We start from the raw sequence: 230,686 nt of genomic DNA on the forward strand, positions 1-230,686 counted from the left end.
GCATTATTTCGACCAGGGGAGAAGCATTATAGCCGCAGCGGGACACTATGCTAATTGGGAAATGGCTTGTTTGAGCTTTGGGTTTTTAACCACCCGCCGGAGGATGATTGTTTACAAGCCGCAATCGAACGAGGTTTTTACTGACTTTTTTAACCGGACCCGCTCAAGGTTTGGCGCTACCATGATTTCCATGCGGCAAACACTGCGCAAAATGATTGAGTTTAAAAACGAACTGACCATTACGGTACTGGCATCAGACCAAACACCTACGCGGGAGGATGCCAAATATTTTATTGAATTTTTGAACCAACCCACTGCAGTCTTTCTTGGAGTTGAAAAATTGACCAAAGTAGTAAACAGCGTGGTTATATTTTATAGGATAGATTTAGTAAAAAGAGGGCATTATACTTATACCTTTGTGCCTTTAGTTGAAGAACCCGAAAAAACCAAGCCTTACGAGATAACAGAAATACACGTAAGGTACCTTGAACAATTAATTAGAGAAAAACCCGAATACTGGCTATGGTCTCACCGGAGGTGGAAAATTAAGCCGGAGGATGTACAAAAATGAGTAATATACCCAAAGTTGCCGTAGTTATTTTAAACTGGAACGGTATTAAGCACCTTCGCGAATTCTTGCCCTCGGTATTAAGTTCTGTTTATCCTAACCTCGATATCATCGTAGGGGACAATGCCTCAACCGATGGCTCTGTTGAATTTATACGGCAGGAATACCCATCTATCCAGGTTATCCAAAACGATGATAACTATGGTTTTACAGGCGGCTACAACCGTGTGTTGGCTAAAGTTGAGGCTGACTATTACATTTTATTAAACTCCGATGTTGAAGTTTCGTCCGGGTGGATAACACCGGTTATCGAGCTTATGGAAAGCGACCCGCTGATTGCCGCAGCAGCGCCGAAAATAAGGGCTTATAATCAAAAAGAATATTTCGAACATGCAGGCGCAGCGGGAGGATTTATCGACATCTACGGTTACCCGTTTTGTCAGGGGCGCATTTTTTACGAGATAGAACAGGATAACGGGCAATACCAGCAATCGGGCGAGGTGTTTTGGGCTACGGGAGCAGCTATGTTTGTAAAAAGTAAATGCTGGCGCGACGCGGGTGGTTTTGACGAACGTTTTTTTGCCCACATGGAAGAAATAGATTTGTGCTGGCGCTTAAAAAATATGGGTTACAAGGTTATTTATTGCGCCGAATCTGAAGTGTTTCACTTAGGTGGCGGTACGTTAAACGTTGAGAACCCGTTTAAAACCTATCTCAATTTCAGGAACAATTTATTACTGCTGGCCAATAACCTACCGTTTTGGCGCGCCACTTTTGTTATTATTGTCCGTATTTGGATGGATTTATTGGCACTGTTCAGGTTTTTAAGCGAAGGCAAGCGCAGGGATGCCTGGGCTGTAAGCCGGGCACACCAGAACTTTGTGCTTGGGTTATTTAAAAAGAATAAAACCAAACGCGCGGAAATTAGCCATAGTGCATCGCCCAATAAAAAAGGCATGTACAAAGGCAGCCTGGTGTGGGCTTTTTTTGTAAAAAAGAAACGCCACTTTACTGAGCTTGACCGGGATCTGTTTTATTAGTATCCTTCTTCTTTTCTCCAGCCTGTACCTTGCTGGCTATGCTTAAAACGGGGACACCATCAGGGAAACGCAGGTTTACATCTTTTTTGTCGGATGGTATTTCAACGCATTTTTCGTCAAATGCGCCGTAAATTTTGGCCATTAAATCGCTCTTCAACAAAAGAGCTTTGGTATTATCTGCAATAACCCAAAAAAGCATTTTAAAATCAACCGATTCGTCACTGTATTTATCAATGAAAATCAAGGGCGTGGGCGTTTGTATAACCTCCGCATGGGTACTTATAATATCCCGCAAAATGTTTTCAACCTTGTTAATATCCATCCCATGGGCAACGTTTATCACCAGGTCTATACGACGGTAATTATTGCTTAACGTCCAGTTTATAACGTGTTGCGATATCAGGTCGCCGTTAGGTATTATTACCTCAGCGCCATCGCTGGTCATTATTTTGCTCGACCGGATGCCTATTTCCTTCATCCGCCCCGTTTTGTTATCAACCTCTATCAAATCACCGATCTGGATGGGCTTTTCAAAGGCAAGAATTATACCCGATACCAGGTTGTTTACAATATTTTGTAAACCAAAACCAATACCTACGCCAAATGCACTGATGATGATGGTCAATTTCTCGAGCGGGAAACCCGACGCTGCCACAGCCAGCAAAAAGCCAAGTGAAAATACGCCAATCCTGATCAGCAGGGCAGAGGTCTGATTTTTCTTTTTGGCTATGGACAAGTCGCTTACGCGCTGCGATGAAACATCATAAAAATAACTTATCACTTTTGACACGATGGATGAAAGCCAAACCACCAAAATAAAAGTAACGAAGCCCGAAAACGTAAACGAAGCACCCCCAACAGTTCGCTGTTGGCTTAACAAATCGCTAACCATGTCGGCCACCCAGTCATCTATGTTTAGGTTTTGGAGTAAAAAAAACAGCCAGAGCAGTGTTGCAAGCGTAATCAGTACTTTTCTGAACTTTTTTTGCAATAAGGCGTAATCCAGGTAGGCTATGATGCTCTTGCTATCCTTTTTTACCTGGAATTGTAAAAACAACCCCTGGATAATTATCTGCACGACAAAAAACAGGATTACGGCAAACCAAAGGTTAAATACCGCTGTGATGCCGATGATTTTAGCCAAGCTGAACCTTCCTGTTAAATTTAGAATCAGGGAGATAATGTGCAGACCGATAAATATGCGAAGTGCAGTGCAGGTATGGGGGATATGGTCGCTGGACGTCTTTTTCGCGCTTTTAAAAATTATCCAACCCGAAATAATAGATATAATACTTAGCAATAAAATCACATACCTGTCGATATTGGTGATTTGTATAAAAAGGTTACTTGCCCCGTAGATTATGCCTAAAAGGAACAGGCCGCAAAGAAAATTAAATGTTTCGGGAAGGAAGTGCCTTTTAATCAGGATGAGTGTGCAGATCATCGAAACCAGGAATAGCGTCTCCAAAAAAACAACCGGCGGGTGATCATAGAAATAGGGCACTATCGCCACCGTAACAAGCAACGCAGAAACTAAAGGGTTGCGCCGGATGTAATTTGCCTGCCCCAATATCTCATCGGGGTTTTCAATACTGCGTAATGTGCGCCTGCGCACGTAAAACACCCAGCCCAGCATAATTAATAGTGAGAAAAGGCATATATAATGAATGGTCGTATCCGACTTGATGAAATAGTTATACAGTATGCCATTAAGCCGAACTGTGCCCTTGAGGGCAGTTTTAAAATCAGCAACTTGTAACGATGGCTTCAGTATATTATCAGCTTCGCCGGCAAAGGCGCGGGCTGCAAAGCGTCGTATTTTGAGATCTATCTGATCGGTAGCATCCATGACACGTGTAAATGCTACTGTTACTTTATCCTGTAGCTGGTTTACTTTTACCAGGTTAGCCCTGTTTGTAGTGTCGGTCACATAATAAAGGTGCCTGGTAATGCCCCGCTGTTCAAAATATGTGCTCCTGATTACACTGTCGTACGGTACGATATTGAGCGACGTATCCTTGTCAAATTTTATAAGCTCATGCTGGTTCGCGATCAATTTGGCGCTTACAGCTTCCAGATCGTCCTGCCAGCCGGTAAGTTTGTCCTGCAAGTGGTCCAAATTATCACGTAGTACAGCCAGGTATCGCAAGGTGCTCGACTTGTGGGTTTTTGTCAAGCTATCGATTTTATTGATCCGCCGCATAACAGCAGGGAAGCCCGTGCTCACGTCGCCCGTGTCCAGTCCTTCGGATAAGCTGTTGTTTATCTGGTTGAAAGTAGATGTGTAATGCTCAACACGCTGCAGGAAGGCATTAATTGAGGTGTCGGCCCTGTTGAATGTGCGCAGTAGCGAATCGCGCGAACGCATACGATGCTTTTCAGCGTCTCTTTTCGACCGCTCCTGTTTTTTGGTTTTCTCCTGACCAAGGGCATTGCCGGCGAAAAGATCTGCCAGTAAAAATATAATTAGCGGGGTAAGTTTAATTATTTTGCGCATCGGGACGAATATAGATTAAGGATTGATGAGATTTTCAACAGCAAGACGGTACGAATCCATTCCAAAACCGGCAATAACGCCTTTACAGCTGGCCGCAAGCATGGAGTGGTGCCTGAATTCTTCGCGTTTATATACATTGGATATATGCACTTCAATAACCGGTGATTTTATGGCGGCAATGGCATCGGCAATAGCAATAGAAGTGTGGGTATACGCGCCGGCATTGATGACGATACCATCGTTTACAAAACCAACCTCGTGAATTTTATTTATAATTTCACCCTCAACATTGCTCTGGTAATAGTCGATTTCAACAACAGGATAGCGCTTACGCAAATCGGTCAAATAGCTTTCAAAATCGGTATTGCCGTAAATTGATTTTTCGCGAACGCCGAGCAGGTTTAAATTGGGGCCGTTTATAATTTGTATCTTCATCACCTCAAACTTAATTAAAAACATTAAAAAAAACAGGGTGGATTGGCGTTCGGCAATAAAAGGTTTTCAATCGTATTTAAAGTTAGAGAAATCGCTTTCGGGCAACTCCATCGAGGCCTATAGCAGGGACATAGAAAAGCTGTTTCAATTTGCTGACAGTGAGGGATTTAAGCGCAATCCGGAAAATATTAAGTTGGCCGATTTGCGCCTGTTTATTGTTTGGGCCGCCGAATTGGGGATGATACCATCAAGCCAGGCCCGCATTATGTCGGGTATCAAGGCGTTTTATAAATACCTGCTGATGGAGGATATGATAAAAAGCGACCCATCAGAATTGCTTGAATCGCCCAAAATACAGCGTAAACTGCCCGATACTTTAAGTATTGAAGAGATTAATAAGCTGATTGATGCGATTGACTTGTCAAAACCTGAAGGCGGGCGAAATAAGGCCATATTAGAAGTGCTTTATGGCTGCGGCCTGCGCGTATCTGAGCTTACAGAACTAAAACTATCCAATTTATACCTCGATATTGAGTTTATCAAAGTAACCGGAAAAGGCAGTAAAGAGCGGTTGGTGCCAATTGGCGGTTCGGCAATAAAGGCTTTGAAAATATGGATTGAGAATATCCGCGTGCATATCACCATTAAAAAAGGGGAGGAAGACCTTGTGTTTTTAAATCGCAGGGGGGCAAGGCTTAGCCGGGTTTATATATTTATGGTTATCAAACAATTAGCTGAGCTTACCGGGATAAATAAAACTATTAGTCCGCACACCTTCCGGCACTCGTTTGCCACCCACTTGGTTGAAGGCGGAGCAGATTTGCGCGCTGTGCAGGAAATGCTGGGGCATGAAAGCATTACTACGACCGAGATTTACACGCATTTGGATAGGGAGTATTTGAAAGGGACGATTATACAGTTTCATCCGAGGTCGTAAGTTAGTAGCAGGAATTAGTAGCAGTTTTCTATTTTTGATTGCTACTCACCACTACCACTATTTACTGCCTTCACTATCCTGTTCCGTCCGCTCATATCTTTCCTTAACTCAATGTTTTTAAAACCTTTATCATTTAAAAGATCAACCGTTTGCTTTCCATAACTCTCATTTATCTCGAAAAACAAAAACCCGTTTTCAGTTAGATTGAGTACTGCAAAATCGGCAATGGATTTATAGAATATCAACGGGTCGTTTTCCGGAACAAACAGCGCTGTATGCGGCTCAAAATCGGTTACGTTGGCGTGCATCTGGGTTTTGTCGTGCAGGGTGACATAGGGGGGATTAGAGATAATAATTTCGGATTTCGGAATCTTGATTTCGGATTTGATATTCAGGATATCATGCTTAATGAATTCAATATCAACATTGTTGAGCACGGCATTTGATGCTGCAGTTTGCAATGCCTGCTCAGAAATATCAATAGCCGAAACTTTAAAACCGGGCAAATTTTTCTTTAAGCTAACGGCGATGCAACCACTGCCTGTCCCGATATCTAAAATACTGCCAACTGCCGACTGCCGACTGCCAACTGACTCCAACGCCCATTCAACTAATTCCTCTGTCTCCGGGCGCGGGATAAGTACGGACGGGTTTACATAAAAAGGCAGACCATAAAATTCTGTTTTGCCCAATATGTATTGTACAGGTTTGCCGGTTTTCAGTTCTTCGAGGATATGGTTTAGTTTTTCGCTCTGCTCAACGGGTATTTCGGTTTCGGGGAAGGCCTTTATTTTTGCTTTTGATAAATTACATATTTCGTTGATTACCAAAAGTGTTATTGCTTCTATTTCGTTGGGGTCGTAAATGTCTTTTAACATCCTTTTGTAATTCTCAAAAACATCCTTTATAGTTTTCATTCAACAAAGTAACATAAAAGCTACTTTTGCAGCATGGTACAACACGAAAAATATATGCGCCGCTGTTTGGAGCTGGCTGCATTGGGTCTTGGCGCTGTTAGCCCAAACCCGATGGTGGGCGCCGTTGTTGTGCTGGATGACAAAATAATAGGCGAGGGGTATCACCAAAAGTATGGCGAAGCCCATGCTGAGGTTAATGCCATCAACCAGGTAATTAATAAGTTTCCAAATTCAGCCGAACTGCTACAACAGTCCACCATTTATGTTTCGCTGGAGCCCTGTGCACATTACGGCAAAACACCACCCTGTGCCGATTTAATAATTAAGCACCAAATACCAAACGTAGTTATCGGCTGCCGCGACCCGTTTGCACAGGTTGATGGCAAAGGAATAGAGAAATTACAGGCCGCAGGTGTTAATGTAACCTTAGGTATTTTACAGGCTGAATGCCAATGGCTTAACCGCTGTTTTTTTACGCGTGTACAAAAGCACCGGCCTTATATCATACTAAAATGGGCGCAAACACCCGATGGTTTTTTTGCACCTGTCGATAACAGCCAGTTTTGGATAACCGGCCCCGAAGCGCGTAAACTGGTACACCAATGGCGTACGGAAGAGGATGCCATATTGGTTGGCAAAAAAACGGCGGCCATAGATAACCCGCAATTGAACGTGCGTTATGCACAAGGCAAGGCGCCAAAAAGAGTGGTTATAGACCGACGATTAGAACTAAATCCTGATTTGAATTTATTCGACCAGTCTGTCGAGACCTTTATATTTAACGAGGTGAAAACTGATGTTGACGGCAAAAACAAGTATATTGCGCTCGAAGATTTTGAAAGGTACGTACCCCAGTACATTTTATTCCAATTATACCTGCAGGACATACAATCAGTAATTATTGAAGGCGGCGCTAAAACATTAAATAGTTTTATTGAAGCCGGATTATGGGACGAAGCACGTATTTTTACAGGTGAAAAAGAATTAAAACAGGGAATAAAAGCGCCTGCAATAAACGGACATATAACGGGCGAATACTTGGTGGGCGTGGATAAGCTAAAGATTATTGTAAATCAATAATTGAACTAACTTAATCAACCCAATCCAACGCTATCAACTTAATTAACCTAAAAAATAAATGCTCTACGTTTTTATAAGTATTTGCTTTAGTGTAACTGTGTCAGTAATGTTTAAGCTGGCAAAACGCTACCATATCGACGTTTACCAGGCGATAACCTGGAACTACTCTATAGCGATAGTGCTTACCTGGCTGTTTTTAAAACCACAGCTAAATCATCTGTCTAATGCGCCGTTCGCGCTGCTAGGCCTGCTGGGTTTGTTGCTGCCGCTGTTATTCGTAATAATTGCTGCATCTGTTAAATCAAACGGTATAGTGCGCACTGATGCAGCCCAGCGTTTATCGCTTTTTATTCCTATTGCCGCGGCCTTTTTACTATTTAACGAAGTTGCTACAACTGCCAGGCTGGTTGGTTTAATAGTTGGGCTTGTAGCTGTAATTTGCCTTATTCCGTGGCAAAAACAAACACGCGAGAGGAAAGCCGGCGCCAGTTCATGGATTTATTTATTGGCGGTATTTATCGGTATGGGTATTATCGATGTTTTATTAAAACAGGTTTCACAATTAACAATAGGTACCTCGTTATTTATTGTATATACCCTTGCCTTTATACTGGCTTTAATTGGCTTGTTTTACCAGGTTTTTAAAAAAACTATGCGTTTTTCGTGGCCGCATATTTTAATAGGCTGGGTGCTGGGTATAGCCAATTTCGGTAATATCCTGTTTTATATAAAAGCGCACCAGTCGTTGGCTAAAAATCCGTCGATTGTTTTTGCGTCGATGAACGTAGGCGTTATCATTGTTGGCACACTGGTGGGCGTAATTATTTTTAAAGAAAAACTAAGTCTTTTCAATAAAATCGGGCTGCTGTTAGCTATTCTCGCCATTTTTGTTATTTATTACCCCGACTTTTTTACTAAACTATTTGCTCATTAATGCTTTTTGACGATACCTATCGCACCATCGAAAAACCAGTCGAAGGCCTGTTTCGCGACCGCGGGAGTAAATTCCTGGCATTTGCTTACCCTGTGAATAATGAAACCGAGCTAAAAAACTACCTGGCTCAATTGAAAGCGGAGCATTCCAAAGCAAATCACCACTGCTGGGCCATGCGTTTAACCCCTGATCGTTCCATCTTCCGCATCAATGATGATGGCGAACCCTCAGGCACCGCCGGCCGGCCAATACTGAATACTTTACTTTCCCGCGATTTAACTAACATTGCTGTTGTTGTAGTACGTTATTTTGGCGGTACGTTGTTGGGCGTCCCTGGATTAATAAACGCCTACAAAGCAGCCACCGAAGAAGCATTGCAGCAGGCTGTTATCGTCGAAAAAACGGTGAACGATATTTATAGCATTGAATTTGATTACCTGCAGATGAACGATATAATGCGGCTAATTAAAGAAGATAACCTGGCTATAATTGAACAATCATTTGATAATAATTGCAGTATCACTATTTCCATCCGTAAAATGCAGGTTAACCAAACTCTGGCTAAAATAGGCAAGCTGAACGGCGTGGTTGCCAAATATGTGCATAGCCTATAAATGTTGATATTTTCATCGAATCGGGGTGTTTTTATTCAAGGTTTTGCGGCATAAATATGTAATTTAGTCGCGTATGCAATCTTTTGAAATAGATAAGTCTGACTTACTGCGCATTGAAACCGCACTTGAGGGTGATGATGCTGAGTTAGAACTGGTTCTGAAGGAATATCACGCTTCGGAGATTGCTTTGCTTTTTGAAAAACTTCCGCAAGAGGCAAAGGAGCGTATAATAAATATCCTGCCTACTGATGTTGCCTCGGAAGTAATATCCGAGATGCACGAGGAGCAGGACCCCGGTGAGCTGCTTATCGGTCTCCACCCGGAGAAACGTTCGGAGATTATTGAGGAGCTGGATTATGATGATGCCACGGATATTATCTCGCAGCTTGACGAAGACGAGCAGCAGGAAATATTAGAAGACCTCGACCAGGACGATGCTGACAGTATCCGTGCGCTGTTAAAGTACGATGAGGATACTGCGGGCGGACTAATGAACTCCGAGATTATTAAGGTGAATATTAACCTTGATAAGAAAGACGCGCTGGACGAGATTATCCGCCAATCGGAAGAGATGGAGGAGTTTTATACCATTTATGTGGTTGATGATGCCGATATTTTACAAGGGATTTTATCAGTAAAATCAATATTAAAAGCGCGACCCGACGCCCACGTACGCGATTTGGTAAATACCGACTTTATATATGTTAAAGCCGAACTCGACCAGGAAGATGTGGCCAGCCTGATTTCGCAATATAACCTTACAACCATACCTGTTGTTGACGATAACATGAAACTGCTTGGCCGTGTTACGGTCGATGACATCATGGATGTAATGGAGCAGGAAAGCACCGAAGATATATTGAAAATCAGCGGTGTATCTGAGGATGAGGAATTGAGCGGTAATTGGAAAGATGCGGTAAGGAGCCGTTTGCCGTGGTTGGTTATCAACCTCGCCACCGCTTATCTTGCCGCTTCGGTGATCCGGCATTTTGATGCTACGGTTAAGCAATTGCCATCAATAGCAGCATACATGACTATTATTGCCGGCATGGGTGGTAACTCAGCCACACAGGCCCTGGCGGTTACAGTACGACGTATATCATTAAGCGACCTTAGCGATAAACAAGCTTATAACACAGTATTAAAAGAGTTTTTGGTAGGCCTGTTAAACGGCGCCGCCAACGGTCTTATCGTATTCTTCATCGCCCTTTTTTACGATGCAGACCCTATGCTTGGCCTCGTTTTGTTTTTGGCGATGACCGGCAACCTGGTTGTAGCCGGATTGACCGGGGCTTCAATACCGCTAGTGCTGAAACGAGTAGGTATCGATCCGGCGGTTGCATCATCGATCATCATAACAACATTTACTGACTGTGCCGGCTTTTTATTGCCACTATGGTTTGCAACCAAATTGTTGCTGCATCATCATTAAAAAATAAAGATATTTACCCCAAAATCGATACATCAAATAAGAATACACAATGACCGAAGTAAGATATAACTGGACAAAAGAAGAAATAGCCGAAATATATCACAGGCCGCTACTGGACCTTGTTTACGAAGCAGCAACGGTACACCGTGAAAATAAGGACTACTCTGAAGTGCAGATCAGCTCGTTGATATCAATAAAAACTGGCGGTTGCCCCGAGGATTGTGCCTATTGCCCGCAAGCTGCACGTTACAACACTGGTGTTGATGTGCATGCCATTATGCCTGTAAACGAAGTCATACTTGCGGCCCAAAAAGCAAAAGACGGTGGTGCCTCGCGCCTTTGCATGGGCGCTGCCTGGCGCGAGGTGCGCGATAATCGCGACTTCGACAAGGTGATCGATATGGTAAAAGCAGTTAATGAACTGGATATGGAAGTTTGTTGCACGCTAGGTATGCTTAATGAACACCAGGCCCAGCGTTTAGCAGATGCAGGTCTTTATGCCTATAACCATAATTTAGATACATCTGAAGATGACTACAAACGCATCATCACTACCCGTACTTACGACGACCGCTTGAAAACATTGGAACACGTGCGCAAAGCAAAACTAACCGTTTGCAGCGGCGGTATTATCGGCTTGGGCGAAACAGTGGAAGACAGGATATCAATGCTTAAAACATTGTCAAATCTGCCTAAGCACCCGGAATCGGTTCCAATTAATGCTTTGGTACCGGTACAAGGCACCCCGCTTGCCGACCAACCACGTGTGTCTGTGTGGGATATGGTACGAATGATTGCTACCACCCGTATAATAATGCCAAAAACAGTTGTACGCTTGTCTGCGGGCCGCACCGAAATGAGTTTGGTTGAACAAGCCTTTTGCTTTATGGCCGGAGCCAATTCAATTTTTGCCGGCGAGAAACTATTAACTACACCAAACCCATCATTTGATACCGATATGGCCATGTTTGAATTGCTGGGGTTAACACCGCGCAAAGCGTTCAAAAATGGCAGGCCTGGTAAAGTTGAGAATGTTGAAGAGGCTGTAGAAAGCTAAAATATTTCCGCGCAGGAAATGTCCTGATTGATATCCGGGACGTTTCCTGTTTTTAATTCCCTCCCGTAAATTTTCTATTTTCTAAAGTTTGCTGAACAGTTTGGGGCAGCGCCGATAATAAATTATAGCCTGTAGCAGCTTCAATGCTTTTTACCGTGCAGGTATAATTCATCCAGTTATTGGTAATATTATTATCGTTTGGTGTATCTATGGCTATTACCTGCGTGGTTTCATCAATGCGGTTTAAGTCATCATCGCCTTCTGGGATAATAACAACTACTTTCCATATGTGCGCAGGCACATTTATCCGTCCGTTATCAATCGTGGTTGCATAACCACTGCGCCCTGTGCCGCCACTACCGTAAACGCCCATTATAATGTAAACCTCGTTACCGTTTTTCACTTTGTTGCGGCAATAGCTTTCCAGGTGCTCCCAAGTATGCTCGTTGTTATTTGGCGCCTGCGGGATGATGTTATCCATTAAAAAAGTAGCAGAGTTTGCGTCTGTCGAACTTGTACGATCACCGCTTGGGCAGTTGTGTCCTTTATCAAAACCTGTTCGTTTGTAACTCGTATTGTCGGCCTCGTACCAGCCATCGGGTAAAGTTTCGTCGGGCCTGAAATTGTTTAGCCTGTCTGTTTGGCCTAAATCGCTGCTGCACAAATGCCAGCTTACCCAGTTAGGTTCGCCCTTGTCCCTGTTATAGCTTTCAATGTAGTATTTATGGTCTATCAGATAGTTATCGGCATTTGACAGAGAGTTGCTGGCGCCGCTGGGGTTGCCAAGTGCCATGTTGTTGTTGTCTGTTTGCTGGGGGGCATGTTGTTTACAGCCGGTAATTGAAAATAATGCTATTGCTAATAGGCCAGTTATCAGTTTATTTTGACGCATCTCGAGACCGTGGGAACTTAAAATTAAAGGCAGAAAGATAAAGAATAAGGTATTACTTTTTACCTAGACTTATAAACATTTAGCCGCCAGTTTCCATTAGTGCCCGCGACAGCAAAGCCATCAACTAATTGACTATTCTCTTATCATCGCTCACTATTTAATACAATGTGTAAAAATGACACAATAAATTTCTTTATCCCATTTTAATCATTTAGCTTTACTACACCACATTAAAAAACCATTTAAACAATATGAATTACAACAGGCGTAAGTTTTTGCAAAGCACAGGTACACTGGTACTTGGCGGTTTGGCTTTATCAGGTAAGGCCGGCTCACTTCTTTCGGGCATGGCCCCCCACCCGGTAGGGCTACAGCTTTTTACCTTCTTCGGTATTATTGATGACGATGTAAAAGGTACCTTAACCAAAATCGCGGCTGTTGGTTATAAAGAAATGGAATCAGCTTTCAGCAAAAAAGGCGGCTATTACGGCATGAAACCAAAGGACTTTAAAGCCATGGTGAATGATTTGGGCATGAAATGGAAATCGCACCACGTGTTGGGCGCGCCGTTCAAGATGCCTCCGGGTGCGAAAATGCCAAACGGACCGGATGGCAAACCAATGGTTATCCCGCCAATGAAAAATCTGCGCGACAATATGCAGGAACTTGTTGACGATGCTGCCGAGGGTGGTATACAATACCTGGTTTGCGCTAATGCCCCGACAGGTACAATTGAAGAAATAAAATCATCGATAGACATATTAAACAAAACCGGCGTTGCTTGCAAGAAAGCGGGTATCCAGTTTTGTTATCATAACCACGACATGGAATTTAAGGCAGTTGACGGCCAGGTGCCATACCACATGCTGTTAACAGAAACCGATGCCAAAAATGTTAAAATGGAACTCGACCTTGCCTGGGCGGTTAAAGGCGGACAAGACCCGGTTCAATTATTTAAAGACCATCCCGGCCGCTTCCCGTTGTGGCACGTGAAAGATTTGGATGCTACACATACCACCATATTGCCAGTTGGAAGTGGTACGATAGATTTTAAGAGGATTTTTGCGAATAAAGCAGAATCTGGCATGCAGCATTTTTTTGTTGAGCACGACGGCCCTAAAGATGCATTGGCCAGTATCAAAAGCAGCTACGAATATATTTCGGGTACGCTGAAAGCCTAATGTTAAGTCAATAGCCTTTAGTCGGAAGCTCTAAGTCGAATTTTGCTTTTTCTGATTTAGAACTCAAGACCAACGGCCAATTTTTGATTGACATGACTCTAATGATCATAAAACGCAAAAGCCGCCATTTATCCATGGCGGCTTTCGCGTTTTATGTTATTGCAACATTTTAAAGTATACGTTTTACGATAGTGGCGATGGTTTAATGGCCGACCTTATAGTCCTAACCCAATTTTTCATCCACTGGTAAACAGTTGAGTATTCAAGATAATTTCTGATTGAATCATCATTGCGGATAGTTGTAACCAAATCACGCAGTACATTTTTTAATGGTGATGATTTGCTAACCCTTGTAACCATTTCTTCAAGCTGATCGGCATAAACAACTGCCTCGTACTCATTGTCAAAAATCAAAGAGGTTTCATTGTTTCTTTTTTCTTTAATGCCTTTTGATGGAATAGGTAGTTGGTAGTTCTTAAAATCAGCAAAGGTTAACCTTGTTTTACCGGTGGGTGGAATGTTGATGCGTAACATAAGATTTATTGTTTTAGTAGTTTTTTATCTTGTATAACTCTGTACAAATTCGTCATTGCGGATAGCCATAATAATGTTGCTTATCGCCACATATTGTGGAGTATTTTTATCATCCAGTTCGTTTGATAAGTTTTCCAGTTGCGCGGCATAAATAATCGCTTCTTCCTCGTCTTCAAACTTTAATATCAAATCATTATTAATCTCGGCATCGGCACCATTAGGCGGAGCCGGGAGCTGATACTGCTCAAACGCTGAGAAACTTAGATTTGTATCGTCATTTTGTGAAACAGTGATATTTAGCATACTCTATTGTCAAATTACAGTTAATACGGTAATTGTTCAACACCGTAAAGGTAAAGGTGTTTTAACAATTTTGCATTTAATTATTGTTAAGTTTATTACAATTTTATGCACAGCCGCTTAACTATTACATAATACGTGCCATTTTGAAATAACGTTGTCTTTAACTATTTTAAGGCGGTAATAAATTTAGCCCATCACCCCTATGACAGCTGCCAAAACTGAACAGTTAAAAAGAGTATTAAAGCCCATTCATCTATGGGCAATTGCAGTGAGTTTAGTTATATCAGGCGAATATTTCGGCTGGAACCTGGGTTGGGCAGTTTCGGGCACCGTCGGCTTCTTAATTGCTACGGTTATCATCACCATTATGTATATCACTTTTATTTTTAGCTATACGGAGCTTACTACATCTATACCACACGCCGGTGGCGCGTTCGCATATGCCTACCGGGCAATGGGTCCGTTTGGCGGGTTACTTGCAGGTTATGCCACACTTGTCGACTTCCTGTTTGCTACGCCCGCCATAGCAGTTGCCTTAGGCGCGTACCTCAATTTTTTAGACCACGATATCCCGGTTTTGTATTCGGCATTATTTTTTAACGTGGTTTTTATTATAATAAATATTTTAGGGGTAAAGGAATCGGCAACGTTTTCTTTAATAATTACCATACTGGCTGTGGCAGAATTGCTTCTATTTTTGGGAATAGTTTCTCCACATTACAGAAGTGAGAATTTTTTAAGCCACCCCATGCCCTTTGGCTGGAGGGGTATTTTTGCGGCACTGCCTTATGCTGTGTGGTTTTACCTGGCTATTGAGGGCGTTGCTATGGTAGCAGAGGAAGTAAAAGACCCCAAACGGAATATCCCCAAAGGCTATATATCGGGCCTGGCCACTTTAATATTTTTAGCTTTTGGGGTGATGATATTTACAGGCGGCATTACCGACTGGCGCAAACTTAGCAAACTTGATTACCCTTTGCCCGAAGCCATCAGCATTGTTTTAGGCAAGGCCAGCAGTTTTACCAAGATATTTGCCAGTATTGGTTTGTTTGGGTTAATCGCATCATTTCATGGAACCATACTTGCTTCATCCCGGCAGGTATTTGCCATGGCCCGAAGCGGGTATTTACCGCGCTGGTTATCAATGGTTAATCATAAATTCAAAACGCCACATTGGGCAATTATTGCCGGGGGAGCAATAAGTTTTATTGCCATATATAAATTGGACACCAATAAGATAATTGTTTTATCGGTAATGGGCGCAATTGCAATGTATATGATGAGCATGATAAGCTTATTTGTTTTGAGGATAAAAGAACCGAATCTCGAACGTTCGTTCAAATCGCCGTTTTACCCAGCATTTCCGGCCATTGCGTTGTTAATAGCGACTGTAACATTTGTTGCCATTATTTATTACAATTTTAAATTAAGCCTTTATTTTTTTGAAGGCTTGGCGCTGGTATTAATTTTATTTATCCTGCTGGGAAAACATAAAGTGCAGTTAATTGAAGACTTTATGGTTGCGCCAGCCACAAATCCTGTAAATCAATAAATCCTTAAATCGTGTATAATTGTGTATAGCTTCACCGTTCGAAACCGGGTTTACAGGTTTAAAGACCTTAAAACGCTGCTGGCCAAAGCGTCGCCATACCGCACCGGCGATGCGCTTGCGGGGGTATGCGCGGAAAGTTATGAGGAACGGGTTGCCGCGCAGATAGCTTTGGCCGATGTTACTTTAAAAACCTTTTTGAATAAGGTTATTATCCCTTATGAAAAAGACGAAGTTACGCGGTTGATAATTGATAGCCATGATGTTGCCGCTTTTAGCTTAATAGGTAGCTTCACTGTTGGCGAATTTCGCGATTGGTTATTAGGCGACGAGATTGATAAAATCGTTTTGGAGTCTATAGCAGCCGGCATTACCCCCGAAATGGCAGCGGCAGTGTCAAAGCTAATGCGCAACCAGGACCTTATCGCGGTAGCAAAAAAATGTGAGGTTATCACAAAGTTTCGGAATACAATAGGCCTGAGGGGGCATTTTTCAACGCGCCTGCAGCCAAATCACCCAACAGATGAGCCTAAGGGGGTTGCCGCAAGCATTATAGATGGCTTGCTATATGGCAGCGGCGACGCCTGTATTGGCATTAACCCGGCTACCGATAGCCCGGCTGCCGTGTTAAACCTGTTAAATTTGATAGATACACTGCGCCAACAGTTTGATATTCCAACGCAATCGTGCGTACTTAGCCATATTACCACCACGCTTGATTTAATAAACCAGGGTGCCCCGGTTGATTTATGTTTTCAATCCATCGGCGGTACTGAGCAGACCAATACCAGCTTCGGCGTAAGCCTGGCCTTGCTCGATGAGGCCTATGAAGCAACCTTATCGCTTAAACGTGGAACTGTAGGGCAAAATGTGATGTATTTCGAAACGGGGCAGGGGAGTTCGCTTTCTGCAAACGCGCACCATGGCGTAGACCAACAGACTTGTGAAGTACGCGCTTATGCCATTGCCCGCAGGTATAAGCCGCTGCTAGTTAACACGGTGGTAGGTTTTATTGGCCCAGAGTATCTATATGATGGCAAACAAATTATCCGGGCTGCCCTCGAAGATCATTTTTGCGGAAAGTTGCTCGGTTTGCCAATGGGTGTCGATGTTTGCTATACCAATCATGCAGAAGCCGACCAGGATGACATGGATAACCTGCTTACCCTACTGGGGGTGGCTGGTTGTAATTTTATAATGGGGATACCAGGTTCTGATGATATAATGCTCAATTATCAATCTACATCGTTTCATGATGCTTTGTATTTAAGAAAAACATTAGGGTTGAAGCCTGCGCCAGAGTTTGAACAATGGCTGATTAAACAGGGTATTACTAATGGCGAAGGAGATTTACTCTCGGTTAATTCGTCGCATAAACTGTTATCAGGGATTTTATGAAAAATGAAATCGAAATCCCACAACAATTATCAGCGCTGCGTGAATTTACGGCTGCACGAATAGCTATTGGAAGAGCAGGTAACAGTATCCCTTTAAAACAATCGATGGAATTTAAGCTGGCACACGCGCACGCAAGGGATGCCGTTTACTCTACACTTGATATTGATGGATTATTTACCAGGTTAGAAGTGTTCGGGTTCCCGGTGTTGCATTTGCACAGCCAGGCGGCCAATCGGCATAAATATTTGAAACGGCCCGACCTTGGCAGGCTCTTGAATGATGATTACAAAGAACGGCTTAACTGCAACGTTACGAACCCTGATATTGCAATTATTATTGCAGATGGCCTTTCGGCTGAAGCAGTTAACGGAAATGCCTATAGCTTGTTGAAAATATTGATCCCCAAATTGCTGGATGCAAAATTAACGGTCGGCCCAATTTGCCTGGTTGAACATGGGCGGGTGGCGATTGGCGATGATATTGCATCGGGGCTAAAAGCCAGGTTCAGCATATTATTGATAGGGGAGCGTCCAGGGTTAAGTGCGGCAGATAGCATGGGGGCGTATCTTACTTATAATCCACAACCAGGCTTAACAGACGAATCACGCAACTGCATTTCAAACATCAGGAAACACGGGTTAAGTTATAAGCACGCTGCAGACAAAATATTTTATTTGGTTAGCGAATCATTCAGAAGGAAACTGTCGGGGGTAGGGTTGAAGGATAACGCCGGGCTATTGGGTGAAAGCTAGCGTCAAGAACCGAAAGTCAAGAAACAAGAATCAAGAGTCAAGAACCAAGAATCAAGAGTCAAGAACCAAGAGTCAAGAAGAAGCCTTTCCAGATAAATCTAACTGCAAACTACTACTTGTGACTATTTCAGACCTTAGCGCCCAAAACGGCCCGCCACGCCCAACGGGTTAGCATGTTAAACCCTTTCCAGCTATCAACAAACTTAGTAATGTCCTTTAAACAGGTTTCGCTGAACTTCTTCTTAAAGTTAGCAGAAGCAAGTTTATATGCCAGTTCCGGGTTTTGCATACCAATGCGCTGGTATATTTCCTTTTTTACATACATGGTGCGTACAAACAGGATGTTGAATAGGATCACATAGCTGTACAGCGTGCGTTTAATGTATCCGGCTTTAGCTGCGTATTCTTTCAATAAACTTTTGGTAAACAATATATGCCGGCCCTCCTCGATATTATGCAAATCGAACATTTTCTTTAGGACAGGATAAATATTGGGAGACTTGCGGGCATGGTTACCATAAACATCCGTTACCAACTCGACTGATACGCTACCCATAAACAAATAATCGGCAGGCAGATATTTGTTGCTGAACTCGCCAAAAAACTTATGTATTCCCGATTGCTTTATAGGGCTGCCGCCAATTTTAGCGATTGCCTGCCCAAACATTTCCTGGTGACGGAATTCTTCAATCAACTCGCGCAGCAAAAAGCGGTGCTCAACATTATCCAGGGGCAGGGTGAGTATATGCCGGGTCATAAACAGGCAAAACAGGCATTCGCCCCAGGCATAAGACGCGATTACCTGTACCAATTCGTGTCGGCCAAGGTCCAGTTTTTGCGAAAGAGTAAGAGTATCGTAAATTTCAAGCCCTTGCAGCGAGGTAAGCATTTCAGGCAAAAAAATATCCTCCGGCTGCGGTTCCAGTTGCCACGGAATATACGTCTCTGGCATCAGGGGATGTTCCTTGCTTATTTTTATCAGCCGCTCAACTTCCTTTACATTCATAATGCGCTTATTTGGTATAGAATCGAGAATCAAGAGTCAAGAATCGAGAATGAAACCAAAAGATAGAAAAATATCTTGTTACTTGACACATGAGACAAAAAGCTCTTTTTTACCTTGCTTCTTGGCTCTTGACTCTTGACTCTTGACTCTGCCCCGTTCCTATAAAAGTATACCGTTATTAATGGCCCCCGGTTGCCTATGTGGCAAATAGCTGACCAAAATCTTTAAACGATTTAAATTCGAGCGCATTACCCGATGGGTCGAGGAAGAATAATGTTGCCTGTTCGCCGGGGAGGCCCTTAAAACGAATGTATGGCTCAATTATAAATTTTATATGACTATCGCGCAGTCGCTTTTCAAGTTTGTGCCACTCGTCCCATTCCAACACAACACCAAAATGTGGTACGTGTACATCGTGACCGTCAACCGGGTTAAAATGATGTTTGGCTTCTTCGACCGGACGTGGTTTTAAATGGATCACAAACTGATGGCCATAAAGGTCGAAATCTGTCCAATGGTCTGAACTGCGGCCTTCGCTGCAACCAAGTACCTCACGATAAAATTTTCGGGCCTCTTCAAGGTCGTAAACTGGTACCGCTACGTGGAATGGGGTAAGTTTGCTCATTTTTAGTTGATTGAGTTGGATTAAGTTGATTGAGTTGAATAAGTTGACGTAAGGGTTTTAACCTAATCAACCACTCTCTTAATCAACCTAATCAACTATACTTTATTTCACATTATACCTAAACAACTGCCTGCCTACGTTGCCGTCTTTATCTATGCCTTCAACAATAACCCGGTAAGTTCCAACGCCATCGGCATTAAAGTACTCCATCGATGCCGCGCCGGTTGCATCAGTTACTATGTTTGGGTTCCAGTAAATTGTACTGCGGGTGTCTACCTGGTTGGTTTGGCTTCCGCGCGGGCCACTATAGCGGGGTAAATAAAACGACCGTTTTATAGCGTAGCCCTTGGGTGTAATTGTGACCTCGTTTTTAGAACCGATCAATGCTTTAAATTCAGAGAGTGATATTTTCTGGCCTTCAGGCGCTTTTTTCATATTTATAACAATTGCACCGTTTGTGCCGTATGCGCTGTTTACCAGTCCAAGTTCATCCTTCAAAAACACCTCGATCGATTCTATTCCATCACCGTTCATGTTTTCCAAATAGTTCACGTCAACAGGCATGCCCTTTACAAACACCTGCACCGGCGTACGATTTCCGGATGCATAGTCGCGTTGTATGTAAAAATTATTATCCTGGAAAGTCATTCCAAACGCCAATGCTTTTATACAATTCAACAGGTTATTACAACCCTGCAGCTGATTTGGGGTTATCATATGGTCGGGTAACTGGCTTAAGCTGGATAGGTTGCTATAATCTTTATGGCTTATAGTTTTTACGATCCGGGTATCCTTAATTACCACCTCTTTCAAAACATGTGAGTTGTTTGCCTGTACTTTACTGTTTTTTAAGTATGCGCTAAGTGTACTGTCGATATTCATTATTTCGTCGGGTGTACTGGGGTTAACGTTTATCTTTTGGTAAGGGTCGCCATCAACGTTCAATACAATATCGGCTGAGCGCGGGTTATTACGTGCGCTTATAAATACCTGTGTCGAATCTGAAAATACAAGATTAGGGAACCTGAACCTGCCATCTACATCGGTCACGGTATTTGCTGAGAAATTTTTATCCTTAATTTGTAAGCGGATGTTCCCCCCGGGCAAGGCCATGCCGTTATAAGCCCTCAAAGTACCGGTAATAGTAATACCCTGTTCGGGTAAAAAGCTTATCGGCGGATATTTGTCCGTCATTATACCATCATACGAAAAACGACGGTACCCTTGTGTTTGTAACAACACATCCAGGTCGGCCATCTTTTTATCATCGGGATGATTAAAGTAATAGTTAGGTTTTTCAATATACCCGGGAATGTCGGCAGTTAACAAAAGGTAACTCAATATAGTAGTTTCGGCATTATCATCAAATGGTACTTTTGCATCGTCAACAACAGTTAAAGAAAAATGACCTTCGGCAGGGGCGCTGCCATTTTTAGCTGCAATACTTAATTTAACTTTCTGCCTGGTAACATAATCCGGGTGGTCGCTGGCTACCGAAAGGTTTAATTGGTCGGGATGCATTACGTAAGCTATTCTTTCGCTAAGGGGCTCGCCATCATCTGCAAATAACGTTACCTGCACAATACCCGTAGGAAATTTGCTTTTGGGTACAAGGGCCGAATAAACCTGGTTTTGCAGCTTGGTTTGCGCCGCGAAATAAATAATACCAGCCGATTTAGCGATAATGAAGAATGTTTTCCCTTCGTTTTCCTTTACAAATGCAGCATCTGACAGTAGTTTTATTTTAAAATTATCAGGGTCCGAGCTTTCTATATTAATGGTAGTTGCATCAGCCAATATTTTCGGCATTTCAGGTGTTGCTGTTGTTCCGTCGGCGAAGGTTACATTAGCTGTATAGGATTTTCCATCCTCAGGCACCAGCATAAAATATCCCATACCCAGGTGTGTCGACGAAAAATCTATTACAACCTTCCCGGTATTGTCGGTAATAGTGCCCTTAACGTCGATACCCAGCCCATCGGGCTTTAAAGCTTTAAATGCAATTTTTGACGGCACACCACCTATCAGCTGCCCGCCTTCAGGAAAAAACTGCATGTCATTCGGCTCAGACACCGGTTTTAACGAGAATTTGTTTGTGCCCTGTTTCCTGTCACCCCGGTCAATAACCGTAATTAACTGCGTCGAATCAAGTGTAACGTTTTTTGTATTTAAAAACGTTATATCCACAAAACCTTTTTTATCGGTGACACCTTTGCCTTTTGCTATTTCATCGTAGTCTTTTTCAATGGTCCAGCTTACTTTTTTATCGCTGTAAGGATTGCCGTCATTGTCTTTATAGGATATTCCAGCAGTTATTTTCGTCAACTTACCGGTTACCGACCGCTTTAGAGAAATGTTTGTCGACAAGTTATTGTTTATCGCATCGCCCACGGTGATATTTTTATTGAAGAAATAAGCTGGCCCCGCATTGTTCATCCAGTTGGTATACGCTACCACCCGGTAATTTCCCTTTTTAAAGGTGAATTGTGATAGCGGGATATCAGCCCAGGCCACGCTGTTTTTAACAGGCAGCTTCAGAGACGTTACCAGCGAATCCTTCGCTGTTAACAGGTCAACGTAAATTACTTTGCTAATCCCCGACGGCTGGTGCTGGTCCATAGTTAAATAGGCCTTAAACCATATAGTGTCGCCAATGGCATAATAAGGTTTATCAAAATGCAGGTAAACGCGCTCGATGGGCATATCGGCGTATAATTTGGCGGTTTTGGTCATCACCTTATTTAATACCGGCGAATCCTGGGCGGCGGCAGTTAAACAAGCAGATGTTAGCAGGAGCAAAAGTAAATTTCTAAAAAACCTCATGAATATAGTTTAATCCGGATGACAGGGCTAATATAGCCCATTGCCCGCTAAATTAAACAAGATGGCAGCGGGTTTAACATATTTTTACATTTTTAAACAGGAATGTTACCTAACAACCATTTGTATGGTATTGCGGCTTAGTTGCTCCATTAATATGGTTTTACCCGCTTTTAAGTCGTTTAACCAATCTGTGGAATAATGTCTCACTGTAATTAAGGTTAGCCCTTCGTTATATTTTACGTTAAACTCCTGCGTTAAAGCTTTCAATAGCTTTTTAAACCGTTCTTCGTAAAAATCGATGCAAACCGAGAAACTGAGCGCCGATGTTTGCATCATATTAACCTTTGCCTGCGTACTTGCAAACATGCCGAAAATGTCGCTTAAATGATTTTCGGAAATAAATGAATAGTCTTTAGCAGACAACGATACTAATACCTGGTTGTGTTTGAGTATAATTACGGGCTTTAAGAACTGGTTTCGGCCATTTTCTTTAATTACTGTGCCCGGTTCAGTCGGGTGATTGAACGGTTTAACCAATAACGGTATTTTGGCGTTTTGCAGCGGCTTGATGGTTTTCGGGTGGATAACCGTAGCGCCATAATAAGTCATTTCGATGGCCTCAGAATAGGAAAGCTCATCAAACTTAATTGTATCCTTAAAAAACTTAGGATCGGCATTTAGCACGCCTGGCACGTCCTTCCACGTCGTCACTGACTCGGCACCCAGGCACGATGCGAATATAGATGCTGTGTAATCCGAACCTTCACGACCCAGGGTAGTGGTAAAGTTTTCAGATGTTCCGCCTAAAAAACCTTGCGTTACCACAATTCCTTTTTGCAACAAAGCAGGTATAGCGGCATTGATGCTTTCCTTTGTTTTGCTCCATTGAACAACGCCTTCGCGGTAAGTATTATCGGTGTGGATATAACCGCGTACGTCAACCCATTGGCTTTTTAAGCCGGCTTTATTTAAATAGGCGTTAACTATGCGCGTTGAAACCAACTCGCCGATGGACACGATTTGGTCATAAATAAAGTCGTAATCATCGTGCGGTTCTTCCTCAATTATCCAGTCAATCTCAACAAAGGTGTTGGCTACTTCATTGAATATAGTATCCTGTTTATCAAATAGTTGTTCGATAATATCGTAGTGATATTTTTTTATTTCATCAAAAATGATGTGCATTTCATCATCGCCGTTAACGTAGGCTTTTGTAAGCTTTTCCAGCGCATTGGTAGTTTTACCCATCGCCGATACCACTATCAAAAGTTCATTCTCCTGGTATAGCTTAACTACGCTGGCCAGGTTAATAATATTATCAGCATCCTTTACCGATGCACCGCCGAATTTAAATACAAGCATTATTTATTGATATTTTGTTAGGGCCCTATTTGCCCGGAATAACTACGTGATCTCTTATGGGTATTAACAATGAGCGGTGTTTATAAATCAATCGCCATTAATTGCTCTTTCGATAATGATGCATTAAGCCATCCCGCCTCAACAGCGGCGCCATATTTCTTTTGATAAAAGGTTATCGCCGGCTCGTTCCAGTCGAGCACCTGCCAGCTCATGCCGTTAAAGCCAAGTTCGTTAGCCTCCACGATTAACTTGTCAAAAAGTAATTTGCCAATGCCTTTTCCGCGAGCCGCCTCAGTCACTATTAAATCCTCCAGGTATAATCGTTGCCCTTTCCAGGTAGAATATCGGATATAATACACCGCGAAACCTAAAATTAGCCCGTCATCCTCGGCCACAAACGCCTTCCAAACCGGCTTTTCGCCGAATCCGGCATCTTCAAATTCCTGAAGGGTAACGGTAACTTCCTCCGGCGCGCGTTCAAAAAGCGCCAGCTCATTTACCAGTTCCATTAAACGAGGACAATCTTCTTTTTTAGCTATTCTTATTAACACGATTTATATGATTTTATTGATTTACAGGATATTAACACGATTTACATGATCTTACGGATTTACACGATTATTTAGTCCTGTAAATCTTTTAAATCTCTAAATTGTGTTAATTGTTTTTCCAGTGCTTTATCACTCTTTGCCCAAAAATGGTGCTACCTAATCGTACCATGTTGCTGCCTTGTTCAATAGCAACTTTATAGTCGGACGACATACCCATCGATAGGGTATCGAATGATTTATCTTTCCTGAAAAAGCTTTGTTTTATACCATCGAAAAACGTTTTCAACTCGTAGTACTCGTCCTTTATTTGCTTTTCGTTATCGGTATTGGTAGCAATGCCCATCAATCCGCGGATTTTTACGTTCTCTAAAGCAACAAATTCTTCCGAGCGCAGCAGTTCAATCACCTCATCAAACCCAAGGCCAAATTTTGTTTCTTCGTCAGCAATATAAACCTGTAACAGGCAGTCGATAACGCGGTTGTGCTTTTCGGCGTGTTTGTTTATTTCCTGCAGCAATTTGAGGCTGTCGACGGATTGTATCATGCTGATAAAAGGGGCAATATATTTAACCTTGTTACTTTGCAGGTGGCCAATCAGGTGCCATTCGATATCTTTTGGTAGTTGTTCGTACTTTTCTACCAGTTCCTGCACCATATTTTCGCCAAATAAGCGTTGTCCTGTTTTGTAAGCCTCAAGCACGTCTTCAACCGGTTTGGTTTTCGATACTGCTATCAGCGTTACGTTTATAAGTTCAGTTTCTTTTTTTAAGCTTTTGATGTTCTCTGCTATGCTCATTAATCCGTAAATTTGCCTAAATGTATACGCCGCTAAATTACAGAATGCATAAATATATCGCCTTGTTTTTTTCAGTATCGCTTTTATTATTTTCGTGCAATGGTGATAACACCCCTAAAGGAATTATAAAACATAAAGAAATGACCAGCCTTTTAACCGAGGTGCACCTGGTTGACGGGCGCATGTCCGGCATATTTCAATCAGCCGACAGTTTGACAAAATATGGCTCGGCGCGGTATGATGCTTTGTTCAAACGCTATCACACCGATTCGACTACATTTAACAAAAGCCTAAATTATTATGCCAGCCAGCCTGCTGAAATGTCTAAAATGTACGACGACATATTGGCGAACCTGAAATTTAAAACCGATTCATTAAACAAAGCGCAGCGTAAAACCGATTCGCTGAGAAGATTACAAGAACAAAAAGTTAAACCACAATAATGCTTTACCCCGACAATAGTACTGATAAGCTTGGGTTTACCGAGGTAAAGGAACTGATAAAGGCACATTGCCTGAGCGACATGGGCCGCCAGATGGTGGACAAGATACAGGTAATGAATAATTACGACCAAATACGTAAGTTTCTTTACCAGGCCAACGAGTTTAAAAACATCCTGCAAAATGATGCGCCTTTGCCTATACATCATTTTTTTGATATAAAGTCGCTTGCTAACAAAGCTAAAATTGAAGGCGCTTTTTTAAGCGAAGAAGAATTTTACCAGGTACAGGCCTCACTGACCACAGTATTTGCGGTAATAGGTTATTTTAATGAGCGCGAAGGCCAGTATCCAAACCTGGAAGCTTTGTTCGAGCATTTGCCGATTGAAAAGGCTATCCTCAAAAAGATAGATCTGATTATCGACCAAAAAGGGAAGATGCGTCCTAATGCCTCGCGCGATCTGATGGACATCACCTCGGGCATTGCCAAAGCCGAACAGGAGGCACGCCGCAAAATTGACCAGATATTTAAAAGCGCTACTGCAAATAACTGGACCGCCGATGGTTCATTAACCGTACGCGACGGGCGACTGTGTATCCCGCTGCTGGCGGAGAATAAACGCAAGCTGAAAGGCTTTATTCACGATGAGTCGGCTTCCGGCCAAACTGTTTACATGGAGCCTGAGGAAGTATTTTCGCTCAATAATAAGATCCGTGACCTTGAATTTGAGCGCCGCCGCGAAATTGTTAAAATATTGACAGCTTTAACCGGCGAATTAAGGCCATACGTTCCCTTATTGCTTTCATACCACGGATTGCTGACAAAACTTGATTTTGTACGTGCCAAAGCACTGTTTGCCATTGATATTGAAGGCACCATGCCTGAGGTTGTGAATGAAGCCAGGCTTAAGCTTACAAATGCCCGCCATCCGTTGTTACTGCTGAACTTTAAAAAAGAAGGGAAAACAGTGGTGCCCTTAAACGTGCAGATTGACGAAGGCACACGCATCGTCGTGGTATCGGGGCCTAACGCCGGTGGTAAATCTGTATGTATGAAAACCGTTGGGCTGCTGCAAATGATGGTGCAGGCAGGGTTGCTGATTTCTGCGGCTGAAGGCAGTGTTGCCGGAGTGTTTAAGCAATTATTTGTCGATATCGGTGATGACCAGTCTATTGAGAGCGATTTGAGTACTTACAGCGCGCACCTGTCAAAAATGAAAAATTTTGTGGAGCAGGCCAACGGGAAGACACTGATACTAATTGATGAATTTGGTACCGGTACCGACCCCCAATTTGGCGGCCCGATTGCAGAAGCTGTGCTGGAATCATTAAACCAGAAAAAGGTAAGGGGTATGGTGACTACCCACTACTCAAACCTTAAAATATTTGCAAGCCACACCGAAGGGATTGAAAACGCATCCATGCTGTTTAACAATGTTGAGATGAAACCCCTTTACATATTGGAAGTTGGCAAACCCGGCAGTTCGTATGCATTTGAGATTGCACAAAAAATTGGCCTGCCGCAAAATGTGCTTAATCTTGCTAAAAACAAAATAAGCGCCGGTCAAAAAAAGGTAGATACCTTATTGGTTGATTTGGAACGTGAGAAAAAAGAAATTTACGACAGCAAAGTAAATCTCGAACGCCAGCAGCGCCAGGTAAATACCCTGCTTGCCGAAAATGAAAAGTTAAAGAGCTATTTAGAAGAAAACAAAAAGGCGTTGATCAAGGATGCTAAAGACCAGGCAAAAAATATAATCTTAAATGCCAACAAGCTGGTTGAAAACACGATATCAGAAATTAAAAGCAGCAACGCGGATAAAGAGACTACAAAAAACTTACGCGAGAACTTAAGCAGGGAGCTGCAAAAAAATACAGTTAAACCAGTTGCAGTTAAACCTGTTCAAACTGAAGATGAAGAATTAAAGCCCGGCGACTGGGTGAAACTGACAGACAGCGAAACCACCGGCCAGGTAATAGAATTGATAAAGGACAACGTGGTGATTGCCATTGGCGATTTACGCACCGTGGCTAAGAGAAAGCGAGTGATGAAGGTATCAAAATCAGCGGTGCCGAAGGAGATTCGTAAGAGCTACAGCCAAACCAATGATATGGCAAGTTTTAGCCCCGAAATTGACGTGCGCGGCATGCGTACCGAGGATGCACTGGGAAATATAGAGCGATTGTTTGACCGCGCGGTTATGATGGGATTTGGCAACCTGAAGATAATTCACGGTAAAGGTGATGGCATCCTGCGGAAAATGATACGCCAGTATTTAAAAAAATATGAGCAGGTTGATCGTATGGAAGACGAGCATTTAGATAGGGGCGGAGATGGGATTACTTATGTATATTTGAAATAGGACCGGGATTAAGCGGATTCTTTGGATTTTATCTGATTTTAAATTATGAGATTTAGATTTTTACTTTCACTAACTGCAACCCTTACGGCGCTAAACTGCGCCGCCCAAACCACAATCAAATTCAACGACCGGCACATCCACTATATGGGCCGGATAGCCATGCGTGATAGTGCTGCGGAGCTTTCATGGTCGGCGAATTCAATAAAAATTAACTTTAGCGGTACTGGTGTTAGCGCCACTTTAAGGGATGAACGCTCGGATAATAACTACAATGTGATTATTGACGGTAAAGTTGTCAGTAAGCTGCATCCCGAAAAGGATAAAAAAGATTATGTACTGGCCTCGGGACTTCCAGCAGGCAAGCACACACTCGAACTGTTTAAACGTACTGAGTGGGCAATGGGTAAAACCTGGTTTTACGGACTAACGCTTGATAAAGGAAGCAAAATACTAGCCGCCCCAGCCACCCATAAACATAAAATAGAATACTTTGGCGATTCAATTAGTTGTGGCTATGCCGATGAGGATACCACAGGGCAGGACAGGGGCTCCAGTCCTTATGAAAACGGCTATATCAGCTACTCTGCTATAACGGCCCGGCACTATAATGCTGAGTTTTACAATACTTCAAAAAGCGGGATAGGCATAACGGTAAGCTGGTTTCCCTTGGTTATGTCCGAAATGTACGACAGGCTGGATGCCACCAATCCCGCCAGTAAATGGGATTTTTCAAAATATACGCCTGACCTGGTAATTATTAACCTGTTTCAAAATGACTCGTGGATTGTAAAGTTGACTGACAACGAGCAGTTTAAAGCAAAGTTTGGTACGACCGCTCCAACCGACGAATTTATTATAAACGCCTACAGCAGTTTCGTGAAAAGTGTTAGGTCAAAATATCCCAAAGCAAAAATTGTCTGCATCCTGGGTAGTATGGATGCTACCAAGACTGGCTCGCCATGGCCCGGCTATATTGATAAAGCTGTGGCCGGTTTAAATGATAAAAATATTTACACCCATTTTATTCCCTACAAAAACACCAACGGACATCCCAGCGTCAAAGAACAGCAAGCAATGGCTGATGATTTGATTGGATATTTGGATGGGGTTATTTCATGGTAGTGATTAGAGGTTGGTTAATCAGAGATTAGAGACCGGAGCTTAGGGGAAAAGAATTTAAAGGCTGCGTGCAGCTATCTAACCTCTAATTAACTAATCTCTAATTACTAACTCAAGTTTCTATATGCTCTGCCTCGTCCTCGCCAACCTTTTGCTGGTCGGGTACTTCGTTGGGGCCGGGGATATTGGGTTCGTTTTCGTTATCGGCAGTGCCTTCCTGATAGCTGGTTTCTTCATGCGGACGGTCGTTCTCGCCATCGCCGCGTTCTTCCGGCTTTTCCGGCTTCGGTGTTTCATTGTGCCAGTTGGAATAAGGTTGAGCTTTGGCATAATCAGGCTCCCCATCCTGGCTTTTTACTTTAAAGTTGGTGTCTTCAGGGTGTTCTTCCGATGGCTCGGTACGGGCAAAATAGGCATTAGTGTAGCCTGCGTTTTGCGATGGGTTATTCCTATCATCGCCCGCCGGTGTTTTACTGTTTTTGCCAAAACTATGGCCGCCCATAGCCTGGCCTTCCTTTACCGGCTTCATATTGTTTTCGCTTTTGCCGTATAAATTCCGCGCGAGGCGTTCCTCTGTTAAATTTTTGTCATCATTAACACGCCATGCGTTTGGTTTATCAGCCGGCTTATTTGGAGAACTGTCCCAATCATCCAAATGCTTGTTGTTGTTAAATTCCATAGTTTGTTTGTTGATGTATAGATAATTACGGTTGGGGAGGAGAATTGTTTTCATTAGTTGATAGTAGCTGCGGTTAGTGTTATAAATACAACTATTTCGGCTACACTTTTTTCAAGCTATGAACAATGAAGCATCAACCATGAACTAAAAAACACTAATTTTGCCCCACCAATTATAAAACATGAATAAAACAGTTAGCAATGCTGATGAAGCCGTGAGCGACATTCAGGATGGCATGACCTTAATGATGGGCGGCTTCGGCATGAGCGGTCTGCCCGAAAATTGCATAGCAGCTTTAGTTAAAAAAGGAGTTAAGGATCTTACCTGCATTTCGAACAATGCCGGAGTCGACGATTTCGGCATTGGGCTAATGTTGAAACAGCGCCAGGTTAAAAAAATGATATCGTCGTACGTTGGCGAAAACGCAGAATTTGAGCGGCAGTTGCTGAGCGGTGAGCTGGAGGTTGAGCTGATACCACAGGGTACGCTTGCCACCCGCTGCATGGCAGCGGGCTACGGCATGCCTGCTATTTTTACCCCTGCGGGTATCGGTACAGAAGTAGCAATAGGTAAAGAGGTTCGGAATTTCAATGGTAAGGATTACTTAATGGAGATGGCCTTTGAAGCAGATTTCGCCATCGTTAAAGCCTGGAAAGGCGATACTATGGGGAATCTAATATATCGCGCTACTGCCCGCAATTTTAATGCAGTTATGGCCATGGCTGGTAAAGTTACCATTGCCGAAGTGGAAGAACTTGTGGAACCGGGGGAGCTTGACCCGAACTTTATACATACGCCGGGGATATATGTGCACAGGATATTCCAGGGGGTTAACTACGAAAAGAGGATTGAACAACGCACGGTTCGCAAAAGGACATAACCGGCGTCATCTGCACGTGCTAATCAGGCACCGATAAACTGCGTGGTGACCTGACGGAAGCTTTTAGGCTGCCACAAACTAAAGGTCCTTGAATGTCCTGCGTAGAGGTTGCTTCGTTCCTCGCAATGACGGGTGGGAAATCGGTTGATAATAAATACTATAAGTAAAAAAGCAAATGCTTGACAAAGAAGGAATAGCAAAACGTATTGCTAAAGAAATTAAGGACGGATATTATGTAAATCTGGGTATTGGTATACCAACGCTGGTGGCTAATTACATTCCGGAAAATATTGATGTGGTTCTGCAGTCGGAAAATGGGTTGCTGGGAATGGGGCCGTTCCCGTTTGAGGGGGAAGAGGATGCTGATATCATTAATGCCGGCAAGCAAACCATTACCATGTTGCCCGGTTCGGCGGTGTTTGATTCGGCGATGAGCTTTGGGATGATACGGGCCAAGAAAGTAAATCTAACCATTTTAGGCGCTATGGAAGTATCCGAAAACGGCGATATAGCAAACTGGAAAATCCCCGGCAAAATGGTGAAAGGCATGGGCGGCGCTATGGATTTGGTCGCATCCGCGGAAAATATAATTGTGGCCATGCAGCACGTAAACAAAGCAGGGGAATCAAAGCTGTTGCCAAATTGTACCTTACCCTTAACTGGCGTTAACTGCGTTAAAAAAATCGTTACTGAATTAGCAGTACTTGATGTATTGCCAGAAGGCGGCTTTAAATTGCTGGAACGTGCTCCCGGGGTGAGCGTTGAAGAGATTAAGAAGGCGACTGCAGGTAAACTTATTATTGAGGGGGATATTCCCGAGATGATAATTTGATTTGAAGATTTGATGGTGTGCTGATTTGAAGATGACGAATGAATACTTTTTGATTTTCAAATTTTCAAATCGGCACATCTTCAAATTAAAACACGCTGCCTTAAATCCCTCGATATCTCCTCCGTAACACAAATAATATCTTCAGCTTTGTGGCTGTTATTTACGATTATCTTATCGCATTCGCCTTTATAAGGCAGCAGGAACTCTTTGTACGCAGGTGTTACATGATTTGCCCATCTGTACATCACATCCTCGTGCGAATAGCCGCGTTCCAGTAAATCGCGCTTAAGGCGGCGTTGCAGGGCGATGTCATTATCAGCTTCGATGAAGATCTTTAGGTCAAGTGTTTCGGCGATCTTTTTAAAGTGAAGAATAAACAAGCCTTCAACAATAATGATGGGTGCAGATTTTATCTCCAGCATTTTAGGGATAGCATCAGGATTATTAAAAGTGTATTCTTTTTTAACTATGGTTTGGCCGTTCATCAGGCTGTCAATGTCGGCCTCAAAATGGTCATGATCGATAGTTGAAGGGAGATCGAAGTTATAGTACATATTTTCTTCCTTGGTCATGTGATGGGCCACAGGAAAATAGTAGTCATCCTGCGATACCAGGCAAACCTCATCCGCAGAAAAATGCTCGAGAAAACACTTCAAAAAAAAAGTCTTGCCGGAGCCGCTTCCCCCGGCAATACCAATTATATATGGTTTATTCATTCGGACTACCGTAGCTGATGTTTACATGAAAGCGTTTATCCAAAGCGCCTAATGAGTCGGCAACATTTTTTGTCATCACTAAAATAACATCTTTCGTTGATTCATTGTCTGTAAAACGGCCAACTACTTTTGCAAAAGTAGTGCGGTTAGTCATTGGGTTGGTAATTTTTATCACAGTACCTATCGGTGCAGTGCGGTGCAGTACTAATTTTTTATTTGGATCGAGGCTTGGATCATCAATCCAGGTTGCAGCGCCTTTTTCATTTTTTTCGTAAATGCCGAATTTGTTGGCATTTAAATGGCGGTCGGCGCTGTCCTTTAATATTGCAGAGGGCTGAGTAGAATCGCGTATTGCGGTTGCTTGTTGTGTAACGGTATTTACAACAGTTTGCTGCGGTTGAGTTTGCGTTGACGCCGGCGGTTGTGCCTGTTGTGGTGCACCTGCATTGCTTATCAATAATACCTGGCCGGGTTGCAGGCTGGTTGACGTTAGGTTGTTAAACTTTGTAATCTGATCTACATTAGTCCCAAAACGTTTAGCAATAGAATACAGGGTTTCACCTGCCGACACCTTGTATTGTGTAGGAGGTGTGGTATCCTGTTGAGGCTGTTGAGCCGGTTGCTGTACAACCTGCTGTTGAGCTGGTTGTGGTGGCGCTACCTGTTGCTGTACAGGTTGCTTAGCTGGCTGCGTAGCCTCTGCTGGGGCCGACTCCTGCTCTGGAGCCTGTTCCTTATGTTTGTGTTTTCTTGCTGCCTGGCGTTCTTCTTCAGCTTCGCGCGCCAGCCTGGCCTTTTTCTCTTTTTTGGTTTCTTTAGCAGGCTTCTTTTCAGTTATTTCTTTTTTGCCTTTTTTAAATGGCATATCAGTTGGCACATTTACAATTTTACCTAATGAAAGGGTTGCTTTTTTTGCGCCGTTAAATTTCATCAGCACTTCGGGCTTAATATTATAGCGGTGCCCGATGGAGTAATAGGTATCGCCTGCTTTCACCTTAAACTGCACCATTTTTTTGCCGTCGTTATTTTTTACGCCGATTGAATCGACTACAGGTTTGGCAAATAATTGGGAAAATGACAATAATGAAAGGGCCAAGAATAGAATCTTAAATTTCATAATTAACTTAGGGTCAATAATTTATAGGGATAAAACTTTTAGTTCAGTTTTATTTTTTATGTAAATTAAACAATTATTATGCATTATAAACGCCTCCGGCTGGATTTTTTGTATATCAGCATTTAATAAATCTTCATACATCGCGCTGCTTCCCTCAAATACATAGAGTGTTTGTATCAGCTGCCCCGCCTTTAGCGCGTGCAAAGATACAATTCTAAAATTATTGTGCTCAAGATAATGCACCCAATTTCCATATGGATGAATGGTAATTAAGCCGGGTGGCAAAAGTTCTGCCGGCAATTGTTCGGGTACCACAATATGATTTTCGGGTTCCGGGAAAATATAGGGCTCGTAAATACGGGTGGTTGTACCGCTTTTAATATCCGCCAAAAATAATTTGCGTGGCTGCATACGCGTGTCATAAACAACGGGGCCCTTAGCTGTTAAATGGTCAAATGCATGGGTGAAGTTGTTCCATAACGTTTGCCCGGTAATGGCATCAACGGCCAGCAGGCCCTTATGAGTTGGCCCGGTTTCTGATTGGTAGAAATGTATAAGCAATACACCGCCCCAGGCGCATTCAATGCCCGTGAGCCACCGCTCTGAGGTTGTTAATTCCTTAAAGTAGAGCTGGCCGCTTTTTAAATCTATCGACCCAAAAGAAACAGACCTGTCCTGATTGTTTCTTATTTCAACAAGCAGGATATCATTTGCGGCATCAATTTCCATGCGCCAAATAGTGCCGGCAAATTGCTGATCGACGTGTGGCGATAGTGTCATATTACGTGCAAATATGAGTATAAATTGCGGGTATGCTTATTTTTGCGGTACAAAAAACATCTATTTACAGCTTAATAAAAACACTATGAAAGCAGACAAAATAAGCCTCAAAGAATCAACAGAAAAACCCGTAGTCGACCATTTAAACGAGTTGCTGGCCAACTATCATATCCATTATCAAAAAGTGCGCGGATGCCATTGGAATGTTAAAGGCAAAAGCTTTTTTACATTGCATCTTAAGTTCGAGGAACTTTACACCGCAGCGCTTACTACTATTGATGAACTGGCCGAAAGGATACTGACCCTAGGTAAGTCGCCCTACAGCACTTTTGCGGATTACATCAAAAAATCGAAAATCAACGAAATTGATACCATTGGTTTAAAGGATACCGTAATGGTTAAAGCTATAATTGAGGATATGGCCGTTTTAATTAAGATGGAGCGTGATATATTGGAAATAACCGCTGATGCGGGCGACGATGGTACCAACGACATGATAAACCGCTTTATGCAGTTTAAAGAGAAAAATACCTGGATGCTGAGATCGTTTGTGAATGAAGACTAAACTAAGATTCATAGGATTTTTAGGATTTAAGGATTTTTGCCTGGGTATTCGATATCAGAACTTAATATTCAAATTATTAGCCTAGCGACAAGCGGGCCTTTTTTTTAATCCTGCAATCTTTTAATCCAATAAATCTTAGTTTAAATCCAATAATCCTATAAATCTTATAAATCTTAGTTTAAATTTGGCCTCTTTATAAATTCAAACATCACAAACTATAAATTAATATGAGCAAAGGGGTTGTAAGTAAGGACGAAGATTATTCGCAATGGTATAACGACCTGGTGTTGAAAGCCGATATGGCTGAGTACTCGCCGGTTAAGGGTTGCATGATAATTAAGCCCTATGGTTATTCAATTTGGGAACGTATGCAGGCCGTTTTGGACGGTATGTTTAAAGAAACAGGCCACGTGAATGCCTATTTCCCGATGATGATACCGAAATCTTTTTTCTCGAAAGAAGCCAGTCACGTTGAGGGGTTTGCCAAAGAGTGCGCGGTTGTTACCCACTATCGCTTAAAGAATGATGGCAACGGCAATATTGTAGTTGACGAAACGGCCAAACTGGAAGAAGAACTGATATTACGCCCCACATCTGAAACAATTATCTGGAACACCTATAAGGGCTGGATACAATCATACCGCGACCTGCCGATATTGGTTAACCAATGGGCCAACGTAGTCCGCTGGGAGATGCGTACGCGCCTGTTTTTGCGTACCACCGAATTTTTATGGCAGGAAGGGCATACCGCCCATGCAACCCCCGAAGAAGCCATTGCGGAAACCGAGCAAATGCTGAATGTTTATGCAGATTTTGTAGAAAACTGGCTGGCGTTGCCTGTGGTACGAGGTAAAAAAACTGCGAACGAGCGTTTTGCCGGGGCTTTGGATACGTACTGCATCGAAGCATTAATGCAGGACGGCAAGGCTTTGCAGGCAGGCACTTCGCACTTTTTAGGGCAGAACTTTGCCAAGGCATTTGATGTAAAGTTCACCAATAAAGAAAATAAGCTTGATTACGTGTGGGCAACCTCATGGGGCGTATCAACCCGTTTGATCGGCGCGCTGATAATGGCCCATTCGGACGATGCCGGGCTGGTGTTGCCACCAAAACTGGCGCCGTTACAGGTTGTTGTTGTGCCGATATATAAACACCAGGAAGAACTGGACAATATCTCCATGTTTGTAAAAGAATTGACAAGAGAACTGAAAGCTAAAAACATCAGGGTTAAATTTGATAACCGGGATACACACCGTCCGGGAGCTAAGTTTGCCGAGTACGAGTTGAAAGGCGTTCCATTGCGCGTTGCCATAGGCAGCCGTGATATGCAAAACGGGACCGTTGAGCTTGCCCGTCGCGATACAAAAACCAAGGAAACGGTTAACCAGGAAGGTTTAACTGCAGTTATTGAAGTTTTGCTGGAAGAAATACAAAGCAACATCTACCAAAAAGCGTTGAACTTTAAAGCGGAAAACACCACCGAGGTTGACACTTACGACGAGTTTAAACGCATGTTGGATGAGCAGCCTGGTTTCCTGTCGGCGCATTGGGATGGCACATCGGAAACTGAGCAAAGGATAAAAGATGAAACTAAGGCTACAATCCGTTGCATACCTTTGGATAACAAGCAGGAGGAGGGGAAGTGTATACTTACAGGAAAGCCGTCGACACAGCGCGTACTGTTCGCCCGGGCTTATTAATTTGAATTTAAAACTCTTTGTCATTGCGAGCCAAGAACGAGCGCGGCAATCGCGAACTTTACAGAGCTGCTCTGCGTAGTTCGCGATTGCTTCGTTCCTCGCAATGACAAAGTTTGAGAGAATTTGCATGCATGATTAATATTGGAGTTGATAAATCACGGCATCTTTTCTTTTATAATTTATTGACCGTTAACTCACCAATCATGAAATTCGCAACAAAAGCAATACATGCAGGGCAGGAGCCTGATCCGTCAACCGGAGCCGTAATGACTCCCATCTACCAAACATCAACTTACTGGCAAAAATCGCCGGGAGATAATAAAGGGTTTGAATATTCACGTGGTACCAACCCAACGCGTAAGGCTTTGGAAAGCTGTTTGGCTGCTTTGGAAAATGCAGAGTTCGGCCTGGCGTTTTCGAGCGGAATGGGCGCTACGGACGCAGTAATGAAATTGCTTGCCCCGGGCGATGAAGTTATTACCGGCAATGACTTGTACGGCGGCTCGTACCGAATATTCACCAAGATATTTGCAAACTACGGTATCAAATTTCATTTCCTGGATTTGTCGAACCCGGAAATTGTGCGCCAATATGCCAACGACAAAACAAAATTGGTTTGGATTGAAACGCCAACCAATCCAACCATGCAGATCGTTGATATTGCTGCGATAGGCAAAATTACTAAAGAGAAGAATATTTTATTCGCGGTTGATAATACTTTTGCATCACCATACCTGCAAAACCCGATTGATTTGGGTGCTGATATTGTTATGCACTCAGTTACCAAATATATTGGCGGCCATAGCGATGTGGTGATGGGAGCCTTGATGCTGAACGACGAGGATTTGTACAAAAAACTTTGGTTTATCTACAATGCCTGCGGTGCAACGCCCGGTCCGATGGATAGTTTCCTGGTGCTGCGCGGTATAAAAACCCTGCACCTGCGCATGAAAGCCCACTGCGAAAACGGCGCCAAAATTGCCGAATACCTTAAAACGCACCCGAAAGTTGAGAAAATATACTGGCCCGGTTTTACCGACCACCCCAACCACGAGATTGCTAAAAAACAAATGCGCGGCTTCGGCGGCATGATCTCCATTGTGCTGAAAGGTGCCGATTTAAAGGAGACCTACCGCATTGCATCAAATTTTAAAGTATTTGCCCTGGCGGAATCATTGGGCGGGGTAGAATCATTAATTAATCACCCGGTGAGTATGACCCATGGTTCGATACCAAAAGCTGAACGGGAAAAAGCGGGCGTAGTTGACAATTTGTTGAGGCTGAGCGTAGGGGTAGAGGATGTGGATGATTTGCTGGAGGATTTGAAGCAAGCACTTTCATAAAACTATAAAATTTGTCATTGCGAGGAACGAAGCAATCGCGAACTATGCAGTGCCGCTCTGTAAAGTTCGCGATTGCCGCGCTCGTTCCTCGTTCGCAATGACAATCAGGTATTTAATTGCATGATTGAAAACATAAAAGCTTTCCTCGATTCAAAAGTAATCCAATACAACCGTCCCGAATTTATTCCGAACGACCCGGTTTCTATCCCGCACATGTTTACCCAAAGGCAGGATATCGAAATTATGGGATTGTGGGCGGCAGTATTGGCCTGGGGGCAGCGCGTAACCATCATCAATAAGTGTAAAGAACTGATCACCCTAATGGACGACGCACCCTATGATTTTATCATGAATCACCACGAAATAGATTTAAAAAAGCTGCTGCATTTTAAGCATCGTACTTTTAATGATATCGACACGCTGTATTTTATATCGTTTTTCAGGTATCATTATTCCCTGCACCAATCATTAGAGGCTGCATTTATACCCGCAGAAACCCAATCAAACTTTGTCATCCTGAGCGATAGCGAAGGAACTTATGCGAGCGAATTAACGAGCGGCAATAACGAAGCAGAGCCAATCGAAAAATATCTCAATCATTTCAGAAGCTACTTTTTTTCGTTACCTGATTTTCCGCACCGCACAAAAAAGCATATTTCATCGCCATCACAAAAATCAACCTGTAAGCGGTTGAATATGTTTTTACGCTGGATGGTGCGCAAGGATGAATGTGGCGTTGATTTTGGTATCTGGAACCATATTAAGCCGTCGGAACTGATAGTCCCCTGCGATTTGCACGTTGATCGCGTGACCCGGAAGCTAAACCTCATCACCCGCAAACAAACGGATTGGCAAACTGCTGTTGAGTTAACCCAACGATTGCGGGAATTTGATCCAATGGACCCGGTTAAGTATGATTTTGCGTTGTTTGGTTTGGGGATAGAGGAGCGGTGGGGAGTGCAGTTTTAAGCAAAACCTTATTTTTCATTAGGATGCCCGCTCATTACCATCCTTCCCTTAGCCCTGTCGTAAAATAAAATGTCTGTATAAAATTCATCTTTGGTAGTTACAACTTCAAATTCTTCTAATGATTTGAATGTGGTGTGATGCATCCATTTATCATCAGTCAGGCCAAAATTTATAAGAGTGCTTTCTCCACATGTTGTCTTTATCGGATACTTACTTATCACATATCTACCAAAGGCCTTAGCAGAACCATCTGCGAAATAGTACCCCCAATCACCGTATTTATAGTTGTAATATTCTTGTTCTAAACCACCTGGCCCACAATTAATAAATTTCCCGATTTTATAATAACCTTTGGATTCGACATGGCCGTTTTCATAGTATTCAATCCATTTGCCAGTCTTTAAATTAGATAATTCACCCTTAGTATCTATCGCAAATCTGCCGATGGCTTTGATTTTGCCGTCCGTGAAGTGAATAGTTACAATTGAATCCTTCCCTTTAAATCTATCGTCGGAAGATAATTTAAATAGATTGCGGTAAAACACTACGCTATCATCATGGTATTTTACACGTTTTTGCATTGAGCATGCACATAACCAAATACATAAAATAAAAACGGACATCGTTTTATTTGTTCCGGTCATAATCATCGCCAAATTTAAAAAATACTATACTATTTAAACCTTGTTAATATTATATGGAACCGACTGGTTGTCTTGTTCTGAAATAAGTTAAAACGTTAAAAACAGAAATCACGCCCTCGTTTTATTAAAAACTTTGGAAGTTATTAAATTACAAGTTTACTTTATTTATTTACTGGTATGCCGGATCACGATATCAGCTGTATTGGGCCCTGTTACATCAATGCGCACTAACTTACCATTAACAAAATAATAATACTTATCCCCTGTAGTTGGGAACATTGCGCGATCATATTTTTTATAAACTGTTGTATGTTCCGTTTGCTCAATAAGATCAGCGCCTTTGTTGTGCGCCCTGAACTCTGCTTCGGATGTTCCGATGGAATAAATTTGTGTTTTACAACCGATGATAATTGAGAGGGACAGTAATCCGAAAAATAATAACTTCTTCATAAATACGTGATTAGATCTTTAGTAATAAATAAAGCTTAGTGCTTTGTTGGTTTGACCTGCATTACAGAGAAAGGTTTATCTCTTAATACGTTTTTTGGAAGTATTATAATAGCTAATTTAACAACTGTTTAGTTTTTCTGTAGATTAAAATTTCAATGATTTGATATTGTAAACCCAAATCAGAATTATGCACTAAAAAAGTGTAAATTCTTTCAAGACGACCCGCCATTGAAAAACACGAAACATGTCGATTCTGAATAAATTACCAAAATGTATTCAAAAAGTATAAAATTTTTAATGTTTGATTATCAGTTACTTATAAAGTAATGAAATATTAAAATATTGATAATTAGAATATTTCATGGTGTTCCAGTACCTTCCTGTGTCGTGCAAAAGTGGAACGCTTTGCCGGCGTGGAATCCTATGATCACGGATAGAGATCAGACAAAGCCCTGCGAGCTAAGACTGCGGAAGTTTTTTTTTCGTTCTGATTTCCCGGTCTCTCCCGGCTTTCCGGACTTCCCCCTGCAACCTTTGTAACATTTTAAACGTATTAAACTTTATAAAGCTGAATCATCACCTGGAATAAACGCTTTACGTCAAAAAATTAACCTGTTTTTGATGTGCCTGCGACTTAATAATAAGTCGCAAGCTTTGGCCTTATCTCCATGTGACTGATCTGAATAGGCGGCGGAATGTTAAAGAGACTATTATACATATGTGTCATATTTGCCTGCATCACTTTAAAAGTAAGTGCTGCGGCTCCGCTTATTGATGTAAATTCCCTTAAGACCATTCTTAAAATCGAAAATCGGGTTGAGCGCGAAAAAAAAATTGTTGGCTATATTACAAATAGCCTGCGGTTATCGCCAGAGTTCGGATTGCTTGCCACTAAGAAAGAACTGAATAACACGCTGTCCCAATTACATGTGGAAAATGCCGTTGCTTTTGAATACTTTGCCGAAAGTATGTACCAGCGCAGGCTCGTGCATATGGACGATGCAGAAGTTGCGATGGTAAAAGCCATAAAATTTGCAGGCTATAACCACGATCATTACCTGGTGTACTCGTTTTTAAGCCACCTGGCTTTCATTCAAACAGAGGAAGGTAATGCCATTGATGCGGTAACGAGTTATGGGCTATCAAAAAAAGAAACGCTGAAGATTAATGACCCCCATCTTCAGGTGCAAATAGACGTTAATATGAGCGACGTTTACTACAAGAATAATTTTTACAGCCAATCGTTATTCTACCTAAACCAGGCGGAACTTCTAAATAAAAAATACGGCTCAGACGACGTGAATGTTAATAAGGTTATTTATTATAATAAAGCTGAGAACTTTTTCAGGATGAATAAACCGGACTCGCTAAAGGTGTATCATGACAAGCTTTTGGGAATAAAAGGCAATATTTACAAGTTACATACCTATCAAAAGCGTACCGAATATTATCTGGCTATCCTGCAATATGATTTTAAAAGTGCCATCAACCTTATCAAGAAACTTCAAAAGGATACCCTTTATCAATATATCGATCAGGACCAACAGAACCTGGCTGATGCCTATTTTAACGGTGGGCAGCCCGACTCGGCAATTACCATAATTAACGAATTGCTGGCGCAGCCGCTTGAAATAAATCATCCTGAAATTAAATATCACCTTTACAAAGTGCTGGGGCAAATTGCTGAAGCGAAAAAGGACCATAAAACTGCGGCTTATAACTTTAAATTGTCGCTTGAACAAGCTGAAGATGTAGTGAACCGGCTTACACAGGTGGGTAATATTTCGTCACAAATAATGATCGATGAAATTGAAGGTTCGTACATGCAAAAAGATGAAAGCTATAAGCGCGAGCGTATATGGCTGATGTTTGCGGTACTTGGAGCTATTTTTATTATCATTCTTATCGCCATGTTTTATCGTAGCGCAAAACAAAAACGTCACTATGAAAAGCTTTTATTCACCGCTCAAAAAAAGGAACTGGCATTTATTAATTCTCATGAGGTGCGCAAGCACCTCTCTAACATTATGGGGATTATAGATGTTATAAAAACCAGCGACAACCGGCAAAAGGAATATGAACTATTTGAGGATCATCTTTTCTGCTCGGCTACCAGCATGGATAAAGCCATTAAAAGCATTTCGGCAAAGTTGGACGACCATTTTCCTGAAGCGACAGTGTCCTCACCAAAATTCGCTCCGCAATTACCCGTTGAAGAGGTAACCCCAGTTAACGAAACTAAAGCTTATAAAGCTTTAAAAGCCAGCTAGGTTATTAGTACCAGAAACCCTGCGCCTTAATTTGGTTATGGCTGTATCCCTGTTGTTTTAATATTTTGCGTAGCTGCGTCACCATTGTACTATTACCGGTTAAACAAAAAATTGTATTCTCTAAATGATAAGATTGTTGCAACAGCCATTCGGTTAATGAATGATGCCCGAAGACATCCGTGCGCAATACCGGTTTTAACGGCGTTTTAAAATATTCAGTAAAAAGGCTGCGGTTATGTTCGTTACCCATTAATACCGCACCCGAAAAACGCGCAGCCGGCGTTGCCAGTTGCTGCATAGCCAACAGGTGCCCAAGGCTGCTTTCATCGCCCAGGCAGATAACTGCCGAAGTATTTACCGGGGTTTGGCTGGTCGTTTTAATACTTAAATAGTTAATTTCATCGCCTTTGCCGAGGCTTTTTGCCCAGGCGGTACCAGGCCCGGAATGGTCAATATCAATGTATAATGTGCAGGTTTGCGTTTCCGCATCCCAGCCGGAGGGTGTATAGTCGCGATAGGTGAAATCTGCTACCCTGCATTTCATATAATTAACCTCGTTCCATCCATCCATTACGGCAGTTGGTAAATGCAGGTCGATTTCTATAATGGTTGAGGATGGCCACTTTCTAACTTCCAATATTAAAGCTGTTTTTAACACCCTGCCTTCAATTATGCCGGAAGCTTTTTTCTTTAGTTTGTTTAATATTAGTTTGCTCATATTGTAATAATTAATATTACAAAGAAACCGGAATTGAAGCCTACTGAAAATAGACAGAATAGGGTAGGTGTTGGACTATTTGCGGTAACTGTTGCGAAACGCCAAAGGCGTAGTGTTTTCCGAACTTTTAAATAGCCGCGAAAAATAAGTATGATCTTCGTAACCAAGCTGGTGCGCAATTTCTTTTACGGTAAGGTCAGTATAAAATAATAAGCGCTTAGCCTCTAAAAGTATTTCGTGGGTAATCCAATAAGTTACAGGCAGGCCTGTTACCTTTTTTAAGGCCTCATTAAGGTAAGGCGCCGAAATATTCAGCATAGCCGCATAAGCAGAAGGGCTTTTTTCGGTTTTGTAGTTTTCAGCCAGCAGCTTTTTGAAATCATAAGCAATCAGGTTTGGTCGTGAAGCTGTTTTTTGGGCGCCGGTGTTAATGCAGTAGCAGGTAGCTGCTATTCCCAGGAAATAATTTAACAACGAATAGACCATCTGCAGGTAAAAGGGTCCTTCGGTTTGCTGCAGGTAGGCATCGTTCAACAAACGCATCAACTTATAGCATTCCAAGTATTTTTCAACAGTTAATTTGCAGGGTTGCTGCAAAAGTAATTGGTCGTCAAATACATCCCGGTATTCTTTCGGTATCAATCCGGTATCTATGGCTAAAAACCAGCCACGGCCATTATCACTTCTAATGCGATGGTGCACCTGCCCAGGCAGCATATAATAAATAGACTGTTCCGGTAAATCTAAATGGGTGAAGTCAACCATTATCTCGGCCTCGCCCTCTTCAATTACAAAAAATATAAAATGATCGTCGCGGTGTACGCCTAACATATCGCCGTCGCGTTGTATTTTTTCGTGACTGCCATAGTAGCGTATCTCCAGCCCGATGTTGACCCTTTCGCTGATTTTATGCAGGGGGATGTGTTTCATAATCCAAACATCACAAAAAAGGCGCAATATATGCGCCTCTATTTTTTTCTAATCTCTAACCTCCAGTTAACTAATAACTATCAGGTGGTGTAACCTAAAATCTTCAATACCTGTTTACTGTTTTGTTCTTCGCCAAACACCTCGAAGTTGAATGTCTCATCGCGGTTGCGGCGGATGATAACATGCTTTGGCGATGGCAACAGGCAATGGTGAATGCCGCCATAGCCGCTCAATACTTCCTGGTAGGCGCCGGTATTGAAAAAGCCTAGGTATTGCACCTTGCGGGTTTTTGGCATAAATACGCTGTTCATGTGCGCTTCCTGGTTGTAGTAATCCTGACCGTCGCAGGTTATGCCACCAAGGTTTACACGTTCGTATTCGCTGTCCCAGTTGTTAACCGGCAGCAGGATGTATTTCTGGTTTAAAGCCCAAACATCTGGTAAGTTAGTAATGAACGAACCATCCAGCATTAACCAGCGTTCGCGGTCATTTTGCTGCTTGCGGCCCAGCACTTTATATAAAATGCCTGATGCTTCGGCAACAGTGTATTTACCGAACTCGGTAATAATGTCCGGTTCCTCGGTGTCGTTATCTGCGCAAATTTCTTTAATCCGGCTTACAATTTCGTTTATCATGTATTCATAATCGAAATCAAAAACCAGCGAATCTTTAAAAGGCATGCCACCGCCAATGTCAAGCGTATCTAAATGCGGGTTTATCTTTTTAAACTTGCAATACAGCGTAACGTATTTCTCCAATTCGTTCCAATAGTACGGAGTATCCGATATACCTGAGTTGATAAAGAAATGCAGCAGTTTAACCCTGAAGTTGGGATTTCCCTCTATTTTATTATGATAAAAATCTATAATATCCTCCATACGCACACCTAAACGCGAAGTATAGAACTGCGAATCTGGTTGCTCCTCTGCCGCTATACGTATGCCGAGGTTGCATGGTGTATCCATTTCAATCTCGTCATCATACAGGTTAAACTCTTCCTTATTATCCAATACCGGGATGATGTTTGAAAATCCATCATGCAACATATCGACAATATAGGTTTTGTATTGGAAGGTTTTGAAACCGTTGCATATTACGGTAACGTCCTTGCTCACTGCACCCTTTTTCTCCAGCGCGTCAATCATCGGCATATCAAAAGCCGAAGAGGTTTCCAGGTGGATCTCGTTTTTCAGCGCTTCTTCAACAATATGCTTAAAGTGCGAGCTTTTGGTGCAATAGCAATACTTATAGCTGCCGCGATAGTTGTTTTTAACTATTGCTTGCTGAAACAGCAACTTGGCCTGCTGTATTTTTTTAGAAATTATAGGTAAATAAGTGAAGCGCAGGGGCGTGCCATACGTTTCAATCATCTCCATTAAATTGAGGTCGTGAAAATAAAGTTCATCCTCAATTATCTCAAAACCGTCCTGCGGGAAACCTACACTCAGGTCAAGAAATTCCTCGTAACTCTGCATTTAATAAAATTTTGGCAAATGTATATTTTAAACGCAATAATGTGCTAATTGTTAAGATAAATTTTATAGTAGGAATGTAATTTAATTGATTAAATTTTTGTTAAAAATAGGTTAAGTAATTCCGGGTAAATGCACTTCAGCCATCATACACCTTGCACTGCCACCGCCATTCGTTTCAATGGTATTGATGTCCGAATAAACCAATTTTCCGTATTGTTCCAAAGCTGTCTTCTGCTCTTCAAGCAAAGCATTAAAAGCATTTTTACTCATCACAATCAGATTTTCGCCTTCAGCATTTTTAACTTCAAGCATATTGCCGGCAAACTGGTTCATTTGCGCAAAAGAAATATCAATAATTTCTTTTTGGGTTGATAAAAGTGATTCTTTAACAACAATCTTTTCGTGCGGATTTGGAATACTATCCAAACAAATAACTGCAAATTGGCTTCCAACACACATCAAGACATTTGTATGGTAAATTGCCTGGCCTTTTTCGTCCGCAGCATCAAAGCAAACCGGTGTATAGCCAGTTTGTTCGCAAAACAGGTTAAGTACGTCCCGGTCGGTACGGGGGGATAGACAGGCATATGCAATTTTATTCTCCCTGTCGAGCACCATGCTGCCGGTGCCTTCTAAAAACTTACCTTCAACTTCAAAACGGCTCAAATCAATAATATGCTTTACCGCAAAATTATCTTCCAGTTTCGCTATAATGTCCTCCCGTCGCTCCAGCCTGCGGTTTTCGGCCTGCATAGGGTATAAAAACACGCCGCCATCCCCATGGAATGATACCCAGTTGTTGGGAAAGATAGAATCTGGTGTATAGGGCTCGTGCGTATCATCAATTACCGTTACGTCAACGCCGTTGCTGCATAAGGTATTTACCATGCGGTCGAATTCCCGCTGCGCTTTTTCGTTAACATCGTCCTTAGCCGCATTGCGGTCCTGGAAAGCGTTGCTGCCTGCAGTTTCTTCATTAAACCCGAAATTCACCGGGCGTATCATTAATATGTGGGAAGTCGATTGAGTGTTCATTAGTTCATTGGTTCAACAGTACATTGGTAATTACGGATTCCAATCTGAAAAATCCGTTAATCCGCTAAATCCCGGTTCAGATAATTGCGTCTCTTTGCAACGGCATACTCATACAATGGAAACCACCCCGCGCTCTTGAAAGCTCTGCAGATGGCATTAATATCAGCGTGTCGGTCATTGTTTCCGGGTTAAGTTCGCCGCTTTCAAATTGTTTTAGCAGCTCGGCAACTTTTATTATGGCGAAGCCTTTTTCTTTAAAAGCTTCAACAGTTTTATCGTTACGGTCATAACCGAGTACCACACCTTCTTTTACGGCCAGCAGGTTACACGAGTCTGTCCATTGCTCGCGCGAATTGTAGGGGAAAATATCGCCGCCGGAGTAAATAAACTGCGTCTTCTCCGGGCTTTCCAAATCTTTTTCGCTGATATTGGCCAGCAAATCTTCAATGGTATTAAACGTTTTTGGCTTTTTATCCTTTCTGAACTGCACAATTTCGACCTTGTCCTTCGATTTTTTATCTGCAAACCATGCTATCGGCTCTTCCATTTCAGCCTGGCTTTCTGTTATCGACAGTGAGCGCAGCAGTACCCACATGTTGCGTTTTACTTGGGTAAATATCGTATCAATGTGCATATAATCCCGTTTATGGGGGATTTTCACAATAGTTACCTTTTTAACTACATCATGCTTAAACAGCAGCTTTATGGCCTCGCTGGCCCCGCTTGCCGACGTTCGTTCGCTGCAGCCAATCAGCAAATGCTCCGGGCTAACCATCATTACATCTCCGCCCTCCAGCGTTGTTTTCTGCTCATTGTCCTCGCCGGGGCGTAAAAAATGCTGCACGGTTTCGGGTATCTCCAAGATGTTATTGCGGTATGATGCAAACAGCGGATGATTAAAGAAAATATATCGCGCCAGCAAAGTTTCGCGGGCACGGGCTTTTTTTGCAGGTTTGTTTAACAGCATATAATTATTTACCGCCACCCCAATGTCCCTGCTGAATATCAGGTTAGGGATAGGCGCAAATATCATTTCGTTTTTGTTTAACGAACCAGATATGATGATTTTTGCCAGTTCAGATGGTTCGGTAGCAATCAATTGCGTTTGCAATTGGTAATTACATCCCTCAATCGCACATACCGAGGCTACTAATTTTTTGCGGATATCGCCCTCCTGCAAAATGTCTTCCAGTAAAGTTTGTATCTCAATTACTTTATTCGATGCATGAAAATCTTTATCATCAGGCTTGTAAAACGAACGGTTGTTTTCTTCGGAATCAATTTGTGCAAGCTTACCTTTTATTTTGGCTGGGTCCAAAAAGTACATCAACAGCTTAACATAGTAGTCATATTCATTTTTGCGCATGGTATCCAGGTGTACAATGTCCTCAAAAAGCCAGTCTTGTGCTTTTGAGGGCACAACTTTACCAAGCCCATTGTCGGGGCTGTGGATTAATAATGCGCGCAGGTTCCCAATTTCGGATGTTACATCTAATTTAAATTTGCTATTGCTAAGTGTCATAAATGGTTTGTAGAAGAGGAACAAATATAGTGATTAGAGCGCAGAGATTAGAGGTTAGTTATTGAATGTGGGCTGCCGCAGAGCACCCAAAAAGTTCACGAATTTTGCATCAATCTGAAAAATCAATCAAATCCGTTTAATCCCGGTTCCGACTTAATTCGTACTTTTGCCCTATGAATTTTATTCTTGAAGCTACTGTCAAAGCTGTTAAGCATTTATATAATACTGATATTGCCGCTGCTGATATAAACCTGCAGGAAACCCGCAAGGAGTTTGAAGGGCAGGTTACCGTTGTTACTTTTCCGTTTACCAAATTCTCCAAAAAATCGCCGGAGCAAACTGGCGCTGATGTAGGCACATTTCTACTGGATGAACTTGTCGATGTTTCCGGTTTTAATGTGGTAAAGGGTTTCTTGAATATATCATTGGCTGATAGTTACTGGATAAAACAATTATACACCGAAATTTTACCCGATAGCTTTGCTGTTGCCGAACCAAACGGCCAAAAGGTAATGGTTGAGTATTCATCACCCAATACCAACAAACCATTGCATTTGGGGCATGTGCGCAATAACCTGTTGGGTTTTTCGGTATCTGAAATTTTAGCAGCCGCAGGTTATGAAGTTGTAAAAACCAATTTGGTTAACGACCGGGGTATACACATCTGCAAATCGATGCTGGCATGGCAAAAGTTTGGTGAGGGCGAAACGCCAGAGTCAACAGGCATGAAAGGCGACCATTTGGTGGGGAAATACTATGTAATATTCGACAAGGAATATAAAAAGCAAATAGAAGAGCTAAAGGCAGCCGGTCAAACCGAAGATGAGGCGAAAAAGAATGCACCGCTGATTAAAGAAGCCCAGTCAATGCTACAGCAATGGGAAGCCGGCAATGAAGCGGTCATCACCCTTTGGAAAACCATGAACAACTGGGTGTACACCGGTTTTGCGGAAACCTATAAAAAATTAGGCGTAAGCTTCGATAAATTCTATTACGAGTCGGATACATACCTGTTAGGAAAAGATATTGTAGATGAGGGGCTGGAGAAAGGCGTGTTCTTTAAAAAAGATGATGGCTCCGTTTGGATTGACCTTACCGCCGATGGATTGGATGAAAAGCTGGTTTTGCGTTCCGATGGTACTTCGGTTTACATGACCCAGGATATGGGTACCGCACAGCTTAAGTACAATGATTATCACATGGATAAATCAATCTACGTGGTGGGCAACGAGCAGGATTACCATTTCAAAGTATTGTTTACCATACTTAACAAGTTGGGTAAGGATGGCGCTGCCGGTCTTTATCATTTATCATACGGTATGGTTGATTTGCCTTCCGGTAAGATGAAGTCGCGCGAAGGAACTGTTGTTGATGCCGATGATTTGGTGAACGATATGGAGCAGACGGCCAAGGACCAGACCGAAGCAATGGGAAAGGTTGATGGTTTTACCGACGATGAAAAGCTGCAGCTTTACCATACCATAGGAATGGGTGCTCTAAAATATTTCCTTTTAAAGGTCGATCCGAAAAAACGGTTGCTGTTTAACCCGGAAGAGTCTGTTGATTTCCAGGGGCATACAGGGCCATTTATTCAATATACACATGCGCGTATACGGTCAGTACTAAGCCGCGCAAAAATCACAAATGCCGAAATAACCGTTAAAGAAATAGCTGCAGAAGAACGGGATGTTATAGCTATTTTAACCCAGTTCCCGGCAATTATACAAACTGCTGCCGAAGGGTACAGCCCGGCAATAATTGCAAATTATGTATACGAACTTGCGAAGGTTTACAATAAATTTTACCACGAGAAGTCAATATTGCAAGCCGAGGACGAAGAGGTAAAACAATTCAGGCTACAACTTTCTTCAGCATCTGGTAAGGTGATAAATAAGGCGATGAAATTGCTGGGGATAGAGGTACCGGAGAGGATGTAGAGCCCCCTAACCCCCTGAAGGGGGAATCTTTTAAAAAGTAAAGCGGTTGTCAGTTTTTTTCCGACAGCCGCTTTATTTTTTACTCCGTCTAAGGGGGCCGGGGGGCCTACCTCCAACCACCTCTGTGCCACCTGTAACCACGGGGTGTATGTTCCCACGAACCACGTGCATACGCACGGCCACTCCTTGGCCTCGACCAGTATCCGCGGTGATATACGTATCTGCCGCCGCTATAACCCCAGTCGCCATCAATCCATACGGCGCCTGCGTATGGAGCAATGGGCCTTTCATAAACAGGTTCGACCGGCTGGTCAGCCACATAGTAACTTCCTTCGCAGGCCGAAAGGAATAATGACCCCGCTAAAGCCGTCATTATACCTATTTTCGATATTGTTTTCATTGGTATCTTATTAATTATTAAACAATAAGTAGATACTAATAAGACAATTGGGAAATAAAAAGGTTTATTTGAAGTTAGAGATCAGAGGCTGGAGGTTAGCGATTAGGTTAAAAATAGCATGGTTTTAACGTTCATTATTTTAAGAATTTATCCGCCACAACCAATTCTTTACTCCCGGCAGTATATTTATAAAATCCGCTTCCTGATTTAACCCCGGTGTGGCCTGCCGTTACCATATTAACCAGCAACGGACAAGGGGCATATTTTTGATTACCGAAACCGTTATATAATACGTTTAATATCGCCAGGCAAACATCCAGGCCAATAAAATCGGCAAGTTGCAACGGACCCATAGGGTGGGCCATGCCTAATTTCATAACAGTATCAATTTCATCAACACCGGCTACGCTTTCGTACAAAGTGTAAATGGCCTCATTTATCATCGGCATTAAAATGCGGTTAGCCACAAATCCGGGATAATCATTAACCTCAACCGGTACTTTGTTCAGCTTGCGCGATATCTCCATAATGGTACCCGTTACCTCATCGGTGGTGGCATAGCCACGTATCACTTCCACCAGTTTCATAACAGGCACCGGGTTCATAAAGTGCATGCCTATTACATTAGCCGGATTTTTAGTTACCGATGCAATTTGCGTGATGGATATTGAGGATGTATTTGATGCAAGTATTGCGCCATCCTTACAAAAATCACTTAGTTGTTTAAACAGGTTCAGCTTTATTTCACGGTTCTCGGTGGCTGCTTCAATTACCAAATCGGCATTGGCTGCTGCGGTTTTGAGGTCGGTTAGGGTGATAATATTGTTGAGGGTCGATGATTTTAATTGCTCATCAATAGTGCCTTTTTTTACTTGCCGGTCAAGATTACCGGTTATGGTTTGTATTGCCCGTGCAAGTGCATCGGGATTGACGTCAACCAGGTTAACCTTAAAGCCATGTTGTGCAAAAGTGTGTGCTATGCCGTTGCCCATTGTCCCTGAGCCTACTACTGTAATATTGGTCATTGGTGGTTGTTTGAAGGTTGAAATGTTGTAAAGTTGTAATGTTGATTTAACACTTGCACGAATAAACTGCCTCCTGCAAAAGTCAAAAAACAAAGCAAATCTATAAAACTTTTCAACCTTTCAACTTTACAACATTTCAACAATTATAGCTCAATGTAACTACCCGCATCCAAAATTGAATTCTTATCAATTAACGGATAGTCAGGGATATGGCCAAGGGATTCAAGGCCCGTATAGTCAAGAATATATTCTTTTGAATAGATGTCTTTAATTCCGTTGAAAATGATGCCTTTTATCGGGATGTCGCGTTGTTTTAATGCATCTACTGATAGCAGGGTGTGGTTAATGCTGCCCAAATAATTGCGTGAAACCAGTATTACTTCGGCGCCCAGTTGTTTAATAAGGTCGATTATTAAAAAGTTCGTATTCAGCGGTACCATTAAGCCTCCGGCACCTTCAATTATCAGCGTGTTACTAGTCTCCGGGATGTTGAATTTGTCTTTATCGATACCAATGCCATCTATAGCAGCAGATTTATGCGGCGAAAATGGTTGCGTTAACGCGTATGTCTCCGGATGAAAAACCGAGGTTTTGTTGGTTATCAAATTTCTTACTTTATCAGTGTCGGTATCATTCAAATCGCCCGATTGTACGGGTTTCCAGTAGTCTGCTTTTAGTTTTTCAACCAAAGCTGCCGACACGATGGTTTTGCCTATCCCTGTTCCTATCCCTGTTATAAATATTGCGCTATCCGGCATCTGTAAATCTGTTTATGGTATCAGTTAATAATGTTATTTCTTGTTCGGTATTAGACGAATGCAGGCATATTCTTATCCTTTCGCTCCCTGTCGGCACGGTTGGGCTTAAAATCGGGCGAACATCCAATCCCGTATTTTGTAATTTAGCCGCTACTGCTTTTGCCTGTTCATTGCTGTTTAAAAGAATGCATTGAATCGCGCTTTCGCTGTTTATCAACCTGTATCTGTTATTAATTACGGATTGTTTAAATAGTTGGATGTTGCTTTTTAGCTTTTCAATTTCGTCCCCCGATTGCTGAAGATATTGATATGCTGTTTTGACAGAAGCTATTTCATGCGGCGGCAACGCCGTGGTATAAATAAATGACCTGGCAAAGTTTATCAAATATTGCCGTAGTAAATTACTCCCCAACACCACGGCGCCATGGCAGCCTAATGCTTTACCAAATGTTACTACCCGTGCAAAAACTTTATCCCGTAAGTCCTTGTCAATTAAACCAAAGCCGTATAATCCAACTGCATGCGCTTCATCAACAATCAAATTGGCGTCGTATTTTTCAACAAGTCGCGCAATTTCTGTGATAGGAGGGGTGTCACCATCCATTGAGTAAACACTCTCAATCGCAACATAACAAATGCCTTTAGCCAGCTTTAATTTATCTTCAAGGCTTGTTAAATCATTATGTTTAAAGGTGTACCTATTGGCAAAACTCATGCGGGCGCCGTCAATTATCGAGGCATGAGCAAGTTCGTCTAAAATAATTGTATCGCCCCGTTGGGGCAGCGAAGAGAATAAACCCAGGTTAGCATCGTACCCGGAATTGAATATCAATGCAGATTCGGACCCATGCAGGCTGGCAATGTATTGCTCGGTTTCTTCGGTATACATTGAGTTACCCGACAATAACCTTGAACCCGTCGCCCCATTTTTTGTATTGGTGAAGCTATTGATCTCTTCATCAATCAGTTTTCTTAGCGCTGGCGAACGGGCAAACCCCAGGTAATCATTGGAGCAAAAATCAATAAGGCCGTTTTCAGCTTTTAATGTACGGTAATTACCGTCAAGTTGCCTTTGCTGCAATTTTTTGTTGATGAATTCTTGTGGTGATGCCAAGCAATTAAAATTTGTCCCAAAATTAAGAAAGCGCCCCGGTTAACGAGTCGCTTTCATTTAAAAAAACTTAAAGCGGGCGATTAGTTACCACCACCGCCGCCACCACCACCGCCTTGTTGCATGCGGGCGCGTTGTTCATCAAGCATTTTTTGATATGCAGTAGCCTGATCTGGGGTTAGGAGGGCTTTAATCTGATCATTTGCAGCGGTCCTTATTGGGCCCATTGCAGTCCGCATTGCGGTTCTGTCGCCGTTTGCAGCTGTTCTTACGCTATCCATTTTTGTGGCCTGAACTTTCAAAATAGCAGTTATTTTGCCAGTTTGATCATCAGTAAGCTTAAGTGTTGTCTGCAATTGTTTTGCCCTGTCTTCCGGGCTCATCCTCTGGCCGCCACCTTGTGCACGGCTAATTGCTGTAAGTCCTAAAAGGAAGCAGCATACTAACATGATTTTTCTCATTGTTTTTCAGTTTTTATTTAATCTATAGATAAAGATAACTGCAATAAGGTTTAATTGTTAGCATGTAACTTAATTGTTGCGGTATCGAAGAGTTGTGAAAGTTGAAAGGTTTTAAGGTTGAAATGTTCCTTTTCGACCTGGTAAAAGCGGTTGAACATCGCTCAAATAAAAAAGTTGAAATATTGTATCAATAAGATTACAATATTTCAACTTTCAATTACGCCGATTAGTTATTCCCCTGCAGGTTCGATATCGACCTCTGCATTTGTGCCATCATCCCCGTCAAGCTTTCCAGGGTCGGCTGTGGTGCCGGCGCGGGCAGGTGTGTTGATATGTAGGCCTTTGCTTTCCAGAGTTCCAATATGTCTTCGCCACCAATTTCATAGGGTTCGTAAACAGGGTTATCAGATACCAGTTTCAGCTTTTTATTGTCTTTAAATTTATTGCCGATGCGTTTATATACTACGCCTTCAGTTTTTGAAACTACCACGTATGTTTCAGTCTGTTTTACGTCGCTCCAGTTCTCTACGTATTCGCCTATGATAATAGAGCCTGATTCCAGCGGCAACATCGAATCGCCTTTTATCTCGAAAGCCCGGTAAGTGCCTTGTTTAAAAGCAGGCATAGGCAGGTAGAATTTTGGAAGCGCCGCAACATATTCGCGATCGGCATAGCCATTTAAATAACCAGCCGCTGCTTTGGTTGGCACCAGTTCGATGTTTTCATTGTCGTCTTTATCAACAGAAATTGTTAAAATACGCAGGTTGGCGGGGTTGCCTTTTGCCTTTGGTACCCATTTTTCGTCAATTTCATCATTAATAAAGTCATCAATCGACACGTCAAAGAACAATGCTATTTTTTTTAGCAGGTCATATTTTGGATCAGCTCTTTCCTCTTCGTAAGCGCCTACCAGCGAACGTTTTATGCCTAATTCATCAGCGAATTGCTGCTGTGTAAGGCCTTTCTTTTTGCGAAGAAATCTAATATTTGAAGGAATATTTGACATAAAATTTGGATTTGCTAAAATTATTAGTATTTTTATGCTCATAAAATTAGTAATTATTTTTTAACCAGCAAATTTTATTTATCAATATGAAACGCTTCATCTATATCATTACCGACAGAAACCGCAATAACTTGCATGTAGGCCTATGTTCAGACCTGTTGAAAACTTTGGAATTTTATCGCCAGATGCCTACTTTATTTTTTGACAACAGCAAACAGCTTAACCGTTTGGTTTATTTTGAAGAGATAAATACCGAAGAGCAGGCGATGGAGCGCTTTAAAACAGTTAGCACTTATACGAGGCCCCAAAAAGAAAAAATGATCAGACCTGTTAACCCTGATTGGGTAGATCTGACCATTGGATTAAACTATGAAAGTGGTGTGAGGGTTAGGCCTCAGCTTCGCCCATCAATCAGCTCGAACAGGCAGGCTGTTACTTTTTAATAAATTTTAACGCGCCTGAGTTCATGCAATACCGCATTCCGCCGCGATTGGTTGGCCCGTCATCAAAAACGTGGCCCAGGTGCAGGCCGGTGCTGCGTTCAATAACTTCGTCGCGTGTCATGCCATCACTGTTGTCGGTAACTATTTCAATTTTTTTAGGATCAACGGGCCTTACAAAACTTGGCCAGCCGGTGCCGCTGTCAAATTTGTCTTCCGATGAGAATAAAACCTCGCCTGTTGCTGCGCTTACATAAACGCCTTTTTCATGGTTTTCATGGTAAGCATTTTGGTATGGGGGTTCAGTGCCGCTTTCTACCATTATATGGTAGGCATTTGGTGTAAGCACTTTTTTCCACTCCACCGGAGTTTTGCTCATTTTACGTTTTGGGTCGTACTTTTTGATTTGCCCGCTGCTCATTTGGCAGCCAAATGATGTAAAAACGCTCAGAATAATAAGCGTTAAAATTGATTTCTTCATGCTATTATATTTTTAATTTAGTCGGATTAAGTTTAATATCCTTACAACCTAAACTACGTAATATTTTAACAGCAGGTTTGTCAGCAGTAAGTCTGTTTATATATTTTTGGTTTTAGGTACCAAAACTGCATTCACAATATGCAGCATCCCATTGCTTTGTTGGATATCAAATTTGCTGATAATACTTTGCCCGCCATTATCATCTATTAAAACAATATTCCGGTTTGAATCAATCCTGGCGATTAAAGTGGTTCCTGCTATGGTCCTGAACGTTGCCTCGCCGTTGTTCGAATTTATTTTATGTTGAATATCTTTTACGGTGACTTTGCCAACAATTGCATGGCTGGTGATCAGGTAATTTAAGTCAAGTTTGTGATTTGGCTTTAACAAAGTGTCCAGTTCGCCAGCAGGGAGTTTTTCAAAAGCCTGGTTAGTGGGTGCAAAAAAGGTAATTGGCCCCTTACTTTTAAATGTTTCAGTAAGGCCGGCATCTTCAATTGCAGTTACCAGGGTGCTGTATTCTTTCGAAAGAGTAATGTTTTCAATTATATTGTTTGATGAAATCATTGCAACACCGTTCACATTTTTCACCTTGCCCCACTTTGCCTTTACTGAGTCGATAACCGCAGGCTCGTTTTTTGGAGCACTTTGAGCAAACACTGAACCCGCACTGATAACGAACAATAGAATAAAAAACCAATTTCTCATGGCCGCAAAGGTAGAAGAAAAGCTTCAAAAATCAAGACGATAGAATCAGGATTGCGTCATGAAATGGGAAATGATGCGAATTAAGAACCAAGAGTCAAGAATCAACAGAAAGAAGATAACTTTCAGTCTTGGTTCTTGACTCTTGATTCCTGGCTCTATTGGCTACCATCCTGGTGTAAAGCCAAGGCCAAATACCGGCTTGCTAACGTCTGTACGGTTAAATGGTACCGCCAGGTATGGCTCTAATACAAAATACCCAAATATATTTACTCTTAGCGAAATACCAGCGCTTAAGGCCGGAATCCGCTGGTTTGTATTATAAACCGTATTACCGCTGGCATCGGTCCCGATTGCGTCCGGACTTGAGCCGAATTTTATCTGGTTGCCCGAGTTCCAGGCCAGGCCGGCATCAAAAAATGCGTTCAACTCGGTAAATAAAACTTTCGATTTAAATTGTGATAGTTTTTCAGGACCTGTAAATGGAAGCCTCACTTCAAAATTGGCCACTGCTATGCGATTGCCTGATAATTGGTCGATAGTAAAGCCGTTTGTTTGCTTTTTACCGTTAGCATTATAAAAGGTTTGCGCCTCGTATCCGCGTATCAGGAAAGGGTAACCAACATATAGCTGGTATAAATTGCCGGTTTGTCCAAAGCGACCGTATCCGTATAAACGGGCGGCAAAAGTAACGGGGGCCACGCGCCAGTATTCGCGCAAATCAATAGTTGGTGCAAAAAACTTATAGGTGCCAAAATCATATTCGGCCTGCAAACGATAGCGGTAACCACTAAGCGGCGACGCTACACCGAAGAATGAGTTATCGCCAACCAGCGCTGTATTTACATTGAATATGCTAAACGGCGTTAAATTGATGCCGTTGTTATTAGGATCGGCGTTATAAGCTGAGTTTGATATATGACTTTTGTTGTTATCGATGAAATTGCCAAGCGTATCATATATGGTGGTATACCTGTCAACCCGGTAATAGTAATGTGCATACCCAGTTCCAAATTCAACGCGTGTTTTTTTGGTGATAGGGTAAGAGGTAAACAATGATGCTTGGTCCTGGAAGATTCGGATAATGTCATATCGTTCTTCTTCCGTCGGGATGGTGGAACCATTACTAATTTTATATGTCGACGGTACAACGCTGTAATTAGCTGTCTGGAATGGAATATGTGACACGCTTCCCCCAATGTTCCACCTGCCGGTTTGATTGATATAGGTGAACTGCCCGCCAAAATCATAAACCTCGCCGTTTACTGCGAGCCCTGCATAAATTTGGTTACGACCCAATATATCACTAAATACGCCCTGCACGCCGCTTGATAAACCCGCGCCGTACTGGCTTACTGATGCACCTACGCCGCTGCTGGCCAGGTAGTCGAGTTTGAATTTAGGCTTGTAAGGAATGGCTTTAACCGAGTCGAATGGCAACTTAGGGTATGCCAGGTAGTTATTCAAATTTGAGTTTATCAAATCGACGCCTACAGAACGTGCCGGCGGAAGTATGCCCGCGCCAAAATCGCCGGCAGCGCCATCCACAGTTTGTGCCGTGAAGTCCGTTGCTTTGGCATTGTAAATGGCATATTTTTGTTTGCTGTAGTATGAGTAAACAATGTCGTTATTCGCCGAAACACTAAGGGCAGGGGAGTATTCTGTAATACCGCTAACACCAGTAAACAGGTTGGTCATTTGTTCAACTTTGCCGGTGGCCGGGGTGTAGCGGAACATGTTACGGAATCCCTGGTGGTTTGAGAGGAAATAAATTTGCGACCCATCTGAAGAATATTGCGGATTCAAATTGTTCTCCCCGCTAAATACATCAATATCAGTTATCTTTCCGCTGGCAATATCCAATTCGGCCAGACTGAATGTTATGGCATAAGATAAAGATTTATCATAGGTCTTGCGATCGGTCGAGAAGACGATTTTTTTACCATCGCGCGAGAAGGCCGGCTGATAATCAGTGTATTTATCGTTTGTTAGTTGCTTAACCTGTTTGGTATCGAAATTATACAGGTACAAATCGCCCTGACCCTCGGCCAATCCCTGGAAAACGATATTCTTTCCATCCGGCGACCATGAAAGGTTACTAAACTGCTCAGCCTTACCCATTGCAACATCATCAACAATATTGCCGGATGCCACATCAACCACCAGCATGCGGTTTATGCCTTTATTAAAAACACTGAATGCAAACTTCTTACTATCCGGCGACCACGCACCGGCCGATTCGATAAAGTTGTATTCATCAATATGGGTGTTCGATACCTTGCCGGTTATCTTACGGATCACACGCCCGGTTTTAGCATCCGCCAAAAATAAATCGACCGAAAACAAGCTTTTCTCTGAAAGGAAAGCAACGTATCTGCCGTCGGGACTCACTGCCGGTGCAAGATTCATTTTTCCCGAATTATGCTCATCGATTATACGGGTTCCTACAGGTTTTTGTACGGTGTCCTTCAAATAGGGCTTATAGGTTGTTTCTACAGCATTTTTCCAAAGGCTCGACAGTGTTTTATCATCATAGCCAAATGTGCGCCTTATACCGTAACCCAAACCAAAGCGGGCCACATTTTTAAAGAACGGCACAATAACTGTATCACCATAAGTTGAACCGATAAACGAATAAAAGGCCTCACCGTAACGGTATGGGAAATACTTATTGGTTTCGGTAAGGTCGCGTACGGTTGGGATATCGTGGTTTAAATAGGCATCACGCATCCACATAGCCGTATAAGCGTCTTTTTTGCCAAGCGATAGGTATTCGGCCATCCCTTCAACCATCCACAATGGTATATTGCCAATGTTCTCAAAGTTTGTAGAATCACCCGTTTGTAGCGCATGGTATTGAAAAGCGTGTACCAACTCGTGGCCAATAACGTGGCGCGTCATCTGGTTGCTCTCCATTATCGGCATTACTATACGGTTTTTAAGGCCTTCAGTAACACCCCCGGTACCCACGTCAATTTCGCCATCCAGCGCGGTTGTTTGCTGAAAATCGGGGTGGTCGGCATATAGTATAATCGGGTTAACATGTTTAAATGTGTCCCTGAAAATTTGCTGGTGCAGCGTGTACCATAACTCGCTTTCCTGTGCAAAGCGCTTCAGCATGCTATCGTTTTTCAGATAATAATAAATCTCAAAGTGCGGTGTTTTGTATACCTGGAACTTCAAGTTTTTATACCTGACCTTATTTTGCCCGAAGTACTGCGCACTGGCATTAAAGCTTAATAAAAGCGAGCCTAACAGGCACAGAAATATAATGGCGTATTTTTTTAATGAGGGGAGATGTTTATTCATGTGGCGATAAATAGAATAAGCGCTAAAATTAAGTAAAAAGTTGATGGTTCATATTTCCTAGTTCATAGTCGAAAAGATTTTACGACGCGGTAACATTGCAGCTACCATGAACTATGAACCATCACTATGAACTACGTTCCAAACTACCTGTCCGTTGCTTTTGGCTGCTGATTTTCAGGAGCAGCCGTTGGATCGGGTATGGCTTTTAAGCTATCCAGATGTGGCTTGTACAAGCTGTCTGTTGCTACTGAATCTACAACCGGAACCGGCGACGGACAATCATATTTTTTAGTGATCTTGCTCCATGGTTTCGGGAATGGCCCCGGTGTATAGCCCGATTTTGGATCGGCATAAACTTTTTCCATAAAGCGGGCAAATATCGGTAATGCTGTGTGCGAACCTTCGCCGGTTTCTGAACTGGTAAAGTGTACGGTGCGGTCATCGTCGCCAACCCAAACGCCGGTTACCAAATCTTTGGTGATACCCATGTACCAGCCATCAACATATTTTGAAGAAGTACCGGTTTTGCCGCCGATTTGATTGCTGCTCTTTTTCCATAAGCCGGTGTATTCCCATAACGCCTGCGAGGTACCACCCGGTTCCTCCATGCCGCCACGGAACATGTATAACATCAGCCAAGCCGTTTCCTCGCTGATAACCCGCTCTTCCTTCAACTCAAATTCTTTTAAAACTGTACCATCCTGCTCGGTTATTTTGGTAACCAATATTGGATCAACCTTTTTGCCCCTGTTAAGGAAGGTGCCATAGGCTCTCACCATTTCAAACACTGAAACATCATTTGAACCTAATGATACTGAAGGTATTGCTCTTAAAGGGCTTTCTATACCGACCTTGTGCGCATAATCAACAATTTTGTTCCAGCCAACTTTCTCGGTTAACTGTGCAGTAATAGAATTAACCGACTTACCCATCGCCCAGCGCAATGACATTTCCTGGTACGAGAAATGAAAATCGGCGTTGTTGGGTTCCCAAACCTGGTCGCGGCCCTCATCGGTATATTTTATTGATACAGGTTTGTCGGTAAATTTATCGCAGGGGGTAAAACCGTTATCCAACGCGGTTAAGTAAGCGAAGGGCTTAAACGTTGAGCCTGCCTGCCTGCGTGACTGGTTTACATGGTCGTAATTAAAGTATTTGTAGTTGATACCGCCAACCCAAACTTTTATTTTGCCTGTAGTAGGCTCTAACGACATCATGCCGGTATTTAACAGCTTTGCATAGTACTTTATTGAGTCGATGGTTGAAAAGGTTGTATCACTTTCACCATGCCATGTAAACACTTTCATGTGTTTTGGGCGTTCGAAATATTGGTTGATTAGCGTGGTATTACTACCGTATTTTTTTTGCAGCTTGGCATAGATGGGTAAACGCTGCTCGTTTTTCAATACAAAATCCTTTATCTCGTTTCCGTCCAGATCCTGCCATGGGTTTTTGTTGCCCCAAAGGGTGTAAAAACGCTTTTGCAGCATTTTCATTTTTTCGGTAACCGCTTCCTCAGCATATTGTTGCAGGCGCGGGTCAATAGTGGTGTATATCTTTAACCCATCGTTGTAAAGGTCGTAATCGTTTTCTTTTAGCCATTTTTTTAGCCAGCGTTCAACGGCCTGGCGAAGGTACGAGTCGCCCTGGCCTTCGTTTTCTACATAGGTTAAATCAAGCTTAATGGGCTTATCTACACTTGTATCGTATTGGGCCTTTTTAATATAGTCGTATTTAAGCATCTGGCCCAAAACAATATTCCGGCGCTCCAGCGAATGCTTTGGATTGTTTATAGGGTTATAGGTTGATGTTGCTTTTAACATTCCAACCAGGGTAGCCGCTTCGGCAGGTGTAACAGCGTCAGGTGTTTTGTTAAATAGCTTTAATGATGCCGTTTTTACACCATACGTATTGTTGCCAAACGGAACCGTATTTAAATACATTGTCAGAATTTCCTGCTTGCTGTAAACATGCTCGATTTTAAAAGCGGTGAGCCATTCTTTGCATTTGTATACAACTGTGCGGATAACCGGTATATGCCTTATAAAACCCTGCGATTTCTTTTTACGGGTTTCGAACAGGTTTTTTGCCAGCTGCTGGGTAATGGTACTGCCGCCGCGCCGCTCGCCTTTTGCTGTTGAAAGCATGCTCGTAAAAAACGAGAAGAAATCAACACCGTTATGGTGGTAAAACCGTACGTCCTCGGTAGCAATAAGGCCGTTTATAATATTGGGAGATATTTGTTTGAAATCAACCGGCGAACGGTTTTCTTTATAATAACGACCTATCAGCGTCCCATCGGCATAATAAACCTCCGATGCCAATGACATACTTGGGTTTTTAATATCGTGCATATCAGGCGAATAGCCAAATAACCACAGGAAGTTAAGTTCGATAGAACAGAAAAATATGATAACGAAATAGATGAATATTAGGAAATATCGCAGAAACCGGTTTTTAATTCGCCTGAACATGTGGTAAAGATGTAAAAATATGGGCCTATATCATAGCCGTTTTAACAAATAATAACAACGTAAGTTTTAAAGGTAAATTTTAAGCTAACTTGCATTTACCAATTTAATACTATGAGTGGCATAATTAATAAATTTAAAATAACTGCGGGCAAAAAATTTTCACTTAATGATTTTGACCCCGCATATTCCGACGGTTTTAAAAAAGAAGATGCAAAAACAGCATTGGAAACGTTGGTTGAAGAGATAACGGTGCAGCAGATAAAACTTTATGCGGCCAACCGACAATCGCTGTTGATTATTTTCCAGGCGATGGACGCGGCAGGCAAAGACAGTGCGATTGAGCATTCCATGTCGGGTTTAAACCCGCAGGGCTGCGAGGTTTATAGTTTTAAACAACCGTCGACTGAAGATTATGAGCATGACTTTTTATGGCGGCATTACAAAGCTTTGCCACAGCGCGGCAGGATTGGCATACACAACCGCTCGCATTACGAAAACGTACTGGTTACCAAAGTGCACCCCGAGTTGCTGCTTAAGGAACAATTGCCCGGTATAACCGACGTAAAACAAATAAAAGAAGCTTTTTGGGAACACAGGTATGAGAGTATTCGCAATTTTGAGCAACATCTAACATATAACGGTACAGTGATTATCAAATTCTTTCTTAACGTGTCAAAAGATGAACAAAAGGAGCGGTTTTTAAAACGTATTGACAACCCGAAGAAAAACTGGAAATTCTCGGCGGCTGATGTTGAAGAGCGGAAGTATTGGGATGATTATATGCAAGCCTATGAACATGCGATAAAGGAAACGGCTACAGAAAAATCGCCGTGGTACGTGGTGCCTGCTGATAAAAAATGGTTTACCAGGCTGGTGATATCAACAATTATTTTGGAGACATTGAAAGAGTTGGATTTGAAATTCCCGGTATTGGCGAAACAGGAGATGGACAACTTGGACACAGCGAAGGCGCAACTGCTTGCGGGAAATTAACAGCCAGCCTATGAAAGCCGCGGGCTATATTTTTGTAATGTTACTTTGCCTGGCTTCAATATCTTATTACTCCCAAACTGATACGCAAGCATTGGATAAAATGGGTCTGTTTAAACAAATTACGTTTTTAGGGAAGCGTTATTTTGTTTTTGAAGCCGACCCGCATCAATACAAGGTTGAACTGTTTAATCAAGTGCAAAACAACGGACAACTTTACAGTTTTACCAGTATAGCTGCTATTAAAGGTAACAGCCTTGTGTTTGTTACCAATGGCGGTATGTACGAAAAGGATTTTAGCCCGGTTGGTTTGTATGTGTCAAACGGAAAGACTTATAACCCGGTAAATTCCAGGCAAGGCGGTACAGGGAATTTTTATCAATTAAAGCCGAACGGCGTATTTATGATAAACAGCAAAGGCGATGCCCAGGTGCTGACCACCGAAAACTATGTTAAAAACAACCCGGAGCCAAATATGGCTACACAATCGGGCCCAATGTTGTTAATAAATGGTGTAACCAACAGTAACTTCAAAGAGCATTCTGAAAATATTAATATCAGGAACGGGGTGGGGATCAACGCAAAAAGCAATGTTGTGTTTGCGATCTCGATTGACCAGGTCAATTTTTACGAACTTGCTGAATTGTTTAAGGAAAAGCTGGGTTGTGAAAATGCATTATATCTTGATGGATTTGTAAGTCAATATTTTGCGCCCGGAATTCAAAAGGCCCCGTTGCCAGGGGTACAACTCGGGACATTTATAAGTGTCAGTAAGAAAATGAAATAGACCGGTTAAAAGGTAAAGCTGAAATAAATTGTAATAATTCTATAAATTCTATGGATTTTATAGAATTTATTAAATTGCTGCATTTTCAACTTATCATGAAGGGTCGACAACATCAGTTCTGTTTAAAATTATTTCTAGAACATCAGCTTTCATGCGGGTAGGTTTTAAATTGTGATTTAATAAAAGTTGTTAGTTTTTGAAAAAAGCTACAGATTAGTAAAGTTTAATCATATTAATTGTAACGATAATAAAACAAATTCAAGATGGATTCAATGTCTAATGTATTAAAAATATTTATCAGCTAGAAATTCGGAATTTTAAGTTAAAAATAGTGGTTTTGAAATATTCCACCTTTAAACAACGGTTGTTTAATATGGTTTGAATTAATATTATATTTTTATAACTTATTTTGTGTGGCGGCGCGCAATGTTTGCAGACGTGGGAGGAAAGGTTTAAAAAACTGCAGCACAGAAAAGGATTACTCTTTATTATACCTGCTCCTGTATTCGGTCGGGGTCATGCCGGCTATTTTTTTGAACACATCCCTGAATGTTTTTACATCTGTATAGCCAACATCATACATCACCTCGTTGATTGATTTGCGGCCAATCTCCAGTTGCTTTTTTGAAGCTTCTATTTTTACCCGTTGGATGTATTCGATAACGGTATTGCGGGTGGCTTTTTTAAACCTGCGCTCAAATGTGCGCCGGCTTAAATTGAACGTATCTGCAACCTGGTCGATGGTTAATTTATCAGCATAGTTTTTTTCAATAAACTCCTGGGCCTTAATAATGGCTTCATCGTCGTGATTTTTTTGCCCGGTAAAGATGATAAAAGGCGACTGGTCGCGGCGGTTAAGGTCGATAACAAAAAACTTTGCGGTGTGGATAGCGATTTCGCGGTTGGTGTATTTTTCAACCAGGTACAACAGGAGGTTCCAGTAAGCATTATTACCACCGCTGGAGTATAAACCGTTTTGATGGGTGATAACTTTTTCGTCAACCAGGGTTACATCGGGATAATAATACCTGAACTCGTTGGCATAGGCCCAATGCGTGGTGCACAGGCGGCCTTTCAGCAAGCCGGTATAAGCCAACAAAAAAGCGCCAACACACAGGCTGGCTACTTCGGCGCCATTTTTATATTGTTTGGATATCCAGGACGCGAAATCTTTATTTAAATAAGTGGCGGCCAAAGCGTCACCGGTCATTGGTGGGATAATAAGCAGGTCGGCTTGTCCGGCGTCGCCCATTAGTATATCCGGTGTCATCGTAAATAAGCCGTTATTTAGTTTTACCTCGTTGGAGAGGCCTACAGTAATTACATTAAACATCGGAGTTTTACCTGAGTTCTCAAGTAGCTCATTAACAACTTTAAATACGTAGGCGGTGTCAGCAACAGCGGCAGGTACCACATTTTTTAGCGTTAAAATGAAAATGTTAACCATATGCTAAATGTAAAACATATTTTGTCACAATCGCCCCTTAACATTGTCGTTTTAACACACTCGGCGGCAGCGATTTTGCCCGTAAATTTGTTAAAAAATAACAACAAAAGATATGATAAGCATTAATCCTTACTTAAATTTCATGGGGAATACCGAAGACGCCATGAAATTTTACAAATCAGTATTCGGCGTAGAGTTCACTGCATTCAGCCGTTTTAACGAAAGCCCGGGTTATGAAAAAATGGCACTTAAAGAACAAACCATGATCATGCACGCATCCTTGCCGATGGGGCCGCACAACACAATTATGGCTACCGATGCACTTGAATCGATGGGAATGGAAATAACTATGGGTAATAATTTTTATATAAACATTGCCACCGAAAGCATTGAAGAAACCGACCGCTTTTTTAACGGCCTCGCCGAGGGCGGTAAAATAGAAATGCCGCTAAACCAAACCTTTTGGGGCGCCTATTGCGGCATGTGCCGCGATAAGTTTGGTATACAATGGATGGTGACCTTTGACATGAATTTTAAAGGGTAAGTTCTTCCGATTGCAACGAAACTGCAAAGCCCGGCATTTTGGTGCCGGGCTTTGCATCCGTTAATATTTCATCAAAATATACCCCGTTTTGCGTTTCACCGCGCCATCCGCCTTATATTCTAAAACATATAAATACGTGCCCGGTGATTGTAACCTGCCATTTTTACCACGGCCGTCAAACCGTTTTGTATCGTTGTTGTAGCCATTTACCTCACAAACAACCTGGCCATTGCGCGCCATTATGGTTAGCTTATTGTCTTTGTAAGCTTCCAATCCGTCAATTTGCAGGTAATCGTTAACCCCATCCCCGTTGGGCGATAAGCCGGGGTGGACTTTTATGTCTTCATTTTCCCCTTCCAGCATGTCTATACCTGCTAAATTATGCTTTGTGATGTTGCCGGCAATTATTGTGACAGGGGCTGCAACGCTAACGTTAATGGCGTAAGTTTTTTTGTTGACTCCATCCGGTGCGGTCACCGTTATGTTTATAACGGTTGGAGTTGCGGTTAAAGGTATTGGCGCCGATGCCACGCCACTTGCAACGGTGCTTGCATTTATTACAATGGTTGCCTCTGCATCCTGAACTGTTGTTATTACTTTTACGCTTGCCGTGCCTGCTGGTACCGAAGCACTGTAATTTGTATTGGCCGGGCCGGTTATAGTTGTTAAAACTGCAGCCGGACTGAGTTTTATGCTGCTTAAGGCAGCGTTGGTAGAACCGGTGCGGTTTACGGTGATGCTGTAGGTTTTCTTATTTACTCCATCCTGCGCGGTTGCAATAATATCAATAACGGTAGGGCCGGCATTAAGCGTTATCGGAGCAGATGCAACACCACTTGCTGTGGTTGCTCCACTCACCATTATGGTGGTACCTGCATCCTGTGCAGTTGGCGTTATTGTTACACTGGTTGTGCCAGGGGAAACCGAGGTGAAATAATTTGAATTTGACGGCCCCGTTGTCCTTGTCAATATTGCGGTTGGGTTAAGTTTTATGGCGCTGAGGGCCGGGTTGCTTGAGCCGGTACGGTTAACGGTAATAGTATAAGTTTTTTGGGTCACCCCATCCTGCGCAGTAACCACCAAATTAACAACTGTAGGGCCTGCATTTAGGGCTATTGGGCCTGATGCAGCGCCGCTGGCCACGGTCACACCGTTCACTTTTATTGTTGTACCTGCTACTTGAACGGTTGGTGTCACTGTCACGCTGGTGATGCCCGGCGCTACCGATGTTACATAATTTACACTGGCAGGCCCTGATGTGCTTGTTAATGTTGAAAGCGGGCTAAGCTTTATGGAGCTTAGTGCCGCATTATTTGATTTGGCCCTTGTTACCGTTAGCTTGTAAGTTTTGACGGTTGTGCCGTCCTGGGCTGTAACCACCGCGTTAATTACATTGACACCCACAGTCAACGGTAAACTTGCCGTGGCCGAACCCGACGCTACCGCAGTGCCGTTTACATTTACAGATGCAGCGGCATCGCTGGTAAATGGAGTTATTTTAATAGTGGTAGTAGTGTTAGTCACTGTTACGGTATAAGTAACCGTACCCGGCGCAAACACCGGGGTTAATACGCCGCTGCTAAGGGTTAAATTTGAAAGATTGGCGTTGTTCGAAAGTACCATTCCCTGCAGCGTAAATGTTAACACGCCTGAGGGTGAAGCCTGGTGGGTTCCGGCTGCTGCCTTGGTTACTGTAACTACACCTGCGCTGTAGGCTACTATGTAGTTTTGGCCCGGGGCTAAGCCACATAAAGTATGATTGGTAGTTATAGGGCCCGTAAAAGGGTAGGAGGCAAGGGTTACCGGTGCCGGGTATTTGGCAATATTGTTATTAAATAATACCAGCTCATCATTGCCGTTTGCCTTGACAATACTGCCTTCCATGTTATTCTGCGTGGTTTTTATGGCGGTGGTAACCATCTCGACCGATGTTGTTTTTGCCCCAGGCTGTAGTACGGTAACTATGTCCTCGCGCAGCGGGTTACCAGTGGTATTAACCTCGGCACGCCAGGTGTTGGTGTTAAATGCGTAGTTGTAACCGCTGCCAAAAGTGTTATCGGGGTTGGTGTTTTCGTTTACTGTAACAACGTCGACAGTGGCGGGCAGCACGGTATGTATATAAAGTTTTGAATTGTCCTGCGTGGCTGTAATATTGCCGCCATTTAGTACAGGTGGCTGCAGAAAATGCCAGCGCAGGTGCTTTTTATATTGCCCGGCAGCATTTGTACTGTTTTTGGCCATAAATTTATCATACACCACAAAAATATCCGAATTGCGCAGGTATAAAAATGAACGGTAATAATACCTGACTGTGCGCTTAGTAGTATCCGGGTTTGAATAACTTACAAGGTAAGCGCTGGTTAAATCTGCCCGGAAATAAGAAAAATTATCATTTTGTTCTTCATTGGTAGGAGCATCGTATCCAAACGAATTTTGATTGCCAACTGTATTGGCAAAGTTTGGATATTGGGTATCGTAGTCATTATAGTCGTTCACAAAAAGCGTGTTGCTAAAGCTGTTTGAGTAGGAATAGTTTGTGGGGCCGTCAATACCGTTTCCACCGGATTTTGACACTTCGTTTGCGCCGACTAACAGGTGGTCATCGCCGTCATGGCTGTCGCCGCGTACTATTTTAAAATGCCCTGCATGGTTGTGGTTATGTTGGTCGTAAGTCCCGATTCCCATCATCACTGATGCCCAGGTTGAACCGGCACTCCAGTCTTTTCGCATATAAAACTTATGCATCCCGCTGTTAATTGGTACTGTATTGTAAACGTTGGTGGCAGTGGCCGGGTAATAAGGTTTGTAATTTATAACTGTTGATACCCGTGTTTTTGAGTAATAGAATTTCTCCCAGTTTAAAGCCGGATACCCTTTATTGCCTGAAAGCAAATTGACCGGTTTTACCAGGTTTTTATAAAAATATTCAACATTTGCACCTTCCGGCGTGCCTTCCAGCAGTGCGGTAAGACGCAATGGTAGAGCATATGACATTACGCTACCCACAAACGAACCGTTATCATTACTGTTGTCTAATTGAAAATGGTTTGGGAACGTTGCATGTTCCAGCGCCGTTGATGTTTTAGTGAAAAATGTTTTTAAATCGACATCGGTTTGCAGTAGATCTTCCCCGGTTGCGGTCTTAATTGTAATTATAAAATCCGTAAGAAATTGTGTTGTTTCTCCACCATAACTCCAGCCCTGGTTTGGTATGCCGTCTTTTTGTGGGGCAGCAACATAAGTGTGCGGCCCTAAATATGATTGTGATGCACCTGACGGCAGACCACCTTTAACCGCCTGGGTAAAATAGTTATAAGCGGTTTCGCCCGAGGTTTGGGTGTTAGGGTTAAGGCTGCCAGGAGTGCCTACAATACGTTGCCGGGCAAAGTCAATCATTTTTTGCGAAAGCGGGTCGTCGCCGGCGATAGCGTAACCCATATAACCGGCGCAAATTAACTGACCCGCAAAGTAATTACCGGTAGGCCCGTCCTGTAGTTGATTTACACTAAACGGTGTCGAACTCATATAGGTAAACCAGTTCTTCATAACATTAAGCAAGGCTGCTTTACGGCTAGCTCCAAGCTCGTCATAGCACCAGTCATAAATAACAGCAATAGTTTTGCCCACGTGGCGCGTAGCATATGAACTGTTATATTGAAAAATGTTTGGGCCCCCGCTTGCATTTGGTGGATAAGTTGCATAAGCCTGGATAATTACGTCGGCAAGCTGCAATAATTTATTGGAATAGGCAGTGGGATTGGCTCCTGCATTATTGGTTTTAGTTAGCTGGTGGGCCAGCCCTAAAGCCATTGTAGCATCCTGCCAGCTACTGCCGCAATACGAATAAAAAATGTTGGCGGTACCATAATATTGAGCGTCGGCTGCCGAAACGGTATTCCAGGGGATAACCTGCCCGGGCAGATATTTATTGGCATCAGCCAGGGTTGCCTGCCAGTCGGCATCATTGTTATTCTTTTTCACCAGTAATGCAGCTTTCACAGTAGCATTTAGCATTATGCGGGGATGCGAGGCTATCACTGGCTGCTGTGCCTGTAACGAAAGGCCGATAAATAGGTTAAAGCATAGCAAAACGCCAAACTTTAATTTTGTTACTATATTACTTTGCATTACTGATATAGGCTTGTTGAAATTGTTGGTGCGTGGCTTTAAGGTTTAATTAAATGCCGTTAATTAACACTAAAATTAAGCATACAAACTATCCTAAAAAATACCCAAAAAAGGTGATATTTAATTGGATGCGAAAGGCCTGAACGATGTCTTTTAATTCGGCCTAGTGCAATCGGTCGGCGGCATCGTGGGTTTGAGTGAGTTAATTGGAGAAAATATAGTAGATGAAAACTAGTCTTTTAGGGGGGTATGGATTCGAGCTAATTTAGAACCAATATTTAACCCAGGTAGGAATGCCGTTCCATCGCCAATAAATTAACACAAATTTAAAATGCTAAAACAGGGCGCTGTCGTTTATAATATTTAGCTTTAATAAAAATTAAAACCTTTATTATGAACACACAACAAGTAGCCGACAGATTGGTATCACTTTGTCGCGAAGGCAAAAACATTGATGCCATTAATGAATTGTATGACGATAATATAGTTAGCCACGAAGCAAAAGGATCGCCTATGGAACTTGCTGAAGGCAAGGAAGCTGTATTGGGTAAAAATCAATATTGGTATAGTACGGTAGAAGAAATTCACAGCGGTGAAGTTTCAAATCCTATCGTTATCGGTAATTTCTTCACTGTTTCGATGCATATGGATGTTACTTATAAAGAGGGCGGAAGGATGCCTATGCAGGAAATAGCCGTTTATGAAGTGAAAGATGGAAAAATTGTTGCCGAGCAATTTTTCTACAATATGTAATTGACGAAGAGGCGCCCCGGGCAATCGGGGTGGCTCTTCGTTTTTTTATTCGTCAAGCAATTTCTTCTTTTGCGCATCATATTCCGCTTTGGTAATAGCGCCGGAATCAAGCAGTTTTTTTAGCTTCAATATTTCATCGGCTACACTCGTGTGTGAAACTGCGCCCGGGGTTGTGCCGCTGCAGGGCGTCACCTCGCAGGCAGCAATGGCTTCAACTATCCAGATATCGTAAGTGCCAATGCCGCCGGCTTTTACCGTAAACATCACCTTATCGCTGCCCGACATCTGCGAGGCCATTTTAATTTTCCGGATAACTGCGGTGCTCAAGGCAAAATCCTTACGTGCGCTAAAATTATTGCCGTTGGGTCTCGGCGGAAAAAATGGTGGTGGCGTTACTTGTACATACTTAAAGTTACCTTCGGGCATCGAGCCCATGCCTACCTTAATGGTATCGCCTATATGGTAGGTTTTCCCGTTGGGGGCTTTAAATTCTTTCAGGCTTTGGCAAAATGCCACAGCAGGCAAAATGCTTATGAGTATTAATAGTAATTTTTTCATTTTATGGTATTTAGGCTTGGCTAATATGAACAGTTAGGATACATGTCAAACAAGCAGCGGGGCAAAATGTTTACCGGGCATGGAAATCGACCTTTTAGGGCAGGCCTGCGACCTGCGCTGACGGAGGCCGCCCCGTTGGGGGTTTTTTCATTTTTTTTTAGTCTTCGAGCACCCATTAGCGATGTTAGATTAAAGTGTGCAATAATATTGTAATAAAGAATACTCCACCCAGCCCCAAAGGGGCGACACTCATCAGCGCAGGTCGCAGGCCTGCGCCAGGGGCAATGTTTCTTTTTGTATTTTATTTTTTACAAGCAGATATTGGTATTTTAATTAAATTTATTGTCAAAACATACCTGTTAATCAAGTAAATACAACCAATGACAACCGCTGCTACATCACAAAACAAACCGTCATCAAACAGGATACAAGCTGTTGACCTGCTGCGCGGCGCCGTTATGGTGCTGATGGCTATCGACCATGTGCGCGTTTACTCGGGTATGCCGGCAGGCGGGCCTGACCCCGGTATATTTTTTACGCGTTGGGTAACGCACTTTTGCGTGCCCGCCTTTGTGTTCCTGGCCGGTAGCAGCGCATTTTTGTATGGCAATAAATTAAATGACAGACATAAACTCACCCGTTTCCTGCTAACCCGGGGCCTGCTTTTGGTGGTTTTGGAGTTAACACTTATCCGCTTTTGCTGGACCTTTAATTTGAATTACGGGCAGTTTATGCTTGCCGGCGTTATCTGGATGTTGGGCTGGTGTATGGTGTTGATGGCCTTGTTTGTACGATTGCGTCCGGTAACAATGGGCATAGCCGGGTTGCTGGTGATGTTCGGGCAACAGCTTTTTCATTTCGTGCCTTTGTTACTGCCGCAGAACTGGCGGGGTCATTTTGGGTGGTTTTGGGAGTTCGTTTATCCGTCTGACGGAGACTGGCTGCCGGGCATCAACATCCTGTATGTAATTGTTCCGTGGATAGGGGTAATGATGGCTGGTTACGGATTTGGTACCATCTTGCTTAAACAAAATGAGGATCGAAAAAAAACATGCTTGCGTATAGGGATTAGCGCTATCATAGTTTTCCTTGTGGCTTCAATATTGGTAAATTATTTCGGCCCGGCCTACAACGGCGATAAACCGTTTTTGTTTAGAATCCTCGACCAGAAAAAATATCCTGCATCGCAGCTATACCTGTTGATGACGCTGGGGCCGCTGATTGCGCTGGTGCCCTTTGCTAACCAGATCAAAGGCCGGGTTGCCGATATTTTTATAACGTTTGGCCGTGTTCCATTCTTTTATTATCTGCTACATATACCGCTAATTCACTTGCTGGCGCTTGGTGTAAATTACGTGCGGGAACGAAATATTCACCAGGATTGGTATGGAACAGCGCCTTACACAGAAATAGCACCCGAACACCGTTGGGGCCTGCCAATACTTTATTCAGTTTTTATTATCGCCGAGGTGATACTTTATTTAGCCTGCCGGTACTATGCGAAATACAAAGCGGCCCACCCGGAGAAAAAAATATTGACATACATATAGCCTGGGTTTAAACTCAAAGAGAACGGGGAAAAGAAAATTATCAGTATGTTAATTCGAGTTATTGTCTGCAACTAATTCTGTTTGTAAGCGTCTATATGGTTAAAATTGAAGATGTTAAGCTTATCCATGTAAAACCCAAATCACGGCCATGAATTTAGTTAGCAGTATAAAAAATAGCACTTTGGCTGCAAAACGTGCAATTGGCAATTTTAGGCGCCCCTCCGCCAAAGCCAATGCCTTAAAGTTACAAGCCAGGGGCGAAAACCCCGCATCCATCATTATCCGCGAAGCATTGCCCGGCGATATACCGGCCCTTGCCACGGTACATGTAAAAGCCTGGGCCGAAACATACGAAAATGCAAGGCATCTTCCCGATTTTCAACTGCGTGAACGACAGTGGCGGCAACAGTTTGAAGTTACTGATGGCAGCTGGTTTTGCATTATTGCCGAAAGCCCCAAAGGTGAATTTGTTGGGTTTGCAAAAGGTAGGGCCTATAAGCATAGTGACTTAGCCGACTTTTCGGGCGAGTTGAATAAGATATATTTACTGCGCGATTACCAGCGCCTGGGCCTTGGCAGCAAGTTGCTTTGCGAAGTAGCGCGGCGCTTTTTAGATAAAGGTATCGGGTCGATGATTTTATTTGGTGAGTCTACCAATCCATCCGGCTATTTTCATGAGGCTATGGGCGCCGCGAAGATTTACGGCGACCACGGTGAATTTCACGGCAGCTATGGCTGGCGGGATTTGCGGAAACTGGCGGCGAAATGCGCCTGAAAATAGCCGGTATTTGAAAAATAATCCAACCCACCAGCTAGGGGCTGGTCTCAAACAATTGCCATTTTCTATGGTATTGGTAAGCGGATAACCTCTATGATTTTAATTGTGTTTGGCTAGTTCGCTCAGTTGTTTCAAGTTGCTATCAATCGGGTTGGCTTTCAGCAGTTTTGCAAAGTACGTGAGATTTGCTATCATCCAACGCAGCGTATAGTTTGTATAATAATATTTCTCTCCGCCGCCCTCAACGTAATCTTCGCCGCCGCCGGCCATACCAACCCAATAAGCATTTACATTTGGCGGAACAGTAAAACCAAGTTCCTGCACTGCCCATAATATCTGCGCAGCACAAGCATGGGCGCCATCCTCGTTGCCCGTTATCAGGCATCCGGCAACCTTATTATAGGTAAAATACTGGCCGGTTTTTTCGTCGGCAAACTTATCGTCATGAAAAATAGCATCCAATCGCTCAATCATCCGTTGGGTGGTCGACGCCAGGTGCCCCATCCAGATTGGGGTGCCGACAATTAAGATATTGCATTTTTTTATCTTTTCAAGAATAATGGGCCATTGGTCGCCTTTGCCCATGTCAGCATCGGTGCCCGGCCTTACGTCATAATCAACTAACCTAATAACCTCAGTTTGCACGCCGTTATCTTTTAATTGCTGTTCTGCTTTTTTTATGAGCGCCCCCGTATTAGAAAATTCGGGCGATGGTTTTAAAGTACAATTGATTATTAGAGCTTTCATTATTTTGCTGATTAAATTATTCAACTTAAAGTTTAACAATCTGTAGCGCAAATTGTTAGATATTATTTCGATTCAATTGTAATCTTAATGCAAATAATACCGTTGGTTGTATGCGTTGTGTCACGTTTAATAAGATAATAATATTGTGTGTTTAAACATTTATATTTTTGTTGTGTCATTAAATCAAAGAACAATGTATAAGCTGAAAATAATATCATCAACTATAAGGCCCGGGCGTAAAGGTCCGGTAGTGGCCAAATGGATAACCGAAGCAGCAGAGGCCCACGGTGGTTTTGAAGTTGAGTTTCTCGACCTTGGCGAAATCAACCTGCCGTTAATGAATGAGGCTGTTCATCCAATTATGCGGCAGTACGAACACGAACATACCAAACAATGGAGCGCAAAAATTGAAGAAGCCGATGCCTTTATTTTTGTAACCGCCGAATATGACTATAGTTACCCCGCATCATTAAAAAACGCCCTTGAATACCTGGTACACGAATGGGCCTACAAGCCGGTTGGCATTGTTAGCTACAGTGCAGGTGCCTTTGCAGGTGTACGGGCGGTAATGAGTTTAAAATCCGATTTGCTTTCATTGAAAGCTATCGCACTTCACGAAATGGTAAATATTCCCGTGGTACATCAGTACGTCAATGAAGAAAATCAATTTGTACCCGATGAAAAATTGAACACAGCCTCAACCGTTATGCTTAACCAACTAACGCGCTGGACAAAAGGCTTGAAAGCGATAAAGGAAGATAAATAAGTGGAGGAGTTCATGGTTGATGGTTTATAGTTCATGGTAGCTGCGGTGGCAGTAGACAGTCTGAAAATCAGTGGCAGTGATTAGAATCAGTGGGTAGCTATCGGCAGCATCTTTAATTATGACTGCTACTAAACACTGCTACTGCTACTATTTCCCAGGCTATGAACTATGAACCATCAACTATGAACCAAAAAGTCTATTTCTCCAACTCAAATCCCCAATCTCTTCCCTTGTCAATGGCTGGCACGCCCTTATCCATCCAAACCGGCATGGGGGCGCCTTTTAAAAAGTGGTCGAAGAATTGTTGTTCACGGATAGAGATATCCTTGCGGTTTTGCCGCTGAACAAGGTTATGCGCCTCGCCGTTGTATTGCAGCAGCCAAACAGGTTTGCCTAACCTGCGTAATGCGGTAAACATCTCAATACCCTGGTACCACGGCACAGCGCCATCCGCATCGTTCGACATGATCATTACTGGAGTTTTAACCTTTGGTAATTGAAAGAGAGGCGAGTTTTCAATATACAGATCTGGTTTTTCCCATAAGGTAGCGCCAATACGACTTTGAGTTTTTTCGTACTGAAACTGGCGGTTTACGCCGCTTTCCCAGCGGATACCGCCATAGGCCGATGTCATGTTTGCAACCGGTGCGCCGGCCCACGCTGCTGCATACATATTGGTTTGCGTAATCAAATAAGCAACCTGGTATCCGCCCCAGCTTTGGCCCTGTATGCCGATGTGTGTACCATCAACCCACGAATTTTTTTTTAACGCCTCTATCCCAGAATTCACAAATTCCACCGCCGATGCGCCGGGATGGCCGGTTTGGTAGCTGATGTCGGGTGCAAAAACCAAGTACCCGTTGCTCACAAAAAATGAGATAGGCAAGCGCGATGGCGTAGGAGCAGGGGGGATGTAGCTATACAAACCTTCTGACAGCTTCTCGTAAAAATAAGCTATCATCGGGTATTTTTTTGCCGGGTCGAAATTTTCAGGTTTGTACAATATTCCTTTTGAATGAAAACCTTTTGGGGTGGTCCATTCCACTAATTCTGCCGTACCCCAGTTGTATTCTGCCTGTTGCGGATTAATGGCGCTAAGCCGGGTCTCCTTTTTCAAATCTGAAGAAACATACAGATCAGGCGACTGTTGGTAGCTGAATTTTGTGTAAATAACCGCCGGAGAATTTTTGGCTTTTTGAAGGCTGCTATAGCCATTGGGTGCCATAATTATTTTCTCCGGTTCAGTCATGCCGCCAAGTTCCTTTTTATAATAGCCCCATTGTTTGGTCCGCTCATCCTGTGCAATTAACCAAAGCATACTTTTTGAGGGTATAAACTTCTGCTCCGGATCGGCGCTGTTATAACGGAAGATAATTTTGTTTTTGCGACCAACGCCATTTGTTAAACTTACGGCGCTGCCGGTTTCTGGGTTAATGCTCCAAATGTCGTAACGATCGTAAATCAGCACGTTTTTATCGTGTTCTTCCCATGCAGATAATCCGTACGGCGATGGGTCGTCCGGAACATCATTTTCTTCTTCACCCATTTTTACGCCGGTGGCCTGCGTTAAATTCGTTTTTTTTGCTGTCGCGATGGAATAACTGTGCCAGTTTTGGTCTTTGCTATCAAACCAAACCACATATTTCCCATCAGGAGAAATGCTGTAACGGGCTTTTAGTCTATCGTTTATACGCACACGGCCGCCGGTGCGGGTATTAATAAGGTATGCTTCCTGGCCCGAGCCGCCTTCCCACTGACTTTGAACGCGGGCTCCTGTGTCAGTAAGGCCCAAAACAAAACCAGCATCATTGTTGTCTGGCATTAAAATATCACGCATGTTCAAATCACCCAGCATTACAGTTTCCTTATCGCCAACATTCGGACGGATGATGGCCGTATAGCTCCGCCGCAATTCCCGCTGCAGGTTTTTTAATTGCTGAGGTTGCAGGTAGTCGTCTTTATAATTCCATATATCCAGCTTGGCAACCTCAAAATCAACTATCGTGGTATCAATTGGTTTTGGGATAGGGGCAGTACCAAAATAAAGCGCGTTACCGCTCTTACTGAAAAACACTTTGCCGTCGCCACTGGCGGCCCATTTCTCAGGCATGCCTAATGAATTTGGCCCCGCTGAGATATCGGCAGTATCTCTGGTTGTGTTATAGTAATAAAGTTTAAAGGGTTTTACAGGCGCTTTTTCCGGATTTTTCTCTGCAGTGAATGCCAGTTGCTTACCGGCATCGTCAAAAGTGAGGTTGCGATAATTGCCCCTGCCGGCACTTATCATTTTCAGGCTATCCTTATCAATATCATATAAATACATACCCGATTTCACGTCCTTCGGTTTTTTAGGCACTGTTACCGCAAACGCCAGCAACTTGCCATTTTTACTAAGCTGGTATTCGGTAACATATTCAAACACGCGGGTTTTGCCGGTAAGCAATTGTTTTACCGATAACTCTGCACCTTCACGTGTTGGCGGGGCTATGGTTGTGGCAATAGCTTTTTTAGAGGTGTCGGCAGCGGCTGCTTTCTTTACCGTATCAGCAGGGGATAGGTAAGCAATTACCGGGGCTTTTTCGGCTATTTTAAACGAGCGGATAGCCGGCACTTTTTCAACGGTATTTTTACCCAGCGTAATTATGCCCAACGTGTCTTTTGGAAACTCGGCAGGTTTTTTCTTTTTTATTTTTGCCTGGCGGATGTCTTTAAAGAAAGGTTTTATGAGGCAAACAGCAAACTTTGAGTCGAATGTCAGGCGGGCAGTATCTGCCCTTGGTACCTGGAATTTGCTGCTGTTTTTGGGATCGGTTATCACAAGATTGGCATCACCTTGTTGTGGCTTAATTACATAAATAATCCATTTACCATCGTTGCTGATATGCTCATTATCTATGCTCTGCCAGGCATCATAAACCGAATGGTCGAGCGGCTTTTTAGCGGTATTTTGTGCGGAAGCGTTATAGAATGCAACGAGGATAAATACAGGAAGTAAAAATTTCTTCATAGCCGATTATTAACTAACTAAATATGATGAAATTTTAACTGTTTATTTAATATCGGATCAAAATTGTTACACTCACCACTTAATTAATCTACAATGCTGCGAGGATGATAAACTTTTCGGTTAACATTTCTTTTGTACATTCACCATGTGATAAGATCTGATTTGGAAAGTAAGCGACCCCATTTATTTTGGCCCGACTTTTTAAGGGCTTTAGCCATCATTTTAGTAATTACCATCCATTGCAGCAGCGCGGTAGGTAATTTCTCCATTAACCCGGATTTAAACTGGTGGACGGGAAATTTTTACGATTCAATATCAAGATGTTCTGTGCCAATGTTTATTATGGTTTCAGGAAGCCTGATTTTACCCAAAACTTATTCAACTAGTGAGTTTCTCCGAAAAAGAGCGACAAGAATTATTCCGCCGTTTGCATTTTGGACAGCGGTTTTTATACTGTTTAATATAATTGACCGGGGTTTACTGCAAAGCGGGCATATTTTCAAATTCATTGTATTGTCTGTTATCAACGGCGCTTATTTCCACCTGTGGTTTGTATACGTGCTTATTGGCATTTACCTGGCAACGCCAATTATTAGCAAATGGATAAAACACGCATTGCCCGCCGACATATCATATTATTTAATTTTATGGCTGGCGGGTCTGTTGTTAAATGCGCCCATTCTAAACAAAATGGGGATCGCATCGCTATTCATTAATTTCCCTGCCTACATCGGGTATTTTATTTTAGGCCATTATCTAACTATAAAAACATTTAACACAAAACGCGTAAAGATTTATGCTGCTGCGATTTTTTTTGCCGGGTTTTTAATTACTTTTTTTGGCACTTATTTTTGGTCGGTGCATACCGGTGCTCTCAATGCTATTTTTTATGAATACGCCAGTGTAAATGTGGCGATGATGGCGGCGGGAATTTTTATTTTTGTTAAACACGTTCGCATGCCTGTATCAAAAGCTGTTACCTCAATTGTGCAACTAATTTCTGACTATAGCTTTGGGATATACCTGATTCATCCACTGTTAGTGTTGTTTTTGGAAAGAACTAATGTGAACATAGCAAAAACATCTCCTGTTTGGGGAGTGCCGGTTACTGTTTTAGCGGTGTTATTGATGTCGATATTGATTTTGCGCTTAATTAAGCTATTACCTTTTGGCCGATATTTAACGGGTGTAAATTAGCAGGCAAAAAAGAAACCCGCCTTTTTTGGGCGGGTCTCTTAAAGTGTACTATAGGTAGTTAATATTAGTTTAAGCTTGGGTAAGCGTTTGTAATTAAATCAGCAGTCAATTTAGTAGCATCGGTAGCACCTGCAAGTCCTCGCAGGTAAATGGTGTAAACATAACCGCTGTTAATGCTTACGTTGGTTAATGTAGTCAACACAGTGTTTGTGCCTGCCTGCCTTATCTCAAAAGTGTAAGTTTTGCCGACTATTGGTGTAAAATCTGAAAATTCTTTAAATCCTTTATTTGCTACCAGTACGGCCCCGTCTTTTACTGCAAAATCAACTGCGGGCGCATCCGGGCTAAGATTTACAAACCTTAAATTAGCGCTGCCTGATGCGGGCTGAGTGATGGCATCGGTTAAAACAAGGAAACCTGGTGTAGCCGATTTGCCTACAAGGCAAAGTGTATAGGCGAAGTTTTGTTTAAGCGTTAAAGTATCGCTAAAAATAGTGCTTCCTGTTCCCGACCGTGTGAAAGCTCCGGTCCTTTTACCCACATAGGCCCTGAAATAGTCGAGCCCACCACCATAAACTATCTGGTTGGCATTTACACGCATGCCATCAAGTGTAAAATCCAGCGGTGTTTGACCAGGTGAGTCCTGTATAACACTTAGCAACGCCACAGGGGTTGCAGGTACTGTGCTATGGTCTTTCAGACAGGATGATAGCGTTAATGATAATAAGCAAACAGCAAAAAGCCCCGCCACTGATCTTTTCGAATTGTTTTTAAAGTTTTTCATATTTAATAGTTACAAATAATTTATACTACACATTACGGATAAAAAACGCGTAACGCTACAATGATATTTTAAAAACTACAGGTTTTTGTTGCAAAAGCAAAGCATCCCATGCTGGTTTGAGTTAATTTAATAGTATTAGTACATGAGTAAAATAAGTTAATTTGAAATAAAATATATTGAAAGTTAAAACAAAGGGATCGGTATTCTGGTTGCTTAATGTACATATACATCTATTTAAAACTAAAAAACATGGCTACTAAAACAGCAAACACAAAACCTGCCGGTTTAACCGGTAAAATGGAAGACTCAGAATTTCACAAATTCTTTGTTGACGAACTTAAAGACATTTACTGGGCCGAGAAACACCTTGTAAAGGCCCTGCCTAAAATGCAGAAGGCCGCAACCAGCAGCGATTTAGCTGCAGCGTTTGAAAAACACACCCAGGAAACACAAACACATGTTGAAACACTGGAGCAGGTATTTGCACTGCTTGACGAAAAAGCAGTAGCGAAAAAATGTGATGCCATGGAAGGCTTGCTTGCCGAAGCTACCAGTATTATTGAAGACACGGACAAAGGTACCCATACCCGCGATGCCGGCTTAATATTAGCAGCCCAAAAAGTTGAACATTATGAAATTGCAACATACGGGTCATTACGCACGTTTGCACAAACTATGGGTCATACCGAAGTGGCTGACCTGTTGCAACAAACGCTTGATAACGAAAAAGCCACAGACGAAGCTTTAACTCAGGCCGCAGAAAGCATGGTGAACGAAGCTGCTGCTGCAGAATAACAAAACAAACTAACTAAACAAAAAGCCGCCTGCAGTTATTGCAAGTCGGCTTTTTATTTGTTATCGGAAGCTGATACTACAAGCCATCAAATACAAATGTTCCTTTCTCAGGAGCTTTGCGTGGTAACATATCAGGCCGCATACTTGCCTGGTAAACAAATGATGCCACAATTACAGCAGCTTGTTTAAGGTCTTCTATTTTAAGGTGGTCGTAGTTGTCCATATTGCTATGATGTGTGCGGGTCTCGTAATCTATCGGATCCTGGATAAACTGAAAACCCGGAATACCTGCCCAATCGAATGAAAGGTGATCGGTTGAACCTGTGTTTTTCAGTGTGACGGTGCTGGCGCCTAAATCGGCAAACGGTTTAAACCATTCCTGGAAAATTGGAGCAATGGCAGTATTGCCCTGTGCGAAAATACCGCGGATTTTACCGGTACCATTGTCAAGGTTGAAATACGCCGATACTTTTGCAGCCTCAGGTTTTAAAACCAGGTCGGTGCCACGGTAATGGTTTTTTACGTAGCCATATGAGCCCAGCAAACCCTGTTCTTCGCCACCCCATAATGCTATGCGGATAGTGCGTTTTGGTTTTAAACCCAGCGAATCCAGCAAGCGAACAGCCTCAAGCATTACAATACAGCCTGCGCCATTGTCCGTTGCACCGGTTGATGAAGCCCAGGCGTCCATGTGGCCGCCCAGCATCACCAGTTGCGATTTAAGCTTTGGATCAGTTCCCTGGATTTCGCCTACTACATTATAACCTTTTATGTCCGAATCGTTAAACTTTGCTTTTACATTAAGGTTCAGTTCAACCTTTTGGCCGGATGCTAGTAAACGTTTAATGCGCTGCCCGTCTTCTGAAGATATAGCAACTTTTACCACACTTTTTTCGCTGTTGGTTTTGTAACCGATAAGGCCCTGTACAAAAACGGTCCCGTTACGGTTTTCGCCGCCGGTGGTCAAAATTGCCAATGCGCCCGATTGCTGGATAAGTATCGGCACCCGGGCAATAGTATTAAAATATTTTAGAAAGCCTTCCAGCATTTCCCTGCTCAGCATGTAGGTATCCTTCATATTAGCCAGGGCTGTATCAGCCAGGCGCTCTGATGAAGGTTTATAATCCTGCTCGTAGCTTGGCGCGCCGCCTGCTATCAAAACAAATTTTCCCTTAAAATCAGCAGCGTGTTTAATAATATAAGCGGTATCCATAGCATTTGCAGCTGGTAGTACCACCACCTCGCCATGTATCTCGCCATTAGTGTTGCCACTCCATGGCTCAGGATAAGCAATTATCGATTGTGAATAAGGCGCTTTAAATGATATGCTGAAATCCTGTATTTCCCAGCCTTTGCCAAAATCGCCCCATGGCTCCATGGCTGCATTTGTCATGCCCCATTTTTTCATGGTTTCCACGGCCCACATGCCTGCGCGCTTGTAACCTAGTGAATTGGTTAGCCTCGGTCCCGAAACGTCAGTAATATAGTGAGCGATAGACGGAATATGCGAGTTTGACATCTCGGCCCGCCTGATTTTGCCGAATGCGGCGGTGTCAACAGCTTCCTGTTGGGCGTAAAGGCTTACGCTTGCCAGCATAAGCGCCGAAAGAATGGTTTTAAAGTAATAGTGTTTCATGTCTGATTTGTTAATGGGTCAGTTTAATTATAGCTAAAACTATGATATTGCCTTTGTAACTACAACTTTATTTGGAAAAGCCTGATTGATCAACAAAAAAGCTATCATTTATTTAGAAGTGTCAAAAACTGTTCAGCATTATTTAAATGCGTATTTTTTTTATCTGCAGGCATGTTATCAAAAGTTTTGACGAGCATACCCAGGCGTGGGTTCTGTAAAAAAAAACTGCGATGCACATGCATAAACCGCCAGAATAAACCGTCCCAGGTATCCTGCCAGGGGCCCTTTTTCCAATCGCCCATTTTCATTAGGTAATTGCTGCCGCTAATGTACGGTTTGGTCATCATAAGCCCGCCATCGGCAAATTGGGTCATCCCATAAACGTTGGGCACCATCACCCAATCGTAAGCATCAATATACATTTCCATAAACCAGCGGTAAACATCGTCGGGGTCAAATTCACAGAGTAGCATAAAATTCCCCATAACCATCAGGCGTTCAATGTGATGAGAATAACCTGTTGCCAGTACTTTTTTTATAACTTTATCCACCGGTGATATACCGGTTGTTCCGGTCCAAAACGTTTTTGGAATTTTGCGTGTAAACTTCCAATAGTTTTTAGTGCGCTGTTTACTTCCTTCCCGTTCATACACAATATGTACAAATTCGCGCCAGCCTAATACCTGCCTGATGAAGCCTTCCAACGAATTAAGCGGTATTTCATTATCTGAGGCTGCCTGCAACGCTTTGTCGATTATTTGCTGCGGGTTAAGTAGCCCGATATTAAGCATTGGTGTAAGTATGGAATGGTACAGGAAACTTTCGTTGGCAACCATTGCGTCTTCATAAATGCCGAAGTTAGCCAGCCGGTGGCTTAAAAAATCGTCAAGCCATTTTTCTGCGTCGGCAAAATTTGTTGGATAAAATCCGCCAATATTGCCGAATGGCGATGTGGTGGCGCCGTAATTGTTTGGGAAGTTTTTATCGACCCATGTCTTAGCCGCGATAGTAAATTCGTTGTCAGCGGGCACTTCAAGTAAAGGCACCGCACCGTTTTTCGGAAATTTAAGGCGATTATCGACATCATAAGTCCACTTGCCGCCAACAGGCTGTTCAGCTCCTTCCAAAAGTATTTTCCGCAGCTTACGCTGGTTTTTGTAAAAATCTGTCTGGAAATAAGTTTTTCGTTCATCGAAAAATCCGGCAACCTCCCCGGCGGCGTTTAAAAAGTTAGGCGATTTATACGTTCTAACGTCTATTTTTAGCTTTTTACATTCCCGGAGTATCCGGCTGTTTAGCCAGTTATCGGCAGCATCAGCGTAAAATATTTGATTTATACCCTTACGCGAGAGGTCATGCAGTAACAACCTGACGTCAGACAGATTGCTGGTTGCATCGATATAATTTACAACTATGTTTTTTTCAGATAGGTAACGCGCGTACCATTTCATCGAGGCACGATGCAGCATCAACTTTTTCTTGTTGAAATTATATTGATTGAAAAATAAAGTTTCCTCTACCAGGTAAACAGGGCGGTCGGGATTTACTGCGGGATGCTGTTCAAATAATTGATGGGGGAATATTAACGTAGCACCGTTTAAATCCATGTTATACAATACGTAGTGTATACGCCATTTGTTTCCGGCTATATTGTTTTTGTTAAATGTTTTATATTTTTATCCTGTAATTTCGACATAAAAACAACCATGCAAATAGCGCCGATAGTTGCAAAAAGCATATCTGATTGCGTGTCCCAAACATCGCCCTGGGTACCTAAAAACGAATCGCCCGACGAACCGGAAGCAATCGAAACAAACCATTCCAAAAATTCATAACACATGCTGATGGCCATACAAACTACCACTGTTAAAAATGGCATCCACGATTTTCTTTGAATGATGTTTTTCCGGATATAAATCTCGCGAACTATCATGGCGGGAATAAAACCCTGGGCGAAGTGACCAAGCTTATCGTAATTATTGCGGCTTTGATGGAAAATATCCCTAATCCAGTTAAACAACGGAACCTGCGCGTAGGTATAATGCCCGCCAACGAATAGGATAAAACAATGGACGAGTATAAAATAATAGGTTAAATAACTAAACCTAAAACCCTTAAATGTTAGGGCGAGGATAACAAAACCTATGATGGCCGGGAAGACCTCCAGTATCCAGGTAAAATAATCATGTGGTGCAATTGCCGAACCGATTAGCCCAATAAAAAACAGGGTGATAAGGATATAGTATTTTTTCATTTGATAAATATGGAGATTAAAATTAACATAGAAAGACAACCGTGGAGGTAAAAAATAGCCACAGACGGCACTGAGAACGCACAGAGTCTACAAAGATTTTTTCTACCTCTTTGTGCCTTCTGCACTATCTCAGTGATTAAAAAGAGTAAATATTTAAAACTTTAATTTTTCCGCCCCGCTCTCTTCCGAATTGGTTTTTTCGTTTTGCTCCATAACCCATTCTTTATCTGCAAATATTTTTCTGTCTCTATTAAGTGTAGGGGGAACCCCAAATATGCTCATGCCTGCTAAGGCAAGTGCCAAAAAAAGACTTAAAGCGCAAAGCCTTAACACCTTTTTGAAATGTTTCATAATATACCGAATATTAAAAATGTGCCGTATGTTGACCGGCATCTGTAATGAAATAAATTGATTGTGCCGCGTTTATCGGCAAAGAGGGTGGTATTATGCTAACGCGATGGGTTCGTCGCCGTTATTATTGGGGATGGTTTTACGCTGGTAAAAAAAGACGGCACGCGGTCTAGTGCAATATTGACAATTTATAAACCGCGTTTTTGCCAGCACGCCATGAATTTGGGCAAGGCTAATTACTCGAGCAGAAAAAATAGCAGAGGGACTAAAACCCAATGGTATTTGCTTTAATGCCCTGCTGAAAGAAATAGTTCTTACCGAGCAGCTTTCATTTGCCTTAACTACTTCGGTTTTTTGCGCGGCAAATTTTGGTTGTGACCTAACACCAGGCCCCGAAAAAGTAAAAAAGCTTAATATCAATACAGCCGCAAGCAGCCATTTCGAAAATAAGCGTTGATAGTCGTTCCGGGTAATATTCATTTCGTGAATAAAGGTACGAAGTTTATTGCAATTTTATTGGCACTATCGCCGCCCCATGTTGGCACACTATCACCGTATGTTATTACATTGCAGATGGTGCTTTTGATAAATGCAAACCGACCAATTAGCCAAAGCCGGAACCAAAGAATGGATAGCCCTCGCCGTGCTGGCCCTGCCTACGTTATTGGTATCAATGGATGCCACGGTGATATATCTTGCTGTGCCTTCAATTAGTGCGGCACTTAAGGCTACTACCGGTCGGTTAAGTTGAAATTACTTGAAAAAACATTGTAGTCAGTAAAATAAAAAAAGCCTGTGAACTCACAGGCTTTGATAAATATTGTGTACAAAATTTCGCCTACAAATACGATTGTAATGCCCCGCTGCGCGATGATTGCTTGATCCGCTGTAAAGCTTTATCCTTTATCTGGCGAACCCGCTCGCGGGTAAGGATAAATTTTTCGCCGATTTCTTCGAGCGTGTGGGTATGGTTGTTGCCTAAGCCGTAAAACAATACCAGCACTTCGCGGTCACGCTCGCCTAATTTCGATAACGAGCGGTTTAGCTCTGTAGCAAGCGAATCGTGTATCAGCGAACTGTCGGTACCCGGTTCATTGTTTTGCATAACGTCGAGCAATGTGCCTTCTTCGCCCTGTTGAAAAGGTGCATCGATAGATAGCTGCCTGCCTGAGTTTCTTAATGAATCGGCAATTTTTTCAACTGTTGTTTCCAGTGTTTCGGCAAGTTCTTCCGGCGTAGGGTCGCGCTCAAACTCCTGCTCAAGCTGCGATTGCACTTTCCTTATTTTGCTTAGCGTTCCAATTTGGTTAAGCGGCAAACGCACCGAACGTGATTGGTCTGATATAGCCGATATGATGGACTGACGTATCCACCAAACGGCATATGATATAAATTTAAAGCCTTTGGTTTCGTCAAAACGTTTTGCTGCTTTAATTAAACCAAGGTTGCCTTCGTTAATTAAATCGCCCAGGGTGATGCCCTGGTTTTGGTATTGCTTAGCTACCGATACCACGAAACGTAAATTTGCTTTGGTTAAACGTTCCAATGCTGCCTGGTCGCCGTCACGTATTTTTTGTGCCAGGATAACTTCTTCCTGTGCAGAGATAAGATCGACCTTACCAATTTCTGTTAAATATTTATCTAACGATTGGGTTTCGCGGTTTGTTATGGACTGGGTTATCTTGAGCTGTCTCATAGAAAAAAAAAGAATTAGGCCGCTAAAAGACTGCGGTAATGGATGATTGTATTAATCGTTCCTTAAGAGAAAATTGTGCTGTTGATTAACAGCAAGGAAAAATAAAAAGCATTTCCCGATTTTTACGGAAAATGCTTCGCGAATAATTATATAGATTGTTAAGCTATTTTTACTCTTACTGCGTTCGGGCCTTTTCTGCCTTCTTCAACTTCGTACTGAACTGTATCGTTTTCGCGGATGCGGTCGATTAGTCCTGATGAGTGAACGAAGACTTCTTTGCCGCCGTTGCTTGGGGTGATGAATCCAAAACCCTTTTCTTCATTAAAAAATTTTACTGTTCCTTCTTGCATTATATTGATTGTTAAATAGCTGCAAATGTAGCCATAATAATCCATAAAACTGATATTAATGCATCTTGTTTCATATTAATTGCTTTGGAGTGATATAAAAACGCGTTTTATAGCTAATAAATTAGCTTTTAGGTCTTTAAAATCAACAGGCAAACGCCTGCGCCGATAGCGGTGGTTAAAAAATTAACCACGTTATTGCCAATTAAATGCCTGCGTTCGGCAGTTGCGCCAAGCAATGAATCGGCCAGGTTACCGATAATTCCGGCCAAAACAACCCATAAAAACTCCATATTCCAGCCATGCCCGATGGAATAAACAGTCGCAATTATCATCGCTCCCGCAATTCCGGCAAGGGTACCTTCAAGACTTATTACGCCATTCAGCCCACGGATGTCTTTTTTTAAAGTGATGACGTTATAAAACCTCTGCCCCAGTATGGTGCCGAGTTCAGACGATAGCGTATCGGCAGTTGCAGATGCCAGGCTGCCAGCCATCATTAATTGTAATATCGGTGCGTGTTCCGGGTAATACCAGGCAAGGCCACCCAGTATCGCTGCAACACCGCCGTTGGCCATTACCTGCCCGGCGGTGCGGCGGCCTTTATCGGCTTCGGCAAGACCCAGTTGCTGTTTCTTTTTTAACCCAATGCTTGTTGCACCCGAGCCTAGCACAAAAAATAAAACCAGTAAGGCCAGGCCTGTGTATCCGTCGCCGGTATAAACTAAAAAACCGGTTAGTCCGCCAAGCAGGGCGGCGGGGATGGTAAGCTTTCGGGTAATAATACTGAGCACCACACCCATTAAAAGAAAAATATAAACCAGGTAATTCGCAGAAAACATGGGGCAAATATAATAAACCGCCGTAGAGACACGAGGGCATCACATCTCTGCTTAAATTAACCTTTTACCTCGTTATGCAGCTCCATTATCCCTTTACCAAATGGCGCTGTTTTAGGTAGATTGCAATCGACACAGCCGGCTTTAAACTATGCAGCTTCATTTTAAAAACAATTTATTCAACAGGCGTTAAGTATTAAAACATCGGCCTCAAATTAATTTCTCTAAATTAACACTTTATTAAATTCAATAAAAACGCATTATGGCAACAGTAGCGCTCCACAGTACTGCCGGTAAATGGATAATGGTCTCTGCTATACTCGCTTCCTCTATGGCATTTATAGATGGCACGGCACTAAACGTGGTTTTACCTGCGCTGCAAAATAGCCTGCAAGCCTCGGGGGCCGATTTGTTTTGGATATTGAATGCTTACCTGTTGATGCTGGCATCACTGATATTGATAGGCGGCTCGCTAGGGGATAAGCTGGGCCGGAAAAAGATATTTATGGCCGGCATTTTTATTTTTATCTGCGGCTCGGCCTTGTGTGGCATTGCGCCGGGTGTTACTTATTTAATTGCGTTCAGGATATTACAGGGAATAGGCGGCGCATTGATGATTCCCGGCAGTCTTTCTCTTATTTCGTCCTCCATCAACCCGAATGAACGGGGCAAAGCGATTGGTACATGGTCGGCATTTACCACGGTAGTAACCATGGGGGGCCCTGTATTGGGCGGCGCATTGGCCGATGCCGGACTATGGCGGTATATTTTTTTTATCAATCTCCCCATAGGCGTCGCGGCTTTAATAATGCTTTGGTTTAAAGTTAACGAAACTAAAGATGAGGGTGTTGATCAGTCCCTTGATTTTCCGGGTGCTGTGGCTATTGCTTTTGGATTGGCTTTGGTAACCTTTGGCTTTTTGCGCGTTCCGGCCGTTGGCTGGGGTAGCTGGCAGGTGTATATCGCACTAACGGCTGGTGTTTTGTTTTTGATAGCCTTTGTAATTATTGAAAAAACAAGTAAACACCCCATGATGCCTTTGCAGCTTTTTACCAACGCCATTTTTAGCGGCGCCAATTTGCTGACCTTATTTTTATATGCGGGGCTTGGGGCGGGTATGCTCTTTATGTCGTTAAATATGGTGCAGGTGCAGGGATACACCCAGTTACAGAGCGGGCTTACGTTTTTGCCATTTACCCTTATGATGATCAGCCTGGCACGTTTTGCCGGCGGGCTTGCCGATAAATTTGGCCCGCGGCTGCTTTTGATTTGCGGCCCGGCTGCAGCAGGCGCCGGTTTGCTGTTGCTTTCTTTTATTAAGCAAACCGCCGGCCCCGGTGATTACTGGACAACCTTCTTCCCGGGGGTTATTATCTTTGGCTTGGGTATGTCGTTCACAGTGGCGCCTTTGACCGCCGCAGTAATGGGGTCGGTTAGTGACCATTTTTCCGGCACCGCATCGGGCGTAAATAATGCTGTTTCGCGTATTGCCGGTGTGTTTGCTAACGCGATTTTTGGTGCGCTGGCCGTTTTGTTTTTTAGTGGCGCGCTGCAGCCGAGGTTAAAAGATGTGAACCTTAATTACCAGCAAAAGCAGGAGATTATGGCCCAGTCGTCAAATCTTGGGGATGCACATGTACCCTATGGCATCACTACCGACGAACAGACGATGAAGAAAATGTTCCACGAGAGTTTCATCAGTGCTTATGCCAAAATAATGCGTACGTCAGCCGGGCTCGCGTTTTTAGGTGCTTTGATGGGTGCGGTTTTTATTAAGAAGTCCGGAAAGACGGGAAAGTCCGAAAGTCAGTAAAGTCCGGAAGACGGAAAAAGTATGAAGTCGACGGTTCTTTGCATTGCATTTTTTGGCTTGCGACTTTCGACTTAAGACTCTCGACTCAAGACTCCCCCGAAAGGTGATATCAACATATTTAAAAACTACCAATAGTTATACTTTGCAGTGTTACTTTGAGGATAGTAAAATCTGCTTAAAAGATAACAACGCCTTTGTTTTGGGGCGACCGTCGATATAAAGAATTAACTAACACAATTTGATGCCATCTCTCCAAAAGGTTTTTTGTTTGCTTTTTTTATCTTTATTATCATTAAGCGCATGGTGCCAGCCGGCAACAAGTAATATTTCCATTCTTATCGTAAATGAAAAATTGGAACCTGTTGATGGGGCTACAGTAAAATTGCTGAATAATACCAAACCTATAAAAATTGTGGTTAGTAACTCCAACGGTAAAGCGCTGTTCGAAAACGTAAAAGCGGGGACTTATGCATTTATAATTACTTACACGGGTTATAAACCGCAAACTACCCGAAACTACAACCTGCCAACCGAAAGCATAGATACCATAAAATTACAACAGCTGAATGCCGTTTTGCAGCAGGTAGATGTAACTGCGCATGCGGCAACAATTGAACAGCAAAAAGGCAAAGTGATAGTAAATGTTGACGCATCAGTAACAAATGCCGGGATCACGGTGCTGGAAGTCCTGGAAAAATCGCCCGGCGTAACAGTCGACAAAAATGGCGGGATCGCTTTGCAGGGCAAAACAGGCGTGTTAATTACTATTGACGACAAGCCAACTTACCTGTCGGGCGCTGATCTGAATAATTTGCTGAGCAGCATGAGCTCAACGCAGGTATCTCAAATAGAATTGATTGCAAACCCAACAGCGCGTTATGATGCAAGCGGCAATGCCGGTATCATCAACATCAAAACAAAAAAGAATAAAATGCGGGGTTTTAACGGCTCGTTTACCACCAGCGTTGGCGAAGGCGTTTACCCTAAAAACAACAACAGCCTGGTGTTGAATTACCGGGTAGGCAAAATAAACACCTTTTTCAATTACAACGTTAATATTGTTCAGTACTTAACGGACTTGTATGCCCTGCGCAAATATTATGATGAAACCGGCAATCTTACTTCGCAGCTGAAGCAACCCTCATATTTTAAAGGCACCTTTGTTAATAACACGGTTAAAACCGGGCTCGATTATTACGTAGGACCAAAAACTACTATTGGCTTTGTGCTTGGCGGAACCCTCATACACCGCTCAGGAAATAACACGGCTACTGCGAGTTGGCTGAACCCTGCCGGGGCCGTTGACTCAGCCATTTTTACAGGTAACAACAACACCAACCGCTTTAAAAACGGTTCTGCTAATTTAAATTTGAGACACACCATATCCGATTCACAGGATTTAGCTGCAGATTTCGATTACCTGCATTATAGTATAAGCAGCCTGCAGGATTTTACCAACCATCTTTTGGCACCTGAAGGCTATACCGAAGAGTCGCACAGCGACATCCCGACGACTATAAACATCGCCTCTGGCAAGGTTGATTACACCTTAAAGGTTGATAAAAACAGCACTTTCGAGGCGGGTGTAAAATCATCACAAAGCAATACTGATAACCTGGCAGCGTATCAAAACCTGGTTGGCGGCCAGTGGGTTGATGATAACACCAAAAGCAATCACTTTTTATACCACGAAAACATCAGCGCAGTATACAGTTCGATTGAGAAAAAACTGGATAAGGTAACTATACAGGCTGGCGTTCGATATGAACACACGGGTTACAGGGCGCACCAATTGGGTAATGCTATCCAAAAGGACTCGGCTTTTTCGCGCAACTACGGCCAGTTTTTCCCAAGCGGCTACATTAGCTACCAGGCCGATACGGCAAACAGTTTTACGCTTACCGCCAGCCGCCGTATCGACAGGCCGGTATTTCAAAACCTTAACCCGTTTTATTTCATCATTAATAAATATACCTACCAAACCGGTAATGCCTACCTGCTTCCGCAATACAGCTGGAACCTGGAACTGACGCATCAGTATAAACAATTGCTCACCACGTCAATATCATACAGCACCATTAAAAACTATTTTTCGCAGTTGTTTTTGGCTGATACCGCTAAGGGCATATTACTGTATTCGCAGGGTAACGTGGGTAAAACTTATACTATTGGCTTGTCCATGGCATTGAATTTATCCCCAACGGATTGGTGGTCGGTCACTACGCAGGCAACCTATACTTACAAACGGTTGAAAGGGTTTAACGGGAATGATTTTACCAGCAATATCAATCAGCTCAATATGAGCGCCAATAACCAGTTTAAGCTGGGTAAAACCTACACCGCCGAAATTTCAGGTTTTTACACCACCAAAGCCAGGAACGATGTGCAGGAGCTGTTGTATCCAACAGGTCAGCTATCGGCAGGTATTTCCAGGCCTGTACTGAATAAGAAGGGCACTTTGAGGTTTACCGCCCGCGATATTTTCCATACCAACGCCATGGAAGGCTTTACCTCGTTCCCTAACGCAACTGAATATTTTATCATTCATCGCGATAGCAGGGTGTATACGGTGTCATTTACTTACCGTTTTGGCAAAACCTACAAAACCACCAAACGAACCGATGGCAGCGCCACCGAAGAAATGGAAAGGGTAGGGACCGGCGGCTAACGAAAAATTTGAATATCAAATAATGAATATTGAATTTCGAACGCTGAAGTTTCTTACCTCATTACTCAATATTTGTTATTCGGTTTTCAAATTAAAATCCGTCCGATTTGCAAATTTTGGAGCGTTCCAGCGTTCCATTTTTCTACGCGGAACACCTGGAACGCTGTGAAACATGCTGATTTTCAATGTCTCCAGTTTTGCCTTGCAGTTAAGATAGGGCTAATGAAAAAGAGAATGCGTTGAAACTCACCATTCTCAATCCACAACTCACCACACTATTCCCCGCTCAATATCTCGATCACCCCGAAAACTGAAGGCCCCCGCAGTACCAAAATTTTACTGGAATTAAAGCTTTCCTGCACGTTAGTACGTTTGTCTTCAACAGTCGCAAAAATTTGGGTGGTATCTGTTTCAATCCACCAGTCGTTGGGTACTCTTATTTTAACCTCGCCAAATCCCTGCTGAATATCGAGGATGGCTACGCCGGCAAGATCGGCGTGGGTAAAGTCAAGTTCGGTGTTGCCAAAAAGCTGGCCTACCTGTCCGCCGCGAAAATCTTTTGAAAGGATAGTTTTTTTAACGCCGCCAAAAACGGTAGTGGTGTTTATATAATCGTCCGGATTGGCGAATGCGTATGCTGAGTGAGTGTTCATGATTGTTAAATTTTAATGTTAATCAAAACTAACACAAGCGGCTAAGGATGAGAAGGTAAACCTTGCCGGCGGAGGTAAGATGTCGGTAAATTATGGTTTTGTGTCGGCGAACAGGCAAATGTAGTTTTGGCCGGCGTTACGGGTCAAAATACAGGCAACAAAAAAGCCGCTCAACTGGCGGCTTGTGGCATGCGTTACCGGCATTTGAATGGATTACCCAAACATGCCGATAAACAGTTCGGCGGTATCGGTTTCTATGCGCCAGTTCCAGGTGTTTAACTTAGTATCGTTGGTTTTTAAATGGCGGATTTTAGCGCCAACCGATGGCGATTCGCTTTTTATATTGCTTTTGTTGCTGTTTGTATCTATAGAGTTACCGCTGGTGGTAACTGTTGTTGTATGCTTATTCATGGCCCTGTTATTTAATAAAAATCAAAAATAGGCCAGCGATCGTGCAAGTTGAAAGGGAAATCTGCAGAGAATAATTACAAGTCGGTGAATGACGGTTTTTAATCGGCGGAATTCGCTGGCCGGTAATATAAAAGCCTGTCAACTTTCGCTGAAAGGCTTTTATATGCATTAATTCGTTCGTTTATTTATTATCCAATCCACCTCTCCTTGTCGCTTTCACAGGCGTAGGCCATTTCACCCCTTCAACTTTTATATTTTTTGTTTTATCAGGGTCTTCGCTGGCCATGTAGGCCATTATTGCTGCAAGCATGGCGTTGCTCCGCAGGTCGTCGAAAACAATTTTGTCGTAGGTATCGCGGTTAGTATGCCATGTATACGCGCCGTACGACCAGTTAAGCGAACCCAGCGAAAAACCCGGTGCGCCCACAGCATCAAACGATGCAAAGTCGGAGCCTCCACCGCCCGGTGAGCCGGGGAAGTTAGTTTTAATTCGATTTTTTAAGGTATCGGGCACGGCAGCAAGCCAGCGGCCAAGGTAGTCTTTGGAATCAACATAGCCCGCGCCGCCAAGATTTACCACGCGACCGGTGCCGTTATCCTGGTTAAACAATGCCTGCAGGTTCTTTACAATTTCGGGATGGTCTTCTACAAATGCTCGCGAACCGTTGAGGCCTTCTTCCTCGCTGCCCCAATGGCCAACCAATATTGTGCGTTTAGGGTGCGGGTAATATTTCTTTAAAAGACGCATCGCTTCCATCATCGTCAGTGTTCCGGTGCCGTTATCGGTAGCGCCGGTGCCGCCATCCCATGAGTCGAAGTGGGCGCTCAGCATTACGTACTCGTCCGGCTTTTCGGTGCCTTTTATTTCGGCGATGGTATTAAATGTTGGTACCACACCCAGTTCCTTCGATTCGGTGTGCATGCTGATCATCGGTTTATCGCCCGATTCGGCCAAACGGTAAATCATGCAATAATCTTCCAGCGCCACATCAACTGTAGGCACAATTTTAGTATAGGCGCTGAATATCTTATCGACCCCAAATCCTGCCGACCAGTTATTGGTAATTATACCCACAGCTCCGGCATTTTCCAGTGCTACAGGCAAAGTACGGGTGGTAAATCCTGTTTTTTTGATGCGGTTTTTCCAGGCATCGGTAAGTGCAGTGCGATCTTTCTTCATTTTGTCGAAAGAGGTCGGCGTAGCAAACTCCTTCCAGTTATCGTCGGGCCGGCCTGTCGGCTGGCATACAGATATCATTACAAATTTGCCTTTGGCATTTGGCAGCCATTGCTGAAAGGCTACTGAGTCGGTCACGTCAGGAAGTATTATTACCTCTGCTGTAACGGTCTTTTTACCCATTCCCGGGCTCCACGCCAGTTGCGTTCCTTCCAGCGATTTTACGCGGGGCGACACCATGTCGATATGCGATACGCCGCGTTCCCAGCCGCGCCATTCGCCCCACTTTTCGTTATGGGCGTCTATACCCCAGGTTTTGTATTTGGCAACCGCCCAGTCGTTTGCCTGTTTCATTTGCGGTGTGCCCACAAGCCGCGGGCCGATACCATCAAATAACTGGTGAGCCAGCAGCTCAAGCTGCGAATGATTGGTTTCTTCGGCCATAATGCTGTCAATAACAGGCTTATTTTGTGCCGATGCAATACTGCCGCAAAGTGCAATACCTAAAGCAACAGGTATTACTTTTTGCCAAATGGCTAGGATAGGGTGGTGGTTAGCATTTTTCATAATTCTAAGATATTAAAATGCTGCCATGTAATAGTTTTGCTATACTATTTTTACACTACAGACCCTAAAATTAGGGATTTTCACTATCAAAACGAAGTATTTACTTTTACCTTAGTTTCCGGTTATCTTAAAGCCTTCAATCCAATGAAAAATCCTAAATATCTATTGCTGTTATTAGCAAACCTGTTTGCTTTCAGCCTGTTTGCCAAACCCGGTGCCGATAGCCTTTACAGTGTAAAAGGCTTTGCCATAGCTGCCCCGCGACCAAATGGCGTGGCCGATTTTGTGAAGTTTATAAATGAAGAACTGGCACCGCGCAAGATAAATACATTAATACTGCGCGTGGATTATAATTACCAGTTTAAAAGCCACCCGGAATTGCGGGATTCTGTCGCTCTTTCAAAAAGTGATGTCAAGAAAATAGTTGAGGCGTGTAAAAAGAATAACATCAGCATAATACCACAGATAAACCTTTTAGGGCACCAATCTTGGGCGGCTAAATTAGGTAGTTTGTTGAAGGTTTATCCCGAGTTTGATGAAACCCCATGGGTAAAAATGCCGGCCACGGCAGCCGAATATAAATGGCCAAATGCCGATGGCCTGTATTGCAAAAGCTATTGCCCGTTGCACCCGGGGGTGCATAAGGTTGTTTTCGAGGTAATAGACGAGGTACTGGATGTATTTGAAGCAAGTGCTTTCCACGCCGGTATGGATGAAGTATTTTATTTGGGCGATGATAAGTGCCCGCGTTGTGCAGGTCGGGATAAAGCGGTGTTGTTTGCCAACGAAGTACAAACCATCCGCGACCATCTTGCCGAAAAAGGCCGCGAGCTCTGGATTTGGGGCGATCGCCTGATTGACGGCCGCACAACCGGCATAGGGGAGTGGGCTGCAAGCTACAACGATACCTATAAGGCGATAGAATTGATCCCCCGGGATGTGGTAATTTGCGACTGGCAATACGACCGCGACAACCAAACCGCCGTTTATTTCGCTATGAAAGGCCTGCGCGTAGTAACCTGCGCCTGGAATCGTCCGCAGGTAGCACTGAGCCAGGTGGAAAACTACTACCGCGCAAGGGCGACATCAGGCAAGGAACTTAAACCACGTTTTTACGGGATGGCTGAAACTATATGGTCGTCGCCGAGCCAGTTTTTGGATGGCTATTATGGCCGCGTTGCTAACCCGCAGGGCGGTGACAATACGCCGTGGAATACATTTAAGGTTATGTTTGATAAGATGGGGCAGTTGGAGCAGCAGGCGCCGGCAACTAAGTAATATCTGAACGTCACCGTTCCCGCAGGGTCTGTCAGAGACGACCCTGCGGTGGATGCCTATCAGGGTGTGAAATAATCAGGCTTCATTTCAATTAAACAAATTCCCGTTAGCCACAACGGTAAAGCAAGGGCGTAGTATGCAGACCCTAGGAAAGATAACTAATTTATATTTCAATAGATATTGAAAGTTCAATATATTTATTACATTTGTATCGAAATTTAACCTCATCAATACAAATGGAACTCAGCAAAACAATTATTCAACAACTCATTTACCTCGCCGGTCTTGCTCAAGTGGCGTTGATTATTGGTAGCTTGTTTATTCCAAAAGTACTTGGTTGGAAAAAAGAACTTGTAAAAGTTCAGCCATTAATTAAACAGATGTTTTGGACGTATGCCGCTTATATTCTCGTCATAAACCTTTGTTTCGGCTTACTTTCTATGTTCGATTACAGGGAGCTAACCAACGGCTCAAACCTTGCAATAATTATTAACGGATTTATCGCCGCTTATTGGGTGTCACGGGTTTTAATCCAATTCTTTTATTTCGACAGGTCTAACTTTCCCGCGGGAAAATTGAACAAGCTGGCCGAAGTAGTTTTAGTATTATTATTTATTTCGCTCAGTGCGGTTTACGGTCTTGCGTTTTATTTTAATCTTCATCAAAACTAGCATGGAACTTATACTGCATATTGTTTATTTCGGGCTGATAAATTTAGCAGTAGCTTTCGTTGGCTACGCGTTAATTAAGCGGGGGGTGATTTGGCAGAGCTGGCTATTACTGGTCGTTAGTATTTTTGCCGTTTATCTTATCTTTCTGCGCGATTATCCTATTGCCCGGATGCTATCGCTAATTGCGCTAACATTTACCGCTATGAAAGTTATCGCGGTAGCAGAAAGTTATAAAGGCAAAAAGCTCAAGCTTACTTTTAAACAATGGTTTGTTTTTGCCACAGGCTGGGCAGGTATGCGGGCCGAACCTTTTGAAACACTTGGCGCAAAGGCGCTTCCCAACGCCTGGGCGATGATCAGGTTTGGAGTTAGTCGAATGGCAATGGGAGGGGTGCTTATCCTGTTAGCCCATTTAATTGTTTCTTTTCATTTTAACCAGGATCTGACTTATACTATTGTTAGCATAATGTTGCTCGTCGGTCTAAGCTTGATCTTACATTTTGGTTTGTTAAGCGTTAGCGCCGGCTCATGGAGGTTATCAGGTGTCAATACTTATTTCTTGTTCAAACAACCTGCGCATGCTTTAAGCCTCGCTGAATTTTGGAGCAAACGCTGGAATTTAGCTTTTACCGAAATGACCTCGATCGCCATTTTTCGCCCGCTGCGTAAAAAGACAGGTCCGGTAATCGCCTTAATGCTGGCCTTTATATTCTCAGGCTTGCTACATGAGCTGGCTTTGAGCGTTCCGGTTAACCATGGTTACGGCCTGCCGCTTTTATATTTTATAATCCAGGGTTTATTGGTTTTAGTTGAAAAAGCCCTGGCCAGTCGCAATGTTTTGTTTTTAAACAATAAAATCGTGGCTCATGCCTGGGTTTTCTTTTGGCTGGTTGCGCCGGCACCTTTGCTGTTCCACACACAGTTTATCAAACAGATTGTATGGCCTTTGTCAGGTTTATAACAACAATAATATAGCGCTTAACATTTTTTAATAATATAACTATCTTACCACCCAAAACCATCGTATGGCTAATTGGGTAAAAAATTATAGCGGCATGTTTTTGCTGATAGGCGGGATCCTCATCGGTAGCCTTGCTGGTATCCTGCTCGGTAAGCAAGCCGAAGTGCTTAAGCCTATCGGCGATATATTTTTAAACCTGCTATTTGTTGCAGTTATCCCATTGGTATTTTTTGCTATCTCATCGGCTATTGCCAACCTGCACGGTAACCAAAAACTAAACCGGATAATGATAATTATGACGCTGGTTTTTTTGGGTACAGTGCTTATTGCTGCGCTGGTGACCATTGTGGCAGTCACTATTTTTCCGGTTCACCAGCAGGCTGTATTGAGCGCTGCGGCGGCAAATCACACAGATAAAGCCCTTTCGGGCGACCAAATTACCCAACTATTCACTACCGGCGAGTTTTACCAGTTACTATCGCGCAAAAACATGCTGGCCATGATCATATTCGCCATTTTAATTGGCTTCGGCACTTTAAATGCAGGCGAGAAAGGCGCCGACTTCCGCAGGTTTCTAAATTCGGGTATCGAGGTATTTAAAAATGTATTTGTACTCATTATGAAACTTGGGCCCATCGGCCTTGGTGCATATTTTGCTTACCAGGTTGCTGTATTCGGGCCCTCGCTGTTTGGCACTTATGCGCATACGATGGGTATCGGCTATGGGGTAAGCATTTTTTATTATGCAGTATTCTTTAGCATTTATGCCTTTATTGCTGGCGGAGTTAAAGGCGTAAAAAAATATTGGCGCAATAATATTATTCCGTCGGCTACAGCCGTGGGTACGTGTAGCAGCATAGCGACCATCCCGGCCAATCTCGACGGGGCAAAAAAGATGGGCGTATCTGATATAATTGCCGGCATAACCATCCCCTTAGGCGGCACTTTACATAAAGATGGTTCTAGCATCTCCTCTATCTTGAAAATGGCGGCTGTATTCGCGATGTTCGGCAAAAGTTTTAACAGTCCTGACGTTATCCTGCTTGCCTTGGGCATGACAGTACTGGTAAGCATTGTTGAGGGCGGCATACCCAACGGCGGTTATGTTGGCGAGTTGTTGTTTATTTCAGCCTATGGTTTTCCACCTGAAGCATTACCTCCGGCCATTATCATCGGCACATTGATCGACCCGGTTGCTACCTTGCTAAATGCCACCGGTGATACTGTCGCCGCAATGATGATTAACCGGTTTGCTGATAAAGAAAGTAGGGTGGCGGGAGAAACTGCTTAATTACCCCAAAAGTGGAACACGCTGATTATAAACAAATTACAGAATTGCATCCAAAAAGCAAAAATTCCGTAACTATTGATTATCAGATAGTTGCATTTAAGTAGAATTTAAATATTCTGATAATCAGCATGTTCCATACCGTTCGGGGTGTTCCGCTGTGAAAATGGAACGCTTAGCCGGCATTTGGTCTCTGAAAAAAGCCAATTACCCGATATGCTGGGAGGCGCAAAGTATTGCGTCTCTATAAAATATCTTAAAACGCGTCTTCCTCAATCTTCACCGGCCCCAGTAATCCCGAAGGCGACAACTTCGATTTACTATCAAAATAATTCCAGGTGGTAAAACAATATCTTCCTTTTGAGGGACGGGGCTCATTTTTCAAAAACCAATCAGGGAACTCCTTAAGGTATTGGCCGCTGTTGTACATATACATATTGGGCAGCCACTTCATATCTGCCGGTTCCTGCTCGTCACCGATAAGCCTGTTTGCCCAAACGTTTGTGACTTCAATTTTTATTTCGTTTGCAGTTCCCAGCATTGTAGTTGGGATAGCAATTCGCCACGGCGCAGTCCATACCACGCCTGCATCCTTATTGTTTATAAATACCCTGGCAATACAATTAACCGTGCCCAGGTTAATGTATACGGTATGGTTAAGTTTTGCGAGTTCGTCTTTAGGGATATTGAACGTTTTGGAGTAAACGGCAGTACCGCTGTAATATTTAATCCCCTTGTCTGCATTTGCAGCCCAGTCGGTCAGTTCGTCAAATTTTACAGCGGTGGCCGGCCCGCCCCAGGCCGCATCGAATTTAACTATCCACGGGCCATCCAGGCTAAGCACCGGTTTGCTTGCAGTAAAGTTTGCCTTTTGGATAAAACCCAGCTTCACAAACGGTTTCCTGAAAACTATAAAAAAGCTTTGTGCATCGTCGAATTTTAAGGTGATACTGGTTTTGCCATCTTTTTGGGTGAATTCATTTAAATCGCGCATTGTGCCGGCAACAGGGTCCCACAACTCGGGCTGCATTCCTGCTACGTTAAAAGTGCAATCGACATTGCCGGGGTAATGAGAGGTATTTGCTACAAAATAAACATCGGTGGTATTTTCTTTCCGGTGGATTTCTTTAATCACGATATCCATATTACCCAGGTGCACGCCAAAATCATTCAGAGTATTTGGCATATAATGCCCCCATTGCAGTATGGCAGAGCAGCGTTGCAGGTAATTAACCATGGCCTTTGCAGGTTTCCACCAGGTTTGGGTACGGTCGAAATGCGTGCCCCATTGCCCCATGGCGTTACCGGGTTTGTATTTATCGTCCCAGGGCTGCTCAACAAAACGGTGTATTACTATTTTATTGATGCCGGCACAAAAGGCTTCATCGCCAACCGGCTTTAACCATGCAGGTGTTTCGCTCCATTTACTATCGGCAGGCTGGCCGGTAAAGGCCTCGGCTGCCAATATATTTTGGTTCGATCTCCTTAACGAGGCAATCACTCCATCCAGTTCGTAAGGCGCAAAAGTACCATCATGGGTCCAGAACTCGCCCATCACATTCGAAACCAGCGGCACTACTTCGTCAGATCTCCATGGGCCGCCATAGGGCTCAGATTGAAAATTCAGGCCGGCGGCTTTAAGTTTTTTGGCGATGGTGATATAATATACATCGCGGTAAAGGTCCTGCACCGTGTTATTAAAATCATTCCTGAAACGATCGGTTTGTTCCCGGCCTTCTACGGTTCGGCCGGCGAATGTAGCGAGGTAAGGCAATATGTCATAACCCCGGCGCGCTGCGAACTCTTCACGCATTTTCGGCGTCCAGGTGGCATCGTTTTCTTCGTAACTGTCGAAATAAACATGGTCAACAGTATTGCCCACCAAAGGGCCGAGGTGCTTTTTTATTTCGCCTATCACATGGTCCATGTGGAATTCAACGGCTTTGGGGCTCATTTTATCACATTCAAAACCTGCGGCCTGCCATTGCGCGGGCTGTACGGCTGCACCCATGGTGGTGTGGCCAAAGCGATAAATTACCCAGTTGCCTTCGGGTGCATCCCACTCAAGTTTGCCATCGGGCGTCATCAATGGGGTGAGGTCGATGATAGAACTTTTAAAAACAGTATCTTTTGCCGGCATGGCCAACACTGCAATGTCTTTATAATAGGTTTTACGCTCCGGTATTTCGGGCATTTCTATTTTGCCATTTTTGGCATTGTAAGTCGGGAACCGGGCATTGGAGCGCGGGTCGACTTTTGGTCTGTCCAACTCTATTTTTTGTTTACCACTATTGCCGCTAATCCTTTTCTGCGACCAGCTCAGTTGCTGCATTGAAAGTTCGGGTGTTATCCAAACACCGCCGCTCGTGGCATAGCCCGCACCGTTGAACAAGCCCATGGTCATCCCCAATCGTTTCGACTCATTGGCAGCGTGTTTCACCAATGCCCACCAGGGCTCGGTCCATGCAATTACATCGGGTGTTGGATCTTTATCTACTGGGGCGCCCCATGGGTTGGTTACATCGGCAAGGCCGAGCATGGTGGTATTGTTAAAGCCTTCTTCCTTTAAAGCTTCCAGGTCTTTGGTGATCCCTGCTTTGCTCACATTGGCGCCCATCCACATCCACAAAACGCCTGGCTTTGCCGATTCCGGCGGATGTAAAAAAAGTTGTTCGGGGCTATTTGCCGGTGGTTTTACAAGATTCTTTTTATTGAGCTGAGCTATTGCGGTAAAAGCGATACATAGTAATAAGGGGAGTGTGGCAGCTGTTTTTCGAAAGTTCATCGTGCTTTACTAAGGTTATTGCATATATAATGATTAATAACCTGATAAGGAATTGTTTTATGTATTAATAATGTTATTTGTATGCAATATTTCACTGTTTCCGGCATCTTTTATGGTGCTTAACCAACGCTGAAAAGTGAAAACAAACAAACAGACAGACATTCCTTTACTATACAATTGTTCTTGATCAGTATTTGTTGGTGATGCTTTTAAACGGCAGAATGAGTTTTTGGAAGGTTTGGGTTACCTAACAAGGCGACCAGTTAAGTAAATGTAATATTCAATTATTTTAAGCTGTTTGTAACTGTGCCTGCGGAAACTCGATTATAAATTCCGTGCCTTTGTTGAGCTCACTTTGAAGACGGATGGTACCCCCAAGACTTTCCACCTGCATTTTAACCATAAACAGCCCTATACCTTTACCCTCTACACTGGTATCAAACCGTTTGTAAAGGCCAAATAATTCATTTGCATACTTTAAAGTGTCAATGCCGCGGCCATTGTCTTTATATATAATCTGAATTTTGCCATTTTCCGACTTTGCGTTAATATTAATCATCGGATCTGTTCCGGGCTTGCGGTATTTTATACTATTGAGTATAAGATTGTAAAAAATACTGTGTATAAAGCTCTTTACCGATAGCATTTCGGTTACCTCCCCAAAATCAAAAGCTATGGATGCGTGCTCCTTTTCCACCATGTGCCTGATGCTGAATTTTATATCTTCGATAAGTTTAGGCAGCGAAATTTGCTGTATGTTCTCGTTAATATCCTCGTTAATCTGCAAAATTTGATTAAGATCTAATATTACATTATCTAATTTGTTAGCCGATCTGCTAATACTTTTTATCACTTCGGGAAGTTCATCGCTTTCAATACCAGCATTGGAAATGAGTGACGATAAGCCAATTATATTGGCAACCGGCGCCCGTAAATTGTGCGAAATGATATAGGTAAATTGTTCAAGCGCCTTGTTCCGTTGTATTAAATCGGCTGTTATTTTTTCACGTTCAGTTTCTAATTTCTTTTTTTCAGTAATATCTCTAACCGTAAAAATATGGCCAAAATCCTGCATCTTGTTGTCTTTTATTCCAGCCCAGGTCAAATCAAACCATTTAACAACACCATTGGTTTCACGGCTTAATTGATAGTTAACGCCGGTTCCATTTTTGGTTTTATTTAGAATATCCGATACCAGCGATTTCCTGTTCTCATCAACGCAATCTAAAATGGGATAACCTTCTTTAATGACAATATTGCTTTGTTCATTCATGAACTTTTTGGCGAGGGTATTGAACGAAATAATATTACCCCCGGTGTCAATCAACAGGCAGGCCATATCCGTATTATTAAAAACTGTACGCAGGCTTGCTTCAGACTTCCGGATGGCCATCTCGTCTGTTATTTGCTTCGTGATATCACGGGCAGTGCATGAAAGGCCGATAACGGCATCATTTTCCCATATTGGGTTGATGGAAAAAGTAATGAATGTTGCTGCCCCGGTAATTTGGAATCCTTTTGTAAATTGGATGCTTTTACCAGATAGCGCGCGGATATACATTCTTTCCCATTCAAGCGCCTGTTCCGGGTCTGATTCCTTTAAAAAATCAAGGACACTATCACCTGGCTCAAGTTCTACATTATAAGCCTCTATCACCTTCTCTGTAAATAATTTATTAAAGGTAATGAACCTCAATTCGGTGTCTACTGAATAGATGCTGGCATCGGAGTTCTCTATAATAGCGGTTAAATTTGCTGCCGATTTTTTGATTGCCGCCTCATCTAGCTTCTGTCGTGTAATATCGCGCGAAAAGCAAGATAATCCAATTACTTTGCCCGACTCCCATATGGGGTTAACAGAATAGCTCAGGTAAATAATTGCTCCGCCAAAAGGGTATTCATTTACAAATTGTACCGTTTCGCCATCAAATGCTTTGTTGTATATACCCATCCATTTTTCAGCAACTTCCGGCGGAAGGCCATTAAGTAGCGTCAGCGTGTTTGTTTCATAATCCAAATCGAAATTATAAACAAGCTTCATTGCATTTTTGAAGGGCTGATTATAGGTTATAAAATCAAAATTCCTATCTATTGAGTAAACAAGGTCACTGGTGTTTTCAATTATGGCTGATATGTTTGCCCGTGACCTTAGGATCTCGTCCTGGTCTTTTTTTCGCTGCGTTATGCTGTTAACATGCCGAGCTTTCCGAGATACTTTCCATCTGTATCAAAAAGGCCGTTCGTAACCACAAGGCAAAAAATTTGCTCGCCGCTTTTCGTTATAAATGCCGATTCATGTGTCTCTGTTATCCCCAATTGCTGCTTCTCAAATCTTGCAAGCGTTGCAAGTTTTTCTTTTTCGTCTTTAAAATCGTAATTATGTTTTCCCACAATTTCTTCAGCAGTGTATCCGAGCATGTCACACATCTTTTTATTAACAAAAACCGTTAGCAGGTTTTCGTCAATTATCCAAATGCCTTCCTGCGCTGTTTCAACTATTTGACGGTACCTGCTTTCGCTGGCTTTCAATGCTTCTTCCACTATTTTATCCTGTGTAATATTGCGTGAAACTCCGTCAATACGTATTAATATTCCCTCTTCATTATGTATTGGGGAAATTTTACTTTCTATCCATCGGATGCTTTTATCTTTATGAATAATGCGGTATTTGCCGGTAACATGGTCGCCATTTCGCAGTCGTTTCACAAAATCAGCCAACATCGCGCTATCTTCAGGGCGACAGACTTTAGCATATAAATCCGGGTCCGAGAGAAACTCGGCTGAACTGTATCCATATATACTTTCGCACCCAGTCGATATTTGGATCATTTTGGATCCGGCAATGTCTCGCGAAAAGTAGACTTCGTCGTCTGTATTTCTGCTTAAATCGTAACCATCTATTTTTTTGGCTTTGTGCTTTTTTATCGCACCCAAAATTGCGCCGGGTAAAATGTCAATCTGCTCCTTCGAAATATAGTCACTTGCGCCATATTTCATTATGTTCACAATGCTGGCGATGGGGTCGATAAGTGGTGGAGTTGCTACCACAACTACCGGGATATTAAAGCCCGATTGTTTTAATAATGTTAATGCTTCGATGCTATTTAATGACCGCAGCGCATCGTCGGATATAATGATATCCGGAGCGAAGTTTTTTAAACCATCTAAATAAGCTTCCCCGTTGCTTACAGTAAGTACTTCGCAATCGATACCAGCCTGATTAATAATATTATCCGCCAATGCAGCATCGCCGCTAACGTATTCGAGGTATAGGATTTTAATTTTTTTATTCACGAAACTAACGAGTTAATAAGGGTTTTCGTTCCGCGACCGGGTATGCTATAATAGTGCCATCGGTTTTAATTATTTGATAATCAATTAAATGTAACTGAATCTTATTTTTTGTTTCTGGAAAATGGATGCTGTGTTCCATGTTTTGGAACAATAACAAATAACTAAGGCGCCCCGGGTTGAGAACCTGAAACGCCTTAGCCAGTTAATTCTTGTGGTTTGATAAATTACCAGTTGGTAATCTTAATTATTATTTAAACCCTCAAAAACGTCTTCTTCTCATGCAAATAATACAAAAATACCCACTTAATCAACACAAACGTTATCGCCATTAGCACAGCTCCATAGGGCTCGCCGGCTAGCTGGCCCAGCCATTTAAAAAAGCCCTCGTTGGTGTAATTCCAGTTTATAAAGTGACCCGACATGTATATCAGGATGGAGTTCATGCCTATCACCCGGAAAAAAAATGTCCATTTTTTATAGCCTTTTACATCAATGATAAAATAGAATAACGACATCAGCAACAAACTTATGCCGCCAACCAGCATCACAAATGAGCTTGACCACAGGTTTTTGTTGATGGGGAATCGAAATTCCAAATCAAAGCAACCAGTATAAATACGACACCAGCTATTGCCAGCCGCGAGGTTTTTGCCATTTGAGACAGCTTTTTACTTTTTAACGTTAAGCCTGCCATAATACCAAGCAAGCCGGTGCTTATTGCAGGTATGGTTGAACATAGTCCTTCCGGGTCATGCATATTTGGCCGGCCATCGGGATATGGTACATATAAGTGGCCTGGCAACACGATTCTGTCTATGTATGATGCAAAGTTTCCCTGTGGCGTCAGGTCGCCAACGTGGAATCCAGGTGCGGCTGTAAATTTAAGCAGCAGATAGTACCCTATAATAAAGAAAAAGAACCAGAATATCAGTGCATATTCCCGTGCATACAGGTAAATGATGTTGGCAAACATATAGGCCAGGCCGATGCGTCCAAGCACGCTCCCGAACCTGATTTCGGCAATCGGCCTTATTTGAAGGCCATTATTAGCTATTATTCCTAAAAGCACCAGGATAAAACCACGTTTTATAACCCGCCAAAGCAACTGTTCGCGCGATTTACCTTTCTCCAACTCGCGACCAACAGAAAATGGCGTGGATACGCCAGCCATAAATAAAAACAGCGGAAAAATCAGGTCATAAGCATGAAATCCGTTCCAATCAGGGTGAGTAAATTGGTTTGCCATGGCATTCCAAAACGGCGATTGGCCGTGGGTAGCAGTTTTCATGGTGTACCAAATTTCGTCGGCACCCATAATCCAAAACATGTCAAAACCCCGAAGGGCGTCTAATGAGAATAAGCGGGTAGGGGCAGCGTCAAAATCGTCTGCCGGTTGTTGTGTGGTTACTGAATGAGCCATTCGGTTTAAATAATTGGGTTAGTAACCGAAAGGTAGTTTTTTTTGGGAGAAAAGCAAAAAATTGGTTGAATATGTTGATTGAGTTGGATTGGCTTGAGTAAGTTCGGGTAGAGTTTACCAAGTTGATTGAGTTGGATTAGGTTGATAGCGTTGGTTTCTGGTATGAAACCTAATCAACTTAATCCAACTCAATCAACCTTTAAATTAACCTATTCCCCCCTTTTTAACCCAAATTTCTCAATTTTGCTGTATAGGTGACTGCGCTGAATATCGATATCGTCGGCAGTTTTTGATACGTTCCAGTTATTTTTTTCCAGTTTGAACTTAATATACTCGCGTTCAGCAAAGTCTTTATATTCCTGGAAATTGGTAAACTGGTCGAAATCTGTCTGTGGTGCGGCGTTGCCAATGGATACTACGGCAGGCGACGATGGATTAGCAAATATTTTAACGTCGCTATCGGTAATCGTCCTGTCGCTTAAAATAATCAAACGCTCAATCATGTTACGCAGTTCGCGGATGTTACCCGTCCAGGGCAGTGCCTTAAGCGCTTCGAGGGCCGCCTCGGATATCTTTTTAACCGGCATGCCGTAATCGTTGCAGATTTCATCCAGGAAGCTTTGTGTTAATAATGGAATGTCATCCTTGCGGTCGGTAAGCGGCGGTACGTGTATCAGGATAACGCTTAACCGGTGGTAAAGGTCCATACGGAAATTACCGGCATCAATTTCTTTTAAAAGATCCTTATTTGTTGCAGCAACTACGCGTACATCCACATCTATCTCCTTTTCGCCGCCTACACGGGTTATTTTATTTTCCTGCAGGGCCCGCAACACTTTAGCCTGGGTTGATGGGCTCATATCGCCGATCTCATCCAAAAACAACGTACCGCCATTGGCGGATTCAAATTTGCCAATGCGCTGTTTTATGGCCGAAGTAAATGAACCTTTCTCGTGGCCAAATAGTTCGCTTTCAATTAATTCAGATGGTATGGCAGCGCAGTTAACCTCAATCAGGGGCGCATTTGAGCGGTTTGATTTTTCATGCAGCCAGCGCGCAACCAATTCTTTACCGCTGCCGTTAGCACCGGTAACCAACACTCTCGCATCGGTAGGGGCAACGCGCTCAATGGTTTCTTTTATTTTTTGTATGGCCTGCGATTCGCCCAAAATAGCGCGAACTTTTGATACCCGTCTTTTTAAGACTTTAGCTTCGGTTACTAAACTTCCGCGGTCTAACGCGTTGCGTACAGTAATCAGCAGGCGGTTAAGGTCGGGTGGTTTGGAAATAAAGTCGAACGCACCTTTCTTGCTGGCTTCTATTGCAGTTTCAACAGTACCATGGCCCGATATCATAATGAACGGCAAATCGGGTTTAATTGAAAGGCCTTCCGTAAGTACTTCCATACCGTCCATGCGGTTCATTTTGATGTCGCACAGCACCAGGTCGTAATCGTTTTTACGGATCAGCTCGAGCCCGTCAATGCCGTTGTCAACATCTTCAACTACATAGTCTTCATATTCAAGTATCTCTCGAAGCGTGCTGCGTATCGAACGCTCATCGTCAATTATTAAAATTTTAGCCATTAGTTATCAATAGTTTTTCGTTTTAGTGGTAAGATGTTACGAATATATGTAAATGTATAGAAAACCAAACACATTTTTGAACGAATGGTTTTTGTAAGATTGAAAAACTTGATTTGCGTCGGGAAAGTCTGGAAGTCCTAAAGACAAACGCGACGATACGACACCGAGTTTAGATTTGACAACCTTTTAAAATTTGCCAAATATCCTCCCATCAAAATCCTGTAAATCTTTTTAATCCTTAAATAGTGTTAAAAAAATAACCCCTCCCGTTACCGGAAGGGGTGTATCAGCAGCAAACCTGTAAGCCGGGTTCTGTTCCACTATTGCTAATGGTTTCTATCATTAATCTTGCCCTGCCATTGCTGACAGGTTCAATCAACCTACCCATCCCGGCAAATCACCTGTTTTGCAACAGGCGGATTAGGAAGCGAGCAGCTCCGCGTCCGGGACCTATTTGGTTTTTCAACTCCTGAGGTTTACCGCAATCCCGGTCGCCCGGAAAAGCCGTGAGCTCTTACCTCACGTTTTCACCCTTACCCCAACGAATCAAGGCGGTATATTTTCTGTGGCACTTGCTGTCGCCGGCTGCCGGCGCCTTCCCGTTAGGAAGCAGGATGCTCTGTGTTGCCCGGACTTTCCTCCGGCCACCCGAAAGTGACCAGCGATAGAACGTTTTGCACAACAAAGGTAGCAGATTTTAATTAAAGCTGTTTTAAATACGCTTCGGCCTTGTTTTGCAGCACGTTTTCCTGGATGCGATAGACAAGGAAAAAGAATATCAGTAGAGCTGGAAAAAATGCGGCAGTAATCCAGGTAGGTATGGGCTGTTTGCCAACCAATTGAAATATGGCAAATAATACCCAGGCCCCTAATGTCAAAATCAATTCAAACCTTCGTTTAGTTGTAAAAGTTACCGCTGTATTTTTGCCCACCTGGGTAAGTACCACCCGGGTTTGTATGCCATTAACCGCAGGCGGTTTGCCATTTTTAATTAATGTGCCTAACGAAAGGTCAGAGAGAAAGATAAATTCGAAGTTGGACAACCGGGTAACAGAGAAACCTGTTGGCGCAGAACGCGAAATATGATTGGTAACTGCCTGTATCGGAGTTTTTAACTCAAATACCCTTGTTAACGAAATTGGATTGAAGAAATTCGTCATTTGCTAATTGAAGACCATTAAGGTAGCGATAATTATTTACATTTAGCTAAATCAGTATTTACCCGGTCGGTATTTATAGTGCCAAGTTTGTTGCCGAAAGAATTGGTAACATAAGTAAGCACCTGCGCAATTTCAAGAGGGGAGAGCTTGCTGGCGGGCATTTCGCCTTCAAATTCCTTATTTAAAATCGTTATTTTTCCTTTTAAACCGCTGTTGAGCTGACAGGCAAGCGTGTTTTTATTATTTTTTAGGTAGATGGAATCGGTAAGTGACGGGATAAGCCCCTGCAAACCCTCACCTTTAGCTCCGTGGCAGTTTTGGCAATGTGCCTGGTAGACTACACTTCCATTGGAGTAGAAACGATTAAATTCAATCTGCCCGTCGTTTTGGCACGAGGCTGCGATAACAAGCATCGCCATGAATGCAAAAACGATGAGCCGTGTTTTCATTTTGCCGCTTTTTGGTCGGTTTCTGCCATCAGGATTTTGATATCGGCAGTCATCTTTTCTACTTCAGCAGGGTCTGTACCCTGGTAGGTGCCGCGAATTCGTTTTTGCTTATCAATCAGTATAAAAAAGCCATCATGCGTATAATTTTCCTGTGCGTTCTTTTCCTGTACAGCCACCAAATAGCTTTTGGCAATGGTGTATGTTGCGTCTTTGTTGCCATGCAGCAGCCACCAGGTATTACCGGCGATGCCCATTTTGTCAGCATATTTTTTTAGAACCGGTACAGTATCATATTTAGGATCGATACTATGCGACAGTATCCTGAAATCGGGGTTGTTTTTAAATTCGTTGTAAACCGGCAACATGTTGCGATGCATAACGGGGCAGATAGTAGGGCAGGTGGTAAAAAAGAAATCGGCCACGTAAATTTTGCCATTAAGGCTTTTTTCGGTTATGGTATCGCCGTATTGGTTTACAAACTTAAAGGCGGGTATGGTTTGGTAAACAGTATCGGTTACCTGCTTGCCGTCTACTGTTTTGGTAACAGGTTCCTTGTTGCCGTAAATAGGTAATGTTTTTGTAGCACTATCGTTAAACTTGCATCCGTAGCCCAGTAAAATAAGCGCAATTATGTAACCTGTGTTCTTCATTTTATTTTGACCGTTTTTAGGTAGATATTTGATTCTTTTACTGCTGTGTTCAGCTGCGAGTCGATGGCCATTATCAGCTTTTTTTGAGTGTTCATGTAAGTTATTACTTCGTCGTCCGATTTTCCTTTCTGCTCGTAATCAAATTTGTGCATCCAATCTTCCATAGCATCTTCTGAAGCGCTCATCTTTTTTACCAGCATCTCCGCCGAATCTTTTGCAGCTATTTTGTTTTGGGTTATCAAGGTATCCAGTTTCATGCGGTTGGCAATTACCTGTCCTTCAACCTCCATTACTTTTTCGTGCACTTTCATTACATCTTCCATAATGGCTTTTTTTTCGCCCTTGCGGTTTGAACAACTGTAAAGTAAAGAGCCTGTAAGTAATATTAATAACAGTTTTTTCATTTTATAGGTTTTATGCGGCCAAAAATAAGCAACACACAACACAGGTTAACTATTTATTTGTCGGATGTAAGCAATATAATCTGTATTTGGCAGTGTTTCGGCGCCATTAAACTTCAGCTGCTGGCCAATTTGCGCGCGGTGGTGAGTGCCGTGGTTAATTACGTGTGCTAAAATATCAACCAGTTTACTTTCCCAATTGTCGCCACGAAGATTTTGGTAGTATATTGTTTTGTCGAAATCGGCATCAGTAAAATCACCCAGGCATTTAATCCATGCCTCGTGGTTTTCTTTTATCTTTTCGCCAAACTCAGCGGCTTTTGTGCCGGGGCCAATCCAGAGTTCAACTACTGCCTGGGGTAATCCTTTACAACGGTTGAGCCATATTTGCTGTGCGGCTAAAATATGGGACATTAATTGTACTGCTTTTTCGGGCTCACCGGCCTTAATAATAGCATCTAAAATAATTTGGTTGGCATAAGCATCGAATTGAAACAGGCGGATAAAATAGGCTTTCATCCTGCAAAAATAAAAATATCGTAAACAGTAAAACAAATTGGTTTACAATGCTATTACCAGTTAACAATAACATAATACTAATAACATACCTGCTACATACCGGTTGCCTACCTTAGTTGTAAATAAATGCGCTTGTTATGAAACTGATAGTAAAATTTTCGAGGCTTTTTACCAATTTGCGTGAATGGATGTTTTTAAGAAGTATGAAATCTTCTTTTATTCACTAAACTATTTAACCAAAAATTTCTTTTATTTAATTGTATTGCACAATTTGGCTTTACAATAGTTAGTTAATGGGAAGCACTTCGCAGGATATATATATAAACAAACAGGTTTTTGGGGATGATTTTGTCTGGGGTGTTTCTGCTGCTGCTTTACAGATTGAGGGTGCGTTTGACGCGCACGGTAAAGGACAATCCATTTGGGACGTATTTTCCGCTAAAAAAGGAAAAATATTAAACGGCGATCTGCCACACACATCCTGCGACTTTTATAACGAATACAAGCAGGATATCGACATTGTTAAACAGCTGAACATTCCCTGTTTCAGATTTTCTATTTCATGGCCACGTATATTGCCCAACGGTTCAGGAGAAATAAACCAGGCCGGCATCGATTTTTATAACCGTGTTATTAATTACTGTATTGAACAAGGGGTTGAGCCCTGGTTAACCATTTATCATTGGGATTTGCCCCAAAACCTTGAAATAAAAGGTGGCTGGACAAACCGCGAAATTGTTGACTGGTTTACCAACTTTGCCACAGTTTGCGCCCAAAATTTTGGCGACCGCGTAAAACACTGGATGGTAATGAATGAGCCGGGAGTGTTTACCGGCGCAGGTTACTTCCTGGGCATACATGCTCCCGGCCGTACCGGGCTTAAAAACTTTTTACCCGCAATACATCATGCAGTTTTATGTATGGCTGCTGGGGGGAAGGTGTTGCGTGAACTGGTGCCCGGCGCGGAAATAGGTACAACATTTTCCTGCTCCTACATCGAGCCGCACACTGATAAGCCTAAAGATGTTGCTGCTGCCAAGCGGGTAGATGCGCTGCTTAACCGCTTGTTTATTGAGCCGGTATTAGGGCTTGGTTACCCAACCGAGGTTGCCGCGCTAAAAGGCATTGAAAAGTATAAACTGCCCGGCGATGAAGAACTGATGAAGTTTGATTTTGACTTTATTGGCGTACAAAATTATACCCGCGAAATTGTTAAAAATTCATTTTTTACGCCTTACGTAGGCGCATCGCTGGTGAAAGCAGAAAAAAGAGGCGTACCGTTAACAGATATGAAGTGGGAAGTTTATCCACCATCAATATACCAAATGCTTAAGCAGTTTAATGGCTATCCGCAAATAAAAAAAATCTACATAACAGAAAATGGTGCGGCTTTTCCCGACAATGTAACTGATGGTGAAGTTGACGATCCCCAGCGTGTTGCCTACCTGCAACAATACCTTGCCCAGGTTTTAAAAGCAAGAAATGAAGGTTTAAAGGTAAGCGGCTATTTTATCTGGACGCTGACTGATAATTTTGAATGGGCCGAGGGCTACCACCCGCGTTTTGGTTTGATATACGTTGATTTTGAAACCCAGCAGCGTATTATAAAAGGATCCGGCCATTGGTATGCTGATTTTTTGAGCGGGAATTAGTTGTTTTTGACAACCTTATGCGTAGGTTTCAACACTATTGCCCTTGTTTTGCGCAACCGGTGATTTGCTTTGCATTAGCCTAGGCAGGCTTATATAGAAAGTAGTTCCGGTTTTGCCATCACTTTCAAACCAAATTTTACCATCGTGGTTCTCAATAATTTGTTTGCTTATAGAGAGGCCCAGCCCGAATGATTTTTCGCCCGAAGTGCCCGGCCGTTTTGCTTCGGTAAACATATTGAAAACCTTGTCCTGCACGTTCGCAGGTATGCCAATGCCCGAATCTTGTACCGATATTTTTAACTCATTTTTATGGACGATAGCTTTAACAACAATGGTTTCGCCCGGTGCACTGAATTTAATGGCATTACTAATTAAATTGCCTATAACCCGCCATATTTTTTCGCGGCTTATCAGCAGCTCCTCGGGCTGTTCAAGCTGCTCGAGTTTAATCTTCTGACCTTTTTCAGCGGCTTTAAAACGTAATAGTTCAACACTTTTACTCAGCAGCGAATTAATGTCGACCAACTCTTTTTTTAACTGGCTGGTGCCGCTGTTTGTAACTTCCAGTATTTCGTTTATCAATTCCAGTGAATTATTCGAGGTTTCTTTTATCAGTGTAATAAGTTCCTTCTGCTCATCATTAAATTCATCATCCATCATCACCTGCGTTAACGATGCTATGCCTCCAATTGGGTTTCTTAAATCGTGGGCTACGGTGCGCAATATTCGGTCCTTCTCCTGGCTGCTTTGTTTTAGTTCATCAAGCGTAACTTCCAGGTCGTTTTTCTGGCTGCTTATTTGGGTGTTCAAATTCCGCACAACCTGGATATCGATCTTCGATTTTTTCCAGTTACGATACACCAGCGCTACAATTATAGTTGCCAAAACAGCACAGATAACAGCCAGGTATATGTAAATCAACTGAACCTTGTTGTTGTCCTTTAGGTTTTCAATCTGGTATTGTTTATCGTAGTTGGCTTGTTGCTGGTTTACATCAGTCTCTTTTAACGAACTTGCCCGTTTAGTAATCGAGTCCTTTAGCGAATTGTATTTTTCAAGGTGTGTAAATGCCTTTGAAAAATCGCCGGTTTGTACATAATATTTGCTCATCAGTAAATACCAGCTGGTTTCAGCTTCTTCGTTTTTTACGGTATCGAGCTGTCTGCGCAAATCGGCAAATAAAGCCGCTAATGGCTGATATTGCCGATTGCTAAAGTATAGTTTACCGAGGTTTATTTCCACCAGTTGGGCATTCATAAAATCGTTCGATTTCTTAAGATTTATATCGATGCTCTTTTTTAATAGTAGGTCAGCTTGCTCGTGTTGGCCGGTTAGCATCGCAATTTCGCCCTGGTTGCCGTAAGTAACCGCGCGCGCCACATTAATAAGCCTTGTTTGATCGGGGCCGGTATATTTGCCGCTATTTGCGTCGATATACTCAAGCGTTTTATTAAAATAAACAGCAGCACTATCTAAATTGCCATTGTTTTTAAAGCTTTCACCCACATTATCAAGCAATTCCTGCCGCTGATAAAAAGCCGTAAAACTTTCTTTGTAGGACAGACTTAGCCTGTAGCTTTCCTTAAAATACCTGGCTGCCTCGGCGTAATGGGTCTGTTTAAACATTACCATACCCATCCGATAGGTGTATTCAGCCAGTATTTCGTTCTTCAGGTTGTTTTTGCCCATAAAATAGCCCTGGTAATAACACTGATAGGCAAGGCTATATTGCGAAAGACTGAAGTAGGCATCGCCCTTCGCAAAGTTTGCTTCGGCGTAGTTGCTAACGTTTTGCTTGCTGTTAACACTTTTTTTGGCCATCATCAGCATGCTGTCGGCATATACGAGGGCTTTTTTAGGTTGATTGATGCCTTTTTTGTAGTACAAAAATTTGAAACCGTAATACCGGAAAATATCGTTGACGAAAGGGTCTTTGATTTTGTGATAAGCCGAGTCTATGAACTGCTGCTCCTGCTGAAGTGTGTGATGGTGTATGGGTTTTGCCAGGTCGGCAGTAAAAGCTTTGAACGGCTCAGAGTAGTCGCCCGTATCAGCATCTTTTTTGGCACAGGAAAATAGCAGGCAAAAAATAGCCGGTACAAGTAATAGCTTGTTAATCAGGGAGTTTTTATTAATTACAGGTAAGGGCACCATTAACCAATATGTAAGTACAAATATACACCTCGCCCCCAAAAGGGGTGAGATTTACTTCCGGTTAAACGGTTTTTTTAGATTAAGGTTGCCTTTTATTTAAAAGCCTCCAATCCGGTTACATCCATGCCGGTTATAAGTAAATGTATGTCATGTGTTCCCTCGTAAGTCACTACCGATTCGAGGTTCATCATATGCCTCATTATCGGGTATTCGCCGGTTATGCCCATGCCACCCAGCATCTGGCGGGCGTCGCGGGCGATATTTAATGCAGTTTCTACGCTGTTACGTTTGCTCATTGATATTTGAGCAGGAGTAGCCCTGTTCTCGTTCTTCAATGTTCCCAAACGCCAAACCAATAATTGCCCTTTTGTTATTTCGGTAATCATTTCAGCCAGCTTTTTTTGCTGCAGCTGAAATCCGCCTATAGCCTTACCAAATTGCTTGCGTTCTTTTGAATAACGCAAGGCGGTATCATAACAATCCATGGCGGCGCCCAGGGCACCCCAGGCTATACCATAACGTGCCTGGTTAAGGCAGCCAAGTGGCCCTTTTAAGCCAGAAACGTTAGGCAACAGGTTTTCTTTTGGTATTTTAACGTTATCAAAAACCAGTTCGCCGGTTGATGATGCCCTTAAAGACCATTTATTATGTGTTTCAGGGGTGGTAAAGCCTTCCATTCCACGTTCAACAATTAAGCCATGTATTTTTCCGGCTTCGTTTTTAGCCCACACAATGGCAATATCAGCAAATGGTGAGTTCGATATCCACATTTTAGCGCCATTTAAAACGTAATGGTCGCCGGCATCTTTAAAGTTCGTAGTCATACCCCCCGGATCAGAACCCTGGTCGGGTTCAGTTAGGCCAAAGCACCCCATCAGCTCGCCGGTAGCTAGTTTTGGAAGGTATTTTTGTTTTTGTTCTTCTGATCCATATGCATAAATAGGATACATAACCAACGAGCCCTGTACAGAAGCAGTAGAACGGATACCCGAATCGCCGCGCTCAATTTCCTGCATAATGATGCCGTAGGCCATGTAATCAAGCCCGGCGCCGCCATACTCAACAGGTATCGTTGGGCCGAAGGCGCCTATTTCGCCAAGACCTTTGATCAGGTGTTTAGGGAATTCGGCACGCTGCGCGTAATCTTCAATAATAGGGCTTACTTCTTTTTTAACCCAATCGCGCACGCTGGCACGTATCAGTTTATGCTCTTCGGAGAGTAATTCATCAGCTAAATAATAATCAGGCGATTCGTAGATATCTTTTTTAGACATATGCTTAGTGTATAATTGGTGGGCAAAGATATAGCATTTAAAGTGGACTTATTTAATCCAAAAATGCTGTTTTTAGATACCAAAAGCCACTTTATGTCAAAAACTATGTTTAAATAGTTTAAACATAGTTTTTTTGAAAATGTCTACCTGAAATATTTTTACATCAATGCTAAAATTATTCAATCACCGCTTTCATCTAATGCTGCATTAAGATACGATGTGGATTAGAACAAACTATCAGCACACATAGATAGCCATCTGTGCCACGGGAGTTCATTTGCTGATGATGCACTTAGTTGATTAATCCAACTCTTAAACCAACTTTTAAACCAACAAAATCTGCTACTTTTGAAACATGATAACCATTTCCCTGCATGGCGCCGAGTTTTTTGCTTTTCATGGCTTTTATCCCGAAGAACAAAAACTTGGCTGCAAATTTATTGTTGATGTTGATGTGAGTTTTACGCCCCCTGGCGATATTAAAGCAGATAAGATCAGCAATACTGTTGATTATGAACGGGTTTATACGATCACCGAAGAGCAAATGAAAAGGACTACCAAATTGATCGAAACCGTTGCGCAATCAATTGCAGACGAAATAAAGCGACAATTTTCATTTGCTGACACGATTCGCGTGTCTATTAAAAAAATGAACCCGCCTTTAAAGGGCAAGGTAGCATATTCCAATATAGTTATAACTGTATGACGTTCAATAAAATATCCGAAAGCATCCTTGCCGAAATTAAGGCTATTATCGGCGATGCTGATGTTATAACCGGTCATGCCGAACTTGAAAAATACAGCCACGACGAAACCGAGGATTTGCATTTTTATCCGGAGGTTGTTGCCCGGCCAAAATCACCCGAAGAAGTTTCGGCATTGATGAAGTTGTGTAATGAAAACTTAATCCCGGTAACCCCACGCGGGGCAGGTACAGGCTTAAGCGGCGGGGCATTGGCAATTTTGGGTGGTTTGTTAATTTCAATGGAACGCTTTAACAAGGTACTGCAAATTGACGAGCAAAATCTGCAGGCCACAGTTGAGCCGGGGGTGATTACCGAAATTTTTATGGATTTGGTGGCGCAAAAAGGTCTTTTATACCCTGTAGACCCCGCCAGTAAGGGCAGTTGTTTTATAGGCGGCAACGTATCGCATGGTTCCGGTGGCCCCCGGGTAGTTAAATACGGCACCATACGCGAATATGTTCTAAACCTTGAGGTGGTATTACCCTCCGGCGAAATTATCTGGACAGGCGCTAATACATTGAAATACGCGTCGGGTTACAACCTTACCCAATTGATGATAGGCTCGGAAGGGACGTTGGGTATTATTACCAAAATCGTCGTAAAGCTCATCCCACGGCCAACTTTGGATGCATTACTGCTGGCCTCGTTCAGTAGTAACGAGGCCGGGTGCGCCGCCGTGTCGGGTATCTTTAGGGCAGGGGTAGTGCCATCGGCGTTGGAATTTATGGAGCGAAGAGGGGTAGAGTGGGTCAATGAAAATGACGGCCTTGCGTTTGACTTAAAGGACGGTGTTGAAGCCTTTTTACTGATTGAAGTTGACGGTACCAACCAGGATGTGATTTTTGCCGATTGCGAAAAAATAAACCAGGTACTGGAAGAATTCGGCTGTACGGAAGTGTTGTTTGCCGATACATCCGCCCAGAAAGAAGAAATTTGGCGTATGCGGCGGACGATGGCTGTATCGGTAAAATCAAACTCTATCTATAAGGAAGAAGACTGCGTTGTGCCGCGCGCCAGCCTGCCACAACTAATTAAAGGTATAAAACAAGCAGGCAACAAATATGGCTTTGAATCAGTGTGTTATGGCCATGCAGGTGATGGGAACGTACACGTAAATATCATTAAAGGCCAAATGAGCGACGAGGACTGGAATACGAAATTGAAGGATGGCATTCGTGAAATATTTGAATTAACTGTCGCCTTAGGCGGAACACTATCCGGCGAACACGGGATAGGGTTGGTACAAAAGGAATTTATGCCCATAAAATACAGCGAGGTACATTTCGCCCTATGGCGGGGCATAAAGCAGGTGTTTGATAAAAATGGTATATTAAACCCGGGAAAAATCTTTAACACGATTTAAGGATTTGCAGGATTTACAAGATTTTGCAATTTGATCTCCTTCAAGTTAATCGTTTTATCTCTTTACTCGTCTTAGAAAATCGTACATTACAATCCTGTAAATCTATTTAATTCTTTAATCGTGTCATGTCGGCATTGGAATTTAACATAACTGATCACGACCTCATCAAAATAGCCATAGCTGTTATTTGCGGCGGTCTGCTGGGTTTGGAGCGGCAGTATAAAAATAAAACGGCAGGCTTTCGCACCATTATATTAATTTGTCTTGGTTCCGCTATTTATACAATGGTAGCGCAGCGTGACGGGGTTGGTGTTAACATTAACATTGTTACTGGTATTGGTTTTATTGGTGCTGGTGTAATTTTTAAAGATAGCTTCACCGTTAGCGGTTTAACTACAGCCTCAGTTATCTGGATATCTGCCGCCATAGGCATGGCCGCTGGCTCAGGCAATTACACATTAGCGCTGATATGCACGGTTATAACGCTAATGGTCCTATTGTTTTTCAACCTGCTCGAAAGGTATATTGACAAGGTTCACCGGGATAAACTTTTCACGATAGTTTTTTCCGATGCCAACTACCAGAACCTGGATATAGTTGAAGGTATAGTAACCACGCTAAGGTTAAAATCAAGGCGTGTTCATATTTCAAAAAAAGACGGCTGCTTGCAGGCAGCCATATTAGTTACCGGGCATCGCCAGTATATTAATCAGCTTGATGATAAGCTGCTCCAAATGGAAAAAGTGAAGTCGTTTTAAACACCAGATGTCTAAATTTAACTGCGGGGACGTAATGAAGATATTTAGAAGATTTAAGCTGAGTTTATTACTGCTGTTACTGGCGGATAACCTGGTTGCGGCGGATGCAGTTCATGGTTTCGATGTGGTAGTGTATGGCGGTACTTCGGCAGGTGTTATTGCGGCGTATACGGCTAAGCAAATGGGTAAATCAGTTTTATTAATTGAACCCGGCACGCGTATAGGCGGATTGACAACGGGGGGCTTAGGTTATACTGACATCGGAAACAAATATGCCATAAACGGCTTATCACTTAATTTTTACCGTAAAGTAGGGGAACATTACGGGGCTTTTGAACAATGGATATTTGAGCCGCATGTTGCCGAGAATATCTTTTTGTCTTATTTAAAAAGGGCTGATGTACAGGTGTTGTATAGCTACCGGATTACCGGTGTCGGCAAGGCCGGGCTGAAAATAAGAACTATTACACTGGAAAATGCACTCACACCCAGCAAATCAACCAACAAAGTCATTAAAGGCAAGCAATTTATCGATTGCAGCTATGAAGGCGATTTGATGGCGAAAGCAGGTGTCTCATATACTGTAGGAAGGGAAGATAATAAGCAGTATAACGAAACTTATAACGGAAGCCAGTTTAGGGAAAAACACCAGTTTCCGGATAGTATCAGTCCGTATAAGATCCCTGGTAACCCGGCAAGCGGCTTGTTATGGGGAATAAGCAACAATAACTTACTGCCTAGCGGCGCAGGCAATAAAATGGTGCAAACTTATAATATTCGGGTTTGCCTAACAAAAAATTCCAAAAATCGTATCCCTATTACGATGCCCGATGATTACAAGCCGGAACGATATGAATTGTTGATCCGTTTAATTGAAAAAAAATCTTTTAAGAATATTCGTGATTTTATGACCGTAAGCGAAATGCCGAATGAGAAAACTGACATTAACAATAACGGCCCGTTCTCGACGGACATGATCGGTATGAACTGGAATTACCCTGAAGCCGGTTATAACGAACGTTCTGCCATTTTTAAGGCGCACGAAAACTACATCAAGGGCCTTTTTTATTTTGTAGGGCACGACTCGCGCATTCCTTCGGAAATACGAACTCAAATGCTGCAGTATGGCTATCCGAAAGATGAATTTTTAACCACCGGGCATTTTACCGGTCAAATGTATGTGCGGGAAGCGAGGCGGATGGTTGGAGAATACGTGATGACGCAGGCGAATTGCCAGGGCAAGGAAGTTGTAAACGATGGCATAGGTATGGCTGCGTATACCATGGACTCGCATAATGCCGAACGAATTGTGGTAAATGGCATGGTAAAAAATGAAGGTGATGTGCAAATTGGCGGCTTTGGCCCTTATCCTATATCATATCGCAGCCTTGTTCCCAAAGCTGCGGAATGTAGTAATTTATTGGTACCGGTGTGTTTGTCGGCAAGCCACATTGCCTATGGATCTATCCGGATGGAGCCTGTCTTCATGATGTTAGGACAATCGGCAGCGGTAGCAGCATGCATCGCTATTGATGGTAGTATGCCTGTGCAGCAAGTAGCGGTACAAAAAATTCAGTCGAGACTAAAGACAAACCCATTAGCAGATGGCAGCACAGCGGAAATTTTAGTTGATGACAATGACGCCAACAGTGTAGTAACTAACGGGAATTGGAAAAGGATAGCTGGTATTGAGGGATGTTACGGGCCATCGGTCTATGCAAGCGATAGCTTAGTTAAGCCGGCTGATTTCGTCAAGTTTTCGCCGGATATTAAAAAGGAAGGTAATTATGGTGTGTATTTTTATATTTCTAAAGGTGCAGGCAGGTCGTCAAATATTAATATCCAAATAAACAGTGCTGCCGGCGATAAGGAGATGAATATTGATGTGAATAAAATAAATGTTAAAGGACAAACAGCCGGTGAGTGGGTTAATATGGGTGTTTATCATTTTTCACACGGAAAAACAAGTTCGGTAACTGTAACCGGCAAAAATGCCAACGGAATAGTGCTGGCGGACGCTGTACTATTTGTACCTGTGAGGGATTAATTTTCAATTGCGGAAACAGTTTTTCAGTTGCTCACTATTAATTGGTATTCGTAATCAGCCTTGGTTCATCATGGGCGATCATCTTTTCTCTTTCTTTATCCGGAATCGGGACAGATTTATTCCTGGTGTAATCGTAGCTTATGCAAACCGTTTTACCGGTGGTGCAAATTTCCTCACCATTTGGCGTTACGCGCACTAGTAGGTACATCATATCAAAACTACTGTTACCTATTCGTGTTGTACGAACATAACAGTAAACTTCATCTTCAAGCGTAATTGGCTTAAGGTAATTAACCTCCGATCTGCCAACAATAACGCCGTCTTTCCGTAAATTCCAATCGGTAATTTCCTTCCAGTAGGCAAAACGGGCTGCTTCAAAATAGGTAAGGTATATAGCATTGTTTACATGACCCACCGCATCGATATCTGAAAAACGAAGGGCTATAGGTGTTCTAAACTTATAATCGGATATTTTTTCACTCATAAAATGTCATTTTGTCTGTAGGTTTTGTAATTTAACCGACATAATGTCTGCTTGTGCTCGTTTTTTTTGCGTTGGTACAACAGTTGATTAACCTTCAGCAAATATATTAAAAGAAAAACTTAGGAGAATATAATCATGACATTAGTAAAATTTGCAAACGGACAAAAGAACCACGGCGTTAATCCATATTTCAGCGACGTATTTGATTCAATTTTAAACGATTCGTTTTTAAGCGATAAATTATCAAGCCGCGTTCCTGCTGTTAATATTGCAGAAACCGAAAACGAATTCCAAATTGAATTAGCTGCACCAGGCCTGAAGAAAGAAGATTTTAAAATCAGTCTTGACAAAAACGTGTTAAGCGTATCGGCCGATAAAAAGGTTGAAAACGTTGAAGAAGGCAAAAAATTCAGCAAACGCGAATATAGCTACAATTCATTCACCCGCTCATTCACTTTACCCGAAACTGCTGATGCTGCTAAAATTGAAGCAGAATATGTTGACGGTGTATTGAAGCTGAACGTAGCCAAGAAAGAAGAAGCTAAAATTCAGTCACGCGAAATAGCTGTAAAATAATTATCCGGAAGAAGGGGAGTCTGAAAAGACTGGTGACAAGGATTAGAATACTGGATGCAAAGTCGAAGTAAGACTTCCCCAAGCTGGAATTTAAAATAAAAAGAGTGTTTTCATAATAGTTGGTTTAGTTTGATAAAGGCCGTTTCCGAAAGGAGGCGGTCTTTTTTTTATTCTTCATGCTGTGTCAAAATCAACTGGCTAAATGGAAAAAGTTTACAGGTAAGCGAGCCATTAACCAAACGCCGTGAATTTATTCTTTCCTTTTAAATCCTTGGATTATTTGATAGATGGTAAATATTATAGTAATCGCGCCTAATAAAACAAAATAGTCGTTGTTTTTCTTATTCATTATCTCTATAGATGACCCCTCAATGATAATTTCATCAACAGAGTATGAAGTTGGATTATCAACACTAACAATATAATATTTCCCAGGTTGTCGATAGAAAACTTCAGCGCTGCCAGAGTAACAATTAGGCGTGTCCGTTGCTTTTAACCTAATAATCCCGTCATTATACGATTCTTTGAATGTTTTTTTAATGTAATCTGATGCTTTATACGAGATTGTATCATTTTTAAGTCGATTTGAATCATTTAATGAATTATCGGTCAATATTGCTTTATATAACATTAAATCAACGCTTCTATATTTTGAAGCCGTCCGTTGATAGGAGCTATCATAAATCGTTAATTTTACGGAAATTAGAATTTTCTCGTTTGGTATAAAAGCACGTCGAGTTTCATATCGAACAGTGTAGACCTCCTTTGAAGATAGGACTGATTTTGGATAATCTGGATAGTTAATTGAATTTGTACGAATTTGAATTTGAGGGGTAAAATAGTCTACTGCAGCGGCACCAACAATAATTAAGACTATTATTAAAAATAGGAGTTTAGTCCAATGGGCCTTAAAAGCCGATTTAAAATTCGTTGGCTTCGATTTTATAGCAGTAGCGCTTTGTATACTCTTGTTTCCTTGTTTTGGCTGTTGTAGTACATGTCTTTTTTTTATTTTCATGTTTGAAAATCAAGTCGCTATTAAACCTGCTTGTAATCCCTTAGTCTCGCATATTAATATACTGTAAGGGCTGCCCAAAATCATCCTTACGGCAAAGGGCTATTACGGCTTGTAAATCATCAATCTTTTTAGCCTGCACGCGTACCTGGTCGTCCATAATTGATGCTTGCACCTTCAGTCCGCTATCTTTTATCTTTTTAACAACTTTTTTTGCCGCTTCTTTATCAAATCCTTCCTTGATTTTTATCTCTTTACGTATCATGTTTCCCGAGGCAGATTGCACGTTGCCGTCTAAATCCAAAGCTTTTGGGTCCAGGTTTTGTTTTACCATACGGCTGATAATAGCATCGCTGATAGCCTTTAACCGCATATCATTTTCCGTAACCACGGTTATCACGTTGGTTTTTTTATCAAGGTCGATAGTGCTTTTGGAATCGTTAAAATCATAACGGTTTAAAATCTCTTTTTTTGCGATGTTAATGGCATTATCAAGCGTTTGGCCATCTATTTTGCTTACAATATCAAAGGTTGGCATAATTCAAGGTAAATTTGGTGTGGGACAAAAATAGTGAATTTTAGTTCATAGTTGATGGTTCATAGTTCATAGCCGAAAAGGAATTAGTAGCAGGGGTAAGTAGCAGTAGCAGTTACATCCGTTGGTAAAATAGGATATTAACGACTGCTAACAACTCACAACGGCTACTATGAATTATGAACCATCAGCCATGAACTAAATAATAAAAACACATTAACATACCAAGGAGTTAATATTAAGTTAACATTTAAATAAGCAGATTTGTAACCAAGGCCGGGGCCGCTCCCTTTTTATATGGATATTAAGCACATACCTTTAATTAATCGTGAAATTAGCTGGTTATACTTTAACGACCGCGTTCTGCAGGAAGCCGCCGACCCCTCTGTTCCGCTGATTGATCGGATAAAGTTCCTCGCTATCTTTTCATCAAACCTCGACGAATTTTACCGCGTAAGGGTCGCAACACTAAGCCGTCTTGCCAATTTGAATGAAAAAGCTAAGGAAATTTTAGGTTATAACCCCAAGAAAGTCCTTAACCAGATAAAGAATATCGTAGTACGGCAAGAGCGCAAGTTTAATAACCTGTACGAGAACATCATTGTAAAGCAACTTGCCGAAGAAAAGATATTTATTTTGAACGATAAGCAGCTTAACGTAAGCCGCGGCGAGTTTGTGAAACGTTATTTCAGGGAAAGCTTGTTAGCCACCCTGGTGCCTATTATGCTCGATGAAAGCCTGCCGCTTCCCGAACTGCGCGACAGGGCGATTTACTTTTTTGTAAAGCTTACCAAAAATAAAAAATCGCGGCTGGCGCTTATTGAGTTCCCGGATAGCTTGCCTCGTTTTATAGTACTGCCGGAGACTAATAACCTGAAATTTATCATTTTACTTGATGATATTATCAGGTATAGCCTTGAGGATATCTTCTTCATATTTGAACATGATTCTGTCGAGGCTTACTCCATCCAGCTTACCCGCGATGCGGAACTTGATCTGGATAAAGAGGTAAGCGAAAAATTTATCGATTCGCTTTCAAAAAGCTTGCAAAAGCGTAAAAAGGGCAAACCGATGCGTTTGTTGTACGATTCGGAAATGCCGCTGGATATGCTGAAGTACCTGGTAAACAAAATGGGGCTGAGCGGCGAAAGCCTTATCCCCGGCAACAGGTATCATAACTTTAAAAATTTTATTGCGTTCCCTAACGTGGGCCGGCCTGAACTGGAGTACGAAAAAACCGTTGCTTTGCCTGTTGATGGTCTGTCATTTGGTAAAAGCCTGATGGGGATGATTGCCAAAAAAGACTACCTGATCAGCACGCCTTATCAGTCATATGATTACGTGATCCATTTTTTGCGCGAGGCTGCTATCGATCCAAAGGTAAAAGAGATAAGTATCGCCGTTTACCGCCTTGCCGAAAACTCGCGCATAATGCACGCGCTGATGAGCGCCGCCAAGAATGGTAAAAAGGTAACCTGCCTGGTTGAGCTTAGGGCCCGGTTTGATGAACAAAACAATATATCCTGGAGCCGCAGGCTGGAAGAAGAGGGCGTTAATGTGCTTTACGGCATAGAGGGCTACAAAGTACACTCGAAAATTTGCCTGGTGATGCGGTTAGAAAAGGAAAAACCAGCTTATTACGCCTGCTTGTCAACAGGGAACTTTAACGAGAAAACTGCCCGAATGTATGCCGACCATACCTTGCTTACTGCCAATAAAAAAATAACCGCCGACCTCGTAAATGTTTTTAAGGCATTGGGCAAGGGAGTGTTACCCAAAGGACTGAAAAGCCTTATCGTATCTCCGATTGACGCGCGGCCTGCAATTTATAAGCTGATTGACAATGAGATAAAGAACGCTAAGGCTGGCAAAAAGGCTTACATGATATTGAAGATGAATAGCCTTGCTGACGAGCAATTGATAGCCAAGCTATACCAGGCCAACAATAGCGGGGTTAAAATAACGCTTATAATAAGGGGAATGTGCTGCCTGATAGCGGGCATGAAGGGCTATAGCGAAAATATAGAGGTCTTAAGTATAGTCGATAAATACCTGGAGCACGCGCGTGTGCATATTTATTGCAACGGCGGCAATGAGCTTATTTACCTAACATCGGCCGATTTTATGACGCGCAATATCGACACCCGGGTTGAGGTTGGCTTCCCGATATACGACGAGCACTTAAAGAAAGAGGTGCGGGATATTATTGACTTGCAACTAGAGGATAACACCAAATCGCGCGAGATAAATAGCCACAACACTAATAAATATCACAAAACAAAGTCAGACCACCCTCAACGGGCACAGGTCGACATTTATAATTATTTGAAATATAAAGTACAATAAAAATTGAGATACGCCGCGATAGATATAGGTTCGAACGCAGTCAGGCTACTGATTGCTGACATCATTGAAAACAATGGTTCTGTTTCCTTTAAAAAAAATACACTTATTCGGGTTCCGTTGAGGTTGGGTGATGATGCTTTTTTGGATCATAAATTATCCGACAAAAAGACGGCCGACCTCATTAAAACCATGCAGGCTTTCAGTAAATTAATGGAAGTTTATAAAGTGGTTGATTATATGGGTTATGCTACTTCGGCAATGCGCGAGGCGAATAATGGGGGAGAGATAGCTAAACAAATAAAAACAGAGGCCGGGCTGGATATTGAAATAGTGCATGGACAAAAAGAGGCGGGGATGATTTACGCCAGTCATGCTGAACAAACTATAGATAAAAGTAAAAACTACCTTTATATTGATGTAGGCGGCGGCAGCACGGAATTGTCGTTTTTTTCGTCTGGCGAAATGTGGGCTTCACAGTCGTTTAATATCGGCACCATCCGCATGCTCGATAACCAGGATACCGAAGAAAACTGGAACGATATGAAGGATTTTATTCGCGAAAATACAAAGCAATTTAAAGTGATATCGGGTATTGGTACCGGCGGAAACATCAATAAGCTATATAAACTTTCGGAAGAAAAAGATAAAGCGCCTTTAACTTTCGGTAAATTAAAAGCCCTGTACAGTTATTTAACTTCCTTTTCGCTTAAAGACAGGATAAATGTGCTGGGTTTGAACCAGGACCGCGCCGACGTAATTATACCCGCCTGCGAGATTTATATGACCGTTATGAAGTGGGCGAACATTAAAAATATATACGTACCCACCGTTGGTTTGGTTGATGGTGTTATACAAACACTTATCGAAAAGAACTTTCCAAAGGCTGGTTAAATTTATTTTAAGAAATTATTTAAAAATTAAAAAACTTATTACTACTTTTGTAGTGCCCTCTAAAAGGGCATGTTTTTCATAGGTAGATGTAGGGTCGAGTATTTATATTCGACCCTTTTTTTGTGCCTTTAAGTCTGTAGATTTGTCGCTGTATGGAAATGAAGAAAAAGATTGTAGTTGCAATTACAGGCGCCAGCGGCTCGATATACGCAAAACTATTGCTTGAAAAGCTGCAGGTATTGCAGTCGCAAATTGCTGAAGTTTCGGTTGTGATGTCGGATAACGCCAAAGATGTCTGGAAGTTCGAGCTGGATAACGAAGATTATAACAGCATCACATACAAAATATATCCCAAAACTGATTTTATGGCGCCGTTCGCATCCGGTTCCGCAAAATTTGATACCATGGTGATAGTGCCTTGCTCAATGGGTACGCTTGGTCGTATTGCGGGCGGAATATCAGACGATTTGATTACACGTGCAGCCGATGTAATTTTAAAAGAGCGCCGCAAGCTGATTTTGGTAGCCCGCGATATGCCGTTTAACCTTATCCATATCCGCAATATGCAAACTGTAACGGAAGCAGGCGGAATTATTTGCCCGGCCATACCATCGTACTATAGCAAGCCGCAAACCATCGAAGATTTGGCGATGACGGTGGTTAACCGCATTATTGATCTTATAGGCTTGGATAATGAGAGTTATCGCTGGGGGAAATAACAAGTCGATAGTCTTAAGTCCGAAGCCATGAGTCGGGATATCTCAAAAAAGCTGGAATATACAGGCCGTTAAATTAAAGGCGAAGTGGATGGAAATACCATACCACAAGGTGTTTTCTTTAATACGTATGTAACCCAAAAATACCGCCAGGGGAAGCAGCCAGACGAGGCCAACAATTTGAAGATGCAGTATCGCGAACAAAAAAGCCGTTACATAAATTGCTTGCTGCTTGTCGGAAATTTTCAGCAGGCTTTGCATCAGGTAACCTCTAAAACCTAACTCTTCAAATACAGCAGGCGTTATCGCAGTAAAAAATACAATTATGGCGCTGTACAAGAAACCGCTCCCTGTCGCCTTATCAAAAAGTTCATTATTAGGGAAAATTACAACGTTTAGCCAACCCATGGCATAATGTATACTAAATGCGCCGGTTATTGTTATGGCCAAATAGGCACACAGTTTTTGCCACGAAAAACTTTGCCAACTGAGCAACTTTTTGTTCTCTCTCCAATTGATTGCGAAAAAGGCAACTATAGTAATCCATAGTGCCACCTCGAAAAAGAAAGCCCAAAAGGTAGTATCAAAATATTCCACATATTTTGGTAGCGCACACGAAACGATTAGGATAATGTAGAAAAGGGTTGCCTGCTTAAGCAAAGGCCATTTACTTTCTGCCTCTTGTAAACCTTGACTATTCTGATGCGCTCCGCATATGTTGCAGAATTTACTCTTAGCGTTTAGAGCAACTCCACAATTAACGCAGGCCGGTTTCGCTTCAATTAGATTGTCTTCGAGGTCCAAATTTATACTATGTTATGCTGCCGTTTTATTTTTTCAATGTCAACTGCCGATTTAATACCTTTTATTAAATAGCCTATAATTACGCCAATTATTATCAACGAAACTAAACCAATGCTTCCGGGGTTATTAACGATTATTAAAATTTCTACAACTACATACAGTGCCAGGCCCGAAATGAAACATGCTAAAGGCTTTTTCGCACTGTAGCCAGCCAATGCTACAAATAACATGGCTAATATCAAATTAGGGATTACAATGGCCAACATGTTATCTACTCCCCAAAAATGCCACGTATTCACCAGGCCAGCAAAAATAAAATAACCCGCAAGGTAATATAATGTCTCACCTGCGTTTTTTACCCTTTTTGTAAAGGCAACCAGGTCAAAATCAGATTTGTTTTGCCTATAAATGAACCTCTTTTGTTCATCGGGAGTGCCTTTTAATGGGTAACCGCAGTTTGCACAATAAACATCAACATCACTAATTGCTGTAAAGCAGCCATCGCAACGTAAAACCGGGGAAGGGGGTGTAGCAAAAGAATTTTCCATTTAATTACATGGCAAGATTTAAGACCTACTAATATAATTAAATAATAGATTTTTTGGATAATACGGCTTAATTCAAACCCTCCACAAACACAGGCGTTTCAGTCACTTGTAAAGTGATTTTTCCAATTGTGGTGTTCATATGTTTGCTATCCATCATATCAGCACCAATTTTTAAACTGTGGATGTTTGCTTTTTTAGCGCCACCTAAGTCAAGCGTGTAGCTGGCTTTTCGATTTGTTTCGTCGGGGATGGTTAGTACATACATGGTTTTATTGCCCAGTTTGTATTGGTCAACCAATGGGTCGTTACTAATGGTTTTGATATAGCTATAGTCGCCCATTAGTCGGGTGGTTTGCAGGATATAATCTGCAGCCGGCCTTCTTTTTATCCCTTCGGCAAGGCCTGAGGTGGCGTATTGCGAGGTGCCGCCGGCGTGATCGTCAAATAGCTGGTAAAAAAATACACGTTTTACGCCATAACGGATGTACAGGAGCGAGGTGCGTAAAATCCAATCGGCCTGGTTTGCCAGCACAGTTTTCAATCCTATCGATTCGGCTTTTTGATAGCTTTCCTGGTTGATGTCGTAACCCGTTTCGGTTACCCAAACTTCGGGATGCCCCGGCAGGGAATTTGCCAGTTTCACAAACTGATTGGCGACCTCACCAGATATAGACAATTCCGGCGCTATACCAGTGGCTGCCTTCTTTTGCTTCCGTACATCGCCGTTGTTCGAATACAGGTGATAGTTAATCACATCGAAACATAAATTAACGCTGCCGTCAGCTTTGAGGCCACGGTTTGTCCTGCACCAGTCGATCATACGTTGCACAAATTTTACGTCGGCGGTTGCCAGGCCGCCCATAACCACCTGCATATTGGGGTCGGCGGCTTTTACGCCAACGCCCTGCCCAAGCTTGCCCATATTGCCGTCATAAAACGCTGACATGTTTGCTGCATATTGCTCGGCAGTTTGATGGGTTTCGTCACCGCCCCACCAGCGGTCGCGCTCGTTGCCGCATTCAATATATTTTAGCAGGCCCATACCTACCAATGGTTCATTCGGTATGTCGCCGTTCCAGCGTTTGCGGGTGTCAACTTTTATCAGCGATTTATCAATGTTCTTGTTATAGCCATACCTTGCCGCTAACTGGAAAGCCATTCGCGCCTGGTCGGCGTATGATGCCGGGTCGTTCAGGCTTTGCCCGTATGCCACCGGGGCATTGTCGTTGTCGCGTGAGCTGGCAGGATAGGTGTTTTGCAGCCAATCGGGAATGTTTTTTAAATCCGCCAAAACTAAAATGCCATCCTGCTTACAGCGCTGGTAAATCAGGTCTTCATTCCAGCCTCCGTTATTGGTGGGGTTAAAGGTGTAATTGCCTTTAGTGGTTTCAACCCGGTTCCAGTTGAGATAATGCCGCATGCCCGAGAAGGTTTTAATCAGCGCCATGTTGTCTTCGTAAATGTGCTTACGGTCGTTGGGGCTGCCGGGGTTCTCCAAAAAATTCCACTCGTAACCATTTATGCCAAACATATTTTTTAATGGTACGGTATTATTACTGTGATCAGTATTAAGTTCGGGCTGATTTTTAGCGTCTATTTTATTAGTATCGGGACTGCTGGCCGCTTTGTTTAAATATTCAACACTATCCACTGTAGCTTTCGAGCTCGAACGGCAATTGATATTAAATAAAACGATGGTTATAACTATAGCAGCAGGCTTGTAAAAGTATCTCCAATTCATAGATGGGTGTTCGCGTTACCGCGTAAATTTAAACATAAAACCGCCTTAATCATCTATCGTAATAGAGTTTAGGGGTGCGGCTTATACGGATTCAACCCCTCTGTGGTTATAGAAACCGGATTAATTTACTTCAAATTGTAGCGCACTCAAATATCTGTAAAGCCCCTGCTCGTTGGCAAGTAATTCCTGGTGACTGCCCGACTCCACAATCTTGCCTTTCTCCAGCACAATTATCTTATCCGCTTCCCGGATGGTCGAAAGGCGGTGGGCAATAATGATTGATGTACGGTTTTTCATTAATTCTTCCAGTGCCTCCTGCACCAAACGCTCTGATTCCGAATCTAATGATGATGTGGCTTCATCAAGTATCAGTATCGCCGGATTTTTTAGCAAAGCCCTTGCAATGGCTATGCGCTGCCGTTGGCCGCCTGATAATTTCACCCCGCGTTCACCAACAACGGTATCATATCCTTCGGGGAACGACATAATAAACGCATGCGCATTTGCGCGTTGGGCTGCCTGGATAATTTCATCTTCTGTGGCGATAAGTTTACCGTAGGCGATGTTTTCTTTTATTGTACCGCCAAACAGCAAAACGTCTTGTGGCACAATGGCTACCTGGTTACGGATGTCGGTTAAAGAGTAATCCGATGCCGGCCGGCCATCAAACGATATAGTGCCGTTTTCGGGATGATAAAACTGCAGTATCAACGCCGCCATGGTTGATTTTCCTGAACCGCTTGGGCCAACTATCGCCACGCGCAGCCCGGCATCGGCATCAAACGAGATGTCGTTCAAAACGGTTAATTCCGGTCTCGACGGGTAGGCGAACTCCACGTTTGTGAATGACAGGTTACCTTTTATTTTTTGTTGGATGACGTTATCCTTGTCGTTGATAGATACGTCTTCGCCTTTTTCGTCCAGGATTTCCAGCACCCGCTCACTGGCGCCTACTGCTTTTTGTACATTGGCATACAGATCAGGGAAACTGCCCATGGCACTGCCCACATAGGTGGCGTACAGGGCAAAAGTAAACAGCTGGCCAACCTCCAACTCATGGTGGCTCACCAGTATACAGCCGTAACCTACGATCGCAACTACAGCGCCGAATAAGCAAAACACGATGAAGGACACAAAAATGCCGCGATATTTTGCGCCTTTGATGGCTATATCGGCCACATCGCGAATGTTTTTGCCATAGCGCCCGGCTTCAAAGGCTTCATTAACAAAAGCCTTTACATTTGCTATGCCCTGCAGAGTCTCTTCAACAATCGTGTTCGATTCTGCCAGCTTATCCTGTGCCTGCCGCGATAATTTGCGGATGAATTTGCCAAAAAATATTGCGAAAACAATTAGCGGCGGCAACAGCACGAGCAAAGCAATAGCAAGTTTTACAGATATTATTGCCATAGCAGCTATACCGCCTATTAATAAAACGGATTGCCTTATCATTTCGGCGATGGTGGTGGTCAGTGTATCCTGTATTTGTGATAAGTCGGCCGAGATACGGCTGTTTAGTTCGCCAACCCTTCGGTTCGAGAAAAAATTCATGGGCAGGGTTATCAGCTTAAAATAAGTATCGCGCCGTATATCAGCAAGTGAGCGTTCAGCTACATTTACAAACCACAATATCCTGAAAAATGAGACAAAAGCCTGCACAAATAACACGCCAAAGGCAAGCTCCAATATACCCTTTATAGTGCCTGGTAACCAAGGGTTGGTATGTGCTCCTTTTGCGGTATCAATCAACCCGCCAATAAACGCCGGGAATGCCAGGCCAACCAGGCTGGATAAAAACAAGAATACCAAACCCGCTATAAACCTTGCACGGTAAGGTTTAATATAAGCCAGTAACCGAGAAATTTTATGCAGCGTTTGCCTGTTTAGTTTTGCTTTGGGTAGTTCAGCCTCGGGTGCATTGCTGCTGTTTAATCGTCTTCTTGCCATTTAATGTAATGCTATTTTGAAGGTTAAGACGATTGGCGTTTAAAAATATTTTAACCGCCATAAAGATAAGTATAAACTACCTGCGACTGCTACTTTTGGGGCTTGCGCTACTTGTAGCGCGTTTGCCTTTTACCGGTACACTTTTCTTTCGGCGGAACACTATCATCAGGAAAATTAAAACAGCTAATACAATTATGGTGATGATCATCATTTTTCGCACTTCCGCTTCGTGTGCATTGTCTTTTTCGGCCTCCAGTTTTAAAGCGCCTATTTGCGCCCGCAGTTTGTTGATGGTTGACATGTAGCCGAGCGTACTGTTCTCGGTCTCTTTAGTATGCGTCAGTACCTGTTTTTGCTGAAAGGTGCGGTACTCGAGCAGGATTTTTAACTCACTGTAGATGTCGTTGTCGGTTTTAACAATGTCCATCAAAATTTCGTTGGAGCGACGGATATCTTTTTTTGTTTGTAAGCCGAATATGCCGGTGTGTTTGTCGAGACTTTCATCGTATTGCCCAAACTTCACTGCGCGCTGGGCAAGCATGGTGTTTATTTTTTTACGCTGGAGCTGGTAGGCAAGGGAATCAGTTTTGAATTGGGCGGATGCTCCGAAAAGTACAAGCGATAAAATGATTGAAAGGAAACTTTTCATTAATCCTCAAAATCAATAATCACACTATCACCTAAGCCCAACCCCAGTAAGCCACTGGCATTGCCTTTATTGATAGCAATTTCCAAATGGTCGCTTATACCAAACAAGCAAAGTTTTTCGCCTTCGGGTACTTCGTTGTAATGCCAGCTGAGGTGATTGATGGTTTCGTTGCGCTTAAATGATAGTGTAAAGCGCCGGTTTTGCTGTACCCGGTTGAAGAACTCTTTAGTAATATTGGTAATTACGTTTTGGAACGAATCGATATAAATAACCACGCCTTTTATCAGGTTTTTTTCGATAACAGGTTGCAGGTTCATTTTTTTCTCAAAGTCGCTCACGGGCAGGCCTATTTTGGCAAGGGTGCCTCCCTTAGCGAGGTGACAGGCAGCTTTCACAAAAATATCTGCCAGTGGAAAGTGCAGGAACTTCAAATCCTGCATGATGTTTAACTCAACAATTTCTTCTGCATCTTCCTCAAACATCAGGCTGAAAATTCCATTATCGGCGCCAACAAAATAATGATTGCGGTATTTTACAGCCAGGTAGCGGGTCTCGGTATTAAATACGGTATCAATACCTATTAGATGCACCGTTTCGTCCGGAAAATAATAAAAACTATTTTTTAATATGAAGGCGGCCTGCTGTATATTGTAGGCGGCAACGCTGTTGGTAATGTCAACAATGTTAACGGTGGGCAACAATTTTAGGATACTGCCTTTAAGGGCGGCCTGATAAATATCTTTATCGCCCAAATCAGTAGTTAAAGTTATTATTGCCATTAATTTTTTAGATATTTATCGCTAATCTTGTACGTGCATTTAGTGCCTACAAATATTCAATTTTAATTCATAAAAATCTGCAACTAAAAATCAATTTGTATTGAACGAGCTTAAATTGTCAATTGAACAAATCAACCCGGCAGTGCTATGGGGACCTAATAATGATCATTTCGAGATCATTAAAAAGCAGTATCCAAAGCTAAAAATAGTGGCCCGGGGGAACGAGGTGAAGGTATTGGGCGACGATCACGAGCTGAATATATTCCAGGAAAAGTTTCAACACCTGCTGCAGCATGTTGAGAAATATGAAAATTTAAACATCACCGACCTTGAACGCATTCTTGGGTCAAGCATCGAAGCGCCAAAGGCGGATACCTCGGCAGATAAGTTTGCCAGCGGCGAGGTTATCGTGTTCGGCCCCAACGGTGTAATGGTAAAAGCTCGTACCGCCAACCAGCGCAAAATGGTTGATTGTATTAATAAAAGCGATATACTTTTTGCCATTGGCCCCGCAGGTACCGGTAAAACTTATACTGCCGTTGCTTTGGCTGTAAGGGCGCTTAAAAATAAAGACATCAAACGTATCATATTAACCAGGCCGGCAGTTGAAGCAGGGGAGAACCTGGGCTTTTTGCCAGGTGATCTTAAAGAGAAAATAGATCCGTACCTGCGCCCTTTATATGATGCTTTAGATGATATGATCCCGGCTGAAAAGCTGAAATTTTATTTGGAAAACCGTACCATCGAGATTGCACCATTGGCATTTATGCGTGGCCGTACGCTTGACAATTGCTTTGTGATACTGGACGAAGCCCAAAATGCCACCGATATGCAGTTGAAGATGTTTTTAACGCGTATGGGGCCATCGGCTAAGTTTATTGTTACGGGTGACGTTACCCAGATAGATTTACCAAAAAAGCAACAGTCAGGTCTGCATACTGCGCTGCGAATCTTAACCGATATAAACGGAATTGAAATCGTGTACCTAAGCGGCGAAGACGTAGTAAGGCACAAATTAGTAAGGAAAATATTAGCTGCTTACGGCGATATACAATAGAGAAGGTTCATAGTTCATAGTTAGTGGTTCATGGCCATTTAAGTATGAATTGTGGATTTGAGTTAATTATTGACACGATAGATGAGGCCGCGGTAGCTGCTATGAACTGTCATCTATGAACCATGAACTAACACAATGAACGCAATAAAACAAACAAACTTCAGCTTCCCGGGCCAAACCAGTTTTTATAAAGGTAAGGTAAGGGACGTTTATACAATTGATGATAAATACCTGGTAATGGTGGTTAGCGACCGCATATCGGCTTTCGATGTGGTGCTGCCCGAGGCAATCCCTTACAAAGGGCAGGTGTTGAACCAAATTGCAGCTAAATTTTTAGCAGCAACGTCAGATATAGTGCCTAACTGGGTAGTAAGCGTGCCTGATCCAAGTGTAACCATTGGCCGCATCTGTGAGCCATTTAAGGTGGAGATGGTAATACGAGGATACCTGGCCGGCCATGCATGGCGCGAGTACAGCGCGGGCAGGAGGCAGGTTTGCGGTGTTAGTCTGCCCGAGGGCCTTAAAGAAAATGATAAGCTTTCTGAAGCGATCATTACACCTACCACCAAAGCATCGGTAGGGCACGACGAGGATATATCAAAAGAACAAATACTAGCGCGTGGAATCGTTTCGGCCGGAGACTATGAGCAATTGGAAAAATACACCCGCGCATTGTTTGCACGCGGTACCGAAATTGCCGGCAAACAAGGTTTAATTTTGGTAGATACCAAATACGAGTTCGGGAAGGTTGGAGACACAATTTACCTAATAGATGAGATACACACCCCTGACTCCTCAAGATATTTCTATAGTGACGGTTATAGCGAACGGCAGCAAGCCGGGGAGCCCCAAAAACAGCTTTCGAAGGAATTTGTGAGAAAGTGGCTGATTGAAAATGGTTTCCAGGGAAAGGACGGGCAAGTAGTGCCGGAAATGACGCCGGAGATTGTTCAATCTATCTCTGAGCGCTATATAGAGCTTTTTGAACAAATTACAGGCGAGCAATTTGTTAAGCCCGGTGGCGAAAATGTGTTGGCCCGCGTTGAAAAAGCTATAAATAATGAGCTTGCCGTGTTGTAATTTTTTTTATTGTCGACAAAATAATTATATCTTTAGCCTTTAATTTAAACAAGAAAATGAAATTTACGGTTGACAAGCACGAGAAATATATTCTGTTAAAGCTGAATGAATCAAAATTGAATTCATTAATAACGCCACAGCTTAAATCTGAATTGATATTAATCAATACTGAAGGTCAGCGGAATATTATTTTCGACCTTTCACAAGTTAAATTTGCCGACTCATCGGGACTAAGCAGCTTATTGGTTGGCCATCGCCTTTGTAAAAATGCCTCAGGCACATTTATACTTACCGGCCTTAACGAGCCTGTTGCCCGATTAATAACTATTTCCCAGCTCGACAGTGTGTTGTCAATTGTGCCTACATGCGAAGAAGCTATCGATTTAGTTTTTATGGAAGAAATAGAAAAAGAACTAAAAAGAGAAGCAAAATAGATATTCCGTTTGTTTACCAAGTATGAAATTTGAGGTAACAATACTTGGCAGCAGTTCTGCAACCCCCATTTTTAATCGAAACCCAACATCGCAAGCGGTCAACATAAATGATCGCTGGTATTTAATTGACTGCGGCGAAGGCACTCAGCAACAAATGTTGCGCTTTGATATAAAAGCAAGCAAAATTGACCATATTTTCATCAGCCATTTACATGGTGACCATTATCTTGGCTTGGTAGGCCTGCTTTCATCACTTCACTTAAATGGGCGTATTAAGCCGCTGCATATTTATTGCCCGGCACATTTGAAAGAGATTATTGATATACAGCTACTCTATTCAGAAACAACCATTCAATACCCGTTAGAGTACCGTTTTACAGATGCCGAAAAGGTTGAAGTTTTGTTGGATAACCAGGATATCACCGTTGAAACAATTCCCCTCAATCATCGTATTGCCTGCACCGGTTTCCTGTTTAAGGAAAAGAAACGTTTGCGCAAATTAATGAAGGAAAAGATAGAGCGATTGGGTGTTCCGATATCACATTATTCAGCGCTTAAAAAGGGGGAAGATTATGTTGCTCCTAACGGTGATATTTACAAAAATGATGCACTCACAACAGATTCAAGCGACCCCAAATCATACGCTTATTGCTCGGATACGATGTATGATGAACGGTATTTTAAACAGATAAGTGATGTAACCATGCTGTATCACGAGGCTACCTTCCTGGATAATATGCTGGACAGGGCACTTGAAACTCACCACACCACTGCACTGCAAGCCGGCGAAATTGCGCTAAAAGTAAATGCAAAGCGATTGTTGATCGGCCATTTCTCGGCACGCTACAAAACGTTAAACGAATTGCTGGAAGAAGCCCAAAGTGTTTTCAAGGATACGGAACTAGCGATTGAAGGACGGACGTTTATTATCGAGTAGAACTGTCCGATAGACCGAAAGACTGATTATTTCACGATCGGAACCCTACTAAACAAAAAGTCCGGAAACCATTTTTCGGACTTCTGGACTTTTCTGACTTTCTGACTAATTAGTCTTTCTTCCCGCCAAACACCGAAAAGCTGACATATCGCTTCGGATGGGCTTTCAAATCGATAAATAAGGCATTAAGATTAGCTGTAGCATCCTTCAGGTTGTTGTACATCTTATCGTCGTGCAGCAGCAGCCCAAGTGTACCCTGGCTGGTATTTATTGAGGCTATGGTTGCCTGTAAATCAGCCATGGCCTTGTTAGCGTTATCAAGCGTCTGTTTAATGTTTGCCGCGGCAATATCGTCGCTTACTTTTTGGAAATTGCTGGTGATACCGTTTAAGTTAGCCGTACTGTTTTTTAAATTACCCGACACTGTTTCTGCATTCGCTAATATTCCGTTTATGTGTTCGGTTTGACCACCTACCAGTGCGTCAATCTTTTTGGTAGTGCCTTCCAGTGTTTGCAGGGAGTTTGCGATACTTGTAAAGCTCCTGTCGACATTTCTCTGGAAATTGGGGTTCAAAATTTTATTTATTGATGCCAGCGACGAATCGAGCTTGTTTATCAGGTTCTCGGCTTTCATTTGTATCGGCTGCAGGCTCTCGGCCAGGCTGCCCTGGATGTCGGCACGAAGTGTATCGGTATCATCTGCAAAGGTATTGCTGTTGCCGTATTCAAATACAATAGCCTTACCGCCCAATAGGTCGGTGCTAACCAGTTTTGCCAGCGTGTTTGAAGGTACGTTATACTTACGGTCTACCTTAAACTCAACAACGGTGTGCCCATCTTGCCTTAGGGTCATTTTTGCCACATTGCCGATAGGGAAACCATTTACCAATACTGGTTTGGAAACTGAAAGCCCGTCAACGCTCCTATACACTGCATAATACTTATTTGAGCCGCTAAAAACATCGTTGCCTTTTAGAAAACTGTATCCAAGTATAAGCACGGTAATTCCGATGGCCGTTAGCGCGCCTATTTTAGTTTCATTTGATATTTTCATAGTGATGTAATGGCTGTTGAAATGTTGTAACCTTGAAAAGCTGTAAAGTTAGAATTATTTTGTTTGTCTTCCTGACTTAACTCTATAACCAATTATTGCGATACTTGTTCTACCTCGGCCTTATAACTTCCTAAGGCCCGTACTATAGTAGCTACTATTGCATCCTGGCCGGCTTCGGAGTTTAAGTAGTCTTCTTCCTCGTGATTATTTATAAAGCCGGTCTCAACCAATACTGCCGGCATTGCGCTGTGGCATAAAACCAGCACGCCCTGTTCTTTAACACCGTCGCTGCGGCGGCCGTCGCCTTCGGTAAACTCGGTATTAAGCATATTGGCAAAATGTATGCTTTGTTTGCGGTATTTGGCTTTAAATGCGTTTATTGCTATAATAGAAGCAGGATCGTCAAGCACATTTTGCTGCTCACTGTTGTCTTTTTCCTCAAATAAGTTTTCGCGTAAGGCTTCCTGTTCCTCTTCCGACCGGTGAAAACCATAAACCAGGAACAAAACGCCTTTACCCGAGCGGTCAGGAACGGAGTAGCTTTTGTATACAGCTTTACCATGTTTATGGCCAACAACTTCGCGCACCCGCCTGTCTGATAACGAGTTGCAATGGATTGATATAAATAGGTCGCCCTTATTTGAGTTAGCAATTTCTGACCGCGTTTTTAAGCCAACGTCGGCCTCGGAAGTGCGGGTCATTACCACTCTCAGGTCGGGTATATCTTTTTCTATCGCCTTTTGTAATTTAAGTGCTATGGCAAGCGTTACATTACTTTCTGTAGAATACGAGCCGGATGCACCGGAATGGGAACCGTTGGGACGTGTACCATGCCCTGCGTCAATTACAACTGTTTTAAGCTTGTACCCGGCAGTAACCGTATCATGCTTTACAGGATTAATTATTGCAAACGAAAAACAGGGTAAAGATGTAAGTAAAACCGATAAACCGTAAATCAATCTTTTCAATGCCTTATTTTTCATTATTTTTGAACGCTGTTAACTATATCTGCAAAAATACTATTCATAATCAATTTTGAAATTCACAAGTCTTTTTTTTCTGATTGCAATACTCTTAATAGCAAATGTGATGGCTTCATCACGTACCGGCTATGCCAACTATTATACACTACAAACGGATACAACTAAAAAATCTGATACAACTAAGACTAATAAACCTACTAAAGGTAAAAAAACTAAACCAATAAAGGGCACAAAAACTACAGGTGCCCCTAAAGACACCAGTAAGGACGCCTCTGCAGGCGACTTAAAATCGGAAGTAAAAACCCATGCCGATGATTCAGTGATAACAGATAAGGTGCACGATATTACCTATTTATATGGAAGGGCGCGCGTAACTTACGAGGATTTTGAGCTCGATGCCGACTATATCCGGCTCGACCAAAAAAGACACCTGATATTTGCTAAAGGCAGTATCGACCCTTTAACTAAACGGTATGTAGGCAGGCCTATCTCCAAGCAAAGCAAAGACAAACCTGTTGAATCAGACTCATTATTGTTCGACTATAAAACCAAAAAGGGGCTGGTTTATAACCCGTTTTCGAACCAGGACGGTAATTACCTGTCGGGTGGCGAAGTAAAAAAGCTTAACGAAACGGAGGTGGCCTATCACAATACAATTTTTAGTACCTGTGATTTACCTCAACCCGATACGCACTTTGGTATCGTAATAACAAAAGGCATTGGCGAAAAAAACAGGATAATATCGGGGCCGGCTTATCTCGAGATAGAAGGAATCCCGTTGCCGCTGGCTATTCCGTTTGGTTTTTTCCCGAAACCTGATACACGGGCGTCGGGCGTAATTATTCCCACATTTGGGGAAGATCAGAAGCTTGGGTTTTATCTCCGCAATTTCGGCTATTATATAGGAATAAACGATTACGTGGATTTAACTACTATGGGTACGGTTTATTCAAAAGGATCGTATGAGTTAAATACTACGGCACATTATAGAAAGAGGTATAAATATGACGGTACGGTATCATTAAGCTATGGTTCGCACAATTACGGGCTGGAGGGCGACCCCGCTCAAAAGGATTTTAACATAACCTGGTCACATAGTCAGGATCCTAATGCACATCCGGGAAGTACCTTCAGTGCGCAGGTAAATGCCGGTACATCAACGTATTATAGAAACGATCCGGCTCAAAACAACTATAATCTTAACTCGTTAACACAGAATAACTTACGATCTTCAGTTAACTACAGTAAAACCTGGGCCGGTACGCCGTTTAACTTAAGTTTCGGTGTTTCGCATAGCCAGGACCTGAGCGCGAAGACTGTAACGCTGCAATTACCGACATTGAGTTTTACAATGGCTTCTATTAACCCGTTTGACTCAAAAGACAGGGTAGGTGAGCAAAAGTGGTATCAGAAAATAAGCTTGAGCTACAGCCTGTCGGCAACAAACGAAGTGGATAACATACCGGAATCTCAATTATTTAAAGGCAGTATTTTAGCAAAACGGCTGCAAACCCGAGCGGTGCACCAGATACCCCTGGGCATTAGTTTAAACGTGGCCAAGTATTTCCAATTCAGTAGTTCGGCCAATTATACCGAGCACTGGTATTTACAGTCGATAAATGAGCGTTACGTGCGTGGCGGTGTAATAACAAACGGCATTATACCGGATGCGAATGGTCTTGTACGTGATACGTTAAGCGGCTTCAAAAGAGCAAGTTCTTATAATTTTAGCACAGGCGTATCAACCAAGGTGTACAGCACGTTCAACTTCAAAAAAGGCAACCTGGTTGCCATACGGCATGTGATGACGCCATCCATCAGCTTTAACTACAGTCCTGATTTTGCCGACCCAAGTTTTGGTTATTACAAAACAGTTGTAAGCAATGCACTGATCCCATTGCCAGCACACACCAGCACCTATTCTATCTTTCCGGACAACTTTCCTTCGGCAGGTAAGCAGGCCGGTATAAGCTTCAATTTGGATAATACCATCGAAATGAAGTTAAAGCCCAAAGCCACTGATACGTCGGGAAAGGCGAGAAAAGTGCATTTAATTGATGGTTTTTCTTTATCAACTTTTTACAATTTCGCCCAGGACTCGTTGAAATTATCGCCCATATCGTTTTCGGCGCATACGGCAATCTTAAACCAAAAGGTCAACCTGAGTATATATGGGTCGCTGAATCCTTATAAAGTATTGGTAATTGATACGATACAAAACCAGCAGATAACAAAGTTTACCCGGGAAATAAACCAGTACCAGTTTCCGAAGCTTACCAGCATCAGCTTTTCAATGAGTGGCAGTTTGAATTCGACGTCGTTTAAACCGCATTTGCCGGTTACACCACAAAATACGTTGCAAACCATCACCCCCCAACAGGCGCAAAGGCTGGCTTTTATTAACAGCGACCCCAGTGCCTACATTGATTTTAACGTACCCTGGAACCTGTCGTTCAATTATAACTTCAGCTTTAATAATAATATTATCAGCACAAATTCAACCAACACAGTAATGTTAAGTGGCGACGTGAGCGTAACCAAAGGGTGGAAGATACAATACAATACCAATATCGATTTAAAAGCAGGCAGACTTGCCGTAAGTTCGTTCTCGATATACCGCGATTTGCATTGCTGGGACCTTAACGTGCAATGGGTACCGTTCGGCATATATAAATCATATAATGTTACTTTAAAAGTTAAAGCCGCGGTTTTGCAGGACCTTAAACTCAGCAAAAGAAGCGACTACACCAGCAGTTCATACTTTAACGGCAATCAATAATGCTTGCAGAAATAATTACCATAGGCGACGAAATACTCATCGGTCAGATTGTTGATACCAACTCGGCATGGATGGCGGCTAAACTAAATAACATAGGTATCAGGATAAAACAAATTTCGTCTGTATCTGACGACCGGCAGCACATTTTAACCGCATTGGCGGAGGCGGCGAACCGGGCCGATGTAATACTGATAACAGGCGGACTTGGGCCGACCAAAGATGATATCACCAAAAAAACACTTGCTGAATACTTTAACGTGCGCATGGTTGAAAACAAGGATGCGCTGGCAAATGTTGAAGCCATTTTCAGGAGGATAAGAGGGACGTTAACCGAACTGCTCGAAGTAAACAAACAACAGGCTTTGGTGCCCGAAAATTGTGAAGTTATACTGAATGATAATGGTACTGCTCCGGGTATGTGGTTTAATCATAACGGGAAAATCTATATGTCGATGCCGGGTGTGCCGCACGAAATGATGTACATGATGGAGGAAAAGGTAATCCCGAAGCTTAAGGCATCGTTAAAGCTGCCCTTTATTATCCATAAAACAATACTAACGGTAGGAGAGGGCGAATCGTACCTGGCGCAACGGATTGCCGATATTGAAGATGTATTGCCGCCGTACATTAAATTGGCTTACTTGCCCAAACTTGGCCAGGTGCGGCTAAGGCTCAGCGGCTATGGTGAAAATGAAAACCTATTAAGTGATAAGGTAAATGAATTTGCTGCCCGGATAGTTGAGCGCGTGAAAAACGTTGTGGCCGCCGAAGAAGACATTACCATAGAAAAAGCGATACTCAACTACATGGCTGCAAAAGGCCTTACCCTATCGACTGCCGAAAGCTGTACAGGCGGGTATATCGCTCATTTAATAACTTCGAATGCAGGCTCATCCAAAGTATACCTCGGGGGGGCTGTCTCCTATTCAAACGAAATAAAAGAAAGCGTGCTGGGCGTTAAACATGAAACCCTGGCGCAATTTGGCGCGGTAAGCGAAGAATCAGTTAGGGAGATGGTTGAAGGTGCGCTAACAAATTTTAACTCCGATTATGCCATAGCTGTTACCGGTATTGCCGGGCCGGATGGGGGCACGCCCGACAAGCCGGTTGGGACCGTGTGGATAAGTGCTGCCCGGGTGGGTAAAACAGTGGTAAAGAAATTAACATTTGGGAATAAACGCCGCCAAAACATCGAAAGAAGCGCAATTACAGCCTTAAATATGTTGAATACTTTACTGCACGATTACGATAAATAACCGGAAATTCCGCTAATTTTGGGCTTGAATTGATATATTGTCATATGGCGAATTATAAACTGTTGCTGCCAAAAATGGGCGAAAGTGTTGAAGAGGCAACGATAATCAGGTGGACCAAAAATCCGGGTGATTATATAGAAGCCGACGAAACAGTAATGGAAATTGCTACCGACAAAGTAGATTCGGATGTTCCATCGCCGGTATCGGGAAAACTAGTTGAAAAGCTTTATAAGGATAACGATGTAGTTAAAGTTGGCGCCGTAATAGCGATAATTGAAACTAACGAACCAGGGGGCGAACCCGCACCAGCGCCAGCCGTAGAACAGGTTCAGGAACAACCGGTTCAGCATACACCGCCACCTGTGCCCGTACAACAAGCTCCAGAGGCGCCGATACAACACACACCGCCACCCGTGCCAATAGAGCATACTCCGGCACCTGTGGCAACCGCACAAGTTGAGTCGAAGCCGATTGAGGAGACAAAGCCTCCATTATTCAGCGAGCAAAGAAGAGACTACGCCGAGCCTGTCGCTGTGCCATATACCGAACAATTGCAACTAAAAGCTGAAGACAAATCAGAAGATGCTATAAAAGGCGAATCGCGGTTTTATTCGCCATTGGTGAAAAACATAGCTGCCCAGGAAGGCATCAGTAATGCGGAGTTAGATAAAATACCCGGTACAGGCGCCGAAGGCCGTTTGACAAAAGACGACTTGCTGGCCTACGTTCAGAATAGAACGCAAAGCGGGCAACCAACAAGTGCTCCTGTTGAAGAGCCTGTTGCTGTTGAAACTCCAAAAATAGAGCCGGTACAAGAGGCTGAACAGCCTGCTGTTGAAGCACCCGCACCACAACCAATTGCTGAATCGCCAAAATCGGAGCCGGTAGTTGAGGCTCCTAAGTCGCAGCCAGCAGCTGCCGCGGCAACTCTTGAGCCGACTGCTCAGCCAGAGCCGGCCGAAATAAAAATGGCTAAAGGCGTTTCGTTATCAAGCGGTGATGAAATAATTGAAATGGACAGGATGCGCCGCTTAATTGCCGACCATATGGTAATGAGCAAGCAGACCTCGGCACATGTTACGTCGTTTGTTGAGGCCGATGTTACCAACCTTGTTTTATGGCGCGAAAAGATAAAATTGAGCTTTGAGAAACGCGAGGGGCAGAAGATTACATTTACGCCGATATTTATTGAAGCGGTTGTAAGGGCCATTAAGGACCTGCCGATGATAAACATCCAGGTGAACGGCAACCAGATTATAAAGAAGAAGGATATTAACATCAGCATGGCTACCGCCTTGCCAAGCGGTAACCTGATAGTTCCGGTTATAAAACGTGCCGATGAATTGAACCTGGTGGGTTTAACCAAAGCTGTTAATGATTTAGCCAGCCGCGCCCGTGAAAATAAACTGAAACCTGATGATGTACAGGGTGGCACCTTTACGCTTACCAACGTAGGTACCTTTGGGAATGTTATGGGTACACCGATAATAAACCAGCCACAAGTAGCCATCCTTGCCGTTGGTGCGATCAGGAAAAAGCCCGCAGTAATCGAAACGTTGCAGGGGGATATGATAGGTATCCGCCACATGATGTTCCTCTCGCTATCGTATGACCATCGCGTTGTTGACGGTGCGCTCGGAGGGTCGTTTGTAAGGCGTGTTGCTGATTACCTCGAAAATTGGGAGACCGACAGGGAGTATTAGACCCCCGCCCCCCTAAAAGGGGAGTTTGAATAGAATATTTAAAGTTCCACCTATTAGGCGGGACTTTTTTGTTTTATACTATTATCAAAGACACCAACAACGTTTTTGACGCGCTTTCTCTTTAAGTTAATTTGCAATCTCAGTAGTAACACTAAAACTACACCAATACAAAATAAAAGTCGGTCATTCAATTGATTTGGCCGCCCGGCGGGACCAGTTCACAGCGGCTTTTTTTCAATCGTGCGGCCCATAAAAATCATATGTTTATGCGATATATATATATTAAAAATAATACGCGATTTTTGCTATTTAAACCACACGATAGCTCTACTTTATCATGTGATCACACACCATTTCTTACTGATCTTTTATCTTTTATCAAATTACTATGAAACAACGATTTTTATATTTATTTATGATTGGTATTGTACTGATCATTACCTCATGCAAAAAAGAAAGCATCAACAAACCGGCAACCGGTTTATCCAAACTCGCGGGTGCAAATGGAACAGAGATTTATAGTGGCGCTTCCGACCCGTCAATCACCATGGGCACGCCAGGCGACTATTTTATTAATCTTTCCACGGATAAGCTTTTCGGGCCGAAAACAGTAGGGGGGTGGGGCACCGGCGTTCTTCTCAGCGACGCGAGTTCTAATGCGGCAGCCATCAATGCTGCATCCGCGGCCCAGCTTTATAACGGAGTCGGTGCCCCGGCCGCTAGCTTTGGTGCAATTGGTGATTTTTATCTTGATACAGTGGCTTATCTTCTATATGGTCCGAAAACGGCCTCGGGTTGGGGCGTGCCCACAAAAGTACAGGCGCCTGGAACCAATGCCGGTGTAAAGACGGATGTTTTTTCAATCGGCGGCAGCAACTGGCTGTGGAATAGTGCATATGTTTATGAAACAGGCCCAGGAAGCTACACTGAATACTTTACCCGGTATTACGTCCGTTTAAACAATACAGTGACGCAGGATGTACTTGACAACGGCATGGTGCTGGTGTATATGCAACCCAGCCCGGTAAATAACCCCAATCAATGGGCGCCGGTGCCGTACCAGTTTGATTCAAGTTTTGGCTACACCGACAATTATGTTTATGTTACCTCGCCGGGGCAGGTTACACTCCATTATTTTTTTATACAGACAGATCCCAGCACTACATTACCTACACTGTCAACCTATAATGATGAGGTGCGCAAATTCAAGATCGTGACGGTAACCGGACAAGGCGGTGTATTTATGGCTCAGCACCACGTCCACCTGGATAATTATCAGGAAGTGAGTAGGATTACCGGCCTATGGCAGCAAGATGCTAAATAGCGCCGCCTGTTTGGTTAAAGATAGCCGTTGCGAAAATTTCGCAGCGGCTATCTAGAGTAAATCTGAATATAACAACTTGAAAAAGGAGGAAAAAGCTATGCCTGGCAGCAGCTTAAAACACAAATGACATGATAAAAACGTGCTGAGCTAAGTGGTAAAGGAACCTTGCCCATAACTATGATAGCAGGCCAGTTTTATGATACCCTAATATAATAAAGATGGATGATTCACCTGCGTATCCCAGTTAACTCTGACCTTGTAGTATTGGTTCGTCGTGAAACTTCCTGGTGAGCATCTCATAAATAATTTTTAACCAAATTAAAAACGATGGCAGTGCAATTAACGCATACGGCGTGACGTAAGCCAGCCGAAGCGGGCGCGGAAAAAGATCGGACTGTGCATTTGTTAGCACTAAAGCAAAAATTATCAAAAAGCGTTCGTAACCGGTTATCGGCCGGTCGAGGTTTACAAACCATATTCCGACGCCTATCATGGCTATAATGTAAGTGGGTGGCTCTGAACCGCTGCTGAAAATTATTGTAAAAATTAATACCGACGCAGCGAGCAGCAATTGATATTGAACATTTCGCCAGTACTTTATTCTAACCATCGAAACGCCAAACACTGCCAGCGCCGGTATAAGCACCATCATATTTGGCAAATTTGGGTAGTGAAAAATTTTGCTGATCATCCCCATAACACAAACGTAGCCGCGTGATGATACCACATTAGCCGCATTTTTTGCAACAAGGTCGGGGTACCAGTCGTGATAAGTTTTTAGTATGAACGACGGTGACGAGAATAACATGGGCAATGCAAACAATACAACAGCCCAAAATACCATGCTTAAAATCAGCTTGATTTTATTATCGGAAAAGAAAAAGAAAGCAAGCCCGACAATGCCGTAAAGTTTTATAGCGGTTCCTATTATTATCATTAAGGCCGCCCAAAAATCCTGCTTGTTCTTAATAAATATAAAACTGAACAACACCAGCGCCGTTATCAACGGGTTTACCTGCGCGTTTCCGGCCGAGCCCATTATGCTGAAAAGGCTTATCATTAGGATAGCCATTTTTTGGTTGTCGTTCAGGGGCAGTTTCATTACCGCCAGGTACAATATCCATGAGTTAAACATCACCCATAAAATAGCGCCAACGCTGTCTGGAAAAATGGTAAAAGGTGCAATAACCAGCGCGAATACTGGCCCGTAGTGGTTCAGGTCGAAATAATATTCAGGTTGTGAGCCAAAAAGGCTGTGTTGTTGTATTAAGTTTAAAAAGTTATGCTTGTAAATAATGTAGTTATTAATATTAGCGTTGCCAATATGGACATCAATAATATGAGGCATAAGTACGCCTTTTAAAACCGGCAGCAAGCTTAAAACAAACCATGCCCCAACAACGAACGATTTATTTGTGAAAAGCTTTGTGATTTTCTGCATCAGGTTGAATTTATCCAGTGTGTCGCAAAGATAATAAACTGGAAGTATCCCACTTAAAATTTTACCACGAGCGAAAAACTAAAAAGGCCCCTTTCGGAGCCGTTTTTAAAAACTAAATAAACCTACAAAAAAAATCTTATACTGCTTCGGCCGTTTCTTTAACCTCTGCTGCCAAATTAACGCCGGCCAGTTGGTCGGCAAAGGCTACAAACGCGTGATTGTCCGCTATTAGCTGTTGGTTAGCTACCAGGCTTTGAAGATTTATCTTCCCGATAACATATTTGTAGCTGCCCGATAAATACCGTTCGTGTATATGGATAAAATCCAAAGCCTCAACAAGGCTTTCATCCTCATACCTTAAATAAATATTCAACTCTATATTGTTAGTGAAGTTGAGCCCCTTGCGTTCTTTGGCTTTCTTATACTCGTACTGATAACCATAACGCAACGCAGCGATATCAGATAGTACAGCAGAACCTGTAGGGTGGCCGCCTGCGCCTTTACCGAAAAAGAACTGTTGATCGGCAAAAGCAGCCTGTACAATTACACCATTGTATTCGTACTCAACATTATATAAAAACTCTTTTTCGTTAACAAACTTAGGCAGTACAAAAAGCGCGACATGTTTATCATCAAGTTCTTTGGCAACGGGCACCAATTTTATCTTCAAATTCTTTTCGCGCGCATACTGTAAATCGTTGGCCGAAAGATTCTGGATTCCCAGGTTAAACACGTCATCCGGTTTTACTACAACGCCATAGGCGTGGGCAGCAGCTATAACCAGTTTGTATTTGGCATCAAAGCCGCCAACGTCACTGGTAGGGTCGGTTTCGGCAAAGCCGAGGTCTTGCGCCTGTTTTAATGCGGAGTCGTAGTCCAGGCCCTCGTTAAATCCTTTTGAAAGAATGTAGTTTGATGAACCGTTAAATATTCCACTCACCGAGTGCAGCAACTCATTGTCATAATACTCTTCGAGGTTGCGGATAATAGGAATACTGCCGCAAACCGATCCTTCATATAATAATGATGTTCCGTATTTGTGCTGAAGCTCAATCAATTCATCCAGGTGCAGCGCAATCATCTTTTTACTGGCCGATACCACGTTTTTGCCGGTGCTTAACGCGCGCGAAACAATTTCAAATGCAGCTTCTGTATCATTTATCAGCTCAACAATGGTGTTTATCTCCGGGTTATTAAGCAACTCATCCCTTTCCGTTGTAAACAAATGCGATGGGAGCGAACGCTGTTTATGCGCATCCTTTATAGCGATCTTTACAATCTCGAGGTTTAAATGCTTGGTTTTGATAATATCATACAATCCCTGGCCAACTACGCCAAATCCAAATAGTCCGATGTTTAATTTTTTACTCATTACGCTGTGCGTTGTAATTCAATAATCTTTCCTTTAACGTCTGTTTTAAAAAACGACGTCATTATTTTTGTTAATGGTTCTGTTTCTATTAAAAAGCCGTCGTGGCCGTAAAACGATTCCAGCTCGGCGAAAACGGCCTTTGGTATATGCTGAAAAAGGTATTGCTGTTCTTCGATCGGGAACAATACATCGGATTTTAGGCCGATAACCAGCGTTCTCGCTTTCACCAGGCTTAAAGCCTTTTCAACCCCATGCCTGCCGCGGCCCACATTATGCGAATCCATGCTTTTCGACAAGTACCAATAGCTGTAGGCATTGTAGCGATTCACCAGTTTCTGTCCCTGGTAATTTTGGTATGATGCCGCTTTGAAACTATCGGTTACACTGTCTTCATCCTCTTGCTGGGTAACCGAATAGGTTTTATAATTACGATAGGAGAGCAGGGCAACGCTCCGTGCCGCTTTTAATCCTTTTTGTCCGCCATCTGGTGAGTTGGAATAGAAAGTGCGGTCGGCACTGATAGCCAGGCGCTGCGACTCGTTGAAGGCAATGCCCCATGGCGAGTGTTTAGCGTTTGAAGCGATCAGGATTAGGTTTTTAATCCTCTCTGGTTGGGTTATCGCCCATTCAACAGCTTGCTGGCCGCCGAGCGAGCCACCAAGTAAAATTTCAATATCATTAATGCCGAGGTTGTCGGCCAGTAAGGTATGCGCTTTAACCATATCCCGAACCGTAAACTCCGGGAATGAAAGGTAATAGGGCTGCCCGGTTACGGGGTTTGTACTCAGCGGGCAAGTGGTGCCGTAGTGCGATCCCAGGATGTTGGCACAAACTATAAAATAATCTTCCGGGTTAAAGTAGTCATTGTCGCCAAATAAACCTTTCCACCAATCAAAAACGTCAGAATTTGCAGTGAGGGCATGGCATACCCAAACCACATTATCCGCGTTTTTATTAAGCTTTCCATAAGTATTGTAGCCTATCTGCAACTCTTTCAGCTGCTTTCCCGACTCCAGTTCAAATGGTTTGTTGTATTTAAATATTTCTGTACTCATTCTTCGTAGTCCTTAGTCTTGAGTCGAAAGTCTATAGTCGTTTTTTATTTACGACTATAGACTTTCGACTCAAGACTATTAATTTATGCACTGATTTTAGCAAATGCCTGCTCAAAATCGGCTTTAATGTCATCTATGTGTTCAATACCAACGGCTATCCTTAACGAATTTGGCAACACACCGGCCGATAATTGTTCTTCGTTTGAAAGCTGCTGGTGTGTTGTTGCCGACGGCTGTATGATTAATGTTTTGGCATCGCCAAGATTGGCCAAATGGCTAACCAGTTGTAAGCTATCAATAAGTTTGCTCGCATTTTCTTTACTGCCTTTAATTTCGACAGATAGAACCGCTCCAAAACCATGCTTTAAATATTTTTTTGCTAATGCATGGTGTGGCGATGACGGCAAACCCGGGTAATTTACCTTATCAACCAGCGGATGCTGTTCCAGCCATTTGGCTAGTTCGAGCGCATTGTCAACGTGGCGCTGAACCCGTAACGATAGCGTTTCAAGTCCTTGTATATTTAACCATGAATTGAATGGAGACTGCGATGGGCCAAAATCGCGCAACCCCTCAACGCGCGCGCGGATTATAAACTGGATATTACCAAATGGACCGCCAATGCCAAATACGTCGGCAAATACCAGGCCATGGTAACCTTCGGATGGCTCAGTAAACTGCGGGAATTTACCGTTGCCCCAGTTGTAAGTACCGCCGTCGACGATCACACCGCCAATGCTGGTACCATGACCACCGATCCATTTGGTTGTCGACTCAACCACAATATGTGCTCCATGTTCCAATGGCCTGAACAGGTAACCGCCTGCGCCGAATGTATTGTCAACTATCAACGGCAAGTCGTGCTTATTGGCTAATGCCGAGACTTTATCAAAATCAGCAATGTTAAAGCCGGGGTTGCCTATGGTTTCCAGGTAAATAGCTTTGGTTTTATCGTCAATTAGCAGTTCCAAGTTTTCGGCAGTGTCATCTTTGGCAAAACGAACATCAATTCCGAGGCGCTTAAAGGCTACTTTAAACTGGTTATAGGTACCTCCGTATAAAAATGGTGATGTCACAAAATTATCACCGGCCTGCAGTATATTATTTAAGGCAATAAACTGAGCTGACTGGCCCGACGCGGTTGCCAAAGCAGCTACGCCGCCTTCGAGGGCCGCGATACGCTTTTCAAAAACATCGGTGGTTGGGTTCATTATACGTGTGTAAATGTTGCCAAACTCCTTCAAGGCAAACAGGTTTGCACCGTGTTCGGCATTCTTAAATACGTATGATGTAGTTTGATAGATAGGCACAGCGCGTGAGCCTGTAGTTGGGTCGACCTCCTGACCCGCATGCAATTGTAATGTTTCGAATTTTAGATTGGCAGATGACATGTTTTCTAAGATTTAATTTTTATGAAATTTGTTGATTTAGCTACAATGGCGAAATATATCACCAGTTGTGAGACACGTACGTTTCCGGGAAAAGAAAGTAAAACGTGTTAAGGTTTAACGACTGCAACAAATACACATATAGCCTTTTGATGGACTATAAACATATACTAATGCGGCGCTTTTTGGGGCCTTAAAAAATGTTGGGAAAATTGTGTAAATCAAACTTTTCATGGTTATTAATTTATATTCCCCGGGGTATTTACCGGGCCAGGAATTGGCACCTTCTCCACTATCTGAGGGTTGCCAGCGGGTCACTGAGCCTGATCTCTCGCCGCTTCTTTATAAATCAAAACCTTTTGCGGAGGTAATGATCTTGGTATCGCTACCAAATATTGTTGCAAATATAAGGTGATATTTGCGAGGATTCCAAATTTAATTTTCTTTTACCGGGAAAGGTGAAAGGCAAAAGGTAAAAGCGGGAAGGTTTTGTGCGCTAGTTGCAGCAATTTTTTTGAGGTTTAAAAACTCAATCAACCGCTCAACCTAATCAACCACTCACCTAATTATAGGCCGTTATTTGCTTATCACCCACCACCTGTATATCGTATTCTTTTTTCAGCGGGTCGTATGGTACTGATTCGTTTATACTGATATAAATGTTTCCCAGTTCTTTGACCGAATAGGTTTGGATATCGGCAACCATGCCGTCTTTTATCAGGTACTGCGAAATAGATTCGCGGATGAGGTTGTATTGGTTAAGCTCGTTTGTTTCAATTTCAATAAAAAGCCGCCGTCCGTCGACTCTAAGTGAGATGATGTTGTGGGTGCCGCCATTAAGTGTTAATGCATATTTCCTGTTTTTCGTATTATTATCTTTTTTAGTGATCACGTAGCCTTTGGCAGTCAGAAAAGTATCGGCCTGGTGTATGTTGTTGTTTAATAGATATTTAATATCCTCGTATGAAATTAAACTTTTTTGACTGAGGCCGCGTGAGGCTATTATCATCAAAATAAAAAGAAAGAAATACTTCATACGATGTTATTAATATTACATCCAAGTTAAACTAATAATATGGTAAAGTATTACCTTAGCTTCATTGTTACAAAAATAGAATATGCCTAAAATAGAACTTGCTCGCGTAAAAGGCGACTTCGGCTTTGAAGCAAAAGACGAACAGGGACATGTAGTTAGAATGGATAGCAGCCCGGAAAGCGGTGGCTGGGATTTCGGAGTACGTCCGATGCAAATGCTGTTGATGGGCCTTGCAGGATGCTCGGCCATAGATGTAATAACCATCTTGAAAAAACAGCGCCAGGACGTTAAGGATTATAAAATGATAGTTAACGGCGACCGCGAAGCAGGCGTTGAGCCATCACTATGGAGAGAGGTATCGATCGAATTTCACCTATACGGGAAGGTTGACGAAGATAAGGCGGTGAAAGCTGCAGAATTATCAATTAACAAGTATTGCTCTGTTGCGGCTACTTTGGTAAAGGCCGGTGCCCAAATTAAATGGAAGGTTTTCGTGCATTCGGCTTGATGGATTAATCAAGAGCCAGGATAAACTGCTTTTATGGATAAGCCAATACCCATTCAAACGCTTCATCTTTTTCCTGTTTTAGATAAACTACTGATTGAGTTGTTGCGTTCGCTAGAGCCTGCAGACTGGGTTCGGCCAACCATTTGCCCGTTATGGACTGTTAAAGATATTGCAGCGCATTTGCTTGATACCGATATGCGTACCATTTCGGGTGCGCACAACCATTTCGGTAAAGCCCCTGAAAATATTAATTCCTACAGCGACCTGGTAGATTACCTTGACGAACTTAATGCCGTTTGGGTAAAGGCGATGGACCGGGTAAGTCCTCAGCAACTTGTTGCAATGCTTGAAGCAACCGGCCCTCAATATTGTGATATCATGGCGTTGCGCAAACCCTTCGAAACAGCGAAGTATGCAGTTTCATGGGCGGGCGAAGAACAATCGGAAAATTGGTTTGACGTCGCCCGGGAATACACCGAGAAGTGGCATCACCAACAGCAAATACGCGATGCCGTTGGCAAACCCGGAATCATGCATCGTGAATTATTTTACCCCTGCATGGACACCTTTATGCGGGCATTGCCACATACTTACCGAAATGTTAACGCTGAAGATGGCAGGCTAATACAATTCAGCATCAGCACAAGTGACGGCGGGGATTGGTATCTTCAAAAAAATGGAACAGGATGGGCTCTGGTTGATAACCAAGCGGGCAAAATGTCGGACGCAGTGATTGAGCTAATGCCTGATACAGCTTGGAAATTATTTACCAAAGGTATGACAGCAACGGCCGCCATTGGTGATTCTTTGTTGCAGGGAGATAATAAATTAACGCACCCTTTGTTTAGTATGCTATCGGTAATGGCATAATAAAATTCTGTATTTTACTATTGGATATTTTATTAGATTTATCCCTAAACCTTATTTGAATGAGAAAACTGATACTTTTCTGCTTCCTGTGCTGTTTTTCAATTGCTGCCAGCGCGCAGGGTGTTCAGCGTCATATTAATTTTAACCCGATTGATAACGACAGTTTGAATATGTCGTTAAATGCGGACTATAATTTGATTGAAGATAGTTGCGCAACAATTATCAGGCACGTACGCTTTAGCTTCGGGACCAGGAAATTTCACGGACGGTTTACCGATATTAGAAAGGACAATTCCGCAATTATCTTAACTGAAGGGAATTACAGCACGGACGGCCTGAAGGATGGCATTTTTATACTTCGGTACGGTAACGGAAACATAAGGGCAAAAGGTGCTTTCAAAAATGATGCGTTTATCGGCAAATGGGAATTGTTTTACGAAAGCGGCAAACCCGAATTAACTTTTGAAGCTAGTGAAGGAGTTTGTGATATTACTGACGCCTGGGATGCGAACGGGGGTAAAACGGTTGATAAAGGAAGCGGAAATTACGTTGTTAACCTGCAGGTTTTTTCGTGGAAGGGAAAGCTTACCGGCGGTAGACCCGATGGTACATGGAAAATGTATAAAAACAGCGACCCGGATAAAGAGACGGTTTCTACAGAGCATTTTAAAAAAGGGGAATTTGTTAACGGCGAAAATACAATGGGAGAGTACACCAACTCGTCGCGTATAAAACTGGTTGAACCGGCCATGTTTTCGTTCGTCAATACTGAATCGATGAAAATCGGTACACCATGTAACATGCAACCGGGTGGGCACACGGTTACAAACGCACATTATAAATCGGGCATGGACGCTTTTAATAGCATTCTTAATAATGAGTTTGCTACTTTTTTCTATAATAATAGTAAAAACAAATTATCCGATGTGCAGGACCATTTTGAAATAACAGGTGAGATATCTGTGGAAGGGCGCATCGTTAACCTTACAAGAAAAGGCGGCAGCAGCATAGGGTGGGTTGTGCAAAATATTATCAAAATTATACAACGCCAGCCGCAGCTTATACCAGCTACAATTGATGGTAAACCTGTGAAAGAGCAATTTAAAATTACGTTAGACTATACAAACGGGGAGTATTCTTACACGTTCAGATTTATGCCTTTATGGGGAAATTGATCCTGTTAACAACAAAAATTGTACTATTTTAAGGTCATATCTCAATAGCGGTAAGTTTATCCCGCGGATTTAACTCATCATTCTTTTCGGCATTTTTGTTAGCCTTGACCAGGCCCTTTGTTACCATTGCTACTCAACTCTTTACACCGTTGCTACAACTTTGACTATTGTTTTTACCTGCCCCGATATGTCAATATGTTGATAACCTTATTATGTTCATGGCACTGATGTTGCCATTCATGAGTATGCTTATAACTTAAAAAAAGCATACAATTAAATCACACAACAATGAAATCAAATTTTAAAAGAGCAAGCCTGCTGGTAACCGGACTTTTGGTAGGCGGTAAATTATTCGCTCAAAGCCCCGATACTACAAGGGCGACTACAACAGACTATGTTAAACCATTTTCGAGCGAAGATTCGTTCCGCACCTGGTCAATAGGAGTTAGCGGCGGTATATTAAGCCCTTACACTATTATCGGGTCGAACAGGAAACAAGACTTTACGCATCCAAAAGTTGAGTTGGGTTATGGAGCTTACATTAAAAAACAAATTACATCTGGTTTTGGCATCCAGGCCGACTTTATGGGCGGCAAACTTGGTGGCGAGAACAGCCAGGTAGGTCCATTAGGTAACACTTATGACAGCTACAGCACTAAATTGCATTATGCGGTAAGCTTAAGCGGAAATGTTACGGTGGGGAATATCAGCTGGCGCAACAACAAAAATGCTATCCAGCCATATGTTACCGCAGGTGTCGGTGCTATGCACTACACGCCGGTAATAACTTCGGGCGGAGTAAGCCAGAATTTTAAAACCGCCGATAACGGTTCGATAAACGAATTGTTTGTACCCGTAGGAGTTGGCGTTAAATTAAACGTTGCCCGTGGGGTGAACATTGATTTAGGCTACCAGCTTAACTTTGTTTATTCAGACAATGTTGATGGATTTAACTACGGCTCAAATAACGACAGGTTCTCGTATGCACACGCAGGTTTAGAGTTTGCACTCGGCAAATCGTCAAAACCACAGATGGCGTCGCATAACCCTGTTTCATCAATGAGGACAGAATATTTAACTGAAAATCAGAATACTAAAAACCAGTTGCAGAGCGAGATAGACGCTCAAAAAGCGCAAAACGACCAGTTGAAAGCAGATTTGGCTACAACTAATGCAAACCTTGCCAAATTCACTACCGACAGCGATGGCGATGGTGTCCCTGACTTTTTTGATAAGTGCCCTAACACTCCAACCGGAACAAAGGTTGATGGTGCAGGTTGCCCATTACCGGTCGCCAAGCCCGATGTTAAGGTTTACGTAACCGAAGAAGACAGAAAAGTTGTAAAAGAAGCTATTAAAAACCTTGAGTTTGATTTTGGTAAAGCAACTATACGTGCACACTCATACCCAAGTTTGGATCGTGTGGCCGATTTGCTGGTAGCTAAAAACTTCAGCTTGAAACTGGCAGGACACACTGATAATGTAGGTTCGAACGATGCTAACTTAAGGTTGTCGAAAGAACGTTCTGAATCAATCAAATCTTACCTGGTAAGCAAAGGTGCTAATGCATCACGTATTGAAGCTACCGGTTATGGCGAAACACAGCCAATTGCAAGTAATAAAACTGCAAAAGGCCGTCAGCAAAATCGCAGGGTTGAGTTTACATTATTTTAGTAATAACAACAACTCTATATAAATGTAAAGCGCCCGGTGACACCAGGCGCTTTTTTGTATAAGTAGATTATTTGTAGTTGTATTACTTAGGATTTATATTGCGATCAAATTCCGCAAATCCATACCATCCTGCAAATCGTGTTTACTCGACCTCAAAAAATTCAGCGAGTGCACCAAAGTAGCTGTTATCCCATCCTTCAGCAAAGTCATTAAACTCAGCGGCAGGTAAATTGGTGTGTCTTAGCTCAATGGACGTGCCGTCTTTATCCGGGTGCAGTTTAATCGTTACAATAGATTCTTCGGGTTGCCCGTCAAAGTACCACTGTTGTACAATTTTTTTGTTCTCCTCAAATTCAAGATTTCTACCAACAATACTTCCTTCCCACATTGAAAATTCAGAACCCGGCTCGGTCGACATTTCTGCGGTTTCGCCAGTCCATAGTTCAATGGTAAGCGGGTTAGTTAAAGCTGTATAAACCTCTTCGGGGGTTGCGGGTAAACGATAATATTTTTTAAAATCAGGCACAATTAACACGATTTAATGATTGAAATGATTAACACGATTTAATATCGCAAAGATATAACACCTGCACGTTAATCCTGTAAATCTTACAAATCCTTAAATCGTGTCTATCCAAGCGGTAAAACCGTCTTACCGTAAACTTCATTCAAAACATTTGCTATGCCCGCATAAATGGCCGAAGCGCCACAAAATATACCTTCGTATCCGGCAAATTTTTCAAAGCTTTCGTTGCCGGTGGCATGTTTGGCGGCCAACAAAAAGAACAATATAACCAATGTTCCGAATACAATCTGTAGTGCGCGGTTCAGCTTTAATGTGCCAAAGAACAGGAATAAAGTAAACAGACCCCACATTACCAGGTATGCGCACATCGCGCTTTCTGCTGGTTTTGCGGCCCAGCCGAATTTAGGGATCACGATTAAACCTACCAGCGACAGCCAGAAAAAGCCGTATGATGTAAATGCGGTGAGTCCGAAAGTATTGTTCTTTTTAGCCTCAATAATGCCGGCAATAACCTGTGCAAGGCCGCCGTAAAAAATACCCATAGCAAGTATCATCGAATTCATTTCGAAGAAGCCAGCGTTGTGAAGGTTAAGTAAAACGGTGGTCATGCCAAAGGCGCACAGACCGAGCGGGGCGGGGTTGGCAATGCCGTCCTTAACCGCAACTGGAGTTGTAGGAATCATAGTTTAAAGGTTTTTTTGTTGGTTTTCAATGCAATTTAACTGTTCCTGATACATTTACCAATTTTTTCTGCAAACTGATGAGTAACTTTATGGTTAACCACATAACCATGCAAAAAATAGTACTGCTGCGCCACGGCGAAAGTGTTTGGAATAAAGAGAACCGTTTCACCGGGTGGACTGATGTAGACCTGTCCGAAGAAGGCTTTAAACAGGCCAAACGCGCCGGAGAAATTTTAAAAGCACAAGGTTATAATTTTGATATGGGATTTACCTCGCTTTTAAAGCGCTCGATAAAGACCTTGCATATTGTACTGGAGGAATTAGACCATTTATGGATACCCGTACAAAAATCGTGGCGTTTAAATGAGCGTTTTTACGGGGCCTTACAGGGACTGAATAAAGACGAGACCATAGCCAAATACGGCCCCGAACTTGTTCAAAAATGGCGCCGGGATCCGCACGAACTGCCGCCTGCCATTACTAAAGATGATGACCGTTATCCCGGTAAAGACCTGCGCTACAAAGCTCTTACCGAACGTGAGCTGCCGTTAACCGAAAACCTGAGCCAGACCATGGACAGGGTTTTGCCTTTTTGGAACGAGTTTATTATACCGGCCATTCGCAAGAATCAAAAAGTGATTGTTTGCGCACACGGCAACAGTTTGCGGGCATTGATACAATATATCGACCACCTGACCGATGAAGAAGTCACCCAGCTTGATTTACCTACCGGCGTGCCGTTGGTGTATGAGTTGGATGAGGGGCTGAACAGGATAAGACATTATTATTTGGAGTGAAATAAAATTGGTTTTATTTCTAAATTTGATAAACCTGTCATTTCAATGGAGTTTAAAATCCGCTATAGCAACACTCTTGTGATGAATATATTCGCCATAATTGTTGCAATATTTTTTGCAATCATGAATTTTATATCTCCAATAGCAAAACATGGCCTTTCACATTATTTATATATTGGGTGGTTGCTCATTGCCATAGCAAGGTTCTTGATTTATCGAAAATATATTTATTTCGGTGTGAAAAATAAGGCAGTACTCACTGTTGACGAAATTTGTATTTATGACATGATAAAAAACACAAAATATTATTGGAGCGACATAAAGGAAGTTTATGAAAAAAATGCCTATCTCTACATAACGCTTTATAACCCGGTTGAATATTTAAATAATTTTCACAGTCCTATTAAAAAATATTTTGCAAAGCGCCGTATCAATTCAAAGAAACGGACGCCTTACTATATAAACATCGATGTAGTAAATGTTAATCCGAATGTGCTTTTAGAACTGTTGGACGACTACAGCATTGAGGCAGCGCAGTGATTAATGAGGGGATCTTAATTAAATAGTTACCGACAGCTTTCCAGGTGATGTCCCGCAAAAAAATAAGTAGTTAGACTAGAAAACTTCGGATTGAATTGTATTAACTAAACAATTTATTAAAATCCCCATAAGGCACTGTGCTATTTGCAAAAGTAAAGGTGCCTTTGCCGGCAACTTCCTGTGCTGCCCGCATAAAAGCGCCATAAGCCGCTCGGGCAAATGACGACCCAAGGCTTATCCGTTTTACCCCAAGTTCAGCAAGGCCCTCAACCGTAAAATCTGACGAACCAAGGCCCATAACAACCGAAACAGGTTTTGGCGCCACCGCATTTACTACAGCTTTTATATCGGCAACTGTTTTTAAACCGGGGGCAAACAACACGTCGGCGCCTGCATCAGCGAAAGCCACAAGGCGGCGTATGGTATCTTTTAAATCAGGCCGGCCGTGAATCAGGTTTTCCGCACGAGCCGTGAGCGTAAAATGGAAAGGCAGGCTTCTTGCAGCTTCAACGGCAGCCCTAACCCGTTCTAAGGCAAGGTCAAAGGGAATGATCGGGATATCCGGCTTTCCGGTAGAGTCCTCGATAGAGCCGCCGACAAGCCCGGCACTGGCAGCCAGCAAAATGGTTTCCGCACATGTTTCGGGGGATTCGCCGAATCCATTTTCCAAATCCGCTGCAACCGGGATATTGGTTGCCATAACGATATCATGCGCATTTTTTAATGTTTCCGTGAGGCTTACAGCACCCAGGCCATCTGGCTTGGCCAGTGAATAAGCGAGGCCTGCGCTGGTAGTAGTCAAAGCCTCAAAACCAAGGCTCTCTAAAATTTTGGCAGAGCCTGCATCCCATGGATTTGGGATTACAAAAATACCTTCGCGCTGGTGTAGAGCTTTTAATTTTTCGGCTTTGGCTGCTTGTAACGGATGAGATGATTGCATATTACTAAAGGTAGATGTTGTTTGAAAGCTATTAGTTGTTTTTAAAAACAGGTTTAGTGAGATAATACGTGTCGTTTAATTAACCCGCCTTTAACTTCTGATACTGAATGTGTTATGATAAATGCATTAGGATCAACCTGTTGAACTGTATTTACAAGGCGCGATACATCAAGTCTTGTTATCACAACATATAAAATGTCGATATCCTTATCTTCAATCGCGTTTCTGCCATAGCCGCGTTCTCCTTTATAAACGGTTACCCCCCTACGCAATTGCCGGATAATTACATTTTTTATCAATTCGCTTTTGGGCGATATAATGGTGACTGCCGTGTATTCATCAAAGCCCTGCACAATATAGTTAATCATTTGCGAGGCAGAGAGATAGGTGAGGATGGAATATAACGCCGAGTGTATCCCCAAAAAAAATGCCGCCACACCAAATATTAATATATTGATAACCAGGATAATTTGCCCTACAGAAAGGAATGATTTAGGGTTGATATAAACCGCCAGCAGTTCTGTACCATCAATAACGCACCCGCCCCGCATAGCTAACCCTATGCCTGTGCCCAGGAAAAAGCCACCAAAAACTGCGGTAAGCAACTTGTCATCAGTAACAATTGGAAATTTAAAAAGGTATAGAACAATTGATAGCAGACAGATAGCTATTAAAGTTTTAATAGCGTAAAGCTTATTGATCCGTTTAAAGCCGAGCCAAATAAATGGCAGGTTTATCACAATAATTAAAACAGATATCGGCGCACCGGTTGTTGAACTGACTAACAGTGATATACCCGTTACCCCGCCATCAATAAAGTGATTAGGGATTAAAAAACCTTTTAACCCGAAGGCAGCACTAAATATGCCGGCAATTATCAGCAGCACATTAGTAATTTCTTTTCGGGTGTTTACTTTGGTTCTTTTCATATATTGGCATTAGGATGTTTAAAAGTATCAAATTTTTAAATGCAAGGCTTTTTGTTATGCACAATTTAAGCCTTGCATATTAATAATTACATTTAAATGCTTTTCTGCACCTCCAAAACAGGCAGTCTGTTTTTAATACCGGCTTTTAACATTTCCTCCCATTGGACGGCTATCCGGCCAGCTTTCTTTAAATTGCCTTCGTTGTCAACATATTGCTTATAAAAATCAATACAGTATATGGGGCGTTTATTGTTATCCCATAGTACCAGTTGAAGAAGTTGAATTGAAGTACCTTGTCTTTTTTCGTCAAGAGTGCAATCGCTTATGTCTTTCAAGTCGATTAATTCTGATGAATAATCCTGAAGATTTACCTTTACAATGATTTTTTTCAACTGGTCAATAGCAATAGCAAGCGAATCAAGTTGGTCAACAACATGGAATATCAGGCCATGGTGTTGTTCGAGCAAATGGAGCTCATGTGTTATTCTTCTTTTCTTTTTGTTGCGCGAACTTCTGACAGCAAGGTATACGGGAATAAATATAATAAGGAATAAAATAGCCGCAATAAGGCCATTCTCTATGGTATTGTTCATTTTTTTAAATTTAAGATGGAAAAATCAGGCGTAGTTACGCCATGCAATGTTTAAGAAATTAACACAGCACGTTAGCTAAAAAAATGAAAGGGGAACAATAGCGACTGTAAAAACTCCTGCCGGTGAATTACGTGCTGCTTGTCTAAAATGAATAGGCTACGGCAGACTTTGGCGAAGCTGCACTGCGAAAAATCAAGATTACCAACCCACAGTGGTTTAACAAAGCCATGTACAACATAGGTGCTAATACTTTCGGCATGCAGGTTTTTTACCAGGGGCAATGACTGCGCCTGTTTTTTGATACCCGACTGGTAACTGCCTGTTAAAGCAGTGCCATTAAACTCGCTTAAGTTGTAAGCACCAGGGTTAAGTACTGCAAGTATAAGAAGGGGTAAAAATAGCTTCAGCAGTACTTTTTGCATTTGGCAAAGGTAGGGGTTATTATACATGTTATGGTATAAAGGGCGCTTTTATTGCACATAGTGGTGTTTTTTTATAATTACTTGTCACAATATCCCCCTTATGTTGTCATGCAAGGCACCCGCGTAAATCTAGTTACCACCGTATGTTTGTATTGTTCAATCAAACAAAATATTAACAGGTAAATCACACTAAAGAATATTACTATGAGCATTTTAACTACAGTTTTGGGCGTAATAGCGGGGATAGTTATCCTTGTTTTGCTTGCGGCTTTGTTTGTGAAAAAAGAATATACAGTGCAAAGCCAGGTAACTATCGACAAAAATAGCCGGGTAGTATTTGATTATATCAAATACATTAAAAACCAGGCCTATTACAGCAAATGGGTATTGATGGACCCTAATGCAAAAATGAATTACAGCGGCACAGATGGCACTGTGGGCTTCACCTCGGCTTGGGACAGTGAAAACAAAAATGTAGGCAAAGGCGTGCAGGAAGTCAAGAAAATACTTGATGGCGAGCGCATAGATTGCGAAATACGGTTTGAAAGGCCATTTAAAAACGTGGCACAAACCTTTATGGAGGTAACGCCAATATCAGAGAGTACTACAAATGTACAATGGGGAATGCTGGGTAAAAATCCATACCCGTTTAATTTAATGAATTTGTTTATACCCGGCATGCTCGAAAAAGATTTGGATACCAGCCTGGGGACTTTGAAAAATAACCTTGAAAAATAGAATAACCGGAACAGATGATAATTAAAAAAAAGCCAAGGCCCAACCCTGAACTCCAAAAACTCGACAAGTTGGTGGGGATATGGAATGTATCAGGCGAGGTATGCGGACAGGTGAGTTATAGCTGGATGGAAGGAGGCTTTTTTTTGGTACAATATATTGATATTGAAGGGGCGAAAGGGCTGGAATTTATAGGGTATGACGAGGAAAGCGGTAAACTAAAATCGCATTATTTTGATGGTGACGGCAAGGTGCTGGAGTACACCTACAATATAAGCGGCATCGACCATATAATTGATATAAAAATGCCCGGCATAACAGGGAAATTTGAAGGGCATTACAGCAATAATGGCAACACCATAACCGGTAGCTGGCATTGGGAGCAAAACGGCGAGGAAATGGCATACAAGGCAATATATAACCGCTTAAACTTAAGTTAATCAATTTATAAACAATAAACCTTTAATAAAATGAAACCAAAAACTATTAAAATAACCTATTGGTGCCTGATCGTATTATTTTCATTAGCCATGCTGGCCGATGCATTTGGCGGAATAACCAAACAACAAGCAGGAATAGATGTGCTGAACCATTTGGGTTATCCTATTTACATTATGCCGTTTATGGGATATCTGAAAGTCCTGGGCGTAATTGCGTTACTGCAAACTAAATTCCGCAATTTGAAGGAATGGGCGTTTGCGGGCTTTGCATTCAACTTTATCGGGGCCGCAGTTTCGCGGGCTGCCATGGGTGATGGGGCCGGAATGGTAGCTATGCCTTTGGTAATGCTGGCGGTGCTGTTTGTTACCTATTGGTTTTGGCGAAAATATGATGCACTTAATAACATCTAAATAAAAAAACATGAAAAACGAAGAGCTTGCGAAAGAGGCAGATCAAACTTTGACAGAATTAATTGCATTGGTAGGAACTGTGCCTGTTGAAAAGTTTAACACCGTACCTTTTGAAGGTAGCTGGACTGCCGGGCAATTGACACAACACATGGTATTGTCGAATTCGGGTTTTGCCGATTTACTAAAAGGCCCGGTAAAAGACACTGAAAGAGCGCCGGATGCCGCAGTTGAAGGGATAAAAAGCGCGTTCCTGAATTTCGATATTAAAATGCAAACCCCTGATTTTATACGCCCTGACGAAAAAAATTATGACAAAGGTGGGTTACTTGCGGCATTATCCGGTATTAAAGCAGACATAATCACATCAGCCGCCACGCTCGATTTATCAAAAACCTGTCTTTCGTTTGAATTGCCGGTACTTGGGTACATAACCCGGCAGGAGGCTGTTAGCTTTGTGATTTGCCATACGCAGCGGCATATACACCAATTAAAAAATATTTGTACTAAACTTATTAACTAAATCACTTTATTAAACTTTACATTAAAACTATTGAGATGAAAAAAATTAACATTATCTATTGGGTATCAACCGGTTTGATACTGGTGATGATGCTCCTTTCGGGAGTTATGAGCATAATAAACGGCCCGGAATCCGTAAAAATGATGCACGACCATTTAGGTTATCCTAATTACTTCACTGTGTTTCTAGGCGTAGCGAAGATATTAGGCATAATCGCAATACTGGTTCCTGGTTTCCCTAAATTAAAAGAATGGGTTTATGCCGGATTCACTTTTGATTTGTTGGGTGCGACCTATTCGTTTATTGCTGTGAAAGACCCCATTAGCAGTCTTGCATTCTTTCCGGTGCTTTTTGCACTATTAATTGTCTCTTATATTTATTTCCATAAAAAGTTGGCCGCTAAGGCTTCGAGCCCGGCCTGAAAATTATCATGACCGAATCAACAACATCAATAAATAAAACAAAACGTTTTTTTTCATTATTAAAACAAGCCATAAACGGCAAAACTGAGCAAGATTATACCATAGGCAGCATCCGCAAGGCAGTGTTCCTGCTGGCCATCCCCATGATTACTGAGATGATCATGGAATCAGTGTTTGCCCTGGTAGATATCTACTTTGTAGGTAAAATAGGAAACGCTGCAGTAGCAACGCTTGCTTTAACAGAATCAGTTCTTAGCCTTGTTTATTCAGTAGCCATTGGCTTAAGTATGGCGGCAACCGCGCTGGTTGCCCGTCGCGTAGGCGAGAAAAATTTGGATGGAGCAGCACATGCAGGTATGCAAACCATTTTGTTCTCAACCGTTCTTTCGTTAATTATATCGTTCACCGGCGTTTATTTTGCCGGGACGATACTGCACCTGATGGGTGCCAGTGACCGGATGATTGCCGAAAATATCGCCTACACACGCATCATGTTTGGCGGTAACATCGTTATTATGTTGCTGTTCCTCATCAATGGTATATTCCGTGGAGCTGGAGACGCCAGCATTGCCATGCGCAGCCTGATAATTGCTAATGTTTGCAACATAATTTTATGCCCCGTGCTTATTTACGGGTTAGGGCCAATTCCGGCTTTAGGTATAAAAGGAGCGGCAATTGCAACTACTACAGGTAGGGGCATAGGCGTATGTTACCAAATGTACCGTTTGTTTATCCGAAAGGGGCTGCTGCATTTTTACGCTGCCCAAATACGGCCGCATAAAGAGTTGCTTATCCAGATTGTAAAAATAGGAAGCACGGGTACTATCCAGTTCCTGGTAAGTTCAGCAAGCTGGATTTTTTTAGCAAGGCTGATGGCGGGATTTGGTGAAGGTGCCATGGCTGGCTACCAGGTGGCTATACGGATGTTGATATTCTTCCTGCTACCGGCATGGGGATTAAGCAATGCGGCTGCAACCTTAACAGGCCAAAACCTTGGCGCAGGCAAACCCGAACGCGCCGAGCAAAGCGTTAAAACAACGGCCGGCTACTCTGTAATATACATGGTGTGTGTAAGCTTGTTCTTTTTCCTGCTCGGCACGCCTGTTGTAAATTTTATGAACAGCGACCCGCAGGCGCGACACTTTGCTATACAGGCATTACAAATAATCAGCCTGGGCTACGTGTTTTTCGGCATAGAAATGGTGATGATGAACGCCTTTAACGGCGCCGGGGATACACAAACGCCAACTTTGGTTAATCTTATTGCGTTCTGGCTATTCCAGATACCGGTGGCTTGGGTATTGAGTACACATTTTATAAAAGAGCCGAGGGGCGTTTTTTATGCTGTATTAATATCGCAGGTAGTGGCCGCGGGATTAAGCTATTACCTGTTTAAAAAAGGCAGGTGGAAGAGGGTAAAGGTTTAGGTTAAAACATTAAAATTCACATTATTATGGTAGAGATATTCAGAACTAACGTGAAAAATAAACGAACGGCCGGCAAGGTGCTAAAAGCATTACAAGCGCACTTGCCCACCTTTCGTTTTAATTTCGACCTTGAGGATTGCGACTGCATATTGCGTGCGCAAAGCAACGGCTGCCCGGTTGAATGCACAAAAATTATACAGATAGTTAAAGACCATTCAGTTGAGATAAGCCTGTTCGAGGATTAGTTAACGTACAGAGGTTTGTCAACTTTTAAAAGTTGACAAACCTTTTGTTTACTCCGCACCCAAATCAACCATCCTGATTTTAATCACGATTTTCTTTACTACATCGTACCCGGCTACCTTAATATTAGGCCGATGGGCATCGCTGGGGAAAAACAGGAAGAACGTGCCGGGCATAGCAACGTAATATTGCCCCTGGACGTTGTAGTTGGCGCTGTCGCCAGCTTCATTATAAGGCTTGGTAACGGTGGCTTTGCTTACCGGGGCGACCCCTATTGTTTCCTGCCCTTTTATAACATATTGCAAATCAATATACTTGCGGTGCGACTCCCATGCCGAAGCTTCAAACTCCTTCGAAGGCGCTTCGGTAATTGTGGCGTAAACGTTAGTGCCATCAATCGGATATTTTCCCGGTTTAAGTTTGGTAAGGTCGCTGTCGCGTAAAAATGCAAAGGCTTTGTTCCATACTGCCTGGTTTCGGTGGTATTGCTCAGCAAACACTTTTTTATTTGTTGATGTATCCAGGTTTAGCTTAAGCCCGTTTTTCCATTCGTTTTTAGCAACCCACTCGGCGGCGGTGGATTTAGTCCAGGTATCTTGTGCTAACGTCGAAATAGCTACTCCTGAAAATATAAAAAGCAAAAGTAGTTTCTTATAAAATGATAAAGATTTCATGGTACAATCAGTTTTTTATTTGTTAGGTTTTTATGGTGACGTAATTTAGCTTTATTTGTAAAAACTATTTCACCTTTTTTTTGAACACGTAAATAGTAACTTTGGTTTCACTTACAACAGCCCCAAATACCTTGAAAGTTCTGCACAGCGTACACCCGGACGATTTTAAAAGTTACAACACATCCTTAATAAGGGAACGGTTTTTAATTGACAATACTGTTCAAAAAGACAAGATCAACTGCGTTTATACGCATTACGACCGGATGATTGTCGGCACAGCGCACCCGGCGAAACAAACGCTGGCTTTAGAGAACTACCCCAACCTTCGGGCTGATTATTTCCTGGAACGCCGCGAAATGGGAATAATAAATGTTGCGGGGGACGGCGTGGTTACGGCCGACAGCCAAAGCTATGAATTGAAAAAGTTTGATTGCCTTTACATAGGCAAGGGCATAAAGCAGGTGACTTTTGCCAGTAAAAATAGTGCCGATGCAGCAGTTTTTTACATACTGTCGGCTCCTGCGCATATGGCGTATCCGACAACCTTTATGGGGATAAATGAGGCTGCAAAAGTTGAAGCCGGTAGTGTGGCAACTGCTAACTTGCGCACTATAAACAAGTACATTCATACTGAAGGTATTAAAAGCTGTCAGCTGGTAATGGGACTTACCATATTAAAGCCCGGCAGCATTTGGAATACCATGCCCGCCCATACACACGACCGCCGGATGGAAGCTTATTTTTATTTCGACTTGCCGGAAGGTCAAAAAATTGTGCATTATATGGGCAAGGGTGATGAATCCCGACATATTATGATGAACAACTACGATGCCGTGGTATCGCCGCCCTGGAGCATCCATTCAGGCAGTGGCACCTGCAATTATAACTTTATATGGGGTATGGCAGGCGAGAACTTGGATTATACAGATATGGATGCGATTTCGATTGGCGACTTACGTTAGTGATTGGTTAATTGGAGGTTAGAGATTAGAAAAAAACTAAATTAATATTGAAGTCTTGAATCCTGGTTCCTGGCTTCCTGATTCTAAAATTATGTCAGATAAATTTTCATTAAGCGGAAAAGTAATAGTAGTAACCGGTGGCACCGGTATTTTGGGTAATGCCTTTGTTAACGGCATTGTTGAAGCCGGCGGCACAGTTGGTATATTAGGTCGCAAAAAAGAGGTTGCCGAAGAGCGGGCAGCCCATATTAATGCAAACGGCGGCAAGGCTATTGCTTTAGTAGCCGATGTAATGAAAATTGACGAGTTAATCGTCGCCAAAGATAAAATCCTGGAAGCCTTCGGCCGGATTGACGGCTTGGTAAATGGCGCGGGTGGCAACATGCCGCAAGGTGTTTTACAACCCGAGGAAGACATTTTTAGCATGAATTTGCAGGGGATGAAAGAAGTGCTGGATCTAAACCTTTGGGGAACCCTAAACCCAACCCAGGTCTTTGGTGAAGCAATCGCCAAAACAGGCAAGGGAAGCATTGTAAACATATCATCAATGAATTCAAAAAGGGCAATAACCAAGGTGCTTGGTTACAATATGGGTAAGGCAGCTGTAGATTGCTATAACCAATGGTTTGCTGTTGAGCTGGCTAACCGCTACGGCGACGCCATCCGCATGAATGCGCTGGCCCCCGGCTTTTTTCTTACCGAACAAAACCGCAACCTGCTTACTACTCCCGATGGCGGTTATACTGATCGTGGCGGCAAGGTTATCCGCAATACACCTTTTAAACGGTTTGGTCATCCCGATGAACTGATAGGCGCAATTGTTTGGCTGTTAAGCGATGCATCCGCGTTTGTTACCGGCTCGATGATTTGCGTGGATGGCGGATTTTCGGCATTCGCGGGGGTGTAAGTAATTAGTGAATTTTAATTCGTTATCCGGGATTTAATAACTTAATATAAATAACTGAACTTCAGTTGTTTATATTAAGTTTCACCAAGATGTCTTTCTCAAACTTTAATGAAAACGAGTGTAAATCTCTTTTTTTTTGTTAATTGACTGATAGTCGACTTTTTAAGTCGGAATATATCAAAATTGTGTAAACCCCTGTACCCCCCTTTTGGTTATTTTAAATATGGGGCCTTATAATTGGTTGTAAAAGCAACCAATTATAACCTTTACAACCACCACAACTCTTAAAACGTCTCCAACCTAAATTGTAACAAACCTGTTATCAATGTATAAACTTATACCCAATAGTTCATACATTAGTTTTATCAATGACAGGTTTTTTCGGGGCCGGTCGGCCTTGAAAAATTATAACCCTGCTAACCAAATCATTATGATAAAAAAACCAATTGCGCTGGTGTTTGCTATGGTTATTTCGTTCGGCGTTTTTTCTCAGGGGGTTACTTTACAGCCGGGCAACCCGTTGACTGAACATTTTTCTCCGGAGCGGTTACAGCGTATCGATAAGGTTATCAAACAATACGTCGACTCCGGCTGGGTGGTTGGCGCGGATGCTTTTATAGCTCGAAACGGCAAAATTGTTTATAATAAGGCGTTCGGCCTGGCCGATATAGATAAAAAAATACCTATGCGCACCGATGAGATTTTTCGCATCGCATCGCAAACCAAGGCCATTACCAGTGTCGCCGTTATGATGCTTTTTGAAGAGGGCAAATTCCTGTTAGACGACCCTATCTCGAGATATATCCCTTCGTTTGCCCACCCTAAAGTATTGGCGGAGTTTAACCCTAAAGATTCCACTTATACCACTGTTGCTGCCAGGCGTGAAGTAACGATACGTGATTTACTAACCCATACGTCGGGAGTGGATTATGCCCAAATTGGTTCAAACAGTATGAAGGCCATCTATGCAAAAAATGGTATTTATGCAGGTTTTTTAAGCGAGAAGCTATTGCTCGGCGATGCCATCAACAAACTTGGTGCACTGCCGCTGGTGCATCAACCCGGCGAAAAATTTACCTATGGTTTAAGCATCGATGTGCTGGGTTACCTTGTTGAGAAGGTATCAGGCAAATCCCTCGACCAATTTTTTAAAGAACGAATATTTACCCCGCTGGGGATGAATGATACCTATTTTTATCTGCCCCAATCGAAGTACCCGAGATTGGCGGAGGTTTACACACCCGATAAGCAGTATAAACACCTGGTTAAGTGGGACAAAACTACATTCCCGGGCGTCGACTTCAATTACCCGCTATCAAACGGCACTTATTACGCCGGTGGGGCCGGGCTGAACTCAACTGTACAGGATTATGCCACTTTTTTACAGATGATGCTCAACGGTGGTATTTACAACGGCCACAGGTTACTATCACGGCATACTGTTGAGATGATGACAATGAACCAGATAGGAAACTTGAATTTGAACGCAGAGGGCAACAAGTTTGGTTTAGGGTTTGAGGTTTTCACCAAAAGCGGACAGGCAAAGCTTGGAGAGACAGAGGGTTCGTTTAGCTGGGGTGGTTTTTACGGCACTATTTACTGGGCCGACCCCAAAGAGCACATGGTATGCCTGCTTTTTGTACAGGAATGGCCCTATCCTCACGGCGAATTGTCTGACAAATTTAAAGTGCTGGTATATTCGGCGCTTGAGTAAGTCCGAAAGTCCGAAAAGTCAGTAAAGTCCGAAAGACGAAAACCAGCGTAATCGGTATAATCCAAAAATAATAATCGGTGAAATCACATAAACCATGATAAACAGGAGAAAATTCATTAAAACCACCTCGGTAGCAGGCACCAGCTTTTTGCTGGCGCCGCAATTGGGTAAAGCCGCCGGATTTTTCAAAGGCTCGCCAAATGATAAAGTGGTGGTAGGCATGATGGGCACCCACAGCCGAGGCCTCTACCTGGCCCAAAACTTTGCCAAAATACCCAATACCGAAATTGGTTTTGTGTGCGATGTCGACTCGAAAGTAGTAGAGAACACCATTGCCGATATTTATAAACGAACAGGCAAAAAGCCTGAAGGCTATACCGACATCAGGAAATTACTGGAGCGCAAAGACGTTGACGCAATAGTTATCGCCGCACCCGATCATTGGCATGCCCCCGGCGCAATTATGGCTTGCCAGGCCGGTAAACATGTTTATGTTGAAAAACCCTGCAGCCATAACCCGCACGAAGGAGAAATGCTGGTAGCAGCATCAAAAAAATATAACCGGTTGGTACAAATGGGTAGCCAAAGGCGGTCATTTAATAACGTGCAGCAAATGGTGAAGGAACTGCACGATGGAGTTATCGGTCGCACTTATTATGCAAAAGGCTGGTACACCAATCACCGGGATACTATTGGTATTGGTAAACCGGCTGCGGTACCTGCAAACCTTAACTACGAGATGTGGCAGGGGCCGGCGCCACGCAGGCCATACCAGGACAACCTGATACATTATAACTGGCACTGGTTTTGGAACTGGGGTACCGGCGAAGCATTAAACAACGGCACACACGAGCTGGACGTAATCCGCTGGGGTTTGGGTGTCGATTTTCCAACTAAAGTTGTTTCCACTGGTGGCCGATTTCATTTTAAAGATGACTGGCAAACACCGGATACCCAAAATATCCTTTACAACTTCCCCAATAACACCGTAGCTGAATGGGAGGGAAGGAGCTGCAATGGCTATAATATTGAGGGTCTTGGCCGGGGCGTAATATTTTATGGCGATAAAGGCACGTTGTTTTACACTGGCGGTAATGGGTATAAAATTTACGATGGTGAAAACAAACTGGTGCGCGAGGTAAAAGACGAAGCGCCGGTAGATGCCACCAACAAAGTAAGCCCAACCGAAGCGCTGGACGGCGCGCACATGGCAAATTTTATCCAAAGCATACAAGGCACTGCCAAATTGAATTGCCCCATTGAAACCGGGTTTAAATCGACCCTGTTACCCCAATTGGGCAATATTTCATACCGGGTTGACCGGGTGCTACACATTGACCCAACCAATGGTCATATTTTACACGACCCTGAAGCGCAGAAACTTTGGAGCAGGGAATATGAAAAAGGATGGGAGCCAAAAGTGTGATCATGGACTACAAAGAAATAAGCGTATGGTCACTCATTACAAATAACGAGTTCGAAAAGGCGTGTGAAAAAGCAGACGAGGAATACCGAGATTCGGGTAATATTTTTCCCCTAAGAAATAAGGTTTATGCATTATTTCATTTAAAAAAGTATGATGAAATCATCTCGATATCTAGAAAATGTATTGAGGCTAGAAATGGTGAATCGAGTGGCGATTTTATAAGTTTAGGTATTGCAAATTGGATTCTCGGTAATGTACCTAACGCAATCGGGATATGGAAGCAAGCACAAAATTGCCCTTATAAGGACGCTGCGGGAGGTATTGATACCCAGGTATTCTTATATTTTGCGGCAGTTAAAACCCACGACGATAAACTCAAATTAAACACCAAAAGAACAATAAAAAAGCTACTAAAAACAAAACGTGCTATTAATTATCCTGGACCGCTCGGGCATTATCTGTTAGATGATATTGATGAGCGACAATTAGTCAGTTACGTAGCGAATGTTCCGATACTTCGGGAAAGGCAGTTATGCCAGGCTCATTTTGTTTCCGCCATCAAATCATTGGAAGGCGGCAGTATTGAAAGATATTATAGAATGTTAAAAGCGTGTATAAATCACGGGTCGTCCTCTTATCTTGAACAAATGTATTACCTGGCAAAAATAGAATTGGAAAACAAGCCGCAAATAACAAATTCTGGTTTACTTTCTTAACATAACGATATCAAGCAATAAAATCTAACTAATAATAACTACAATCGATATGAAAAAACAAACACTGAGTACGGTAATATTGTTGACTACGGTTTTTATCATGCCGTTGATGTCCCAGGCCCAAAACACCCCCGGCCTGTTTGATGGTAAAACCCTTAAAGGCTGGCATAAGTTGGCCGGCACTGCCGATTACAAAGTAGAAAATGGCGCTATTGTTGGTACCACCGTATTAAACTCTGGTAATACTTTTTTAGTGACAGATAAAGAATATGGTGACTTTATCCTGGAACTGGATACTAAAATTGAGAGCAAGCTTAGTAATTCGGGTGTGCAAACCCGCAGCCACTTTGACCCGGCCGGGCATGACGGCAAAGGGCTGGTTTATGGCCGCCAGTTTGAAATTGACCCATCGGACAGGAAATGGTCTGGTGGAATTTATGATGAGGGCCGGAGAGACTGGCTGTACCCGCTTGATTTACACGAAAAAGCAAAGGATGTTTTTAAGGTTGGTGAGTATAACCACGTTCGCATAGAATGCATCGGCAACGAAATGCGCACCTGGATAAATGGCGTTGCAATAGCTGATGTGGTGGATACCGTAGATAGCAAAGGCTTCATCGGGTTGCAGGTTCATGCAGTTACCAAAGAGGAGCAGGCCGGAAAAAAGGTGTATTTTAAAAACCTGCGTATTCAAACTACAAACTTAAAGCGACTGCCTTTCCCTAAAGATATCTACACAGTAAACCTGGAACCCAATTCACTGTCAGCAAGTGAAAAAGCCGCAGGTTGGAAATTGCTCTATGACGGGCATACAAACAAGGGCTGGCATGGCGCAACTCTTACAACTTTCCCGGCAAAAGGCTGGGAGTATGCAAACGGAATAATGCACGATTTACCCTCTGAAGGAAAGGAAGAATCGGGTGGTGGCGATATTGTAACCGATGATTTGTACAGTGCGTTCGACCTTTCTTTTGAATTTAAGCTAACACCAGGTGCAAACAGCGGGGTGAAATATTTCGTAACCCTTAGCGAGCAAACCAAAGGTTCGGCAATAGGGTTGGAGTACCAGGTACTGGATGATAAACTGCACCCTGATGCTAAGCTTGGCCGCGACGGAGATCGTACACTGGCATCGTTATACGACCTTATCCCAGCCAAAAAGCAGGACCGTTTTGTACACCCCATAGGCGCATGGAATATAGGCCGCGTAGTTGTTTACCCCAATAACCATGTGGAGCATTATTTAAACGGAGTTAAAGTATTGGAATACGAACGTGGCTCAAAAGCTTACAAAGATTTGGTTGCCATCAGCAAATATGTAATCTGGAAAAACTTCGGCGAGGCAAAGAAAGGTCACATACTGTTACAAGACCATGGTAACGAGGTGTTTTTCAGGAGTATAAAAATTAAACCGCTAAACCGTTGATTTTTTTGATTACGTTGATTTCGCTGATTTTTGTTAATAAAGCAATCAGCGAAATCAACGTAATCATTCTTACATCAACGGTTTTTTTGAAAGCTATAATACAGGTAAAACAACGATGGCAATATTAACAAACTGCCGATTAATAGGCCTAACCCTAAATCGGTAATGGTTTTCTCCGGTGCCTGGTAGGCAAAAAGTGACAGGTTTTGTCCTCCTTTTACCATTAGCAAGTAGGGCCAATGCATATAGCCAACTGCCAGCAAGATCATCGTTACCTGGAAACCCGCGCCAATACGGATTATTTTGCGCTTGCCTTTATTAATTAATATCCACGAAGCCGCTAATGAAACAGACGCTGCAATTACTGCGGTTAAGCTAACCGGGTTGCCGAATATCCAACGTGCCAGGTGGATGTTTTCTACTTCGGAGGCCAGGAATACCAAACCGCCAAACACAACAGCGAAAATATTCATTATCCTGGCCTTCAGGATAAACCGGCGGACATCATGTTCATTATCTGCCTCGCCGATTAAGTAAATTGCTGCAAGGTATCCGCTCAAAGCTACCGTAAATAAGCCAACGGCTACGGAGAAGTAGTTTAACCAGCTAAAAATGTAAGCATCTAAAAATGAGGTCGCGTGTAAATCTATCTGTCTTGATACTGCACTGCCGGCGATAATTCCTAAAAATAAAGGCGTAACAAAGCTTGAGTAAACAAATACCCGGTTGTAGATCTTCTGTGTATGGGCGCCCTTAATAGCATCATAATTCCTGAAGGCAAAAGCTGTGCCCCGGGCGGTAATGCCCAGTAACATGATCAGCATAGGTATATGCAGGTAAGTACACATGGTGCTGTAAACAACCGGGAAGCCTACAAACATAATTACGACAGCGATAATCAGCCACATATGATTGGCCTCCCAAATAGGGCCAATGGCGTGGTAACTGGTCTGGCGCGTATTTTGCTTGTTTTTTTGCGAGGTAAAAAGCTCGATAATACCTGCTCCAAAATCGGCGCCACCAAGCAGGAAGTATAATACGATGGCTGAAAATAAAAATGCAGTTACTACAAATATCATAAGCTTATTTTAAAGGCGGCAACAGGTGCGCAGTTAAATAATAATTATACATTTCATCGGTTAGCTGAAACCTCTCCTTTATCACCAGCAAACGGTTAATTTCAAATATTTCGCTTTCATAATCGCGCACGTAATTGTAATCGCAGTATTGAAATCCACCTTCCGCATTATATACAAATTTGCAATAATTGGGGTCGATGTCGTTGCTATATTCACCTATGTATTTGGTGGTTTGCTCATAAATAGGCTGGCCGGAAACCAAATCGATTGGTTGGGTGCACAGTATAAAATCATCTGCATCAGCTAAAAATTTCCATTTTTCGGTAAGGTGATCCTCGGTGTAGCAATTTACGTTGATGATGGTAAAATCGCGGTACTGTTCTCTTGCTCTTATGTTGAAGGGAACTCCGTGGGGTTGTAATGCGGCAACAGCATCATCGACGGTCTCACCGTTATCTCTGTAATAATGTATCCGCACCAGTTTATCGTTGTCATACATTTCTTCCCTTTTTACCAAACCACCTGCCTCAACAAATACCTTCGAGTACTCATCCAATAACAAAGCCTGTGCTTCGCTTACTTCTTGTTCCCGGAAATTTTTATAGATAACTTTCATCTAGTTTTAAGTTAATTCCGGTTCAGTTTTTCGGTCGTACAATTCAGGAACCATCTTTATCTGCCTGCTTAATAGAAACACTACCGCTATGCTTAAAATAAGGTAAACTGCGGTGAACAGGTAAAACGAATATTGTATCCCCGGCATTGGCGTAACGGCCTCGCTTGTTCGCATTACACCCTGAATAATCCAGGGTTGACGGCCTACTTCGGTAACAGTCCAGCCGGCCTCAACAGCTATAAAACCAAACGGGGTAGAAAGGATAAATAGATTGAGAAACCATTTTTTCGATAGCCAGCTACGCTTTTTCCAAATGGCAATAAAATATAATATTCCAACAAGCATCATTGTCGACCCGATGGCTATCATAATTTCAAAAGCGATATGTGTTACTGCGATGGGTGGTTGATTTTTTATGGGGATGGTATCTAAACCTTTAACAGGCTGCTTGAAATTATCGTACACCAAGAAGCTTAACAACCCCGGTATCTCGATGCCATAGTTAACCTTTTTGTGGATGGTGTCGGGTATTCCGCCAATAGTTAGCGGGGAATAGGGCTGGGTATGGAAATAAGCTTCCATGGCAGCCAGTTTAGCGGGCTGTTTTTCGGCTGCATTTTTTGCGGATATATCGCCGCTGAGCGGCTGCAATATAGCAGCTATCGCCCCAAAAACTATTGCAATTTTAAATGCTTTGGTATGAAACAGCACATTCTGCTTTCGTGCTATCATTAAAGCATGAATACCTGCAACTGCAAAGCCTGTTGCCGAAAATGCAGCAATAGTCATATGCAACGCTTCGGAGAACCAGGAGCCATTGAACATGGCTTTTATCGGGTCGATGTTAAGGTATTGGCCGTTAATGTAGTCAAAGCCTGCCGGGCTATTCATCCATGAATTTGCCGATACCACTAAAATACCCGAAGCTATTCCGCTGACACCTACCATTATCCCGGTTATCCAATGGAACCATTTGTTAAACCTGTTCCATCCGTAAAGGAAAAAGCCAAGCGCAATTGCTTCTATAAAAAATGCCACGCCCTCCAGCGAAAATGGCATCCCGAATATGGGCCCGGCATGCTCCATGAATTTTGGCCAAAGCAAGCCAAGTTCAAACGACAAAATAGTGCCTGATACAGCCCCTGTAGCAAAAAATATTGCCACGCCTTTGCTCCAGGCCTGGGTGATGTTCTTGTAAACAGGTTCGCTGGTTTTTATCCATTTATAATGCGATATGGCCATGAAAACCGGCATCACCATGCCGATGCAGGAATAGATGATGTGGAAACCCAATGAAATGGCCATTTGCGACCGTGCGGCTAAAAAATCGTTCATTGTAATTATATTTTATTATTCGGGCAGACGCTCGCGTAGTAACCCATAAACCCATGTTCCGGCTACCGCACTTAGCAATGTTACAATAGTCACTAAAAAACCGCTCCCAATTTGTGCATATAACGGCCCCGGGCAAGCGCCGGTGATTGCCCAGCCTATACCAAATATCAGTCCTCCATAAATATTTCCTTTGGTGAATGGCTTCGTTGGTATGATAATCTTTTCACCTTCGGTGGTTTTGATGTTGATTTTTTTAATGATAAACACTGAAATCATTCCCACTGCAATGGCGCTGCCAATTATCCCATACATGTGAAAAGCCTGTAGCCTGAACATTTCCTGGATCCGGAACCATGATATTACTTCCGACTTTACCAGCACAATACCAAAAAATGCACCGGCAATTAAATATTTAATGTTCCGCATTATAATTTAATAAGGTAAGGTAAAATAAACCAGGTGCTCACCAAACCACCTATCATAAAGCAGCAGGTAGCAACTAAGGATGGCCCCTGCAGGGTTGCAATACCCATTATGGAGTGACCTGATGTACAGCCGTTAGCCCACCGGGTTCCAAAACCTACCAAAAAACCGCCTACAACCATGAACACAAAGCCCCGCAACGTTAGCAATTGCCGAAAGCTGAAAATATCATTTGGTAAAAGTCCGCTGAAATCTTTAATGCCCTGGTGTTTAAGGACAGCTGTTGTGTCGGCAGATAGTTTAACAGCGTGCTGCCCGTTTAAAAAATGTGCGGCTATAAATCCTCCTGCAACTATACCTGCTACAAAAAAAAGGTTCCATGCTTCTTTTTTCCAGTCGTATTTAAAAAAAGAAATGTTTGCCGGGATACATGCGGCGCAAATGTGTTTTAAAGACGAAGAGATACCGAATGGTTTATTGTCCGCAAGTAATAATATTGGCACAATAAGGCCTATAAGCGGGCCGGCGATATACCAGGGCCAGGGTTGTTCTAAAAATTCCATTTGATGCGATGATGTACAAATATATCCATAACTGAAAGGAAGTAAGGGGCATTAAATAAATGATTGCTAAATAGAATATTTCTAAATATTACCCTGTATGATGATTTTTGAAAAAAAAGTTTGCATTGCTAATCAAAAAAATATATACATTTACTACCGAATAATAGACCAAATTTTAAACCCAATTAATTGAAACGGCTTATAGCTATAGCTTTATTGAGCATTCACCTGTTTAGCATGGGTGGATATTCGGTGCTGTTTCAATATTACATCCACCAGTCGGATGTTAAAATGGTAAAAGAGATCTTCGATAACAAGGTGGATAACTCCAAATTAATCGAGATAAAAATACCTGTCAACATGCCTACCATACAGGATTGGGACGAATATGAAGTTATCACCGGGCAGATCCAGTTAAAAGATGCCTATTACAATTATGTAAGGCTAAGGATGACCCGCGATACGATGTATTTTGTTTGCGTGCCCAACACCAACAAAACACGGCTGGTTAATGCTAATATTATCACCGCAAAAGAAATTAACGATGTGCCAATCAGCAAAAAAGGGCACGATGCGCCAGTAAAAAAAGTAAACATTTTAAGTGAGTATAATATCCAGGCGTTTCAGTACAACTATGTTGCTCCTGAAATGCAGCTTAAACCTAATGACAAATCTATATTTGTTAAAGTAACCAATCCGTTCATTGCCTCACCCGGCAAACCCCCCAATTTCGGCTGCTAAAGCTGCTTTATAACATTGTTTGTGCTGTCTTATTAATTAGGACTGTTAATTCAATTTGTTTATAGCTTAAAATTTGTCAATCGTACGTTTTACGTGTGGCGTTTTGCTATAGCTTTTCATCAAAGTTTTGCTCGCAGCTTTTCTATTTTACCGATGCCGCTTACTTAGCGGCGCCAAATTAACCGTGTAACTTTTTATTTTTCATTCTTACATTTTTTAATTAAACCCATGATTAAATCTTTACAACTGTACCTATGCAGGTATTGTTTAGTTGTGTGCTGTTGCTTTGTGTTTTGCAAAACGGCGAGTGCGCAAACCGATGCCGATGCATTAATGATCCCGAAAAATTACTTCTGCACAGGTGTTGTTTATACCCATAGCAGCTGGACTAATTACTGGGAAGGCACTTTTAAACGTGATAATGCCAACATTGGCAAGCTATCCTCAAACACCTACACCGTTGTTGGCAACTACGGGCTTACCAACAAGCTTGATTTTATTTTTATGGCCCCGTACATTAAAACTAATGCTTCGCAAGGTACGCTTAAGGGCCAGAGCGGGGTGCAGGATTTAACACTTGCTTTAAAATATCTTGCCTATAACACCGAGATTGGCAAAGGTATTTTTAGCGTGCACGCTATTGCCGAGGGCTCAATCCCTTTAACCAATTACGAGCCAGATTTTCTGCCTGTATCTATCGGCTTACACAGTAAAAGTATTTCGCTTCGCGGATTATTAAACTACCAGGTAAAACAATTTTTTATTGCCGGCGCCGGTCAATATGTTCTGCGTAGCAATATCACCATCGACAGGAACGCCTACTACACCGACCACTTGATTTACAGTAACCAGGTTGATATGCCCAATGTAACCAACTTTTTATTAAGCGCCGGTTATCGCAGCTTGAAATTAAACATTGAAGGTATTGTTTCAAAAACTACTTCGATAGGCGGTTTTGATATCCGTAAAAATGACATGCCTTTCCCAAGTAACCGCATGAATATGACAACTGTGGGTGGTCTTGCAAAATACAGCTTCGAAAACCTTACAGGTCTTGAACTTGTCGCAGGAGGCAACTACGTAGTAAGTGGGCGTAATGTTGGCCAAAGTACCAACCTTTTCGCCGCTGTGTACTATATTTTAGACTTTAACAAAAAAACTAAATAGATAAACCATGAAAAAACAAATACTATATGTAACGACGCTGGTAACCCTAACAGCATCAGTTTTTTTAGGGTCGTGTAATAAAGCGGTAACCGATCGTACAACGGCTTACCCGGCCCTCGCACCGGCAAGCATTGATTTGAACGCAGACACCTGGAAACCTGTATTGGTAAAAGACCCCACAGTTTTTAACGTTCCAGCTCCGGACGCAACCAATTCCCCTGCATACGTTGCAGATTTGAATGAAATTAAATCGTACCAGGGCAAGCTAACTGACGACCAGGCCGCTATTGTAAAGTATTGGAGTGCAGGTGCTGTTTTAAGGTGGAACGAGATTTTGCGCGATTTGGTAGCAAAACACAATGTGCCCCCTTATCAAAATGCTGATGGCACTTACCCGGCACCAAGTTCAACCAACCCGTTTGCTTATCCTATTTTCCCTTTTGCAAACCCGCCTTATGCTGCCCGCGCCTATGCATATGTGAGCGCTGCACAATACGATGCGTTGGTTACGGCCTATCATTTTAAAAATACGTACAACCGTGTTGCACCTTATACTTTTGATGCGACCATTAAGCCGCTTATTCCCAAATCGGCATTGCCATCATACCCAAGCGAGGATGCAGTGGTTTCGGGTGCAACAGTTGAAATAATGAAGCTGTTGTTTCCGGCAGATATTGGTTATATAGAACAAAAAGCAGCCGACGAAAAATTATACCGTATTATGGCTGGTGCTAATGTTAGAGGCGAACTAAACGCTGGTGAAGCGTTGGGTACACAGGTGGCCGATGTTTTTGCTGCCCGTGCCCGTACCGACCGTGCCGGCAAAGCAATTGGGACCCCGGCATTTTGGACACAATTGCAAACACAAACAGCGGCGAAAGGCGAAACCTTTTGGATAAGCCAGGACGCACCTAAACGCCCGCCGATGTTGCCATTGTTTGGCAAAGTACTGCCGTTTTTGTTCGACACACTTACGGTTGTAGCCTTAAGGCCGTCACCGCCGCCGCTTACGAATTCAGACGCATTTAAAAAAGAAGTTGCTGAGGTGCTTACTTATAGCGAAAACCCAACACGCGATCACCAGGCGACTGTGGAGTTTTGGGCAGATGGTGTTGGTACATACACCCCGCCAGGGCATTGGGATGCAATTGCAGCTGATGAGTTTGTAAAACAAAACTACAGCGAAGTTCGCTGGGCCCGCAACTTTGCTTTACTAAACTTGGCTGAAATGGATGCCGCTATTGTGTGCTGGGACACCAAATATTTTTATTTTAACCAGCGTCCCACCCAGGCAAACCCCAAGATCAAAACGCTAACCGGCTTGCCAAATTTCCCGGCATACACATCAGGTCACTCAAACTTTAGCGGTGCCGCTGCAACGGTGTTGACCTACTTATTGCCCGATAGGGGAACCAAGTTCACCGATCTGGCTAACCAGGCTTCATTGTCACGGCTTTACGGCGCAATCCATTATCGGTCGGATATCGAAGCAGGGATGCAAACCGGTATAAAAGTAGGCCAATATGCCGTACAGCGCGGAAAAACAGACGGGGCAGGAAATTAACTAAATACACAGCAAACAAATACTCAATTACACAAGAATACTCAATCACACACAAACCCTTACATTAAATTATGAAACATACTTTTAAAATTGTCTTAACACTTGCATTATTCGTTCTCTTTACCAAATCAAATACTTTCGCACAAGGTTGCGTAGCCATACGCAGCACTGGTGGCCTTTGCACAATGAGCGAACATCCAGATAGCCTGGCACCCCAGGGCAGCTGGCTTTTTAATGCCAACAGCCGCTACTTTCGTTCATTTAGACATTTTGTTGGTAAAGACGAACAAAAACAACGTATCCAACAGGGTACAAACGTTATTAATCACGCTTTTACCCAGGATTTTAGTTTAACCCGCAATTTTAATAACCGTTGGTCATTTGCCTTAGATTTACCACTTGTACTTAACAACCGGTCATCTTTATATGAACATGGTGGTGCAAACCGCAGGTCGACTCAATCAGCCGGGATAGGTGACATTCGTTTAACAGGATACCGCTGGCTGTTGAACCCTGCAACCGCACATAATGGTAATATCCAGCTTGGGTTAGGTGTTAAATTGCCGACAGGGAAGTACGGCGCTACCGACGATTTTTACAACGTTGGGCCTAACGGCGGGTCGCGCGTTGGCCCGGTCGACCAATCGATACAACCAGGTGATGGCGGTTGGGGAATCACTACCGAAATAAACGCGTACTACAACTTTACCCATAATTTTGGAATGTACGGAACATTCTTTTATTTGTTTAACCCGCGCGACGTAAATGGTGTATCAACCGCAAGAGGCGGTACGCCAAGTGCAACAGCAATAGCCAATACAAGCGCAGTTATGAGCGTGCCAGATCAGGAACTGGTTAGGATTGGATTTAGTTTAGGAACAAAAAGCCTGGATTTTTCGGCGGGGGTACGATACGAGTGCTTACCTGTTAAAGATATAATTGGTAAAAGTGATGGATTCCGGAGACCAGGTTACATACTGTCAGCTGAGCCAGGTGTAACCTACAGACTTAAGAAATTCTCGGTATATGCGTTTGTTCCAGTTGCTGTAATGCGCGATCGTACGCAAAGCGTAGCCGATATGCGAACTACAGCGCTGACAGGAAAATACGCACATGGCGATGCGGCATTTGCCGACTACGTTGTAAACGTAGGCGCAAGCTTCAGATTTTAAGATAGAGTTGATTGTTTGATTTATTAAAGCCGGGCGTGAGATACCCGGCTTTTTATTTTTATGTTTGTTTTCAAATACTACCTTTTTAATAATGAATACTGCAGATCAGAATTTTGCCGCGCTGGGTCTTAACCTGCCGCCGGCACCAAAACCCCTTGGCGTTTACAAGCCGTGTTTAATTGATGGAAAATATTTATATGTATCGGGGCATGGTACAGTACAGGACGATGGTAGTCTTATCATCGGCAGGATTGGCGATACAATTACAATGGAAGATGGAAAGCTGGCAGCACGCCAGGTCGGTCTCGCAATACTGGCTACCATAACTGCTAACCTCGGAACTTTAAATAAAGTGAAAAGGGTAATAAAGGTATTGGGCATGGTTAACTGCACGCCCGATTTTGAAAAACACCCTTTCATTATCAACGGTTGCAGCGAATTGTTTGCAAAAGTTTGGGGTGAAGATAATGGCATAGGCGTACGGAGCGCGGTAGGAATGGGCTCGTTGCCGGATAATATTCCTGTGGAAATAGAAGCCTTATTTGAACTATTCTGAGTCGTTAGTCTTAAGTCTGTAGTCTTGAGTCAAAAAAACTCATATTAGAACGCCGACTTAAGACTTTAGACTCGAGACTACAGACTTATGACTTAAAGATGGATTGGTACACAATAAACGATATTGATAAACTAGATACACCGGTATTGGTAGTTTACCCTGCCAGGGTAAAGCTGAATATCGATACGGCGATTGGTATGATAGATAATGTGGCCCGGTTAAGGCCGCATGTTAAAACTCATAAAAGTGCCGAGGTTACCCTACTAATGCTGCAGGCCGGCATTACCAAATTTAAATGCGCTACTATAGCCGAGGCGGAAATGCTTGGTATGTGTAAGGCGCCGGATGTGCTGCTGGCTTATCAGCCAATAGGGCCGAAGCTGGATAGATTTATCAAGTTGATTTCATTATATCCAAATACGAAATTTTCCTGCCTGGTTGATAATCTGCCGGCTGCGATTGGAATATCTGAAGCCGCAATCAAAAGCGAAATAAAAGTTCCGGTTTATATTGATTTAAATATTGGTCAAAACCGCACCGGGATAAAGCCGGGAGACGCGGCTTTAGAACTTTATGTTAATTGCCAGGAGCTAGCCGGAATAGAAATAATTGGACTGCACGCCTATGATGGTCATATTCATGGTGCCGATTTGGCTGCGCGGACCCAAGAATGCGATAAGTGTTTTGAAAAAGTTGTTAAACTGCAGTCCGAAATTGTGGCTATGGGCTATCCAAAACCGGTAATTGTTGCCGGCGGGTCGCCAACATTTCCTATTCACGCTAAAAGAAAAGAAATTGAATGTAGTCCCGGTACTTTTGTTTATTGGGATAAGGGTTATCAAGGCAGCTTTGCTGAACAGCACTTTTTACCAGCGGTATTGGTGGTTGCACGCGTTATATCACTACCAGGCGAAACTACGTTATGCCTGGATTTGGGCCATAAGTCAATTGCAGCAGAACGTGAGCTAAAAACGCGCGTATATTTCATAAATGCTACTGAACTGGAAGCGGTCGGCCAAAGTGAAGAACATTTGGTTGTTGAAGCAGGCAAAGATCACAATTACAAAACCGGCGATGTAATTTACGGTATGCCTTACCATGTTTGTCCAACAGTGGCGTTATATGAAAGAGCGATTACTATAGAAGACAAAAAAATAAGCGGGGAGTGGAAGAATATTGCCCGCGACAGGAAGATAACAATCTGATTTTTAATGTAATCAACTCGATCAACTAATACAAAATGTTCACCATCGACGCCCATTTAGATCTTAGCATGAATGCCCTTGAATGGAACCGCGACTTGCGGAAACCCATTGCAGAAATTAACGCACGCGAAGCAGGCCTTACGGATAAGCCCGACCGTGCGAAAGGTGTAGTTTCGCTACCTGAATTGCGTAAGGGTAATATTGGGCTGGTTGTGGCCACTCAAATAGCACGTTATGTTGCGTTGGGAAATCCACTGCCCGGCTTGCATTCGCCCGAACAGGCTTGGGCGCAAACACAGGGACAGGTTGCCTGGTATAAAGCGATGGAAGATGCCGGCGAAATGGTGCAGGTGAATGATTTAACCAGTTTGGAAAAGCATCTTAACCTCTGGAACAATGGACATCCAAACGACACCAAAGCAGTTGGCTATATTTTAAGCCTGGAAGGGGCCGATTCCATTGTCACCATAAATCATTTGGAGCGAGCTTATAATTATGGGTTGCGCGCTGTAGGACCGGCACATTATGGCCCCGGCCGTTATGCGCAGGGAACCGACGCCACTGGTTTTATGGGACAGGAAGGGCATGGGCTATTAAAAGAAATGGAACGGCTCAATATTATTTTAGATGCAACCCATTTGTGCGACGACAGCTTTTGGGAGGCCTTAGACAATTTTAATGGTCACGTTTGGGCCAGCCACAACAATTGCCGCGCATTGGTGAACCATAACCGCCAGTTTAGCGACGAGCAGATAAAGGAACTGGTAAACCGTGGCGCCGTAATTGGCGGCGCGCTGGACGCCTGGATGATGGTGCAGGGATGGGTAAGGAGACAGTCGGATCCTAAGGCGATGAATTGTAGCCTTGAAGTGATGATAGACCATATCGACCATATTTGCCAGATTGCAGGCAATGCCATGCATGTAGGCATAGGTTCTGACCTTGACGGCGCCTTCGGCCGGGAACAGTGCCCTTACGATTTGGAAACGATTGCGGACCTGCAGAAAATACCAGCTATATTAAAAACCAGGGGTTATACACAAACTGATATCGAAAATATGATGCACGGTAATTGGCTAAGATTTTTGCGAAATGCGTGGAAATAAATCATGAATAAAGAGCAAGAAAGATTAAAGGATTCGTCCTGGAAAAAGTGGGGGCCGTATGTGAGCGACCGCCAGTGGGGAACTGTGCGTGAAGATTATAGCGAAAATGGCGATGCATGGAACTACATAACGCATGATATGGCGCGTAGTAAAGCCTATCGCTGGGGCGAGGAAGGTATTGGCGGCATCTGCGACAATGAACAACTTTTGTGTTTTTCCGTTGCTTTGTGGAACAAGAAAGACCCGATTATAAAAGAGCGGTATTTTGGACTTAGTAATCCCGAAGGTAACCATGGTGAGGACGTTAAGGAGTTGTATTATTACCTCGACAATACACCGACGCACTCCTATCAAAAAATGCTTTATAAATACCCGCAGCAGGAATTTCCCTACGGCTGGCTGGTGGACGAAAATAAACGCCGGACACGCAACGATCCTGAGTTTGAACTAATTGATACCGGAATATTTAATAACGATGACTACTTTGATGTATTTATTGAATATGTTAAAAACACCCAGCACGATACATTAATTAAAATAACCGTTAACAATAGGGGAAGTGCCGATGCTGCTATAAACGTGCTGCCAACCGTATGGTTTCGCAACACCTGGGCCTGGGGATATGATAGTTACGTGCCGGAACTGACTGCCGACTCGCATGGAGTAATAGAGATATATCACCAACACTTCGGGCAGATGTGGTTGAATGCTGAAGGCTCGCCTGAATTGATGTTTTGCGACAACGAAACCAATACGCAACGCCTGTACAATATTAACGACGGCAAGCAGTTTTATAAAGACGGTATAAACGATTATATTGTTCATGGCGCAGACACCATAAATCCGAAAAGAACAGGAACTAAAGCTGCTGTGAATTTTGAAGTAAATGTTCCTGCAAGACAAAGCGTTACGCTTAGGTTGCGTTTATCAACGGATGCGAGCAACGGGTTCGACGATTTTGATAAATTGTTTGACGCCAGGAAATCGGAAGTCGATGAATTCTATTCGGATTTAGAGAAAGGTGTCGAAAATGCCGATAGAATTATGATTCAACGGCAGGCGTTGGCCGGAATGCTCTGGAACAAGCAATTTTACTATTTCGACATCAACCACTGGCTGCACGGCGATCCGGCGCAACCTGCGCCACCTCAGCAGCGCAAAAATTCCCGCAACAGCAAATGGACGCATTTTAATACCCGTGACATTATATCTATGCCCGATAAATGGGAGTATCCGTGGTTTGCTGCATGGGATCTGGCTTTCCATTGTATCCCCCTTGCAAAAGTTGATATGGCTTTTGCCAAAAATCAGCTTAGCCTGCTTATAAAGGACTGGTATATGCACCCCAATGGCCAGTTACCGGCTTATGAGTGGGATTTCAACGACGCTAACCCACCGGTGCATGCTATGGTTACCTGGAAAATTTATCAGCAGGATAAAGCGGCAAACAATAACCAGGGCGATACTTATTTTTTGGAGCGCATATTCCACAAACTAATGTTAAACTTCACCTGGTGGGTGAATCGTAAGGATGCGCAAGGCAATAATATTTTCGAGGGAGGATTTTTAGGATTAGATAATATCGGTGTGTTCGATCGAAACGCACACCTGCCTATGGGCGAACATTTGGAACAGGCTGACGGCACCAGCTGGATGGCCATATACTCGCTGAATTTATTACGCATAGCCGCTGAACTGGCTGAGACCAACAATGCTTACAACGATATTGCGAGCAAGTTTTTTGAACACTTTATATACATCGCCGGGGCCATATCAAACATTGGGCAGGATAACGAAGGTTTATGGGATGATACAGACGGCTTTTTTTACGACCAATTGCGCCTTCCGGATAACAGCACTCAGAAAATGCGCGTGCGCAGTATTGTCGGTTTAATCCCCTTGATTGCTGCTGAGGTTTTGGATGAAAATGATATTACCAATAACCCGATATTCAGTAACCGGATGAAATGGTTTGCCGAAAATCGCCCGGATCTTGCCGGCCTTGTGTCGCGTTGGGGTGAGACTAAAACACCGGGTAAGCACCTTGTAAGCTTGTTGCGGGGGTACCGTATGAAATCACTTTTAAAATATCTACTGGACGAAAATGAGTTTCTCAGTAAATATGGCATCCGTTCGGTTTCGCGATATCATTTGGATAATCCTTATAATGTTGCTATTGACGGTGCGCAATTCAGCATTAAATATACGCCAGCCGAAAGTGACAGCGGCCTGTTCGGTGGCAATAGTAATTGGCGCGGCCCTATCTGGATGCCAATAAATTACCTGTTGATTGAAAGCCTGCACAAATTTTACCGGTATTATGGCGATGATTTTAAAATAGAATGCCCCACAGGCTCTGGGGATTTTATGAACCTGCAACAGGTGGCTGAAGATCTATACAGTCGCTTGTCAAATCTGTTTTTACGCGACGACGAGGGGAGACGGGCGGTATATGGCGACTATCAAAAAATGCAAACCGACCCTAATTTTAAAGATTATATCTTGTTTCATGAGTATTTTGACGGCGACACAGGGCGTGGAATGGGCGCGTCGCACCAAACCGGCTGGACGGGCCTGATTGCAACTTGTTTGTAACGGCAAATCAATGCCTGGTGTATTTTATATCATGGATATAAATCATACCTTATGCAAATTCTAACAGGGAAATAATCTTGAAAATGAAAACAACCAAGTTTACCGAATCAATTATTATTGAACGTGTGCCTGAGGTTGTTTTTGACTTTTCGCAGGACTACACCAAAAGGCTCAAATGGGATACCTTTTTAAGGAAAGCCGACTTGTTGTTCGGCGCTAAAAAGGCAGCGAAAGGTGTAAAAGCCTTGTGTGTTGCAAAAAATGGTTATGGTATGGTTACAGAATATGTAAGCTTTAGCCGGCCAAAGGTGACCGCCATTAAAATGACCGATGGGCCATATATGTTTAAGTTGTTTTTAGGCTAGTGGACTTTTAACGAATTACCGGAAGGTTGCACGGAGGTAGTTTTCCTTTACGCTTACGAGTTTCGCTTCCCCTTTAATTTAATAAGCGCCGTCATTAAAACGAAAATACAGCGGGAAGTTAAAAAAAGGCTTTTCGATCTTAAAAACAACATCGAAAAGGAGCCTTCATAGTGTCAATCGCGATGGTATTTACTTTTTTTCTTTCCTGTCTTCAATAGTCCCGTTAAACGAAATCGGGTCGCGGTTATTGCTGATTACCTGCAAGCTGGCGTAGCCGGTAGCCGAAACCTGTAACCGCATATACCGCACATCTTTCGATCCCTGGTTAAAATTATCCTTTAGTTTGATGATAATTTCATAGCCGCCTTTTTTACCTGCCTTGGCTTCGTAGCTAAAGTTTGTAGTGTTCAGCTTTATACCGCCATCACTTGCATCGGTAGGTGCTAATGTAACCTGGCCGTAGTAAGGCAGGTATGTTTGCAAAGTATCTTTAGATACTACCATATCATACCCAAACGTCAATGACTTGGAATTGCCCCGTTGTGGAATAACATAGTCAGCCTGGAAAACGTAGTTTTGAGCGTCGATCAGCGCCTTTACCTTGGCAACCTTTGCGGCCTCTCTTGCTGCCCGCGAAGTTTTCTGGGCCAAAACGGTTTGAAAGCATGATAATATCAATACAGATACTATTGCCAGTTTTGTTAATTTTTTCATCCTGTATATTTTATTAAGTAATTATCTACCAGATGCAATTTTTTACAAAATTCCATAAATTATTTAACGAATACTATATTAACGCCTAAATTGTTTTCTAAATAAAAAAAGCCGCCTTGTGGGCAGCTTTTAGGCCAAGATGTAAGAACCAAGAATCAAGAGCCAAGAATCAAAATAAAAAAGCGTTCAATACGATAATGAAGCGATGTTTTCTTGTATCTTGGGTCTTGTATCTTGGTTCTAAAAATTATATCAGGTTGACGCTGCGGTTCACAAACTCTGTAAGTTCGGCACCCGTCAATAGTCCCTGTGATAATAATGCAAGATCGAAGGCTTGTTTTGAAAGAGCTGCCTGCACTTCCTCATTCTCTTCGTTCAATATCCTGCTTATTAATTTATGGTTACCATTTACTATAACTTTATAATTATCGGGCATGCTGCCATAAAAACCCATACCACCACCCATGGCTGCCATTTCTTTCATGCGGCGCATAAACTCATCCATTGTAACGGTTACCGGCAATTCGTCGGGATTTAAGCTTTCCAGTTCAACTTTATACGCTGGCTTATTAATGGCTTTATCAAAAATGCCTTTTACTGTTTTTGCCTGCTCTTCGGTAAGTACATGCTCAGGAGCATCTTCTTTTTTGATAAGCTTGTCGGCAACATCAGCGTCCACACGCTTAAAGGAGGTCTTCTCCAGTTTTTGCTCAAGGTGCCCAATAAAGTGGTTATCGATAGGAGAGTTCATTACCAAAATATCGTAACCTTTTTTATTTGCCGATTGGATAAATGCATCCTGTTTGGCGGGGTCGTTGGTGTAAATGTAAACAAGCTGCCCGTCTTTGTCGGTTTGCTCAGGTGTTACCTTGTCTTTATACTCATTTAGTGTAAAGTTTTCCTTTTGAGTATTGCTCAGCAAAACAAAGTCTTTGGCCTTGTCATAAAACTTCTCTTCGCTTACCATCCCATATTTTACAAACAGGCCGATGTCGGTCCATTTTTCTTCATATGCCTTGCGGTCAGCTTTGAATAATTCTGCCAATTTATCAGCTACTTTTTTGGTGATGTAGCTGTTAATTTTCTTCACACTGCTATCAGCCTGTAAAAAGCTACGCGACACATTTAGCGGGATATCCGGTGAATCGATAACACCATGCAGCAGCATCAAAAACTCTGGCACTATATCCTTTACCTCGTCGGTAATAAATACCTGGCGCGAGAACAGTTTGATTTTGTTTTTCTGTATCTCGAAATCGTTTTTAAGCTTAGGGAAATATAGTACGCCAGTTAAGTTAAACGGATAGTCAACATTCAGGTGTATCCAGAACAGCGGGTCTTCAGAAAACGGATAAAGCTGTTTGTAAAAATTCAAGTAATCCTCATCCATTAGCTCACTTGGCGCTTTAGTCCAAATTGGGTTGGTATCGTTGATGATATTATCAACCTCAATCGATTTGTATTTAGGTTTGCCTTCTTCATCAACGCCATCTTCTTCTTCCTGTGTGTTGGTGCCGAATTTAATAGGAACAGGCAAAAATTTGCAATATTTATCAAGGATTTGCTGTAAGCGATATTTGCTTAAAAACTCTTCCGATTCCTTATTTATATGCAGCGTAATCTCTGTACCGCGCTCCTGCAGGCTGCCTTCGCTCAATTCAAATTCGGTGCTGCCGTCGCAAGTCCAGTGTGCAGGTTCAGCGCCTTCCTGGTATGACAACGATTCAATTTCAACCTTGTCGGCAACCATAAACGCCGAATAAAAACCTAAGCCAAAACGGCCGATTATTTCGTTGGCGTCTTTAGCTTCTTTGAACTTCTCCATAAACTCAGTAGCACCCGAGAATGCTATCTGGTTGATGTATTTTTTTATTTCTTCGGCGGTCATACCCAAACCATTGTCGGATATCGTGATGGTTTTAGCTTTTTCGTCGAAAGCTATTTCAACTCGTAAATCACCAAGCTCGCCATTGTATTGGCCCAAAGAGGCCAGGCGTTTAACTTTTTGCGTAGCATCAACTGCATTTGATACCAGTTCCCTTAAAAATATCTCGGTATCTGAGTATAAGAATTTTTTGATGATAGGGAAAATATTTTCGGTATGGATCGAAATTGTGCCTTTTTCTTGCATAATCTATTCGGTTATAAAATTTAATGTTTTAGTGATACTACTGCTCATCAATGCATGTTCCAAATGATGGATAGTTGACAAATTGGCAGTAGTATTTTAAAACGAAGAATGGGGAATAGCAATTATTTTATAAGAAAATGAAAGATGCCGTAGACGATTAATACACCTAAAGCCAGCAAGATGAAACCGGTTCGCCGTTTCTTTTTCATATAGCAAAGCATAATAATGCCGGTTAATGAGATCAGCGACATCAAAATGGCTGTTATATCTATAACCACGCTCCAACTTTTGCCGGTATCGCGCCCTTTATGCAGATCATTTAAAACCGCAATCAATCCGAAGCTTGTTTCGGTAATTTGATAGTTGCCATCGTTGCGATTTATATATACATCTGCCGAGTTGCCAGGGCCGTTGAATGCTACAGAAACAGCCGGGCCATCTATTCGAAATTCGCTAACATGCCCGCTTATTTTGTTTGTTTTACGAAGAAATTCGACAATGTTCAGTTTTTCAACCCTCGTCGTATCTTTATTGTTGACCCAATTTACATTTAACCTACCAGTTTGCTTTTTTACTACAGGTTTGCTGCCGAACCATTCGGCGTGATTAAGGGTAAGCCCTGTAACTGCAAAAAACAGAACAATCACAAAGCTTACCATCGAAAGGTAAATATGCAGCCAGCGCGATAACGAAACCGGGCGCTTTTTTGATGCTGATTTTGCTGATCTTACAGTTCTTATCCTTTTGTGCGGGCCACCGGCGGGTAAATTACTATTGGGCATCCTTTGGCTTTTTCCGGTAATCTAATGTGGCTGCTGCAATTTCCGCGTTGCCTGTTAGCTGCACTTGTTTAAATCCGCCTGTAAAATCCATCTTTTGCTCCATTAACTGGTAGGTACCATGTTCGCGGGCAGCCTCGATGTAGATGGTGTAAGTACCGCGATTGACTAATTTACCATTATCGTCTTTGCCATCCCATTTCAACGTGTATTTTCCTGCCGATCTTGTAGCGCTTGATGTTGAACTTACGCTCGCATTGGCATCCATAAAGCTTTGGTAATAAGTTCGGTACCAGGCATGCATTTCATCCAGGTACCGGGTTTTGTTATACCATAATGCAATATTGCGAACGGGTTTGTTATCTTTATCAACCACCCAAACGGCAACATATGGCCGGTGTACCCTGAAACCCTGTATTTCTGCAAGTTCAATGTTAATAGCAAGTTCGGTGTTCGGATCCCAGGTATTCGCTTTGATGTCTGTTGCCGGGGTAGCAGTGTTTGCCACAGATAGTTCAATTGCTTTCCATCCTTCACTTTCAATCCGTTCCCCTTTGTTCGTGAATATTAAATATTGCACGCCCGGCATGCTGGCCGCAAGTTTTACACTTTCTGCAGGTTTAAGCACGCTGAAAGCCGTGGCAAGCGCGCCGGCATCGGAAGCATTATCTGCAACTACGGTCGAGCTTATTACAGTTTCGGCAGGTATTCCGGTGCGCGGGTCAACAATATGTGAATACCATTTCCCATTAATTAATTCTCCCCGGCGGTAGTTGCCGCTGGTGGCAATTGCTTTATTGCTCAAAGCAACTTTTGCTATAGCGGCATCATTTTCTGCATCGGCTTTTGGGTTGCTGATTTGGACCTGCTCAGTATGATTTCCTCTTATAACAATATCACCACCAATATTCAGGACTATCGCCGTAACGCCGTTTAAGCCCAACGCAGCATCGCAGGCTTTATTAATGATATAGCTTTTAGCAAAGGAGTTGAGTATCAAAGGCGCATTATCCAGGCGTTGCACGGTGCTGTTTTCGGCATTTAGTATGTAATGCGTGCCGCGGACGGTTTTAACTGCCTCGTCAATTTCAATTTGTGTTGGCACCCGGTTTTCTTTCGCCGCCGATTTCCATAGTTTAGTGATCACCTCGGCCGATGGGTCTAATGCGCCGTTGGTACGTTTTCGCCATTTATCAAACAAATCGAGCACCTGGAATAGTTCGGGTGATATCTTTGTCACCTTTTGCGATCCGTTCATCCAACGGCTAAATTCGCTTTGAGTATTGTAACCGCTAAGAATATGGTCGAGCCGGTCTATTTCGTTCAGGGCCTTTGCTTCGGCCTGGTCAGCGACATTTTGATCAGGCGCCGAAATTTTTATTTGCAGGGAAGTTCCTAAAATATTTTCGTAATCAGAGACATAGGTTTTTCCCGTGTTTAAGGGGGCGTTGCCAGTATTGCTGCAAAGCAGTATTGCCAGGCAAACCATTAAGGCGCCGGGCACAAGTTTGATTTTAATAAACAGACGGTTCATAAAGTATTTTCGTGTTATGGGTATGGGAACAAATTATTCAAACAATAATATTAAAAATATATTGTTTGAAAATAGGCTATAAATTTGGAGGAATATTGAACCTAACAAAATTGTTGCTTTCAATATTATTTAATAGCATTAATAACCGTGGTAAGCACGGCTTTTAAGTTGTCACTTGTCTGTTCATCTGTTATATTTCCATTCCCATCCATTTTCGACCTGATAAAAGAAATTAACAAAGTAATATCTTCCTGCCGGTTGGCATCTATTGCCCCGAGTACCTTTTTCAATGCTTCATGCGCATTTTCGCCGCCTGTTGACGCAGTTATCAATGCAGTCAGCTTTCCGGTGAAAGAGCCGCTCGACACCATCCAATCCAAAGCATTTTTTAGCTGACCCGGTATGCCAAAGGCGTATTCAGGGGTGCAGATGATGACAGCATCTGCGTTTGTTATAAAATTGCGGAGCTCGGCTACAGCCTCCTGTGGCATATCGTGGTCGCTTCCCGGGTCGAAAGGTGGGATATCGGCTAACCTGTCGTAAATAGAGAAGGCAATGTCGGCCGGTGCCATCGACTTCAAAAAATTAAGAATAGCATGGTTTGATGACCCGGAGCGCAGGCTGCCGGGTATGGCGAAGATGTTTTTTTTGACAGTTAACTGCATTTTTAAGATTTATAAATACAATAGTACTTTTATATGCTGGAGACCTGTTTTATTACTGAAAAATATGATGAAATATTGCCGTGCAGCCATCTGCCACATATTTTTTGTCGCGCATCCTATTATCCTAAAAATCCTGCAAATCTTAGTTTTAGCCTCCCTGCGTACTAAACTGCAATATGAATGTAGCTCCCATACCTTGTGTCGATTGCACTTGTATGTTTCCCTTATGCAATAGCATGATCTGTTTACAGAGACTAAGCCCAATGCCGCTTCCACTTTTGCGTGTACTGAAGAACGGGATAAATATTTTATCCAGCAATTCGGGTGGCATACCCAGTCCATTGTCCGAAACTTTTACGAGTGTTTTATTGTTGCTCAATACCTCTGCAGATAGCGTTAGGGTAGGACTCTCGCGATCCTTTACCGCCTCTATGGCGTTCACCAGCAGGTTTATCATTACCTGCTCAATGAGGTTCAAATCGGCTTCGATAGCCAGGGTGGGGTCGCGCAGGATGATCTCCAGTTCGATGTGTTTCTTTTCCAGCGTAGGGCGCATCAGCCGGTTAAGGGATTCGAACAAGTTACGTACCAGTATCTTGGTTAAATCAAGCTTGGTGATTTTATTCAGGCTACGGTAGCTCTCGGTAAATTTAAGCAAACCTTCGCTGCGGCGCTTAATGGTATCGATACCCAGTTCCAAATCCTCCATTTGGGTGCTCACTGGGCTGTTCTTAATTTCGGGGCTTTGCAGGCGGTTTTTTAGCGTGTCGGCAAGTGATGATATCGGTGCCACGGAGTTCATAATCTCGTGCGTCATTACATTCAGCAGCTTTTGCCAGGCCTTTGATTCGGTTTCGTCCAGGGCCTCGCTCACGTTTTGGAAGGCAATCAACTTATACATCTTATCCTCGCTACGCATTACACTCGCAGTAACCAATATTTTAACCAATTGTTGGTTGCGGGTTACCGTCAATATTTTGCTGTCGCCAGGCTTAAGTTTAATTATCTCGTTGTATAACTCTTCCTCCCGCTTTTCGAGCGAGTGGATGGTTTTAAGATAAGGCACGCCAATCAACTTCTTAAAAGCCTCGTTGATCCAGCCGGTTTCGCCGCTTTCCTGCTCATACGATATGATGCCGGTATCAACCAGCTCCAATATTTTTTGCAAGTAATGATACTGGGTTTCGCGCTCGCGGCTTATCAACTTAAACGTTGTATTTATTTCGTTAAATCCTTTACGTAACGGTTTTAATTCGTTTGGCGCTTTACGCACGTCAAAGTGGCGCGAAAAATCGCGGTAATGTATCGACTCTACAAACTGGCTCACCTCGTCCTGTGCCTTTTTCTGGAAACGTATAAGGTCGAGCACCTGGTAAGCGCAAAGGGGCACGGTTATTACCAGAAACATTTTCTGGCTGTCAACTAAAAGATACGACGAAACGCTAAGTGTAATAAACATTAATATTACACGCATCACCAAACGCCATTCGTAACGGTTAAATATCATACTTGCTCAATCTGCGGTAAAGGGCGGTGCGGGTAAGTCCTAATTCTTTTGCAGCCCTGGTAATATTGCCGTTGTGCTTTTCTATCACACGTAAAATGGCGTTTTTCTCCAGCGTGCTCAATGGTACATTATCGTCGTCGACAATAACTTCGCCCGGTGTTTCCAATATCGAAAATATCAAGTCGTCTGGCCGGAGCAACTGGTCATCGGCCATAATAACGGCGCGCTCGATTGTATACTGCAATTCGCGTACGTTGCCCGGGTAATTGTACGATTTTAATTTCACTAAAGACGCGGCATCAAAATCAACAGATGGTTTTAAGTACTTAGTGGCATAAAGCTTTGCAAAATGCCGGGCAAGTATCACAATATCCTCATTACGTTTGCGTAGTGGCGGCATATTAATTTCAACCGTGTTTATGCGATAAATTAAATCTTTACGGAAACGGTTTTCGTTAGCCAGTTCAGACAAAGGCAGGTTGGTGGCGCATATTAGCCTGATGTCGATATCGACGGCCTTATTTGTGCCCAACCTGGTTACCTGCCTGTTTTGCAAAACGGTTAACAGTTTTGCCTGTTGTTGTAATGATATATTCCCTATTTCGTCCAAAAACAGGGTGCCGCCCTGTGCATCCTCAAAACGTCCGCTGCGGTCTTCCCGGGCATCGGTATAGGCGCCTTTTTTGTGTCCAAACAGCTCGCTTTCAAACAGGGTGTCGGTAAGGGCACCCACATCTACCTTAATAAATGGCTTGTCTGCCCTTAAGGAACGCTCATGAATCGCCTTGGCCATCAAATCCTTACCGGTTCCATTTTCGCCTAAAAGTAAAATATTAGCGTCGGTGGGGGCAATTTTATTTACTTTATGAAAGATATCCTGCATTACTTCCGACTCGCCCAATATGGATGTATCCCCGGTTGCAGTTTTGGATGAAGTTTTAACAGTTTTAACACCTTCTCTTTTATCAAGCAGGTCTTTAATGGTATCGATCAGCTTTTCGTTATGCCACGGCTTAACAATAAAGTCATTGGCGCCTTCTTTTAACGAACGTACTGCAAGATCGATATCGCCATAAGCGGTAATCATAATTACACAAACAGCCGGTTTCCACTCCTTAATTTTCCGCAGCCAGTATATGCCCTCGTTACCTGTGTTAATGGCGCTGTTAAAATTCATATCCAGCAACACCAGGTCGACCTGGTTGCGCTGTAGCAGCCAGTTAAGGTTTTCCGGGTTCTTTTCGGTAATAATTTCCTGCGCTTCGGTCTTAAGCAATAGCTTCACGGCCGTAAGCACATCAGGGTCGTCATCAACAATTAGTACGTTAGCTTTTTTTAGTATCATTATCTAGAAGTTCATGGTCGATAGTTCATGGTTTATAGTCAACCAATCACCAATTATACCATTAATATTATTTAATCAACAAATCTTTATAATTTTAATACTGCTTTCTTACAGTAAATTCTCAACCTTGATCTAATCAGCTCCTATTCAACAATTTTTATGCTAAATATTAAAAACTCCGGATTATTAAACATAAATCATTAACTATGAACCATCAACCACCAACTATGTGTAAATAAACCTAAATTAAACCGTAAATACCTTTAAATGTATTGTATCATAAACGTACACTTGCTGTAACAGAAGCGTACGCCCGTACATTACATTTGACCTTTAAAATACTGATAAACAGGTATTTAATTTGTGGCATATTCTTTTGTAACTAATAACAAAATATAAATTATTAAACAGTGGACAGAGTAATTGAAAAAAAGACCTGGAATACCAAACGGATACTAACTATTGCCGGTATAGCGGGCATTGTATTGTTAATTGGCGGAAGCATTTATTTTACATCGGGCAAAAGCAAGCTCGATGTTGATACAGAACGTATAACCATAAGTGAAATTAAAAAAGGCCCTTTCCAGGAGTTTATCCCTGTTAACGGCGTGGTAATGCCACTCACTACTATTTACATTGATGCAACAGATGGTGGCCGCGTAGAACAAAAATATGTTGATGACGGCGCTCTTGTAAAAGAGGGTGACCCGATACTTAAATTATCAAATACCGACCTTGAGCTTAGCCTGGCAAATGAGCAAAGCACCGTTTATGGTAACCAGACACAGATGCAGATATCCCACATCCAGGCTCAGCAAAGTACCATTGGTAAACTAACCAGCATGGAAGATGTTGATGTACAGCTTAAAGAAGCAGAGCGGATTTATAAGCTTGATAAAGACCTTTACGCAAAAAAGGCTATCGGCTCGCAGGAAATGGAAACCGCAACTCATCAATACAATTACAATTTGGCCAAATGGAGACTTGCTAAGAAGATATTGCAGCAGGATACCTTATCTGTTAAACAACAGGATAAACAAAACCTGGAGCAGTATGCACAGATGAAAAACACCCTTGACCTGTTACGTAAAAAAGTAGACGCCCTGACAGTACGGGCACCTGTTGGTGGCCAATTAACCAACTTTGATGCGGAAATAGGACAAAATAAAAATAAAGGGGAACATTTGGGACAACTCGACGTCTTATCAGGTTTTAAGGTAAGATGCGGAATTGAAGAGCATTATTTATCGAGAGTTTTCACCGGCCTAAAAGCGCATTTTGATTTTGCCGGAAAAACTTACCAGCTGATTGTTAAAAAGGTGTTTTCGAATATCGTAAACGGGCAGTTTAATGTTGACATGGCATTTGTAGGCGAAACTGCTAAAGGCATTAAAAAAGGGCAAACCTTGCAGGTATACCTTAATTTAAGTGAAGAAACAACAGCGCTATTATTGCCAAAAGGCGGCTTTTTCCAGCAAACCGGTGGTAACTGGATATTTAAAGTAAGTGCAGATGGTAAAAAAGCCTATAAGGTTGATATACAGATAAACCGTCAGAGCCCTGATTACTTTGAGCTGACATCGGGTTTACAGCCAGGCGATAAAGTTATCACCTCGAGCTACGAAACGTATGGAGACATTCAGGAGCTGGTGCTTAAGAAGTAGCTTGTTAGAGATTAGAGATCAGAGGTTAGTTAATATAAAACTAATGAACCAGTGAACTATTGTATAAATAAAAAAGGCAATTAATTTAAACTACACATAAAATAAAATTAAACTTATATGAGCAAAAATGAAGTAGGTGACGGCAGCACCATGATAAAAATCACCGACCTGGAGAAGTTTTATCGCACCGAAGAGGTTGAAACAATCGCTTTGAACAAACTGTCAATCGAAATTAAAACCGGCGAGTTTGTTGCCATCATGGGCCCTTCGGGCTGTGGTAAATCAACATTGCTTAACATCCTGGGTATGCTTGACGATCCGGATGAAGGCAGCTATGTTTTCAACGGCATCGAGGTAGCTCATTTCACCGAGCGCAAAAGGGCTGATTTACGCAAACACAACATTGGCTTCGTATTCCAGAGCTTTAACCTTATTGACGAGCTGACTGTATTTGAAAATGTTGAGCTTCCGTTAATTTACACTGGCGTTCCATCGGCCGAACGTGTAAAAAGGGTAGAAGAAGTTTTGGACAAAATGCAGATCATGCACCGCCGCAACCACTATCCGCAACAGTTGTCGGGTGGTCAGCAACAACGTGTGGCAATAGCCCGTGCGGTTGTTAACAAACCAAAACTGATACTTGCGGATGAGCCCACCGGTAACCTTGACTCGAGCAACGGTAACGACGTGATGGAGCTACTGACCGACCTTAACGAACAGGGTACTACCATTATAATGGTAACACACTCTGAGCATGATGCCCGTTACAGCCACCGTATCATCCGCTTACTGGATGGACAGAGTGTAATGGAAAACATTATGATATAATGTACTGGTAACCTAACCGGTCACAAAAGAAAGTTTATATAAGTTAATAAAGTGCCTCTGCTATCCCCTCCTAAATGGAGGGGTAGCTTGAGTGTTGCCCGGACTTTCCGGTGGTAGTTTGTTTTAAAACATTGATAATGAAATAAGTTGTAATAAAACGGCAGCAAATTTCATCATCCGGTATCAAAAGCCTGAACCCGTTTTTCGTTAACTATTAACTATTGTACGATGTTTAAAAACTACATAAAAATTGCATTTCGCAACCTGAAAAAAGACAGGCAGTTTACCTTTTTAAACGTAGTAGGGCTTTCGGCGGGCATTGCATGTACCTTGCTGATTTACCTGTGGGTTCATGACGAAATGAGCTACGACAAGTTTTTTGATAACGATAACCGCCTGTACCAGGTAATGGAGCATCGCAAAGGCGGCGAGGTTGATGGCATATCTGACGAGTCATCGGGCCTGGTTAGCGAAACTCTCATCGTACAGAACCCAGAGGTAGAATATGCAACCCCGGTTGCCCCGGCAGACTGGTGGCAAAAATTCACATTAACGGTAGGCGATAAAAACCTTAAAGCCACGGGTCAATATGTTGGCAAAGATTACTTCAATGTTTTTTCCTTTAAAATGATAAAGGGAAAAAAGGGAGACGTGCTTGCAGCAAAAAATAACATTGTAATTTCCGACGAGCTTGCTAAAAAGCTGTTCAATAGTACTGAAAATGCTATAGGGAAGGCAATCAAATTTCAGCACGACAAAGACTTTTTTGTATCGGGTGTGTTTGAAAAACTACCCATACATTCCTCACAACAATTTGATTTCGTTTTATCCTTCGGTTACCTGGCCGATGTACAGGGCTGGGTAAAAACATGGCCCAATGGCGGCCCGCACAATTATGTGCTTTTGAAAAATGGGGCCGATGCCAATAAGTTAAGTCACAATATTACCGACATGATAACGAAAGCCGACGGTGATACCACCCGTCATCTTTTTTTATCAAAATTCTCTGACATTTACCTCAAACATACATTTAACCATGGTTCGCGCATCGGCGGTAAAGAGGAATATGTAAAACTCTTTTCCGTTATCGCACTTTTTATACTAATAATAGCCTGTATCAATTTCATGAACCTGTCCACCGCCAAAGCATCAGGCAGGATGAAGGAAGTAGGTATAAAGAAGGTTGTGGGGGCCGAGCGAAGCCAGTTAATAATACAGTTTCTATCCGAATCGGTATTAATGGCCTTTTTTACCACACTACTCGCAGTATGTATTGCCTGGTTGCTATTGCCGCAGTTTAACCAGCTTACGGGCAAACAAATAACATTAACTTTTGATAGCACCCTCATTCTTACATTAACAGGTATTATGTTATTTACCGGCCTGGTTTCCGGAAGTTACCCGGCCTTGTACCTTTCTAAGTTTAATCCCCTGGCTATTTTAAAAGGCAAGCTTAAATCTTCGGTGTCTGAGCTTATTGCCCGTAAAGGTTTAGTGGTGTTTCAATTTACGCTTTCGGTTACCCTGATTGTGGCCGTGCTGGTGGTTTACCGGCAAATACAGTACATACAGTCAACGTCACTTGGGTACAATAAAAATAACGTTATAAGGATTGATTCAGAAGGGAAGCTCGCCGGTAACGAGGACCGGTTTGCTACGGAATTAAAAAATATTTCCGGCGTGGTCAATGCCAGCTACACCCAGCATAATATTGTCGGCAGAAACTATGCAACAGGCGGTCTAAGCTGGGATGGCAACGTTGCTGCCGACCAGGCAATTTATTTCGAGGGCTTTTTTGGCGGGTTTAATTTGACAGAAACCCTTGGGATGCAGGTAATAGCCGGCAGGTCGTTCTCAAAAAACTACGGCGCCGAGGGCAACAAAATTCTGCTGAACGAAGCGGCGGTTAAAACCATGCACCTTAAAAATCCTGTAGGGGCAAATATTAAAGCTTATGGCTCCAACCACCAGGTTATTGGTGTGGTTAAGGATTTTCACTTCGAATCATTACACGAAATAGTGAAACCATCCTTTATAATGCTTAACGGCGGAAGCCCGTATAATAAAATGATGATCAGAATCAAAGACGATCATCAGAAAGAAACCATTGCGCAAATCCGCCGGTTGTATGAGTCGTTTAATCCAGGCTTTCCTTTTGCTTACAGTTTTTTGGATGAAGCCTATCAAAAGCAATACGAAACAGAAACCAGGGTGTCGTTACTTTCAGAATACTTCTCGGTATTAGCCATCCTTATTTCATGCCTTGGCCTGTTCGGTCTTGTTGCGTTCACAGCACAAAAACGGCAAAAGGAAATCGGTATCCGCAAGGTTATCGGGGCATCGGTTAACAGCATCGCTTTGATGCTAACGCAGGATTTCCTGAAGCTGGTTAGCATAGCAGTCATAATTGCCTTCCCGCTATCATGGTGGCTGATGAACAAATGGCTGAATAGCTTCGCTTACCGTATTGACCTTGGGCCGGGCGTATTTATAATAGCTTGTGCAGCTGTTGTTTTAATAACTGTACTTACAGTGAGTTTCCAGGCTGTAAAAGCGGCAGTGGCAAACCCGGTGAAGAGTTTGAGAAGCGAATAGGCAGTAGTAGTAGCAGCTGGCAGTTTTAAAGAAAAAGGTTCTACCAATGAACTAGTGAACAATTGAACTAATGAACAAACAATGATCAGGAATTATTTAAAAACAGCTTACCGCAGCCTTTCAAAAAACAGGGGCTTTACCACCCTGAACATTTTAGGGCTATCATTAGGCCTGGCAAGTTGCCTGCTCATAATTTTTTACGTTGTTGACGAGTTAAGCTACGATCGTTATAATACAAAAGCCGGCAGGATATACCGTGTTAACGAGGATTTAAAGCTTGGCGAGAATAATGTTCTTTATGCTGTGGCTATGCCGCCCTTGGCCAAAACGCTAAAAAGCGATTTTCCTTATATCGAAAATACTGTACGAATTAAAAATGCAGGTTCAGCGCATGTAAAAAAAGGGACAGCCAGTATTCTCGAAAATCGAATGGCCTTCGCTGATCCCTCGTTATTTGACGTGTTTACCCTGCCTATGATAACCGGCGACCCTAAATCGGCATTGGCAGAGCCCAACAGTGTTGTGTTAACCGAAAGCACAGCAAAAAAATACTTCAACAGTACCAATGTAGTAGGCAAGACTTTGGCTTTTGATAACAACGGGTTTTTCAAAATAACCGGTGTTATAAAAGACATACCACAGCAATCTCATTTTAATTTTGACTTCTTCATCTCCATGTCCAGCTTTCCGGATAGCAAATCGAACGAATGGCTGAGAAGTGATTATAATACTTATGTTTTATTGAAGGATGCCGCAGACAGTAAAAAAATGGAAGCATCATTACCCGCGTTTTTAAACAAATATAGCGGCGACCAAATGAAATCGCAACTTCATATGGATATGGGCGCATTTGAAAAAAGCGGCAGTTTCTTCCGGCTCAATTTAACTCCTCTAACGGATATTCACCTGAAATCGAACCGCAGCGGCGAACTTAGCGCAAATGGCAGTGTACAGTATGTTTATATTTTTTCGGCTATCGCACTATTCATCCTGTTAATCGCTTGTCTGAATTTTATGAATTTATCAACAGCACGCTCTGCCAACAGGGCACGCGAGGTTGGTGTGCGCAAAGTTTTGGGTTCAGGAAAAAAACATTTGATCGCCCAGTTTTTAACGGAGTCGACTTTACTAACCTTTGCTGCTACTGTTATTGCGTTTGTAGCTACCATGGCCATGCTGCCTGCATTTAACCAGTTATCGGGCAAGCAAATTACTGTGGACGCCCATACGCTGGGGTGGCTTATTCCAGCATTACTGCTCATTGTGATGTTTGTCGGCGCAATTGCAGGTTCCTATCCGGCTTTTTATTTATCCGCATTTCAGCCTATCGATGTTTTAAAGGGAAAGCTGGCAGCCGGCTTTAAAGGCAGCAGCCTACGGAGTTTTTTAGTTGTACTTCAATTCTCCATCTCCATTTTTTTAATAATCAGCACAATCGTTATTTACAATCAGCTTCATTTTATACAAAGCAAAAATTTAGGGTATAACCGTGGCCAGGTTTTAATTGTACAAAATGTTTTTGAGCTAAATAAACAGGCCGGAGTATTTAAGCAGGAGGTGAAAAAACTCCCCGGCGTTGTTGATGCTACTTTAACAGGTTTTTTGCCCACTTCTAACTGGAAAAGTACAGCCATCTATTTTAAAGATGCCGGCTTTGACCAAAAGAAAGCGCTATTCCCGCAAAGCTGGGAAGTTGACGAAGATTACATTAGCACACTCGAAATGAAGATGGCTGCCGGTCGCAATTTCTCGGCGGACATGCTGACAGATTCATCGGGAGTCATTATAAACGAAGCCGCCGCAAAATTCCTGGGGCTTAAAGACCCGATAAACAAACCTTTATACAAATCAAATGGCGGCGAGCAGAATGTGGCGAACTCAAAACAGCTCCATATTATCGGCGTTGTAAAAGATTTTAATTTCAGTTCATTACGTGATGTGGTTGGTCCGGTTGTTTTAACGCTGGCGCATAATACTGGCGCATTGAGCATTCGGGTACGTACCACAAACATACCCGCGCTTTTAGCACAAATTAATGCGGGTTGGAAGGAACTGTCGCCAGGTATACAAATGAACTATTCGTTTATGGACCAGGATTTTGACGCGTCGTACCGCGCGGAACAACGCACAGGTACTATTTCGCTGATATTTAGTTCGCTGGCCATAATAATTGCCTGCCTTGGTTTATTCGGTCTTGCGGCCTACGCTGCCGAGCAACGGGCCAAAGAAATCGGCGTCCGGAAAATATTAGGCGCCCGGATAACGGCCATTGCCGGTATGTTGTCTTTCGATTTTATAAAGCTGGTATTGGTTGCCATTTTAATTGCCTTGCCCGCAGGCTGGTATTTAATGAATAAATGGTTGCAAAGTTTTGCCTACCGCCAGGAAATAAAATGGTGGGTTTTAGTGCTGGCAGGTTTTACTGCAATATTTATTGCGCTGATCACTGTAAGTTTTCAATCGATAAAAGCAGCATTGAGCAACCCGGTGGAGAGCCTTCGCTCAGAATGAGCTATGGCTCTCGAAGAGAGTTAAAGAGGTGAGTAGGGATTGGCAGTAGCAGTAGCAGTTATTCCTGCTATAACCACCAATGAACTAATGAACAATTGAACCAATGAACAAATAACATGATATTCAACTACATAAAAATTGCCTGGCGCAACCTGGTTAAGCAGAAGCTGTTTAGCCTGATAAATATAACCGGTTTGGCTGTTGGCCTGGCGGTATGTATGATGATTATGATGTACGTAACGCACGAAAGTAGCTACGACCGTTTTCATAAAAATGCCGAAAGGATTTTTAACCCGCACGTGGGATTTAAAATGGGAGGGACCTCTGTAAATATGGCGTTTATGAGCTACGCGGCTGCCGATATCATGAAGCAAAAGCAGCCAGCCGTGGCAGACTATAACCGCACAATGGCCTATTTTAAACCGGTAGTAGCCAGTAACCCCGAAAAGCCGGATTCAAAGTATTCGGAATCGAAATTGTTATTTGCCGACGCGAATTTCTTTAACTTCTTCTCATTCAAGCTCGTATCGGGCAACGCATCAACCGTGCTTAACAGGCCGTTTACTGTAGTGTTGTCGGAAGATATGTCCAAAAAGTATTTTGGCGACGAAAACCCAATTGGCAAACTCATTACGTTAAAAACCGACAGCGCATTTACGTACCAGGTTACCGGCGTGGCCCAAAATAACCCGTCAAACTCTTCAATCGAATTCAATTTCGTTACGTCGAACCTGAGCCTGCTTACAATGAAAGAGGCGAAGTTGTACACAGGTGCCAAAGAAATTAGTTTTGGCAACTTCAGTGTATACCTCTTGTTAAACCACGCCTCTGACACTGTAGCACTAAGGCGTAGCCTCGACCTGATGGCAAAGCATGACAAAACATTCGACAATGTGCATTATTATCTTGCGGCACTGCCTGATTCGCACCTGAAAAGCAATTTTGGAGATTCATCAAATACAAAATACCTGAAGATATTCCCGCTGGTGGCTATATTGATATTGCTATTGGCACTGGTTAATTACATGAGCCTTTCAACCGCCCGGGCAACGCTTCGCGCTAAAGAAGTAGGCGTGCGTAAAGTAGCAGGTGCAAGCCGGAAAACTATTGCTACCCAGTTTTATGTTGAATCAGCAATGTTTGCCACTATTTCGTTTGTGCTGGGTTACTTATTATGCTACGCCTTTAAACCGTGGTTTTTAAATGTGCTGCAGCTTAAAATTGATGACACGTTTCTATATAGCCCGACTGTATTAATATTACTATTTGCGTTATTGATATTAACGATCTTAATTGCAGGTAGTTATCCATCATTGGTTCTATCTGCATTTAAGCCTGTTGCAACGCTGAAAGGCAAAATGGGCAAAAGCACGGGCGGCGTAGTGGTACGTAAAGTATTTACCACTTTGCAATTTGCCATATCGGTAGGCCTTATTATTTGCGGCATAGTTATCGACCGCCAGCTGTATTATTTTCGGCATGTGGATACAGGCGTTAGCCGCGAAAACGTGGTGATGATACCGGTGCATAATACATTTGGCAACAATTACCTGGCCTTCCGGCAGGATGTTAAGTCGCTAAGCGGCATAGAAAGCGCTGCTACGTCGCATTATCCTATGTTTAAGGGGTATGACATGAATCAGTTTACGGGCAAAACCAAGGATGAAAATATTATGCTGGCCTCTCTGTTAGGCGATGACCAGTATATAAAAACATTAGGCTTGAAATGGAAATATGCGCCAGCGGCCGGCGAGAAACTGGCGGGTACGGACAGGATAGTGATTAACGAGGCAGCTATCGAAAAGCTTCATCTTCCGGCAAACCCTATTGGCAGCTATGCACAGTCGGGCAACCAAAAAGTGAGAGTTATCGGTGTATTAAAGAATTTCAATTTTAGTTCCCTGCAGTCAGACATTTCGGGAATGGTGCTTAATGTTGAGCCTGACCAATACCTGTTTTCGCCAAGAGATGGCTGCAATCTGTATGCCAGGATAAAACCGTATACCAACATCCCTACATTACTTCAAAAAATGGAAGCGATTTATAAGAAATATGATAAAGACACGCCATTCGAGTACACTTTTATGGACGATGCCTTCAATGCGCAATACAAAGCAGAAGACCGCCTCGCTTCCATATTTAGCGTATTTACCTATATCACCATCATATTGGCCACGCTCGGTTTATTTGGCTTGGCAGCGTTCACTATAGAGCAACGCACCAAAGAAATTGGCATCCGCAAGGTTTTGGGTGCAAGCTTGGTATCAATCAATACTTTGTTATCGCGCGACTTTTTAGTGCTGGTGGTATTATCAATTACAATTGCTTCGCCAATAGCGTGGTGGGCTATGCACAAATGGCTGGAAGGTTTTGCCTACCGGATAACTATTTCGTGGTGGATGTTTGCTGTGGCGGGTTTAGCAGCAATAATAACTGCAATTGTAACGGTTAGCTACCACGCCATAAAAGCGGGAATTGCAAACCCGGTGGATAGTTTGCGTTCCGAGTGATCAGCGACTTGAGATTAGAGATTAGGAAATGTAATGGGAGTTAAATAGTCCGTTTAAAAATCAAATTCTGCAACGTTTAAAACACTTTAACAGTCATCCTTACTAATGAACCAGTGAACTAATGAACAAATGAACCATATATCATGATAAAAAATTATATTAAAATAGCATGGCGAAACCTTAGCAGGAACAAAGGCTTTACTATTACCAATTTGTTGGGTTTAACAATTGGCATAACTTGTGCCATTTTCATTTTTTTGTGGGTAAATGATGAACTTATGTTTGATAAGTTCAATACCAGGTACAAGAATATTTACCAGGTAATCGCCAACCGCGATTTTAAGAATAACATATTTACCGACCAAAATATGGTGTTCCCGCTGGCAAAATCGCTGGAGACAGGCTATCCACAGATAAAAAATGCAGTGATGTCCAGCTATACCTCGCCTCAGCAGTTTGAGTACGGACAAACCAAACTGAAAAAGGACCTGGCTGTTGTAGGCGGACGCTACTTTGATATGTTTACCTGTAAATTCATCAAGGGCAATCCGAAAACAGCGTTACTTGAACCAAACAGCCTCGTGCTAACGGAGTCGACCGCCAAATCGTTTTTTGGGGATGCAGATCCCATCAATAAAGCGATTAAAATTAACGACAAGTTGCTGAAGGTAACAGCTGTAATAGCCGATATGCCAGGCAATTCAACCCGCCAGTTTGAAGCTTTGTCGGCATTTAGTCCATCCGACCCGCAGGTTCAAAATGCGATGAAAGAATGGCAGAACTCATCTTATTCGGTTTATATTGAAACTGCAACGAATCCAAATATTGCTGCTATCGAAAAAGCCATCAACAAGATAATGTATGACCATAACCACGATAAAATTAGTACCTATTTTACCGTGCCGATGAACAGATGGCACCTTTACAGCGATTATAAAGGCGGGAAGAACACTGGCGGGCAGATTGAGTATGTGCGGTTATTCACTATCATAGCCATCATTATATTGCTTATTGCCTGCGTAAACTTCATGAACCTTTCAACCGCGCGGTCAGAAAAACGGGCCAAAGAAGTTGGCATAAGGAAAACGCTGGGCTCAGGAAAAAAACAGTTAATAACACAATTTTATTTCGAGTCGCTGCTGTTGTCGCTGATGGCTTTTGCATTGTCAATTGTTGCAGTATATCTTTTAATGCCGTCATTTAATTCGTTGGTAGGCAAACGATTAAGCTTAAATGTAGCCGATCCGGTGTTTTTGACAGGTGCTTTTATTATCATTCTGTTTACCGGTGTTATGGCAGGCAGCTACCCGGCTTTGTACCTATCATCTTTCAACCCGGTGAAGGTGTTAAAAGGAACCTTTGCTGCCGGCAAAAGTGCCGTGTTGCCAAGGCGTATACTGGTGGTTGGCCAGTTTGTAATCTCTATTTTTTTAATAGCTGCAACGCTTATCATCTATAAACAAATTCAGCATGTTAAGGACAGGGATATGGGGTATAACTCCAATAACCTGATTATGCTGCCGTCGACACCAAACGCCGATAAAAACTTTAAGGCGATAAAAAATGATATGTTAAAGTCGGGACTGATAAAAGAGGTGACCCGCACCTCATCACCGATTACTGATATCTGGTGGAGGTCGCCGTCGCCGTCTTACGAAGGTATGCCGACCGATTCGAAGATCATTTTCTCAGGCATCCGCACAGATGTTGATTTTACTGCGACCATGGGTATTAAACTACTTCAGGGTAAAGATTTTGCGGGTACACCATCCGATTCAGCTTCAATGATGTTAAATAAAGCTGCTGTTGAGGCCATGCACGTTAAAAATCCGGTGGGCATGCAAATGCACTATGGCCAGCAGAAATACACCGTTATTGGTGTAATTGACAACGTGGTTATGACGTCGCCCTACGCCCCGGTTGACCCATTGATGGTTTATTACGGTGACAGAGGCTCCTCATACATAACTGTGAGGCTAAAAGACGGGATACAACCTCAGAAGGCTATCGATTTGTTTAAAAAACTTTTTGCGGAATACAGCCCGGCAGATATTTTCGAATACCAATTTGTAGATAAAGAATTTGGTAAGAAATTTATCGCCGAAGAACTGATCAGCAGCCTGACCAACATTTTTGCAGGCCTGGCCATTTTTATCTGCTGTATAGGTTTGGCGGGATTAGCGTCGTTTACTATAGAAAAACGTTTCCGCGAGATAGGCATCCGCAAAGTGTTGGGCGCTACGGTGAAACAACTATTGATGCTGATTGCTACTGAATTTTTAAAGCTGGTATTGATTGCATTTGTTGTAGCTGTACCCTTAACCTGGTGGATGATGCACAACTGGCTCCAAAAATACACCTACCATATCGATATCAGTATCTGGATGTTCGGCATAGTAGGGGTGCTTATTTTACTGTTAACCATGGTGGTTGTAAGCCTGAATACATTAAGCGCCGCTACCGCAAATCCGGTGAAAAGCCTGAGAAGTGAGTAGGCAGTTGGAAATAGCAGTTGGCAATAAAAAACAATCTAATGAACCAGTGAACAAATGAACTAAGTATGATAAAGAACTATATAAAAATTGCATTCCGTAACCTTTGGCGGCATAAAAGCTTTTCGCTGATAAATATTATAGGATTGGCTGTTGGGATGACAGCCTGTTTCCTGATTTTTATGTATGTGCGGTTTGAACTTAGTTACGACAAATTCAATCAAAATTTCGACAATGTTTACCGGCTCAATACCGATATTAAATCGCCAACCGAAGTACTGCATTGGAACAGTGCATCGGCGCCCATGGGGCCCGCTTTGCAGCAGGATTTCCCGGAAGTAAAAGCTAACGCGAGGCTATTTGGCTTCGGCTTTCTGGTTGAATACCAGAATCATCGCTTCCAGGAAAATAATATCCAGTTTACCGACCCTGATATTTTCAAAATTTTTACTTTCCCGTTTGTTGCCGGTGACCCGGAAACCGCGCTTAAGGAGCCGTTCAGTATTGTGATTACCGAGACAGCAGCGAAAAAATATTTCGGGGATGGGGTTGCGCTCGGAAAATCGCTCCGGCTTGATGGTAAAACTCCGGTTAAGGTTACCGGCGTAGTCAAAGACGTTCCGCTTAATTCGCATTTTTCTTTTGATATGCTCATTTCCACCTCTACAATGGAGCCGATGAAGCTTATCAACATGAAGGAATGGGGCAATTTTAGTAACAATACCTACCTGTTGCTTGGAAAAGGTTATAACCCTGCAAACCTACAGGCAAAACTTCCCGATTTTCTGCGTGCACATATCAGCGAAGACCAGCGCCGCCGCGGCTATAATTATGACTTATTTATAGAGCCGCTTAAGGAAATATACATGGACAGCTTTAGAGGAGCGCCTGTAAATGGCAGCCAATCAAACGTCTACATATTTTCTATCGTTGCGGTTTTCATTCTGCTTATTGCCTGCATCAACTTTGTTAACTTAACTACTGCACGCGCTTCGGAGCGGGCTAAGGAGGTAGGTATCCGAAAAGTAGTTGGAGCAATAAACCAACAGCTTACCGCCCAGTTTTTAGGCGAATCGATCATTATATGTTTGATATCCTTTGTTGTTTCGGCGGTACTTAGTGTAGTGATGCTCCCGTTGTTTAACACGCTGGCAGGCAAAATAATAAGCCAAAATATTTTTTCGCACGGCTATATTTTTATCCTGTTTGCAATATCGGTTATAATTGGCTGTATGGCAGGATTTTATCCGGCATTGGTGCTTACCAACTTTAGTATTCTCTCGGTATTGAAAGGCAAATTTACTACTTCTGTTAAGGGCATATTTTTGCGCAAGGGCTTGGTTGTGGTGCAGTTTACCATATCTATCGTATTGATAGTCGGAACCATCATCGTGTATAACCAGCTCAATTACATGCGTAACCAGTCGCTCGGCTTTCAGCAAGACCAAATGCTTGTATTGAATACAGGCGGCGACTCGGCAGTGATAAAGAATATGGAAAGCATTAAAAACGAGTTCAGGGGTGTGCAGGGGGTTCTGTCGGTGTCGGGCTCAGGCACAACTTTTGGTAATGGAAATGGCGTTGCTTACAGCGAAATTCAGAGCGTAACCGGCAAAATGCAGCCCATGAATATGAACTTGATCGAGGTTGATTTTGATTTTATATCCCAGTATGGCATAAAGATAGTTGCGGGCAGGGCGTTCAATAGGGAGTTTGCTACTGATACCACCCAGGCAATTGTTTTAAACCAGGCAGCTGTTAAAGAGCTTGGTTACGCTAATGCAAACGATGCCATAGGTAAGCTGTTTACGCAATGGGGACGTAAAGGTAAGATAATCGGCGTTGCGCAGGATTTTCACTTCGTATCGTTGCAGCAAAATATTAAACCTTTAAACTTCAGGCTTAACCCTGGAAACACCAGCGTATTTACACTTAAACTTAAAGGCGGAAACATACATGCTACCCTGGCTGCCATTGAAAGTAAATGGAAAAGCCTGGTGCCCCAACGGCCATTTTCTTATTTCTTTCTTGATGATAATTTCAATAAACAATACCAGACTGAAGACCGCTTTGGCAAGTTGTTTATGTATTTTGCGGTGCTTGCTATCATGATATCGTGCTTAGGACTGCTGGGGCTTGCGTCATACAGTACACTGCAGCGTACCCGCGAAATAGGTATCCGCAAAGTACTGGGTGCCTCTGTGCCGGGCATTGTCGGCATGCTTTCGAAAGAATTTATTTTATTGGTATTAATAGCTGCGGTTATTGCGTTTCCGCTGGCCTGGATAGGCATGCATAGCTGGCTTAAAGATTTTGCGTACCGTATAAATATTGGCTGGTGGGTATTTGCGGTTGCAGGCGTGCTATCTATGTTTATCGCGCTTACAACCGTTAGCTACCAAGCATTAAAAGCCGCGCTGGCAAACCCGGTGAAGAGCCTGAGGAGTGAGTAGGAGGTTGAAAGTAGCAGCTGGACAGTTAAAAAAGGCGGGGAGGACGACGCAGGAATAGTTATTTATATGGCTTATTTATCAGTTATTCGCAAGTTATAAAAAGTAAATATCCTGATAATGAGCATGTTTCACAACGTTCCGGGTGTTCCGCATGTAAAAATGGAACGTTGAATTGAAACCGTAGCGCGACGACCGAAAAAGTTTTCGAAGTGAATAGGGGTAAAAGGCAGGTTAATTGTAATAATGTTGGATGGTAGTGAAACCTAATTGGTTAAGCTGTCGTCAAATATTAAACCAAAAATTAACCTGCTTTTAAACTGAATCGCTATGATTAAAACCTATCTTAAAACAGCATTCCGCAGCCTGGTAAAAAACAAGGGTTTTACCTTTATCAATGTATTGGGGCTTGCCCTTGGGCTCGCTGCCTGTATGCTCATTGTTTTTTATGTGTTCGATGAGTTAAGCTACGACCGATTTAACACAAAGGTCGACCGCATATTCCGCGTTAATAACGAGGTTAAATTTGGCGGCAACACCAATAGCTATGCCTGTTCGCCGGCGCCAACAGCCGCGGCATTAAAAGCCGATTTCCCCGAAATTGAGCAGGTGGTCCGTTTCAGGAACAGGGGTGGCAACAATGTTAAAAAAGGCAACCAGGACATCCGCGAGGAGAAAATGATATATGCCGACAATTCCATATTCGATGTTTTTACGCTTCCGATGATAAGCGGTAGCAAGGCCACCGCCTTAACCGCTCCCAACACGGTTGTTATAAACGAAACGACTGCGCTTAAATATTTTAACAAAACCAATGCAGTGGGAGAAACGCTGACTTTTAATGGCAATCAACCATATAAAGTAACGGCCGTTATTAAAGACATTCCCAAACAGTCGCATTTTAATTTCGATTTTTTTATAGCGATGCCTGGTTTGGACGAGAGCAAGGAAGATGCATGGTTCAGCGAGGATTTTAACACTTATGTTTTACTGAAAGCTGGTGCTAATGCCAATAAACTATCAGGCAAGCTTACCGATTTCTTCCGCAGGCGTGCGGGCCCGCAACTGGCTGGTCTACTGCATTTAACGTTCGACAAGTTTGAGCAGTCGGGCAATTATATTAAGCTCTATCTTTTCCCACTCAAAAAAATACACCTTGAATCGAACATTGGCTCGGAACTGGGTGCAAACGGAAATATCCAGTATGTATACATTTTTGCGCTGGTGGCTATATTTATTTTACTGATAGCCTGTGTTAACTTCATGAACCTTTCCACCGCGCGCTCATCAAACCGGGCCCGCGAGGTAGGAGTACGCAAGGTTTTAGGCTCGCCGCGCAAATACCTGATCGCTCAATTTCTAACCGAATCGATATTAGTTACACTGTTTGCCACGGTGATAGCCGTTTTGGCGGCATGGGCTTTATTGCCGCTATTTAACCAAATGGCCGGGAAGGAGCTTGAAATTACCCGGCAAATAGTGCGCTGGATACTGCCGGCGCTACTAGTTATTGTTATTATAATAGGTTGCCTGGCAGGCTCGTATCCTGCTCTTTATCTCTCAGCGTTCCAGCCGATAAAGGTGCTTAAAGGCACAATTTCGACAGGGTTTAAGGGAGGGGTGCTGCGAAGTTTCCTGGTGGTTTTCCAGTTCGCTATTTCTATATTCCTGATTATCGGTACACTGGTTATCAATAATCAATTAAAATACATCCAAAGCAAAGACCTGGGCTTTAATCGCGACCATGTGTTGGTAGTTTATAATCTTTGGGCGCTGGGCGAGGGTGCCAAAACATTTAAGCAGGAAATTAAACAGTTATCGGGTGTTGAAAGTGTAAGCATCAGCGGCGCATTACCAACCGGCGGAACAAGAAATGCCACCAGCTTTTTTAAAGACCAGGTGCTCGACCAGAAAAGGGCGGTAACAAGCCAGGAATGGACAGTTGATGAAGATTATATCAAAACGCTGAAAATTAAGATGGTATCCGGCCGAAACTTTTCAGCCGCTATGCGGACTGATACTGCGGGGCTCATCATCAACGAAGCAGCAGCGAAACTGTTGAATTTTAAGGACCCGTTAAATCAAACACTTTATACTCCTGCCGATAATATGCTAACAAAAATGGCGCAATTTCACATTATCGGGGTGATGAAGGATTTTAACTTTAAATCGCTTAGGGATAATGTAACACCTTTGGTATTTCTTTATGGCCAAGACCGCGGCGCCATGAGTATTAGGCTTAAATCGAACAATATCCCATTATTAATTAGCCAGGTGGGAACTAAATATAAAGAGTTAGGAAAGGGGCAGCAGTTCAACTATTCATTTATGGATAATGATTTTGATGCATTATATCGCTCTGAACAGCGTATGGGCCAGATCTTTATAACGTTTACCTCGCTCGCGATAATAATAGCGTGTTTGGGTTTGTTTGGCCTGACAGCGTATGCAGCCGAACAGCGCACCAAAGAAATTGGCATCCGCAAGGTTTTGGGGGCTAGCGTGTCAGCTATTGTGGGTATGCTTTCAAAGGATTTTATTTTGCTGGTATTTATTTCGATAGTCATTGCTACCCCACTTGCGTGGTGGGCAATGCACAACTGGCTCGAAGGGTTTGCTTACCGGCAAAATATACAATGGTGGGTGGTGGCGCTGGCTGGTGCAGGGGCTATTGCAATAGCTTTTGTAACCATCAGCTTCCAATCGGTAAAAGCAGCGCTTACAAACCCCGTTAAAAGTTTAAAAAGCGAATAATTAAGTAAAATTTATTATAAAACCGGTGCAACTAAATGGACTACTAAGTCGTCTTGTTTTTATAAAAGTTGCCCCAACCTAAAACTAAACAGAAATGATAAAAAACTATATAAAAACTGCGTTTCGCGGTTTGATGAAAAACAAGGGTTTTACATTTATTAACGTTTTCGGCCTGGCTTTAGGACTGGCAACCTGCCTGTTAATTGTATTTTATGTTTTTGATGAGCTAAGCTTTGACAGCTACAATACAAAAGCCGACAGGATTTTCCGCGTTAACAATAATATAAAGTTCGGCGGTAACGAAAACTCGTATGCTGTATCGCCGGCACCTACTGCTGCCGCTATGAAAGCAGATTTTGCCGAGATCGAACAAGTAGCCCGTTTCCGTAATAATGGTGGTAACCAGGTAAAAAAAGGTAAGCAAAATATTGTTGAGGATAGAATGGTTTATGCTGATAATTCCATATTCAGCATTTTTACATTACCAATGATAAGCGGCAGCCCTCAAAATGCCCTTACCGCGCCCCACACGGTTGTTATAACCGAAAAGATGGCCAAAAAATATTTTGACCGCACCGATGTTGTGGGGCAAACATTAACTTTTAATGATACATCGCTTTATAAAGTAACCGCAGTTTTAAAAGATATCCCCAAACAGTCGCACTTTAATTTCGACTTTTTTATTGCAATGCCAGGCCTTGCAGAAAGTAAGGAAGACGCCTGGTTAAGCAATAACTTTAATACCTATGTGTTACTGAAGGAAGGCGCTGATATAAAAAAGCTTGATGCTAAAATGACGGCGTTTATGATAAAGCATGCCGGCCCACAATTGCAAAGCATGATACATTTAACCTTCAGCGACTTTGAAAAGGCGGGTAATTATTACAAGCTTGATTTTATTCCGTTAAGAAGGATACATCTGCATTCAATCAGCGTGGCGGAGCTTGATGTAAACGGCGATATTAAATATGTGTATATATTTTCGGGCGTCGCTATTTTAATCCTGTTGATAGCCTGTGTTAATTTCATGAATCTTTCAACAGCCCGCTCGTCAAACCGGGCCCGCGAGGTGGGGGTGCGCAAAGTACTGGGCTCGCCGCGTAAACATCTTATATTTCAGTTTTTAACAGAGTCGGTACTGGTTACGTTATTTGCAACCCTAATTGCTTTGTTGGCTGCGTGGCTGTTTTTGCCACAGTTTAACAAAATGGCAGGCAAAGAGTTGGTAGTGACCGGGCAAATTATATCGTGGCTATTGCCAACGCTGCTTTTAATAATTGTAATAATTGGCTGCTTAGCAGGCTCATACCCCGCGTTATACATGTCGGCCTTTCAACCTATTGAGGTATTGAAGGGAAAAATTGCTGCAGGGTTTAAAGGGGGGATGTTTCGCAACATACTGGTCGTTGGCCAGTTTTGTATCTCTATATTTCTGATAATAAGTACACTGGTCATCTACAATCAGCTCCAATACATACAAAGTAAGGACCTGGGTTACAACCGCGACCATGTACTGGTTATAAAAAATGTTTGGTCGCTGGGCAAAGGAGCAAAGTCATTCCGCGATGAGGTAAAAGGTTTGGGCGGTGTGCAAAATGCTTCATTATCCGGTGCATTACCCACAGGAGGCTACGGCAATAGCAGCGCGTTTTTTAAAACGCCGACAATGGATCAAAAGCAATCGATGCTTACCCAGATATGGCCGGCCGATGAAAACTACCTGCCGACACTCGGTATAAAAATTATTGCCGGCAGAAATTTTTCGAAAGAGATGTCGACTGATACTGCGGCATTAGTTATCAATGAGGCTGCCGCTAAACAGCTTGGTTTTATAAATTCCATCGATCAATTTCTATATTCTCCAAACGACAGGATGGGTAAAACCATCAAAAAGTACCACATTATCGGCGTGATAAAAAACTTTAACTACCAGTCGCTTAAAGATAACATAACGCCGTTAATGTTCAATATGGATGAAGATCGGGGCGCTGTAACAGTCCGCGTTAAGTCTGCTAATATCCCGGGCATAATCCAACAAATAAAAAACAAATACAATTCATTCTCGCCTACACAGGCATTTGCCTATTCATTTATGGACGAGGACTTTGACGCTATATACCGCGCAGAACAACGTATCGGGACAATATCTGTAGCATTTACCTCGCTGGCCATCGTAATAGCTTGTTTGGGTCTGTTTGGTCTTGCAGCCTACGCCGCCGAGCAGCGAATTAAAGAAATAGGCATTCGTAAGGTTTTGGGCGCCAGCATATCAACAATAGTAGGTATGCTATCAAAAGATTTTATTAAGCTCGTATTGATTTCTATAGTAATTGCAACCCCTCTGGCATGGTGGGCGATGCATGGCTGGTTACAGGGCTTTGCCTACCGGCAAAATGTACAATGGTGGGTTCTGGCGCTGGCGGGCGTTGGCGCAATTACCATTGCGTTTGTAACCATCAGCTTTCAATCAATAAAGGCTGCGCTTACTAATCCGGTTAAAAGTTTGAAAAGTGAGTGATTAGAGGTTGGAGACTAGAGATTAGTTGAAAAATGCACTGTGAAATTGTTCGTGGTAAGTATGCGATTCGTTCTTTACCAATGAACTAATGAACAACTGAACTAATGAACCAAACATGATAAAGAACTATTTCAAAATTGCCTGGCGTAACCTGGTACGCAACAAAGTAAGCAGTATAATAAACATAAGCGGGCTGGCCATCGGGCTGGCCTGCGTGCTGTTGATTAGTATGTATGTAGCCGATGAACTGAGCTACGACCGCTTTTTTAAGGATGCTAACCGCATTTACCGCGTAAACATTGACGGTAAAATGGGTAACAACCAGTTTGTGGTTGGACATACTGGTCCGCCTGTGGGGGCTGCATTACAAAATAACTTCCCGCAAGTTGAAAGCTACACCCGTATGTACTTGCCCGGCGACGAGATTATCCATTTCGAAAACAACGGGCAGAAAAGTTCAGTTACCGAAAAAGGCCTGCTGGCAGTTGATTCCAATTTCCTTAAGTTTTTCAATTTCCCATTAGTTGCCGGTGATGCTTCTACCTGTCTAAATGGCATCAACTCGGTTGTACTTACCCAAAAAGCTGCTAAAAAGTATTTTGGTGACGCATCGCCGATAGGCAAAACGTTAGTGTTTGATGAATACAAGACGCCTTTTACGGTCACCGCTGTTTTAAAAGATATCCCAAAGCAGTCGTCATTACAATTCGAGCTGTTACAAAATACAGCAAGTATCCCTCCGGTAAAACGTTTTGCCTGGAGCTGGGTATGGTTACAAATGGCCACTTATATAAAGCTTACTCCTGATGCTGCGGCCGACCCGAAATTGTCAATATTGGTAATACTACGGGAGATACAGATTGGGATGGGAAGGCTAAAGACAGGCAGTTTATGATACATCCAATGGCAATTGACCAGGATTTTATTAAATTCTTTAAGCTGAAACTGGATGCCGGCGCAAGCTTCACTGGCATAAAACCTGACAGCGCTCATTATATTTTGAATGAAACTGCAGTGCGCGACGCCGGGATTAAAAACCCTATTGGCAAACGCTTTAAATTATGGGGGACAGATGGTGTTATCATCGGGGTATTAAAAGATTTTCATTTTGCATCGTTAAAACAAAAAATTGAGCCTTTTATCTTTCACTATCAACCACACACCTGGCAATTACTGGTGAAAACTACAGGTAAGAACGCGCCAAAGGCCCTTAAAACTGTTGAAAATACATGGAAAAGATATAACCCCAATTTTCCATTCACTTATACATTCCTCGACCAAACCTATGATTCACTTTATAAATCAGACCAGCGCACGGGGACACTATTTAACGTATTTGCCGGCATAGCAATCCTGATTTCGTGCCTGGGGTTATTTGGGCTGGCAACTTATACTGCACAGGTAAAGGTTAAAGAAATTGGTATCCGTAAGGTACTGGGGGCAAGCATAGCCAATATTACCACCATGTTATCTCGCGATTTTTTAACACTGATAGTGCTCGCCATTCTTATCGCCAGCCCGATTGCCTGGTATGCGATGAATAAGTGGCTGCAGGACTTTGTGTACCGGGCACCTATCCAGTGGTGGATATTTGCCGTGGCCGGTATAGCAGCTATTTTAATTGCATTGATAACTATTAGCTACCAGTCGATAAAAGCAGCGCTGGCTAATCCCGTAAAAAGTTTACGCAGCGAATAACTAGTCATTACTCATTGGTCATAGTATCTTCGGTATTCAATGACTAATAACGGCGAAGCGAAATTACTAATGATAGAAAAGAAATCCCCCTAGGGGGGTGATACACACACAAACGAAACATGAAATAGATTTATATGGCCTTAAAATGCAATAAAGTTTTAAACTGATGCAACGCATTGGTAATTTTAACAGTCTATTAAATTATTAAAATAAACGCTCAACTTTTTTCACGATGTTTAAAAATTACCTGAAAATCACCTGGAGAAATTTACTACGGCATAAGGCATTTTCTGCTATTAATATTGTTGGCCTGGCGATAGGTATGGCAAGCGCAGCGCTGATACTGTTATGGATACAAAACGAAGTTAGTTTCGACAAATTTCACGAAAAGAATGACAGGCTATACTCAGTTTATAATCGCTCGGTGTTTGATGGTAAACTTTGGTGCTGGAATACCACACCAAAAGTAATGGGCAAGATTATAAAACAGGAATATCCGCAGGTTGAAGATGTTTGCCGTACAAACTGGGGCTCCACATTCCTGTTTACTGTTGGCGATAAACATTTAAACCTGCAGGGAAACTTTACCGATCCCAGCTTTTTAACTATGTTCAGCTTTCCGCTGGTGCACGGCGATAAACATACGGCGCTTAACACTATACACAGCATTGTGATAACCGAGAAGCTATCGAAAAAGCTTTTTGGGAATGATAACGCCATGGGTAAAAGTATTAAAATAGATAGTAATGCCTACTTTACGGTAACCGGCGTTATGAAGGATTTACCCAATAATACCAGGTTTAGTTTTGAGTATTTGATGCCCTGGACATATATGACGAAAATTGGGCAGGACGACCAGTATTGGGGCAACAATTCCATCCAAACCTGGGTATTACTAAAACCCGGGGTTACCGAAGCCCTAGCGAACAAGGCGCTTGTTAACGTCACCAAATCACATTCGGATACAAAGGACATACAGCAATTTGTGTACCCGCTAAGTAAACTTCGGCTATATTCAAAATTTGACGAAAAAGGCCATCCCGATGGCGGGCGAATATCTACCGTTCGTACTTTTTCGCTTATTGCCGCATTTATATTGCTGATAGCCTGTATCAATTTTATGAACCTTAGCACCGCCCGCAGCGAACGGCGCGCCCGCGAGGTGGGCATCCGCAAGGTTGTTGGTGCATTAAGGGGTTCATTGATCAGTCAATTTTTAGGTGAATCGGTTTTAATAGCTTTTATTGCAGGCGTAATTGCCCTGGTAGCTGTGCAAATCAGCATGTCGGGCTTTAATTTACTTACCGACAAAACGTTATTCGTTCCTTATGGCAGCGTTAGTTTCTGGCTTGTATTTGTAGGTTTTATTTTATTTACCGGTTTAATTTCGGGCAGCTATCCGGCGCTGTATCTTTCCTCATTTAAACCGGTAAGTGTATTAAAAGGCACATTTAAAGCAGCTAATGCAATAATTACACCGCGTAAGGTGCTGGTGGTTGTGCAGTTTTGGTTTGCTGTTGTGTTGATAATCTGCACTATAATAATCCGTCAGCAACTGCAATATGCACAGGACAGGGACATCGGCTATAAAAAGGACAACCTGGTTTATGTTTCCATGACAGGCAATATTGAAAAAAATTATTTAGCTATACGGAATGACCTAATTGCAAGCGGTGCGGCTACTTCTGTTACCAAAACAAGTGCACCGATTACGCAGGGCTGGAGCGATAGCTGGGGTTACACCTGGAAAGGCCACATGGACAAAAACAAAATTGACTTTAACATATTTAACACCGACGGTGACTTTGTAAAAACCATGGGCCTTAAAATTATTGCCGGCCGCGACATTGATGTTAAAACCTATCCAACCGATTCGATGGCGATGCTTTTAAATGAAGCTGCCGTTAAAATTATGGGACTTAAAAATCCCGTTGGCGAAATTGTAAACAACGGCGAGGGGAAAGACGCCCGCCACTATAAAGTTGTGGGCGTAGTTAAAGATTTTATACTGCAATCGCCATATGAGCCCGTTAAACATATGCTTATACAAGGCCCAAAGTCGTGGTTTAACTTTATACATTTTAAGCTTAACCCCGCCAACACTACGGCTAATAACCTAAAACGCGCCGAGGGAGTATTTAAAAAATACAATCCTGATTACCCTTTTGAATACAATTTCGTCGACCAGGAATATGCCCGCAAATTTGGGGACGAGCAACGGTTAGGCACTTTAGCCAGTTTATTTGCAGGATTAACCATTTTTATTTCGTGCCTTGGTTTATTTGGTTTAGCTACCTACATGGCTCACAACCGGATAAAGGAAATTGGTGTGCGTAAAGTTTTGGGCGCATCCGTTACCAGCGTTACTACTTTACTGTCAAAAGACTTTTTAATACTGGTGATGATAGCCTTTGTTTTGGCAATACCAATGGCCTGGTGGGCCATGCACACATGGCTGCAAAGCTACGCTTATCGCGTACCGATAAGCATCTGGGTATTTGTGGTCGCAGCATTTGTAACCGTATTTATTTCACTGGCAACCGTAAGTTTCCAGGCTATAAAAGCTGCGCTTACTAACCCGGTTAAAAGTTTGCGGACAAACGATTAATGGGAACAATTAACGGTCTTTTCACTATTGACTAAACATGATTAAAAATTATTTAAAAATAGCCTGGAGAAACTTGTGGAAAAATAAGTTTTTCTCCGCTATTAACATTCTTGGTCTTGGACTGGGCATGGCCTGCAGTATTTTGATAATGCTTTGGGTGCAAAATGAACTCAGCGTCGACGCTTTCCACACCAATAGCGGGCGTTTATACTCAGTTATTGAGCGCCAATATTACGACCATAAAATTGTTGGGCAATATGCAACTCCCGGTTTATTGGGGCAGGAGATGAAGAAAACGCTGCCACAGGTTGAATATGCGGTTGACATGGGTTTTAATAACACCAGTACATTCCAGGTTGGCAATAAGATAATCAAGTTAGAAGGCACAGCTGCCAGTGCTGACTTTTTTAAAATGTTTAGCTATAAGCTGCTAAAGGGCAGTCCGCAAACAGCTTTAAATTCGCCAGTTAGTATTGCCGTATCCAAGAAAATGGCAGGTGAGTTTTTTGGCAGCCCGCAAATGGCAATAGGCAAAACCATAAAATACCAGAACAAGAAGGATTTTACCGTAACAGCGGTTTTTGAAGACCTGCCGCACAACACATCTCAAAAATTTGAGTTTTTGCTAAACTGGGACAACTTTTTGAAGGAAAACGAGTGGGCCAAAGCTTGGGGTAACAACGGTCCAACTACCTATGTAATGTTGCGCGAAGGAAGCAACCCGGCACTGTTTAACAAAAAAATAGCACGATTTTTAGATAACTACAATAAAGAACAAAATGCCGCTTTTCGCGTGGAGTTGGGTATTCAGAAATTTGGCGATGTTTATCTGCGCAGCAATTTTAAAAATGGCGTACCAGAAGAAGGCCGTATACAGTACGTTCACTTGTTTAGCATAATTGCAATAATTATCCTTGTTATTGCCTGCATCAACTTTATGAATTTAACTACTGCCCGCTCCGTAAAACGGGCCCGTGAGATAGGGGTCAGAAAAGTTGTCGGGGCAGTCCGCTCTGTACTGATTCAGCAATTTATTGGCGAGGCCGTTTTACTTACCTGCTACGCGGCGTCTATTGCCATCGTAATAGTATTATTGTTGTTGCCTGTATTTAATTCAGTTACGCAAAAGCAAATAGAGTTTCCGTTTTGGCAGAGCGATTTTTGGCTGGGATTAATTGGATTGACTTTAATAACTGGCATATTATCAGGTAGTTATCCGGCTTTATTTCTATCGTCATTTAACCCTGTTAAGGTACTTAAGGGTACTGCGAAACTTAGCGCCGGCGCGGCGTGGTTTCGTAAGGGGTTGGTTGTTGTTCAATTTGTTTTGTCTGTTGTACTGATAATCAGTACTATAGTTATTTCAAAACAGGTTAACTATATCCAAACCAAAAGTTTAGGTTACGACCGCGAGAACTTAATCTATATCCCCTTAGAGGGCAACCTGCCTGCGCAATATAAGGTGTTTAAAGATGAAGCTATGAAAATGCCCGGGATACAGCAAATTGCCCGTTTGAGCGATTCGCCAATCGGTTTTGGCAGTACTACCGGCGGTGTAAACTGGGATGGCAAGGACCCCAATCTTAATGTCGAGTTTACTCAGGTGTCAGCAGGTTACGACCTTATTAAAACCATGAAGCTTACAATGGCTGCCGGCAGGGATTTTTCGCGTGATTTTGCGACTGATTCGGTGGGTTATATAATTAACGAAAGTGCTTTGAAGCGAGTAGGTTATACTAATCCTATCGGCAGGGACCTTACTATGTGGGGTAAAAAAGGGAAAATTATCGGGGTACTAAAGGATTTTCATTTCAATTCCCTTCATGACCCTATTCAGCCACTAATAATCCGCTTTGGCGAAGAAGAAAAATACGGGATGGTCTTATTGCGTACCAAACCCGGCCAAACCAAACAGGCGCTGGCGACCGCAGAGAAATTATGTAAAGAATTAAACCCGAGTTTCCAATTCAGTTACTACTTTGCCGATGCCGAATATCAGAAACTATATCAAAACGAGCAGGTGGTAGGGAAGCTTTCGGATGCTTTTGCGTTCCTGGCCATCTTTATTTCGTGTCTCGGCCTGCTTGGGCTGGCTATGTTTACAGCAGAACAACGCATCAAAGAAATTGGTATCCGTAAAGTACTAGGCGCCAGTGTAAGTTCATTATTTACATTATTATCAAGAGAGTTTTTAATACTGGTTTTAATAGCTTTGTGTATTGCCACTCCTTTGGCGTGGCTGGCTATGGATAAATGGCTGCAAGGTTACAGCTACCGCACTACTGTTGACTGGTGGGTATTTGGATTGGCAGGGGTGGTAGCAATTGTAATTGCTTTAGTTACCGTAAGCTTTCAATCGTTTAAAGCTGCGCTGATGAACCCGGTTAAGAGCCTGCGCTCTGAGTGATTAGAGTCAAGAATCAAGAGCCAAGAGTCAAGACAAAAGCGAGGTGCGAATTACAGCGGCTATGAACTATGAACCATTAACTATGAACTAACATGATAAAAAACTATTTCAAAATTGCCTGGCGAAATTTAAAAAAGAACCGGCTATATGCGTTTGTAAACATTATAGGCTTAACTATCGGCATTGTAAGCTGCCTTTTAATTGGCATTTATATTAAAGATGAGTTAAGCTACGACCGTTTTAATGATAATGCCGACAGGATTGTGCGGGTAACGATGGACTATTTCCAGGGTGGGGCGCCGCAAAAAATAGCGGTCACAGGCACCAAAGTTGGCCCGCAGTTTAAACGGATGTTCCCCGCAGTTAGTGATTTTGTGAGGATTGAGAAGCGGTCGGGTATAATGTCGTACAACAACCGGGTGTTCGACGAGCAGGCTATCCTTTATGCCGATCCTTCATTCTTTAAAATATTCTCATACAAATTGTTGAATGGTGATGCTTCAGGTTTAAGTGTACCCGAAAAAATTATAGTTACCCAAAGTGCTGCAAAAAAATACTTTGACGCAGAAAACCCCATAGGTAAAATATTAAAAATCGGCACTAAAAATTTTATGGTTTCGGCAGTTGCTGCCGATGCGCCATCTAACTCGCAAATAAAATTCGACTTTATTACATCGTTTAATAACCTCGATGCATCAAAACAGGAAAAATGGTGGGAAGCCAATTATATCACCTACCTGCTGTTGAAAAACGGCACCCAGCTTGAGCCATTGCAAAAGCAGGTAAACGTTTATATGAACAGGGTAAGCCGTTCCGAATTAAAAATGGAAGGCAGTCAATACCTTACCTACCATTTTGAGCCGTTAACCAGTGTTCACCTGCATTCAAATCTTCCTGATGCACCTGAGCCCAATGGCAGTGTTACGTATATCTACATAATGATTGTGGTGGCGGTATTGATACTGATTATAGCGTGTGTGAACTATGTTAACTTGTCAATTGCACAATCGGCCGGTAGGGGGGCAGAAATTGGCATCCGTAAGGTTATGGGGGCGGCAAAAGGGCAATTGTTCAGGCAGTTTATCGGTGAGTCGGTTTTTGTTACGGCTATAGGGGTGATACTGGCAATAGGCTTTGCCTTTTTGTTACTGCCGTCATTTAACCAGTTGGCCGGAAAAACATTGCAATTCAGCGCCCTGCTTGATCCCGTTATAATAGGCTGTATTATTTTACTTGGCGTTGGGATAGGCTTTGCAGCGGGTGCTTACCCGGCTTTACTATTGTCGGGCGTTAAATTGGCTAAGATTTTGAAATCCGGTTTTTCGTTTACATCGGGCCAGGGTGTCCGCAGGTCGCTAATTGTATTCCAGTTTGTAATTTCCATTTTCCTGATTATAACCACGGTAGTTATCCTGCAGCAGCTTTCCTTTATTCGTAATAAAGATATCGGCTATAACAAGAGTAATGTGGTTGTGTTGCCTATAAACTGGCAGATTCTGCCCAAAGTAAAGGGGCTCAAAAACGAGATTGCCAACATTCCCGGAGTTAAAGGCGTGGCAACTGCCAATAGTGAGCCGATAAACGTTGGATGGGGTGATGGCATAACTACTGCCGATGGAAAAGCAATCTCCGTTAACGCGCTGCCAATGGATGAGGATTTTATAAAAACCATGCAGCTGAAAATAATTGCCGGTACCGATTATAACCAAACCGATGTTTTACAAATAGATACAACCAATGGCGGTAAAAACTTCCAATACTCATTTATGCTAAATGAAACTGCCGCAAAAGCATTGGGATGGACACCACAGCAAGCAATCGGCAAGCAGCTTTCAAAGGGCTCGCTGGGCAGGGTTAAGGCGGTTGTTAAAGATTTCAACTTTAAATCGTTTCACGATCCGATCGGACCGTTGCTGATATTCCTCGACCATTTTCAGACCCAAAAAATGTTTGTACGCATTGATGGTCAGAATACAGTCGCTGCTATTCAACATATCGAACAAATATGGAAGAGCCGGGTACCCGAAAGGCCATTCTCCTATAAATTCCTTGATGACGATTACGATGCCATGTACCGAAGCGAGCAGCGTACCGCAGGCGTATTTACAACCTTTTCTGCCTTGGCTATTATGCTGGCCTGCCTTGGTTTATTTGCTGTAACAGCTTATGCTGTGGTACAACGCACCAAAGAAATTGGTATCCGTAAAGTTTTGGGCGCAACTATACCCAATATCATAACATTGATATCAAAAGACTTTTTGGGGCTGGTTGTCATCGCCACAATAATTGCTTCGCCAATTGCATGGTTTATGGCGCATTCGTGGCTGGAAGATTTTGCTTACAGGGTTAACATCCAGTGGTGGATATTTATAGTTGCCGGTGCGGCGTCATTACTGGTGGCGGCCATTACCGTGAGCATCCAGGCAATTAAAGCCGCCCTTGCAAACCCGGTAAAGAGTTTGAAGTCGGAGTAGTCGTTAGTCATAAGAAAAACGACTAATGACCAAATTATTTGTAATTTGATGCAACGTATCCGTATAATAGCTGTCTATTAGTTAAACAAACTTAAAATGATGAAAAAGTACCTTTTGATATTATTACTCGCCTGTTCTGGTTCTGTGGTTTTTGCCCAAAAAGCCCCATACCAAACAAAATCGTTGGCCGGCGATGGCATTAAAGATGTATTTGTGAACACTTCTGGAGGGAGTATTAGTGTAAGTGGTTCGGGCGAATCACCGCGGATAGAAGTTTATGTAAACGGGAATAATGGTCAGGACCTATCGAAAGAAGAAATTGACAAACGTATTGCTGAAGATTACATTTTGAATATTACAGTAAATAACCATGAATTGCGTGCCACTGCTAAAAGAAAGCACGAAGGCGGCTTTAACTGGCGCAGGCAATTGAGCATTTCCTTCAAAATATTCACACCAAGGCAGGTAGCTACGCATTTAAGCACCAGCGGCGGCAGTATCCACCTTGATAACCTGACCGGTAATGAAGAGTTTAGCACCAGCGGCGGCAGCTTGCATATTGATAACCTTGCAGGAATTATAAAGGGCGAAACCTCTGGCGGCAGCATTGAAGTATCAAACTCAAAAGACAATATACAGTTGGAAACAAGTGGTGGCAGTGTGCGCGCCAAAAACTGCCAGGGAAAAATTAAACTGGAAACAAGCGGGGGATCGCTGCATATGGAAGGCCTGAACGGCATAATAAAGGCGGAAACAAGCGGTGGCAGCATACAAGCCAGCGATATTGAAGGCGAACTTATTACCGGTACTTCTGGTGGCAGCGTAAACTTAACACGTATGGCTTGCAGTCTTGAAGCCTCAACAAGCGGCGGCAGTATGCATGTTGATATGACGCGCTTAGGAAAATATATTAAACTGGATGTTAGTGGCGGTCATGTTGATTTAAAGGTACCTGGAGACAAAGGGATGGATCTAGACCTTTCGGCCAGCAGGATTAACACTGCCCGTGTAAGCAAATTTAGCGGCGAGTGGGAAAAAGATCGTGTAAAAGGCAGTTTGAACGGCGGTGGTGTAAGCGTAAAAGTTGATGCCAGCGACAGCCTTAACCTGAGTTTTAACTAACAGATTAAATAGTTCTAAATAAGCGGCCCCGGTGTATGTAGAAACACCGGGGCTTTTTTTATCCGGAATTTTTTTAAGATGAGAGGATAAAGGATTTTATATCGGTTTACAATCATTTAATTGATGTAAGACAAACGCTGTACGAACTGTTCGGACGCGTAACACACTGTGTTCGGATATGATACACATTAAATAAAATAAATAATATAATTTCCTGATTAATAGTATTTTATATAATTGGTATGGCTTTTAAACCTATCTGTAAAAATTATTGTAATTGTTTAGGAATTATATAAAACGGGTTGAGAAGTGAGCAGGTAGTTTGCTTCAAAGAGATTGCAACCGGTGACCTAAAGGATGATTGAAAAAATGAACTAACTCATGATAAAAAATTTTATTAAAACAGCGTGGCGGAACCTAAGCAGAAATAAAGCATTCTCGTTTATTAACGTTTTTGGGTTGGCTGTGGGGCTTACCTGCTGTATGCTCATCAGCGCATACCTGTATAGCGAATTGAGTTATGACACCTACCCGGTGAATGCCAAACAAATTTATCGCGTCGTACTTCGCACAATTAACGGCAATACTACCACCGAATTTCCTAATCCGGATGTTGCCGTGGGGCCTGGCATAAAAAGCGCTTTCCCGCAGGTGTTAGACTATACCCGCATGACCACTAACCCACCTGCATTTGTGAGTTACGAAACAAAAAAGTTTAAAGAAAATAGCATAATAGGCGCCGAACCAAATTTCTTCCGGATGTTCTCCATTCCATTATTAAGCGGAGATATCAAAACTGCCCTCACGGCGCCCAACTCAATAGTGATAACCAAAGCCATTGAAAAAAAGTATTTTGGCAATTCACCGGGTGTAGGTAAAGCACTTTTAATTGGCGGCGTTGTTTTTAACGTAACCGGTGTAATTGACAAAGTTCCGGATGATTCGCACTTTCATGCTGACATATTTACCAGTATGTCAACATATATTAAGCCATCGTCAAGGCAAAGCTGGAGCAACATTGGTTTTTATACATACCTGCTGCTTGATAAAAATGCTGACCCTAAACAACTGGAGGCTCGCTTACCGATACTTGTTGAAAGGAATGTGGTGCCCGAAATGCAGCACGATATGGGTATTAGCCTTGCCGAAGCAAGGAAATCGGCAAAAACATTTATTTTCTTTTTACAACCGCTTACCAGTATTCATTTACACTCTGCGGCCAGGTTTGAGTTTGAACCCAATGGCGACATTCACTATGTTTACATTTTTGGTGCTTTAGCCATATTTATATTACTGCTGGCATGCATAAATTTCACTAACCTGTCGACAGCAAGCGCCGCCAAACGCTCGAAAGAGATAGGTATCCGCAAAGTGTTAGGCTCAGCAAAAAATAGGCTTGTATCGCAGTTCCTAACCGAGTCGGTAATGCTTACGTTGCTGGCAACTGTTTTTGCGTTCGGGTTGGTTTTCCTGCTGCTTCCATATTTTAACGATGTTTCGGGCAAGCAATTCACTTTTGAATTTTTTCTTAATTATAAGTCGTTGCTTTTAGCAGTTGGTTTAGCGCTTTTTGTTGGCATAGTTGCTGGTATTTATCCCGCGTTCTTTTTATCATCTTTTAAAATAATTTCCATCCTAAAAGGTAAC

At 42.7% G+C, this 230,686-nt stretch carries 199 protein-coding genes, 1 other RNA gene and 1 riboswitch (2 of these 201 running past the window's edge); of the genes, 101 read left to right on the forward strand and 99 right to left on the reverse strand.

Annotated elements, in window-relative coordinates; genetic code table 11:
- Both Q0R52_RS21445 and Q0R52_RS21450 read left to right on the forward strand, forming a co-directional pair.
- Positions 1-571, forward strand: partial view of a lysophospholipid acyltransferase family protein gene (locus Q0R52_RS21445; RefSeq protein WP_295798316.1) — the 3' portion only. The gene continues 314 nt to the left of window position 1, outside the view; the window shows 571 of its 885 coding nt (coding positions 315-885); the start codon falls outside the window, past its left edge; its stop codon occupies positions 569-571.
- Positions 568-1,608, forward strand: coding sequence for a glycosyltransferase family 2 protein (locus tag Q0R52_RS21450; RefSeq protein ID WP_295798318.1), 1,041 nt, complete (start codon positions 568-570; stop codon positions 1,606-1,608). The genes Q0R52_RS21445 and Q0R52_RS21450 overlap by 4 nt, the downstream gene beginning before the upstream one ends.
- On the opposite strand, the gene Q0R52_RS21455 is transcribed toward Q0R52_RS21450, so the two are convergent.
- Positions 1,577-4,105, reverse strand: coding sequence for a mechanosensitive ion channel domain-containing protein (locus tag Q0R52_RS21455; protein ID WP_295798321.1), 2,529 nt, complete (start codon positions 4,103-4,105; stop codon positions 1,577-1,579). The two genes, Q0R52_RS21450 and Q0R52_RS21455, sit on opposite strands and share 32 nt — an antisense overlap.
- Before the next feature lie 15 nt (positions 4,106-4,120).
- Complete coding sequence (gene aroQ / locus Q0R52_RS21460; RefSeq protein ID WP_295798324.1) at positions 4,121-4,540, reverse strand: type II 3-dehydroquinate dehydratase; 420 nt, start codon at positions 4,538-4,540, stop codon at positions 4,121-4,123.
- 37 nt (positions 4,541-4,577) lie between these two features.
- On the opposite strand from aroQ, the gene xerD reads away from it, so the two are divergent.
- A complete protein-coding gene (gene xerD, locus Q0R52_RS21465; protein WP_295798327.1) occupies positions 4,578-5,477 on the forward strand; it encodes a site-specific tyrosine recombinase XerD in 900 nt (299 codons plus the stop codon).
- A gap of 41 nt (positions 5,478-5,518) precedes the next feature.
- Here the strand turns inward: xerD and prmC are convergent, their stop codons facing one another.
- Positions 5,519-6,394, reverse strand: coding sequence for a peptide chain release factor N(5)-glutamine methyltransferase (gene prmC / locus Q0R52_RS21470; RefSeq protein ID WP_295798329.1), 876 nt, complete (start codon positions 6,392-6,394; stop codon positions 5,519-5,521).
- Positions 6,395-6,427: 33 nt separating this feature from the next.
- Between prmC and ribD the strand changes: the two genes are divergently transcribed.
- The 5 genes from ribD (at position 6,428) to bioB (ending at position 11,511) form a co-directional block, all read left to right on the forward strand.
- On the forward strand, positions 6,428-7,474 hold the full coding sequence (gene ribD / locus Q0R52_RS21475) for a bifunctional diaminohydroxyphosphoribosylaminopyrimidine deaminase/5-amino-6-(5-phosphoribosylamino)uracil reductase RibD (protein WP_295798331.1): 1,047 nt from the start codon (positions 6,428-6,430) through the stop codon (positions 7,472-7,474).
- Between the two features lie 58 nt (positions 7,475-7,532).
- On the forward strand, positions 7,533-8,408 hold the full coding sequence (locus tag Q0R52_RS21480) for an EamA/RhaT family transporter (RefSeq protein ID WP_295798334.1): 876 nt from the start codon (positions 7,533-7,535) through the stop codon (positions 8,406-8,408).
- Positions 8,408-9,022, forward strand: coding sequence for a YigZ family protein (locus Q0R52_RS21485; protein ID WP_295798338.1), 615 nt, complete (start codon positions 8,408-8,410; stop codon positions 9,020-9,022). The genes Q0R52_RS21480 and Q0R52_RS21485 overlap by 1 nt, the downstream gene beginning before the upstream one ends.
- A 73-nt stretch (positions 9,023-9,095) precedes the next feature.
- On the forward strand, positions 9,096-10,454 hold the full coding sequence (gene mgtE / locus Q0R52_RS21490) for a magnesium transporter (protein WP_295798340.1): 1,359 nt from the start codon (positions 9,096-9,098) through the stop codon (positions 10,452-10,454).
- 49 nt (positions 10,455-10,503) lie between these two features.
- The gene (bioB, locus tag Q0R52_RS21495; RefSeq protein ID WP_295798342.1) at positions 10,504-11,511 is read left to right on the forward strand and encodes a biotin synthase BioB; all 1,008 of its coding nucleotides are present in this window, start codon (positions 10,504-10,506) and stop codon (positions 11,509-11,511) included.
- 52 nt (positions 11,512-11,563) lie between these two features.
- Here the strand turns inward: bioB and Q0R52_RS21500 are convergent, their stop codons facing one another.
- Positions 11,564-12,403, reverse strand: coding sequence for a DNA/RNA non-specific endonuclease (locus Q0R52_RS21500; protein WP_295798346.1), 840 nt, complete (start codon positions 12,401-12,403; stop codon positions 11,564-11,566).
- 251 nt (positions 12,404-12,654) lie between these two features.
- Here Q0R52_RS21500 and Q0R52_RS21505 point away from each other — a divergent pair, with 251 nt between their 5' ends.
- A complete protein-coding gene (locus Q0R52_RS21505; protein WP_295798347.1) occupies positions 12,655-13,584 on the forward strand; it encodes a sugar phosphate isomerase/epimerase in 930 nt (309 codons plus the stop codon).
- Between the two features lie 183 nt (positions 13,585-13,767).
- Here Q0R52_RS21505 and Q0R52_RS21510 read toward each other — a convergent pair whose 3' ends face one another.
- A complete protein-coding gene (locus tag Q0R52_RS21510) occupies positions 13,768-14,118 on the reverse strand; it encodes a hypothetical protein (RefSeq protein ID WP_295798350.1) in 351 nt (116 codons plus the stop codon).
- Between the two features lie 24 nt (positions 14,119-14,142).
- Positions 14,143-14,421: a hypothetical protein gene (locus Q0R52_RS21515; protein WP_295798352.1), complete on the reverse strand. Its 279-nt coding sequence runs from the start codon at positions 14,419-14,421 to the stop codon at positions 14,143-14,145.
- A 202-nt stretch (positions 14,422-14,623) separates the two neighbouring features.
- Here Q0R52_RS21515 and eat point away from each other — a divergent pair, with 202 nt between their 5' ends.
- Genes eat through eutC form a run of 3 tightly spaced genes read left to right on the forward strand, consistent with a single transcriptional unit; the run spans position 14,624 to position 18,120 of the window.
- Positions 14,624-15,973, forward strand: a complete 1,350-nt coding sequence (eat, locus tag Q0R52_RS21520; RefSeq protein WP_295798354.1) for an ethanolamine permease — start codon at positions 14,624-14,626, stop codon at positions 15,971-15,973.
- A gap of 21 nt (positions 15,974-15,994) precedes the next feature.
- Entirely contained in the window at positions 15,995-17,368 is a 1,374-nt protein-coding gene (locus Q0R52_RS21525) for an ethanolamine ammonia-lyase subunit EutB (protein WP_295798357.1), read from the forward strand.
- On the forward strand, positions 17,365-18,120 hold the full coding sequence (gene eutC, locus Q0R52_RS21530) for an ethanolamine ammonia-lyase subunit EutC (RefSeq protein ID WP_295798360.1): 756 nt from the start codon (positions 17,365-17,367) through the stop codon (positions 18,118-18,120). The genes Q0R52_RS21525 and eutC overlap by 4 nt, the downstream gene beginning before the upstream one ends.
- Before the next feature lie 127 nt (positions 18,121-18,247).
- On the opposite strand, the gene Q0R52_RS21535 is transcribed toward eutC, so the two are convergent.
- From Q0R52_RS21535 to Q0R52_RS21560, 6 genes are all read right to left on the reverse strand, one after another.
- A complete protein-coding gene (locus Q0R52_RS21535; RefSeq protein WP_295798362.1) occupies positions 18,248-19,126 on the reverse strand; it encodes a diiron oxygenase in 879 nt (292 codons plus the stop codon).
- Positions 19,127-19,322: 196 nt separating this feature from the next.
- Entirely contained in the window at positions 19,323-19,751 is a 429-nt protein-coding gene (locus Q0R52_RS21540) for a VOC family protein (RefSeq protein ID WP_295798365.1), read from the reverse strand.
- A 102-nt stretch (positions 19,752-19,853) separates the two neighbouring features.
- Complete coding sequence (locus tag Q0R52_RS21545; protein ID WP_295798368.1) at positions 19,854-22,574, reverse strand: carboxypeptidase-like regulatory domain-containing protein; 2,721 nt, start codon at positions 22,572-22,574, stop codon at positions 19,854-19,856.
- A gap of 105 nt (positions 22,575-22,679) precedes the next feature.
- Positions 22,680-23,936, reverse strand: coding sequence for an aspartate kinase (locus Q0R52_RS21550; protein WP_295798370.1), 1,257 nt, complete (start codon positions 23,934-23,936; stop codon positions 22,680-22,682).
- Positions 23,937-24,016: 80 nt separating this feature from the next.
- On the reverse strand, positions 24,017-24,445 hold the full coding sequence (locus Q0R52_RS21555; protein WP_295798865.1) for a GNAT family N-acetyltransferase: 429 nt from the start codon (positions 24,443-24,445) through the stop codon (positions 24,017-24,019).
- A 148-nt stretch (positions 24,446-24,593) separates the two neighbouring features.
- Positions 24,594-25,283: a YggS family pyridoxal phosphate-dependent enzyme gene (locus Q0R52_RS21560; RefSeq protein WP_295798371.1), complete on the reverse strand. Its 690-nt coding sequence runs from the start codon at positions 25,281-25,283 to the stop codon at positions 24,594-24,596.
- Positions 25,284-25,327: 44 nt separating this feature from the next.
- On the opposite strand from Q0R52_RS21560, the gene Q0R52_RS21565 reads away from it, so the two are divergent.
- Genes Q0R52_RS21565 through Q0R52_RS21575 form a run of 3 tightly spaced genes read left to right on the forward strand, consistent with a single transcriptional unit; the run spans position 25,328 to position 29,208 of the window.
- Positions 25,328-25,726, forward strand: coding sequence for a DUF4296 domain-containing protein (locus tag Q0R52_RS21565; protein ID WP_295798374.1), 399 nt, complete (start codon positions 25,328-25,330; stop codon positions 25,724-25,726).
- Positions 25,726-28,086, forward strand: a complete 2,361-nt coding sequence (locus Q0R52_RS21570) for an endonuclease MutS2 (protein WP_295798378.1) — start codon at positions 25,726-25,728, stop codon at positions 28,084-28,086. The genes Q0R52_RS21565 and Q0R52_RS21570 overlap by 1 nt, the downstream gene beginning before the upstream one ends.
- A gap of 45 nt (positions 28,087-28,131) precedes the next feature.
- Positions 28,132-29,208 (forward strand): GDSL-type esterase/lipase family protein, encoded by a 1,077-nt coding sequence (locus tag Q0R52_RS21575; protein WP_295798381.1) that lies wholly within the window; start codon positions 28,132-28,134, stop codon positions 29,206-29,208.
- Between the two features lie 109 nt (positions 29,209-29,317).
- Here Q0R52_RS21575 and Q0R52_RS21580 read toward each other — a convergent pair whose 3' ends face one another.
- Positions 29,318-29,938 (reverse strand): hypothetical protein, encoded by a 621-nt coding sequence (locus tag Q0R52_RS21580; RefSeq protein ID WP_295798382.1) that lies wholly within the window; start codon positions 29,936-29,938, stop codon positions 29,318-29,320.
- 127 nt (positions 29,939-30,065) lie between these two features.
- Here Q0R52_RS21580 and Q0R52_RS21585 point away from each other — a divergent pair, with 127 nt between their 5' ends.
- Positions 30,066-30,764, forward strand: coding sequence for a CoA transferase subunit A (locus Q0R52_RS21585; RefSeq protein WP_295798384.1), 699 nt, complete (start codon positions 30,066-30,068; stop codon positions 30,762-30,764).
- Positions 30,765-30,939: 175 nt separating this feature from the next.
- Positions 30,940-31,596: a 3-oxoacid CoA-transferase subunit B gene (locus Q0R52_RS21590; protein WP_295798387.1), complete on the forward strand. Its 657-nt coding sequence runs from the start codon at positions 30,940-30,942 to the stop codon at positions 31,594-31,596.
- Between the two features lie 80 nt (positions 31,597-31,676).
- On the opposite strand, the gene Q0R52_RS21595 is transcribed toward Q0R52_RS21590, so the two are convergent.
- From Q0R52_RS21595 to Q0R52_RS21605, 3 genes are read right to left on the reverse strand one after another with little or no spacing between them, the layout of a single operon-like run.
- Positions 31,677-32,312: a uridine kinase gene (locus Q0R52_RS21595; RefSeq protein ID WP_295798389.1), complete on the reverse strand. Its 636-nt coding sequence runs from the start codon at positions 32,310-32,312 to the stop codon at positions 31,677-31,679.
- Positions 32,305-33,429 carry a LysM peptidoglycan-binding domain-containing protein gene (locus tag Q0R52_RS21600; RefSeq protein ID WP_295798393.1) on the reverse strand — a complete coding sequence of 375 codons (1,125 nt, stop codon included), beginning with the start codon at positions 33,427-33,429 and terminating at the stop codon, positions 32,305-32,307. Before Q0R52_RS21600 ends, Q0R52_RS21595 begins: the two co-directional genes overlap by 8 nt.
- A gap of 21 nt (positions 33,430-33,450) precedes the next feature.
- On the reverse strand, positions 33,451-34,209 hold the full coding sequence (locus Q0R52_RS21605) for a DUF4905 domain-containing protein (protein WP_295798396.1): 759 nt from the start codon (positions 34,207-34,209) through the stop codon (positions 33,451-33,453).
- Positions 34,210-34,294: 85 nt separating this feature from the next.
- Between Q0R52_RS21605 and Q0R52_RS21610 the strand changes: the two genes are divergently transcribed.
- The 4 genes from Q0R52_RS21610 (at position 34,295) to Q0R52_RS21625 (ending at position 38,786) form a co-directional block, all read left to right on the forward strand.
- Entirely contained in the window at positions 34,295-34,774 is a 480-nt protein-coding gene (locus Q0R52_RS21610) for a DNA starvation/stationary phase protection protein (protein WP_295798399.1), read from the forward strand.
- Between the two features lie 227 nt (positions 34,775-35,001).
- Positions 35,002-36,474: a proline--tRNA ligase gene (gene proS, locus Q0R52_RS21615; RefSeq protein ID WP_295798402.1), complete on the forward strand. Its 1,473-nt coding sequence runs from the start codon at positions 35,002-35,004 to the stop codon at positions 36,472-36,474.
- A 203-nt stretch (positions 36,475-36,677) separates the two neighbouring features.
- Entirely contained in the window at positions 36,678-37,817 is a 1,140-nt protein-coding gene (locus tag Q0R52_RS21620; RefSeq protein WP_295798404.1) for a cystathionine gamma-synthase, read from the forward strand.
- Positions 37,818-37,937: 120 nt separating this feature from the next.
- Positions 37,938-38,786 (forward strand): TIGR02757 family protein, encoded by an 849-nt coding sequence (locus Q0R52_RS21625; RefSeq protein ID WP_295798408.1) that lies wholly within the window; start codon positions 37,938-37,940, stop codon positions 38,784-38,786.
- Positions 38,787-38,794: 8 nt separating this feature from the next.
- Here Q0R52_RS21625 and Q0R52_RS21630 read toward each other — a convergent pair whose 3' ends face one another.
- On the reverse strand, positions 38,795-39,430 hold the full coding sequence (locus Q0R52_RS21630; protein WP_295798411.1) for a hypothetical protein: 636 nt from the start codon (positions 39,428-39,430) through the stop codon (positions 38,795-38,797).
- A 165-nt stretch (positions 39,431-39,595) separates the two neighbouring features.
- Positions 39,596-39,880 (reverse strand): hypothetical protein, encoded by a 285-nt coding sequence (locus Q0R52_RS21635; RefSeq protein WP_295798414.1) that lies wholly within the window; start codon positions 39,878-39,880, stop codon positions 39,596-39,598.
- A gap of 695 nt (positions 39,881-40,575) precedes the next feature.
- Between Q0R52_RS21635 and Q0R52_RS21640 the strand changes: the two genes are divergently transcribed.
- Entirely contained in the window at positions 40,576-42,150 is a 1,575-nt protein-coding gene (locus tag Q0R52_RS21640; protein WP_295798417.1) for a hypothetical protein, read from the forward strand.
- A 4-nt stretch (positions 42,151-42,154) separates the two neighbouring features.
- Here the strand turns inward: Q0R52_RS21640 and Q0R52_RS21645 are convergent, their stop codons facing one another.
- The 5 genes from Q0R52_RS21645 to Q0R52_RS21665 all read right to left on the reverse strand — a co-directional run bounded on the left by Q0R52_RS21645 (position 42,155) and on the right by Q0R52_RS21665 (position 47,830).
- Positions 42,155-42,868 (reverse strand): hypothetical protein, encoded by a 714-nt coding sequence (locus Q0R52_RS21645; RefSeq protein WP_295798420.1) that lies wholly within the window; start codon positions 42,866-42,868, stop codon positions 42,155-42,157.
- Between the two features lie 75 nt (positions 42,869-42,943).
- Positions 42,944-43,798, reverse strand: a complete 855-nt coding sequence (locus Q0R52_RS21650) for a helix-turn-helix transcriptional regulator (RefSeq protein WP_295798423.1) — start codon at positions 43,796-43,798, stop codon at positions 42,944-42,946.
- A gap of 80 nt (positions 43,799-43,878) precedes the next feature.
- Entirely contained in the window at positions 43,879-45,273 is a 1,395-nt protein-coding gene (locus Q0R52_RS21655; RefSeq protein WP_295798426.1) for an arginine decarboxylase, read from the reverse strand.
- A gap of 111 nt (positions 45,274-45,384) precedes the next feature.
- Entirely contained in the window at positions 45,385-46,308 is a 924-nt protein-coding gene (gene ctlX, locus Q0R52_RS21660; protein ID WP_295798430.1) for a citrulline utilization hydrolase CtlX, read from the reverse strand.
- A gap of 76 nt (positions 46,309-46,384) precedes the next feature.
- Positions 46,385-47,830: an arginine deiminase family protein gene (locus Q0R52_RS21665; protein ID WP_295798433.1), complete on the reverse strand. Its 1,446-nt coding sequence runs from the start codon at positions 47,828-47,830 to the stop codon at positions 46,385-46,387.
- 173 nt (positions 47,831-48,003) lie between these two features.
- Between Q0R52_RS21665 and argS the strand changes: the two genes are divergently transcribed.
- Entirely contained in the window at positions 48,004-49,767 is a 1,764-nt protein-coding gene (gene argS, locus Q0R52_RS21670) for an arginine--tRNA ligase (protein WP_295798435.1), read from the forward strand.
- Positions 49,768-49,873: 106 nt separating this feature from the next.
- Here the strand turns inward: argS and Q0R52_RS21675 are convergent, their stop codons facing one another.
- From Q0R52_RS21675 to Q0R52_RS21700, 6 genes are all read right to left on the reverse strand, one after another.
- Positions 49,874-50,167 carry a hypothetical protein gene (locus tag Q0R52_RS21675; protein WP_295798437.1) on the reverse strand — a complete coding sequence of 98 codons (294 nt, stop codon included), beginning with the start codon at positions 50,165-50,167 and terminating at the stop codon, positions 49,874-49,876.
- A gap of 134 nt (positions 50,168-50,301) precedes the next feature.
- A complete protein-coding gene (locus tag Q0R52_RS21680; protein ID WP_295798441.1) occupies positions 50,302-51,192 on the reverse strand; it encodes a 3-hydroxybutyryl-CoA dehydrogenase in 891 nt (296 codons plus the stop codon).
- A 143-nt stretch (positions 51,193-51,335) separates the two neighbouring features.
- Positions 51,336-51,950: a dethiobiotin synthase gene (gene bioD, locus Q0R52_RS21685; protein WP_295798443.1), complete on the reverse strand. Its 615-nt coding sequence runs from the start codon at positions 51,948-51,950 to the stop codon at positions 51,336-51,338.
- Positions 51,940-53,064: an 8-amino-7-oxononanoate synthase gene (locus Q0R52_RS21690; RefSeq protein ID WP_295798446.1), complete on the reverse strand. Its 1,125-nt coding sequence runs from the start codon at positions 53,062-53,064 to the stop codon at positions 51,940-51,942. The genes bioD and Q0R52_RS21690 overlap by 11 nt, the downstream gene beginning before the upstream one ends.
- Positions 53,065-53,144: 80 nt before the next feature.
- Positions 53,145-53,522 carry a hypothetical protein gene (locus Q0R52_RS21695; RefSeq protein ID WP_295798449.1) on the reverse strand — a complete coding sequence of 126 codons (378 nt, stop codon included), beginning with the start codon at positions 53,520-53,522 and terminating at the stop codon, positions 53,145-53,147.
- Positions 53,523-53,748: 226 nt separating this feature from the next.
- Positions 53,749-54,528, reverse strand: a complete 780-nt coding sequence (locus Q0R52_RS21700; protein WP_252793297.1) for a LexA family transcriptional regulator — start codon at positions 54,526-54,528, stop codon at positions 53,749-53,751.
- An 86-nt stretch (positions 54,529-54,614) separates the two neighbouring features.
- Here Q0R52_RS21700 and Q0R52_RS21705 point away from each other — a divergent pair, with 86 nt between their 5' ends.
- Complete coding sequence (locus Q0R52_RS21705; RefSeq protein WP_252793280.1) at positions 54,615-54,971, forward strand: GIY-YIG nuclease family protein; 357 nt, start codon at positions 54,615-54,617, stop codon at positions 54,969-54,971.
- On the opposite strand, the gene msrB is transcribed toward Q0R52_RS21705, so the two are convergent.
- From msrB to Q0R52_RS21725, 4 genes are all read right to left on the reverse strand, one after another.
- Complete coding sequence (gene msrB / locus Q0R52_RS21710) at positions 54,961-55,449, reverse strand: peptide-methionine (R)-S-oxide reductase MsrB (protein ID WP_295798456.1); 489 nt, start codon at positions 55,447-55,449, stop codon at positions 54,961-54,963. The genes Q0R52_RS21705 and msrB overlap by 11 nt on opposite strands.
- Positions 55,450-55,545: 96 nt before the next feature.
- Entirely contained in the window at positions 55,546-56,157 is a 612-nt protein-coding gene (locus Q0R52_RS21715; protein WP_295798459.1) for a fasciclin domain-containing protein, read from the reverse strand.
- Between the two features lie 162 nt (positions 56,158-56,319).
- Positions 56,320-59,463: a DPP IV N-terminal domain-containing protein gene (locus Q0R52_RS21720; RefSeq protein WP_295798462.1), complete on the reverse strand. Its 3,144-nt coding sequence runs from the start codon at positions 59,461-59,463 to the stop codon at positions 56,320-56,322.
- 143 nt (positions 59,464-59,606) lie between these two features.
- Positions 59,607-61,937, reverse strand: a complete 2,331-nt coding sequence (locus tag Q0R52_RS21725) for a transglycosylase domain-containing protein (RefSeq protein WP_295798465.1) — start codon at positions 61,935-61,937, stop codon at positions 59,607-59,609.
- A gap of 111 nt (positions 61,938-62,048) precedes the next feature.
- Here Q0R52_RS21725 and Q0R52_RS21730 point away from each other — a divergent pair, with 111 nt between their 5' ends.
- Positions 62,049-62,930: a polyphosphate kinase 2 family protein gene (locus Q0R52_RS21730; RefSeq protein ID WP_295798468.1), complete on the forward strand. Its 882-nt coding sequence runs from the start codon at positions 62,049-62,051 to the stop codon at positions 62,928-62,930.
- Positions 62,931-62,940: 10 nt separating this feature from the next.
- Entirely contained in the window at positions 62,941-63,714 is a 774-nt protein-coding gene (locus tag Q0R52_RS21735) for a phosphodiester glycosidase family protein (RefSeq protein WP_295798471.1), read from the forward strand.
- Positions 63,715-64,192: 478 nt separating this feature from the next.
- On the opposite strand, the gene Q0R52_RS21740 is transcribed toward Q0R52_RS21735, so the two are convergent.
- A complete protein-coding gene (locus tag Q0R52_RS21740; protein WP_295798474.1) occupies positions 64,193-65,161 on the reverse strand; it encodes a helix-turn-helix domain-containing protein in 969 nt (322 codons plus the stop codon).
- Positions 65,162-65,273: 112 nt separating this feature from the next.
- Between Q0R52_RS21740 and Q0R52_RS21745 the strand changes: the two genes are divergently transcribed.
- Positions 65,274-65,705: a VOC family protein gene (locus tag Q0R52_RS21745; RefSeq protein ID WP_295798477.1), complete on the forward strand. Its 432-nt coding sequence runs from the start codon at positions 65,274-65,276 to the stop codon at positions 65,703-65,705.
- A 60-nt stretch (positions 65,706-65,765) separates the two neighbouring features.
- On the opposite strand, the gene Q0R52_RS21750 is transcribed toward Q0R52_RS21745, so the two are convergent.
- The gene (locus tag Q0R52_RS21750) at positions 65,766-69,833 is read right to left on the reverse strand and encodes a cadherin-like beta sandwich domain-containing protein (protein ID WP_295798480.1); all 4,068 of its coding nucleotides are present in this window, start codon (positions 69,831-69,833) and stop codon (positions 65,766-65,768) included.
- 393 nt (positions 69,834-70,226) lie between these two features.
- Here Q0R52_RS21750 and Q0R52_RS21755 point away from each other — a divergent pair, with 393 nt between their 5' ends.
- Complete coding sequence (locus tag Q0R52_RS21755; RefSeq protein ID WP_295798483.1) at positions 70,227-70,586, forward strand: nuclear transport factor 2 family protein; 360 nt, start codon at positions 70,227-70,229, stop codon at positions 70,584-70,586.
- Positions 70,587-70,631: 45 nt separating this feature from the next.
- On the opposite strand, the gene Q0R52_RS21760 is transcribed toward Q0R52_RS21755, so the two are convergent.
- Positions 70,632-71,144 (reverse strand): SHOCT domain-containing protein, encoded by a 513-nt coding sequence (locus Q0R52_RS21760; protein ID WP_295798485.1) that lies wholly within the window; start codon positions 71,142-71,144, stop codon positions 70,632-70,634.
- 380 nt (positions 71,145-71,524) lie between these two features.
- Here Q0R52_RS21760 and Q0R52_RS21765 point away from each other — a divergent pair, with 380 nt between their 5' ends.
- Entirely contained in the window at positions 71,525-72,694 is a 1,170-nt protein-coding gene (locus Q0R52_RS21765) for a heparan-alpha-glucosaminide N-acetyltransferase domain-containing protein (RefSeq protein WP_295798488.1), read from the forward strand.
- Positions 72,695-72,842: 148 nt separating this feature from the next.
- The gene (locus tag Q0R52_RS21770) at positions 72,843-73,469 is read left to right on the forward strand and encodes a GNAT family N-acetyltransferase (protein ID WP_295798491.1); all 627 of its coding nucleotides are present in this window, start codon (positions 72,843-72,845) and stop codon (positions 73,467-73,469) included.
- Positions 73,470-73,571: 102 nt separating this feature from the next.
- Here the strand turns inward: Q0R52_RS21770 and Q0R52_RS21775 are convergent, their stop codons facing one another.
- Positions 73,572-74,219, reverse strand: a complete 648-nt coding sequence (locus tag Q0R52_RS21775) for a flavodoxin family protein (RefSeq protein ID WP_295798494.1) — start codon at positions 74,217-74,219, stop codon at positions 73,572-73,574.
- A gap of 193 nt (positions 74,220-74,412) precedes the next feature.
- Here Q0R52_RS21775 and Q0R52_RS21780 point away from each other — a divergent pair, with 193 nt between their 5' ends.
- Positions 74,413-74,985 carry an NAD(P)H-dependent oxidoreductase gene (locus Q0R52_RS21780; protein WP_295798496.1) on the forward strand — a complete coding sequence of 191 codons (573 nt, stop codon included), beginning with the start codon at positions 74,413-74,415 and terminating at the stop codon, positions 74,983-74,985.
- A 196-nt stretch (positions 74,986-75,181) separates the two neighbouring features.
- Here the strand turns inward: Q0R52_RS21780 and Q0R52_RS21785 are convergent, their stop codons facing one another.
- The gene (locus Q0R52_RS21785; protein ID WP_295798499.1) at positions 75,182-77,992 is read right to left on the reverse strand and encodes a prolyl oligopeptidase family serine peptidase; all 2,811 of its coding nucleotides are present in this window, start codon (positions 77,990-77,992) and stop codon (positions 75,182-75,184) included.
- A gap of 162 nt (positions 77,993-78,154) precedes the next feature.
- Between Q0R52_RS21785 and Q0R52_RS21790 the strand changes: the two genes are divergently transcribed.
- Positions 78,155-79,189 (forward strand): acyltransferase family protein, encoded by a 1,035-nt coding sequence (locus Q0R52_RS21790; protein WP_295798501.1) that lies wholly within the window; start codon positions 78,155-78,157, stop codon positions 79,187-79,189.
- A gap of 64 nt (positions 79,190-79,253) precedes the next feature.
- Here the strand turns inward: Q0R52_RS21790 and Q0R52_RS21795 are convergent, their stop codons facing one another.
- Positions 79,254-79,973, reverse strand: a complete 720-nt coding sequence (locus Q0R52_RS21795) for a DUF4397 domain-containing protein (protein ID WP_295798504.1) — start codon at positions 79,971-79,973, stop codon at positions 79,254-79,256.
- 249 nt (positions 79,974-80,222) lie between these two features.
- On the opposite strand from Q0R52_RS21795, the gene Q0R52_RS21800 reads away from it, so the two are divergent.
- Positions 80,223-80,768, forward strand: a complete 546-nt coding sequence (locus Q0R52_RS21800; protein WP_295798507.1) for a ferritin-like domain-containing protein — start codon at positions 80,223-80,225, stop codon at positions 80,766-80,768.
- A 76-nt stretch (positions 80,769-80,844) separates the two neighbouring features.
- On the opposite strand, the gene Q0R52_RS21805 is transcribed toward Q0R52_RS21800, so the two are convergent.
- The 5 genes from Q0R52_RS21805 to Q0R52_RS21825 all read right to left on the reverse strand — a co-directional run bounded on the left by Q0R52_RS21805 (position 80,845) and on the right by Q0R52_RS21825 (position 85,489).
- Positions 80,845-82,404 (reverse strand): M20/M25/M40 family metallo-hydrolase, encoded by a 1,560-nt coding sequence (locus Q0R52_RS21805; protein WP_295798509.1) that lies wholly within the window; start codon positions 82,402-82,404, stop codon positions 80,845-80,847.
- A gap of 104 nt (positions 82,405-82,508) precedes the next feature.
- Positions 82,509-84,011 (reverse strand): cryptochrome/photolyase family protein, encoded by a 1,503-nt coding sequence (locus Q0R52_RS21810; protein WP_295798512.1) that lies wholly within the window; start codon positions 84,009-84,011, stop codon positions 82,509-82,511.
- A gap of 38 nt (positions 84,012-84,049) precedes the next feature.
- The gene (locus Q0R52_RS21815) at positions 84,050-84,658 is read right to left on the reverse strand and encodes a DUF2238 domain-containing protein (RefSeq protein WP_295798515.1); all 609 of its coding nucleotides are present in this window, start codon (positions 84,656-84,658) and stop codon (positions 84,050-84,052) included.
- 153 nt (positions 84,659-84,811) lie between these two features.
- Positions 84,812-85,009, reverse strand: a complete 198-nt coding sequence (locus tag Q0R52_RS21820; protein ID WP_252793256.1) for a hypothetical protein — start codon at positions 85,007-85,009, stop codon at positions 84,812-84,814.
- Between the two features lie 93 nt (positions 85,010-85,102).
- Entirely contained in the window at positions 85,103-85,489 is a 387-nt protein-coding gene (locus Q0R52_RS21825; protein WP_295798518.1) for a hypothetical protein, read from the reverse strand.
- A 109-nt stretch (positions 85,490-85,598) separates the two neighbouring features.
- Here Q0R52_RS21825 and Q0R52_RS21830 point away from each other — a divergent pair, with 109 nt between their 5' ends.
- On the forward strand, positions 85,599-85,760 hold the full coding sequence (locus tag Q0R52_RS21830; RefSeq protein ID WP_295798520.1) for a hypothetical protein: 162 nt from the start codon (positions 85,599-85,601) through the stop codon (positions 85,758-85,760).
- An 87-nt stretch (positions 85,761-85,847) separates the two neighbouring features.
- Here Q0R52_RS21830 and Q0R52_RS21835 read toward each other — a convergent pair whose 3' ends face one another.
- The 3 genes from Q0R52_RS21835 to Q0R52_RS21845 form a co-directional block, all read right to left on the reverse strand.
- Positions 85,848-86,705 (reverse strand): RNA polymerase sigma factor RpoD/SigA, encoded by an 858-nt coding sequence (locus tag Q0R52_RS21835; RefSeq protein ID WP_252793254.1) that lies wholly within the window; start codon positions 86,703-86,705, stop codon positions 85,848-85,850.
- Positions 86,706-86,863: 158 nt separating this feature from the next.
- Entirely contained in the window at positions 86,864-87,055 is a 192-nt protein-coding gene (locus Q0R52_RS21840) for a cold-shock protein (protein WP_252793253.1), read from the reverse strand.
- A gap of 128 nt (positions 87,056-87,183) precedes the next feature.
- On the reverse strand, positions 87,184-87,894 hold the full coding sequence (locus Q0R52_RS21845; RefSeq protein ID WP_295798525.1) for a DUF92 domain-containing protein: 711 nt from the start codon (positions 87,892-87,894) through the stop codon (positions 87,184-87,186).
- Between the two features lie 259 nt (positions 87,895-88,153).
- Here Q0R52_RS21845 and Q0R52_RS21850 point away from each other — a divergent pair, with 259 nt between their 5' ends.
- Positions 88,154-89,704, forward strand: a complete 1,551-nt coding sequence (locus Q0R52_RS21850; protein ID WP_295798527.1) for an MFS transporter — start codon at positions 88,154-88,156, stop codon at positions 89,702-89,704.
- A gap of 241 nt (positions 89,705-89,945) precedes the next feature.
- Positions 89,946-92,372: an outer membrane beta-barrel family protein gene (locus Q0R52_RS21855; protein ID WP_295798530.1), complete on the forward strand. Its 2,427-nt coding sequence runs from the start codon at positions 89,946-89,948 to the stop codon at positions 92,370-92,372.
- A gap of 275 nt (positions 92,373-92,647) precedes the next feature.
- Here the strand turns inward: Q0R52_RS21855 and Q0R52_RS21860 are convergent, their stop codons facing one another.
- From Q0R52_RS21860 to Q0R52_RS21870, 3 genes are all read right to left on the reverse strand, one after another.
- Entirely contained in the window at positions 92,648-93,025 is a 378-nt protein-coding gene (locus Q0R52_RS21860) for a LiaF domain-containing protein (RefSeq protein ID WP_295798533.1), read from the reverse strand.
- A gap of 213 nt (positions 93,026-93,238) precedes the next feature.
- Positions 93,239-93,436: a hypothetical protein gene (locus Q0R52_RS21865; RefSeq protein ID WP_295798536.1), complete on the reverse strand. Its 198-nt coding sequence runs from the start codon at positions 93,434-93,436 to the stop codon at positions 93,239-93,241.
- 181 nt (positions 93,437-93,617) lie between these two features.
- Positions 93,618-95,180, reverse strand: coding sequence for a M20/M25/M40 family metallo-hydrolase (locus Q0R52_RS21870; protein WP_295798539.1), 1,563 nt, complete (start codon positions 95,178-95,180; stop codon positions 93,618-93,620).
- 144 nt (positions 95,181-95,324) lie between these two features.
- Between Q0R52_RS21870 and Q0R52_RS21875 the strand changes: the two genes are divergently transcribed.
- The 4 genes from Q0R52_RS21875 (at position 95,325) to Q0R52_RS21890 (ending at position 99,381) form a co-directional block, all read left to right on the forward strand.
- Positions 95,325-96,458, forward strand: coding sequence for a family 20 glycosylhydrolase (locus Q0R52_RS21875; RefSeq protein ID WP_295798542.1), 1,134 nt, complete (start codon positions 95,325-95,327; stop codon positions 96,456-96,458).
- Between the two features lie 236 nt (positions 96,459-96,694).
- Entirely contained in the window at positions 96,695-97,129 is a 435-nt protein-coding gene (locus Q0R52_RS21880; RefSeq protein ID WP_295798545.1) for a hypothetical protein, read from the forward strand.
- A 1-nt stretch (position 97,130) separates the two neighbouring features.
- Positions 97,131-98,090 carry an MBOAT family protein gene (locus Q0R52_RS21885; RefSeq protein WP_295798546.1) on the forward strand — a complete coding sequence of 320 codons (960 nt, stop codon included), beginning with the start codon at positions 97,131-97,133 and terminating at the stop codon, positions 98,088-98,090.
- A 64-nt stretch (positions 98,091-98,154) separates the two neighbouring features.
- Positions 98,155-99,381, forward strand: a complete 1,227-nt coding sequence (locus Q0R52_RS21890) for a dicarboxylate/amino acid:cation symporter (protein ID WP_295798549.1) — start codon at positions 98,155-98,157, stop codon at positions 99,379-99,381.
- Positions 99,382-99,634: 253 nt separating this feature from the next.
- Here the strand turns inward: Q0R52_RS21890 and Q0R52_RS21895 are convergent, their stop codons facing one another.
- The 12 genes from Q0R52_RS21895 to Q0R52_RS21950 all read right to left on the reverse strand — a co-directional run bounded on the left by Q0R52_RS21895 (position 99,635) and on the right by Q0R52_RS21950 (position 111,642).
- On the reverse strand, positions 99,635-102,163 hold the full coding sequence (locus Q0R52_RS21895) for a glycosyl hydrolase (protein WP_295798550.1): 2,529 nt from the start codon (positions 102,161-102,163) through the stop codon (positions 99,635-99,637).
- A gap of 289 nt (positions 102,164-102,452) precedes the next feature.
- Positions 102,453-104,348: a PAS domain-containing sensor histidine kinase gene (locus Q0R52_RS21900; protein ID WP_366520932.1), complete on the reverse strand. Its 1,896-nt coding sequence runs from the start codon at positions 104,346-104,348 to the stop codon at positions 102,453-102,455.
- Positions 104,345-105,457: a PAS domain S-box protein gene (locus Q0R52_RS21905; RefSeq protein ID WP_295798552.1), complete on the reverse strand. Its 1,113-nt coding sequence runs from the start codon at positions 105,455-105,457 to the stop codon at positions 104,345-104,347. Before Q0R52_RS21905 ends, Q0R52_RS21900 begins: the two co-directional genes overlap by 4 nt.
- Positions 105,458-105,708: 251 nt before the next feature.
- Positions 105,709-106,053 carry a hypothetical protein gene (locus tag Q0R52_RS21910; RefSeq protein ID WP_295798554.1) on the reverse strand — a complete coding sequence of 115 codons (345 nt, stop codon included), beginning with the start codon at positions 106,051-106,053 and terminating at the stop codon, positions 105,709-105,711.
- Positions 106,002-106,877 (reverse strand): DUF5009 domain-containing protein, encoded by an 876-nt coding sequence (locus Q0R52_RS21915; RefSeq protein WP_295798555.1) that lies wholly within the window; start codon positions 106,875-106,877, stop codon positions 106,002-106,004. Before Q0R52_RS21915 ends, Q0R52_RS21910 begins: the two co-directional genes overlap by 52 nt.
- Before the next feature lie 209 nt (positions 106,878-107,086).
- Positions 107,087-108,463: a sigma-54 dependent transcriptional regulator gene (locus tag Q0R52_RS21920; RefSeq protein ID WP_295798557.1), complete on the reverse strand. Its 1,377-nt coding sequence runs from the start codon at positions 108,461-108,463 to the stop codon at positions 107,087-107,089.
- A gap of 285 nt (positions 108,464-108,748) precedes the next feature.
- Positions 108,749-109,144: RNase P RNA component class A (rnpB, locus tag Q0R52_RS21925), an RNA gene on the reverse strand.
- A gap of 20 nt (positions 109,145-109,164) precedes the next feature.
- Positions 109,165-109,623 (reverse strand): hypothetical protein, encoded by a 459-nt coding sequence (locus Q0R52_RS21930; protein ID WP_295798560.1) that lies wholly within the window; start codon positions 109,621-109,623, stop codon positions 109,165-109,167.
- 32 nt (positions 109,624-109,655) lie between these two features.
- Positions 109,656-110,072, reverse strand: coding sequence for a cytochrome c (locus tag Q0R52_RS21935; protein WP_295798562.1), 417 nt, complete (start codon positions 110,070-110,072; stop codon positions 109,656-109,658).
- Positions 110,069-110,722 (reverse strand): SCO family protein, encoded by a 654-nt coding sequence (locus Q0R52_RS21940; RefSeq protein ID WP_295798564.1) that lies wholly within the window; start codon positions 110,720-110,722, stop codon positions 110,069-110,071. Before Q0R52_RS21940 ends, Q0R52_RS21935 begins: the two co-directional genes overlap by 4 nt.
- Positions 110,719-111,126 carry a hypothetical protein gene (locus tag Q0R52_RS21945; RefSeq protein ID WP_295798567.1) on the reverse strand — a complete coding sequence of 136 codons (408 nt, stop codon included), beginning with the start codon at positions 111,124-111,126 and terminating at the stop codon, positions 110,719-110,721. The genes Q0R52_RS21940 and Q0R52_RS21945 overlap by 4 nt, the downstream gene beginning before the upstream one ends.
- 45 nt (positions 111,127-111,171) lie before the next feature.
- A complete protein-coding gene (locus tag Q0R52_RS21950) occupies positions 111,172-111,642 on the reverse strand; it encodes a DinB family protein (protein WP_295798569.1) in 471 nt (156 codons plus the stop codon).
- A gap of 293 nt (positions 111,643-111,935) precedes the next feature.
- Between Q0R52_RS21950 and Q0R52_RS21955 the strand changes: the two genes are divergently transcribed.
- Entirely contained in the window at positions 111,936-113,294 is a 1,359-nt protein-coding gene (locus Q0R52_RS21955; RefSeq protein WP_295798571.1) for a GH1 family beta-glucosidase, read from the forward strand.
- A gap of 15 nt (positions 113,295-113,309) precedes the next feature.
- On the opposite strand, the gene Q0R52_RS21960 is transcribed toward Q0R52_RS21955, so the two are convergent.
- Both Q0R52_RS21960 and Q0R52_RS21965 read right to left on the reverse strand, forming a co-directional pair.
- The gene (locus Q0R52_RS21960; RefSeq protein ID WP_295798572.1) at positions 113,310-115,448 is read right to left on the reverse strand and encodes an ATP-binding protein; all 2,139 of its coding nucleotides are present in this window, start codon (positions 115,446-115,448) and stop codon (positions 113,310-113,312) included.
- Between the two features lie 92 nt (positions 115,449-115,540).
- Complete coding sequence (locus Q0R52_RS21965) at positions 115,541-116,722, reverse strand: acyl-CoA dehydrogenase family protein (protein WP_295798574.1); 1,182 nt, start codon at positions 116,720-116,722, stop codon at positions 115,541-115,543.
- Positions 116,723-117,077: 355 nt separating this feature from the next.
- On the opposite strand from Q0R52_RS21965, the gene folB reads away from it, so the two are divergent.
- From folB to Q0R52_RS21985, 4 genes are all read left to right on the forward strand, one after another.
- Positions 117,078-117,428, forward strand: a complete 351-nt coding sequence (folB, locus tag Q0R52_RS21970; RefSeq protein ID WP_295798575.1) for a dihydroneopterin aldolase — start codon at positions 117,078-117,080, stop codon at positions 117,426-117,428.
- Entirely contained in the window at positions 117,425-118,831 is a 1,407-nt protein-coding gene (locus tag Q0R52_RS21975; protein WP_295798577.1) for an FAD-linked oxidase C-terminal domain-containing protein, read from the forward strand. Before folB ends, Q0R52_RS21975 begins: the two co-directional genes overlap by 4 nt.
- A 125-nt stretch (positions 118,832-118,956) precedes the next feature.
- Positions 118,957-119,589 (forward strand): MgtC/SapB family protein, encoded by a 633-nt coding sequence (locus tag Q0R52_RS21980; protein ID WP_295798579.1) that lies wholly within the window; start codon positions 118,957-118,959, stop codon positions 119,587-119,589.
- Between the two features lie 34 nt (positions 119,590-119,623).
- On the forward strand, positions 119,624-121,636 hold the full coding sequence (locus Q0R52_RS21985; RefSeq protein WP_295798581.1) for an FAD-dependent oxidoreductase: 2,013 nt from the start codon (positions 119,624-119,626) through the stop codon (positions 121,634-121,636).
- A gap of 37 nt (positions 121,637-121,673) precedes the next feature.
- Here the strand turns inward: Q0R52_RS21985 and Q0R52_RS21990 are convergent, their stop codons facing one another.
- Complete coding sequence (locus tag Q0R52_RS21990; protein WP_295798583.1) at positions 121,674-122,120, reverse strand: thioesterase family protein; 447 nt, start codon at positions 122,118-122,120, stop codon at positions 121,674-121,676.
- Between the two features lie 135 nt (positions 122,121-122,255).
- On the opposite strand from Q0R52_RS21990, the gene Q0R52_RS21995 reads away from it, so the two are divergent.
- The gene (locus Q0R52_RS21995; RefSeq protein ID WP_295798584.1) at positions 122,256-122,696 is read left to right on the forward strand and encodes an Hsp20/alpha crystallin family protein; all 441 of its coding nucleotides are present in this window, start codon (positions 122,256-122,258) and stop codon (positions 122,694-122,696) included.
- Positions 122,697-122,946: 250 nt separating this feature from the next.
- On the opposite strand, the gene Q0R52_RS22000 is transcribed toward Q0R52_RS21995, so the two are convergent.
- Positions 122,947-123,714 carry a hypothetical protein gene (locus Q0R52_RS22000; protein WP_295798586.1) on the reverse strand — a complete coding sequence of 256 codons (768 nt, stop codon included), beginning with the start codon at positions 123,712-123,714 and terminating at the stop codon, positions 122,947-122,949.
- A 40-nt stretch (positions 123,715-123,754) separates the two neighbouring features.
- On the reverse strand, positions 123,755-124,249 hold the full coding sequence (locus Q0R52_RS22005; protein ID WP_295798587.1) for a YajQ family cyclic di-GMP-binding protein: 495 nt from the start codon (positions 124,247-124,249) through the stop codon (positions 123,755-123,757).
- Positions 124,250-124,543: 294 nt separating this feature from the next.
- Between Q0R52_RS22005 and ppk1 the strand changes: the two genes are divergently transcribed.
- The 3 genes from ppk1 (at position 124,544) to Q0R52_RS22020 (ending at position 128,202) form a co-directional block, all read left to right on the forward strand.
- Positions 124,544-126,592: a polyphosphate kinase 1 gene (gene ppk1 / locus Q0R52_RS22010; RefSeq protein WP_252793184.1), complete on the forward strand. Its 2,049-nt coding sequence runs from the start codon at positions 124,544-124,546 to the stop codon at positions 126,590-126,592.
- Between the two features lie 3 nt (positions 126,593-126,595).
- Positions 126,596-127,483, forward strand: coding sequence for an ethanolamine ammonia-lyase reactivating factor EutA (locus Q0R52_RS22015; protein WP_252793185.1), 888 nt, complete (start codon positions 126,596-126,598; stop codon positions 127,481-127,483).
- A 158-nt stretch (positions 127,484-127,641) separates the two neighbouring features.
- Positions 127,642-128,202, forward strand: coding sequence for a UbiX family flavin prenyltransferase (locus Q0R52_RS22020; protein WP_295798592.1), 561 nt, complete (start codon positions 127,642-127,644; stop codon positions 128,200-128,202).
- A 42-nt stretch (positions 128,203-128,244) separates the two neighbouring features.
- Here the strand turns inward: Q0R52_RS22020 and Q0R52_RS22025 are convergent, their stop codons facing one another.
- From Q0R52_RS22025 to Q0R52_RS22050, 6 genes are all read right to left on the reverse strand, one after another.
- Positions 128,245-128,796, reverse strand: coding sequence for a CPBP family intramembrane glutamic endopeptidase (locus Q0R52_RS22025; protein ID WP_295798594.1), 552 nt, complete (start codon positions 128,794-128,796; stop codon positions 128,245-128,247).
- Positions 128,797-129,005: 209 nt separating this feature from the next.
- Entirely contained in the window at positions 129,006-129,551 is a 546-nt protein-coding gene (locus tag Q0R52_RS22030) for a hypothetical protein (protein WP_295798597.1), read from the reverse strand.
- A 67-nt stretch (positions 129,552-129,618) separates the two neighbouring features.
- Positions 129,619-131,292 (reverse strand): hypothetical protein, encoded by a 1,674-nt coding sequence (locus Q0R52_RS22035; protein WP_295798600.1) that lies wholly within the window; start codon positions 131,290-131,292, stop codon positions 129,619-129,621.
- Between the two features lie 120 nt (positions 131,293-131,412).
- Positions 131,413-133,239 (reverse strand): ABC transporter transmembrane domain-containing protein, encoded by a 1,827-nt coding sequence (locus Q0R52_RS22040; protein WP_295798603.1) that lies wholly within the window; start codon positions 133,237-133,239, stop codon positions 131,413-131,415.
- Positions 133,240-133,315: 76 nt separating this feature from the next.
- Positions 133,316-133,888 carry a hypothetical protein gene (locus tag Q0R52_RS22045; RefSeq protein WP_295798606.1) on the reverse strand — a complete coding sequence of 191 codons (573 nt, stop codon included), beginning with the start codon at positions 133,886-133,888 and terminating at the stop codon, positions 133,316-133,318.
- Positions 133,888-134,667 (reverse strand): SAM-dependent chlorinase/fluorinase, encoded by a 780-nt coding sequence (locus Q0R52_RS22050; protein WP_295798608.1) that lies wholly within the window; start codon positions 134,665-134,667, stop codon positions 133,888-133,890. Before Q0R52_RS22050 ends, Q0R52_RS22045 begins: the two co-directional genes overlap by 1 nt.
- Positions 134,668-134,767: 100 nt before the next feature.
- Here Q0R52_RS22050 and Q0R52_RS22055 point away from each other — a divergent pair, with 100 nt between their 5' ends.
- The 4 genes from Q0R52_RS22055 to Q0R52_RS22070 all read left to right on the forward strand — a co-directional run bounded on the left by Q0R52_RS22055 (position 134,768) and on the right by Q0R52_RS22070 (position 138,175).
- Positions 134,768-135,724: a PhoH family protein gene (locus Q0R52_RS22055; RefSeq protein ID WP_252793191.1), complete on the forward strand. Its 957-nt coding sequence runs from the start codon at positions 134,768-134,770 to the stop codon at positions 135,722-135,724.
- 135 nt (positions 135,725-135,859) lie between these two features.
- Positions 135,860-136,804, forward strand: a complete 945-nt coding sequence (locus Q0R52_RS22060; RefSeq protein ID WP_295798616.1) for a phosphoribosylaminoimidazolesuccinocarboxamide synthase — start codon at positions 135,860-135,862, stop codon at positions 136,802-136,804.
- 56 nt (positions 136,805-136,860) lie between these two features.
- Positions 136,861-137,238 carry an STAS domain-containing protein gene (locus Q0R52_RS22065; RefSeq protein ID WP_252793193.1) on the forward strand — a complete coding sequence of 126 codons (378 nt, stop codon included), beginning with the start codon at positions 136,861-136,863 and terminating at the stop codon, positions 137,236-137,238.
- 22 nt (positions 137,239-137,260) lie between these two features.
- On the forward strand, positions 137,261-138,175 hold the full coding sequence (locus tag Q0R52_RS22070; RefSeq protein WP_295798621.1) for a ribonuclease Z: 915 nt from the start codon (positions 137,261-137,263) through the stop codon (positions 138,173-138,175).
- A 109-nt stretch (positions 138,176-138,284) separates the two neighbouring features.
- Here Q0R52_RS22070 and Q0R52_RS22075 read toward each other — a convergent pair whose 3' ends face one another.
- On the reverse strand, positions 138,285-139,229 hold the full coding sequence (locus tag Q0R52_RS22075; RefSeq protein WP_295798624.1) for an MlaD family protein: 945 nt from the start codon (positions 139,227-139,229) through the stop codon (positions 138,285-138,287).
- 92 nt (positions 139,230-139,321) lie between these two features.
- Entirely contained in the window at positions 139,322-140,212 is an 891-nt protein-coding gene (locus tag Q0R52_RS22080; RefSeq protein WP_295798626.1) for an N-acetylmuramoyl-L-alanine amidase, read from the reverse strand.
- 106 nt (positions 140,213-140,318) lie between these two features.
- Between Q0R52_RS22080 and Q0R52_RS22085 the strand changes: the two genes are divergently transcribed.
- From Q0R52_RS22085 to Q0R52_RS22100, 4 genes are all read left to right on the forward strand, one after another.
- Positions 140,319-142,991 carry a putative LPS assembly protein LptD gene (locus tag Q0R52_RS22085; protein WP_295798628.1) on the forward strand — a complete coding sequence of 891 codons (2,673 nt, stop codon included), beginning with the start codon at positions 140,319-140,321 and terminating at the stop codon, positions 142,989-142,991.
- A complete protein-coding gene (locus tag Q0R52_RS22090; RefSeq protein ID WP_295798631.1) occupies positions 142,991-144,247 on the forward strand; it encodes a competence/damage-inducible protein A in 1,257 nt (418 codons plus the stop codon). The genes Q0R52_RS22085 and Q0R52_RS22090 overlap by 1 nt, the downstream gene beginning before the upstream one ends.
- A gap of 44 nt (positions 144,248-144,291) precedes the next feature.
- Positions 144,292-145,950, forward strand: a complete 1,659-nt coding sequence (locus Q0R52_RS22095) for a 2-oxo acid dehydrogenase subunit E2 (RefSeq protein ID WP_295798633.1) — start codon at positions 144,292-144,294, stop codon at positions 145,948-145,950.
- A 388-nt stretch (positions 145,951-146,338) separates the two neighbouring features.
- Complete coding sequence (locus Q0R52_RS22100; protein WP_295798637.1) at positions 146,339-147,274, forward strand: hypothetical protein; 936 nt, start codon at positions 146,339-146,341, stop codon at positions 147,272-147,274.
- 244 nt (positions 147,275-147,518) lie between these two features.
- On the opposite strand, the gene Q0R52_RS22105 is transcribed toward Q0R52_RS22100, so the two are convergent.
- From Q0R52_RS22105 to Q0R52_RS22125, 5 genes are all read right to left on the reverse strand, one after another.
- Positions 147,519-148,715, reverse strand: a complete 1,197-nt coding sequence (locus Q0R52_RS22105; RefSeq protein WP_295798639.1) for a glycosyltransferase family 87 protein — start codon at positions 148,713-148,715, stop codon at positions 147,519-147,521.
- Between the two features lie 136 nt (positions 148,716-148,851).
- The gene (locus Q0R52_RS22110; protein WP_295798642.1) at positions 148,852-150,087 is read right to left on the reverse strand and encodes a homoserine dehydrogenase; all 1,236 of its coding nucleotides are present in this window, start codon (positions 150,085-150,087) and stop codon (positions 148,852-148,854) included.
- Positions 150,087-151,142 carry a homoserine O-acetyltransferase gene (gene metX, locus Q0R52_RS22115; protein WP_295798646.1) on the reverse strand — a complete coding sequence of 352 codons (1,056 nt, stop codon included), beginning with the start codon at positions 151,140-151,142 and terminating at the stop codon, positions 150,087-150,089. Before metX ends, Q0R52_RS22110 begins: the two co-directional genes overlap by 1 nt.
- An 83-nt stretch (positions 151,143-151,225) precedes the next feature.
- Positions 151,226-152,533 carry an O-acetylhomoserine aminocarboxypropyltransferase/cysteine synthase gene (locus Q0R52_RS22120; RefSeq protein WP_295798649.1) on the reverse strand — a complete coding sequence of 436 codons (1,308 nt, stop codon included), beginning with the start codon at positions 152,531-152,533 and terminating at the stop codon, positions 151,226-151,228.
- A 238-nt stretch (positions 152,534-152,771) separates the two neighbouring features.
- A riboswitch (SAM riboswitch) is annotated at positions 152,772-152,881 on the reverse strand.
- 211 nt (positions 152,882-153,092) lie between these two features.
- A complete protein-coding gene (locus tag Q0R52_RS22125; protein ID WP_252793205.1) occupies positions 153,093-153,566 on the reverse strand; it encodes a hypothetical protein in 474 nt (157 codons plus the stop codon).
- 82 nt (positions 153,567-153,648) lie between these two features.
- Here Q0R52_RS22125 and Q0R52_RS22130 point away from each other — a divergent pair, with 82 nt between their 5' ends.
- The 4 genes from Q0R52_RS22130 to Q0R52_RS22145 all read left to right on the forward strand — a co-directional run bounded on the left by Q0R52_RS22130 (position 153,649) and on the right by Q0R52_RS22145 (position 157,793).
- The gene (locus Q0R52_RS22130; RefSeq protein ID WP_295798655.1) at positions 153,649-154,074 is read left to right on the forward strand and encodes an OsmC family protein; all 426 of its coding nucleotides are present in this window, start codon (positions 153,649-153,651) and stop codon (positions 154,072-154,074) included.
- Between the two features lie 33 nt (positions 154,075-154,107).
- Positions 154,108-154,944, forward strand: coding sequence for a maleylpyruvate isomerase family mycothiol-dependent enzyme (locus Q0R52_RS22135; RefSeq protein WP_295798658.1), 837 nt, complete (start codon positions 154,108-154,110; stop codon positions 154,942-154,944).
- A 59-nt stretch (positions 154,945-155,003) separates the two neighbouring features.
- Entirely contained in the window at positions 155,004-156,119 is a 1,116-nt protein-coding gene (locus Q0R52_RS22140) for a hypothetical protein (protein ID WP_295798660.1), read from the forward strand.
- A 288-nt stretch (positions 156,120-156,407) separates the two neighbouring features.
- Positions 156,408-157,793, forward strand: coding sequence for a DUF6089 family protein (locus Q0R52_RS22145; protein ID WP_295798662.1), 1,386 nt, complete (start codon positions 156,408-156,410; stop codon positions 157,791-157,793).
- Between the two features lie 142 nt (positions 157,794-157,935).
- Here the strand turns inward: Q0R52_RS22145 and Q0R52_RS22150 are convergent, their stop codons facing one another.
- Both Q0R52_RS22150 and Q0R52_RS22155 read right to left on the reverse strand, forming a co-directional pair.
- Positions 157,936-158,319 (reverse strand): SRPBCC domain-containing protein, encoded by a 384-nt coding sequence (locus tag Q0R52_RS22150; RefSeq protein WP_295798665.1) that lies wholly within the window; start codon positions 158,317-158,319, stop codon positions 157,936-157,938.
- Positions 158,320-158,423: 104 nt separating this feature from the next.
- Positions 158,424-159,002 (reverse strand): acetate uptake transporter, encoded by a 579-nt coding sequence (locus tag Q0R52_RS22155; protein ID WP_295798668.1) that lies wholly within the window; start codon positions 159,000-159,002, stop codon positions 158,424-158,426.
- Positions 159,003-159,109: 107 nt separating this feature from the next.
- Here Q0R52_RS22155 and gpmA point away from each other — a divergent pair, with 107 nt between their 5' ends.
- Positions 159,110-159,799 carry a 2,3-diphosphoglycerate-dependent phosphoglycerate mutase gene (gpmA, locus tag Q0R52_RS22160; RefSeq protein ID WP_295798671.1) on the forward strand — a complete coding sequence of 230 codons (690 nt, stop codon included), beginning with the start codon at positions 159,110-159,112 and terminating at the stop codon, positions 159,797-159,799.
- Positions 159,800-159,880: 81 nt separating this feature from the next.
- Complete coding sequence (locus Q0R52_RS22165; protein WP_295798871.1) at positions 159,881-160,339, forward strand: STM3941 family protein; 459 nt, start codon at positions 159,881-159,883, stop codon at positions 160,337-160,339.
- A gap of 100 nt (positions 160,340-160,439) precedes the next feature.
- On the opposite strand, the gene Q0R52_RS22170 is transcribed toward Q0R52_RS22165, so the two are convergent.
- From Q0R52_RS22170 to Q0R52_RS22185, 4 genes are all read right to left on the reverse strand, one after another.
- Positions 160,440-161,279: an isocitrate lyase/phosphoenolpyruvate mutase family protein gene (locus Q0R52_RS22170; protein ID WP_295798674.1), complete on the reverse strand. Its 840-nt coding sequence runs from the start codon at positions 161,277-161,279 to the stop codon at positions 160,440-160,442.
- A gap of 53 nt (positions 161,280-161,332) precedes the next feature.
- Positions 161,333-162,208 carry a YitT family protein gene (locus Q0R52_RS22175; protein ID WP_295798677.1) on the reverse strand — a complete coding sequence of 292 codons (876 nt, stop codon included), beginning with the start codon at positions 162,206-162,208 and terminating at the stop codon, positions 161,333-161,335.
- A 92-nt stretch (positions 162,209-162,300) separates the two neighbouring features.
- Positions 162,301-162,801 carry a hypothetical protein gene (locus Q0R52_RS22180; RefSeq protein WP_295798679.1) on the reverse strand — a complete coding sequence of 167 codons (501 nt, stop codon included), beginning with the start codon at positions 162,799-162,801 and terminating at the stop codon, positions 162,301-162,303.
- A gap of 71 nt (positions 162,802-162,872) precedes the next feature.
- Positions 162,873-163,223 (reverse strand): hypothetical protein, encoded by a 351-nt coding sequence (locus Q0R52_RS22185; RefSeq protein ID WP_295798682.1) that lies wholly within the window; start codon positions 163,221-163,223, stop codon positions 162,873-162,875.
- A 204-nt stretch (positions 163,224-163,427) separates the two neighbouring features.
- Here Q0R52_RS22185 and Q0R52_RS22190 point away from each other — a divergent pair, with 204 nt between their 5' ends.
- The 7 genes from Q0R52_RS22190 to Q0R52_RS22220 are packed head-to-tail and all read left to right on the forward strand — an operon-like array spanning position 163,428 to position 167,423.
- Positions 163,428-163,961 (forward strand): SRPBCC family protein, encoded by a 534-nt coding sequence (locus Q0R52_RS22190; protein ID WP_295798685.1) that lies wholly within the window; start codon positions 163,428-163,430, stop codon positions 163,959-163,961.
- A gap of 14 nt (positions 163,962-163,975) precedes the next feature.
- Positions 163,976-164,398: a hypothetical protein gene (locus Q0R52_RS22195; RefSeq protein WP_295798688.1), complete on the forward strand. Its 423-nt coding sequence runs from the start codon at positions 163,976-163,978 to the stop codon at positions 164,396-164,398.
- Positions 164,399-164,428: 30 nt separating this feature from the next.
- Complete coding sequence (locus Q0R52_RS22200) at positions 164,429-164,809, forward strand: DoxX family protein (protein WP_295798692.1); 381 nt, start codon at positions 164,429-164,431, stop codon at positions 164,807-164,809.
- A 10-nt stretch (positions 164,810-164,819) separates the two neighbouring features.
- Complete coding sequence (locus Q0R52_RS22205; RefSeq protein ID WP_295798696.1) at positions 164,820-165,329, forward strand: DinB family protein; 510 nt, start codon at positions 164,820-164,822, stop codon at positions 165,327-165,329.
- Between the two features lie 35 nt (positions 165,330-165,364).
- Positions 165,365-165,751 carry a DoxX family protein gene (locus Q0R52_RS22210; RefSeq protein WP_295798699.1) on the forward strand — a complete coding sequence of 129 codons (387 nt, stop codon included), beginning with the start codon at positions 165,365-165,367 and terminating at the stop codon, positions 165,749-165,751.
- An 8-nt stretch (positions 165,752-165,759) separates the two neighbouring features.
- Positions 165,760-167,178, forward strand: a complete 1,419-nt coding sequence (locus tag Q0R52_RS22215) for an MATE family efflux transporter (protein ID WP_295798701.1) — start codon at positions 165,760-165,762, stop codon at positions 167,176-167,178.
- A 26-nt stretch (positions 167,179-167,204) separates the two neighbouring features.
- Positions 167,205-167,423: a hypothetical protein gene (locus Q0R52_RS22220; protein ID WP_295798702.1), complete on the forward strand. Its 219-nt coding sequence runs from the start codon at positions 167,205-167,207 to the stop codon at positions 167,421-167,423.
- Between the two features lie 48 nt (positions 167,424-167,471).
- Here Q0R52_RS22220 and Q0R52_RS22225 read toward each other — a convergent pair whose 3' ends face one another.
- Positions 167,472-168,095: a YhcH/YjgK/YiaL family protein gene (locus Q0R52_RS22225; protein WP_295798705.1), complete on the reverse strand. Its 624-nt coding sequence runs from the start codon at positions 168,093-168,095 to the stop codon at positions 167,472-167,474.
- Between the two features lie 131 nt (positions 168,096-168,226).
- Between Q0R52_RS22225 and kduI the strand changes: the two genes are divergently transcribed.
- The 6 genes from kduI (at position 168,227) to Q0R52_RS22255 (ending at position 175,246) form a co-directional block, all read left to right on the forward strand.
- On the forward strand, positions 168,227-169,057 hold the full coding sequence (gene kduI / locus Q0R52_RS22230) for a 5-dehydro-4-deoxy-D-glucuronate isomerase (RefSeq protein WP_295798707.1): 831 nt from the start codon (positions 168,227-168,229) through the stop codon (positions 169,055-169,057).
- Between the two features lie 91 nt (positions 169,058-169,148).
- Positions 169,149-169,964 (forward strand): SDR family oxidoreductase, encoded by an 816-nt coding sequence (locus tag Q0R52_RS22235; protein ID WP_252793302.1) that lies wholly within the window; start codon positions 169,149-169,151, stop codon positions 169,962-169,964.
- A gap of 430 nt (positions 169,965-170,394) precedes the next feature.
- Entirely contained in the window at positions 170,395-171,678 is a 1,284-nt protein-coding gene (locus tag Q0R52_RS22240) for a serine hydrolase domain-containing protein (RefSeq protein WP_295798709.1), read from the forward strand.
- Between the two features lie 94 nt (positions 171,679-171,772).
- Positions 171,773-173,104, forward strand: a complete 1,332-nt coding sequence (locus Q0R52_RS22245; RefSeq protein ID WP_295798711.1) for a Gfo/Idh/MocA family oxidoreductase — start codon at positions 171,773-171,775, stop codon at positions 173,102-173,104.
- A gap of 2 nt (positions 173,105-173,106) precedes the next feature.
- Entirely contained in the window at positions 173,107-173,820 is a 714-nt protein-coding gene (locus tag Q0R52_RS22250; protein WP_295798714.1) for a hypothetical protein, read from the forward strand.
- 49 nt (positions 173,821-173,869) lie between these two features.
- Positions 173,870-175,246 carry a DUF1080 domain-containing protein gene (locus Q0R52_RS22255; protein ID WP_295798715.1) on the forward strand — a complete coding sequence of 459 codons (1,377 nt, stop codon included), beginning with the start codon at positions 173,870-173,872 and terminating at the stop codon, positions 175,244-175,246.
- A gap of 74 nt (positions 175,247-175,320) precedes the next feature.
- On the opposite strand, the gene Q0R52_RS22260 is transcribed toward Q0R52_RS22255, so the two are convergent.
- From Q0R52_RS22260 to Q0R52_RS22280, 5 genes are read right to left on the reverse strand one after another with little or no spacing between them, the layout of a single operon-like run.
- Positions 175,321-176,325 carry a cytochrome d ubiquinol oxidase subunit II gene (locus Q0R52_RS22260; RefSeq protein WP_295798718.1) on the reverse strand — a complete coding sequence of 335 codons (1,005 nt, stop codon included), beginning with the start codon at positions 176,323-176,325 and terminating at the stop codon, positions 175,321-175,323.
- A 4-nt stretch (positions 176,326-176,329) separates the two neighbouring features.
- Positions 176,330-176,941 carry a hypothetical protein gene (locus Q0R52_RS22265; RefSeq protein ID WP_295798721.1) on the reverse strand — a complete coding sequence of 204 codons (612 nt, stop codon included), beginning with the start codon at positions 176,939-176,941 and terminating at the stop codon, positions 176,330-176,332.
- A gap of 6 nt (positions 176,942-176,947) precedes the next feature.
- The gene (locus Q0R52_RS22270; protein ID WP_295798724.1) at positions 176,948-178,276 is read right to left on the reverse strand and encodes a cytochrome ubiquinol oxidase subunit I; all 1,329 of its coding nucleotides are present in this window, start codon (positions 178,274-178,276) and stop codon (positions 176,948-176,950) included.
- Positions 178,277-178,291: 15 nt separating this feature from the next.
- Positions 178,292-178,702, reverse strand: a complete 411-nt coding sequence (locus Q0R52_RS22275; protein ID WP_295798726.1) for a DUF6691 family protein — start codon at positions 178,700-178,702, stop codon at positions 178,292-178,294.
- Positions 178,702-179,262, reverse strand: a complete 561-nt coding sequence (locus tag Q0R52_RS22280; RefSeq protein ID WP_295798728.1) for a YeeE/YedE thiosulfate transporter family protein — start codon at positions 179,260-179,262, stop codon at positions 178,702-178,704. Before Q0R52_RS22280 ends, Q0R52_RS22275 begins: the two co-directional genes overlap by 1 nt.
- 189 nt (positions 179,263-179,451) lie before the next feature.
- On the opposite strand from Q0R52_RS22280, the gene Q0R52_RS22285 reads away from it, so the two are divergent.
- The 9 genes from Q0R52_RS22285 to Q0R52_RS22325 all read left to right on the forward strand — a co-directional run bounded on the left by Q0R52_RS22285 (position 179,452) and on the right by Q0R52_RS22325 (position 189,733).
- Positions 179,452-180,003, forward strand: coding sequence for a hypothetical protein (locus tag Q0R52_RS22285; RefSeq protein WP_295798730.1), 552 nt, complete (start codon positions 179,452-179,454; stop codon positions 180,001-180,003).
- A 228-nt stretch (positions 180,004-180,231) separates the two neighbouring features.
- A complete protein-coding gene (locus Q0R52_RS22290) occupies positions 180,232-181,170 on the forward strand; it encodes a transporter (protein WP_295798733.1) in 939 nt (312 codons plus the stop codon).
- A gap of 7 nt (positions 181,171-181,177) precedes the next feature.
- On the forward strand, positions 181,178-182,734 hold the full coding sequence (locus Q0R52_RS22295) for a phosphatase PAP2 family protein (RefSeq protein WP_295798734.1): 1,557 nt from the start codon (positions 181,178-181,180) through the stop codon (positions 182,732-182,734).
- A 71-nt stretch (positions 182,735-182,805) separates the two neighbouring features.
- Positions 182,806-183,906: a hypothetical protein gene (locus Q0R52_RS22300; RefSeq protein ID WP_295798737.1), complete on the forward strand. Its 1,101-nt coding sequence runs from the start codon at positions 182,806-182,808 to the stop codon at positions 183,904-183,906.
- Between the two features lie 91 nt (positions 183,907-183,997).
- On the forward strand, positions 183,998-184,462 hold the full coding sequence (locus tag Q0R52_RS22305) for a RidA family protein (RefSeq protein WP_295798739.1): 465 nt from the start codon (positions 183,998-184,000) through the stop codon (positions 184,460-184,462).
- Positions 184,463-184,560: 98 nt separating this feature from the next.
- A complete protein-coding gene (locus Q0R52_RS22310; protein WP_295798741.1) occupies positions 184,561-185,667 on the forward strand; it encodes a D-TA family PLP-dependent enzyme in 1,107 nt (368 codons plus the stop codon).
- A 35-nt stretch (positions 185,668-185,702) separates the two neighbouring features.
- Positions 185,703-186,773, forward strand: a complete 1,071-nt coding sequence (locus Q0R52_RS22315; RefSeq protein WP_295798743.1) for a membrane dipeptidase — start codon at positions 185,703-185,705, stop codon at positions 186,771-186,773.
- A 3-nt stretch (positions 186,774-186,776) separates the two neighbouring features.
- Positions 186,777-189,368 carry a glucosidase gene (locus tag Q0R52_RS22320; RefSeq protein WP_295798746.1) on the forward strand — a complete coding sequence of 864 codons (2,592 nt, stop codon included), beginning with the start codon at positions 186,777-186,779 and terminating at the stop codon, positions 189,366-189,368.
- 83 nt (positions 189,369-189,451) lie between these two features.
- Positions 189,452-189,733, forward strand: a complete 282-nt coding sequence (locus tag Q0R52_RS22325; RefSeq protein ID WP_295798749.1) for an SRPBCC family protein — start codon at positions 189,452-189,454, stop codon at positions 189,731-189,733.
- Between the two features lie 189 nt (positions 189,734-189,922).
- Here the strand turns inward: Q0R52_RS22325 and Q0R52_RS22330 are convergent, their stop codons facing one another.
- The 7 genes from Q0R52_RS22330 to Q0R52_RS22360 form a co-directional block, all read right to left on the reverse strand.
- Positions 189,923-190,447, reverse strand: coding sequence for a DUF4251 domain-containing protein (locus Q0R52_RS22330; RefSeq protein WP_295798751.1), 525 nt, complete (start codon positions 190,445-190,447; stop codon positions 189,923-189,925).
- Between the two features lie 247 nt (positions 190,448-190,694).
- Positions 190,695-192,578 (reverse strand): molecular chaperone HtpG, encoded by a 1,884-nt coding sequence (htpG, locus tag Q0R52_RS22335; protein WP_295798753.1) that lies wholly within the window; start codon positions 192,576-192,578, stop codon positions 190,695-190,697.
- 122 nt (positions 192,579-192,700) lie between these two features.
- Positions 192,701-193,360 (reverse strand): PepSY-associated TM helix domain-containing protein, encoded by a 660-nt coding sequence (locus Q0R52_RS22340; RefSeq protein ID WP_295798756.1) that lies wholly within the window; start codon positions 193,358-193,360, stop codon positions 192,701-192,703.
- Complete coding sequence (locus tag Q0R52_RS22345) at positions 193,350-194,891, reverse strand: DUF2271 domain-containing protein (RefSeq protein WP_295798759.1); 1,542 nt, start codon at positions 194,889-194,891, stop codon at positions 193,350-193,352. Before Q0R52_RS22345 ends, Q0R52_RS22340 begins: the two co-directional genes overlap by 11 nt.
- A gap of 125 nt (positions 194,892-195,016) precedes the next feature.
- Complete coding sequence (locus Q0R52_RS22350; RefSeq protein WP_295798762.1) at positions 195,017-195,556, reverse strand: NADPH-dependent FMN reductase; 540 nt, start codon at positions 195,554-195,556, stop codon at positions 195,017-195,019.
- Between the two features lie 148 nt (positions 195,557-195,704).
- Positions 195,705-197,063: an ATP-binding protein gene (locus Q0R52_RS22355; RefSeq protein ID WP_295798764.1), complete on the reverse strand. Its 1,359-nt coding sequence runs from the start codon at positions 197,061-197,063 to the stop codon at positions 195,705-195,707.
- Positions 197,053-198,408, reverse strand: a complete 1,356-nt coding sequence (locus tag Q0R52_RS22360; RefSeq protein WP_295798766.1) for a sigma-54 dependent transcriptional regulator — start codon at positions 198,406-198,408, stop codon at positions 197,053-197,055. The genes Q0R52_RS22355 and Q0R52_RS22360 overlap by 11 nt, the downstream gene beginning before the upstream one ends.
- A 410-nt stretch (positions 198,409-198,818) precedes the next feature.
- Here Q0R52_RS22360 and Q0R52_RS22365 point away from each other — a divergent pair, with 410 nt between their 5' ends.
- The 16 genes from Q0R52_RS22365 to Q0R52_RS22440 all read left to right on the forward strand — a co-directional run.
- Entirely contained in the window at positions 198,819-200,072 is a 1,254-nt protein-coding gene (locus Q0R52_RS22365; protein ID WP_252793326.1) for an efflux transporter periplasmic adaptor subunit, read from the forward strand.
- 150 nt (positions 200,073-200,222) lie between these two features.
- On the forward strand, positions 200,223-200,900 hold the full coding sequence (locus Q0R52_RS22370) for an ABC transporter ATP-binding protein (protein ID WP_252793349.1): 678 nt from the start codon (positions 200,223-200,225) through the stop codon (positions 200,898-200,900).
- A 228-nt stretch (positions 200,901-201,128) separates the two neighbouring features.
- Positions 201,129-203,495 (forward strand): ABC transporter permease, encoded by a 2,367-nt coding sequence (locus Q0R52_RS22375; RefSeq protein ID WP_295798771.1) that lies wholly within the window; start codon positions 201,129-201,131, stop codon positions 203,493-203,495.
- An 81-nt stretch (positions 203,496-203,576) separates the two neighbouring features.
- Entirely contained in the window at positions 203,577-206,006 is a 2,430-nt protein-coding gene (locus Q0R52_RS22380; protein WP_295798774.1) for an ABC transporter permease, read from the forward strand.
- Between the two features lie 116 nt (positions 206,007-206,122).
- Positions 206,123-208,516, forward strand: coding sequence for an ABC transporter permease (locus tag Q0R52_RS22385; protein WP_295798777.1), 2,394 nt, complete (start codon positions 206,123-206,125; stop codon positions 208,514-208,516).
- Between the two features lie 143 nt (positions 208,517-208,659).
- Positions 208,660-211,011, forward strand: coding sequence for an ABC transporter permease (locus Q0R52_RS22390; protein ID WP_295798780.1), 2,352 nt, complete (start codon positions 208,660-208,662; stop codon positions 211,009-211,011).
- A gap of 65 nt (positions 211,012-211,076) precedes the next feature.
- Positions 211,077-213,461: an ABC transporter permease gene (locus Q0R52_RS22395; protein ID WP_295798782.1), complete on the forward strand. Its 2,385-nt coding sequence runs from the start codon at positions 211,077-211,079 to the stop codon at positions 213,459-213,461.
- 327 nt (positions 213,462-213,788) lie between these two features.
- Positions 213,789-216,212 carry an ABC transporter permease gene (locus Q0R52_RS22400; protein ID WP_295798784.1) on the forward strand — a complete coding sequence of 808 codons (2,424 nt, stop codon included), beginning with the start codon at positions 213,789-213,791 and terminating at the stop codon, positions 216,210-216,212.
- Positions 216,213-216,306: 94 nt separating this feature from the next.
- Positions 216,307-218,730: an ABC transporter permease gene (locus Q0R52_RS22405; RefSeq protein ID WP_295798785.1), complete on the forward strand. Its 2,424-nt coding sequence runs from the start codon at positions 216,307-216,309 to the stop codon at positions 218,728-218,730.
- A gap of 115 nt (positions 218,731-218,845) precedes the next feature.
- Positions 218,846-219,625 (forward strand): ABC transporter permease, encoded by a 780-nt coding sequence (locus Q0R52_RS22410; RefSeq protein ID WP_295798786.1) that lies wholly within the window; start codon positions 218,846-218,848, stop codon positions 219,623-219,625.
- Complete coding sequence (locus Q0R52_RS22415; protein ID WP_295798789.1) at positions 219,622-220,428, forward strand: FtsX-like permease family protein; 807 nt, start codon at positions 219,622-219,624, stop codon at positions 220,426-220,428. Before Q0R52_RS22410 ends, Q0R52_RS22415 begins: the two co-directional genes overlap by 4 nt.
- A 232-nt stretch (positions 220,429-220,660) precedes the next feature.
- Complete coding sequence (locus Q0R52_RS22420) at positions 220,661-223,036, forward strand: ABC transporter permease (RefSeq protein WP_295798792.1); 2,376 nt, start codon at positions 220,661-220,663, stop codon at positions 223,034-223,036.
- Between the two features lie 37 nt (positions 223,037-223,073).
- On the forward strand, positions 223,074-225,443 hold the full coding sequence (locus Q0R52_RS22425) for an ABC transporter permease (protein ID WP_295798794.1): 2,370 nt from the start codon (positions 223,074-223,076) through the stop codon (positions 225,441-225,443).
- Positions 225,444-225,535: 92 nt separating this feature from the next.
- Complete coding sequence (locus Q0R52_RS22430; protein ID WP_295798797.1) at positions 225,536-227,917, forward strand: ABC transporter permease; 2,382 nt, start codon at positions 225,536-225,538, stop codon at positions 227,915-227,917.
- 96 nt (positions 227,918-228,013) lie between these two features.
- A complete protein-coding gene (locus tag Q0R52_RS22435; RefSeq protein WP_295798799.1) occupies positions 228,014-229,039 on the forward strand; it encodes a hypothetical protein in 1,026 nt (341 codons plus the stop codon).
- Positions 229,040-229,420: 381 nt separating this feature from the next.
- On the forward strand, positions 229,421-230,686 hold the 5' portion of the coding sequence (locus Q0R52_RS22440) for an ABC transporter permease (protein ID WP_295798801.1). 1,158 nt of this gene lie beyond the right edge of the window; the window shows 1,266 of its 2,424 coding nt (coding positions 1-1,266); the start codon lies at positions 229,421-229,423; its stop codon lies off the right edge, out of view.

It is taken from the genome of Mucilaginibacter sp. (genome assembly GCF_025359345.1).
Classification (GTDB): domain Bacteria; phylum Bacteroidota; class Bacteroidia; order Sphingobacteriales; family Sphingobacteriaceae; genus Mucilaginibacter.

Bases quoted from the DNA above. Each gene is read 5' to 3' on its own strand.
- aroQ (WP_295798324.1), bottom strand. From the start codon at position 4,540: ATGAAGATACAAATTATAAACGGCCCCAATTTAAACCTGCTCGGCGTT.
- Q0R52_RS21680 (WP_295798441.1), bottom strand. From the start codon at position 51,192: ATGACCAATATTACAGTAGTAGGCTCAGGGACAATGGGCAACGGCATA.
- ribD (WP_295798331.1), top strand. From the start codon at position 6,428: ATGGTACAACACGAAAAATATATGCGCCGCTGTTTGGAGCTGGCTGCA.
- Q0R52_RS22185 (WP_295798682.1), bottom strand. From the start codon at position 163,223: ATGCAAAAAGTACTGCTGAAGCTATTTTTACCCCTTCTTATACTTGCA.
- Q0R52_RS21955 (WP_295798571.1), top strand. From the start codon at position 111,936: ATGGGAAGCACTTCGCAGGATATATATATAAACAAACAGGTTTTTGGG.
- Q0R52_RS21815 (WP_295798515.1), bottom strand. From the start codon at position 84,658: ATGAAAAAATACTATATCCTTATCACCCTGTTTTTTATTGGGCTAATC.
- Q0R52_RS22255 (WP_295798715.1), top strand. From the start codon at position 173,870: ATGAAAAAACAAACACTGAGTACGGTAATATTGTTGACTACGGTTTTT.
- Q0R52_RS21770 (WP_295798491.1), top strand. From the start codon at position 72,843: ATGAATTTAGTTAGCAGTATAAAAAATAGCACTTTGGCTGCAAAACGT.
- Q0R52_RS21935 (WP_295798562.1), bottom strand. From the start codon at position 110,072: ATGAAAACACGGCTCATCGTTTTTGCATTCATGGCGATGCTTGTTATC.
- Q0R52_RS21700 (WP_252793297.1), bottom strand. From the start codon at position 54,528: ATGTCAAATATTCCTTCAAATATTAGATTTCTTCGCAAAAAGAAAGGC.
- Q0R52_RS21610 (WP_295798399.1), top strand. From the start codon at position 34,295: ATGAAAGCAGACAAAATAAGCCTCAAAGAATCAACAGAAAAACCCGTA.
- Q0R52_RS22435 (WP_295798799.1), top strand. From the start codon at position 228,014: ATGATGAAAAAGTACCTTTTGATATTATTACTCGCCTGTTCTGGTTCT.
- Q0R52_RS21875 (WP_295798542.1), top strand. From the start codon at position 95,325: ATGAAAAATCCTAAATATCTATTGCTGTTATTAGCAAACCTGTTTGCT.
- Q0R52_RS21915 (WP_295798555.1), bottom strand. From the start codon at position 106,877: ATGGCTCATTCAGTAACCACACAACAACCGGCAGACGATTTTGACGCT.
- Q0R52_RS22425 (WP_295798794.1), top strand. From the start codon at position 223,074: ATGATTAAAAATTATTTAAAAATAGCCTGGAGAAACTTGTGGAAAAAT.
- Q0R52_RS21755 (WP_295798483.1), top strand. From the start codon at position 70,227: ATGAACACACAACAAGTAGCCGACAGATTGGTATCACTTTGTCGCGAA.
- Q0R52_RS21810 (WP_295798512.1), bottom strand. From the start codon at position 84,011: ATGGATTTAAACGGTGCTACGTTAATATTCCCCCATCAATTATTTGAA.
- Q0R52_RS21960 (WP_295798572.1), bottom strand. From the start codon at position 115,448: ATGGTGCCCTTACCTGTAATTAATAAAAACTCCCTGATTAACAAGCTA.
- ppk1 (WP_252793184.1), top strand. From the start codon at position 124,544: ATGGATATTAAGCACATACCTTTAATTAATCGTGAAATTAGCTGGTTA.
- Q0R52_RS22380 (WP_295798774.1), top strand. From the start codon at position 203,577: ATGATCAGGAATTATTTAAAAACAGCTTACCGCAGCCTTTCAAAAAAC.
- Q0R52_RS21765 (WP_295798488.1), top strand. From the start codon at position 71,525: ATGACAACCGCTGCTACATCACAAAACAAACCGTCATCAAACAGGATA.
- Q0R52_RS21940 (WP_295798564.1), bottom strand. From the start codon at position 110,722: ATGAAGAACACAGGTTACATAATTGCGCTTATTTTACTGGGCTACGGA.
- prmC (WP_295798329.1), bottom strand. From the start codon at position 6,394: ATGAAAACTATAAAGGATGTTTTTGAGAATTACAAAAGGATGTTAAAA.
- Q0R52_RS21695 (WP_295798449.1), bottom strand. From the start codon at position 53,522: ATGAGAAAAATCATGTTAGTATGCTGCTTCCTTTTAGGACTTACAGCA.
- Q0R52_RS21650 (WP_295798423.1), bottom strand. From the start codon at position 43,798: ATGAAACACATCCCCCTGCATAAAATCAGCGAAAGGGTCAACATCGGG.
- Q0R52_RS21855 (WP_295798530.1), top strand. From the start codon at position 89,946: ATGCCATCTCTCCAAAAGGTTTTTTGTTTGCTTTTTTTATCTTTATTA.
- Q0R52_RS22065 (WP_252793193.1), top strand. From the start codon at position 136,861: ATGAAATTTACGGTTGACAAGCACGAGAAATATATTCTGTTAAAGCTG.
- Q0R52_RS22020 (WP_295798592.1), top strand. From the start codon at position 127,642: ATGAAGAAAAAGATTGTAGTTGCAATTACAGGCGCCAGCGGCTCGATA.
- Q0R52_RS21820 (WP_252793256.1), bottom strand. From the start codon at position 85,009: ATGAAACATTTCAAAAAGGTGTTAAGGCTTTGCGCTTTAAGTCTTTTT.
- Q0R52_RS21620 (WP_295798404.1), top strand. From the start codon at position 36,678: ATGAAATTCGCAACAAAAGCAATACATGCAGGGCAGGAGCCTGATCCG.
- Q0R52_RS22035 (WP_295798600.1), bottom strand. From the start codon at position 131,292: ATGAATTGGAGATACTTTTACAAGCCTGCTGCTATAGTTATAACCATC.
- Q0R52_RS21630 (WP_295798411.1), bottom strand. From the start codon at position 39,430: ATGACCGGAACAAATAAAACGATGTCCGTTTTTATTTTATGTATTTGG.
- Q0R52_RS21785 (WP_295798499.1), bottom strand. From the start codon at position 77,992: ATGAAGAAATTTTTACTTCCTGTATTTATCCTCGTTGCATTCTATAAC.
- eat (WP_295798354.1), top strand. From the start codon at position 14,624: ATGACAGCTGCCAAAACTGAACAGTTAAAAAGAGTATTAAAGCCCATT.
- Q0R52_RS21795 (WP_295798504.1), bottom strand. From the start codon at position 79,973: ATGAAAAACTTTAAAAACAATTCGAAAAGATCAGTGGCGGGGCTTTTT.
- Q0R52_RS22195 (WP_295798688.1), top strand. From the start codon at position 163,976: ATGATAATTAAAAAAAAGCCAAGGCCCAACCCTGAACTCCAAAAACTC.
- Q0R52_RS21990 (WP_295798583.1), bottom strand. From the start codon at position 122,120: ATGAGTGAAAAAATATCCGATTATAAGTTTAGAACACCTATAGCCCTT.
- Q0R52_RS21455 (WP_295798321.1), bottom strand. From the start codon at position 4,105: ATGCGCAAAATAATTAAACTTACCCCGCTAATTATATTTTTACTGGCA.
- Q0R52_RS22235 (WP_252793302.1), top strand. From the start codon at position 169,149: ATGTCAGATAAATTTTCATTAAGCGGAAAAGTAATAGTAGTAACCGGT.
- Q0R52_RS22120 (WP_295798649.1), bottom strand. From the start codon at position 152,533: ATGTCATCTGCCAATCTAAAATTCGAAACATTACAATTGCATGCGGGT.
- bioD (WP_295798443.1), bottom strand. From the start codon at position 51,950: ATGCCGGATAGCGCAATATTTATAACAGGGATAGGAACAGGGATAGGC.
- Q0R52_RS21920 (WP_295798557.1), bottom strand. From the start codon at position 108,463: ATGGCTAAAATTTTAATAATTGACGATGAGCGTTCGATACGCAGCACG.
- Q0R52_RS21480 (WP_295798334.1), top strand. From the start codon at position 7,533: ATGCTCTACGTTTTTATAAGTATTTGCTTTAGTGTAACTGTGTCAGTA.
- Q0R52_RS22245 (WP_295798711.1), top strand. From the start codon at position 171,773: ATGATAAACAGGAGAAAATTCATTAAAACCACCTCGGTAGCAGGCACC.
- proS (WP_295798402.1), top strand. From the start codon at position 35,002: ATGAGCAAAGGGGTTGTAAGTAAGGACGAAGATTATTCGCAATGGTAT.
- Q0R52_RS21635 (WP_295798414.1), bottom strand. From the start codon at position 39,880: ATGAAGAAGTTATTATTTTTCGGATTACTGTCCCTCTCAATTATCATC.
- Q0R52_RS21780 (WP_295798496.1), top strand. From the start codon at position 74,413: ATGTATAAGCTGAAAATAATATCATCAACTATAAGGCCCGGGCGTAAA.
- Q0R52_RS22070 (WP_295798621.1), top strand. From the start codon at position 137,261: ATGAAATTTGAGGTAACAATACTTGGCAGCAGTTCTGCAACCCCCATT.
- Q0R52_RS22400 (WP_295798784.1), top strand. From the start codon at position 213,789: ATGATTAAAACCTATCTTAAAACAGCATTCCGCAGCCTGGTAAAAAAC.
- Q0R52_RS22320 (WP_295798746.1), top strand. From the start codon at position 186,777: ATGAATAAAGAGCAAGAAAGATTAAAGGATTCGTCCTGGAAAAAGTGG.
- Q0R52_RS22000 (WP_295798586.1), bottom strand. From the start codon at position 123,714: ATGAAAATAAAAAAAAGACATGTACTACAACAGCCAAAACAAGGAAAC.
- Q0R52_RS22275 (WP_295798726.1), bottom strand. From the start codon at position 178,702: ATGCGGAACATTAAATATTTAATTGCCGGTGCATTTTTTGGTATTGTG.
- Q0R52_RS21950 (WP_295798569.1), bottom strand. From the start codon at position 111,642: ATGAAAGCCTATTTTATCCGCCTGTTTCAATTCGATGCTTATGCCAAC.
- Q0R52_RS21800 (WP_295798507.1), top strand. From the start codon at position 80,223: ATGGCTACTAAAACAGCAAACACAAAACCTGCCGGTTTAACCGGTAAA.
- Q0R52_RS21730 (WP_295798468.1), top strand. From the start codon at position 62,049: ATGAGTGGCATAATTAATAAATTTAAAATAACTGCGGGCAAAAAATTT.
- Q0R52_RS21665 (WP_295798433.1), bottom strand. From the start codon at position 47,830: ATGACACTTAGCAATAGCAAATTTAAATTAGATGTAACATCCGAAATT.
- Q0R52_RS21750 (WP_295798480.1), bottom strand. From the start codon at position 69,833: ATGCAAAGTAATATAGTAACAAAATTAAAGTTTGGCGTTTTGCTATGC.
- Q0R52_RS22175 (WP_295798677.1), bottom strand. From the start codon at position 162,208: ATGAAAAGAACCAAAGTAAACACCCGAAAAGAAATTACTAATGTGCTG.
- Q0R52_RS21570 (WP_295798378.1), top strand. From the start codon at position 25,726: ATGCTTTACCCCGACAATAGTACTGATAAGCTTGGGTTTACCGAGGTA.
- Q0R52_RS21655 (WP_295798426.1), bottom strand. From the start codon at position 45,273: ATGCAGAGTTACGAGGAATTTCTTGACCTGAGTGTAGGTTTCCCGCAG.
- Q0R52_RS22145 (WP_295798662.1), top strand. From the start codon at position 156,408: ATGAAATCAAATTTTAAAAGAGCAAGCCTGCTGGTAACCGGACTTTTG.
- htpG (WP_295798753.1), bottom strand. From the start codon at position 192,578: ATGCAAGAAAAAGGCACAATTTCGATCCATACCGAAAATATTTTCCCT.
- Q0R52_RS21725 (WP_295798465.1), bottom strand. From the start codon at position 61,937: ATGTTCAGGCGAATTAAAAACCGGTTTCTGCGATATTTCCTAATATTC.
- Q0R52_RS22060 (WP_295798616.1), top strand. From the start codon at position 135,860: ATGAACGCAATAAAACAAACAAACTTCAGCTTCCCGGGCCAAACCAGT.
- Q0R52_RS21865 (WP_295798536.1), bottom strand. From the start codon at position 93,436: ATGAATAAGCATACAACAACAGTTACCACCAGCGGTAACTCTATAGAT.
- Q0R52_RS22360 (WP_295798766.1), bottom strand. From the start codon at position 198,408: ATGATACTAAAAAAAGCTAACGTACTAATTGTTGATGACGACCCTGAT.
- Q0R52_RS22215 (WP_295798701.1), top strand. From the start codon at position 165,760: ATGACCGAATCAACAACATCAATAAATAAAACAAAACGTTTTTTTTCA.
- Q0R52_RS22155 (WP_295798668.1), bottom strand. From the start codon at position 159,002: ATGATTCCTACAACTCCAGTTGCGGTTAAGGACGGCATTGCCAACCCC.
- Q0R52_RS22370 (WP_252793349.1), top strand. From the start codon at position 200,223: ATGATAAAAATCACCGACCTGGAGAAGTTTTATCGCACCGAAGAGGTT.
- Q0R52_RS22385 (WP_295798777.1), top strand. From the start codon at position 206,123: ATGATATTCAACTACATAAAAATTGCCTGGCGCAACCTGGTTAAGCAG.
- eutC (WP_295798360.1), top strand. From the start codon at position 17,365: ATGAAAAATGAAATCGAAATCCCACAACAATTATCAGCGCTGCGTGAA.
- Q0R52_RS22135 (WP_295798658.1), top strand. From the start codon at position 154,108: ATGGATAAGCCAATACCCATTCAAACGCTTCATCTTTTTCCTGTTTTA.
- Q0R52_RS22225 (WP_295798705.1), bottom strand. From the start codon at position 168,095: ATGAAATCTTTATCATTTTATAAGAAACTACTTTTGCTTTTTATATTT.
- Q0R52_RS22315 (WP_295798743.1), top strand. From the start codon at position 185,703: ATGTTCACCATCGACGCCCATTTAGATCTTAGCATGAATGCCCTTGAA.
- Q0R52_RS21565 (WP_295798374.1), top strand. From the start codon at position 25,328: ATGCATAAATATATCGCCTTGTTTTTTTCAGTATCGCTTTTATTATTT.
- ctlX (WP_295798430.1), bottom strand. From the start codon at position 46,308: ATGAACACTCAATCGACTTCCCACATATTAATGATACGCCCGGTGAAT.
- Q0R52_RS22130 (WP_295798655.1), top strand. From the start codon at position 153,649: ATGCCTAAAATAGAACTTGCTCGCGTAAAAGGCGACTTCGGCTTTGAA.
- Q0R52_RS21870 (WP_295798539.1), bottom strand. From the start codon at position 95,180: ATGAAAAATGCTAACCACCACCCTATCCTAGCCATTTGGCAAAAAGTA.
- Q0R52_RS22075 (WP_295798624.1), bottom strand. From the start codon at position 139,229: ATGAAAATATCAAATGAAACTAAAATAGGCGCGCTAACGGCCATCGGA.
- Q0R52_RS21705 (WP_252793280.1), top strand. From the start codon at position 54,615: ATGAAACGCTTCATCTATATCATTACCGACAGAAACCGCAATAACTTG.
- Q0R52_RS21720 (WP_295798462.1), bottom strand. From the start codon at position 59,463: ATGAATAAACATCTCCCCTCATTAAAAAAATACGCCATTATATTTCTG.
- Q0R52_RS22190 (WP_295798685.1), top strand. From the start codon at position 163,428: ATGAGCATTTTAACTACAGTTTTGGGCGTAATAGCGGGGATAGTTATC.
- Q0R52_RS22110 (WP_295798642.1), bottom strand. From the start codon at position 150,087: ATGAGTAAAAAATTAAACATCGGACTATTTGGATTTGGCGTAGTTGGC.
- Q0R52_RS21675 (WP_295798437.1), bottom strand. From the start codon at position 50,167: ATGAAAACAATATCGAAAATAGGTATAATGACGGCTTTAGCGGGGTCA.
- Q0R52_RS21715 (WP_295798459.1), bottom strand. From the start codon at position 56,157: ATGAGAAATTGGTTTTTTATTCTATTGTTCGTTATCAGTGCGGGTTCA.
- Q0R52_RS21840 (WP_252793253.1), bottom strand. From the start codon at position 87,055: ATGCAAGAAGGAACAGTAAAATTTTTTAATGAAGAAAAGGGTTTTGGA.
- Q0R52_RS21980 (WP_295798579.1), top strand. From the start codon at position 118,957: ATGTCGGCATTGGAATTTAACATAACTGATCACGACCTCATCAAAATA.
- Q0R52_RS22050 (WP_295798608.1), bottom strand. From the start codon at position 134,667: ATGGCAATAATAACTTTAACTACTGATTTGGGCGATAAAGATATTTAT.
- Q0R52_RS21880 (WP_295798545.1), top strand. From the start codon at position 96,695: ATGGAACTCAGCAAAACAATTATTCAACAACTCATTTACCTCGCCGGT.
- Q0R52_RS21850 (WP_295798527.1), top strand. From the start codon at position 88,154: ATGGCAACAGTAGCGCTCCACAGTACTGCCGGTAAATGGATAATGGTC.
- Q0R52_RS22290 (WP_295798733.1), top strand. From the start codon at position 180,232: ATGATTAAATCTTTACAACTGTACCTATGCAGGTATTGTTTAGTTGTG.
- Q0R52_RS22085 (WP_295798628.1), top strand. From the start codon at position 140,319: ATGGCTTCATCACGTACCGGCTATGCCAACTATTATACACTACAAACG.
- Q0R52_RS22350 (WP_295798762.1), bottom strand. From the start codon at position 195,556: ATGCAGTTAACTGTCAAAAAAAACATCTTCGCCATACCCGGCAGCCTG.
- Q0R52_RS21595 (WP_295798389.1), bottom strand. From the start codon at position 32,312: ATGAATAAACCATATATAATTGGTATTGCCGGGGGAAGCGGCTCCGGC.
- Q0R52_RS22040 (WP_295798603.1), bottom strand. From the start codon at position 133,239: ATGGCAAGAAGACGATTAAACAGCAGCAATGCACCCGAGGCTGAACTA.
- Q0R52_RS21575 (WP_295798381.1), top strand. From the start codon at position 28,132: ATGAGATTTAGATTTTTACTTTCACTAACTGCAACCCTTACGGCGCTA.
- Q0R52_RS22415 (WP_295798789.1), top strand. From the start codon at position 219,622: ATGATACATCCAATGGCAATTGACCAGGATTTTATTAAATTCTTTAAG.
- Q0R52_RS22140 (WP_295798660.1), top strand. From the start codon at position 155,004: ATGAGAAAACTGATACTTTTCTGCTTCCTGTGCTGTTTTTCAATTGCT.
- Q0R52_RS22330 (WP_295798751.1), bottom strand. From the start codon at position 190,447: ATGAAAAAATTAACAAAACTGGCAATAGTATCTGTATTGATATTATCA.
- Q0R52_RS21510 (WP_295798350.1), bottom strand. From the start codon at position 14,118: ATGTTACGCATCAACATTCCACCCACCGGTAAAACAAGGTTAACCTTT.
- Q0R52_RS22095 (WP_295798633.1), top strand. From the start codon at position 144,292: ATGGCGAATTATAAACTGTTGCTGCCAAAAATGGGCGAAAGTGTTGAA.
- Q0R52_RS21995 (WP_295798584.1), top strand. From the start codon at position 122,256: ATGACATTAGTAAAATTTGCAAACGGACAAAAGAACCACGGCGTTAAT.
- Q0R52_RS21945 (WP_295798567.1), bottom strand. From the start codon at position 111,126: ATGAAAAAACTGTTATTAATATTACTTACAGGCTCTTTACTTTACAGT.
- Q0R52_RS22410 (WP_295798786.1), top strand. From the start codon at position 218,846: ATGATAAAGAACTATTTCAAAATTGCCTGGCGTAACCTGGTACGCAAC.
- Q0R52_RS22180 (WP_295798679.1), bottom strand. From the start codon at position 162,801: ATGAACAATACCATAGAGAATGGCCTTATTGCGGCTATTTTATTCCTT.
- Q0R52_RS22210 (WP_295798699.1), top strand. From the start codon at position 165,365: ATGAAAAAAATTAACATTATCTATTGGGTATCAACCGGTTTGATACTG.
- Q0R52_RS21580 (WP_295798382.1), bottom strand. From the start codon at position 29,938: ATGAAAACAATTCTCCTCCCCAACCGTAATTATCTATACATCAACAAA.
- Q0R52_RS22270 (WP_295798724.1), bottom strand. From the start codon at position 178,276: ATGAACGATTTTTTAGCCGCACGGTCGCAAATGGCCATTTCATTGGGT.
- Q0R52_RS21545 (WP_295798368.1), bottom strand. From the start codon at position 22,574: ATGAGGTTTTTTAGAAATTTACTTTTGCTCCTGCTAACATCTGCTTGT.
- Q0R52_RS22170 (WP_295798674.1), bottom strand. From the start codon at position 161,279: ATGCAATCATCTCATCCGTTACAAGCAGCCAAAGCCGAAAAATTAAAA.
- Q0R52_RS22005 (WP_295798587.1), bottom strand. From the start codon at position 124,249: ATGCCAACCTTTGATATTGTAAGCAAAATAGATGGCCAAACGCTTGAT.
- Q0R52_RS21745 (WP_295798477.1), top strand. From the start codon at position 65,274: ATGATAAGCATTAATCCTTACTTAAATTTCATGGGGAATACCGAAGAC.
- Q0R52_RS22080 (WP_295798626.1), bottom strand. From the start codon at position 140,212: ATGAAAAATAAGGCATTGAAAAGATTGATTTACGGTTTATCGGTTTTA.
- Q0R52_RS22355 (WP_295798764.1), bottom strand. From the start codon at position 197,063: ATGATATTTAACCGTTACGAATGGCGTTTGGTGATGCGTGTAATATTA.
- Q0R52_RS21805 (WP_295798509.1), bottom strand. From the start codon at position 82,404: ATGAAACACTATTACTTTAAAACCATTCTTTCGGCGCTTATGCTGGCA.
- Q0R52_RS21830 (WP_295798520.1), top strand. From the start codon at position 85,599: ATGCAAACCGACCAATTAGCCAAAGCCGGAACCAAAGAATGGATAGCC.
- Q0R52_RS21625 (WP_295798408.1), top strand. From the start codon at position 37,938: ATGATTGAAAACATAAAAGCTTTCCTCGATTCAAAAGTAATCCAATAC.
- Q0R52_RS21760 (WP_295798485.1), bottom strand. From the start codon at position 71,144: ATGAAAAAATTACTATTAATACTCATAAGCATTTTGCCTGCTGTGGCA.
- Q0R52_RS21890 (WP_295798549.1), top strand. From the start codon at position 98,155: ATGGCTAATTGGGTAAAAAATTATAGCGGCATGTTTTTGCTGATAGGC.
- Q0R52_RS21450 (WP_295798318.1), top strand. From the start codon at position 568: ATGAGTAATATACCCAAAGTTGCCGTAGTTATTTTAAACTGGAACGGT.
- Q0R52_RS21825 (WP_295798518.1), bottom strand. From the start codon at position 85,489: ATGAATATTACCCGGAACGACTATCAACGCTTATTTTCGAAATGGCTG.
- Q0R52_RS21975 (WP_295798577.1), top strand. From the start codon at position 117,425: ATGACGTTCAATAAAATATCCGAAAGCATCCTTGCCGAAATTAAGGCT.
- Q0R52_RS22090 (WP_295798631.1), top strand. From the start codon at position 142,991: ATGCTTGCAGAAATAATTACCATAGGCGACGAAATACTCATCGGTCAG.
- Q0R52_RS21560 (WP_295798371.1), bottom strand. From the start codon at position 25,283: ATGAGCATAGCAGAGAACATCAAAAGCTTAAAAAAAGAAACTGAACTT.
- Q0R52_RS22325 (WP_295798749.1), top strand. From the start codon at position 189,452: ATGAAAACAACCAAGTTTACCGAATCAATTATTATTGAACGTGTGCCT.
- Q0R52_RS21505 (WP_295798347.1), top strand. From the start codon at position 12,655: ATGAATTACAACAGGCGTAAGTTTTTGCAAAGCACAGGTACACTGGTA.
- Q0R52_RS21515 (WP_295798352.1), bottom strand. From the start codon at position 14,421: ATGCTAAATATCACTGTTTCACAAAATGACGATACAAATCTAAGTTTC.
- Q0R52_RS21535 (WP_295798362.1), bottom strand. From the start codon at position 19,126: ATGAATGTAAAGGAAGTTGAGCGGCTGATAAAAATAAGCAAGGAACAT.
- metX (WP_295798646.1), bottom strand. From the start codon at position 151,142: ATGAGTACAGAAATATTTAAATACAACAAACCATTTGAACTGGAGTCG.
- Q0R52_RS21775 (WP_295798494.1), bottom strand. From the start codon at position 74,219: ATGAAAGCTCTAATAATCAATTGTACTTTAAAACCATCGCCCGAATTT.
- Q0R52_RS22395 (WP_295798782.1), top strand. From the start codon at position 211,077: ATGATAAAGAACTATATAAAAATTGCATTCCGTAACCTTTGGCGGCAT.
- Q0R52_RS21985 (WP_295798581.1), top strand. From the start codon at position 119,624: ATGAAGATATTTAGAAGATTTAAGCTGAGTTTATTACTGCTGTTACTG.
- Q0R52_RS21640 (WP_295798417.1), top strand. From the start codon at position 40,576: ATGTTAAAGAGACTATTATACATATGTGTCATATTTGCCTGCATCACT.
- Q0R52_RS21590 (WP_295798387.1), top strand. From the start codon at position 30,940: ATGCTTGACAAAGAAGGAATAGCAAAACGTATTGCTAAAGAAATTAAG.
- Q0R52_RS22420 (WP_295798792.1), top strand. From the start codon at position 220,661: ATGTTTAAAAATTACCTGAAAATCACCTGGAGAAATTTACTACGGCAT.
- Q0R52_RS22105 (WP_295798639.1), bottom strand. From the start codon at position 148,715: ATGCAGAAAATCACAAAGCTTTTCACAAATAAATCGTTCGTTGTTGGG.
- Q0R52_RS22030 (WP_295798597.1), bottom strand. From the start codon at position 129,551: ATGGAAAATTCTTTTGCTACACCCCCTTCCCCGGTTTTACGTTGCGAT.
- Q0R52_RS21930 (WP_295798560.1), bottom strand. From the start codon at position 109,623: ATGACGAATTTCTTCAATCCAATTTCGTTAACAAGGGTATTTGAGTTA.
- Q0R52_RS22310 (WP_295798741.1), top strand. From the start codon at position 184,561: ATGGATTGGTACACAATAAACGATATTGATAAACTAGATACACCGGTA.
- folB (WP_295798575.1), top strand. From the start codon at position 117,078: ATGATAACCATTTCCCTGCATGGCGCCGAGTTTTTTGCTTTTCATGGC.
- Q0R52_RS21885 (WP_295798546.1), top strand. From the start codon at position 97,131: ATGGAACTTATACTGCATATTGTTTATTTCGGGCTGATAAATTTAGCA.
- Q0R52_RS21860 (WP_295798533.1), bottom strand. From the start codon at position 93,025: ATGAACACTCACTCAGCATACGCATTCGCCAATCCGGACGATTATATA.
- Q0R52_RS22165 (WP_295798871.1), top strand. From the start codon at position 159,881: ATGAATATATTCGCCATAATTGTTGCAATATTTTTTGCAATCATGAAT.
- Q0R52_RS22405 (WP_295798785.1), top strand. From the start codon at position 216,307: ATGATAAAAAACTATATAAAAACTGCGTTTCGCGGTTTGATGAAAAAC.
- Q0R52_RS22345 (WP_295798759.1), bottom strand. From the start codon at position 194,891: ATGAACCGTCTGTTTATTAAAATCAAACTTGTGCCCGGCGCCTTAATG.
- Q0R52_RS22200 (WP_295798692.1), top strand. From the start codon at position 164,429: ATGAAACCAAAAACTATTAAAATAACCTATTGGTGCCTGATCGTATTA.
- Q0R52_RS22260 (WP_295798718.1), bottom strand. From the start codon at position 176,325: ATGATATTTGTAGTAACTGCATTTTTATTTTCAGCCATCGTATTATAC.
- Q0R52_RS22100 (WP_295798637.1), top strand. From the start codon at position 146,339: ATGAAACAACGATTTTTATATTTATTTATGATTGGTATTGTACTGATC.
- Q0R52_RS22300 (WP_295798737.1), top strand. From the start codon at position 182,806: ATGAAACATACTTTTAAAATTGTCTTAACACTTGCATTATTCGTTCTC.
- Q0R52_RS22205 (WP_295798696.1), top strand. From the start codon at position 164,820: ATGAAAAACGAAGAGCTTGCGAAAGAGGCAGATCAAACTTTGACAGAA.
- Q0R52_RS21600 (WP_295798393.1), bottom strand. From the start codon at position 33,429: ATGAAATTTAAGATTCTATTCTTGGCCCTTTCATTATTGTCATTTTCC.
- Q0R52_RS21540 (WP_295798365.1), bottom strand. From the start codon at position 19,751: ATGAGCAAACTTACCCCATTCCACGTAGCGGTACCAGTTTACGACCTT.
- Q0R52_RS21500 (WP_295798346.1), bottom strand. From the start codon at position 12,403: ATGCGTCAAAATAAACTGATAACTGGCCTATTAGCAATAGCATTATTT.
- Q0R52_RS22430 (WP_295798797.1), top strand. From the start codon at position 225,536: ATGATAAAAAACTATTTCAAAATTGCCTGGCGAAATTTAAAAAAGAAC.
- gpmA (WP_295798671.1), top strand. From the start codon at position 159,110: ATGCAAAAAATAGTACTGCTGCGCCACGGCGAAAGTGTTTGGAATAAA.
- Q0R52_RS21605 (WP_295798396.1), bottom strand. From the start codon at position 34,209: ATGACACTATCGCCACACGTCGATCAGCAATTTGCCGGCACTATTTGG.
- Q0R52_RS21550 (WP_295798370.1), bottom strand. From the start codon at position 23,936: ATGCTTGTATTTAAATTCGGCGGTGCATCGGTAAAGGATGCTGATAAT.
- Q0R52_RS22250 (WP_295798714.1), top strand. From the start codon at position 173,107: ATGGACTACAAAGAAATAAGCGTATGGTCACTCATTACAAATAACGAG.
- Q0R52_RS21735 (WP_295798471.1), top strand. From the start codon at position 62,941: ATGAAAGCCGCGGGCTATATTTTTGTAATGTTACTTTGCCTGGCTTCA.
- Q0R52_RS21585 (WP_295798384.1), top strand. From the start codon at position 30,066: ATGAATAAAACAGTTAGCAATGCTGATGAAGCCGTGAGCGACATTCAG.
- Q0R52_RS21835 (WP_252793254.1), bottom strand. From the start codon at position 86,705: ATGAGACAGCTCAAGATAACCCAGTCCATAACAAACCGCGAAACCCAA.
- Q0R52_RS21740 (WP_295798474.1), bottom strand. From the start codon at position 65,161: ATGGTTAACATTTTCATTTTAACGCTAAAAAATGTGGTACCTGCCGCT.
- Q0R52_RS22295 (WP_295798734.1), top strand. From the start codon at position 181,178: ATGAAAAAACAAATACTATATGTAACGACGCTGGTAACCCTAACAGCA.
- Q0R52_RS21555 (WP_295798865.1), bottom strand. From the start codon at position 24,445: ATGGAACTGGTAAATGAGCTGGCGCTTTTTGAACGCGCGCCGGAGGAA.
- Q0R52_RS21485 (WP_295798338.1), top strand. From the start codon at position 8,408: ATGCTTTTTGACGATACCTATCGCACCATCGAAAAACCAGTCGAAGGC.
- Q0R52_RS22265 (WP_295798721.1), bottom strand. From the start codon at position 176,941: ATGAAAGTTATCTATAAAAATTTCCGGGAACAAGAAGTAAGCGAAGCA.
- argS (WP_295798435.1), top strand. From the start codon at position 48,004: ATGAATTTTATTCTTGAAGCTACTGTCAAAGCTGTTAAGCATTTATAT.
- Q0R52_RS22280 (WP_295798728.1), bottom strand. From the start codon at position 179,262: ATGGAATTTTTAGAACAACCCTGGCCCTGGTATATCGCCGGCCCGCTT.
- bioB (WP_295798342.1), top strand. From the start codon at position 10,504: ATGACCGAAGTAAGATATAACTGGACAAAAGAAGAAATAGCCGAAATA.
- Q0R52_RS22220 (WP_295798702.1), top strand. From the start codon at position 167,205: ATGGTAGAGATATTCAGAACTAACGTGAAAAATAAACGAACGGCCGGC.
- Q0R52_RS21645 (WP_295798420.1), bottom strand. From the start codon at position 42,868: ATGAGCAAACTAATATTAAACAAACTAAAGAAAAAAGCTTCCGGCATA.
- Q0R52_RS21845 (WP_295798525.1), bottom strand. From the start codon at position 87,894: ATGTTTTCTGCGAATTACCTGGTTTATATTTTTCTTTTAATGGGTGTG.
- Q0R52_RS21965 (WP_295798574.1), bottom strand. From the start codon at position 116,722: ATGTCTAAAAAAGATATCTACGAATCGCCTGATTATTATTTAGCTGAT.
- Q0R52_RS22340 (WP_295798756.1), bottom strand. From the start codon at position 193,360: ATGCCCAATAGTAATTTACCCGCCGGTGGCCCGCACAAAAGGATAAGA.
- Q0R52_RS22125 (WP_252793205.1), bottom strand. From the start codon at position 153,566: ATGAAGTATTTCTTTCTTTTTATTTTGATGATAATAGCCTCACGCGGC.
- mgtE (WP_295798340.1), top strand. From the start codon at position 9,096: ATGCAATCTTTTGAAATAGATAAGTCTGACTTACTGCGCATTGAAACC.
- Q0R52_RS22305 (WP_295798739.1), top strand. From the start codon at position 183,998: ATGAATACTGCAGATCAGAATTTTGCCGCGCTGGGTCTTAACCTGCCG.
- Q0R52_RS22240 (WP_295798709.1), top strand. From the start codon at position 170,395: ATGATAAAAAAACCAATTGCGCTGGTGTTTGCTATGGTTATTTCGTTC.
- Q0R52_RS22045 (WP_295798606.1), bottom strand. From the start codon at position 133,888: ATGAAAAGTTTCCTTTCAATCATTTTATCGCTTGTACTTTTCGGAGCA.
- Q0R52_RS22390 (WP_295798780.1), top strand. From the start codon at position 208,660: ATGATAAAAAATTATATTAAAATAGCATGGCGAAACCTTAGCAGGAAC.
- Q0R52_RS22375 (WP_295798771.1), top strand. From the start codon at position 201,129: ATGTTTAAAAACTACATAAAAATTGCATTTCGCAACCTGAAAAAAGAC.
- msrB (WP_295798456.1), bottom strand. From the start codon at position 55,449: ATGAAGAAATCAATTTTAACGCTTATTATTCTGAGCGTTTTTACATCA.
- Q0R52_RS21895 (WP_295798550.1), bottom strand. From the start codon at position 102,163: ATGAACTTTCGAAAAACAGCTGCCACACTCCCCTTATTACTATGTATC.